A 225418-nucleotide genomic window follows, 5' to 3' on the forward strand; every position below is an offset into this window, starting at 1 on the left:
TGTGGCTCGCCAGGGCCAGCCCGGTCACGCTGAAATCCACGTCATACGGGCTGAGGTCCAGTCCTGGCGTCCGCAGAATGGTGTCGTAATAGAGCTGGAAGGTTTGCCCCTCGGTGGCGTACAACACGGACGGCAGGCTCAGCGTCGGCATGAACAGGTCATCGTCTGCGGTCTTGAGCACTTCTGTCTTGAGGCCGCCCGCGAACGCGGGCGCGAGGGCCAACTGCTTGACGCCCGAAGCCACGCCCAGCCGGAGCCACAGCACGCCCGAACCGCTGAACGCCGTGGCTGCCCAGGCGTCCGGGTTGGGGGTGCCGCTGTTGTATTTCGCGCCGTTCGTTGCGCCGCCCGCGAACGTGCCCCGATAGCCGATATAGCCATCGGTGGAGATGCGGATTTCAAGGGCCGCGCCACCTGGGTTGAGCAGCGCGGGGGCTTTGTGCCGCGTCACGATCTCCACCCCTGCGGCCACGTTGCTCAGGGTCTTGCGAACGTCCAGCAGTACCGCACCTGTCCCGGTCACGACAATCTGCCAATGCAGCACCGTGGGCAGTTTGGCCGGGTTGCCAGGGGTGTTGCCAAACTCGATGTAATCAAAGTTCGTGGGCGTTCCGATGGGGAAGGTGTATGCAGAGAACACGTTGGCGAGCGCGGCAAAGCTGACGATGGCCGAACTGGTCAGCGTTTCCTGTACCAGCGTGCCCAGCGTGGGCTGCACCTCGCCCACCAGGGGCAACAGTTCGCGGGGGCCGCTCAGCAGGGTATTCGTAATATCTGTCCAGGCGGAGGCGGGCGTCACCGTCCCCGCTGGATAGTTGCGTTTGCTGGCCTGAAACCAGGGCGTGTAGTTGATCTGCCCGCCCGCCGCATCGTTCAGGGTGGCGTCGGCCAGATCGGTGTTGTAGCCATAGGCGAAGGCCGGATACCCGCCCGCCGTGGTAAATAGCGTGTTGGTGGCGAAGGCAATACCAAACGGGGTATTTCCGCGCAAAATCGCGTAGAGCTTTTTTGTTCCGTCGCCCACCAGGGCGGAGGTGTCCAATGTCAGGCGGGTGGGCACGCCCACGGGGGCGTTCACGGCAAACGTCTGATTGTGCAGCACCGCCCCCGCTTTGGTGGCCTCAACAATTTGCAAGCGCAGGCTCGTCAGGGGCGCGGTAACAGGTTGCACGGTGATGCTCAGGCGGTCCAGGGCGGCGCGGGGGCCGATGGGAAAGCCGTAGTCGGCAAAGGTGCTGCCCATCGTGCCATAGAGCATGACGCCTTCGCTGACGGCGGAGGCAAAGACGTTTTCCAGCAGGGGCACGCGCACCCCCACCGCCTGAGCGATTTGTACGGCGGGGGCTGCCACGCCCAGCACCGCCGACACGTCGGCCAGCACCCCATCCAACTCGCCCGTGACATCTGCAAGGCTCTGCGCCACCGCCTGCCCCTGCACGCTGAAGGCGTTCAGATTGGCAATGGCGGTCTGCTGCTGCGTCAGCAGGGACTGATACGCGGTTCCCGTCACCCAGGAGGCCACATTCAGCGGTTTGGTCAGGTCCAGCACGCCCGCTGCGTTCTCAATCGGCGTCAGGGTGAGGCTCGTCCCCTGAACTGTGGAACCGCTGCCCAGCGTGAACAGGATGCGAATGTTCGGCGGAGCAGGGTCACTCATCCCGAAGCGGGCGGCGAGCAAGTCAAACTCTGCGCCGTTGTGCATCCACTTGCCCGCATCCCGGTCATAGGTGAGGGGCACACTGCCCATGCCCAGCCTGTCGCCCCTGCGGTACTCGTGCGTCCAGATCAGCGTTGCGGACAGGGGCAGGCTGGACGCGGCGGCCACATCAGGAATGCCGACAAGCCGCGTCACCAATCCACCTCAATCCCGCCCACAGTGGGGCGGGCTGTCGGATAAAGCTCAATGGTCAGATAACCGATGGTGACGTGATCTTTGTAATCCCACCGTGCCCAACCTTTCGCAGCTCCCAACGGGCCTGATTTCTCATAACGTTGCATGTATGTGCCTCCCTCTGCGGCTCGGTCAGCAGCGGCCACGAATAGGTCTTTCTCGACTTCGGTGTCAAACCTCAATGGCCCTTTGAAGGTCACGGGCAAAAGGGGGCGTATTCCGTCTCCTAGCGCGTAGGGCACGCTTGAGCCGGGAGAGCGTTCAATGGTTTGAGAGGGCGGCCCTCGCCCTCCGCCCGTCATGGCTAAGGTGCTGGGGATGATGAATGCGCCGAACGGCCCTAGCAGCACATAGCAGGCGTCGGTCTGCAAGTCGTCAATCAATGCCACGCGGGCCTCCAATTGGAAACGCCCCCAGTGAAAGGGGCGGGAAGTAGGGGGAAGGGGTTGTCAGCCGCGTGCGGTCACGGCGGTAATCACGGCCTCATTGTCCAGAGCGCGGATCAGGGACGCCTGCGCCAGCACTTCCGGGGCGAGGCGCTGGCCCAGCAGGGCGGCGCATTCCAGCCCGCGCCCCCCGCTGATGCGGTACTCCCATGCCGCCACAGGCATAGGGCCGTCATCCAGTTCCACCTGCTCGGTGAGCTGATCCGGCGTGCGGAACGTCTTGAGCGTCACGTCTGCCGGATTGACGGCGGGGAGTGAGTAGTGGAACTTCGCCAGACGGTCCAGCAGGGCGGTGTCCAGCGCCTCAGCCCGGAACTCAAAGAGGTTCCAGACCACCGTGCCGCCCGTGCCCACCGTGGCTGTTGCCTCCAGCGTGTAGGCCGTCACGCCCACGCCAGGATCGTCGGTGTACAGCGTGGATTCCCCGAACGCGCCCGCCCCCGCACCAATGGGCACGCCCACGGCCTGAGTTGTTCCATCTTGCATGGTTCGCAACAGCCTCACGCCCGCCGTGCTGCCATCCGACAGTTCTACCGGAGCACCTGCCACGGCGATTCGTGCCCTGCGGTGCGGCAGGGACGGGGTGAAGCGCAGCCGCCCGCCCTGCGGAACGATGGCGGAAAGGCGTCCTGAATTGGATTTCATCACGCCGTCCCTGAGCAGTTCATAGCCCTCGGTGCTGACATTCCCTTCAGGCGAAATGAAGCTGTAGGACACGCTGCCCGTGATGTCTGCGCCTGCCGCGTCCACCCACTGATACGTCCCTTCTGCTTTGGCCCACGCGGGCACGCGGTTGGGATCAATGGCGAGGTTCTTCGTCCAGGTGTTGCCCAGTTCGGACTCTGGACTGCGACTGATGTAAGTGACAGCGTCTTTGTTCTCATCCTGAGCGAGAAACCATTGCACCGCCGTGACGGGTTTTTCCGCCACCGGGGACAGTTGCTCGATTGCGCCGCGCTCCTCCGGGGCAAGGGTGAGGACTGAGCCGACAGCGGGGCGGCAGTAGAAGTAGGTGGAGGCGTCCACCCCATAGCGCACGTCCACGCCCAGCCCCACGCCGTCCTCCACAAGCTGCCTGAGCAATGCCCCTGCCATCTGGGAATTGCTCTTTTCCACAGCGCGGGCGTTAAAGCCCAGATCAATCACGCGGGCATCGAAATACTGGATCGTGCTGCCCAGTTGCCCGGAAGCCACCACATCCTCCATCAGTGCCCGCACGGTGAGGTGCGCGGGCTGCTCTGGCGTGGTGAATCCCGGCGAGAGTGTCACGGCGTCTAAGCGCAGAGCAAGGGAGCGCAGGATGTACGCCTCCCCGTCCACGTTGCGGCTGTTGCCCCCTTGCCGCACCTGCCCGTAATAAATCGCCCTGAAGTCGTCATTGACCTTGTACCTGATCTGGACGGTGTGCAGGGGCGGGATCAGGATGCCCGCCCCCTTCGCGTCAAACCGCGCTTCTAGGCCGTCACCCTCAGAAGTCACCTGAAGACGCATCCCCGTATTGCGGAGGTGCGTAGCATCGCGTTCAATGGTTTTCAGGTAACTCCCGCCAGGGGTGTAGACGATGAACTGGTAATCCATCTCTTGCATCACGTCAGCCCTCCCAGGCCGGACAGCGGCGGTGGCCCGCCTCGCTGCCCTGTCATGAAGGCCCGCCATTCCGCCACGGCGAGACGCAGCTCACTTGTCCCTGCCCGGAACTCAGGCACGGCCAGCGAGGTGAAGTCGCTGAGGCCCCGGAGGGCGATTTCCGGCAGGCTGATTTCAAAGCGTGGAATGCCCAACTGTGCCCCCGGTCCTGCGCCGAACAATGCCCCGCCCGGCGCACCATTGGCCCCTGTAGCGGCTCCGGCCCCTACACCCGGTAGTGAAGGCGCAACCGCTTGAACCTGCCCCACGATCCGGTTTTCCTCAGCGTTGATGCGCCCCACCACATCGGTAATGTCCCCGCCCGCTGCTGACGTTTCCGCCAGTTCCTTGATGAGTGGCCCGAGGTTGCTTTTGGCAATCAGGGCGTCAATCACGGCCCGCTGGACAAACTTGTCCAGTTGCAGTTTCAGGGCGTCGTTCACGCCGGAGAAATCATTCTTGTTGACGGCATCAAGCAGGACGTTTGACAGGTTGCTGAACAGATCAGCGCCAAACTCATTGAAGATAGCCGACGCCTTCTGCAAGCTCTCTGAAGCCTCTTTGCCCAACGTCTCCGGTGCGCCGCCGAACAGTGACCAGCCCAGCCGCTGCCAGAATCCGGCATTGGCCTTCGTGGTGAGGGCTTCACTGTCGGCTTTCAAGGCGTCATAGAAGGGGTTCAGGAAGCCGTTACGGCCCCCTACCATGCGCTGCCCCATTGCGGCCCGTTCGGCGTCGGCCAGTTCCAGCCATGCTTTCACCTGCGCCTTTACGGCGGGGTTGTTTTTCAGCAGGGCGTCACCGATGCTGCCCACTGCACCGATCACCGCGCCTGCAATGCCCACCACGCCGCCCAGACTGCCCAGCAGCGTGCCGAGACTGCCCGCGTCCGGCCCCTTCTTGAACGCGGCCCAGGAGTCGCGCACCTTGTCCAGTTCTCCCGGCACTTTGGACGCGGCGGCCACGATGCTGCCCAGGCCGTCCACGATTGCGCCTGCACCATCAGCCCCAAACGCCTTGAACACGCTGCTCAGTCCGGTGCTGAGCTTCTGGAAGCCCTCGCCCAGCTTGTCGAGCTTGCTCTGCGCTTCAGCGGTGGCTGCCCCCATGTCCCGCAGGTCACGGGCAATGGCGCGGATGGTGGCCGCCGCCTTGTCGCCTTCCTCGCTGCCATCCGCCAGAGACACGCCCAGGCGGTCCAACAGGGGCAGCATGTCCAGCGCCGAAGCGTTGAACTCCTGCTGTGTGACGGTGCCTTCCCGCAGGCCCTGACTGAGCTTGATGGCCGACTGTGCCAAGTCTGCGGCCTTCTCCTGTGCCAGCGTGCCCACTTCATCGGCTAGCCGTTTGGTGGGGTCAATGCTGGCCGTGGTGGCATCCAGCAGGAGGCGCACACTCGCCGCGCCCGCTGCCCCGGCTGGCCCCAGGCGTTCCAGGTTTACCAGCAGTCTCAGTAGCGCCGCCTCCTGTTCGATCAGCGCGGCGTTGTAGGCGTCCGCGTCAGACGCGCCGGATTCATAGCTGGCGTGTGCCTCGTCAATCTTGGAGGTGATCGCGCCGATGGTGTTTTCCAGTCCGGCGGTGCCGCTGTCCTTGCCCGTGATGAGCAGAGGCGCATTGTTGATGCTGTCAATAATGACTTTCAGGGTGTCAAGCTGCGAGGCGGTCAGCTTGCCCTTCTGGTAGGCGTCTTCCAGCCCTTCGTTCAGGCCGCGTAGGGTTTCAGAATCTGACAGATCGAACGCGCCGCCCATGATCTGCGCCGCGTAGTCCTGAAACACGTTCTCTACCGGGCCGCCTGCTTTGCTGGCCCGCTCCCAGCCGTCCGTGATGGCGTCTGCCGTGATGCCCGTCAGGATGCCTGCGTACTCCTTCGCACCCTCTACGCCGTCCGTCAGGCCCTGCCTCACGCCGTCCGGGAGCATCTTGCCCATGTCAGAGGCCAGGAACTCGGCAATCTCGCCCGTGATGGCCTGAATCTGTACGGGGTCCGAGGCGGCTTCCAGCCGATCCATGAGGCTCTGCGCCGTCATGATGCCTTCCAGTTGCTTGCCCAGATCAACCGGGTTCGCGCTGTTCCACGCATCCCACAGCTTCAGGGCTTCATCGGCCCCCAGCCTGCTCAGCCGGATCATTTCACCCAGCTCATCCCGCGTCATCTTCCCGGCGTTCTGAATGGCTTCCTCAAGATTGAAGAATGATTCTATCGTGGTGTCGGTAGCCACGCCGATGCCGCGCAGTTCATTGTCGGTCTGGAAGCGTGGCCCGCCCTGATCCGTCACCATCTGGGCCAAGTCCTCAAAGTTCATGTCAACGATGTGGCCGCGAATCAGCCGCGCCAGATCGGAGTCCCCAAAGCCCTTTGCCACCAGATCGGCCAGGATGCTGCCCAGTTCTTCCGGGTCAATCCCCATCATGGCCTCTAGCAGCCTGTCCGCCTCGCCAGGGGCCAGCGTGCCCTGCGAGGGATCGTCAAATCGGGCCGTGTTCTTGACGCCCCGCCCTTGCAGGTTGTCCAGCAGTTGCACGTCCCGCGCCCCGTTCAAGTCCTTCAGGATGCTCAGCAGGGTCTGAACCTGAATGGCAGACAACGCCCCCGTTTTGCCCATATCCTCAATGCTCTGCGCCCATGCGTCTGCCACGCCCGGTTCTGCCAGTTCGTCGCGCAGAATGACGATTCGGTTGTAGAGGGTATCGTACTGGGCGCGGGTGCTGGAGGCGGCCTGCGCGGTGGTCGCCAGATCGCGCCCGCCCAGATTCAGCTTGTCCAGCGTGCCCAGGGCCTCATTCCCGGCCTTCACGCCATCGGCCAGCGCTTGATTGAACTCCTCCTGTCCCTTCTTGGCCGCTTCCGTTGCTGTCCGCATGGTGTTCAGGCGGGCCGTGCGGGCGTTTTCCACCGTTTCGAGATACTGGGCCTGTGCTTTCTCGCGTAGGGCCTGTTCGTTGGGCTTGCCCGCCGCATCCTGATAGGCCAGATTGCGCGTGGCGCGGGCGATTTTCTCCTGACGATCAAACTCCTGCTGGCTGTACAGTTTTGTCAGGGCCAGTTGCTTCTTGAGATCGCCTTCATGGGCGCGAACGTCCTCATCCGCAATGGACTTCAGGCGGGCAGAGGTGGACTTGGCCGCGTCAATCTTCAGCCCGGCGAGTTCCTGAGCAAGCTGCTTCTGCTCCTGCGCCACGGTGCGGGCCGCGCCACGTTCGGCCTTGTTCTGCTCAGCACGCGCCGCTTCATTGGCCTGCTTCTCAACCCGGTATGCCTCGGCAACAGCAGTGCGCCGGGCCTGTTCGATGGCCGCCGTGTCGGCCCCTTCCACCTTCTTGCGCTCATTGGCGGTCTGTTGGGCTGCCCGCACGGCCTGTTCGCGCACCCGCCTGTTGATGGTTTCCTCGGCAGCGATGATCTGCGGCCCGGTCTGCGTGATGATGGCCTGACGCTTGGCCGCGTCATCCTGCGCCAGTTCCAGGCGCTCAGCCTGTGACTGCTTGAGGGTATCGAGCCCGCGCCGCGCTTCACGCTCACGGCCTGCGGCAGCATCGGCGGCAATCTGTGTAGAGAGCTGCTGAAGTTCCTTCTCTCTGGCCTCCTGCTTCTTGGCGTCCTGCTCAGCCTGAGTCGCCGCCGCCTTCCGGCTCTGATAGGCGGCCTGTTCGATCTGGACAACCGCCGCTTTCGCCTTGTTCTCGCCTTGCCAAGTGTCCATATTGGCTTTTGCAACCCGGATAGCCTCAGCATTCCCACTCTTGGCAGCGCGTTCCTGCTCTTTGATGAGCTTCAGCGCGTCGTCCCCGTATTTCTTCAGATCGGCCTGCGTGGCGATGTAGTCATCCGCGCCCCGCTTGACCCCGCCCAGGCCCTTCTGAACGGCAGCCAGTGCCGCAGCGTTCCCGTCGCTGGCATCCCCGAACGCCTTCATATCGGCGGTGGCCTTACCCAGTACCTTTGTCAGCCACACATCGCCGGGCTTGTCTTTCAGCGCCTTCTCTGCCTTTCCCAGCGCTGCGACAAGCTGCTGTGCCTTGATGACCTGATCGGCGGTGAAAATGCCGTCTTCCTGCCCCTGTGGCTTGACGGGTTTGTCTTTGGGGGGGTTGACGCCCAGCGCGGGCAGCATGTCACCGGGCCGCACGATCCAGTTCGGTGTGCCCAGCTTGTTGATTGCCACATCACCCACGGGATTGATGCCGGGGCTGATGGCATTCCCGTACTTGTCAAATTTCCCGCCGTTGGCCTCATAGGTGACGCGGTTGTTCCCACGCACCATGTCCACGCCGTCTTTCTTGCCGATGTAGACGCCCGTGTGATTCTGCCCGCCTTCGGTGTAGAACACCACATCACCGGGCTTTAAGTCCTTCGGGTTATACCGCTGAGCAAATCCAGCTTTCAGCAGATTGCGGGCCGCGTCGGTGGCTTCCACCTTGCCATCCGCGTTGCTGTCCGTCTGGAACAGGGCGTTGATCTTCGCCTCTGCTTCTGGCGCAGCCTTATCCAACGTCAGGCGCACCCACTTGGCGCAGAAGTTCACGATGCTGTCCGCCGTCACGTCGCCCAGCTTCCCCTTGCTGGCCTCTACCACCATTGCGCCCAGCGCATCCGCGCCAGAGGCCGTGAGGGCTAGGCCGCTAGCCCCATCATCCTGCCCAGGCAGCACCGGGCCAACAAACGTCCCATTCTTGATGGATTCAGTGCGGACTTGCAGTTCAAGCACTTTGACCTGAGCTTCCAGCCCTGCAACCTTCTCCGCCTGATTCTCAAGGCGGGTCTGAATCGGGGCGGAAACGCTGCCAGAAAACCGCTTCTGAGCATCGGCGGTGCTCTGAAGGCGGGTCATCTCCCCTTTCTCCGCCGCAAGCTGCTTCTGAAGGGTTTCCAGTTCCTTGCCCAGCGCCGTCTTTTCAACTTCAGCACTGCGCTTGTCCAGATTGTCCAGCATCTTGAAGAGATCGATGAGGGCTGAGACGCCAGAGGTTGCTGCTTCCACCAGTGTCGTAATGGCCGGGGCAAATACTTCCCCAATGGTGTCCTTGAAGATTTGAAAGGTGGTGTTCAGCTTGGCCTGTGCGCCCTGCAAGCCTTCCATGCGGGTCTTTGCGTCCCGTTCGGCGCGGCCCCGATCATCCATCTTGGCGATGTAATCCGCAATGCTGCTTGTGCCCGCCTTGTAACTGGCCGTCAGTACGCGCTGGGCATCGGTGCCTGCCACCTTGTAGAGAAATGCAGCACGGTCCTCTTCCGTCATCTTGTCCATTTGGCTGATGACTTCGCCCAGTACGGTAACCATGTCCCGCTGTGCGCCCGTGCCATCAAAGACTTTGATGTTGTACTTGTCCAGCGCTTCAATGACGACTGGCATACTGGACGTGAGGCGCTGAAGCATCACGCGCACACTCGTACCTGCGTCGCTGCCCCGGATGCCACGATCTGCCATCAGGCCCAGCACGGCCACGGTTTCCTCAAGGCTCATGCCCGCATTGCTGGCAACGTTGCCGACCTGCTGGAGGCTGACGCCCATCGTGTTCACGTCCAGCGCCGTCTTGTTCGCGCCGTTCGCAATGGCGTCCGCCACGCGCATCATGTTCGCGCCCTGGATGTTGAAGGTGTTCATGGCTGCGCCCGCAATCAGCACGGCATTGTTCAGATCGGAACCCGTGGCACGCATCAGGACCGTGACGGCCTTTGCCGCTCCGCCCATCACGTCCTCTACGCCCCGGCCCGCCTTGAACAGTTCCTCCTGAACCTGCCCGATCTGGTTCACGTTCAAGCCAAACTCAAGCGCCAGGCTCTTGGCCTGATCCTTCAGCCCCTTGAATGTCTCGCCTGTGGCATCGGAGACGGCCTTCACGCCCTGCATCTGGGCTTCAAACTTGCCGTACTCGTTGACGGCTGACATGATGCCCGCTGTCAACAGGCCCACGGCTACCGTCGTCACGCCGATGGCGATGCCCAGAGGGCCGAACGCTGCCGCCGCGCTGCCGATGGCAGAACCAAACATGTTGGCTTGTCCCGCCGCCGCGCCCAGCGCCCCACCCATCTGCCCGATGATCGGGAAGCCCATGCGGAGGGCATTGAAGATGTTGCCGCTCAGCCCGCCCGCGTTGATGCCACCTGCAATGGTGTTTGCTTCACGGCCCAGACGGGCAAGTTCACGGTTGACTTGCCCCAGTTGGGTAGTCGTGAGCTGCCCGGAGGCCACAAGCGCCTGTAGGCGGGCTTGAAGCGTGGTGCTGGCTGTGGTGTAGGTGGCAATGGCCGCCTGAAACTGCTGGGAGTTGCGCGAGACGCCCGCCGTTGCAGTGTCGAATGCTGTCCGCATGGCCGCCGCGTCCGTCCTGATCTTCTGGAAGGCGTCGGTATTGATGCTTCGCAGGGACGTGGTGAGGCGAGTCAGGCCCGCGTCAAGCGCCCGGAAGTCTGCCGTCCCAGCCTGTGCGCCGCTGGCCGCCGTGCGGAGCTGGGCTTGCAGGCTGCTCAGGCTTGCGCCGAACGCCGCCGCGTCAATCTCGCCGCGCTTCCACTGGTTGTTCAGGGCTTGCAGATCGTTCAGAAGCTGACGGTTGGCCGCCGAAATGCCGCCCTGCCCGCCTGCCCCGCCGCCGCCCGGCCCGCCACTGTTGCCCAGCGCCCGCAGTTGCGCGATGAGGCTTTGAAGGGCCGTGATCTGGGCATTGATGTTCGTGTACACCGCTTGCAGCGCCGTGGTGTTCACCGTCAGGACGTACTGAGTGCGCCCAGTCAGGCCGGACAGCAGCGCTTTCAAGGTGTTAATGTCATTGGCCGCCGACTGGACGCCGTTCACCTTTAGGTTGACGGTCACGGTGCTGATTCGCAGGTTCCTGAGTTCAGTGGTGGCCGTCGCCATATCCAGCTTGACTTTGAGCTGAATGTCCTGTCGCTGAAGTTGCGCGATGCTGCGCTGCAAGGTGGCTTTGCTGGCCGTCTCGTCAATCACCAGGGCCAGCTTGAGGGGCTGTTTGCCGACTTCCGCCCTCGCCTGTGCCAGCTTCTGATCCAGGAGGGTGCGGTTGCCGTCAATATCGAAAACCAAGCGGCCTAGTGTCGTCATATCGCCTCCACGGGGCAAAAGAAAAGCCCCGCTCTAGGCGGGGGCGGGTGTTCTCAGATTTTGAGGGGCTAGGTGTACTTGCTCATGTACAGGCTCCGGTAATGGATCAGGCAGAACAGCCACACCAGCGGAAGGCCGATAAAACTTGTGCTGATGCCAATGGCGATGGCCGCGACAAACCAGACAATGCCCCAGATAATTTCACCGATCACCAGGAAGCCCAGCCCTGTCACCAGCGCATTCAGCCAGAACCCAGACCAGTACCACGGCGCGTTCTGCTTGTTCTGTTGCTGCTGGACAGTGACGCGGGCCTGAGCGCGGTAGGTTTCTTCTTCCATGATCCGCTGTCGATCTGTCTCAGTCAGCAGCGGGGCGGGCTTCTCCGGGCTGGGTTGTGTCATGCCCCGCAGCATAAACCGCCCCGGCGCTCGGCAGGGGCGGAAGTGGGGGAGGGTTGGGGGCTACGGACGGTTGAGTGCGACAACAAGTTGCTCAATATCGCGCACCTGATAGAACGTGTGAGGACTGCCATTATCAAGGCGCAGGGTGTAAATCGGTTTTCCATCGCGCTTCAGAACCATCGTCGTTATTGAGCGCTGCTCCGTCCATTGTAGATAAGAACCATCATGAGTCTCAAAAGACTCAACAGCAACTTTTTTGCTCAGTTCATAGGCGCTCATGGCTGGACCCAATTCCGGGACAAGTGGTTGCGCGTCATTTCTCCCCCATCCCAAAATCCCAGTCAATCAGCGAGAGATGTAGCGTGGGAATACCGTTCACCTCCACAACCTCGCAACCCGCATGGGGTGTACGCACGCCATTGATGAACAACTCGTATTCCACGCGGCGCGTGCCTTCTGAGCGCATGATGCGCGGCATGATCTGGACTGCCGCCTTTTTCTCAGGCCAATTGGCAGCATAGGAGGCGTAAGTGACAGTGGAGCCATCTGGCAGTTTCTCGCTGTGCTGACTCACTTCTCCCCCTTCCGCTGGATCACGATTTCAAGGCCCAGCGCGTCCAACAGGCGAGGCCACAGGCTGCGCCGATCTATCAGATTGCTGCCCAGCGTGCGACTCACTGCCGTCTGATGGGAGCCGAGCAGGGCAGCCAAGTCCTTCTGTGTCAGCCCCTTCTCCTTCATGGCGGCGTCTGCCGCGCCTCTGGCGTCTGGGAGGTTCATAGTCTTAGTGTACTACAGAGTTACGCATATTGACAGATATAACAGACTAGGATATATTTAGATCAGCAGAGAGGGCGGGTTTCCCGCGAAGAAAGCCCCGCCCTTCTGACTCTCCCCCCAAGAGGTAAGAATCATGACCCAGCCTAGCACCCGCGCCACCGCCCGCACCTTCACCGCCCACCACATTGACCGTGAATGCGGCGTCGTGGTTCACGTTCAGGATTACGCCGTCACCATCGCCCGCACGGCACGCGGCCTGATTGCCACCGTGGACGGCGTTCAGGTGCCCGTGCTGGAAGCAGACCGCATCCTCCGCACCGCCGCCCGCGTGGAAGTCATGAGCGAAGTGCTGGAAGCCGCCCCCATCGGCAAGCCCGCCGCGTGCAACCTGCACAAAGAACTGGGCGCACTCGGCTACCGCTCGCACTACGCGCTGGCCGCCGAAGTGCTGGGCAAGCCCGTACCCTCGCTGGCCGCCCTGAGCGCAGAGGACGCTGCCACGGTTCGCCAGTACGCCTACGGGCAGCTTGGGCGGGTGGCATGAAGCACCTGCGTTCTGATCCATTCGACGCTGCCCTGTTCCTCTGCGCCGTGCTGGCCGTGCTGCTGCTGGCGCGGGCGCTGGGGATGCTGCCCTGACGCCCGCTGATGAGCCGCCCACGCCCCCGTCACTGGGGGCGTTCTGCTGTGGCAATGATCCGCTGAGCAAACGGAAGGACAGACAGCCACACGTCATCCGGGCAGTCCCCACGCTCCCACCATTTGCAGATTGCCTCTGCCGTCTCCCGCGCCATGCCGGGAATCGGCTGGGAGGCGGGCACACTGTCCTCTGTGCCGTCCAGCAGGCCATACGGGGCGTAAGCGAACAGCTCCCACGCCATGTCCCGCGCCAGGTTCGGCGCTTCCTTGACGCGGCGGCGCTGCGCCATCTTCTCGCAGTCCTCATCAGAGAACTTGCTGAAGGCGTAGCGCAACTGGCTTTGATCCCGCATGTGTCTGACGAAGCCCCATTCCTCAATCAGCATCTGAACCTGCGCGTCTGTCAGATCACCCGACAGCAGCCTATCCACCATGCCCGGATACACCGAGGCGAACACGGCGAACACGCGGGCAGGCGTCAGGGCCAGCGGGTGCGCCTCCGCCTCAGCCTGCGTCATTGAGCTGAATCCCAGCCAGACGTGCGAGGTTCGCAAACACGCGGCCTATCGCCTCGTCACTCAGCATTTCGTCCAGCCACGCGGCGTCTACTTCCTTGTATTGCGGGTCCGGGCGGCGACGGTTCAGGACGCCCACGATGAACGGCGCGGCGCTGCCATCCTCGCCCAGTTCCTTCAGCAGTTCGGCGCGTTCCTTGCGGGTGAAGTCCTGATCCAGAAACTCCCTGTCCCCCACCTTGAACAGCCCACGCGGCTCATTCGTGACTTCCTGCCAGGTGTACTTCTTGCGTCTTGCAGGGGTTTCTGTCACTTAAGTCGCCTCCATCTCAATGGTTTTCATGTAAAAGCCACGCTCAAGGCGCGGCACTCTGTATTTGATGCCGTCATGTGTCAGGCGGACGCGAGAGGAAAGCGGGGCGGTCACGAAAAATGGCCCACCCCGCAACACCCCGTCCTCCACCGTCGCGCCCCATACGGTGAGCGCGGGTGGCCCGCCCTTGCGGCGCGACAGGTGAAGTTCAGGGATCATGGTTAGGCGGCGGGGGCGTCGTAATGCAGTTTGCCCGTGCCCGTGCCCTTGAACGCGGTGTTGGCAATCGCCCGTGCGCCGCTCATGGGATCAGGCTCAGACAGCACCACTTCGCCGCTGTACTTGGCCCCAGAGGCGCGGGTAATGCGTGCGCCAATGTTCGCGCCGCTGCCCGACTTCAGGGCGGTCTCGATGAGGGTGTTGACGGTGGCATTCTTTTCAGTGGCCGCCGTCGTGAAGCTGATTGTCCAGGCCACACCTGTCTTTGCGGCGTACTGGAACGCGCCGTCTGCGTCATCGGCGTAAGCGTCAAAGGTGGCGATGTTGCCTGCGGGTGTCAGCTTGACTTCGCCCAGGATTGGCACTTGTACCCAGACGAGTGCGCCAACGCCAGCGGGGCGGAACGCGACTTCCAGCTTATCGGTGGACGCGCTTTCGGGGGTGCTACCTTCGGCGGCAAATGCAGCAAATTCGGACATGTTCTCTCCTGTGAGAATCCCGCGCAGTCACGCGGGCGAGAGGGTTAAAGGTTGTGGGCCTTCGCGTAAGCATCAAGCGTCCGGTTTGCTTCCGCCTTGCTGCTGCCCGTAGTGGACAGCCGATGGCCGTTGACTTCCCGCGTTACCGTCACCATGCCGGATTCCTCCGGCTCAGCGGCGGGCGGGGCGGCGGGCACGGTTTCGGGTTCCGTCACAGGCTTCGCGGCGGGCTTAGGTGCAGTTCTCTTGCTCGGCACGGTGGCCTCCTTACTTCACGATCAGGGCGGACAGCATCAGGGTTGCGTAATAGCCGCCGCCCTGCGCGTCTGCCATCGGTTCCGGGCGATTCTGCCGCTGCACACTGCCGGGCAGGTATTCCGTCACCCCGTCCAGATCGGTGTCAATCTCGTCCACGTTGTCCAGCAACTGCCTCAGAATCTCAGTCAGTTGAGCGCGGGCGGCGGGGGCCTGCTGAAGTGTGGAGGGCTTGGCGTACACCGTCACGCGGGGATAGACGCGCAAGGCATCGTGTCCCCGGTAGAACGGCGTGTCCACTCCCCCATCAGAAGCCCAAATCACCCCGTAGAGGGGCAGGCCACCTGGGGCCGCACCATCCCAGTACACATGCCCCGCGAGGGCCGGAAGGGCGTTGCAGTAGCCGTAGAGCGTACTCACAGGCCCACCGCCCGCCGCGCCGCCTCGTGAATGTCAGGATCGTGCAGGGCTTTGGTGAGGTAATCGCGCCCGCCTTGACTCGGGGGCCGTTCGATCAGCTCCCGCGCTTCGGGGGGTGGGTTGTTCACCGCGCCCACGCTCACGCTCAGGCCAGGGCCGGGAATGGCCCCGATGCTGGCAGCGAGGCGTCCGCCCTGGATGGCCGGGTAGTCGCCGGGCTTGCTGCTGGGGTTGAGGTTGCCGGGGTGGCGGACACCTGCGCCGGGATGAGACAGCTTCTCTCTCAGTTCCAGCGCGGCGGCATAACCAGCACGTCTCAGGGCGGCCATGATGACTTGATCTGCTGCGTCTGCCATGTCACCTCCCCGTGGGGCTGCCCAGCCACAGTTCGTAAATCTGATGCTGGCCCCCGATCTCACGCGGCGGCCCCTGCTTGATGAGCGGCCTCGCTGAACCGTTCACGCGGATGATGATTTCCCCGCCCTCAGCATCAGGCCACGGGAACCACGCCGTAAAGCAGCGCGATACCGGAAGGCTGCCCACAACCCCGTTAACGATCTCGGCAGTCTTGGAACGCAGCGTTTGGTCCTGATCGCTTGCAGGCTGAGTCACCAGCACGTTCACCGTGGCCCCTCCCCCCATCGGCAACCCCGTGTTGGGATCAAGGGGCGCGGGCGTCAGGCGTTCCACGGTGAGGGTGTCCTTCATCAGCCGGGGGTTGAGGTGCATGTCACACCCCCACGTGACGCCACGGGGCCAGCAGTGACAGCACGCCGGGGGGCAAAGCGTCGGCGTTGGGCAGAGCGTACTGGGTTTCCACGTCCCCCAGCCTCTCCGCCTTGATCCCCACAGGCTGCGCCGTCAAGCCTTCTGCCGTGAGCACGATGGCCTGCCTGAGAGCGTTGGGCAGCTCCTGAGCCGTCCAGCCAGTGCTGAATGCCACCGTCACCACGCTGAGCGGCGTAAACTCTGAGGCCAAGGCATCCAGACGCACACTGAGTGCATCAAAGATGCACTCAGCCGTCCGGTCCACGCCATCCATTGTCACGCTCCCCAGCCCAGTCACGGGCCAGTACCGCAAGACCTCCGGCCCCAGCCGCCGCTTTCCATACAGCGGGACGCCCAGCCCGCGCTGCACGTTGCGCATCCGGTAGTCAGCCACCCATTCCCGCTTTGCCAGATCGGGAAGGCCAGGGCAGAGCGCGGCAGCCACCAACGCCTCGGCACGGTCCAAAGCTTGTTGCGGCGTGGGCGTGGTCTGCACCAGATCACCGACGCTCAGCAGGCTCACGGGATTACTCCGCTGCGCCCAGATCAATCAGGCGTTGGGCCTCATCTGCCGAGAAGGTGGCCGTCTCGCCCGCGTTGTACAAGTGATAGCCGCGCAGGAACGTCACCGCCTGCGTGTCCTGGCCTTCCACGATGCCGGGGTTGGTCAGATCGCCCGTCGTGACACCCTGCCGGGGATCAGGCTCGTTGGGGCGCAGCACGGGCAGGTTCTCACCCGCCAGGCTCTTGTCAGCATTGGCCCCGGTGCGGCGATCCGTCTCTGCGCCGTCTTCCAGTTGCCTAACGATACCGCCCGTGGGCACGACGCCCGCCGAGGTGTCAGTCTGTTTCTCGGCTTCCTTGGCCTGACGCTTGGCAGCGCCCGCAATAGCGGCGGCCTGAGCGTCCACAGTGCCATCGGCCTGAACAGCGGTGGCAGGGTCCGTGGTTTCCGCCGTGGGCACGCGGGGGTCATTGCTAACGGGGGTGGTCTGTTCCTTTTTAGGTGCCATGATGCAACCTCCTGGGTTGGGGTGTCCGCCCGGTTGGAGGCGGACAGTGCTTAGCGATCAGTGACGGTTGCCAGATCAACGCGGCCCACGGCCAGCGCTTTGTTGTGGCGCAGGGCCAGGTCATGCCGGGTCCGGGCACGGAACAGCGTCTGATCGGTGGAGAAGGCGTTGACGAGGGTGGTGCCGTTGAAGTAGCTGCCTTCAGTGGAGGTGTCCAGCGCCAGCGCCAGCGCTTCCCCGATCAGCACCTCGCTCCAGTCACCGAAGTACAGTTCCGTCCCTGCCGTTCCGCCTGCGGTGGTCAGGTTGCTGGGAATCTGGTTGCTGATCTTGTACGGCACGCCCAGCAGGCGTCCGGCGTCCATTTCCTCGCGATAGATGTATTCGCCCGTGGTGGACAGCACGTTGTAGAACCGGCTTTCCACGTCACTGTTGAAAATCCAGCCCATGCGACGCATCGGGATGTTCGCACCACGGATCAGCGCCCGCAGGCCGCCCAGCGCAGCCGTCAGGGTGGCGTAGGTGACCTTGTTGCCTGCCGCCACCTGATTCAGGATGCCGGTGGGCGTGTTGGAGGTGCCGTCACCGCGCAGGAAAGCCAGGTCCTCGCGCAGGCTCAGGCCCATCCCGATATCGTCAACGATCATCTGGTTGACGCGGCCCGTGGTGTCATGCAGCAGCTCGTTCGAGGCGGGCACGATCACGGCCAGCTTCTTGGCGTTCAGTTGCACAATGTCCGTGGTGGGCTGCTGCACGGGCAGGTTGTTCAACTCACCCGCGTAGGCACCGCTCACGCCACCGTTCTGGCGGTGAATGGTGAGGTTGCCGTTGGGCATCGGGATCACCTGTGCGCCCGAACCGCGCACGGCGGCCATCGGGTACAGCAGTTCGATCATGTCAGCGGCGTACTGGGTTTCCACCAGATTCCCGCCGTCCCCAGCCACGCCCGTGCTGAGCGAACGGGTGACAGCATCAGCAGTGGCCTTGTCGCCATACGTCTGCTCAATGAAGTCAGCGGCGCGGATGTTGCCACCACTGCGGGCGGCCACGGCCAAACCACGCGCAGCATTGCCGATGCGCTGAATGACATGGTGCTGACGCTCTTCCTTGCTCATTGGCACGCTACGAATGCCAGCGCCGGGGGTGGTGTCGCCTCCATAAATCGGGGGGCGGCGGTTGGCAGCTTCAGCAGCACCGCGCTGGGTTTCGGCCTCGGTTTCTGCCGCTTCCTTCTCGGCCTTCAGGCGGGCAATCTCGGCCTGATCGGCAGCGCGGGCGGTGGTCAGCTCTTCGCTGAAGGTTTCACGAATCTGCTTCAGCTCTTCGGGGGTCAGTGGCATGGGGTGTCCTCCTGTGGACAGACGAAAGCCGCCCACTGAGGGGCGGCAGGGCAAGAATGTGGGTGTCGGGGGAGTTGCCAAATGCCTCAGCGGCAGGGGCTAGCCTGCTGGAGGGCGGGGGCTTGTCTGAGCCACGCTTCGCAAAGCCTGTCGAACATCATCCAGAGTGGGGCCGACTTCCGCTGGCTGTTCCGGCGGAGTTTCGGCGGGCATCGGAACGATTGCGGGCGGTTCTGGCACGTTTCGGGCGGTTCTGGCCTCTTTGGCATCCAATTCGGCCACAACACGGGCCGAAACAGCCTGAATGTCAGCTTCCGACAGGCGAAACATCACGCTATCCGCCTGACGTTCAGTGGCAACCTCGCCCACAGCCTGCCACTGGGGCAGCACCTCTACAGCTTCGCCGCCCAGACTGACGTTGCCGGACTCATCGACGCTGTATTCCTTGCGGAAATATCGGCGGCTCTCATAGTCCACGTACACGCAAAAATCGTCATAAATGGCGATGAGTTGGCAGCGCCAGTCGCTCATCTCATTGATGGCGGCATACAGGCGGCTGGAGAGGGTCTGGTGTTCCAGCACGCCCGCCGCTCGCGTCTCATCACTGCGGGCATCCAGGGCACGCCCCACCTCTTCCGCCGTGATGATCTCTTCCGCGCCATGCAGCTTGACGCCCTTAGCGCGGGCCTGGAACAGGCTGGGCTTGTTGCTGGGCAAGGTCACCACGCTCAGTTCATCCATCGCATCGGCCTGGATGCTGATGTGATCGGCGGCCCGCTCCTGCTTGTACTCGTCAAAGCGCACGGAGAAAGCCCGCAGAACCCCGCTCCGCACAAGGGCGGTAATGCTGGCCCCAGCAGGCGTCCGGGCGTCCGGGTGAATCTCCGCTTCGGCCCATAGTTGACTGCCCCGGTATTCCACACTCGTGACCGTACCAATGGGATTATCGGTATCATGGTTGAAGAGGAGCACTGGGTTGGTTTTGAAGCCGTCCAAGGCGCGTTGAGAGAACTTGATGCGCGTGCCAAAGCTGTCCGTCACACTTGAGTCATTCGCCACGCCCGCGATCTTCACCGCGCCGTCCGTGGCGTCCTGCACCGTGCGAACCTGGGCCACCAGATACTGGCCGGGCTTCAGGCTCGGGTCTGTCGTTCTGTTCGTCATGGTTCACCTCGGGAAGGGGCGGCAGCATGGCGTTACGCCCATGCCTGGGCTTGATGGTGGCTCGGGGATCAGGTGGGGACATAGAGGGCCTTTGCTTCCGCCTTGAGGGCTTCGTAGGCCAGCGCCAAATCCCCGCCACTGGCCGTCAACGCCGCCCGACGATGCTGCATGGCGCGGGCCGCCACATCACTCCCCAGCGCCTCCCACCGCTCCTGGGCGGTACGGGCCGCCGCTTGTGGGTCCGGGGCGTTCTTGAGCAGGCGGTATTCCTCTGCCCACATCTGGCGATACCGGGCAGGTGATGGTGGCTCGTCAGGGGGTTGATCCTCTGGCGGCGGCTCAGCGTCCTGGGGCTTCAGATCATGCCGGATGTTCAAGCTGCCGGGAACCATCCAGACGTTCGGCTGCCCGTCCGGTTCATACCCACGGGCGGCGCGGTATTCCTCGCGGCTGATCGCCCCGGTTTTGAGTTCATCAAGCTGCCGTTTTTCCAGCGCAGCCAAGTCCTCTTCCACTGGGCTTTCAATGCGGACGCGGACGCCGGGAAAGCGGACAGAAAGCCGATTGAACAGACGTTCCATGCGCTTTCGGTGCGGGTCCAGCGTCTGCGCCTGATACACCGCCTGCGCGGCGCTGAAGGTATCCGCCCCCAGAGCGCCCGTGTCCGTGTAGCCCACCACTGGCCCCGGCACGCCGAAGTGCATCAGGATGTCCTGTCGACTGGCCTTCGTGATCTCAGGGAAGGCCAGGTCCTTGAAGGCGGGGGCAATGCTCCGCAGTTTCAGGCCGCCCCACAGGGGAGCCACCTTGCCGCTGTTGTACATGCCCTGGTACGTCTCGTTCCAGCTCTCGCGGAGGGCGGCAGCAGCATCCACGCCGGGGTAGGGTTGATCAGATTCCAAGACACCGCCCGGCATGGCGTTGTTTGCAAAGTAGAACCGGGCATAGGCCCGCACTTCAGCATCCAGCGTGATGCTGTTGGCCCCGGCTTGCACCGCGCTGCTGCCCGCGTAGGGGTTGACTGGATCAGGAATGCGGACTTCCAGCACGCCAAGGCCAGAAGCATCAGGGCGGGCCGTGAAAGGCGGGAAGTACAGTTGCTGACCATTCAGCGTGCGGTAGCGGTACTGACTGATGAAGCCGGTGGGGTCCGGCACGGCATCAAGCAGGTGTGGGTAGAGAACGTGGAGTTCACGAGGCTCCCCATTCACACCGTCCACCACCAGCAGGGCAGCGCGGCCCAGCAGGGACAGGTGCTGCTGCATGACGTGACGCAGGCTCACACCATCATGGGCCTGACAGGGATTGTCCAGCAGGCGGGCCAGCGGGTGAGTGGGTTCCTCCTCCCAGCGTCCTCCCCGGCGTGCGCGTTCCACATGCACGGGCAGAGTGGAAATGTCCTCAGCAATACGGGAGACGGCGACGTGGACAACGCCGACATTGTTTTGCAGGCGCTCCCCATCATTCAGGTTGACTTGGCCGGACTCACGCCCGCCGCTCTGGAAGACGCTCCACCAGCCGCCAATACCACCAGGGGCATAGAGGCCGGGGCCGTCGGCACGTTTGCGGGTCAGGGCCGCGCCCATGCGTTGAATTAGGTTCATCGGCCCTCCTTTGGGTTGCCTACCATCCGAAATGCTCACTGGCAGGCTTCAGTTTCAGGACGCTCCAAGCATCGGCGTCGGCCAAGTCGAACGGCTTGAACTCGGGCACACGCTTCAGGCTCTTGAACCGGGTGTCATGCGTGCCCTCAGCGTCCAACACCTCGCCCCGATCCCGCATTCCCTTCACGGCCTGCCAGCGCTCCCGCTTGCCACCCGTCGCCGTGGTGGCCTTCACCTCGTCATAACGCGGCTTGAACGTGCCGGGCAGGATCAAGCCTTCCTCGCTCATGGCCTTCCAGACGTTGTTGTACTGATCGCGCCACAAGTCACCGCCCTGGTTTGTCTCAATGCCCACGGTGGACGCCCTGAGTTCGATGGCCTTCAGGATCACGCGGCGCATCAGGGCGTCCGTGCCCTCAATGCCCTCCCAGGCGTACAGGGTGATGATCTTCCCGTCTGCCCGCCGTCCTGCGGCGCTGATGGCTTGAGAATCGCTCTGATCGGTTTCCGTCACCGCAATATCCGCCCATACCTGCACGTCCGAGAGCGTTTCGAGGGGCGGGTAGGGGATCGCGTGGAAGTCATAACCCTTGTACAGCGTGCCCTTGCTGCTGCCGATCTCGTTTTGCTTTTCCTCGGTGAAGGCCACGGGGCCGATGTCATTTAACTCCGCTTCCAGCACGGGCAAGGGGCGGGCGTCAGGCCAGGTGCTCACGCCTGCCGTGATGAAGTGGCGCGGCGTGCCGTTGCTGTCCCGGCGCGTCTCGTACTCAAAGCCCGTAATGGCCGGGTGCGGGCCGCTGATGTAGCGATCCATCAGGAACTCAGCCGGATACTCCGGGTTCGCGTTGGCGAGGCGCGTCACGACGCCGTGCGGGTTGATGATGTTCTGGAGAAACATGATGACGCGGGACGGCGCACCGGCTGGGATGATGCTGTTCTGAATCACCTTGAGTTTCTTCTCGGTGGTTTTCAGGGTGTCGAGCTTCTCGTCAATGTCGTCAAAAATGATGACATCGGGGCGCAAGTCTTCCAGCAACAGCCCGCGCACGGCGGTATCCAGGCCCGCCGCGTCCACCACGAGGCCAGAGCGCGTCCACACCCGCGAGCGCCGCCAGCCCTGCGAGGTGCCATGCTTGCCCACCTTGCGGTCGCTCAGGCTGGGGTAATAGCGGGCAATCTGCGGGTGTTCCAGAATCAGGCCGATGTTCTGCACGCTGTCGTCTGCCTGCGCCTGCGTGCCCTGAACGTACAGCACGTACTTATAGCCCTGCGTGGCAAGCTTGATCGGCGTGCGGCGGGCGTTTGTTGTCTTGGAGAATCCACGCGGCCACACGAATACGCCGGACGCGCTTTGATCCGGGCGGCACGCTTCCACCCACTTCCAGTAATCGTGATGGTAGGGGGCCAGTGGGGCGGTGTAGGTGGACGGCCAGAGCGTATGCAGCCAATCCAGGTATGCAGCAGGGGGCGTGTCTCGCCCCGCCTCAAGGCTAGTTCGGTAGGGCGCGGTGAGCGTCTGCGCTTCCGCCGCCAGGAGGCCCCAGACTGATGAGTCGGGCGGTGATCCGTTCAAGAGTGTCATGGTCCCTCACTTCGTCACGAATCACTTGAATGACGGCGCTCACCATCTGGCGCGCATCATCCACACGGATATGTTCTGTGGACTCGCCTAGGATCAGGCGTTCCAGCTTCTCTAGACGCTCATAGGCGGCCACAGCTTCATGCGGCTTCTCGTAGGCCACGTCTGCCCCGTCCAGACCGCCCGCATACTTGAGGGCGTTCATCTTCATGGCCTGAATCTGACTGAGCTTCTGGGCCACGTCGCGGGCCGTCACGCCCACCTGCATCTCTGCCACCTGCTCAGTTGCCGCTCTTTCCACTTTTTGCCAGTGCGTTTGCCGTTCTGCTTCCCAGTCCTCACGGGCTGAACGCTTAGATGCCGTGCTGTAGCTGATTTTCCGCTTTCCGCAGAATTGCTTGAGGGTTGCCTTTTCTGGATCGTGAATGAAGTCGAGGCGGACTGCGCCCCAATCGGTTCTAGCCATGCAATCCACCTCCTATGTTTGGGGCAAGCGGCGGGCCTCGATTCCCGCGCGTCAGCAGTTCGGGCTGACACATCCATTCGCCTGCAAAGGCCAGCGCGAGGGCTGGCCGGGGGTGCGCCTTCACTCGGGCGCAGGGGGAACGGCGGGGGGCTAGGCGCGTTCCGGCCAATGCCAGGTGCCGGGGGCTTTGTCGGCCTCATCCTGCCTAACGCTGCCCGCCGCAAGCGTGCCGTTGTTCAAGTCGCTGGCAATCCCGGCGTGAAGGTTGTTCTTGGCGTACACGCGCACGATGTTTGCCCCAAGTGCGTCCCGATGCACTTCCAGATCATTCGACTGATCCAAAAACACCGTGAGGTTGCAGTGATCGGGATGATCGCTGGGGCTATCCCAGGCATTCGTGACCATTGCGGCGCGGTGCTGCCCGTTGGCAAGGACGAAATGGACGATTCGGCCAATGGTGGGGCGCTGGACTTCCTTGACTTCTATGCTCATATCTCTCCTTTCAGCAGCAGGAACAGGCCGTAAGAGGCCACAGCAATGCCCAGCATCAGGCCCACCACGATCAGGCCGCCCAGCCACCTGTCCCGGCGTTTCTCCAGGCGGCGCTTCATGGGTGGCCTACCACGTGCGGGTGTGCCAAGCGGTTTCGACAGACTCAAACACGCCGTCACGCAGCCACCCATGCCAGCCACAACAGCCGGGGGCGTTGTGGAACAGAGAGGGCGTCAACGTCAGATCGCCAGTCTCCACACTGCCCGAAACAACGGCGTGCGGGGCGAAGTACACCCGATTGCAGCCGCAGGGGCAGACGTAGTGATGCCCCGTGCCGCCATCCTCCTGTCGGATGAGGCCGGGCTTCCAGTCGGCCATGCGTTCACCCTGCCAATGGATCATCGGTGTGTTCATGGCTCTCCTAGCGTTGACTGCGGCGCACTTGCTGGGCACGCTTGCGGCGAGACTGGGCCAGACGGCGCACAGGCAGGCCGTACTCAATCCGTACAGGCCCGATGATCGGGACAGGCTGCCATGTCTTGCCTCTGTTCTGGCTAATGCTCAGAGTGGCGGTGCTGTAAGCGTTCGTCTCCCCTTTGCTGGCTTCGTCTGCCAGCGCCTTCACCCGGAACCAGTCACCGTCCCCGTCCTGTGCCCACAGGTGGCGCGTCTGCTCCCGGTACTCATCGGCGGCGCGTCTGGCGTCCGGCGTCGGCTGGCCCGTCCATGACACCGGGCGCGTCTGCGTGCGGCGGTTGCGTGGGGGCATGGCGGCCTCCGGGTGTCAGTCCTCAGATTCTGAGGGCGTGTCGGAATCTGACAAATCCAGCAGATTGTTTGGGGGCCAAGGCTGGCCTTCTGAGCGGCTTATTTCTGCCAGCAAAGTGCCATTCTCGCCATACCCGCTATAGACGCGGACGGCCTGAACCTTTTCATGGTTAGGTCCAAGCTTGACTGTGAGGAATGGGCGCTTATCGGCTGTCATGGGCTGCCCCGTCCGGCGCGGCGTTCCGCTTCCCGCCGATCCGCCAAAGCCACGGTAATTAAGCGTAGCAGGGCAGGGCTTGGCTGCTTTGGCCCCTGCCAAACATGCCGAAACCAGCAATCAAGGGCGCGGTGAGACAATGACGGCTGCCTCATGGATTCCCCCTGCCTGCCCGTTTCTCTCGTTTGTGGGCACGGTTATCGGTTCTGCGTCCGGTTCGGCCTCCACATCGGCGGCATCCCAGCACCGCTCTCCAGTGGCTCTTGCGCTGCTTCAGCTTCCACTCCCTCACGCCCGCACCCGCCGCAGCTCACGCGGGACTGGAGGCCAGGGCGGGGCGGCACGCTCACACAGGGGGCAGTGATCCACCGTCAGCAGGCCGTGGGCACAGTGACGCGGGGCAGGTTCGGGACGGCGATCTGACAGGGGTACGTTCACGCAACCTCCAGAGCAACACACGAGAAATCGGGCGCATCTCGCAAAGAGACACGCCCGACTGATAGCGAAATGATATCAGAAGTATGCGGAAAGGACAAGTTAGGCCGTCTCTAGCGCCTTTGCCGGGTGGACAGTCGGCACGCTGCCGGGGTGGGCAAGGATCAGCCGTTCAAAGAGCAGGCGGGCAGGACGGGCCAGCAGGTGATTCCGTACCCCTCTCAGCCCTTCCGTCTGATCTGGGGCGTACAGCGGCCATTGTCCCCGTGCTGGGAACTCCCGCTGGAACTCCAGAAAATACGCGAGATCGTCACCCTCAAGGCTGGCCGTGTCAATGGTGGCGGTGTGCGGCTCACTCAGGGCGTGCAAACCGAACAGGGGGGAAACGTAGTGGACAGTCGGCAGCTTCACCACGTAGGCCGTCAGGTGGCCGGGGCGGGTGGCGGGGGCGAGATCGGCGCGGAGGGTGGCCGTCACCACTCTCAAGTCCACCTCTGCGGTGCGGTGGCGCTTCTCCGCATTCAACCGGGCGATCAGGCAGGCGGGCACGGTGTCCGGCGTGTACCGTTCCGCTTCCAGCACCGCTTGAACGGCGTCACGGTGGGCACGGTAGGCGCGGCGCTCGGCTTCGTGGGCCTGAAGGTAATCAGCGGTGGTGAGGCCCGGCTTCCCCCGTGGTGTGGCGTTGGGGGCGGGCTGTTGCGCTTGCAGGGGCAGCGGGGCGCGTCTGTCGTTGAGGATAGCAAGGGCTAGGCTGTTGACTGTCAGCAGGCGGCTGAGGCGCTGGGCGGAAACGATGGTGGGGGCGGTGAGCGTCAGGGGTTGGGTGGGTTCCGTCATTTAAACCTCGCTGAGCATTCCGTGGGCCATGCGGCGGCGATACGCGGCGGCCAGTGCCTTGCTGCCCTCCCCCACCTCGCTCAGCAGTTCGGCGTCCGTCTGCTGTGGCGCGGGGGCATGGGGCGCAGGTTCAGGGGGCAGCCATGCGGCGTAGCACTCGGCTTCAATGTTTGCGATGTCCACCGGGCGGGCGCGGCGCTTAGGCATGGCGGGCGCAGGACGGGCAGAGCAGGCGGGGCGATACCCTGTCGGGCCGCGTCAACCAATTCGAGGGGGCGAGGGATTGCCAGCCCAGCGCCTTGAGTTCGGCGGAGGGCAACTCACGGGGCAACGGGGCTTCGCAGATCACGCACACGCGGCGCTCGTACCGTTCGGCGGCCAGCGCTTCCACCTGTGCGTCCGTCATCCCTTCCAGCGTTTCAGCGAGTTTCAGCATGTGAACCTCCAATGGAGCGCCCCGCCGTGTGAGGGCGGGGCTTGCGTCTCAGATTTGAGAGGGTGGGTGTCAGCTTCTGTCAGGGTGCTAGAGCGTCGTCAACGTGACCACTCCCCGCCCCGAAGGGCGAGGCTTCTCAGACCACGGCATGCGATACCCCGCTACCGTTGAGGGCTGAAGGGACGGCCCGTCCCAAAATGTTGTGCGCCGCATTCACGTCCGCATTCTCAGCATGCCCGCACTGGGCGCACAGAAAACGTGACTGACTGACCCGGTTTTCCTTGCCCACATGCCCACAGATACGGCATGTTTGCGAGGTGTACGCAGGGTTGACGGCGATGACTGAACGTCCGGCACTCGCAGCCTTGGCGTTCAGGATTTCAAAAAACGATGCCCAGCCCACGTCCGAAATGCTCCGGGCGAGGTTGGACTTCACCATGTTGCTGACCTTCAAATCCTCGTGCGCGATCAGATCGTGTTCATTGACCAGCCTCCGGGCGGTTTTGTGGTGGAAGTCGGCACGCTGTCGCCTGATCTTTCGATGAGCCTTGGCGACCTGCTGGACGGCTTTTCGGCGACGGTTGCTGCCTTTCTTCCGGCGCGATACGGTGCGCTGCTGAACGCGGAGATTCTTGAGGCCGTTCTTCAGGTAACGCGGGTTCTCCACAAACTCGCCGTCTGACGTGATGGCAAACCATGTTGTCCCCACGTCCACCCCGACTGCTGAGCCTGTGGCAGGCAAAGGGGCCAGCGGGACTTCGCAGACATAGGCAGCAAACCACTGTCCGCAGTCGTGAATGATCTGGAGGGATTTGGGTTTGCCTTCAAGCGGGCGGTGCAGCTTAATCTTGACCGCGCCGATTTTGGGGATGTTGATGCGCCGCCCCTCATCCACGGGCTTGCCGCAGGCTGTCCAATCGCCTTTCTTGTTGTCCCAGCACTGCTTGAACTTGAATGAGTCCCAGCGTTGACGGGGTTTGAACCGGGGAAAACCTGCACGTTTCGCTCCCTTCTTAACCCGGCTGAAAAAGGACTTATACGCCCTGTCGAGCCGATCAAAAACGTCTTGCAGAACGTGGGAGTAGACCCCGCCGTATTCCGGGCAGGCGTCCTTGAGGGCTGTGAGTTCGCGCTGCTGATCGTAGGCGCTGAGCGTTTTGCCGTGTTTTCGGTACGCTTCGCGGCGCTGTTCAAGGCCCGCGTTGTAGAGCATGCGGGTGAGTCGCAATGTCTCAAACATAGCGACCTCTTGGGGCTTTGTCGGGTAGAGACGAAACTTGAATACTCTGGTTGTGGTGGTAGAATCCGTGACGCTGCACCTCCCCGTAGGTGTAGAGCAGAGGGGTGGTGAGACACCGCGCTCTGCTTTCGTCATCTATTCTAGCACAGAAAGCCTCGGCTTTGCCGTCCCTGTCGGCGCGAATGCCGCTAGACCCCGCTCTGAAGAACGGTGCATGCGCGTCACTTTATGTCACTCAATGACGCGGCGGGATTCCAGATACTTCTGAATGAATAGGCTGGCCTCTCCGCTGATGGCCTGATCCGGCAGAAATCGCAGGAATTGCCAGCCCGCTAGAACGCCTAAGTTCTGCCGCTCCAAGTCCCGCGCCCGCTTGTCATGGACGCCATGAACCCCACCGTCGACCTCAATCAAGAGATGAGCGGCGGGAATCGCCAGATCGCTCTGAAACTTCCGGGGCGGATTCAAGGCAGCACCCCACATGTACTGTTCGGCGTACCCAATGCCCAGAATGTCCAGCCACCTGCACAGGGCTTGCTCTGCCTTCTCCCCTGCCCTGACCCCTTGAGCGGTCTGCTGGGCCTTCTGGGGGCCTCTGGAGGGCAAGGCGTGGCCCATGCGGGCGAGGTAGGCGCGGTAATCGGCCTCAGACATACGCGGCATCAGAGGCCCGCACGATCAAGGAACTTAAGAACTGCCGCCGCGTCAAAAATGCAGACAATTTGATAGCCGCCTTCTGGCGCATCTCTGACCATGCAAACTTCCTCGGCACACGGGCCGGACCTGCCCGCTAATCGAGGATTTCCCGTGGGCATCCTGTCCCGCTTGAGGGTGAGGTAAACGCCTTTGACTCCAATACTCAGGCGACGGTGGCATTCCTGACGAATGGCTGTCGTCATGCTTCCTCCAAATGGCAAGCCCGCCCCGGCGCAGAGGCCAGAGGCGGGGGTGAAGGGCGGGTTAGGCGGCTTGCTGCTGAGCAAGATGGGCGCGGAGGGTGGCAATACAGCAGGCCAGCGTCAGGCGCTCATGATCGGAAGCAAACGGGCGACCCGGGCGGGCCTCCAGCCATGCCAGCACCTCTGGCAACCGGAAGTACACGTGCCCCCGCTGGGTGCGGCCTGCCACTGGGCAGCCGTTGCGCTGCCACTGACGCGGCGTGGATCGGCAGAGGCCCAGCAAGTCGGCCAGCATGGACACCGAGTACGCCCCACGGGGGATGGAAGGGGGAGCCACGGGACGCGCACTCATGACACGGCGCACGTCGTCGGGATGAAAAAGGAGGTTTCCCGATCCGCCCGGCCCGATAGCGCGGCGTGTCCTGACGTTCAGCCGTCCCTGACGCCTCCTGCGGTACAGGATGGAACGATCAAGGCCCATCAGGGCGGCAACCTGCCCCACGGTGAGCCAGTCACGCAACTCATCAGCGGTGCTGGCATCAGCGTAGTGGGCACGGATCAGCGCCGCCGCCCGATCTGACACGGCCCATGCCCACCCCTGCTCTTGGGGGGACTTGAAGTGAAAGACGTTGCGGGTCTTCACGTGACGACGCACAGAGCTGTATTGCACCTGAAGCTCTGCCGCCAGTTCGCGCAGGGTAATGCTCACGCCGTCTCCCACAGGGCGGGCAGCGGCTCAGCCTCCCATTCCCGCTTGCGGTCCCGCATCAGCGATTGCAGGAAATGAAGCGTCTGAACCTCATTCAGAGTCAGGCAGTCACGGGCGGCGAGGCGCATGTACTGGCGCTCGTACACGATCAGATCATCATGGTTCATTCTGCGGGCCTCCAATAACGGGAGCGGGTGCCGTTCGGCTCGGTGCGGGTTTCAAGGCTCAGGTGCCCGCCCGCCTCCAGACGGGCCAGGGCGGACAGCAGGGCGCGGCGGCCCGTCTCGGTGAGGTGACGGGTGTACAGGCGTTCCAGGGACACACAGCCCTCTGAGTGGACGGCGGTGAGGATGCGGCGTTCAAGGCCGGGCTTCATGACACCCCCAGCAGGGCGGGCTGAGCGTGCCTGACGCGGCGCTGAGCAATGGCGTGATATTTCTCGTCCCGCTCAATCAGGATGGGTACGCGCCCGCATTGAATGGCCGCCACTCCAGTTGTGCCGCTGCCCGCCGTGTTGTCCAGCACCACGTCACCGGGTTGGGTATACGTGCGGATCAAATACTCAAAAAGTGCGACAGGTTTTTGGGTGGGGTGTTCTAAATCGTTGTTCGGGTTGGCGAATCTCAGAATTGAAGTGGGGTAGTTTTCCCACTCAGTTTCATACCCGCGCTTATGGGAAGGGCGGGTGCCGATCACGCCGCCGTCTTTCATCTCAACGCCGGGCCGATAGTGATACTTCGGGTTGTGGACTAGCCCCTGCGGATAGTAGGCCATGCGGCGCGGGGATTTGTTGGCCGTTGTGCCAAGAGAAAACACGCAAACTTCCTCGTGCAACCGGACGGGCTTGTTCTTGGCATTCAAAAAGTCTGAGCCTTTTGACTTTTCCCAAATCCAGCAGTATTTGAACAGTTCCAGCCGTGAGGCGATCAGAGCGGTGGTGAACGGCTGCGCTGCTGTCAGCACAATGGCTCCATTCGGCTTGATGAGCCGCTCGTATTGCTCCCAGAGCGCGGCAAAAGGAACCACGCTGTCCCACGCGCAGGCGGTTGTCCCATACGGCAAGTCCGCCAGAATCATGTCCACCGACTGCGTGGGCAGGGTGGGCATCACCTCCAGGCAGTCCCCCAGAATCACCTGCGCATTCATCCTTCCCCCCTCAATCGGTAGCGGCACGCCTGCCCCGTATCCCCAGGGCGCAGGGGTTCCAGTGTGGCAATCAGGTAGCCCTGCTCAGTGGCGGCATAGAGCAAGCCCTGCATGGCCTCACGGGTGTAAGGCAGGCGCTTCTCCAGGCCCGTGAGCGTCAGCCCGTTAGGCTCAGCTTTCAGGGCGGCGTAAACGGCAGGCAGGATGTCAGGAATCACGCACGGCCCCCCGGCAGTAGGAGGAATGGCGGTAAGTCAGTTCGAGCTGGCACAGGGCACGGGCCAGTGGGCAGGACGGCAGGGGCCAGTCCTCCGGGTGTTCGGCGCGGCGCAGTCGCCAGCGGGCAGCCGTGGCCGCCTTGCGCGTGCAGGTGTCTGCCTCATCCCAGAGGGTTTTTGTCGCGCTGGGCCAGTTGTCAAACTCGCTGGTGGGCTTGAGGGCGGCGCTGTCAACGAACAGAACGCGGCTCACAGCCAGCACCCGGAAGCGGCGCAGGTCACAGTGTCATCCTCAAAAAGACTCGGTTGTTCATCCCATTTCACCTCATTGAGTGGGCGGGCGCTGCGGTGCAGGAAGGCGTGAGGATCACGGGCGCGTATCTCGCGTTCCACCTCCACTGCCGTCTGAAAATCGGCAGGCGCGGTGGAGCGCAGGTGCTTCCACTGGGCATCCCCCATGTGCGGGCACATCAGGCAACTGGACTTCGGCGCATCGGGCCAGCCCTGCTCACGGATGGCGGCGTAACAGCCATCCCGGCTGACGCCCAGGTCAATCAACGGGAAGGCGTTCACGATCCATTTCATGCCGCTGGGCTTCATGCGGTCGCACTCATCCATCGAAATCCCCAGCCATTGCACGGCGCTCTTGACGCCCTGCTCACGCAGCCAACGCCGGACAGGGCGCTGCTTCCATTCGTTCGAGCAGTAGGTGGGAAGCTTGCTCACGCCGCCGCCCTGCGTCGTATACATCGGCATCAGGACGCCGCCATTCCCGGCGTACAGATCGACCGTGCTGTAGCTGTGCGGCACGATCACCAGTGGGATGCCCAGCGCCTCGCAGGCGGGACAGTGGACGGCCTGCACGTAATCCCACGTCGCCGTCTTTTCGCGTCCTGTGTCCGCCATCACCACGTAATCCGGGCGGGGCAGCTTGCCTTGCAGGATTAGAGCCAGCATGGCGGTGCTTTGAACGCCTCCCCCATTGCTCAGGATGGTGACGGCGCTCATTTGGCGTCCTTGAGTCCCGCCAGTTTCAGCACGGCGGGCAGCGTGTAGCGGGGCGGCTCTTTCTCGCAGGCGGCGGCCTTCTCATCGCGCATCATGCCCAGCAGCCTGTCCCGGCTGCGTTCCAGTTCCCGATCAATGCGGGCGCTGTGTTCCAGCCGCTCAATGCGGCGGCGCAGGGCGGCCATCTGGCGGATCAGGCGGATGCGGGCGTATACCATCACCCGCACATCGGCCCGCAGATCGGAGAGTTCCAGGGTGGCGAGGTAGGCGTAAGTGGCGCAGGCGGCCAGGGCAACAGTCAGTAGGCGCATTCAGGCTCCAAAGAAGCGCCCAGCCGGGGGAGTGGCTGGGCGGGAAGGGGTGGAGTGGTTTTAGGAGACTTGCAAGCGGGCGGCCTTGCGCTTGAGCCGTTCCCCCAGTTCGATCACCTCACGCTCTGGCAAACCGTCAAGATGCGTTTCCAGGGCGCGGCGTGCCTGCTTTGCATGTTGCGCCCGGCTGTGCTGTGCGTTCAGGTAGGCGCAGAAGGTTTCAGCGTCACAGCGGGCGTTTGGGTTTGAGTCAAAAAAGAAGATCGCCACCGTGCGCCCGTCCCTCCATTCACCCCAGAAGTCGGCCACATAGACGTTCTTCACATAGCCGGAATGGTCCTCCCGCACGGCGTACCGGGGTGGGCGCTGGCTTGTCTTGTCCATCGGGTGCGGGGCGGCCCACGGGTTGCGTGACCACCACTCTTTCAGAATGTCGCGTGTCTCCTGTCGCGTCAGATCGCGTCGGAAAACGCGATGAAGATGACCAGCAGACGGGATATGCCCGTTTCGTTTGGCGTATTCGGTGGCGTACCTCTTCGCCTGCTCATGCAGATCATTGCTCACCCCTGCACCTCCTGTGGACTGTCACTCTCTGCGGCATAGCGGACGTAAAGCAGCGCCACCGCCTGCCAGAACCGCCCGTAATCGCCCCAGTGGCGGCGCACCCATTCGTCCTGCCCGGTATGTGCGGCGTCGGTGGCGTCTCCGGGGCGGGCGATGTGGTGGCGGGTGCAACATGGCAACAAAACTTCATTTGTCCGGTAGCGGTCATTCGCCCCCAATCGGAGGTGGTGAAGCTCAACGGGCTTGACACCGCACGCAGGCACGGCGCAGGGCTGGCGACTCAACCACGCCCGCCAATCCCGCCGCTCATCCACAGCCCTTATCAGCGCATCCAGCGGGTTTTCCCCCGTCGCTGCACTGTGGACGAGGGCGCGGCGGATGGCGGGCGGCGCGTGCGCGAACGCCTGCACGGTGGTTTCCAGCGCGTCCTGACGGGTGAGGCGCGTGTCAGATTCTGACAACTCCGCGAACGTGGCATCCAGCGCGTCCGCCGTCTCACGGGTGACGCGGATACTCGTCTTCTCAGGGATTTTGGAGGGTGCCCCGGCCAGAATGTCGGCGGGCAGCTCCCCATGCTCCAGCCGTTCCCCGTAGGCCGTGAGGGTGCCGAACAGCAGGCCCTGAACGTCTAGCCCGGCCTCCCGCGCCAGTCCTGCCCGCAGGTAGCCGTACCAGCGGGAATGAAACTCACCGTAGCCGAGCCATGTGATGAACTCCCGCGTGCTGCTGCGCGGGTACAGCAAGCCCCAGGACAGGCGCAGTTTGTGAACCTCATGCGCCTGCGCCTTCCGCATTTCGTTCTGACTGTGATCGGTTTGGGTGATGGCCTCGCGCCGATCCTCCAGCGTGGGCGCACGGGTGGGGGTGGTGAGGGTGGGGATCATGCGCGGCCACACGAGGCGCAGGTGAACTCAAACGCCGTGTTGAACAGATCAGGCATCTGCTCCCGTTTCCACGATTCGGGCGGCCCTTCCTCCCAGCCCCAGGGGAAGCCAGCCGCCCGCGTCTTGGCTTCCAGATCGCGCAGGCGGCGGCCCATACAGGGGAAGTGCTGCTCAATGGCGGCCAGTTGGCCGGGTTTGGCATACGCCCCACACAGGCAGTCCCCACTAACCCCGATGAGCGGGCTATACGGGTTGCGGGGCAGCTTGAACTGTTCCAGATAAGCGTCCCGCTGCCTCAGCGGCCAGTCCCACAATGGGGCAACCCACACGGTGCGGCCTACCCGTTTAACGGGGACAACGTTGCGGGCGCGGCGGGCGGATTCCGTTTGGCGACTGCCACTGATGAGCATAATTCGGCCTTCAGGGTGGTCCCTGACGAGACGCTCAAATTGCCTTTGCTTGAGGCGGGCAAACATCTTGCCGTGCCCAGTGGGTGTCGGGCCGGGGAAGCCGTATTCCGTGACCAGCTCGTCATAGTGTTGCGGGTCCAATGCGCCGTCCTTGCGGGTGTTCTCGGTGGCGCGGTACACCAGCAGCTCCACGCCCAGATCGGCGCAGATGGCGCGGGCGCGGGGTTCAGCTTCGGGCAGCGCAATCCCGGTATCCACGTACACGGCGGCAGTGAACTGGGGGTGTCTGCGGGCCACGTCCAGCGTGACCACGCTGTCATTCCCCCCGGAGAACATGGCAAAGACGTGGGTTGGCTGATGTTCCTCTACGGCTTGCAGGATCAGGGGCAGGCCAGAGAGGGGGCGATCTCCCAGAAAATGCGCGGCGCTCACCCTTCCCCCCGCACGATGCCCCAGGCCAGGTATTCCCCGTGCCCGCGCTCATACCCTGCGTGGGCCAGAGCGCAGGCGGTGGTGTGGCTAATGCCGCCGAACAGGTGGATGGATTCAAGCTGCTCAATCAGATCAGCCTGGGAGGAGGAGTGAAGGGGGAAGGCGTCACCCGTGGCGCTGTCGGTGAGGAGAAAGGAAAGCGGCGCAGGCTGTGGCGCTGCGCCGTGGGGGCTGGTTTGTGGCATAGGGGTACTCCTTAGTCTGCGGCCTCTGAACCGATCTGAACCCACACATAGCCGCCATCAATCAACAGCGGGCCGGAACCGTTACGGGCTTCCAGGGCCAGCAGGGCGGCGGCGAGTTCAGGGCCGGACAGTTCACAGCGGGCGGCCAGCGACTCGAACGGGACAGGCGGGCCGGATAGGGTGAGGGCGTGCAGGATCGTCTGAACGCGAGACTGGCGCTCAAGCACGCGGACGCGATACTCAGACATTGCGGTGGCGGAACTTCGTGTCATGTAAACCTCAAAGAGAGGCAGGGGTGAAGTACGAGGGTGGAGATATCAATACTTTGCCCCCCATCTCTAATTCCCCTGTCCTGTGACAACGGCCCGCTGCCCAGCCCGAAAAGCACGCACAGTACGCACAGAAACACCGGAAAGCCCAGAAATTTGCGCCGCTGTCGGATTCATGAATCCTTGCCCAGCAAGCTCTCCGATGGCCGATGTGATGGCGTCAAACGTGCGATTTCGGCGGATGGCGTTTGTTTTGACTGCGCCAATCTGCCCACCCTCGCGCATGGCCTCGCGTGCCTGTTCTGCGGAAAGTGTCGGGCGGTCCCAGGAGTAAAGCTTGCTGCGTTTGGCGGGCGGTCTGTCGCGTTTCTGGAAATTGTCGGCGTTCTTCCAAGTCCAGCGGGCCACCGAACGCGCCACGCCCAGCACCTCACTCCGGGGCAGTTTCGGGGTATAGATATTCAGGCTGTGTGCATGTTGAATCGTCGCCGCCTCCCACGCAACAAAATTGCTCGACTGGGAGGCGCTATGCACGTTGTCATATGCCCACAGGCGCGTCCGGTAGAACAGGTCCGTATTGCGGCCCTCTCCGATCTGCTGGCCTTGCTCCGGGGCCACGCGCAAGCGTTCGGGCAGGGCGTCCAGCAACTCGCCCAACGTGTAGAGCGGGCCGTCATGGGTGATCGTGGCCCATGACTTGTGGAGTGGGTTCTTGATGCCCGTCCCTGGGTATCCGGCATCCGCTTCCAGCCAGCGCGTGTAGCCGTTGCTGACAGCCTCAAACAGCCTGCGGGGCGCGGTGCGGCTCAGGCTGCCCCGCAGAACGGGCAGCGCCAGGCCGTACACCTGATGGCTGCCCCGGTTGTGGCGGTTGCGGATGATGAAATGGGGCTGCGGCGCTCCCACGTCCAGCCAGCGGGCCGCCGTGTGATCGCCTTCCCCGGTATCGTCCACATCCAGTTTCAGCCAGCCGATTTCATGGGGCCTGTCCGGGCTGAGGTAACGCATCTGGACGGCCTCTGCGGCAGGCGTGGTGTGGAAGTAGGTTTTGCGATTGCCCGCGTTCGGGTGGTAGGCCAGCGACTCAACAAAATGCCGCTGAATGCTGGAAACGGTAGAATGGATCATGTAGGCAACCTCCTGTTTCGGTGCCTGCGCCGCCGCGCCCTTTCTCTCCCGTCAGAGCGCGGCTTCACTCATGACTATTTTACCATTTTTTGTCGTCTGGGAGGGCGTTTAAGCACGTTTCACGCATCGGTGATCCTGGGGAATCCAGATGACGATTTCGCGCCCTCCGGGGCTGAAGTGGGTGTACAGGCGCGGCTCATGCCCGCAGACGTGGCACGTCGCTTGTTCGGCGGTGTTCAGTTCCAGCGGGCCGTCTGGCGCGTAGCCCAGCGCTTCACCCAGCGTCTGCGGCTTGCCTGCCCGCCTGTCGCTGTCAGTCGCTAGCATTTGGCAACTCCTGGACGGTCAGGGGGGCGAGGGCCGGGGCGTTGTTCTGCGCCAGTTCCATCAGGTGATCGGTATACAGGCGCACCCACGCCTTTTCCACCCACGGCAATTCCTTGTGGGGGATGCTGCCCAGCGGTTGCCCGTTCGTGGCCCGCATGAGCAGCTTCCGTTCCAGCTTGTCCTGTGTGGCCGTTTCGCCCGCCTGCGCGGCTTCCATCATCTCGACCCATCGTTTCAGGGCGCGGCTGCTGGCATCACGCCCGCCCAGCCCGTATTCAATGAGCTGCTGAGGTGTGGGGAAGAACACCTCAAACCGGAAAGCGGCGGCGCAGGCTTTCTGAAACTGCTCATCGGTGAGTTCGGCGGAAAGCGTCTTGTGGTAAATCCGCACGGTGGCGTCGTTGAACTGGCGGTTGAATCTGTCGCACAGGATGGCCCATGAGGCGCTGAAGGCAGTGCTAGAAAGGGTCATTGTCGTTTCCCTCCGAGAGAACCCGGTGTGTCTGCCGGGCGGTATCGAGTGAGCGGGCGTTTGCTTCTCCAGGTGTTTGCGGCTTGCCGAACTGGCCTTTCAGTTCAAACAGGCCGTTCCAGCCGTTTGTGATGGTCTGGCGGATGCACGCTTCCGGGTTGGGCTGCTCAGCCAGGAAAGCAAGCTGGGCTTTCAGCACGCGATCTGTGCGTGATAGACGGCGTTCCCGGCGATAGCTGCGCCATTCCTGCCACGCCTCTGCAAACTGCGGGCGGGCGGCAAGGGCAGGTGGAACCTCCAGGGCCTTTTTCGCGTCTGGGACGATGTTTGAACCGTGGACGGCTTTTCCGTCGACGGCTTTCCCGTCCACGGTGAGAAGCGCGTCTGACACGCGGTATTCCGTTTCGCCCAGTTTGCCCTGTGCGTTGCGTGTCTGCTGACGGCTGACGTAGCCTGCCGCTTCCAGTTCGCGCAGGGCGGTGCGGTGGGCGTCGCGTCCATCGTCGCTCACGGCTTCCACTTGGGACATGCGGTAGGGCCGTTCATCGGGGACGCTGAGCATCACGGCCAGCAGTCCTTTTGCTTTCAGGCTGAGGCGCGGATCGCGCAGCATGGCATTGGCGACCATCGTGTAGGGGGTGTGCCGCTTGTTTCGGAACCCTAGCGGCTCGGACACCGTATCTGTGGCAGGAGCCGGAATGATGCACCTCCGAGAATGAAGCACCGCCCGCGTCTAGTCCACGCGGGCGGTGCTGTTGTGTGTGGTTTTCTTCGGTATCCACCGATCTGGCACGCAGCCGCACCGACAATCCGGCGTGGCTTCTGGGGCGGCCAGTTCCCCGTGCCCCATGTGGCAGGGCAGGCGCTTTTTCGTCCTCATGTCGTACACGGGTTGAAGTCCGTCGTGCGCCTCCCAGCCCAGCAGGCAGACGATCATGCCGAACTCGCCCGGTTCACCGTGCCTGCATGTGCCGCAGACGCCCTGCTCATTCACGCGGCCTCGCTCTTTTGCTTGGCGGCGCTGTAGACGATCTTGCTTTCCGCCCGCGTCAATTCGCTCAGCCCAGCAACCTCCCGCCCGATCACCTGGGCCACGAAGTCAACATGCGTGAGTGGTTCAACGTCTGTCCCTTTGAGCATGGCTCCCAGTTGCGCGTGAAGGCGTGCGCCTGCTTCCTTGCCCAGCGGCTCAGAATCAGCCGGGGCGGGCGCAGGTGGGGCACTGGGGCGGGGCGCGGGACGCTGGGCCTTCTGGGGGCCTTTCATGGCCGCGTTGCCGTCATCGTCGTCATCTGCGGCGAGGCTTAATACCGCCATCAGGGAATAGCGGCGTAGATAACTTATGCTGCTCCCCAATTTCTGTATGTCCGTCGCTGCCGGGGCGCTCACAGTGGTTTCCAGCCATTCCCCGCTGCTGTGCATGATGCGCGTGGTGACGGTGACGGTGTTGCCCTCGGTGCCAGGGGCCTGCACGATGCTCAGCCCGTTGTCTGCCAGCCCGCCGCGTACCGTTTCCAGCACGGCGGCCAGTGTCGCGTATTTGCCGTGGTGACTTTTGCCGTCCTTCTCAACATGTCCGAAGACGCCTTGCGCCTTGCTGAGCGCTTCTGCCAGTTTGCCGACTGTCTCACTGTGGTTCATGCCTTCTCCCTCAGTTGCCTCTTGATGTTCCTGATGCGCCGATTGATGAGCCGCGCAGCGGGCCAGTCTGTCGGGCCGTAGCCCAGGACAAGCCGCTCCCACTCGGCTTCCAGCTCCCAGCGCCGCGCCCTCAGAACCGCCGCCATTGGGTGTCCTCCATGCGCCTCTGTTCAGGCGTCGGGTACATTCCCTCGGTGCGACGGACGGCCCGGTAATGCTCAGCCAGCGCGTGCAGATTCTTTTCGTTCTCAATCTGTTCCATGACGAGTTGCGCTCCCTCTCCGCAGAGCGCGTCCAGGTGGGGCAGGTGGCCTTCCGGCAGCCCGGCCAGCCAGCCCGCGCAGTCAATGGCCTCTCGTCCGGTGAGGCCCGCCGTGAGCAGGGCGTCAGTGATGCGCTCCCTGATGCATTTGCTATGCTCCTGGTAGGACATAAGAACCTCCAATCCCCCGCCGTGCGATGGCGGGGGATTTGGTTTGAATGGGGCTTTACTTGATTGCGCCAGCGGCGACGGCGGCAGCGAGGGAGGAATAGGCGAACGTCAAGTTGCCCGCTCCCAATGCCCGTGTCGCATAGGTCTCTTCTGCCGGGATAACGGGGCCAGTGCCCTCATGGTTCAAGACAATGGGCCAGGGCCTGAAATCGGTGCGGTGGTCGCTAGCAATCAGCACAAGCCGCTCGTCGCGCATCTGCCAAACTTCACCGAACTCGGGTTCCCGTCTCTCCTCTACCTTCTCCGCTTCCTGCACGGGCGTCAGCGTCAGCGTGCCGTCCGGGTGGTGCTGGGCCATGTACGGGCCAGAAGTGGTGGGGGCAGGGGCGATGAGGGTGACTTCGTAGAAGTGCACGGTTATGTACTCACCGTTTACAATCCCATTAACATAGCCAAGCCCGCCTCCCCGTGGGGCCTCGGGCGGAATTACGGCTGTCACGGTGAACTCTTCGCCGTAGTGTCGCTCTTTTTTCTCCGCGATTCGTACCCGGTCCCCTATCTTGAATAGATGCCCTACGCTCATAACGATCCTCCCAGCGCCCCGGTGTCCCCCGGAGGCGCTTTCTTTTGATCCTCCCTTTGCCGCGCGACGGCTGACGCGGCAGGGTGCCCGCCAGGGGGATGGGTTGGAGGGGATTAGCGAGTGCGGGCGTAAGCGGCCCCACGCCTCAGAGCGCGGTGGATGTGCGCGGCGCGGCGTTCAGCAGCGCAGTAAGTCAAATAGTCCTGATAGGCCGCTTCATCGTCGGCGTCCTGCTGGCGCAGATCATCCACGGCTTCCTGCATTTCCTCCCGGCTGGCATAGCAGGCGCGGGCGGCAGTCTCTACCGTGTGCTTCCCGCCCACCACGTCACGGGCATAGCTGAACAGGTAGCGATCCGTGTCATCCTCCCGGCGCTGTTCATGCTCCCGGCTCTCTGCCTCGATTTCCTCTTGCGTCATGCCGCCGAACAGGCAGTCATAGCAATAGCCAGACATGAGCCGCTTCGGGTAGGTGTTTTCGTGGCACCCAACGCAGGTGTATTCCAGTTCGAGTTGTCCGTCGTACATGGTGCGCCTCCTGTTTATGTGACAGAAAGTCTCAGATTTGAGAAGCTGTCAGAATCTGAAACTCTGAAACTTTTTGAACATTCGGCGCGTAACGGCACACAGAACGGCCTCGACAACCTTCTGTGTGCCCGCGCCGCTTCCCATATCCGAGGGAGGCGGTTGCCTTTGCGTGCGGCTGAACGGCTCTGCGTATGTGACCCGGCGGAGCTACCGGAAGGCTTTTGAAACAGTGTTCGGCTGGCGGTGGCAGGTCTGGCCCTCACTCGGCGTCTCTGAGCGGCGCGTCACCCACACGCCCATCTCTCCCCGGTTCATCGGTGGCCTGCTCTGGCCCAGTCGTTCATGCATCCCCGGCATGGCGGGCGGCTGGCCCCTGTGATGGCCTACCTTGTTGCGAAATTGTCATGCTGCACGCCCCTAGAGGCAATGGAGAGAGGACTTACCCGGCCCTCCCATCGGGTTGAGCGGCTTAGTTCTGGATTCCTTCGTGCCCGTGGCAGCGCTCAACGTGCTTGCCGCAGATCGGGCAGCGTTCGCCGCGTGCCCATTGCTCTTCCTCGCGCTCCCAGCGGGCTTTCACGTACACGCCCAACCCGATCAGGGCGGCAAAGACGACAAGGGCCAGCGCAGTCACTTGCGGCCTTCAATGGCGGCAATCCTCAGCCGTTCGTGGGTGCGGATGAGGTGCAGGCGGGCGATGTAGGCGGGGTGATCGGCGGGCAGGTATTCCATGCCTGCAATCCATTCGTTGCGGCAGGCGTTGGCTTCGGCCACGGTGAGGCGGGGGCCTTCTGCGGCCCAGTTCAGGCGCTTCACGCCCGCCTCCTGCTCAGCACGCCCAGTCCGCCCAGCAGTCCGGCCCCCACGATCAGGCCCAGGCTGAGGGCGTCAGGGGCGCTTCCGGCAGAGTGGTAGAGGCCAGCAGCGAACAGGGCGAGGGGTGCGGCGAGGCGGATCACTGGGCCGCCTCGTTCAGCGCGTCAAAAGCTGCCGCCGCTTTATTCCGTGCGTCCCGATAATCGGTATAGGCATCGGCTGCTCTTCTTGCGCTGTCTTCGGCGTGTCGCTGAGCGCGGTAAGCCGTTTCCTGATGGGCTAGGTAAACGTCATGCAGTTCGGCAGCGCGGCGGGCGAGGGCGTCATAAGCCTGTCTCGCGCCCCAGCTCATACCCGCGCCCCGTTCACGCTGTACCGCACCTGCGCCACCCCGCCCAGGCCGTTGCTCAGGCTCAGGGTGTCGGGCGCGGCGCGGTAGATGCCCTCGCACATGCCGCTATCGGTGTTCGGATCGTGTTCCGTGCATTCCCCGCCTTCCCAGCTCAGCACGCGCCGCCTGTTGCAGCGGTCACAGCGCGAGTGCGTCATGCCCTGCGCGGCCAGCCGTTCCTGCCGCCTCGCGTCCCGCACCTCGCAGCGGGCGTCAAAGGCCGTCACTGGATCGGCAGAAGCCAGAGCGCGGGTCAGGGCGGCGGAGACAGAGGAGCCGTCACGGGTGGTGATGGATTTCAGGTAGAGGGGCGGATGGGCGGCGCGGGTCATACGTCCACCGTCAACAGGCCGTTGTTGGGGTAGGGGCGCGGGCCTACAAGGACGCGGCGAAGATTGGCGATATGCGCCCCGCTGGTGTGGACGATGCTCAGAACCTGCCCGTCCCCGCGTGCGCCGCTGTCCTTGATCTGTCGGGTCTGCGTGCCCTGTAGGGCGATCATCAAGCCCAGCTCCACCACGTCCAGCCCGTCACGGGTCTGCTTGACGCCGCGCTCCGCCTGAATCTCGCCAGCGGTCAGTCCGGTTACGTTGACGTTGTTGCTGTCGTGAACCTTGGCGTAGGTGCGCTGTCCGCAGCCCGCCGCGCTGATGGCCCCGTTCAGGTCCAGCACTGTGCTTTTGCTCAGGGCGCGTGCGCCCAGCCATTCCAGATCGCGTGCGTCGTTGTTGCGTTCGGCAATGGCGGCGGCGGTGGCAATGTCACCCGACAGAGCCTTTTCAATCAAGTCGCTCACGGCGGCGCGGTAAGACGCGCCAATCACGCCGGGGAGAACCATCTTGATCTGACGCCAGCCCGCCTCATCTGCCGTGGGGGTGGCCCGCTGCCCGCTGCCCGGGAACTTCAGGTTGTAACACCCGGTTACAACCTCGGGATATTCGGCCGACAGGCGCTTGAACGTCACCCGGGGGTTCACGGCCCCGCAGTTCTTCAGCAAGTCATAGACGCTCATGCGTCCGTCGGCGGTCTTCCTGACTTGCCCGCCGTCTGGTAGAGTGATCGAAAGGTCTTTCATCTGGACTTCCTTCCCCTCGCCAGCACGCGAGGGTTTTTCTTGGCTTCCGAACAGACGCGGGGCGGATTCGCTCACACGGCCTCCTTCTGGACGTGATCTAGACCCAACGTGATTTCCAAAAGAGTCAGCACCGGATGCGTGGCGCGGGTCTTCCCGGTGAGCATGTTTTGCACCGTGGGAAGGCTCACGCCGCTTTCGCGGTGCAGCCAGCGGCCAGAATGCCCAGTGGCGCTCAGGGCGTCCCTGATGCGCTGGGCGCGGGCTTCGTAGTTGGTCATGGGTCCAGAATAAGCCTGAGAAAACTCTTTGTCAATACCAGATCACGCCTAGACGTGACTCAGGGGCCATTTTAGCCACGCCCGCAACTTTTCGCGCACTCTTGGCGTATATGTGCTATGTACTCCGTGCCCCATCCACGCCTATTCCACGTCCCGCCTCTCGACATGGCTAAAATCACACCCGAAGAGCAGGAGCGGGCGGAGATGCTGGGCCGCGTGGTCCGCAAGCTGCGCGAGGATACGGGCCTGAATCGCCCGGACTTCACGGCGGCCATGTCGGCCTACCCGGAAGGCGGCGTGAAGCCGGACTACATCAACAAGCTAGAGTCGGGCACGCGGTCACTGTCCAAGGCCAGCCCGGAAGTGCGTGAGGCGATCCGGCTGACGGCGGGCGTGAGCGCCGAGGACTGGTACGCCCTGACAGGTCTATACGTGCCATCGAATGCGCCTGAGCCTGCCCGCCCCCGCAATGTGGGGTGGGTCTTTGAGGCTTTAGGGATAGACGCTCATCAACATGTAAGAACAGATACACTCTCGGCGCAGTATGTTGAGGCCCCTGAAACCATTCGCGTGCCCGTGCGTGGCCTTGCTGCTGCGGGTCGTGCGTTCTATTCAGAGTCAAATCTTGTGGGGTACGTCCGCTTGTCTTTAGACGAATACAATCCGAGCCATGAAATTGTCCGCATTTCGGGTGATTCCATGCACCCAACATTGCGTGACGGCGATCATGTCGCTGTTGATCCCAGTGAGCTTGAATTGGCTGTAGGCCGCGTGTACGTCTTCCACATCATCGGAGACGGCCATTGCATTAAGCGCGTCGAACGGCTGGCAGACGGGCAACTGTGGCTGGTCAGTGACAACCGGAGCCACCCGCCGATTCGCCCTGATGAGGTAGAGGTGCGGGGCCGCGCCGTGCGTCATTACCCCCAGGTTGTGCCGCTCTAGGCCGTGCCAGATTCTGACAAACTCCGCTCTGCCGCCGCCTACCTCCGGGTGTCCAGTGAGGCGCAGTCCGGGGATGATCGGTTCGGCTTGCAGGTTCAGGCGGGCCTGATTAGCGCCTACGCCGCCCGTCATGGCCTCCAGATCATGCAGACCTACAGCGACACCATCAGCGGCACCCGGCACCGCAGGGAGCAACTGGACGCCCTGCTTGACGCTGCGCCCCGCTATGAGGCAGTGGTCATCAGCTCAGTGGACAGGCTGGGCAGGCGCAACCGCGTCATCTATACCGTGCTGGACGAGCTGCTAGAGACAGGGCTTGAGGTTCACAGCACGGACATGGGCGCGATTGATCCAGAGGACGAGGGATCAATGCTCAGCTTCGGAGTCAGAAGTCTGTTCGCAGACAGCGACCACCGTTCTCTGACAAAGAAGCTCGCCCGTGCCCGTGTCGCCAAAGTGGCAGGCAATCCCCTGTCGGGCCGCCCCGGTGAGCCTGCCAACCCCCTGAACGGGTACGGCTGGCGTCAGGGCGTGCGGGATGATGTGGAGGCGGCGTGGCTCATCCACATCTACACCCGCTTTCAGCATGTGGGCGCCCATGCCCTCGCCACAGAATTAGACGCCCTGGGCGTGCGGACGCGGGCGGGCAAGCTGTGGACGGCCAGCACCTTGAGGGATTTAGTCAGGAATCCCATGTACAAGGGGGAGTATCAGTACGGGCGCAGGAAGCGGGGCAAGGGCATTGTCAAAGCGGCGTGCGAGGTTCCGGCCCTCGTCAGCCCTGAGCTGTGGGAGGCCGTCAACCACCGCCTCGATCAGCGCAACGCCAGGGCAGGCACGTCCAACCCTCTGCGGGCCGCCATGTACCCATTGTCCGGCCACCTGCGCTGTGGGGAGTGCGGGCGCGTGATGCGCGGCCTCAGCCTGTCCGGGCGCAAGTACGGGTACTACGCCTGCCGCTCTGTGGGCAGCACGGCTTATGACGGGGGCCGCCCCTGCCCGCACCATCGACACTACCCGCCTGAACAGCTTCACGCCCTCGTCAGGCAGGCGCTCGACAGCGTGGCGACGGATGACGCGGCCCTGTTGGACATGGCCCGCCTCCCCGAACGGCCTGCCCCGGATCACGGCCCCGCGCTGGCCGAACTCAAGCGCCGGGAGGACAAGTTAGAAGCCGCGTACATGGCCGATGCGTACACCCCGCAGGAGTACGCTGAGCGCCGCGCCGATCTGAAACGCCAGCGTGAGGCGGTGCTGAATGCTCCGGCCCCCACGCCGCCCCCCGGCCCTGATCTGGAGGCATTGCAGGCACGGCTGGCCCGCTGGAAGGATGCGCCGCTGGATGAACTGGCAGATCGGTTGGGCCTGACGGTGCGGGTGAGCATGGATGGGGCGGTGAGGGTGGAGCTTGATCCCCCGGTGGAGCTGTAGCACAACTGGGGGATTCTTTTCGGTCTGCCCGTGGAAGGGAACCGCCAGCTACCACACGCTGGAGGTGGGCGGCCAGCGCAACCCAGACGCCGCGTGGTACTACCCCCAGCCGAAGGACGCCGCGCAACAGATCAGGGATCGCGTGGCCTTCTGGAAGGGCGTGGAGATCACGGCAGACTGAGCGGGCACGGTCAGCCCGGGATAATCGGCACGTGGCGGGTCGTGTCACCATACGGGGGTGACCCAGCCGCCCCCTGACGCGCCGACTGGTTTTCCAGCGTTGCCCCCCACTGCCGCCGAACTCACGGCAGCCCGCGCCGGGGTCACGCTCCGGGGCGGGCGTATCGTGGGCGCACTGGGCGTCCTGGCGGCCCTCACAGCGCTGGGTGGACTGTTGGGGGCTTGGGTGCTGTGGCTGAGCTTCAGGACGCTGCCGCGCTGGCTGGCCTCACTGGATCAATGGAGCAACGGCGATCTCGCCCAGTTAGACTTTGCCGGATTGGTTCCGAACTGGACGCTCCCCGCCTTGCTGATTCTGACCTTGCTAGGAACGGCCCTCTGCGTGTGGGCCATTCTGGTGGACCGGAAAACGGTAGGAGCGGTGCGGGACCAGACCCTCAGCCCCAGTGCCGCTCATCTCGATGCACTGGAGCGTAGCGCACTGACGGTACGCCCCTGGATCACACTGGGGCAGATCGCGCCCATCGTGCAGATGCTACTGCCGCTGCTGGCGCTGCCGCTGATGCTCGGGCTGATGAGACGAGGCGATCCCCAGACCTTCCCGGGCCTCGGGCCACTCGAAACCGCAACACTGGTGCTGGGAATCCTCGTCCAGGGGCTCCCCACTCTTGTCATCACCTGGCTGATCCTGGGCTCAGTTCGGCGCTGGCTGGACGCAGTGGTGCAGAGGGCACGGAGGCCACTGGCCGTTCGCCCTGCCGCTCGTGCGCTGGACCCTTGGTTGCTGTTCACTGTGGTGCTGCTGGTCCTGGGACTGGCCGGACTGCTGCTGGGCGGCCTGCCGCTCGTGGCGGTTTCCGCGTTTGTGGGCGGCGCGCCGTTGAATGACCCGCAGCTGGCCGCGCTGGGCGTGACGCCCGCCGCCCTGCGGGTCACCCTGCTGCTTGGAGCGGCAGCCATGCTCGGCGGCGCCCTGTTCTCGACGTTGCTGATCCTGCTGATGGCGTGGTCACGCGGTTTTGCTACGAATGTCGCCACCGTGCTGGACTCGGGCCTGCCCGGCAGCACGCCCGCCCCAATCCCCGATCCCTGGAACAGTCCGCCGCAGCCGGCCCAGGCCCGTGATCCCTCCTGAATCCAGAGAGTCTGCGCGCAAGGAGCCGAAGCGCTTTCAGTTGCCCAGGTCTATGGTCACGGGCTGCGTGCGCGGAACCGTGAGGTCCAGAGTGGCCGGGCGATACCCCCGGGCGAGGACCTTGAGACGGTAGGTGCCCGCCACCGGAAAACGGATCTGGCCGGGCACGACGCCCAGGTTCTGATCGGCGCTCAGGTTCGCGCCATCGGGAGCCGAGACCACGCTGAGGCGGGCTGTGACCCCGGCCGCGCCGCGCACGGTGAAGGTGACGGCACCCGGTGAGGACTTGCTTCCCGACACAGCCGAAGCGGTGCCAGCCGTGATCGCAGACGTGCGGGCTGCGCCCAGTGCCCACACCAGCGCCAGGACCAGCAGTACGATCAACGCCAGGGCAAGCGGCACCCAGCGTAGGAGCGGCGGGGCCGGACGCGCCTTGGGAGCGGTGCGGACCACCCGCCAGGAATCGTCCTCGTCCCAGCCGATGCGGATGGGCGTGAGGTTGCGCGACGGTGAACGGGTGGGACCGGCGTCCCCGCCGGGAAGCCGCTGAACGGTGCCCTGTAGCGGCGCTTCTGCCGGGCGGCGCAACGAGGCTGGCAGACGCTCGATCTGACGCGCCTGAGGATCATTGCCTGGACGGGCCTCACCATCTTCCGGCGCGGCCACAAAGCCCATCTGGAAGGGTTCGGGCACCGGCACCCCGCGCGCCGCCTGCTCCGCGGCGCTGGCCGCCTCACGCTCTTCCTCTTCCTTCTGGGCCTTCAGGCGGGCGGCCTTGCGCCGGGCGGCGGCCTGACTGTCCAGCATGGCCTGCTCACGCCGCTCGTCGTTCTGGCGCTTGCGGCGCTCTTGCGGCGTCTCGGGCTGGCCTGCAGGAGCGTTGGAGAACGGAGAAACCCGGGGGCCAGTGGGCGGAGCGTCACCCTCCTGCCGCCTGACGTCGCCCCCCGGCTTCTCCGGCATGGATGTTCCGGAAGTCTCTTCTGAACTGGATGGTGCCATCGTGGTCGCGCCACTCGCCTCCTGGCGCTGGTATCTGGCCACCACCCTGACGTGAGGCGTAGCGGAACCGTCCTCCCCCCCACCGGTTCCGGCGGGATCAACTCCAGACCCCCTGGCCTCCAGGCCCGGCGGTTTCGATGGCGTCGGTTCGGTGGCCCCATCCGAGGCGGGCTGGGGTGTCTCAGCCGAAGGTGGGGCGCCGTCCAGCAGGACCAGCGCCTCACGCGCACTCAGGCTGCCGGGGTGGTCCCGCAGAGGCCTCAGGACTTCAGGCAACGCGCCCATGTCCTGCAGGGCAAGCGCCAGATCGCTCAGATCGGCCTGGGGCGTGGCGTCCTGGCGCCAGAGCAGGCCTGCCCCAGCCAGCGCCACGCCGCCGTCATGGTTCCAGAGTTGCGCCGCACTGATCCCGCCATGCGACAGGCCCTGCCCATGCAGCGTGCTCAGCGCCGCCAGCGCGCCGCGCGCGGTCAGGAGCGGGTCACGGGCGGGGTGGGCCTGCAGCGGCAGTTCGGTGACCAGATAGGCCTGTTCGCCGTCCATCCCACTGTCCACCACCGGCAGCAGATGCGGCGAGACGGGCAGTTCGGGCAGGCTCTGGGCATGGGGCAGCAGATGCAGCAACACGGGAATACCGGTCAGCCGATCGGTGGCCCGCAGTGTCCGGATCAGGCTGCTGGCCGCCGCCGCACCAGTCACCGGAGGAGGCAGGGCCTGAACTGCCACGTAGGGGCCAATGGGCTTCACGCGGCCCAGTATAGACGGCCCGTCCTCAGGGTCACAGCGTCAGAAACCGGGGGGCGAACCTGACCGTTTCCGCCACCCACGCAACACATTGCCCCTGCCCGCCACTGTGAGCCTGTGGCTTGTCCCCCTGCCCGGCTTTGCGCTACTAATGGCCGCATGCATGACGCCTTGATGGCTGCCCTGAGCACCGTGAACGACCCGGAACTGCACCGCGATCTGGTCTCGCTGGGCATGATCGAGCGGGCCGAGGTGGTGGGCGGTGTGGCCCAGATCAAGGTCAATCTGACCACCCCGGCGTGTCCGCTCAAGGGCCAGATCGAACGCGAGGTCCGTGAGGCCGTTCTGGCCGTTCCTGGCGTGAGCGAGGCGGCTGTGACCTTCGGCGCGACCGTGCGGATGGCCGCGCAGCCCGCGCTGCCTGGGGTCAAACATGTGCTGCTGGTGGGCAGCGGCAAGGGCGGCGTGGGCAAGAGCAGCGTGGCAGTCAATCTGGCGGCCTCGCTGGCGGCAGACGGCGCGCGGGTGGGCCTGCTGGACGCCGACGTGTACGGCCCCAGCGTGGCGCACATGCTGGGTCAGGGCGCGGCGCGCGTGACTGCCAACGCCGAGCGCAAGATGCAGCCCATTGAGGCCCACGGGCTGAAATTCATCAGCATGGCCAACCTGTCCCCTGCAGGGCAGGCGCTGGTGTGGCGCGGGCCGATGCTGCATTCGGCTGTTCAGCAGTTCGTCAAGGACGCGGCCTGGGGCGAGCTCGATTACCTGATCGTGGACCTGCCGCCGGGTACCGGGGATGTGCAGTTGTCGCTGACCCAGACCGTGCAGGTCACCGGGGCAGTGATCGTGACCACCCCCCAGGACGTGGCCCTGATTGACGCGGCGCGGGCCATCGACATGTTCCGCAAAGCCAGCGTGCCGGTGCTGGGCGTGGTCGAGAACATGAGTTACTTCGTCGCGCCGGACACCGGGAACACCTATGACCTGTTCGGACGCGGAGGCAGCCGCAAGCTGGGTGAACAGTACCCATTGCTGGGCGAGGTCCCCATTGACATGGACGTGCGCAAAGATGCCGACGCCGGAACCCCTGCCGTGCTGGCCCACCCGGCCACTCCCGCCGCGCAGGCTCTGATCGGGGTGGCCCGCAATCTGGCCGGCCAGGTCAGCGTGCTGGCGGTGAACAAGGAACTCGCACAGTCTCTGGCCGATCTGCCGGACCAGTTGACCGTCGTATGACCATCGGCGCTGCCCACGCGGTCGCCCCGCAGCCGCCACCTGCCCCCCCTGAGCGGACCAAGGTGCGGCTGCTGGAACTGGTCAAACGCCATGGCCCGCAGACTGCGCAGGATCTGGCCGCGCGGCTGGAGGTCAGTGTCCCTGCGGCGCGCCGTCATCTGGGAGACCTGCAGGAGCAGGGCCTGCTGCTCTCGCGTACCGAGCGCCCCGGCGGGCGCGGACGGCCCCAGCACGTCTTCAGCCTGACTGAGCGCGGCGAGGCGGCTTTTCCGCGCACCTATTCGGGCCTGTGTGTGGACGTGCTGCGCCATGTCGAGGGCCTGTTCGGCGACGGTGCGGTCCTGAAAGTGCTCGACGCCCGCAACGTCGAGATCGCCGCGCGACTTCAAAACGATCTGCCGAACCACCTGCCGCTGGAAGACCGGATCCGGCGGCTCGCGGTCCTGCTCACGGACATGGGCTTCGATCCCGTGCTGGAAAAGGACGGCGCTGACTGGTGCCTGACCCAGCGCAATTGTCCCAACCTGACGGTGGCCCGGCAATACAGCCAGCTCTGCGACTCGGAGTTGCGGCTGTACGCCGAGCTGCTGGGCACACGCGTTGTGCGCGAGAGCCGCATCGCCTGCGGGCAGGCTGCGTGCCGCTACCGTATCGTCGGCTGAACCCGACAGGTCAAGCTGACTGGAACATGAGACGGTACAGTAAGCCCAGGACTGTCGCATGACCCACCTGCTGCCCCCCATTCCCGAGTCGCCCAGGCCGCTGTACAGCTTGGTGGCCTGGCCTCCGCAGGTGTTGGACACCTGGATGCGCCGCACCCAGGCCAGGCTGAACGTCAGCGGCTTCGGCCTCCCGCACCTGAATCTGCGCGCTCCGTTTCAGACCAGTCTGGAGGGCAGCGAATTGGTGGCCGCCTTCCGCAATGGTCTGCGCGGCGAGCCGGCCCTGGAGGTCCGGGTGCGGGGCTGGAAACGCCTGAGCGGGGTGATCTTTCTGGAGTTCGAACTGGACCCCGCGCTGGCCGACTTGCACGCCCGCGTGCTGGAGATTGGTCCCTCCAGCCGCGCACCCTACGACGGTGCCGACTACCGCCCACACCTGACGCTGGCGCTGGGCATCCTGCCCTGGGCCGAGGACCTGCTGTGGGAGCAGGTGCGGGCCCTGACACCCCCGTTGCAACACTTCTCTGTCCAGGCCCTGAGCCTGACCCGCGAGGAAAGGGGCGAGGTGCAAGAACTCCACACCTTCCCACTGGTCCTGCCGCCGGATGAGGAAGGATTGCGGAACGAGGCGGAAGCCGCCCCAAGTTAGGGAGCTTGAACGGTCACGCACGCCTTGCACCGTTTCCCAGGCTCTGCTAACCTGTACAGGCCCGCGAGCCTGTGCCTCGCTCCGGCGGGTGATAGTTGATTCAATCTTGGCAAGGGTCCTTAGCTCAGTTGGTAGAGCATCGGTCTCCAAAACCGAGGGTCGTAGGTTCAAGTCCTGCAGGGCCCGCCACGCCAAACTCCGCATCAAGCGGAGTTTTTTCGTTTTCTAAGCTCACTGCAATGGTTGTTCTGGAGTCCCTTGGCGTCATGGTGTCGTGGGAGCCACGGCTTCAGCGCAACTGGCACCCTCACCAGCTCTTTGAATGTGTTCTACCGATTCCGGAGAGTATGCTGAAAGCGTACCGCGTAGCCCCCTCTGCGTTCATGTCTCAGCGACAGAACGCCCCACTCCACGAGGGTTGGCGGCACAGGGGCACATATGGCCATACGCAGAAGGTCGGGAGTCATCGGCGGGCTTGCCCTGGGGCTGACGGGGGTCGCTCTTGCCGCGGGGAGTTACAGCCTCATCGTCAATGGACAAGCCGCAGCCAAACCTGCGGTCGTCATGAACGGGGAGACGTACGTGCCGCTCTCCGCCCTGAAGGTGCTGGGGATCACCGGCAGCCTCAAGGGGAACACCCTGACCCTGACCCAGAATGGGGCGGGTTCACCAGCCACCACAGTGGCCGGCGGGGCCAACCAGATCACGGCGCTTGAGGGATGCATCAACCAGACGCTGTTCAACGGCATCTGGCGCGTCAAGGTCGTGTCGCTCAGCCCGATCCGGACCGCAGATCCCGGAAGTCCGGACACTCCCGGCTGGGCGGTCAAGGTTGAGATGAGAAACGGCGCCCAAAAGACCACCTCGCTGATGAACACCGGCTTCGGGGCGAGCAGCGGGGGGAGCCAGCCGACACTGGTCCTGACGGATGGAAGCACGCTGGCGCTGAACGACGCCGACTTCCTGAAGCCCTGGAGTCAGGATGTGCTTCAGGGCGGTGTGAATACGTTCACGCTGCGTTTCGCGTATCCCAGAGGAACCACCGAGGCACAGGCGCAGGCCCTGAAGCCCAGCAAGTTCATCCTACAGATCAATGGTGCCCTTCCCCCCTACGCAGAGGTGAAATACAGCATTCCTGACCCCAGCCTGCGTGTCCTGCTTACCTGCAAGAAGTGAGGGCGCGGGCCGTGTGGCAAGGAATCGGAGTATTGCGCTGTGGGCGCCCTTCATGTCTTCAGCAGTTCGGAAAGCCAACGGGGACGCCCGCCACGAGGAGTAATTACCATGAATGATGGACGCACATCGGCGCTGGTTCTGCTCGTGACCCTTGGCCTGACTGCCTGTGGCGGAGGGACGCCCGGCCCTGTGACCGGCGCGCCGGAACTCCTGGCCGTCAGCCCAGCGAACGGTGCGGTTGGCGTGCGCAAGGACACGAACATCGAACTGAGCTTCAGCCAACCCATGAACCGTGCGTCGGTGGAGGCGGCTTACGTGTCGTTCTCCGATGGGCTGCGCCGTGATGAGGTGACGTTCGTGTGGAATGCGAACGGCACGAAGGTGACGGTCGATCCGAAAGGCGACCTCAGCTACGCCGACGGCACGGCGGCGCCCATGACCTACAGCTTCCTGGTGGGACCAAGTGCGGCCAGCCTCAGCGGAGGAACACTCCCGGAGTCCACAGTGAGTTTCAAGACGGCCCGGCTGTTCAAGACGGTGCTGGGGAGCCAGGCAGGCCTGGACGGCTACACGTCCAGCCGCAACACGGCGTCCTCCAACGCGCAAATCGGCTCCAAAATCGCCCGGGCTGGCGGCATGTCCGACATGGTGCCGGAGGGGTACGCCACGGTGTCCGTTCGGGCGTTTTTCAGCTTCGATCTGTCTGGCCTGCCCCTGACCGTGGCCCCGGAAGACATCTCGGCCGCCACCCTGAGTCTGGAGCAGGTTACGGTTTACCCAACGAGCGCGTACGCCGACATGAGCACTGAGGCAGAAAAGTTGATTCTGGAGGGAGTGAGTTACGGTGATCAGCTCACCATCGCCGATTTCGGCCTCCCGGCTCTGAGTCTGGTGACGCCCACCTTCTCGACGGACGCCTCCCTAAAGCGGAGGAGCGCGGAGGTGCTGGCCCAGGTGCGTGACGACGTGAGGAACCGGGCGGCACGTGGCAACCGCACGCAGTACCGGTTGCGCTTCCCGAAGGATCAGCCTGAAGGCAACTATGGCTTCGCCGATTTCGCAACTGCGGAGGACAGTGCACGTGCGCCGGGCCTAGAACTCCACTACCTGGCACCCTGATTCCGGAATGTTTCGGAGGTCTGCTGCGCAGGTGTTCATCAGCTCAGCGCCACAGGCACGCCTCCTAGAGGAGGGAAGCGCGTCAAACAGGTCGACCACTCATGCCCACCGCTCGCTGTCCTGCGGCTCCGCATGACCAGCCCCGCATTCCGTTGGCTTTGTCCTACTTCTTTTAGTGCGCTCAAGCGATGGATTCTTCTGACTACGCAGGCAGGTGCAGCGCCGCCGTGAAGCCTTCACCCGGCGCACTGCTCAGGGTCAGCGTGCCGCCGTGCAACTCGGCGGCGCGGCGAACCAGGGCCAGGCCCAGACCATGGCCCTCGCCGCTGCGGCTGGCGTCCGGGCGGTAAAAGGCCTCGCCCAGACGGGCCAGGACGTCCGCCCCCACCCCAGGGCCGTCATCGTGGACGGTCACGGTGGCCCAGCCCTCCGCGCCCTCCAGCGTGACGGTCACGGTGGCGCCAGGGGCGTGGCGCACGGCGTTCATGGTCAGGTTCCAGATCGCCTGTCCCAGCAGGACCCGGTCCCCGGCCACCGTCAGCGGCTGAGGGGCGATCAGGTCAACGTCTGCTTCCGGCTCCAGCTCACGGGCTCGGTCCACGGCATCGGCGGCCAGTTCACGCAAGGGCACGGGCGCATGGGCCAGTTGCGAGGCATCCCGCGCCAGCAGCAGCAGATGGTTGGTTAGTGTGGACAACCGCGTGATGTCGGTGCCGATTTCCTGAAGGTCGCTGCGGTAGCGCGCGGGGTCCCGGTCACGCGCCAGACTGCCCTCCACGCGGGCGGTCAGGGCGGCCAGCGGCGAGCGCAGATCGTGGGCGGCCGCCCGCATGAAGGCTTGCTCGCGATCACGGGCGTCGGCCAGTCGGGCGAAGGTGCCCTGCAGGGTCAGCGCCAGCCGGGACAGCTCGTCGGCCTCGCCCGCGCCGGGCAGGGGACGCCGCAGCTGCGCGCCCTCGCCCACCTCGCGCGCCGCATTTTCCAGTGTCCGCACGGGGCGTAGCAGCCGCCCGGCCACAAAGAAGCCCATGCCCAGCGCCAGCAGCAGCGCCAACGGCAGCAGCCACGCTAGCGCCCGCGTAAACGCCTCTCTCGCCTCACCCAGCGCCCGCGCGTCTGAGATCACGGTCAGGCGCAGGTCCGAGCCGCGCAGGTCCTGCACCGTCAACAGCTGATCACCGCTGACGCCCACGCCAAGGGGCAGGTCCAGCGGCACACCCGGCGGAAAGCGCGTGGTGTGGACTTCGGAGAGTGGCCCGCCGCCGGGGAGCTGGATTCTGACCTCCACCGTGCGGTTCTGTCCCCTGGTGTCAATCAGCCGTTCCAGGGTCTCCTGGGTGATCCCCACCTTCGTCACGCCGAAGGGCCAGTTGCGGTCGCTGGCCCGCTGCAAGGCCGCGTCCAGTTGCACCGCGATCACCGCGCTGGTGGTCAGCAGCCGCTCGATCTGCGCCTGCCGCAGAAAACTGTTGACGGCGAAGAAGAGGCCTGTGGCCACCAGCAACACGGCCAATCCGGTGGCCAGTGCTGAGAACAGCGCCAGACGCAGGCGCAAGGTCAGGCGTATCACGGGTGGAGGGCAGTGGGTTGTCTCCAGACCACACAGTCCATCGTCCGCATCCCGGCGCTCCACCACCTGATCCTCACCGTTCCACCCGGTAACCGCGCCCGCGCTCGCTGGTGATCGCCTCCGGGGCCAGTTTGCGCCGCACGTAGCGTACATAGACGTCCACGATGCGGGCCTCGCCGCCAAATTCCGGCCCCCACACACGGTCCAGCAGCTCCTCTCGCGTGAACCAGCGTTCGGGCGTCAGCGCCAGGGCTTCGAGCAGCGAGTATTCACGGCCTGTGACTGCCACCTCCGCGCCGTCCCACGCCACGGTGCGGGCCACCGTGTCCAGCGCACCGCGCCCGGCCCCGAACGTGACCTGCGGCGCAGTTTGGCCCCGTTCCCGCCGCGACAGCGCCCGCAAGGTCGCCAGCAGTTCCGGCACGGCGAACGGCTTGACCAGATACGCGTCGCCGCCCAGGTCCAGCCCCTGCACCCGGTCCCCCAGATCGCCGCGCGCGGTGAGGAACAGGATGGCCGACTCGATACCATTCCCGCGCAGTTCGCGCGCGATCTCGAAGCCGTCTATGCCGGGCAGCATCACGTCCAACACGACCAATGGAAAGTCGCTCAGCAGTGCGGCCTCCAGCCCCTTAGGGCCAGTCTGCGCCCAGGTCACGGCATAACCTGCCTCCCGCAGCGCTTCCACCGTCGGCCCGGCGATGCGCGGATCGTCTTCCACCAGCAGTAGGCGCATATGTGGGCCAGTGTAGCGGGCAGGGTTAAGGGGGCGTTAGGCACGACAGAGAAAGCCCGCCTCGCCCTGAGCTCAGGGCTGTATCAGCTCAGACCCTGCCGCAGCCCCCAGCGCAACAGACCCAACCCCATAACCAGACTGATGCCCACCAGGGGCAATAGCCACGGCAGACGGCGTTGCAGCGCGGCGCTACGGGTGTGGGTGCTGACTAGCACTGGGGTCGGCAACAAGCGGGTAGCCAACGCCAGAACCGCAGGTACCACCAGCAGACCGTCACCCAGGCCTACACAGGAATTAGGTCGATAAGACTTAGGGCATAGGCCAGCACCAGCACTGGGCCCGACCGCGCTGTCATGGGTGTGCAGTGATCCCAAACGACAAACAGTGGGGCCAGCGCGTTGTGTCAGATGGGTTTGAGGCGGGTGATCACCTCCCCTCCTACGCGGCGGGCCGAGATGAAGTTCTCCTCTCTGGCCCTTCGCGGCATGGATTTGCTATGCTGGATCTTCGCAGCGGTCAGGCCTTTTGCCCAGCCGCGCCGGAGGATAGAGAAAGCGCGACTCGCCATCCTGATTTCAGGACCATGAGTCCAGGTGTACCGCGAGGACACCTTCACAGACACGGGAACACGCACACTCCACACTTTATTGCCCCCTTTGTTGGGGCGTGTGACCTGTGCCACCCCGCTGTCTGAGAGAGCTTTCCTCTTTCTGGCAACGGGGCGTTCTCGTTTGTGTTAGAGTCCCAAGTTGGTATGTTGTGCCCAGAAGCAGGTGCGCGGGCGCAGCAGCAAAGACGCCACGTCAGGCAGCGTTCGGGCGGCGGCAGCACAAGGAAGGTAGACGATGTTTGCAATTATTCAGACCGGCGGCAAGCAGTACCGCGTGCAGGAAGGCGACGTGATCCGCGTGGAAAGCCTGGCGGGCGAGGCCGGCGACACGCTGGACCTGACCCCCATCTTCGTGGGCGGTGAGAGCGCCCTGTTCGGCGACGCCGTGAGCAACTACGTGGTGAATGCCGAAGTCGTGGAGCACGGCCGCGGCCCGAAGATCTACATCCGCAAGTACAAGAGCGGCGTCCAGTACCGCCGCCGCACCGGCCACCGCCAGGATTTCACGGCGATCAAAATCACCGGGATCAAGGGTTAAGGGGAGGTAGAACGACATGGCACACAAGAAAGGCGTAGGTTCGTCCAAGAACGGACGTGACAGCCAGCCCAAGTACCTGGGCGTCAAGAAGTTTGGCGGCGAAGTGGTCAAGGCCGGCAATATCCTGGTCCGCCAGCGCGGCACCAAGTTCAAGGCTGGCCCCGGCGTGGGCATGGGCCGCGATCACACCCTGTTCGCACTGGAGCATGGCCGCGTCGTCTTTAGCAACCGGGGCAACACGGGCCGCTTCATCAGCATTGAAGCTGTGAACGCTGCCCCCACTGAAATCGCCGCCGACTGATTCACGTCGTTCTGCGGTCCAGGGGCCAGGACACTTGCGGGTGTTCTGGCCCTTGTGCTGTTCCAGAACTCCGCCGGTTTGACCCTCGCCCCCCCCGCCTCTTAGACTGCCCTCTTCAGTGACCCGCCGCTCCGATTCCCTGCCCCGCCGTGCCCTGAGTGCCCGGCTGACGCCCGCACAACTGCTGGCGCTGGTGTACGCCGTGGGCATCTTGATCGGCACCGGCCTGCTGCACCTGCCCGGCGTTCAGCGGGCAGGCGGGGCGGCGCTGACCAGTGTGGACCTGCTGTTCACGGCCACCAGCGCCATCTGTATCACCGGTCTGGTGGTGGCCGACACGGGCGAGGCGTTCACGCGGCTAGGACAGGTCATCATCATCGTCCTGGTGCAGATCGGTGGACTGGGCATCCTGACCTTCGGCACGCTGTTTGCCTTCCTGACGGGCCGGAGGCTGAACTTCAGCGAGCGGCAGGGCCTGGTGGCGCAGCTGAACGCCCTGAGCGTGGGCGGCGTGCTGCCGCTGCTGCGGGCCATCCTGACGTATACGCTGGTGACTGAGCTGATCGGCGCGGTGCTGCTGTCCTTCCGCTTCGTGCCGCAGTACGGGCTGGGTGAGGGTCTGTATCAGGCCATCTTCCACTCGGTGAGCGCCTACAACAACGGCGGTTTCGTGGTGCTGGCGAGCGGCATGAGCCCTTACGCGCAGGACCCGCTGGTCTGCCTGACCATCAGCGCGCTGGTGATCCTGGGCGGGCTGGGTTTTCTAGTTCAGCTGAACTACGTCTCGCACCTGCTGAACCCGCGCAAGAACCGCCTGCTGGTCTACAGCCGCCTGACCATGCTGACCACTGGCGTGCTGCTGGCGCTGGGCACGCTGGTGATCTTGGTCCTGGAGTGGGAGAACAGCAAGACCCTCGGGGCGCTGTCCACGCCCGGCAAGTTCCTGTCTGCCTTTTTCCAGAGCATGACACCACGTTCGGGCGGCTTCTCCACCGTTGATATTGAGGCGATGAACACGGCCACCATCTTCACCCTCATCGGCCTGATGTTCATCGGGGCGAACAGCGGCTCGACGGGTGGCGGCATCAAAACCAGCACCTTCGCCATCCTGGTGGGCAGCGCGTGGAACATGGTGCGCGGACGTGGAGAGCTGATCGTGTTTCAGCGGCGGGTGCTGGGTGAGAATGTGGTGCGAGCCGGCAGCATCACCACTCTGTACACGCTGCTGGTGACCGGGGCATTCTTTCTGATGCTCGCCACCAACCCAAAGCTGGGCTTCACGCACCTGCTCTTCGAGACGGTCAGTGCCGCCGCCACGGTGGGTCTGAGCATGAACACCACCCACCTGCTGAACGATCCGGGGTTGCTGATCCTGACCGCGCTGATGTACCTGGGCCGGATTGGCCCACTGACCTTCGCGGTGGCCTTCAGCCTGCGCAGTACCCAGAGGCGCAACATCAAGTACCCGCCAGAGCGGGATATTCTGGTGGGGTGAGGGAAACGGGCGCGCGTGCCGCATCCCAAAGGAAACCGACTGAATGAAGACCAAACAATGCCTCGTGATCGGCCTGGGCCGTTTCGGCACCGCCGTCGCCACCACCCTCTATGAAATGGGCCACGAAGTCGTGGCGGTGGACCACAACGAGGAAAACGTGGAACGGGTCATGAACCTGGTGACGCACGCGGCCATCGTGGACGCCAGCGACGAGCGGGCGCTGCGCTCAATTGGGGTGGGTGATTTCGACGTGGTGGTGGTGGCCATCGGCACCGACGTGCAGGCCAACATCCTCGCCACCATGAATGCCAAGAGTCTGGGCGCGGCCTACGTGGTCACCAAGGCGGTGGACGAGATGGCCCGGCGCGTGCTGGAACGCATCGGCGCGGATCTGGTGATTCGCCCCGAACACGACATGGGCGTGCGGCTGGCCCGTCAGATCGCCACCCCCAACATCGTGGACACGCTGGATCTGGGCGGCGACTACGCCATCGTGGAAATCGAGGCCAACGAGCGGCTCAAGGGCAGCCTGCGCGATCTGAACCTGACCGGGCGCTTCGGCGTGCAGATCATCGCGGTCAGCCGCGCGGGCAAGATCGAGGTGACCCCCCGTGCTGAGGATGAGTTGCGGCCCCACGACAAACTGGTGCTGATCGGCACCAGCCACAACATCGACGAGTTGCGGCGGTATCTGGGGGAGTAGGCCCTCAGCGACTGCCGTATCGCCGCGCGATCACCACCCGTTTCACGATGCGGTCTGCCAGCCCCGGCAGCACGGCATCGAGCAGCGCCACAGCCCGGTAGATCCCCGGCACCGTCACCTCCCGGCGTGGGCGCTCCAGCACATCTGCCACGGCGCGGGCCACCACCTCCGGCCCCGGCATGGGGAGGCGCGCACGGGCGGTCATCTCGCTCCTCACGAAGCCGGGGGCGATCAGGCTGACGTCCACGCCGCTGCCCAGCAACTCCCGCCTCAGCCCGTGCGAGAAGCCGCGTATCCCAAACTTGCTGGCGCTGTACATCCCATTGGTGGCTGCCCGCCCCGCCACCGAGCCGATGTTGACAATGTGGCCGCTGCCGCGTGAGCGCATCTCGGGCAGCACCAGACGTACCAGTTCGATGGGCGCTTCGAGGTTGATACGGATTACCCGCAATGGATCGGGATCGTCCCACCACCAGCCCTGCTCCACCGTGACCCCGGCGTTGTTGATCAGCACGTCAATCTGACCGAAATGGGCGCGGGCCGCCTCTATCAGGGCGCGGCGCGAGCTGTCGTCGGCCACATCGGCGGGCACGGCGATCACCCGCCCGCCGCCTGGATCGAGTTCGCGGGCCAGGGCGGTGAGCTGAGCCTCGCGGCGGGCGGCCAGCACCAGCGCGTGTCCACGCGCAGCCAGCTCACGCGCCGTCGCCAGGCCGATACCGCTGGAGGCGCCCGTCAGCACCACCACGCGGCGGCCAGGGGTTGAAGGTGAAGTCATGACACCGATGCTAGCGCCCCGATCAAATCCAGTTCCTCAGCCGGGCATCAGGCACAGGCGCCAGACTGCTGGGGTGAAGCTGTCCGCATTGACCCTGCCTCTGCTGTGCGCCGCCCTGCTGAATGTAGAAGGACAGGCCGCTGCACCGGGCGCCATTCCCGCGCTGCCGCCGGGGCAGACAGTTCCTGCACCTCAAGTCCCAGCGCCCAGACCTGCGGCCCCGAATCCATCGCCACCCGAGATCGCCCCGTCCGCCCCGGGCCGGCCGCAGACCGCACCTCCACTGGTGCCGCTGCCCACCACGCCCCAGCAGGTCAGGCCAACCCTGCCCACCACCTACCAGCCCAGCGATCCGCTGTATGCCCGGCAGTGGGACATGACCACCATCGGGATGCCGCAGGCCTGGGCGCTGCTGCCGGAAGCCGTGAAGACGGTCAGCACCTTGAAGACACCGCCAATCACGGTGGCCGTGCTGGACACTGGCTTTGTGAACTCGCCGGAACTGACCGGGCGGATCGTCAATGGCTACGATTTCGTGCGTGATCCGGTGCGGGCCGGAGACGGCAACGGCCGCGACAGGGATGCCAGTGGGGTGGGCCAATTCGCCTACCACGGCGAGGTGGTGGCCAACATCATCGCTGCCGCGCATGACGGGCGCGGCATGGCAGGCATCCATCCCTCGGCGCGGATCGTGCAAGTCCGGGTGGCGGGCGTGGACGGCCTGATCGACCCGCAGGATCTGGCCGACGGACTGCGCTGGGCCGCGGGCCTCGCGGTACCGGGCGTCCCGACCAACCCCAATCCGGCCAAAGTGCTGAACCTGAGCCTCTTTGCGGACTTCATTCCGCTGACTGGCTGCGACGCCCGCATTCAGAAGGCGGTGACGGCCGTCACCGCCAGGGGCGCCCTGATCGTTGTGGGGGCCGCCAACGACGGGGCGGACGCGGCAGGGTACTCGCCCGCAGGCTGCCGGGGCGTGCTGACCGTGACCAGCGCCACGCAGGGCGGCGCGCGCCCGGCTTACGCCAACTGGGGCCGCAGCGTTGCTCTTGCCGCGCCGGGGGGCGAGACCGACCACGGGATTCCAGTCAGCAGCCTGAGCGGGGCGGGGGGAGAGCGCAGCCCGAATGGCACCAGCATGGCGGCCCCGCACGTCAGTGGCGTCGCCAGCCTGATCCTGAGCGCCCGCCCCCGCCTGACGCCCGCGCAACTCCAGAGCCTGCTGACCCGCACCGCGACCCCGTTTCCCGCCGGCCACTGTGATCCGGACCCGACCCGGTCCTGCGGCAGTGGCACCCTGAATGCCGGGGCCGCCGTCCGGACGGCGCTGGCCTCCAGTCTGGGAAAATGAGCGAGAGCTGTCCAGGAAACCCGCCTGCCCAACTGTCGCTCCAACAACCCATCTCCCGCGTTCTGGCCGCTAGGATGGAACCATGAGGTTTGAAGCATGAACGCTCCCGCATGGCGCATCTGGCTGGTCACGGCGCTGGTGTGTGGCTGGGGCATCCTGACCATCCGTTTCCTGACCACGAGTAACTGGCCGCTGGCCATCGTCAGCCTGGTGCTGGCCGTTTTCAACGCCTACACGCTGTACCAGTTGACCCGGCGAGGCAAGTAACCAAAGGACGGCGCGGCGGCCCAGCTGACTGCCCCACTGACGGGCAGCGCGTTTCAGGTCGTGGACGGACAGCACCGCGCGCGGCGAAGTCCAGACCTGAAACGTTTTTTGAAAAGCCCAGCCATCCAGCGTGCTGGGGCTGACCGTCTGCGCTGCGCCATAGTAGAAGCGTGCCGGGCCGATAGTCGCCGCCCTGACGGGTCCTCTCCTGCAAGAATGTCTCAAACAGTTCGCGGCCCATTCACTCGCTCTCGACCCCAGCCACGCTGACTGCGCCTATCACCGCGCCGAAGCAATATGCCCCGCTGTCGGAATCAGAGGTTCCAGCCAGTTCACGCACACGGGGCAGGATTTTCAAGACTCCTCTCCAGACGCTTTCCGGAATCCGGGGCTTCTGACAGGGTGGGAGACCCGCGCCGACAACCCATTCAAACACGGTGTTCATCAGCAGATCGGCGTCCACAGAAAGCGGGCGTGTGACAGGCCTGGCAACAGCTCAAGAAAGTCGCTGCGGCGCGAAAAGATTGCCCCGGTCGCGGCGCATCTGCATCAGGAGCAGGGCACGCCAGCATCCTGGACCGGGACTCTGCCATTAGCCAACAACCTGCCCTGCCCTCGGTGCGATGTGCGATACCCCGGACAGCATTGGTGTCGCGTTCCTCAGGGTCAGGTCCACTTCCCTGCGTGGAATGGTTCGGAGACCGAACGCCTCGGCTTCCTCGGCAGTCAGGAAGAAGGGCTGGCGCCCTCGCGCCAGCCACTTTCAGCATGGAGTTTGCAATTCGTCCGAAACCGGGACATCCAGCACCCGCACAAGTTCAGCTCAGCAGCGGCAGGCCAAAGCCGTACGCCCCAACCCGGGCACAGACATGCTCAAAGGCATGTGGGTCCGCCACGAAATCCAGATCGTCCCCCGGCACGCGCAGCACGGGGCAGGCGCTAAAGTCTGCGATCCAGGCATCGTACAGCCGGTTCAGCCCGGCCAGATACGCGTCGGGGATGTCCTGTTCGTAACTGCGTCCGCGCAGGGCAATGCGGCGGCGCAGGGTGGGCAGCCCCGCGTCGATGTGGATCAGCAGATCGGGCACGCGCAGGGCGGGCAGAATCCCCTCGTACAGGCCGCAGTAGGTGGCCCAGTCGCGCGCTTCCATCTGGCCGCTTTCATACAGATTGCGGGCGAAAATGTTGGCGTCCTCAAACACGGTGCGGTCCTGAATGACGTAGCGCGCCCCCGTCACCAGATTCAGATGCTGCTCCAGGCGGCGCGACAGGAAGTAAATCTGCGAGTGGAAGGAGTAGCGCCGCATATCACGGTAGAAGTCCTCCAAATATGGGTTCTCGGCATAGGGTTCGTAGACCGGACGCAGGCCGTAGCGCTCCGAGAGCATGCGTGTCAGCGTGCTTTTTCCGCTACCGATGTTGCCGGAGACGGCGAGGTACATTACACCCCTCCGCGCTGGCCAGTGGCAGCTGAGGAGGGCTGGTTCGACAAGCCATGCCTGAGACGCCACACGCCATAAACCACACGCCGCCCCACCATCAGTCCGCCGCCTGCCCCGCCGTCAACGCCTCGTGGACGCGGGCCAGGATCAGTTCCTCGTGTTCGGAGTTGCCCACAAAGTCCAGATCACCGGCCTGCACGGTCAGCAGCGGGTGGGTGTAGGTCCGGAAATACTCATCGTAGCGGGCCGTCAGGTCGGCCAGGTAAGCGGCCTGCATGTCCTGCTCGAAGGAGCGGCCCCGGCGGGCGATCCGGCGCAGCAGCTCGTCCGTGTCGGCGCGCAGATACACCACCAGATCGGGGGTGGGCAGACGCGGCGACAGGTGCGAGTACAGGTCCTCGTACAGCGCGAACTCGGCGTCCTTGAGATTCATGGCGGCGAAGATGAAGTCCTTGGCAAACAGGTAATCGCTGACCACGTTGCCACTGAACAGCCCCGGCTGAGCCAGCGCCGAGAGCTGCTTGAAGCGCGACAGCAGAAAAAAGACCTGTACCTGAAAGGCGTAAGCCTCCGGCTGCTCATAGAACTTCGCCAGAAAGGGATTTTCCTCCACCACTTCCAGGTTCAGTTCCGCGCCGTAGCGCGCCGAGAGCCGCCGGGACAGGCTCGTTTTTCCCACCCCGATGGGGCCTTCAATCACCAGGTACATAAACAGTGGGGAGCATAGCGCGCCGCACCGAAGGGGAACGGGCAGGACAGGGCTTGACAGGGGAAAGGCTGGGAAGGGCGGCCCGGCCCCACCGCGCCATGTCCCGCCACCCTTCAAGCTGCCCTGCGGCTGCTGGCGGTGGTGCGGGCGTTCATTCTCGTCTGGGTCTCGCAGACAGCACAACAGGTGTGGGGGCGACTGTTTGCCACCTCCACACCCATGTCGGGACTGACCTCAATCCTGCGGCTCAGGCTTCTCCTTGCGCTCTGCCGTTCCCCTCAGCCGCCCCGCCTCCCGCGCCGCCTGGGTCAGGAGATACTCAATCTGGGCATTGACACTTCGCAGGTCATCGGCGGCCCAGCGTTCCAGGGCGGCGTAAAGTTCGGGGCTGATCCGCAGGGGGTAGTTCTTTCGGGCCATGCATGCCTCCTGTTGCCCGAGAGGCGTGCTAGTACAGGCTTCCGGCGTTCACGATGGGCTGGGTGCCACGCTCGCTGGTCAGGACCACCAGCAGATTGCTGACCATCTGGGCCTTACGCTCCTCGTCCAGTTCCACGATGTGCTGATCGGCCAGCTCACGCAGAGCCATCTGCACCATGCCCACGGCGCCCTGCACGATCTGCGCCCTGGCGGCGATGATCGCGCTGGCCTGCTGGCGCTGGAGCATGGCCCCGGCAATTTCCGGCGAGTAGGCCAGATGCGACAGGCGGGCTTCCAGCACCTCCACCCCAGCGTGACGCAACCGGGCGGCCAGCTCGCGGCCCAGCGCCTCGGCCACCTCGTCGGCGTTGCCGCGCAGGCTCTTGCCGCTTTCCTCGTAGTTGTCGTAGGGGTACTGCGAGGCCAGGTGGCGCAGCGCCGTCTCGGACTGGATCGCGACGAACTCGGCGTAGTCCTCGACATCAAAGGTGGCCCGCGCGGTGTCAATCACGCGCCACACGATCACGGCGGCGATCTCAATGGGATTTCCCGACAGATCGTTGACCTTGAGCCGCTCGGAGTTGAAGTTGCGGATTCGCAGCGACACGTTTTTGCGAATCGTCAGCGGATTCGTCCAATACATGCCGTTGCGCCGCTCGGTGCCCACATAGCGCCCGAACAGGGTGAGCACCTTGGACTGATTGGGCTGCACGATGAAAAACCCGATCACCGTGAAAAAGAGCAGGAGGCTCAGCACCGCACCCAGAACAAATGGACCGGTCACCATCAACCACACCGCCACGGCCACCAGCACCAACCACAGCACGAAGATCGGCACGCCCGGCAACCCGAAGGCCACACGTTCCACACTCGCCACGCCGCTGCGCGTGGAAATTCCACCTTCGGGGCCGACCACTTCGGGAGCTTTCTGCAGTTCACTCATACCGTTTCCCTCCTCTCAGGGTGATATCACTGTGATACGAGACTGGAGGTTGAAAGTTCCCGGTCCATGACAGCAATGGACGCAGCGATCCTGCCAAATGCGAGGGGCACAGGCTCAAGCCCGCCCCACCGCAATCACGAAAGAGACGGGGCCAGCCAGCGCCCCGTCTCCCCTGTTCTCAGCTCCCGTGCCGTGTCTAGCGGCCAGTCTGTTGCAGCGTCCGCTTGAGCAGCGTGACTTTGACGTCCACGCTCTTCTTGTTGCGCCACACCCGCAGATTCACGGTCTGGCCGGGACGTTTGGCGGCCACCAGCCGGGTCACGTCGAAGGAATTGAGCACGCGCACCCCGTCCACCGCCACGATGATGTCGCCCAGGGGGGCGAGCAACTGATCGCTGCTGTTGCGCAGGCTGCCGCGCAGGCCCGCACGGGCAGCGGCGCTGCCGGCGGGCACGTCCATGACTAGGGCCCCTTCGGAGCTGGACAAGCCCGCAAGCTGGCGCAGAGCCGGGGGCAGGGTGGTCAGATCGATCAGGCTGGCGCCCAGCGTGCCGCGCTGGGGAACCCCGATCTTCTCCAGATCGTCCAGACTCTGCTTGACCAGATCGCCGGGAATGGCGATGCCGATCACGCCGGGCACCAGGTTGTTGGGCGCGGCGTTGGCATCGGCCACGCCCACCACCGCGCCGCGCGAATCGAGGATCGGTCCGCCGCTGTTGCCCTGCTGGATGCTGGCGGTGGTCATCAGGTACTCGCCGATCTCCCCGCCCAGATTGTCGTTGCGCGGCACGTTGTCTGCCGTCGCCATCACGCTGAAGATACCGGTGCTGACGAAGTTGGGAATCTTGAGGGGGGTGCCCATCGCGGTCAGCTTCTGCCCGGGAATCAGACGGGCGCTGCTGCCAAAGCTGAGGGTCTTGGGAGCCGTGACGCCAGTGACCCGCAGGATGGCGATGTCGATGCCAGGGTCGACGCCCTCGATCTTGGCCGAGACCTTCCTTCCGTTGTACAGCGTGACACTCAGCGAGTCCTGAAACTCGATGACATGGTAATTGGTGACAATCAGGTCTTTCTTGTAAAAAAAGCCAGTGCCAGTCTCGATAGGATCGTCGCCGGGCTGCAATTGATCGCGCTGCAGGCGGTTGTCGATGCGTACCACCGCTTGCAGCGCGTTCTGCGTGACCTCGACAGTATTGATCTCATCCGGCGTGACCAGGGCGCGCTGGGCACTGACCCGGCCCGTCAGGTAGGCGCCCGTCACGGCTGCACTCAGCAGCAGCGCGGCCCCCACAATGCGGCCAGCCTTCACCCCTCGCCGCCACCCTTGCTCTCGGTTTTGGGCGCGCTCTTGCTCTCGCCGCCGCTTCCGCCCCCAGTCTCCGATTTCTCGCGGGGGCGCGAGTCGTTGGCATAAAAGCCGCTGCCTTTAAAGGCAATGCTGGGGCGCGCCAGCACCCGTTTGACCGGCACGCCGGTTTCGGGATGAGCGGTGTAGGCATCGTCGCGCATGCTCTGGCGCAACTCGTAGATTTCTCCGGTATCGGTGTTTTTATAGAGGTAGGTGGGCATGGCAGGGTTCCTTGAAACGGGGAGTCGACATCGGGGCAACAGCTTGAATAGAGGGGACCAGGCCGCATGGTGCGTGGAGAAGCCTGTCCGGCGCACAGCCTAGCAAGGACAGCCTAGCAAGCGCAGCCGGGACAAACGGGAGGCTGTGTCACTCCAGGATCTCCCTGCAGAGCTGACCTCCCATCATCATCTGAGCATCTTGCTCATCAGAGGCACTCCGGGAATGTTATGATCTGTCGGCAACCTTCTCACATGCCGGGGAGTTTGCACAAACAGGGCAGCGCAAGGCCCATCCCAGGTGACAGACGATCCGTCCAGGGATGGGAAACGAGGTGGAGGTCAGCGAGCGTTCTGCGGATGCCTCCAGGTGTGGGCGACACCTACCCGCCGCGTCCCCTCTAGCAGAGGATGCGGGAAGTCCAGGCGATAACCCCCGTGGCAACGCGGACATAAGGCCGGACCCGACCCAGAAAAATCAGTACAGGCATCCCCGTCCTTTTCAACCGAGGAGGCGGGCAGGAGTCCTTATGTGTGGAATTGTGGGATATATCGGCGGTCGTCAGGCGCAGGACGTGCTCATCTCGGGCCTTTCCAAGCTGGAATACCGGGGCTACGACAGCGCGGGCGTGGCGATTGGTGACGGCGCATGCATCGCGGTCAAGAAGAAGGCAGGCAAGCTGGCCAACCTGGAAGCCGAGTTGGACGGCCGCCCCCTTAGCGGCACGCTGGGCATCGGGCACACGCGCTGGGCCACCCACGGGCTGCCCAACGACACCAACGCGCACCCGCACGCCACCGAGGACGGCCGGATCGTCATCATCCACAACGGCATCATCGAGAATTACCTGAAGCTCAAAGAGGACCTGATGTCGCGCGGCCACGAATTCAAGAGTGAAACCGATAGCGAGGTGCTGGCCCACCTGATCGAGGAGGCGTACAGCGGCGATCTGTATGAGGCCGTCCGCACAGCGCTGGGGCAAGTGCGCGGCGCTTACGGCATCGTGGTGACCCACGTCGATCACCGCGAGATCGTCGCGGCCCGCACGGTCAGCCCTCTGGTGATGGGCGTCGGTGACGGCGAGATGTTCCTGGCCTCCGACGTGCCCGCACTGCTGGCCTACACCCGGAAGATGGTCTTCCTGCATGACGGGGACATGGTGGTGCTGAACGACGACGGCTTCCGCGTCACCGATCTGGACGGCAACGAGCAGCACCGCACCGTGGAACACATCGACTGGGACGCCGAGGCTGCCGAGAAGGGCGGGTTTGATACTTACATGCTCAAGGAGATCTACGAGCAGCCCGTCGCCCTGACCAACACCCTGATCGGGCGCCTGCATGACGACACCGGCGAGGTCAATCTGGACATCAACCTCGATCCCAGCTCGTTCAAGCGCATCAGCATCATCGCCTGTGGCACCGCCTTCTACGCCGGGCTGGTGGGCGAGTACCTGATCGAGCAACTGGCGCGCATTCCAGTGGAAGTGGACGTGGCCTCCGAGTACCGGTACCGCGATCCACTAGTGTCCGAGCACACGCTGGCGATTGTGGTCAGCCAGTCGGGCGAGACCATCGATACCCTCGAAGCCCTGCGCGAGGCCAAGCGACACGGCGCGAAGACACTGGGAGTCATCAACGCCAAAGGCAGCAGCATGACCCGCGAGCTGGACGACACGCTGTCCATTCACGCCGGGCCGGAAATTGGGGTGGCCAGCACCAAGGCCTACACCTCAATGGTCAGCGCCTTCGTGATGTTAGCCCTGTGGCTGGGCCGGGCGCGCGGCACCCTCAGCGAGGCGCAGGGCACTGAGTTGCTGCACGCCGCCCGTGAGTTGCCCCGTCTGGTGGAGGAAGCGCTGGCCCCCGAGCGCGTGGAGGCCATTAAACAGGTGGCCGAGAAGTACCATCAGGCCCGCGACTACCTGTTCTTGGGGCGCGGTGTCAACAGCCCCACCGCCTACGAGGGTGCACTGAAACTCAAGGAAATCAGCTACATCCACGCCGAGGCCTACGCAGCCGGCGAGATGAAACACGGCCCGATTGCGCTGATCGATGCCAATCTTCCCGTCGCCGTGATCGCCACTGAGAGCCGTCTGCTGGAAAAGACCATCAGCAACGTGCAGGAAGTGCGGGCACGCGCCGGTAAGGTGATCCTGTTTCTGTCGGACGGCGACACCGAGAACGCCCGCCACGGCGACGACGTGATCTACGTGCCGCGCGCCCATGAGATGGTCAGCCCGGTGGTCAACGCCGTGGCGATGCAGCTGCTCGCCTACTTCACAGCCACCGCGCTGGGCAAGGATGTGGACAAGCCGAGGAACCTGGCAAAGAGCGTGACCGTGGAATAAGGCGGCAGCCCACGCAATCTGGAGGGGCAATGGAGCGCTGGGGGTGGTTTCGCGGAAGTGTGCGAAATCATTCTCTTCGCTTTGACATTCGGCTCCACCGCTTCCGATAGGCAAGTAAGCTTGCACACGAAGCGGATGTTCCTCATTTCAGTCGGTCAGCGCTGGGCGCTGGCGTAGCCACAGAGAGATTCATCAAATGCCATACACTGCCGCGTGAGTTCCCGCTCCCACACCTTCACACCGCCTCGCCAGGTGAGCTGGCTGATCGCGCTGATTCCCATCTTCCCGCCCCTCTATCTGGCGGCCTTTGGCGTCCTGGGTCAGCTCAGAACGCTGCCGCTGACTGCCCGCTATGTCCTCTTTTTCTTTGCCACCACCCAGCTGGTGGCCGCGCTGTTCACGCCCCGACCGCTGCTGTCACTGGGATTGGCCGCTGTCAGGACCCTTCTGATTCTGGCGATGATCGCGGCAGGGGTCTACCTACGCGAGAGCCGGAATTTGCGCCCCGTGCTCTGGGGACAGCTGGTGATCTTTGTGACGGCCTGGGGCTACACGCTCTCCACCCAAGGCTGGGCTGGGGTTCAGGACCGGCTGGGTCATCCGTACTACTACGTGGTCTCGCTGGGACTGGTGGCGGTGGTGGCTCTGTGGATCACGGTCTTCTGGCGCGGCGGGGGCTGGTGGCGCTGGCCCGCTGGAGGATTGGCCCTCCTTACCCTGCTGGCGGCGGGCAGCCGGGGCCCACTGCTGGCGCTGGGGGTGGGCAGTCTGGCCGCCGCACTGCTGGCCGGACGGAGAGGCGCGCGCCGCTGGATCCTGCTTCCGCTGGGCCTGTTGTTGGCCACTGTCCTGACTGTCAGTGCACTGCAACTACCTATTGCCCCTATCACCCGGCTGCTCAACGATCAGACCGGCGGGCGCAATTTCATCTGGGCTGATGCCTATGCAGCGTGGCAAACTTCACCGCTGGGCGGAGTCGGCGCCTTTCAAGGTGGACCATATCTGACTTATCTTTATAAGGACGGCTGTCAGCTCACTCCCACTCTGGAGGCCAATCAGGTAACGTGCCCGGCCTGGCTTGGCGAGCTCAGCAGCGCCTGGCTGATTGCTCATAACGCCTGGCTCCACTGGTTGATGGAAACGGGGGTAGTTGGGCTGGCTGGACTGCTTGCCATATATGGCTATGGATTAAGGGCGGTGACAAAAAGCCGCGACGCACTGCTCCTTGCGATCCTGTTTGGATATACAGCCATGAATGTGGTGGACGTGGTCATTGCCAGCCCCAGTCAGCATTTCTCAGAATTATGGTGGACTGTGCTGGGGATGGGCCTGGGCCACAGTCAGGACAGGGACCGGGGAGAAAATGGCTGACAACATCGCAGTTCCCCACTTTGAATCTGGCTTACATTTGACGAAAGTTGCAGAAGCGGGGTTTCGGGACGCAGAACCGTGGGGACGCTGGCTACTGGGACAGCAGGCTACAATCACGTTCGATTCACCGGAAGAGCAACGTGCTGAATTGAACATCAGCCTGTTTTTGCCCTACAAGTCTCAAGACTTCTCTTTAAATCTAAATGGAACAGCAATTTTTTCTACGGAACGCTCTCCAGAATCAGTAGGACGACAGAATGGCAAATTTGTCGTCACGCTTACTAAGGGACGCAATACCCTTGCAATCACCACCGATAAAAGCAATCTCGAGGGCACTGATCCGCCATTCGCCGAGAACGATCAATCAGATATTTCTGTTGCTATAGATGAGCTTGCATTAGCGGTATTTCAACAGCGCGATTCTCAAATCTATGGTCTGCGGCCAAGCACTCTTTTGGCCCCAAGATATACATCAGCGGGACAGCAGGGTTTGGAAATGTTGTTTGGGGGAGAAAGCGGACAGTTTATAAACTACAGCTTGCTTCGCCGCTTTAAACATCAGGCCTTTGATTTCTGCCTTGACGGGCAACGTATTTACACGCTGGATGCTGGATTGCCGGGCCACCTGCTGACTGGTCGCTTCCCCATTCCCAGTACGCCTCTTCCTTCCTCCGGCCTACATGTATTGCGTGTCAGCGCTCATACACCTGGGCAGCAGCGATCCGATATGCGTAGTCCGCCCATCTCAACCACCATCGAAGATAGTCCTGATGTGCGATTTTATGTACAAAAATTGCAGTTGCAGAGTAGCTCGGTTCTGTCTGGTGACCTGACGTTCCTTCCAAGCATTGTTCTGCTGACCGCGCTGCTCGTTGTTTTGCTTTGGAGACTGCTCTTCAAGCCTCGGCGCTAGTGAACGTAGCCTTGAGTGTTTCCCATCGCTGTGTGTTCAGACTCACGTCCTTTGGTAACGTCACCCTCGCCTCAGCGCGCGTGCCCTCCTGTACATCAGGACTGCGTCGCTGTGCCAGTTCGAAGACGCTCTTGCGACCAGTCACAATATGCAGCACTTCATCCTCGATGTCGGGCGCGTGAAGAACTGCCTGCGCGATCATTGGCGCAATGATGTCCACGTAGTCCTGCCCAGTGAAGACGTCGCTGTACGCCACCGGGTACTGGAACTCGCGCGGGCGAAAGCTGGTTCGGATGATCAGGTGCCTCTCAGCGGACCGGGCCGCTTCCTCGGCCACCAGCTTACTCAGAGCGTAGAAATTAACCACAGGGCCGGGTGTATCGTCCTCGCAGTAATTCCCAGTGTCGCCATTGAAAACGTAATCGGTACTGATCTGCACCAGTTTTGCGCCGATCGCGTTGGCCGCCTGCGCCATATTCCGCGTGCCCCTTACATTCACTGCCCAGCAGCGGTCACGGTCCCGTTCCGCGCCCCCCACATCGGTATACGCCGCCGCATGGACGATCACACTGGGGCGCTCGCGGCGCACCACCGCCTCGACAAGGGCTCTGTCGGTAATGTCCAGCTCGGATGAATTGGGAGCCACGACTTCGACCCCTTGCTCCGGCAGCAGGTCACACAGCTCGGTTCCCAGCCGGCCCCTGCCTCCCGTCAGCAGCACTTTCACCCCGTATCCTCGGCCCACAGCTCCGCCCCAAAGAAATCCCAGGGCAGGCGGCCCTCGTTAGGGTCGTCAATATTGAACTGCGCGTCCATGGTGTAAATCAACGTCGCGCCTGCGTCCCCGGCCCGATAGCCGTGTGCCACCCCGCTGGGAATGTGAACCATCATGGGCTGCTCACCGCTGAAGACCAGCTTGCGTTTCACATTCAGGGTGGTACTGTCTGCGCGGCAATCGACCAACCAGATGGTTAGCTGCCCCCCGAGGACACACCAGATCTCGTTCTGTTCCTGCTTTACATGGATGTGAAAGGCATTGATCCGCCCTGCGGCAGCCCACGACACACTGATCTGGCGCGGCACCAAGGGTGCGGGTAGACCCTGAATGCCCGCTTCATTCAGGCGCAGGTATTCCATGAAGGCGCCGTTCTCGCTGCGATTCTTTTTCAGGGCATGGGACCAGACACCGTCGATCTGCGGCGCGGCGGGGTAAGTTTCGAAAGTCAGAGCCTGAGCTGCCGATGCATCCAGTTTAATCTTGTGGTCTGAGGTCATGGGTGGCTCCGTTTTTCCTGGCTGATTTTCATCAGGTACTGGCCGTACCGGTTCTTGGCCAGTCGGCCGGCCTGCTCCAGCAGCATCTCTGTACTAATCCAGCCGCTACGCCAGGCAATCTCCTCGGGCGAGGCCACTTTGAGGCCCTGACGGTGCTCGATGGTCTGAATGAAGCTGCTAGCTTCCAACATACTGTCGTGCGTGCCCGTATCCAGCCAGGCAAAGCCCCGGCGCATCAGCTGCACATCCAGCAATCCCGAGTTCAGATACTGAATGTTGACATCTGTGATTTCCAGTTCTCCGCGGGGCGAGGGCCTGATCCCCCTAACAATCTCCACGATGTTCTGATCATAGAAGTACAGCCCTGTGACCGCAAAATCCGACTTGGGCTGAGCGGGTTTTTCCTCAATCGACACCGCCCGGCCGGTCTCGGAGAACTCCACCACGCCGTAGCGTTCGGGATCACTGACCTGATACGCGAACACCGTTGCTCCCTCGGTCTTCTGTCCTGCCGCCTCCATCAGGTCCGACAGGTCATTGCCGTAGAAGATATTGTCGCCCAGGATTAGGGCACTGTCATGACCGCGCACAAAGTCCTCGCCGATCAAGAACGCCTGGGCCAGCCCGCCGGGTTCCGGCTGCACCGCGTAGTCCAGTCTCAGTCCCCACTGCGAGCCATCGCCCAGCAACTGTTTGAAGCGTGGGGTGTCTTCAGGGGTACTGATGATCAGAATCTCGCGGATCCCGCCCAGCATTAGGGTGGTGAGCGGGTAATAGATCATTGGCTTGTCATAGATGGGCAGCAGTTGCTTGCTGACCGCCAGTGTCGCCGGATACAGCCGCGTGCCGCTACCACCCGCCAGGATGATGCCCCGACGGTTGGAACTGGAAACAGTCACTGGGCAGTTCCAGCCAGGCGCTCGGCATACTGCTTTTCGTAATACTCGCGGAACGCGCCACTGCGGATAGGCTCCCACCAGGCGCGGTGCTCGGCATACCACTTCGCCGCTTCGGCTACGGCCTCTTTGGGGTCATATTTCGGCTGCCAGCCCAGTGTCTTGAGTTTGTCCACGTTCATGCTGTAGCGCCGGTCATGGCCGGGCCGATCTGTGACATGCCGGATCAGATCATGCGACTTGCCCAGTGACGCGAGCACGATGTCAACCATTTCCAGATTGGTCATTTCGCGACCAGTGCCGACGTTGTAGACCTCCCCGATCTCGCCGCGCAGTAGAACGGTCTCAATGCCAGTGCAATGGTCATAGACGTGAGCGTAGTCGCGCATCTGCAACCCATCCCCGTAGATTGGAATGGCTTCGCCCAGAATGGCGTTGGTGGAAAACAGTGGCACGGCCTTTTCCGGATACTGATACGGACCAACATTGTTTGCCCCGCGCGTGATGGTCACCGGCAAGTTGTAGGTGATGGCGTAGGCCTGCACCAGCTGATCGGCGGCGGCCTTGCTGGCTGCGTAGGGACTGCGCGGTGCGAGTGCGTCGGCTTCTACGCTCTGATGATCGTCTCGGATGTGCCCGTAGACCTCATCGGTGCTGATGTGGTGCAGGCGGATGCCCAGTTCGCGGGCCACTTCCAGTAGAACGTGGGTGCCCCGCACATTGGTGTCCGTGAAGACCAGCGGTCCCAGGATGCTCTGGTCCACATGGGTCTCGGCGGCAAAGTTGACGATCAGGTCGATGCTTTGCTGTTGGCAGGTGCCCCGTACCAGCGCTTGATCGCCGATATCGCCCACTACCAGTTGCAGGCGGGCGTCATCCCACAGGTCCGCCAGATTCTCCTTGCGGCCCGCGTAGGTCAATTTGTCGTACACCACCACGCGGCTGTGGGGATGCTCCGTTAGCCAGTAGCGCACAAAGTTGCTGCCGATAAAGCCGCAGCCACCGGTAATAAGCAGGTTTTGAACAGGATGCTGGGTCATCTTTCTCCCATAATTAAGGCCATGACTGCGATTTCAGGATCATGACCGCTGGCTTTGGCCGATTCTGCCGCCTCGAGGATGGCCGCGAACTCGGCCCGGAAACGCTCGGGACGAAATTGATCAGCGTGCTGGCGGATCACCGATGCATCAAACAAATGTTGACGTTGTTCAAAGAGAACAATGGCCCGACTAAGGCTCTCGATGTTCTGCTGCCCGAAGAATATCCCTGTCCTGTCTGCCACTACTGTTTCCAGGTTGCCGCCCTTGCCGTACGCGATCACCGGTGCGCCCGCAGCCTGGGCCTCTACCGGTATGATTCCGAAATCCTCGTCGGCAGCGAAGACAAACGCGCGGCAGCGGCTCATCAGATCAGCTACGTTTTCATCGCTCTGGCGGCCCAGCAAATGCACGTTCGGCCCTGCCAGTGCCTTCACTTTTTCAAAATCCGGCCCATTTCCGATCACCACAAGAGGTTTGCCGAGTCGGGTGAAGGTCTCCACGATCAGGTCCAGTTTCTTGTACGGTACGAAACGGCTCATTGTGAGGTAAAACTCTTCGCGGGGCCGCGTATGGTCAAAACGGTCTACGTCCACCGGCGGGTAAAGTACCCTTGCTGGGCGGCGGTACGTGCGCCAGACGCGCCGCGCAACGTAGTGGCTGTTGGCAAGAAACACATCCACCCGGTTGGCTGTAGAGGAATCCCAGATGCGGATGTAGTGCAGCACAATTTTTGCCAGGGTCGCCTTGAGTCCACTGGTGAGATTGGCCTCACGTAGATATTGCTGGTATAGATCCCAGGCATAGCGGATTGGAGAATGGATATAGCTCACATGTAGTTGATCAGCTCCAATCAGCACACCTTTGGCAACTGCATAGCTGCTGGAAACGATGGTGTCGTACTCCGTCAGGTCGAACTGCTCAACCTGATAAGGCATCAAGGGCAAGTAAGTGCGGTAGTAGCTGACCCCACCGGGCCAATGCTGAATGGCGCTAGTGTGAACCTCCGCAGCTTCCAAGGGCGTACCCAGGAAATCTTCTGGCCTGTAGACCATGGTGTAAATCGGTGCTGGGCGAGTCGCCAACATTTCAATGAGGACTTTCTCCGCCCCGGCAAAGCCGCCAGACAGCCAGTCGTGGACAATCGCCACTTTTGAGTCAGATAGCGCGGCGCTTGATCTGTTGATGTAGTTCTCGTCGACTCGGTTCGGCTCGTCGTGATCCATAAATTCCTCGTTCCGGCTCAATAGAATCTAGTGTGCCTGTTCTAGCAACAATCGCTCAGTTTCAGTAGCGGTTCGATCCCAGCTAAAGAGCTTAGAACGTTCAAGGCCACGCGCACTTAGTTCCGCCCGCAACTGAGGCTGTTCTGTGATTTGTTGCATGGCTTGAAGCAATGAAACTTCCAAATATGGGTTGATTAGGAGCGCGGCGTCACCCACCACTTCTGGCAGAGAGGTCGTATTTGACGTGATAACGGGCGTGCCACAGGCCATCGCTTCAAGTGGTGGAAGGCCAAAACCTTCGTAAAGACTGGGATAAACAAGTGCCTCGGCGGCGGCATATAGGCTTGGCAACGCAGTGTCTTCAACGCGGCCCAACAACTGAACACCATCTGGCACACGGTCAAAGCCCTGTCCAGCGAAAACTTTACTCGCCGTCCCCACCACCAGCAGCCGAAGTTCCTCAGGACGATTCGGCCACGCTTCCCAAGCATGCAGCAGACGGCTCAAATTCTTGCGAGGTTCAAGAGAACTGACACTGAGCAGAAACCGTTCCGGCCAACCGTGCCTTACACGGGCCTGAATGATTTCCGACGCAGTAAGAGGTTTGAACTGAGTAGCGGCTGCCAGTGGGATAGCTGTTACTTTGGTGGGCGACAAGCTAAATTGTTTAATTAAGCGCTGTCTGGAATATTCAGATACTGTCAGAATGTGTTTGACTCGCCGTATGAGCGTTGGCAGCAGCAGGTGATAAGCTAATCTGAACTCTTTACTAAACCACTCTGGGTGATCAAATACAGCGATATCATGGATGGTTACAACTTGTTTACGGTATAGAATAGGCCCCATGTTAGAAGGACTCCACAGAAATCCTTTTAAGCTAGAAGGTAAAATCAGTTGTTCCCAAATATACCCCGATATTGCAGTCGAAAATACTTCCGATGGCTGCAATGTTGTGGCTTTGATATTCAGCCTTTCGGTTATTTCCAATGCGTAACGTTGTACTCCAGTGGTCATTTTTCTTGTAAAGCTTCTTCCGTTGATATATAGCATTATTCACCAGTATATTTTTGAACAGCTATGGGACTCTTCACACTCTTGGATGATATTATGAATATGACGGCAATCAAGCCAGGGATAGTGAGCACTATATTGAAGACCCCCATAGCCAAATATGAGCTAATAAACGCACAGCAGGCAATTGTGAGTGCATTTGTGGAATCATGCGATTTACGTAGAGTTGACACCCAAATACAGAATAGGATTGTGAGCATAATAATCAATCCTACTACTCCTATGTGTGTTACTACAGCTAGATAAGTATTATCTATTAGTGTTCCCTGACTCTGAGAAAATCTGTCATTCTGTATATAGCCACTTCCAAAAATAAGCTGGTCTAAACCACCTCTCCACAACTGGTTGAGGTAGTTTTCCCATTGGTCTAATCGGATATTTAAGTTTTGTGCATCAGATATGCCGCTTTGTGCCTTGAATAGTCGGCTGCTATTTGCTAATAAAAAAGATAAGGCACCATAAATTAGTGGAAGTGGGATTAGATATTTCCAGTTTTTTATAAACCCCATCAAAAGTATTGTAATTAAGGTACAAGACGCTCCAACATAAACGTTACGAGTTAGTGTCATTAGAATACCAATCACACTTAAGGAAAAGACTAATAGTGTCCACGGAGAGTGCTTCGTGAAAAGAAAACTAGCAAGGGAAAGAGCCATAATAAATATTAAGAACTGACCAAATTCAAAGGGGGAATTGAACAAACTGAAAGCCCTCACCCTCTGATCAAACTGCCAACTCCCGACGAAAAAAGCTTCGTTCGCAGATGCTGTTGGCAATAGCGGATTTCGCAGCCACCATTGAAAGAAGCCCAAAATAATTAGGGGTACAGCTAGAAAATATAGCATGCGAATTATGCTTCGATTAGGAATCATATTCTTCATTCCATAAGATAATGGTAAAATTAAATAGAAAAAATAATATGAATTGATACCGAATATTAAGTAATTGACTCCAAAATTTTCATAAATAGTGAGTCTTAAGATATCAAAGCCAAGATATGCAAGCAAAACAAAAATAGAAATTGAAACCCACCTAGGAACCCCGATACTGCCCCGTAAAAGCATGGCTGCAATTAAACTGATGATTAAAAGAAATTTAAAATAAACAGTTGTAATAATGACATCGCCAAATAAGGCAATCTGCAACTGGGACGTTAAACCATTGACAAAAACCAATATAAGAAGCAATAGTGCTATTATGGAAATACCGTTTTGGAGAATCAAGCTCACATTTGATCTCATTTTCACGAAATCGTTATCGTAGTACAAATGACGTCCTCCTATTCAATTTGAACATTATGCAACATAAATGTTATCTGATAGTGCTTTTTTCGTTTCAAAAATAACTATTTTTGCCCTCTGATAGTCACCTTCATAAATTCTCTTAAAAGTTCTACCAAGTGATCCAAAAAGTATAGGGATTTCTGCAATTTTACTGTGTTTTTTAAAAAAACGTGTCGCTGAATAATTATAGTACGCATCCATCAATGGACTCTTTTTCCCTAAAGATGATGATTCTTTATGATAGACTCTGGATAAATCAGCGACAGCCAGGCTAAATCCTAATTTTCTAATTCTAATACTCAAATCGACGTCTTCCCAGTACATGAAAAAGCCAGAATCAAAACCTTCGAGTGTTTCTACAATAGAAGTTCTGATAAGAACACTGGCAGCGGTAAGATAGTCAATATTGTCAGGCTTTTTCAAATGCCAAGCGCGTCCAAAAATAAATGAGACTTTTCCACCACCCCATGCCTGTACGCCATATGGAAAATCAGAATCAACAATTAATGAACCCACGGCTCCAATTTTTGGATCCGATTCCGCCATCTCTACCAACTTCGTGAGGGCATCTGTGCATACTGTGGTGTCATTATTTAATAGCCAAACATAGTCAGAATTATCTTCAATAGAGCGTCTGATTCCTATGTTATTACCACCGCCAAAACCCAAGTTTGATGAACTTTTTATGATTTCCAAATTAGGAAATAAGCTTTTTATTCTCTCAATTGAGGAATCTGTAGATGCATTATCTATTAGTACGATTTTATAATTTTTATATGTGATACGCTCTAAAGATCTGAGGCACTCGATCGTATACTCCCAACCATTCCAATTAAGCATAATGATTGATACAAATGGTTCTGTCTTCATACACGACTCTCATTTTTCCCAAACGTATTGAGTAACTCAATTAAGTTGGCTATAGATCTTTTCCAAGTAAATTGTCTTACAAAATCGTGCCCATTCATCGCGATAAACTGCCTTTTTTCATTGTCTTCAATAAGTTCTTGAATTTTATCAGCAAGCGCCTGAAAGTCCTGCAATTCAAATAGAAGAGCGGTAAAGTTATCGATGGCATATTCTCTATGTCCTCCTATATCACTAACTACTAATGCGGCCCCACACTGTAGTGCTTCACATTCAGTGAGACCCCAGCCTTCAGAATGACTGGCAGATATATAGATGGATACGCTATTATATATCTCTCGTAGTTTTTCTACGCTCGGCTCTTTAATATAGTCAATCCAATGCGGAAGTATTGTAGGACGATCAATAACACCAAAGGCAGTAGCTTTCAGAGCAGGATACTTTTTCTTAACAACCTTCAAAGCTTCTATACAGTCTTTAGAACCTTTATATTCTGCTTCATGAACTAGAAATGCCACACTTTGAGGATATCTTTCAGCTATCGGTATATCGCAACCAAAATCATCGAAATCCAAGCCGTTAGGAATATAATGAGAGGATTCCCCTATTGAATCTAGACGCTCTTTAATCCAATTTGCAATAACAATTTTATTCATAGGATAACGCCATGTTTCTATCAATTTATCTTCGCTAATCCTCCAAGATTCGACGCCTTGTATTAAATAAAACTTTTTATGTACACCGATCTTATAATTATTAACCCATGATGCAGTTTGCCAAGCTGTTGCAAAGATAAAATCGATATCTTCTGTATCTATAGCGGCAGGACTCAAAACCCATCTAAGCTTGACTCTTTCATCTACTGAAAACCACTTAGGAAAAGCGGAGTTATTTATTAATCTAAAAACAAAAATGAGGCATTTTCTCAAATATTGCCAGAAATTTATATCTCTGTCAATAATTGCGGGATGCAGAATTGTTATGCTGTAACCTGCATCTGCAAGACGATTGGCATATTCGTAAACTATTTTATAACCCCCAACAGGATTTTTAGAGGGGCCAGGCAAAATAAAGGTAATTCTTCTGGGTTTAGATGTCATGTCTGGGATTTTTTCGTGCTAATCTCGCCATAAATTGGTAGGAGGACTTTAAAGTCTTAATTCCATGTTTCCCAAGGCCAGAGAACATAAACCATGTCCACAAACGGAAATACAGAGGCGAAAGCTTTATTCCTTTAAGAAAGATGGATTGAGCCTTTGTATGCTCACCAATATTTAATAACTTACGTCCTTCATGATAACACGCTATTGCCTCAGCCCGATTCGCGAAAGATGTCAGATCTGGGCGCAAATATCGAATATGTTCATATGTCTTATGCATGTCATCTATCAGGGAATTCCTGGTTATATTTCCATTATGCATGCGGTACCCACTGAATACACCATCAATACGCATGACATATCCATTTAGCATTGATTCTAGATAGAAGAGCCAATCATTCGCCCTGGGTATTCCAACATTAAATCCATTAACTGGGCAACTGGATCGCCTGACCATTATAGCGGAACTTGGCAGCGACACACCATCGTACAGCAGCTGCCTGACATTTCGCTTTTCTCTTTCTTTGGTATTTGTTATCGCTATTGTGACACCGCTCTGTGAGTCAAATACTCGAACAGCGTGAAAACACAAATCGCACTCTCCATTTTTTTCCATCGCCTTCACTTGATGGGTTATTTTATGAGGGTAGAATAGATCGTCTCCCCCGAGCCACGCAATATATTCCCCTGTACAAGAAAAAAACGCACGATTGCAGTTTTCAGCTATTCCAGTATTATTATCAGACAATATTATTTTTAACAAACCAGGGTACATATCAGCGTATTCTTTGATAATTTCAGGAGTTCGATCAGAGGATCCATCATCTGAAACAATGATTTCCATATTCTCATAATCTTGAGCGATAACGCTATCCAAGGTTTGCCTAATAAAGCTCTCCTGATTGTACGTGACAATTGCAACTGATACTTTAGGTAGGCCTGTCATAATCATCCCCTTGATTTTTTAGCATTGCAGAGCAAATTTTTAAGCATCATTTCTTATCAAAATTACAATTCTCATTTAGACAACTATATGTTTTCTAAATTTGTGCCATCCCAAAACAAAAACCCCTAGAAAAACTGATAGTAATATAAAGAGCATCTTCCAAATCAAATTATCCGCGATCACATCATTATTGCTAACAATTTCTACTCCCACACCAAGACCCAGAGCTAGCGCGACGAACACCAAAATCCGGCTCTCCATCATGTAACCAGTTAGCCTCTTCGAAAACCACACCACCGACGCAAAATACAGCGCGTAGGAAATCCCATAGGCCAGCCCTAGCCCCTTTAGGCCCAATGGGCCAAGCAACGTCAGGGCCAGTGCCAGAAAGGAGACGTTCCAAACCAGCTCCGTTAGAAAAAACGCTTTCTTGGCCTCACGCGCTAGCAATAAGAAACCGATGGGCCAACTGGCGATCTTTATGATATCGCCGAGCAGTTGCCAGCGCAGCAATTCGGCAGCTCGGCCAAACTCTGGGGCATACAGGATGGCCATTATCACAGGTGCCAGAAACATCAGCAGCAGGATAATCGGCGTAGCGATTAGCAGCACCAGGCGCATCTGCACGTTGACCTGACGGTTCAACTCCAACGCATTATGCGCAATGGCACTGATCCTAGGATAATACTCAGCAGACATTGCAGTAATCACAAATCCCAGATACACGCTGGCAATGGTCCAGGCTGCCTGAAAGTAACCAACATTTTTTAGGTTGAGTTCTTGCTTCACCAGGATACGCACCAGCACCTGTACCAGATTGGACATCAGAATACTCACAGAGAAGGCCAGCCCAAACAGCAGCATCGGCCTAAACGCGCCCCACAGTTCAGCCCAGGCAAAGGCCCGCCTTACGCGTAGCTTCCAGGTGTATCCGGTGGTTAGGCCTAGCACGGCCAGGGGAGCAGCTGTAAATGCCGCCCCCAAGGCCCACTGTGGTGCGATAGTCAGCAGCCCGAGAGTCAATGCCGTGCCGATTAGCGCACCGAAACTGTTGGCTTTGGCAATTTCAGGCAAACGGCCCAGCCCGTTGAGTAGTCCCACCTGCCCTGCGCTCACCACCGACGCCGCGACGGCGATGATCAAGCAGACGGTAAGTGGGGCCGGGACATCTAGGAACAAGGTCCCTCGCAGCACCGGCAAAAGCAGTAAACCGACAGCCACAGCAATCAATCCCAAAAGCCACGATCCTCGTAACAGAGCGGCGCGCGTGGCCGCACCAAATTCGCCCTCATCGCCTTGCGAAGCGGCCACCTGACGGACACCGCTAGAGCCCACCCCCACCCCAAAGAGCGTTACTCCTAGTGCCAGCACTGTAGCGAACAGCCCTAGAAGACCAATTCCCTCTGATCCGAGTTCCAGGGCCAGCAGTTTATAACGCAGAGCGCTAAGGCCCACAGTCACCACTGAACTCAGGCCCATGATGGCCGAAGCCTGAAGAACACGTCGCAACGGAACTTAGACCTGTATGAGCTTGCTAGAGGACTGCCGAGTAGCGTCGATCACAGCTTGCACCTGATTGCTGCCAAGTTGAGGCCCGATAGGCAGGCTTAGCACCTCGTCGTGAATACGCTCAGCAATTGGAAAACGTCCCCGCTCCCAGCAAAGCTCACGGTATGCCCCCTGTAGGTGGGGAGGGGTGGGATAGTGAATCAGCGTCTGGACCTTGCTGGCAGCTAGGCGGGCCTGAAGGGTGTCACGGTCACCAGAACGCACCACGAACAGATGCCAAACCGACTCTATGTCGTCTGGCACGAAAGGTAAACCCAGCCCAACATCTTGTAATTCGCCCAAATAGCGCTGCGCTATCTGCTGACGCCGCCTATTCCAGTCATCAAGATGACGCAGCTTGACGCGCAGAACAGCGGCCTGAAGCTCATCAAGCCTGCTGTTGCCACCCTGGATCTCGTGAACATACTTAACGGCTGATCCGTAGTTCCGAAGGAGTCTCAACCGCTCAGCCAACTGGTGATCGTTCGTAGTGATTGCGCCTCCATCGCCAAAGGCCCCCAGATTCTTGCCCGGATAAAAGCTCCAGGCGGCGGCGTCTCCAAGACCACCGACAGGCCGCCCCCGATACTTCGCACCCTGAGCCTGTGCCGCGTCCTCTAACACAAAGAGGTTGTGCTGCTGCGCAATCAACATGATGGGGTCCATATCCGCCGGTTGTCCGTACAGATGAACGGGGATCATTGCTTTGGTCCGCGGCGTGATGGCAGCTTCGATTTTATAGGGATCTATGTTGTAGGTTCGCTCATCCGGCTCAACAGGCACCAATGTAGCGCCCACCTGACTCACGGCAAGCCAAGTGGCAATATATGTGTTACTTGGAACAATAACTTCATCACCCGGTCCAATTCCCTTGGCTGTAAGACAGATGCGCAGAGCGTCCAAGCCGTTTCCGACCCCAATACAATGCTGCGTTCCAGTATATGATGCGAATTCATGTTCGAAAGCAGACAGCTCCTCGCCCATCAAAAACCAGCCACTATCGGTTACGCGCGCGACGGCAGCGTCGATTTCACTTTTAAGCTCAAGATATGCATCACGCAAATTCAAGAAAGGAACAGTTGTCATCGTTCTCCTGGCGCACTCTGGGGAATTTGAACAGCCTGCTTGAAATCCTGATAATCACGATAGTAGTCGCCCTCGTCGTAACGTAAGGATGCCATAACGAGACAAACTGAGCCAGAGGAAAAGTTCTCCAGTTCTCGCCAGACCAGTCGAGGAATAAAAAGACCGATATTGGGTCGGTTCAGGGTATATCTCTGCTGTTTATAACCATCATCAAGGATGACATCAAAGCTGCCAGATGCGGCGATCACCAGTTGTTGAAGTTCCTTGTGAGCATGACCACCACGCATTTCCCCAGCAGGAACGTCATATAAATAATAAACCCGCTGAATGTCAAATGGGATGTGCTGACCACCTTCAATAAAGGTCAGGTTGCCGCGCGGATCTTGGATCTTAGGCAGCTTGATAGTTCTGATGTCGGCTTTTAGAGTCATAAATCCTTTTTAATGTTATAAATCTTCTATTTTACGAACAAATCTTGCTGGAGCGCCCATCACCAAGGTCCAGGGAGCAACATTTTTAGTAACTACGGACCCAGAACCTACTATAGCGTTCCGTTCAATCACTATCCCAGGAAGGAGGGTGGCATTGGCACCTACGGCAGCACCATCATGCACGATAGGCCCCCTAATGTCGTCCTCGTTGTATCCTGCCTTCCCAATAGCATTATCATTGACTGTGGAAACTCCCGTACTTATGAATACATCATCGCCTATCATGCAATTACCCGTGATATGCGTCATATCCATGATTTTCGTCCGGTTACCGATTTTACTATTATAATTAATAGTAACGTATCGACTAATAATACATCTATCTCCTATGGTGCACCTCTCACGGATAGATGCACCATCTCCAATCAAGGTATCCCGGCCGATAGTAACGTCATAATAGATGGTTGCAGAAGGTCCGATAGATGTTCCCCGTCCAATCCGAATTTGGCGCTCAAATATAGGCTGCCGCGCCAATGCTCCTGCACCTTTCGGAGCTTTTCCTAGATAAGCACCAGGGAAAATTTCGACCTCATCTGCAATTGAAACGCCCTCACCGATTACCACATGAGGATGAATTATCACACGTGCGCCAATGGTTACATCTCGAGCTATCACACAAAAAGGGCCTATAGATGTTTCTTCTCCAATATTTTTAGTTTCAATAACAGCGGACTCGTGAAACATACAAATCCTCCCTACGCGTTCAATTTCCTGAAGAGTAATTATCGACCCTCAATACGCGCCCATACCTCTCACAACAACTCGCACAGTCTGAAGCAAAATCACAAGGTCCAGCCAGGGAGACCAATTGGCAATATAAAACTGATCCATGTCGACTCTTTGCTCGAAAGTACTCTCGCTGCGGTCATTGACCTGCCAGTACCCTGTCATGCCAGGCCGCACACGCAGGATCGTGTCAATAGCATGTCCAATTTTTTGGCTTTCGCGGGGAAGATAAGGGCGCGGTCCAACGAGACTCATCTGACCCATCAGCACATTCCAGAGCTGTGGCAATTCGTCCAGACTGGTCATGCGTAATAGTCCCCCAATGCGTGTGACACGTGGGTCCTGTTTCAATTTATGAAATGTCTCATATTCATGCCGAAGTTCGGGACACTCCTTAAGCAGTGACTCCAGGCGCTGTTCAGCATCTTCATGCATGCTGCGAAATTTGTAGCAGGGAAAGGGCTGACCGTAACGTCCCAAGCGATAAGCCTTGTAAATGACCGGCCCCTTACTTTCCAACCGAATGGCCACGGCAATAATGAGCAACAGCGGCAAGGCCAGCACTGTACAGACGATGGCACACAGCAGATCAAGGATGCGCTTGACCAACCGTGAGCGCAAACTCCGCAAGTTGTTACGGATCTCCAAGCTGGCAATTGCACCGATGCTGTGCGTTTGCAGGCCCTGGTTGGGCACACCGAATAGGTCAGGGATTACCCAAGTCAGCGGAAAGGCACTGTAAATACCATTGACCAGTCGGCGCTGGGTCTCGGCCCGTGCACCGGGAATGGAAATCAGGGCCTGCTGAGTTCGCGGCATTGTCAGCGCCAGTTCAATTGGTCCGATTACCGGCACCCCTCGAACGTGGCGCCCCTGTAACTCCGGGTTGTCGTCGTAGGCGTAGACCGGGTTAAGGCCGTAAGCGGGATGCTGACACAGATGGGCGATCGCCAGTTCGGCGGTGTGACCGGCCCCAATTACACTGATGGGGCGGCCGTATTGTCCCCAGCGGATCAGTAGACTTCGGAGCGCGTAACGCATAGTCAGGGCTGTCACCAGCAGCAAGGCCCACAGCACTAGGGCACTGGGAGGGGTGGGGGTCAGCCGCTGAATGGCCAGGGCCGCCGCCAACTGGACGCCTGCCACCTGCAGGGTGCCCACTACATGCAGCCTCAGTTCGGTCTGAGGAGATCGTCCGTAACCAGGATAGAGGCCCTGATACCCCCGCCAGATCAACCACAGTGCGCCCCAGACCAGTGTTTCGGGAAGGTCGATGGGATGCCATCCCAGAATACGGGTCAGGATCAGCGTTGGGGCACAGGCCAGCAGCAAACTCAAGACGTCTCCCAGAGCCAGGGTCAGTCCTTGCGGAACGCTGGAAAAGGTCCAGGGGCGCTGACGCTCTGCCGACCGCACAGCAGGAGGAACGGGAGACACAACACCCACAAGCACTATTCCCTTAACCTGGGGGCGTAATCGTAGCTGTAGCTCCGGCTTTCTGAGGTTGCTGTGACCTTATTTAGGACAAAGCCTAAGATATCCAGATTCGCACCCTGAGCGCGACGCACACTCTGCTTAACCGCCTGCAGGCTGGTCTTACCCTCCTCTACCACCAGCAGCACATGATCGACATGACGCCCCAGCACCAGCGCGTCCGCGAGAGCTAGCAGCGGGGGGCTGTCGATCAGAATCAGGTCGTAACCCCGGCCCCATTCAGCCAGACGTCCCCCCAGATCGGCACGGTTCAGCCGACCGAGACTGTCGTGCATGCCAGGTCCAGCGGGCAATAGATGGAGATTGGGTTCCGCCTGCATCACTTGAACATTGCTGGGGTCCAGCAACGCCTCTTGCAAGGTCCGCGCCCCGCCCACACCCACCAGCTGAGACCACTGATGATCGCGCTGGTACTTGTCCCACACGTCTTGTTGGGTCCCCCGGCGCATATCCGCGTCAATAATCAGCACGCGCTTACCGCTGGTCGCTAGACCGTCGGCGAGGGTGGCGGTCAGGCTGCTCTTACCTTCGCCCGGAACGGTGGAGGTGACCATGATGCACTGGCCAGGCCGCTCCCCGATCCGGGTCAGCAGATTGACCCGCAAAAAGCCCACTGCCTCATACAGACCCGCTTCGCGCGCCGCACGGACAATACCGCTGAACACGATGTCCCGGCGGCGCAAGCGGGGAATGCTGCCCAGTGTGGGCAGGCCGAAAGTCAGCAGGTCGTCCTCGCTGCGGGCAGTACGGTCGGTCACCGTTCGTAGAGCAGCCAGTCCCAGGCCCAGCAGCAGGGTCAGCAGCCCAGCCAACACCGCGTTGCGAGTAGGCTTAGGAGCCACCCGGTCCAGCGGGACGACCGCTGGGGCCACCAGCTCCAGAAATCCGGTGGCAGCCTGGGCCTGAATTCCCGCCTGGGCCAGGCTGCGCTGGGCGCTGGCACGGGCCGCCACCAGGGTCTGACGCTCAAGGGCGGGCAGGCCACCCTGGGCGAGTTGCCGATCGATCTCCACCAACTGGGCACGCAGACCCCGCTCAGCGCGCTCGATACCCGAGAGCGCCCGGCCCCGGTCCCAATTGAGCAGCGCCTCAACGCTCAGATCGGTCAGCGTGGCAGCAGCCTGGGGCGTAGGAGCCTGGGCCGTGACCGTATAGATTCCGTTGCCCCCCGGATCCAGACGAGGTTGCAATTCTACGGAAGTCAGTTTGCGCTTTTGTAGTTGCTCTTGCAGGTCACGGGACAGTTCACGACGTACTTCAGGGGCAATGGTCGGCACCGCCCCGACCCGGCGGATGATCTCGCCCAGCACAATAGGGCCCTGCAAGGCCTCCTGCAGGGCCCCCTGTGGCAACGCCGAGGCAGTAACCAGGGAATCACCTAGAGTGCCGGTGTTGGCGCTGCCCGCAGTCACCAGACTCGACGACGCCTCGTAGACGTCCGGCTGCGTCTTCGACCAGACATACACACCGACAGTGACCAGCACAGTAGCCCCCAGAATCCAGGGCAGCCGACGCCGGATGCCCTGCAAGAGCGCTCCTAGTTCGATCTCATTGTCCGACTCTGGAGCTGGGTTTGGCGCCGCACGGCGTCTGGCTACTTCTTCAGGTGGAAAGACGCTCACTCGCAGCGCCCCACAACTGCGGACTTCCGGAGCCAGCACGGGAGGCGCGCCCTACCCGGGGCACGATTCATAAGGCTCAACCGACTCCCGGAGGGCCACGGCCCTCCACAGAGGACGGCAAAAGGCAGAACAAAAGAAATGAAGGTGGCGCTTGCGCCGCTTAGCGTGGTCATGGCTGTTACTTGCATAGGGAAACTCCACACGTCCAGGGCGGGCGTCGGCACATCCTACGACTTTAGGGGAAGGGATGAGGACGATATGCCCCACCCGGCCGGGCCAAGCTGTCCTTTGACGGGCCACAGCAGGGTGAGGCTCATGAGAGCATGGGACTCACAGACGTAGTCCACATCATTCCCAAGATTGCTGTAAAAACATGAGAAAACACAGTGGGGTGAGAGCGCGCAGGGTGATCAGGTCCACGCGCGACATATACAGGACATGGTCTTCAGGAGGACAACTCCTACATCCCAGTCGGAGTAGAGTCGGACAGAAGTTTGGAGTAAACCGCTTACTGTGGACCGCAAGGAGCAAAAGATGCTGACTGGATGCAACTACCAGGGCTTCACACCGACCGCGAACACCAAGCTGGACGCATATGTCACCGCTAGGCAGCAGATCCGTCAGTGAGAGGAGTAGATCTCAGTCCACTGAGCGCTACGCCAGACACCCGTGAGCAGCTGACCGAACTCCTGATGCAAACGGTGGCCGGAGGAGGTTCGGTGGGATTTATGCACCCGCTGATGCTGGAAGCAGCCACTGATTTCTGGGCGGGGGCGCTGGCCGCTGCCGAGCGCGGTGAACGAATCATCCTAGGAGGCTGGGACGGACCACAGCTGATCGGCACAGTCACCCTGATCCTGAACACGCCACCTAATCAGCCCCACCGCGCCGAGATCGCCAAGATGATGACCCATCCCCGCTGGCGTGGAAGGGGCGTGGCAACGATGTTGCTGCAGGCCGCCGAGGCACAGGCCGTACTCCACGGACGCACCATGCTGGTGCTGGACACCGCCTCGGACGGTGGAGCAGCGGGGCTGTACGAGCGCGCGGGTTACACCTTCGCCGGAGAATTGCCCGACTACGCCCTCAAGCCGTACGGTGGCCTGACCGGGACACGGCTGTACTGGAAACGCATCGGGGATGAGGCTGGCAAGAATTAGCAGGCAAAAGCGCCCATCTACCGCCTACCACTTGTCGTCGTCCAGAACCTCGTCGCGGCCCTCGCGTCTTGCCTTGCGACGGGCTTCTTTGCCCTGCTTGCGTTTGGGGCGTGGCGGCAGGGTGACCTCGTACACGCGGGAAGGATCGCAGGGGGCCGGGTACTCGCCCAGAGACTCACCTGGATCGGCCAGGCGCAGGTTTCCAGCGATGTGCATGTGGCGTTCATTGCAGTACGGGCACTCGTCCACCACCCAGAACATGACGCGGGTGCCGGGCATGTCACGCAGCGACGCGAAGGCCAGGCGCGGGGTGTTGCGGTCTTTCTTGCCCATGATGGCAGGCTAGCGCGGGCGTGGAATGCATTCTGTAGCGCCCCTCAGCGTTGACCACCGAGGTAACGAAACCATCTCGCCGGCTTCTGGATCCCACGGAAGCGGTTGCGGTTAAGACCGACCAGCACTCCTCGATCGGCATCCGGTCCGTAGCGCCAGCAACCTCTGCCGTCCAGAACGTGGCCACCTAGCCCAGATCGCACACAGTCCAGACGATGGAACCAATATTCAGCACAGCGCATGTTCTGAGGTTCCCCCGCCCCAGCTTGCGCGCCGTGATCCGCATGTGACGCCCACCCAATATTGGCCTCGAAGCCCGAGGCAAGGCGTGGACGCGGCATCCGGACCTCCAGACAGCCGTCCAATCCTGGCAGCGCCGCGCCAGCGAACGTTCTAGACTGTGACCTGATGTCGCTTTTCCTCCGGCCCCAGGACGGGGTGCCATGACCGCTCCCGATCAGCCCCGTGAGCAAGACCCCCACCTGGAGCGGGGGCGCAAGCTGTTGCACCTGTACCGCCGGGGGGTGGGCGGCGAACGCACCAACGCTGGACGCCTGCTGCTGGCCCACCTGAAGACCCATGACCTGACGCTGTATGACCTGGACGCCAGCCTGCCCGTCTCGCAGGAACTCTCGGCCCTGGACCGCTGGCGTGAGAGCGCGGCGCTGCTGGCCCGGATCGGCCAGCCCGAACAGGACGACGTCCTGACCCGTCTGGTGGATGCCACGGACCTGACCGAAGACGAGCTGGCCAGACTGCTGAAGGCCGTGGACACCGAAAAGCTGGTGGACGTGCGCGCCGACGGCTGGGCCTACACCCACGGCGGCAACCCCGACGATTACCGGCAGGCCGCCCGGCAGGTCACCCCCGCCGTGCTGCTGGCAGGCCGTGGCTCTCTGGCCGACCGTCTGCTGGCCGCCACACTGCACCGCCACCACCTGCTCACCCACCCTGAACGCATCATCCGCGCGTCAGACGAGTTACAAAAGCGCGTGCTGCTGGGACTGATCTTTGGCCTGACTGGACACCGTGCCGAGACCACCACTGAGGGCGTGCGCGCCCACCTGAATGTCGATCAGCTGGCCCGCGTGCGGGCGCTGCTGGCTGGGCACGGCGAGCGCCTGAAAGCCGAGGCGTTACGCCGTGCTGGAGACCTGGCCGAAGAACTGGCTGCCGAGGTGGGACGCAGGGGATAGGGGCAGCCGCGACTCCTCCATCCGCGAGGGGTCCGGTCTCCCCTCCTCCCATACCTCTGCCCCCAAGCTGGCCGCGAAAGCGCTGAGGAGCCTGCTGAGCCCTGATCAGCACACCGCCTCGCTCCCAGCCACCATGCGCCACGGCAGTCACAGCAGAAACCCCAAACCCCGACTCTCTCACTCCACGACGAGGCTCCAGCCCATGAATATCCTGTTCACCAAGAACTTCAGCGTCACCGCCGCCCAGCTTCAAGCCCTGAGGGGCACCCGTTACACGGTCTGGGCCAGTCACACCGATCCAGGCCACGGCATGCTGGCGGCGGCGGATCACACTTTTCTGGAACCGCGCGGCCTGCTGGGCGACGACTACGCGGCGTGGCTGCTTAACGCCTGCGTGCAGCACGGCATCAGTCTGGTCATTCCCGGCAAGGAGCGCGAACGGCTGGCGAGCTGGGCAGGGCGGTTTGAGGCAGCAGGCGTCACGCTGATCGTGCCCGCGACGGAGGCCACCCAGCGCCATCTGGAACGCAAGGACGAGTTCCTGCGCGACTGGGAGACCGATATCCTGCCAATTCCGCGCTGGACCACCTTTGACAGCCTCCAGACGTTTGATGAGGCGGTGGCAGCCCTGCGTGAGCCGGGCGTGCGCCTGTGCGTCAAGCCCGCGCGGGGCATCTACGCCAGCGGGTTCCGGGTCCTGCTGGACACGCCAGACCTGAAGTCGTTCCTGGCGGGCGAGCTGTACCAGATGAGCCAAGCGGCGGCGCGTGAGCTGTTCGCCCAGGGAACCGCACAGGGCGACTTGCCCACCATGCTGCTGATGCACACACTGGAGGGCGCTGAGCGCAGCGTGGACTGCGTGGCGTGGCAGGGCGAGCTGCTGCGCGCGGTGGTGCGCCGCAAGAGCGGCCAAGGCAATGAGGGAGGCCAGCAGATCGAGGACCGCCCCGATCTGCTGGAAGCCGCCCGACAGATCAGCGCCCGCTACGGCCTGAGCGGCATCTTCAACTTCCAGACCAAGGACGGGCCAGATCACGAGGGGCGCAACCGCAGGCCCAACATGCTGGAAATCAACGCCCGCGCCTCCGGTGGCCTGCGCTACAGCCTGGCGGCGGGGGTCAATTTCCCGCTGTTGCTGCTCGACGCCGCGACAGGCGTCCTGGACCGCGCCGCAATGCCTCCGGTCCAGACTGGGCTGCGCGTCGCCGAGGACAAGGTGGCCCGCGTCGTCCAGGGCGCGGAGGCAACAGCTTGACCCCTGCCTCGCCTGCCCGGACCGAGCACACGGTCACGCTGCCCAGCGGCACGCTGAAACTGTGGCTGGAAGCGCCGCATCCGCCGCTGGACACCCTGCTGGACTACGCGGTGCGGCAGAATCCCAGGCGCGGCTTTCTGTTCGTCAGCCGGGTGCTGGGCAAGCACATCCCGGTTTCTCCGCTGGTGGCGGCGGGGACGTATAGGACGCTGGCAGCGGCGTTGCCCACCCTGACTGCCCCCCATTTCGTCGGGCTGGCGGAAACGGCCACCGCGCTGGGCGAGGGCGTGTTTCAGGCGTGGCGCGGGCAGCATCCAGGCCAGGCCGCCACCTTTCAGCACACCACGCGTTATCAGACGGACCGTCCCCTGCTGCTGCGCTTCGACGAACCGCACTCGCATGCCCCGGCCCACCTGCTGTACGATCCCGGCCCGGCGGCCCGCGCCGCCACCGATCTGGTGCTGATCGACGACGAGCTGTCCACCGGGACCACGCTGGAAAATCTGGCCCGCGAGTGGCACAGGCTGCACCCACACCTGCGCCGCGTCGTGATGGTCAGCCTGACTGACTGGTGCTCGCGCCGCGACGAGATCGAGCGGGCGCTGGCCCTGCCCGTGACCTTCGTGAGCCTGACGCGTGGGGGCTACAGCTTCACGCCTGCTCCCGACTGGCAGCCGCCGGAATTGCCCGCTGTGACCGGCAACGGGGCCGACAAATCGGCGGTGCTGCCCAGCGCCGGGCCGCGCTACGGGCAGGCCGTGGCATTGAGCTGGCCCGATCTGGACCTGTGCGCCACAGACCGGGTGCTGGTGCTGGGGACGGGCGAGTACCAGTACCCGGCCTTCGCGCTGGCCCAGCACATCGAGCCAGCGGTGTCATCCTGCGCCTTCTCGGCCACCACGCGCAGTCCGGTGCTGAAGGGACTGGCGATGACCAGCAAATTGAGCTTCAGCGACAACGCGGGCGACGGCATGCCCAATTACCTGTACAACGTGAATCCGGACCTCTACACCCGCATCCTGGTCACGTACGAGGGGCGCTGCTTTCCCGATCCCGCATTGATGGCCCTGCTGGGCGAGAAGGCCGAAGCCGTCTGCCTCAGTCCGCTGGAGGCGCAGTGATCGTCGCCTTCAGCGATCTGGACGACACGCTGTTCCAGACCCGGCGCAAGCTGCCACTGGGGATGGACGGCCTGACCCCGGCCACCCTGGGCCGCGACGGCCAGCCACACTCCTTCTGCACGCCCGCGCAGTCGGCCCTGCTGGCCCATTTTGCCAGCAGCGGCGTGACCCTCATCCCGGTCACGGGCCGCGATCAGGCGGCGATGGCGCGGGTAACGCTTCCATTTACCTCGTGGCGGATCCTGGACCACGGGCTGACACTGCTCCGCCCGGACGGAGGGGTGGACCTCGACTGGCGCACATACGTACTGACACAGCTCGAACCGTTACAGGATGCACTGGCCGACTGCACCGCCGCCGTCACTGGACTGGCCGCCGAACACGGCTGCCGCCTGACCCGCCACACCGCCCATGGCACCCATTTCATGACCGTCTTCAAGCACCCAGACGCCGACGCGACCCAGCTGGAACAGATGCAACTGGCACTGGAGAAGCACGTCGAAAGGACCTATGACAGCGGGCTGCACGTCATCGCCAACGCCAACAACGTGAGCGTGCTGCCGCGGGGGCTGGGCAAGAGCGAGGCGGTACGCCATCTGCGCGAGACGCAGTTCCCGCACGCCACGCTGACGCTGGCGCTGGGCGACAGCCTGAGCGATCTGGGATTCATGAACGCCTGTGATCTGGCGATCACGCCTCCAGGAGGGCAGTTGCTGCGAACTGTGACCGCCGCGAAATTGCCCCAGCGCTAACCGCAGGAGGCCCGCTACGAGGGCAGGAAGGGTTCAGGCGAAGCGTTCCAGTTCCGGGTGGGCCTTGAGCTGCTGCACCACGCGCTTGATGTCCTGGGTACGGTCCTTGCGCACCACCAGCGTGACCTCGTTGGCGCGGACCACGACGACGTCCTCCAGGCCGATGGTGGCGATCAGGTCATCGCCGTCCGTGGTGTACAGGATCGCGCCCCCGGTGTCCAGACCCACATGGCGACCCACCGCGACGTTCTCGCCCTCGCCCTTCAGGAGCCGCTCCAGTGCGTTCCAGTCGCCCAGGTCATCCCAGCCGAACTCGGCAGGAATCACGCTGACGGCGTCCGATTTCTCCAGAATCGCGTAATCGATGCTGATCTTGGGGAGGGTGGGGAAGGTCTCGCGCAGGGCGCGGTTCGTCAGGCCACGGCTGTCGGCCTCCATCGCTTCACAGAGCAGCCCATACAACTCCGGCTGATGCTGACGGAAAGCGTCCAGAATGGCCGAGACCTTCCATACGAAGATGCCGCTGTTCCAGGTGTAGCCCCCATCTGCCAGGAAGCCCTGCGCCGTTCCGGAGTCGGGCTTTTCGGTGAAGCGCGTGACGGTGTAGGCGGTGAATTCGTCGCCCTCCCCCATCGCCTCACCGCGCTGGATGTACCCGTAGCCGGTGGCCGGGAAGGTGGGCGTGATCCCGATGGTGACCAGCCGGCCGCTGCTCGCCGCCAGCGCGATGGCCTGCTGGACCACCCGCCCGAAGGTCTGCGAATCGGTGACGCGGTGATCGGCGGGGAACACGCCCATGACCGCGCCGGGCTGGGTGCGGGCAATTCGTAGCGCCGCGTACAGCACAGCGGGGGCCGTGTCACGGGCGGCAGGTTCCACCAGCAGGTTCTCCAGCGGCATGTCGGGAAGCTGCTCCAGCACCTGCGAGCGGTAGTCGTTGCCGGTCACCACCATCAGGCCCTCGGGTTCGCCGCACAGCGTCACCAGCCGGTCACTCGTGGCCTGCAGCAGGCTGCGCCCCGAGTCGTCCAGGGTCAGAAATTGTTTGGGACGGTGGCGGCGCGACAGCGGCCAGAAGCGTTCGCCGCTGCCGCCTGCCAGGATCACCGGCACGAACGGCGCGGTCGCCGCCCCGGAGGCGCTCAGGTCTGGACTGGTCTGGACGGTCTGCATATTCCGGACTCTACCGTGCCAGGTGGGACCTTCTGCACGGCCCCGACACTGGGGGTATGGGGACAAGCGGAGCGCACGCCGCGTCCAGCACGGTCCAGGGCCAGCAGCGAAGGTGAAGGCCCCCCCAAGCCTTAAGGCCAGCTCAGGCCGCGGATGAGCAATCCCAAGGCTGCGTCAGAGAGAAGGTGGGAGGCAGCCTCTAGACTGCCAAGCATGAAGGCCATTATTCCTGCTGCTGGACTGGGCACCCGCCTGCGCCCCCTGACGTTTACCCGCCCCAAACCCGTGCTGCGGGTGGCCGGGCAGCCGATCATCCGGCACGCCATCCACACCTTAATGGCCGCCGGGATCACCGACATCGGCATCGTGGTCTCGGACATCACGCGCGGCGAGATTCAGCACGCCGTGCGCGAGGTGGCGGACGCGAACATCACGCTGATCAACCAGCATGAGCAACTGGGACTGGGCCACGCGGTCCTGACCGCCCGCGAGTGGGTGGGCGATTCGGAGTTCTGTGTCTACCTGGGCGACAATCTGTTCGAGTTCGGCGCGAAGCCTTTTGTCGAACGTTTCCAGCAGGAAAAACCGGCAGCCCTGATCGCCCTGGTGGAGGTTGCCGATCCCACCGCTTTCGGCGTGGCCGAGCTGAACGGCGGGGACCAGATCACCCGGCTGGTGGAAAAACCCAAGGTGCCGCCCAGCAATCTGGCGGTGGCCGGGCTGTACTGCTTCACGCCGCAAATTTTCGGCGTACTGGAACACATGCCGCCCTCGGCGCGCGGCGAGTACGAGATCACAGACGGCATTCAGGGCCTGATCGACGGCGGTCAGACGGTGTTGGGCCAGCGTGTTGAGGGCTGGTGGAAAGACACGGGACGTCCGGAAGACCTGTTGGATGCCAACCGCCTGTTGCTGGAGGGCCTGGAAACGGACATTCAGGGCACGGTAGAGAAATCCCGCATCTCTGGCCGGGTGGTGATTCCAGCCTCGGCGCGGGTCACAGGCAGCCAGATCGTGGGGCCGGTAATGCTGGCCGAGAACGTGGTCATCGAGTACGCCTACATTGGTCCCTTTACCAGCATCGGGGAAGGCAGCGTGGTTCGCAACGCTGAAGTCGAACACAGCGTCGTCGATTCCCAGGTGATTATCGAGAACACCTACCGCCGCCTGCAGGACTGCCTGATCGGCGTGCGGGCACAGGTGCGTGGGGGCCGCGAAATGCCGCGCACCCTGAAGATGATCATCTCGGACGCCAGCGTGGTGGAACTGGTGTGAGCGATCGGGGGGCACTGGATCTCCAGCGGCCCTTCGGGCCAGACGGCCTGATCCGGTTGCGGAGTGTGACGTTGTTTGCCCATGACAGTGTGATCCGGCAGGTCTTGTCTGCTGTCTGTCCACCGATCAGAAAGTCATGTCAGCGCTGGCGTAACTGGCAGGGACGGCCGTCTGACCGTGCCGGCAATGCGGTTGTCTGAGCGCATGCGTCCTATCATCAGGCCATGAGCGATTCTCCCCTGATTCACCTGGGTTCCCTGCTGCGGTCCTCCGAGGACGCGCACGCTTCGGGTGAGCTGGACCACCTGAACTACGAGCAGGGCAACCAGACCCTGACCCTGACCTTTACCGAGCCTGCTCCCTATGAGATCAACGTCAACCCGCTGGGTGGCAATGAGCTGTACCTGCAGGGCAGCTTCGAACCCACCGTCACCATGGAGTGCGCCCGCTGCCTGCGCGACGTGGAGGTGCCGCTGGAGCTGAAACTCGGCACGCTGATGCGCTACGAGCCGTCCGCCGACGCCCCTTACCTGGAGGAAGCTGAGACCGGCGAGGAGGTGCTGGTCTTCGGTGATCCCAACCTGGACCTCAGCGGCTACCTGGCCGAGACCACCCTGCTGGCCTCGCCGCTGAGCGTGCTGCATGCGCCCGACTGCAAGGGGCTGTGTCAGGTCTGCGGCCATGACCTGAACGACGGTCCCTGCGAGCATATGGCGGCGGTGCCTGTTGAGGAGATCGACGACGAACTGGGCATTCCCCTGGGCGCCAGCCACGCCAGGCAGACCCCCTTCGCTGGACTGCGCGACCTGGACCTGCCAGAGGAGTGAGCATGGCGGCAGACCCCCCAGCACCTGAATTGACCCATTTCCGCGACGGCCTGCCGCGCATGGTGGACGTGACCGGGAAGGCCGCCACCACCCGCACTGCCACCGCCGAGGCCTGGGTGCGCCTGCCCCCCGAGGCCCGCGCGGCGCTGGAAGCAGGGACCAATCCTAAGGGGGACCCGCTGACTGTGGCGCGGCTGGCGGGACTGGCGGGCAGCAAACGCACGGCGGACCTGATCCTGCTGTGTCACCCGATCCCCGTGACGGGTGCGGACGTGCAGGTGTCGCTGGAAGATGCGGGCGTACGGATTACCGCCACCGTCCGCACCACCGCCCCGACCGGGGTGGAGATGGAAGCCCTGACCGCTGCCAGCGTCGCAGCTCTGAACGTGTACGACATGCTCAAGGCGGCCAGCAAGGCGCTGGAGATCACGGGGGTCCGGCTGCTAAGCAAGACCGGGGGCAAGAGCGGCGACTACTGCGCTCCTCAATCTCTCTAGACAGTCACCGGGAACTTCCCGGAATCCTCTATCGTAAGGGAACAGTATGGGCATGGAGCGACACAACCGGGAGGGTGGGCCACAAGACGGCCCGTCTGACTGGCTGGACCTGCTGCACCGCGAGGCTGAAGGCGATCTGACACTCGCCGAGACGGCGGCGCTGCGCTCGTTGCCCAATCAGGAGGAATTGGCGACCTGGCGTTGGCGGCTGGCAACCACCACCGCCCAGCTGAGCGCCCTGCCGCCACAGGACCTTCCCGCGAGTGTGGCCCAGGGCGTGGCCGCAGATGTGGCGTGGAGCGCGCGCCTGAGCGTTCATCGTCCAGAGCTCCCCCATTCACTGGCAGACGCAGTGATTTCCGACATCGCCACTGCCCAGCGTCTCCAGAGGTCGTCCGTTCCCTCCCTGCCCCAAAGCCTTGCGGCCGGGGTTATAGGGGACATCCGGGCGGCGCGTCAACTTGGCGCGGCTCCGCCTCCCATGCCGTCCAGCGTGGCCGCTGCCGTCGCCTCCGATATCGCGTGGGGGGGATGGCTTCATGCCCCCACGCCCACGCCGCCACGTTCGGTGGCCACGGCAGTGGCGGCCCGTATTGCCAAGCCGGAAATGGAGAGCCTTGCCGCCCCTCCTCCCGACTTCGCCCCCGCTTCAGCTGCGGCGAGCAACTTCATGGCTCCTCTCAAGCCCCGGCACAATCCTGCCCCGCTGGCCCTGGTGGTGGCCCTGATGGTTGGGCTGACCCTGCTGGCCGTCACGACCGTCTGGCCCAATCTGGCGGCGGGGGCACTGGTGCTTCGGACGCTGCTAGCCCAGGTGTCGCCGCTGGCCGGAGTGGGGCTGGCGCTGCTGCTGCTCACCAGTGCGCTGGTCAGCTGGCGCCCTGGCCCGACCATGCAGCGCATGGGGGCTGGGGCCTTCGCCCTGAGCGCAGTACTGACCCTGCCCGCGTTGTACACCCTGGCCGCCCACGGAGACGTGCGCTTCGGGCAGAACATTGTGGTCAGCGGACCAGTGGACGGCAATGTGATCGCGGTGGGAGGACACGTGCGGCTGGAAGCTGGGGCGCGGGTGCAGGGCGAGGTGGTCACGCTGCTGGGCGACGTACGCCGCGATCCGGGGGCGCAGGTCAGCGGCCGAGTCAACGCGCTGCTGGGCCACGCGCCGGATGATCTGGACGCGCTGGAAACGGCCCCTCCGCAGGGGATCGGCATGGCCACCGCCGCCGCCTTCAGGCCACTGCTGGGCTGGCTGGGCAGCGCCGCGTGGCCGCAGATCTTCGTCACGCTGACCGGCGGCGCGTTGCTACTGCTGTTTGTGGCCGGGCTGGCCCCCACGCTGGCCCGCCGACAGCGCCATGCCCCCATGCGGACGCTGGCACTGGGGGTCCTGGCTCTGACCGCTCTGGGCGGACCTTCCCTCGCGCTGGCGCTGGCCGGGCTGCTGGGGCCGGCCCTGGTGGCTGCCGCGCTGGCGGTGGTGATTCTCGCGATGGGCCTGAGCGTCAGTGCCTATGACCTGGGACGCGCCCTGGCCTACCGCCTGCGCCTGCCCGTTCCCGACGCCGTGGGGGCCATGCTGGGCTTGAGCGCCGTGGCCGCCAGCCTCAGCGAGCCGCCACTGGCTTTTGGGCTGGCCGTGATCGGCGGCGCGTGGGGTGCGGGCACGCTGTTGCTGGCACGTGGAGGAGTTCGGACCGCGTAGAAGCCCCCCTCTGTCCAATACGTTTGCCCGCACCCCCGGAGTGATAAACAGCCATCCCAAAGAAGAAGGCCGGAGCACCACGTCTCCGGCCTTCTGTCTTACACCCTCAACTCAGTTCAAGATGCGCTTGAGGTGCAGGTAAATCTCGTACCAGTCGCCCTTGTCGCGCGGACGCTTGCCGCGCAGTTCGATGCGCGATAGGGTCTGCACCCAGTCGGGCGTGATCTGCGGCCCCAGCGTGGGGTCGGCCACCAGATCGGCCAGCCCCTTGGGCATGGAGCCCTCGGTGGACGCGCCGTAGAATTCGACGCCCTCCAGCAGATCATGAACCGTAATGGCGTAGGATCCGGCCAGAGTCTGCAGGGTTTCCAGACTGGGATTGGTCCGGCCCCGTTCCAGATCGCTGAGGTACGGGACGCTGATCCCGGCGGTCTCGGCGACGTCCTTGAGCCGCAGCCCGCGTTCGCTACGGAGCTCGCGGAGTCTTTCGTGCAATTTCATGTGTCACCTCCTTGGCTGCGGCTTGGCCTCACCGTCACTGCCCTTTATGCGTGCTGAGCGCAGAAAAACAGAGTCGGCGTGCCGCCTGGGACTGCGCTCCGGCCGTAGGCGCGGCCCCGCTGGGAGCGTTTGCCTGTGGGCAGAATCGGGCAGCCTTGGTTGGAGTGTAACACCCCGCCTCAATACGGTCAATACAGAATCCATAGGGAAAAGTTCTTGCACAGCCGCCGACTGCTCTGCTATGATCGTAATCAGCAGAAGTATTTCTCCAAAGTCCACCTTTCCATCTATTCCACCTCGCGGCCCCCTCGGGCTGGAAGGAGTCCACCATATGCGCGCCCTGGACACGATTGCCGAGAGTATCCGCGTGGGTTACGTTCACCCCACCACCGTCCTGAACACTTTAATAGAGGTCGAGAACGATGGCGGCCTGTTGGCCGTGCGCCGTATCGAGCGTCAGCTGTGCCGGGGAACACATGCCCTGCGCGAGCGTGGCCATCCCAACACGGCGCTGGCACAGAGCTGGCTGGGGGCGACCCGCGCCTATCTAGTCACCCAGGCAGAACGCAAGCACGCGATCTGACGCAACTTAAGCAGGAAAGGGCCCGGATGACAGATTGCGGGCCTTCCCTTCTAGCGGCGTGACCCTTCCAGCCCGTAGATCTCCCCGTACTTCCGGTGCAGGTAGGCCACATAAGGATCGGCGCTCAGCGGGCGTCCGGTCGCCTGCTCGGTGATCTGTGTGGGGGTCAGGCTGCGGCCATACTGGTGGACATTCTCGGTCAGCCAGGACAGCAACGGGCCGTACTCGGCGTTCTGGCTGCCCCCTGCAATCTTCGCATCGGCCTGCGCCGCCTCCAGCAACTGCACGCTTAACAGGTTGCCCAGCGCGTAGGTGGGGAAATACCCGATCAGGCCCGCGGACCAGTGAACGTCCTGCAACACGCCCTGGGCGTCGTCCGGCGGGGTCAGGCCCAGGTAGTCCTGCATCTTCGCGTTCCAGGCCTCGGGCAGGTCCGCGACCTTCAACTTGCCCTCTAGCAACGCCAGTTCCAGCTCGAAGCGCAGCATGATGTGGAAGTTGTATGTGACCTCATCAGCCTCCACCCGGATCATGCTGGGGTTGACGCGGTTGACGGCGCGGTACAGGCCAGCCGCGTCCAGTCCGGCGGTCACTTCCGGGGCCGCCTCCGCCAGTTGCGAGAAGTAACGGTTCCAGAACGGCAGGCTGCGCGCCAGCAGATTCTCAAACAGGCGCGACTGGCTTTCGTGGACCCCCAGACTCGCGCCGCCCGACACCGGCGTACGCTCCCACCGTCCGGAGACGCCGCGCTCGTACATGGCGTGCCCCGTCTCGTGCCACGTTCCGAACAGACAGGCGGGCCAGTAGGGTTCCACCCGCGTGGTGATGCGCAGGTCCGAGCGGCTGAAATTGGTCATGAAGGGGTGGGCGCTCTCATCCTGGCGCGCAAACGAGCCTTCCAGGCCGAAGGCCTCCCCCGCGATTTTCCAGGCGAAGGCTTTCTGCGCCTCAGCGGGGAAGGGCCGGGTCAGCACGCTGTAATCCGCCGCATCGCCCGCCGCCGCGATGCGCCTAATGAGCGGCAGGGTCCGGTCCCGCAGGTCGGCGAAGATGGTCCCCACTGTCCCGGCCCGCATGCCCGGCTCGTAGTTGTCCAGCAGGGCGTCGTAGGGATGCTCGTCATAACCACGCAGGTCGGCCTCACGGCGGGCCAGCTCCATCATGCGCTCCAGATGCGGAGCGAAGGTGGCGAAGTCACTCGCCTTGCGGGCCGCGAGCCAGGCGTGGTGCGCCTCGTTCTGGGCCTGGGTCTGCGCCTCCACAAACTCGGTGGGCAGCCTGGTGGCCCTGTCGTAGTCGCGCCGGGCCACACGCACGATGGCCCCGTCGGTCTCATTGGCTGGCTCGACGGTTTCCAGCAGCTTCCCAGTCTGCTGGTCCGTGAACATCGCGTGGGTCAGGCCTGCCAGGGTGGACAGTTGCAGGCCGCGCACCCGGGCGGCCTCGTCCGGCATGCTGGTTTCCTGCTCCCAGGACATCAGCGCTTCCGCAGCAGCCAGATCGGACACCTGGCCCAGACGCCGGCGCAGTTCGGTCATGGTATCGGAGGTGGGAGATGATTCGGTGGTGGTCATGCCTGCAGAGTAACGCCAAGTCCGAAAGGGGCAGTCAAGGGCTCACCTGCTACGCTTCATCCAGCGTTTTACGCCCAGCACGCCGCCCATGATCAAGCAGACCAAGGAGATCCCCACAAAAATTGCCCCCTCGGCCACCGTGTGGGCGGCGAGAGGGGGCAATTTTTGTGGGCTGTGTGGAGTACAGGCGGCTGGTTCAGTTCTTGGCCACTTGACTGGCCCAACGCAGGCGGCCCACCAGTTTCAGGGTCTGGCGGTGTTCCTCGGCCATCAGGGCGCGGGTCAGGCTCTCGGGACAGACTTGCAGCGGCGCCGGCTCAGGCTGGGCCAGCGGCGACGCAGGCCGGTAATCCTGGAGTTCGGGACGGCCCAGAACGGTCCTTTTCTCAAGGTTCCACTGCCTGTCCACATCGAAAGACCTGATCATGAAACCTACTCTAGAAAACCCACTCGCACAACGCTCTGACGCGCGTGAATGGATGAAAGGCTGCGCTTCCGATTAAAGAAGGACCGGATCAGGGCCGGGCACAGGTGTTTGAATGGCCAATGCGCCGCTCCGGGAACGGGCGCTATGCTCCGGTGGACGGTTCCAAACGGCTTGCCCCCACCACCCCACCCCCACCCGCAGCGAGGTTCCCCATGACCACCCTACTGACAGAATTGCCCGCCTGGACAGCTTTGACCGAGCATCACCGGATGATGAACGACACCCTGCTGGTGGACCTATTCGCCAATGACGATCGGCGCGGCGAACGCCTGAACGCTGAGGGAGCGGGCCTTTACCTGGACTACAGCAAGAACCGTGTGACGGACGAGACGCTGGAGCTGCTGCTGAACCTGGCGCGTGAGACCGGGGTGGAGCAAAAACGCGACGCCATGTTCGCCGGTGAGCGCATCAACGTGACCGAGAACCGCGCTGTGCTGCACACCGCCCTGCGTCAGCCAGCAGGCGCGACCGTCATGGTGGATGGCCGGAACGTCGTCCCGGACGTTCACGAGGTCCTGGGCCGCATGGCAACCTTTGCCGACTCCGTTCGTGGCGGGCAGTGGCTGGGCTTCACCGGCAGGCCTATCAGGAACATCGTGAACATCGGGATCGGGGGCAGCGATCTGGGGCCGGTGATGGCATATGAGGCGCTGAAGCACTACGCCCAGCGTGACCTGACCGTGCGCTTCGTGTCCAACGTGGACGGCACCGATCTGGTGGAAAAGACCCGAGATCTGAACCCCGAGGAAACGCTGTTCATCGTGAGTTCCAAGACCTTCACCACGCAGGAGACGATGGCGAACGCGGCCTCGGCCCGCGCGTGGCTGCTCTCGGCGCTGAAGGACGGGGCCGCCGTCGCCCGGCATTTCGTCGCCGTGTCCACCAACGCCGACGCCGTGCAGGGCTTCGGCATCGACACCGCCAACATGTTCGGCTTCTGGGACTGGGTGGGTGGGCGCTACAGCATGGACAGCGCGATTGGCCTGAGCGTGATGCTCGCCATCGGCCCAGACGGTTTCTCGGAACTGCTCGCGGGCTTCCACGACATGGACGAGCATTTCCGCAGCGCGCCGCTGGAGAAAAATCTTCCGGTGCTGATGGGCATGCTGGGCGTCTGGTACAACAACTTCTTCGACGCGCAGTCTCACGCCGTGCTGCCATATGACCAGTACCTGCAATACTTTCCGGCCTACCTGCAACAGCTGGACATGGAAAGCAATGGCAAGCACATCACCCTGGACGGGCAGGCGGTGAACTACCAGACCGGCCAGGTGATCTGGGGGCAGCCGGGCACCAACGGTCAGCATGCCTTCTATCAATTGATCCACCAGGGGACCAAGCTGATCCCGTGCGACTTCATCGGCTTCTGCCAGACCCTCAACCCGCTGCCCACGCCGGACGGCCCGCCCCACCACGACCTGCTGATGGCGAACGTCTTCGCACAGACCGAGGCCCTGGCCTTTGGCAAGTCGCTGGACGCCGTGCTGGCCGAGGGTGTGGACGAGGCGCTGGCCCCGCACCGGGTTTTTGATGGCAACCGTCCCACCAACACCCTGCTGGCCGACCGGCTCACGCCGCGCACGCTGGGCGCGCTGATCGCGCTGTACGAACACAAGGTCTTCGTGCAAGGCGCTGTGTGGAACATCAATTCCTTCGATCAGTGGGGCGTGGAGCTGGGCAAGGTGCTGGCGGGCAAGATCGTGCCGGAGCTGAACGCGGGCGCGGAACCGAAGCTGGAGCATGACTCTTCCACGAACACGTTGATCAGGCGATACCGGGAACGTCGGTAGATCTTCAGAAACGGCGCTGCACTTCAGCCGGCCCCATGTCTGACCCTTCCCTGCGTTGACCGAATGGGAGACGACCTGAAATCGCAAGAAGTCATGTCTGTGCAACGCGAGTTCGTGCACACGTACCTCAGGCTGTCCGGTGATGGCCGCTCGCGGCAATGCGTTCGGGACGCCCCAACGCTGCCCCGTGTGACCATGCCGCTGTGCCCGCCTGAGAGCGATGCGAGTCTCGGCGTGAGGACCGCAGAGGCGACGTGAGCGCTGAACCTGAACTCGATCCTCGCCGTCTTCTTGAGGCGTTGCGGCTGAACTATGGGCTGAGGCTGGAAAACGCCACCTTTGTGCCCCTCGGCACAGCTCCCGCTTACCGCGCCGAGGGGCCGAGTGGGCGCTTCTTTGTCAAACTGCTGCCCGACACGCCGTATGGCCGGGCTGCCAGCGCCAGAATCCGGGTCGAAATGCCGCTGCTGCGGGCGCTGCGCGAAGAACAGATTCTGCCCCGGGTTCCCCAGCCGCTGCGGGCGCTGGACGGAGCACAGCTGGCCACCGTCGGGGGCGCTGAGGTGGCTGTGTACGACTGGATCGATGCCGTGAATCTCTCATCTGCCTGGGAGGCGGCGCTGCCTGAACTCGCACCGCTGTTGGGCCGCCTGCACGGGGGAACGCCGCAGCTCATGGGCCGTGTAGGCACGCTGCCCATGCCGCCGGAGGACTTCGGGTTGCCCTTCATGGCCGAGTTGAGCGACGACCTGCGAGCCTTGAGGGGGCTCAGACCGAATGCACGCCCCGCCCTGCACGAGTTGCGAGCGTTGCTGACCCCCTATGACGAGCATCTCCAGCATCTCCTGGCTCTCGCACTTAAGAGCCAGAAGGTGATTCGTTCTCAGCCGTATGACCCCGTGGTCTGCCATACCGACGCGCACGGTGGCAACGTGATGCGGGACGCGGCGGGTGAGCTGTGGGTGATCGACTGGGAAAGCGCGCGCCTGGCTCCCCCTGAACATGACCTGTGGATGCTTCACTCCCGGCTGCCCGAGATCTTGCCCGTGTATGAGGCGGCGCGGGGCCGCCGAATCCGGCTGGACGTGGAGGTCCTCGCGTTCTATTTCTACCGCCGTGTGCTGGAAGACCTGGCCGTGGATGTGGCCGCGATGCGGCGTGGCCACGCCCGGCCAGAGGATGACGCCGAGAACCTGCGGATCATCCGTGATTTCGTTCTGCCTGCCGCGTCGCGCGTCGAGGAGGAGTGTCAGGCGTTGACAGCCCGCCTCTGACGGAAGCTGGCTCAATCGAACAACCCTGGCTGGCCCACCCGCTCACCCACGCCGCACAGGCCCGCCGCCGTGATTCCGGCCAGCCTCACCCCCCGCCCGGACAGCAGTTCCGGCGTCAGCGAGTGCGCCGCAGCGCGGGCCAGTTCGGGGGCAAAGTGGACCGGGGCAGGCAGCGTCACGCGGCGGGTGACGATGGCGCGGTCGCTGAACTTGAGCTTCAGGACCACGGTGCGCCCGGCCAGTCCGGCCCGCGCCAGCCGCCGCTCCACCGCCTCCGACAGCACGGGGAGGCGCTCCAGAACGGCCTCCACGCTCCTCAGGTCGTCACTGTAGGTCTCCTCCGCGCCGATGCTCTTGTGGGGGCGGTCTGCCTCCACCGGGCGGTCATCCAGGCCGTGGGCAATGCGCCAGAAGTGCTCGCCCTTTTTGCCAAACTGCGCCGCAAGCTCTTCAGGCGAGGCGGCGCGCAGGTCCGCCCCGGTGTGGATGCCCCGCGCGGCCAGCCTGGCGGCAGTGGCCGGGCCGATGCCGTGAAAATCGCCCACGGGTAGGGAGGCCAGCAGGCCATCCACCTCGTGCGGCAGCAGCACAGTCAGTCCATTGGGCTTGTTCATACCACTGGCGAGCTTGGCGAGGAACTTATTGACGCTGACGCCTGCCGTGGCGGTCAAGCCCGTCTCCGCGCGGATATCGGCACGGATGGCCCCGGCAATACGGGTGGCGCTGGGGCCGCCGCGCAGGGGCTCGGTCACATCCAGATACGCCTCGTCCAGCGAGAGCGGCTCCACCAGCGCCGTGTAGCGGGCAAACACCGCGCGAATCTGGGTGCTGACCTCGCGGTAGGCCTCAAAACGGGGCGGCACCACCAGCAGGTCCGGGCAACGTTCCAGCGCCCGGTACAGCGGCATGGCGCTGCGGACGCCGTAGGGCCGGGCCTCGTAACTGGCGGTCAAGACCACGCTGCGCCGCCCACCCCAGGCCACCGCCAGCGGACGCCCCCGCAGGCGCGCGTCGTCGCGCCCCTCTACCGAGGCGTAGAAGGCGTCCATGTCCACATGAATGATCTTGCGCGTGGTGGACATGGACTGATTTTACGGCGGGGTACAGTGGCATGTCTGGTCAACAAGGACCGAAAATACGGTCAGCCCTTGACCCACTCCTGCAAGCTCGTTACGTCCAGTTCGCCAGCCTGCACAGCTCCGGCAATCGCCTTCGCCGTCCACTCGGCGGCCTCGCGCGTACTCACGATGGGCACGCCCCGTTCCAGCGCCGTTCTCAGGAGGCGGCTTCCGGTCACGTCAATCAGCAGGTCGGGCAACCTGTCGCCGTCTTGTGCGTGGATCACCTTGAGGCCCGCACCCTCCAGCGTGGTTGCAACGTCGTCCAGACCATCGCCTAGCAGCAAGGCGGTGCCGCTTAGGGACAGGTTGCTCTTGGCCCCCAGTTGCGCCCGGTAGAACGCCAGGTACGGGTCCGCGTCGATGCCCATGCTCTCGCCGGTGCTTTTCATCTCCGGCCCCAGGACCGGCAGCACGCCCGCGAACTTCAGGAAGGGCAGGTGAACCTCCTTGATGCTGTACATGGCGGGCACCGGGGTTTCCAACAGACCGATCTGCTCCAGCGTGTGACCCACGGCAATACGGGCGGCACTCTTGGCCAGGGGGTGGTTCACGGCCTTGCTCACGAAGGGCACGGTGCGGCTCGCGCGCGGGTTGGCTTCCAGGATGTACGCCACGTCGTCCTTGACCGCCCACTGCACGTTCATCAGCCCCTTCACGCCCAGTTCCAGCGCCAGCCGCTCGGTGTCGGCCTTCACGCGGGCCAGCAGTTCCTCGCTCAGACTGACCGGAGGCAGCACGCAGGCGCTGTCGCCACTATGAACCCCGGCGGCCTCGACGTGCTCCATGATCCCGGCCACCACCGCGCGCTGGCCATCGCATAGCGTGTCCACGTCCAGTTCCAGCGCCCCTTCTAGGAACTGATCGAGGAGGATGCTGGGTTGCCCTTCCACGGCGGCGTACACCTCGTCCAGATAGGTGGTCAGCTCGGTCATGCTGCGCACCGTCCGCATGGCGCGGCCCCCCAGCACGTAACTGGGGCGGGCCATCAGGGGAAAGCCCAGTTTCTCGGCCAGAGCCTGCGCCTCATCCGGAGTCTTCGCCACCAGTCCGCGCGGCTGCGGCAGGCCCAGGCGTTCGCACAGCGCATTGAAGCTGGCGCGGTCCTCGGCCTCGTCGATGGCGTCGGGACTGGTGCCGATGATCGGGGCGCCCGCCGCTTCCAGCCGCCGCGCCAGCTTCAGCGGCGTCTGCCCGCCCAGTTGCACGATCACGCCCACGGGCTGCTCGTGATCGACGATGTTCATCACGTCCTCGAAGGTCAGCGGCTCGAAGTACAGCCGGTCCGCCGTGTCGTAGTCGGTGCTGACCGTCTCCGGGTTGGAGTTGATCATGATCGTCTCGTAGCCCGCTTCCTGCAAGGCCCAGACGGCGTGGACGGTGGCGTAATCGAATTCCACACCCTGCCCGATACGGTTGGGACCGCTGCCCAGAATGATCACCTTGGGCTTTTCGGTGGGCGTGACCTCGTCCTCCCACTCGTAGGTGGAGTAGTGGTACGGCGTGTGCGCCTCGAACTCGGCGGCGCAGGTGTCCACCGTCTTGTAGACCGGGGTGGCGCGGGCCTCCTTACGCAGGGCACGCACGTCCAGTTCGCTCAGGCCCACGATCTCGCCGATGCGGGCGTCACTGAACCCCAGCCGTTTGACCTCGCGCCAGTACTCGTACTTCCACTCCCCGATCGGTCCCAGTTCCAGGATCTCGCTCTCGGCGGCCACGATCTCGCGCAGTTGCCCCAGGAACCACGGGTCAATCTTGGTGGCGTCAAACAGCTGTTCCACGGTCTCGCCGCGCCGCAGCAGCTCAATCACCGCTTCCAGTCGGCGCGGGTTGGGGTACAGCAGGGCGCGCAGTTCGTCCGGCGACATGGCGGCGTAGGCCCCGCGCACGTCACTTTCCACGCTTCGCAGGGCCTTTTGCAGCGACTCCTTGAAGGTGCGGCCAATCGCCATAACCTCGCCCACCGAGCGCATCTGGGTGCCCAGGTGATCGGAGGTGCCGGGAAATTTCTCGAAGGCGAAGCGCGGAATCTTCGTCACCACGTAGTCAATGCTGGGTTCAAAGGCGGCAGGCGTGACGCGGGTGATGTCGTTGGGCAGTTCGTCGAGGGTGTAGCCCACCGCCAGCAGCGCGGCGATCTTGGCAATCGGGAAGCCGGTCGCCTTGCTCGCCAGCGCCGAGCTGCGCGACACGCGCGGGTTCATCTCGATCACGATCACGCGCCCGTCGACCGGGTTGACCGAGAACTGGATGTTGCTGCCCCCCGTCGCCACGCCGATCTCGCGGATGATTGCCAGCGACTGATCGCGCAGCCGCTGGTATTCCACGTCGCTGAGGGTCTGGGCCGGCGCCACCGTGATGCTGTCGCCGGTATGCACGCCCATCGGGTCGAAGTTCTCGATGCTGGTGATGATGATCACCGTGTCGGCGGTGTCGCGCATCACCTCCAGTTCGTATTCCTTCCAGCCCAGGATGCTCTCTTCCAGCAGCACGGAAGTGACCGGGCTGTCGCGCAGGCCGCCCTCGGTGATCTTCAGGAAGTCCTCGTAGGTGTGCGCGATGCCGCCGCCCGTCCCGCCGAGAGTGAAGGAGGGCCGGATCACGATGGGGAGGCCAATTTCCTTCTGGTACTCGGTGGCCTCTTCCATACTGTGGACCATCTTGCCGCGCGCCGTCTCCACGCCGATCTTCTTCATGGCGGCCTGGAACAGTTCGCGGTCCTCACCCTTGTTGATGGCCTCCACGCCCGCACCGATCAGCTCCACACCGTACTTCGCAAGCGTGCCGCGCTCGTGCAGCTGCATCGCCAGGTTCAGCGCCGTCTGACCGCCCAGCGTGGGCAGCAGGGCGTCGGGTTTTTCCCTGGCAATCACCTTCTCCACGAACTCCGGCGTCAGCGGCTCCAGGTACGTCGCGTCGGCCAGGTCGGGATCGGTCATGATGGTCGCCGGGTTGCTGTTGACCAGCACCACCCGGTAGCCTTCCTTTTTCAGCGCCTTGAGCGCCTGCGTCCCGGAATAGTCGAACTCGGCGGCCTGCCCGATCTGGATGGGGCCGCTGCCGAGAATTAGGATCGTGTTCAGGTCAGTACGCTTGGGCATTCCAGAGAGGGAGTATGTCACGCCTGCGGGTGAGGAACGGGGAATAGGGTTATGCAGGCGGGAGCAGGCGTGGAAGGAGAACCCAGCTAAGTGAGGCGACGGACAGCGGCTCTTCGGGATGCCTGCCCCCGGAGACAATCCGCCCGGCGTCCAAGGACATCCGTGGTGGCTCAGCCAGACGTTGCTGTTGCACAGAGCAGCGGGAGGACCAAGATGGTCTCCCCCGCTGCTTCCCCTCCGCCCCTCAGTATCCCATGGCCGCCTTGATCGCCCGTGCCACCCGCACCGCGTTGGGGCGGTAGACGTCCTCGATGGCCGTAAACGGTGGGTAGGGCGCGTCGAAGCCGGTCACGCGGATGATCGGGGCGCGCAGAAACTCGATGGCCTCCTCGGCAATCGTGGCGCTGATCTCGCTGTGGAAGCCTCCAGTGCGCGGCGCTTCGGTCACCACCACCACCCGGCCCGTCTTCTGCACGCTGGCCAGAATCGTATCGGTGTCCAGCGGCACCAGCGTCCGCAGGTCGATGACCTCCACGCCGATTCCGGCGGTCTTCGCGGCGGCGGCGGCTTTCTGCGCCACCTCCACCATGCCGCCGTAGCAAATCACGGTCACGTCGTCGCCCACGGTCACAATGCGAGCCTTGCCCAGCGGGACGCGGTAATCACCCACTGGAACGTCTTCCTTGACGCTGCGGTACAGCTTGATGGCCTCGAAGAAGAACACCGGGTCCGGATCATTGATGGCCGAGAGCAGCAGCCCCTTGGCATCGGCAGGGGTGCTGGGAATGACCACCTTGATGCCGGGAGTGTGCGCCAGGATGGCCTCCGGGCTGTCGGCGTGCTGTTCGGGAGTGTGCACGCCGCCGCCATAAGGGGCACGGACCACCATCGGCAGGTGGTAGCGGCTGCGGGTGCGGTGGCGGTAGCGTCCCAGATGGGATAGCACCTGATCGAGCGCCGGGTATAGAAAGCCCGCAAACTGGATTTCCGCGACTGGCTTCAAGCCCGCCAGTCCCATGCCGATGCCCATCCCCACGATCGCGGCCTCGGCCAGCGGGGTGTCGAAGACACGCTCAGCACCGTATCTGGCCTGGAGGCCGTCTGTGGCCCGGAACACGCCGCCCATCACGCCCACGTCCTCGCCGAAGATATGCACCGCGTCGTCCTGCTGCAGCGCGATGTCCAGCGCGTCGTTGATGGCGGCCACCATCGTCATGGTCCGGGTCTCGGTTCTGGCTGCGGTGGCGGTCATGCGTTCTCCTCGCTTAGAATCTGCTCGCGCTGCCGCCTCAACTGCGGCGTCGGCTCGGCAAACACATGGTCCAGAATCTCGGCGGGTTGGGGGTCCGGGTAGGCGTCGGCCTCCTGCAAGGCGGCCTCGAACTCGTCGGCCACCTCCTTCAGCAGCGCCGCTTCAGAGTCCTCGGTCATCAGCCCCTCGTTCATCAGATGGGCCTTGAGCCTCAGCACCGGATCCTTGGCGTCCCAGCCCTCATTATCGGCGTCGGTGCGGTAGCGGCTGGGATCGTCGGCCACCGTGTGGGGCTTGACCCGGTAGGTCACCGTCTCGATCAGGGTGGGTCCCTCGCCCCGGCGCGCCCGCTCCACCGCCTCGCGGGTGACGTGATACGTCGCCAGGACGTCGTTGCCGTCCACCCGCACGCCGGGAATGCCGTAGCCCTCGGCACGCCTGGACAGGTTGGTGGCCTTGGTCTGCGTGCGCGTCGGCACGCTGATGGCCCAGCCGTTGTTCTGAAGAATGAACACGCAGGGAGCGTCCAGCGCCCCCGCGAAATTCAGCGCCTCGTGAAAGTCACCCTCGCTGCTGCCCCCGTCGCCAATGTAGGCCATCGCCACGTTCTTCGTGCCCTTGCGTTTCTCGGCCAGGGCCGCGCCCACCGCGTGTGGATACTGGGTGGCAATCGGGATGTAGAACGGCAGCACTTTCAGGTTCTCGGGCATCGACCAGCCGTGCGGCGAAGTGCGCCAGTACGCCAGCGTCCGCGCGATGGGCAGGCCCAGCGTCAGGGCCGCCCCGGTGTCACGGTACGTGGGAAACAGCCAGTCATCGGCGCTCAGGGCGGCGGCGGTGCCCACTTGGCTGGCCTCCATGCCTCCGAACGGCGGAAACACGCCCAGGCGGCCCTGGCGGTACAGCACCCAGCCGCGCTCGTCGAAATGCCGCGCCCGGCGCATCTGGTGGTAGAGGCGAAGGCGGGTCTCGGGATCAGGGAGTTCGCCCGCGCCCGTGACCGTGCCGTCCGGCGCGATGAGCTGGAACATGTCCCCAGCCTGTGCGTAGGCGGCAGCGGCGGCGTCAAAGGCGGCATCCGTAGGTGGCGGCGAGGCTTTGCTTGATCTGGATTTGGGCGATTTGGACACGGGTTGAGAACGGGTCATGCAACCTCCGGTGAACATAGAAATGAAGGGAAAAGGCCGCCCAGACACGCTGGAGCGGCGGCCACGTCCAGCCTTAAGGGGCGCGGCGCTGGTTGAGCAGCCGACTGGGTTCGTTGGACGTGGGCTTGGCAGGCAAGGGCATCGGCAGAAAGCTCCAGTGGGGTTGGATCAGTGTGAACCCAGCCTAGCAGATGACCCCGCGCGGCACTGAACCAGTCAGCGCCGCGCGGGGTCAGGAAGAGAGACCCCTCACGGGGCCTCATCTCAGATTCAGATGGATCAATCGCGTTCGAGCTTGATCTCCACGCCGCTCCCCTTACGCTTGACCTGCAGTTCGGCCTCGTCGTCGCCGCGGCGGTACTCGCTCTCAATCTCGTCGTTCTTGACCTTTAGTTTGGTCTGCACGTAGCCCTCGGCCTTCAGGCGGGCCGCGTAGCTGTCATGCAGGGCCCGCAGGTCAGAAGGAACGCCCACCACAACCTGCCATTTGCGGGCGTTACCCCAGGGATTGCCGGGCTGGGTGGGCAGCGCAGGGATTGCCGCGCGGCGGGCCACCACCTGATAGAACGCCGTGGCGCTGTCCCAGGTGTTCTGCGGCACGGGCGTGACCACGATGCTCAGCGCCTGCGCCAGGCCCTGCTGCCCCTTGACGCTCACGTCGGCAAAGCTGTTCTGGGCGCTCTTGAAGGTGGCGATCTGGTCCAGATTCAGCGGCGTCTTGCTCGCCAGGGCCAGCACCTTGTTCAGGCCGTATGGCGCGGCGATGTCGAAGGTGAAGGGATCGCCCGCTTCCGGGAACACTTTGACGGTGTTGGCTTTCAGGAAGTTCGCGCCGCCCTGGTACTTGTTGGGCAGGATCAGATCCACCCGTCCGTTGGGGTCGACGTTGAACAAGTACACGTAGGCGTCCTGCGACACGCTGGCGTACAGGCGGATCCGATCACCGGGCTGGTACGACGGGGTGTGGGTGCCGCTGCTGTCGCGGTCCGTCCAGACCTTGACGTCCACGGTCGTCGGCACCGGATTCACGATGATGCTCTGGGCGCTGATCTTGGGTGCGGCGTGGGCGGGTCCGCACAGGCCAGCCGCCAGCGCAACGCTGAGGCCGACGGCAAGCTTGGGCAGCGTGGATTTGATGGGCAAGCGGAAAGGATTCATGCCCTGAGTGTGGGACGCGCTGATGATCCGAGGCTGACCCGCCCTGTTCTCTACCTAGACCTTTCCACCACCAAAGTGAAGGAGTCGGCCGGAAAATAACTCCCGGCCGACTCCCCTATTCAGGGAAATTCAGTTCTGCTTTCTCGCCGCCTGCGCGTCGTTGCCCAGGTCCTGCGCCTTGGCCTGCGCGTCCTGCTTCGCCTCAGTGGCAGCCGTCTTCACCCCGTCGACGGCCTTCTCCCCGGCGCGCTGCAACTCGCCGCCAGCCCGTTTCACGGCGTCACTGGGACTGTTGCCGTCCACGACGTCCGAGGCGGCGTCCTTGACGGCGTCTACCGCGCGGCTCAGGTTGCCCTTGATACCGGGATCCACCTTGCCTAGCAAGGCATCAACCTGATCGCGGACGCCTGCATTGCTGCGGTATAGCGCGTAGGCTCCACCCGCCAGCAACAGCAGGGTCCAGGGGAAACCGCCGCCCGACTTGCGCTGCTTGCGGAGCTTCTTCAACTCCAGGCTCACCTCTTTCAGTTCCTTCTGCTGCTCCATCAGCATCGCCGCCATTTTGGCCTGCTCACGGACCATCGCCTTGCCTGCCGACAGGGCCGCGCGGCCCTCCAGACGTTGCGCCGAATCCTGCACGGTGTCTTTCACGTCCTCAATCACGCTCTGAATGCTTCCCATGATTCTGCTCCTTTGAATGTGGTCTGGTTCTGGCGCCGTGTTCACGCCCTCACCCCGCAGTGTCGTGAATCTGGCCCCCTGGATGCTGAGGGTCGGCTTGACGGTCCGCTGACGCGCGCTTGAGCAAAACCCCATGAAGGGGTGCTTAAGAGCTCCACAGCCGCGTTGGTACGGGCCGTATGGCCCCGGCCGCCCAGCCCCACGTCCGCGTCGGCTTGAGGGCGGAGGGACGGCGCATTAAAATGGAACTGTGGCCCCCCTCAATCCAGCCTCCTGGCACAGGCGTGTCCGGCTGAGCGTCCTCCTGTCGCTGATTGCGTTGATCCCGCTGTCGTCGGGCAGCGCCACCCAGAACGCCGTCACGTCGACCACCAAGGGTCCAGTCAACCGGGCCGGGGGAAGGGTTCCCCCCCTGCCGCCCTCGCCCTTCACGTATCTGCATGGTGCGCGGCCCCTCCCCGCGGCCCGTCCGGACGAGCGGGTCATCTTCCAGCTGGACGGTCCGGGGGCACCGCAGACCTTCACGCTGCGGCAATTGCAGGCGCTGCCTACCGTGCGCTACACCACCTTGCAACCGCAGCTGAAGCAGGAGGCCGTGTACGAGGGCGTGCCTCTGCGTGATCTGGCGGCGCTCGGCGGCTTCGCGGGGCGCGACGTGCGGGTGTACGCCAGCAACGGTTTTGTGGCGACCATCCTTGCGCACGATTACCTGAATGAACCGGTCATGCTGGCCTACCGTGTAGGCGGGCAACCCATTCCCGTTCTGCAAAAAGGGCCGCTGACGGTGGTGCTGCCACGACGGCCAGCACGCTTTTTCACTCCGGCCTACAGTGCGGCGTGGGTGTGGTTCGCCGTGCGTCTCGGACCCGTGCCGTGACCCGCCAGCGGCCCCCGGTGACCCGGCGGCGAGAGATGGGGCTGTCCGTGGCCCTGCGTGAGATCGCGCTGGCCGCGATGCCCGCCGCACTGACGGTGGTGCTGCTGGCACTGGCAACCCAGCCAGCGTACCAGGCGCTGATCCACAACGGCACCGGCTGGGCCCCCTACGCCTATCAGGGGCTGACGCAGGACGTCCAGGCCTATCAGGTGGCCGAACTCACGCCGGGCCTGAGCGAGGCCGAGCGCCTTGAGGTCCGGGACCGGGCGCTGTCCAGTGCGCGCAATCCATCGCAGTTCACCCAGCTCCGTGAAATTGAGGGCTATGGTGAGGCCCGCCTGTCGCTGATCGAACGCTACCTGCTGCAGGACACCCCCGACGCCGCCGCGCTGGCCGCGCGCGAGGCGGTGGCCCTGAATGCCCAGGCCGGTCAGTATGCCAAGGCCATGGAAGGCCGCTACGTGGCCGCGCTGCTGCTGATGCGCCGCGTACTGCTGGGCACGGCGCTGATCACGGGGCTGCTGAGCATTACATCGGCCCTGCGGGCGCTGCTGCTGTGGCGCAGCGAACTGGACCGCCGCGCCCGCCGTGAGGCCCGCCAGCGCGAGGCCCTGAGCCTGGCCAGTCATGAGCTGCGCCGCCCGCTGCAATCGCTGCTGCTCGCCAGCGACCTGCTGCGTCACGCCGAGACCCAAGAGCAGCGCGCGCACCTGCTGGGCCTGATCGAGGACGGGGCTGCCCAGCTCGCCAGCCGCGCGGACCTGACCCGCCTGAACGACCTGTACCTCGACGTGACCCTGCGCCCCCGCCCGCAGGACCTGTGCCCGCTGCTGGAGCGCTTCGCGGCGCCGCGGGTAGAGCTGAGCCTGCCGCTGGCGCCGCTGGTCTGGCCCGTAGATGGGGATCGGCTGCGCCAGATCGTCGAGAACCTGATCGAGAATGCCCTGAAGTACACGGACGGCCCGGTCGAGGTCGCCCTGCGTGAGGTACGCGGCCAGCCGGAGATCACGGTGCGCGATCACGGCCCCGGGCTGAGCAGCACGCTGTACGGCCAGGTCTTCCTGCCCTACGACGAGGGGCCCCGCGGCCTGCGCGGCGGCCAGGGCCTGGGGCTTCCATTGGTCCGGCGCTACGCCCGTGCCCACGGCGGCGACGTGACGCTGGCCGCGGCCCCGGGCGGCGGCTTGCAGGCCACCGTCCGGCTGGGCCAGCCATCGGGATTCCTCTCTGAAACGCAGCCTGGGCTGCGGGGCGAGGCCACCTCGGTGTAATTGGGCGGCCCTCAGTTCACGTCCGCCACGTCGGCCAGCAATTCGGCCAGTTGCTCCTTGGCCCGGAAGACCCGGCTCTTGGCCGTCCCCACCGCCACACCCTGAATGCGGGCGATGTCCTCGTAGGGCAGATCCTCCACGAAGCGTAGCACCACGGCCTCGCGGTAGTCCTCGGGCAGTTGCAGCAGGGCGCGCTGCACGCGGTCCTGGGCGTCGGCGCTCTCGGCCGCGCGCACCGGGGAACGCGCCTCGGAGGTCACCTCGAAACCTACATCCTCACGCGCCTGCTCCAGGCTGAAACGCTGCAACTGCTTGCGGCGGTGAGATTCGATCTGGGTGTTGCGCGCCACCTGATACAGCCACGGCAGCACCCGCTCGCCGGGCCGGAAGGTGTGAATGCTGCGCCACGCGCGGTAGAACACCTCCTGGGTCAGGTCCAGGGCGTCCTCACTGTTGCCCTCCAGCCGGTACAGGTAGCCGTACATGCGGCCCTCGTACTCCTGCACGAAGGCGTACCACGCCGCCTCGTCGCCCGCCTTCAGCCGCTCCAGCAGTTCCGGCGAGACGAGATCGGCAGCGGGGGGGGCGGGCACAGCGGAGGGATCATCGGGCGGCGAGGTCACGTCCCGCCCACCATACCGCCCCTGACAGGCGAGGTGGGAACGATTCGAGTGGAGTCGACACCAGGAGAGAACGGCACCGCTGCGCCGGCGGGCTGACCGTGTGAACCTGGCTCCTAGCCAGCCACGCCAGGAGGCTGCCCTGATAGGCTCTGCCTCAGGTCCGCATCCATGACCACCCCTGCACCCATGACCACTGACCCCCAGACCCCCGGCTTCCTTGAGGCCCTCCGTCCCCTGCTGCCCGAGCTGAGCGTGGGCGCGCTGCTGGGCTTTGCCACCGCTCTGGCCGTTAAGGCGGTGGGGCGCATCGTGCTGATCGCCGTGGGGCTGCTGTTCATCGCGCTGCAACTGCTGTCGTATTTCGACGTGATCAGCATCAACTGGTTGCACCTGCAATCGGTGGCCGAACCCGCCCTGCGCCAGGGGAGCGAACAGGGCCTGGCGTGGTTCCAGCGGGTGCTGCTGGCGAACCTGCCCTTCGCGGGCGCGTTCACGGGAGGCTTTCTGCTGGGGCTGCGGATCCGGCTGTAAGCGCGGGCACCGGGCGCGGCGCAGGTCCGGTCAAACCATGCCCTAAGCGGAGTCGCGCAGCATCAGATGCGGTTCAAAGCGGCGGGCACGTGGCGGTCCACGGTAGCCGCCCAGACGCGAGAGCAGCAGCTGAGCGGCCTCATAGCCCATCGCCTCGACCGGCTGGTGCAGGGTGGTCAGGCCGCGCGCAGCGGCCCACGGCTGATCGTCGAACCCGATGACCCGCACGTCCTGCCCGACCGTCAGCCCACGCACCCGCACCTCGTCCAGCAGCGCCCCGGCCAGCAGATCGGCGGAGGCAAAGACCGTGCAGGGCAGGCCGCCCTCCTTGCGCTGCACGTCGTCCAACAACGCGGCGGCGGTGTTGCGGGCGGCCAGCGTGTCGAAGCTGGCGGTGTACTCGGCAGTGACCCGGCGACCGGCAGCTTCCAACCCCTGGTGGAATCCGGCGCGGCGGTCCTCGAAGACGCGGGTGGTGAAGAGCTGGTCCAGTTCGGTCTCCACCCAAATCGCGTACAGCGTCCCCGGAAGGGTGGCGGCGTATTGCCCGGCCAGCATGCCGCCCGCCAGATTGTCCATGTAGGAGCAATCAGCGTCGTCGGTGTAAGCGTCCACCAGCACGGTGGGTTGCTGGGTCCGCAAGCGGCGCTCGTGGAACACCTTGGTCAGATTGTAGGTCGCCATCACCAGACCATCGGCCTGATACGCCAGCGTATGCGAGGCCAGGTAGCGTTCCAGCCGCGAGCGGTCCAGCAGCGGAAAGATCGCCACGTCGTAACGCGCCTCCTGAAAGGCGGTCTCCAGACCGTCGAGCAGCCGGGCATAGAACTCGGTGGTCAGCACGGGCAGCAGCACGCTGATGGTGTAACTCTTGCCCCCTGCGATACGCCGGGCGTGCGGGTTGGGGGTGTAATCGAGGGCCGCAATGGCCTGCAACACGGCCTCGCGCGTTGCAGGCTTGACCGCCGCGTGGTTGTTCAGCACCCGTGACACGGTGCCGACACCCACGCCAGCGCGCTGGGCAACGTCTTGAATGGTGGGGGTTTTCATGGTTGGAGGCCCAGGATACCCCGGATCATGGAAGGGATTCCATGATGTGCCGAGGCCCTGCCGCGCAGCCGGTGGACGTGAGGGCAGGGGGCGTCGAGGGGCGGTCCTGCGCAAACCCGGGTGCGGAACACACCGTCATGCGCCGATGTTGGGTCAACAGTCAACGAGGCTGGTCCTGGACGACGCAGATGCGGACACCCGAAGGGAATTCCCAGCGAGCATTAGCGCGTCGAGCCCGAAGATTTCGGTGCTTTCGGCGCGTACTGCGCCGCGCCGCCCGCCGCCACGAACTCGGACCGCAGGACCGCCAGAGGTTGGTCCGGCCTGCTCTTCGGGTCGCCCGGCAGGGTGCGGGCGAAAATTTCCAGCGCGTCCGGGAAACCGTCGCCATCCGCGTCACCATCGGCCTGCAGAACGGCGTACAGCACATCGGAGAACTTGCCCTTCTGACCTGCCACAGCGTCGGCCCTGAAGCCTGCGCGGATGGCCTCGCCGAACCCATTCCAGGGTGCGCCGCCGCCCTCATTGACGTGACAGAAGGTACAGGCCATGACCCGGCGGTCCAGTGCCCACAACGGATTGCCCGTATCGTAGTGAAGCTGCACGATGGCCTGGGCCCGGTATCTGGGCATCGCCAGGGCCACAGGCGCGGCCAGCAGCACCAGCGCCGCCAGCGCGCTTCCCGCCACGCGGACGCTCAGGCCACCCATCCTGGCCCCGTGAAGTTGCCGCCCAGGATTGAGCGGGCGTCCAGATTCAGCCACTTCTGCAGGCCCTCGGCATATACGCCCCGGAAATCCTGGCGGTACTTGATGTCGCCCCCTGACAGGTCTTCAAGATCCGGACTGCTGCCGTGGATGCCGCCCTTCACGCCGTTGCCTAGCGCGAACATCACACTGCCCTGGCCGTGATCAGTGCCGGCGCTGGCGTTCTCGGCCACCCGCCGCCCGAATTCGGAGAAGCCCATCACCACCACCCGGTCGGTCAGGCCCTGTTTCTGAAGATCGGCGTAAAAGGCGCTCAGACCACCCGCCAGCGTCCCCAGCAATTCGTCTTGCTCTGCACGCTGCCCCGCGTGGGTGTCGAATCCCCCCAGCGAGACGTAGATGATGCGCTGGCCCACCCCGGCGGCGATCAACCGGGCGGCGTCCCGCAACTGGGCGCCGAACCGGTGCTCCGGGTAGCTCACGCCTGCCCTGTACTTCTTGACGTTCTGCTGCACCCGCGCCGTGTTCTTCATCATCTGGCGGGTGGCGCGCAGCAGGTAGTCGGCCTCGCCCTGGCGTGGGGCGCTGAGCATCGCGTCAAAGGCACCGTCTACCCCCTGCGGCAGCTTGACCCCGAAGGTGTCCACCCCGTCGATGCTGGGCAGGCTGAAGGTATCGGCTTGCAGGGCGCGCGGCGTGGACGAACCGATGTTGGAGGCGCAGAACGGATCCCCGATTTTTTCGGCCACCCGCCCGATCCAGCCGTCGGCCCCGGCCTGCGTGGGATCGGCGGTGTGCCAGATCGCCATGCTGGCGAAGTGTGACCTCGTGGGATTGGGATAGCCCACGTTCTCCATCCAGGCCAGTTGCCCACCGTCCCACAGGTTCATCAGGGGCCTCAGCGAGGGGTGCATGCCCAGATCCGGGGTCAGCGTCAGCACGTCCTTTCTGGGAATGGCGATGGTGGGCCGCGCGGCGTAGTACGCGCCGTTGCTGTAGGGAATCAGCGTGTTCAGGCCGTCGTTGCCGCCCGTCAGCTGAACCACCACCAACGTCCTGTCACCGTCTGCCTGCGCCGCCGCCCGCGCCAGAAAACCAGGCATGCCGGTGGTGGCGGCCACCGCCAGGGCGGAAAGTTTCAGAAAATCACGTCTGTCGGGCATGGGGAACTCCTTGTCAATGGCTCAAAGGGCTGAAGATTTGAATGAAAAGCTCCCCATCATCCGGTCCTGAAACCGCCAGATGCCGGGCACGCGCTCATCACGCCAGCTGGAATTCGGGGCTGACCAGTGCGAGATACACCCGCTGCCTGGGGTTGAGGCCCTGAAGCGCTGCCTGTACCGGGTTCTTCTCGCTGCCGAAGAGGGCCAGGTCACCGGGCGGAGCGTCCAGTCTGGGTGCGGCGTTGCCCAGGGTCAGGGCGGCGGCCACCTGCATGCGCGTCAGCAATGTGGAGTCGTTGATCCACTCGCGCCCGCCGTCCCAGCCCCCCACCGTGTCGGGTTGCAGCAAAAGCTGGCCCATTCGGCCCGCTGTCTGGGCCAGGTTCAGCAGTTGCCTGACCTCCAGCCTGGGCTGGCCCAGCGTGCGGACTGCGCCCACGATGTACTCCACCGGCCCCCGGATGATGCTGGCACGGTGCTGCGGCGCGTAGAAGACCGAGCTGGACAACAGTTCTTCAAGCACCACGCCGATGTTGCCGTTCGTGCGGCGGAAGGTCTCGGCGCTGCCCTGCACGGCCCCCTCGTCAGGCGTGTCGGCCACGAAGGCACGGTGCAGCTTGCGTGACACGAACACGGCGGTCTGCGGGTGCGTGGTGGACAGGCAGATCACGTCTTCGAAGCTCAGATTGCCGCTGTGGCCCAGGTACGTCTTCGGGCCGTCATCGTGCTGTCCGGGGTTAAAGCTGGCCTCAACGGGTTCTAGGTAGCTGTTTTTGGGATTGCCGCGCCCACCCACGAAACTCCAGCCGGTCAGCGCCCGCGCGGCCTCCTTGACGTCCTGTTCGCTGTAGTTGGGCCTGCCGGGGGCACCGATGCCGAGGGTGAAAAGCTCCATCAGCTCGCGGGCAAAGTTCTCGTTGGGCCTTCCCTTCTTGTTCTTGTCGTTGTCCAGATAGCGCAGCATGGCGGGCGTCTGCGCGATCTCCAGCGTGAAGCGCTCGAAGCTGGGTGCGACGGCGTGCCGTCTCAGCAGGCCCAGATAGGCGGCAAGGGCTGGGTGGTTCTTGACCTTGTCGGTGCCGATGACAAAGTGGTTGCTCCAGGTCAGCGCCAGTTTCTCGCGCAGGGGCTGGGGACTGTACATCAACTCGAACAACCAGGCAGCGCGGGTGAGTTGCACCATTGCGCCAGGAGTCGCGCCCGTCGAAGGATCGAAAGGGTTGTCGGGCGCCGTGCGGGCATCGAACTTCAGGGCCTCTCTGGCCACCACGTGGGCGTCCTTGCCCACCAGCGCACGGATCTGCGCGTCGGTGGCGCCGTAAGCGGTGCGCCGCAGAAAATGGGCGGCATCCTCTGGACTGAGCTTCTGGGGGTAGGGGGGCAGGCTCACGGGCTCTCCTTCTGGGACGGCTGATCTGGGCTGGGCTGAACGTTAGAGGCATTCACTTTCAGAAAAGTTCCCAGACCCGCCGTGTTCACCCGGCTAACCTTCGCCAGCGCCGCCTTCAGCACGCCCTGGGGCAGGTTGCCCACCAGCCACACGAAGCTGCCGTCCACCCGGCGCGAGGCGATGCCCGGCGCGGCGCGCACCCCCCTGGGGGCGATCACCAGCGCGAACACGTTGACGCCGTCGGTCAGGTCAACCTCGGCCCCGCCGTTCGGCCGGCTCCTGACTGCCACCGGCTGCCATCCGCCAGGGAGCCGCAGGCCGGGCAGCGCCGAGAGCAGCGCGGCGCGCAACCCTTGCGGCGCGGCAGGAACTGCAATCTGCACCGAAGCGGGCCTGGGACTGACCTTCAGAAACGCGGCGCGGCGGGCGACGGTCCCGTCCGGGAAATTCTCCTGATACGCCAGCGGGATGTTCCACTCCTGATCGATCCACAGCGTCCAGCGCGCGGCCTGCCCCACTTTCGGCGTCAGCTCGTAGCGGGTGGTGGGGCGATTGGCGACGCTTTCCTTCCCCGCCTCCGTGACCTCGAAGTTACGTGCCAGCAACGACGGGCGGAACGGCACGCGTGGCAATGCTCCCGCCGTCTTGGTGGGCACCTCGCGCGGCGGGAACAGCACCGTGACCTCCACCGTGCCGCGCGCCTCCAGCGTGCGGGCCCGCTTCAGGGCGGTCAGCAGATCGTCCACATTCGCCGCGCCCGCCACGCCCGACAGGGCGAGAACGCCCAGCAGCACCCGTCTCACCAGCCCTCTCCCCAGGCACTTTGATACACGCCGTACGCTGCGCTGGCCGGCAGTTCCGGCGCGGGCCGCAGCACAGTCAGCCCGGCCAGCGCCGCCGCCGAGGCCAGCAGCGTGCCCACCCAGCCCACACGCCGGGCGCGTTGCCGGGAGCGTCTGTGCCGGTGGCCCCTCAGAAAACGTTCGGCGGCCCCAGCGTCGGCGGGCGTTGGGGCGCGGGCCTGGGCGAAAAGAGCGTCCAGATTGGTGGGATCAAGTTCGTGGTCATTCATGAGACGGTCCTCTGTCGGGCGGGAGAGGAGGGTGGGCGGCTCACGGCCTGATTCCCAGTCCCGTCAGGTACGCCCGCAGCGCGGCGCGGCCCCGGTTGATGCGGCTCTTGACGGTGCCCAGTTCAGCGCCGGTAATCGCGGCGATCTCGGCATAGTCCAGGCCCGACAGCTCACGCAGCGAGACCGCCTCGCGCTGGTCCTCGGGCAGGGTCTGCAGAGCGCGGGCCAGCCGGGCGCGCAGGTCGGCCTGCTCACCGGCGTGGACCGGATCGTGGGGAGCGGCGGGTTCGGACACGCCACCCAGCGACACCGTTGGATGGCCCTTGCCGCGGATCGCCTTGTGGCAGGCATTCAGCGCGATGCGGTGCAGCCAGGTGCTGAAGGCTGCCTCGCCCCGAAACCCACTCAGTCCCTTGTGGACGGCCATGAAGACTTCCTGCACCACGTCGTCCGCCGCCCCCGGCCCCACCATTCCGGCGGCCAGACGGTGAACGCCTGCCGCGTGCCGATTCACAAGCGCCTCGAAAGCCCGTTCATCATGCGCGGCCTGGCGGGCAAGGTCCAGATCGCAGACTTCCGGCGCGTCGGGCGCCGATACGTGGACGGAAACTGGGCTGGGGGCCGGGGGGTCACGCAAGCTCACCTCGTACCTTAGAGGGCGCGAGATGAAAAAAAGTTCCGGGCCTTTTCCATGCCTACCGCTGGGCGACTCAACGGCGCCCTGGCCGGGGCGGGCAGGCCGGGCCTCCAGGGTCTGCCTTACACTGTTTCCATGACTGCCCGCACTTCCCTCTCCCGCTCTGCCGAGGATTACCTCAAGCAGCTCTACATGCTGGGGCAGGCAAATCAGGTTTCGGGCAAGGTCAGTACCCAGGCGCTGGCCGACGCGCTGGAGGTGGCCCCCGCCAGCGTGACCGGCATGTTACGCAAGCTGACCGAGCAGGGGCTGGTGTCGCACGCGCCGTACCAGGGTGCGGCCCTGACCGCCGAGGGTGAGCGCGTGGCCCTGGAAGTGCTGCGGCATCACCGCCTGCTGGAGCTGTTCCTCCACCGCGCGCTGGGCGTGCCACTGGACGAGGTGCACGAGGAAGCCGAGCGCCTGGAGCACGCCCTGAGCGAGCGCCTGGAAGCCCATATCGCGGCGTGGCTGGGCGACCCCACGCATGATCCGCACGGTGACCCGATCCCCACACTGAGCGGCGAGGTGCCCGCCCGCGCCGAGCGCCGCCTGTCGCAGCTGGCCGCTGGGGACACCGGCACTGTGTCGCGCGTGCCTGACGCCGATGCTGGACAGCTGCGCGCCCTGGTCCAGGCAGGGCTGACCCCCGGCGTTCAGCTGCGAATTCTGAGCGTGGACGCCGCGCTGGGGACCCTAAGTGCCGAATTGCCGCCCGCAACGGGAAGAACGGCGCCCCACACGCTGACGCTCTCGCTGGGGGTGGCTGCCCAGGTAGGCATCCACGCCCCGGACCAGCAGGCCTGACCTCCGCCCACACCGTGGTGCTGGCCTGCAAAAACTTGCAGCCAACATCGTGGCGTTGCCGGGCGACTAGATGGTCTGCGCCGAACGCGTCTGCCCGTGTGTCTGGCTCACCCCAGCCGCAAAGCGGGTGTTGCCAGCCGACACCTTCCCTTTTCGCCTCCGCGCACATTTCTCCGGTTGTTTTGGCCTAGCATAGAGCCGTGAACGCACTGAGAATCATCCTTTCTGCCCTGGCCGGTTGTGCGGCGGCGCTGGTGGCCTACAGCGCCGCGTTTGTGCGCGGCGACATGGCCGGAGTCATGGGCTACCTGCGGGCCAGAGGCGCGCTTCGGCGACTGACCGAGGGCGGCGCAGATCCTGCGGCCGTGGCGGCGGCCCACGACGCTCTCCGGACCCTGGGCGCGCAGGTGGGCGATCCGGTGCTGGCGGCCCGCCTGATTCCACTGGCGCTGCTGGTGGGGCTGGCCGTGGGCTACGCGGTGTGGCGCGTCTTCGGGCGCAAGCAGACGCAGCCGGGCCGCCCCGACGTGCAGGAGCGCATGGTCTACCGCCTGGCGTGGCGCAAGGGCGGCGTATTTACCCTGCGCGATCTGGCCGAGAGCAGCCCGCTGGATGAGACCCAGGCCCGTGCCGTGACCGGCCGGATGCTGGAACTGGGCAGACTGACCCGCGACGGCGAATCGTTTTCCCTGCGCCCAGGGAGCCGCGCATGAGCTTCGGTGCCGACGAGCTGGCCACCCTGCTGGACGAGGCCAATCACGCCCCCTGGGAAAGCGTGCGAGCTGCTCTGGCAGGCATTGACGGTCAGCCGCACCCGCGCGTGGGCTGGCTGACCAGTCACCTGAGCGCCACCAAACGCGACTTCTGGGCGCAGATCGCCGCCGCCACCGGCACCTCCGCCCCCGATGACGCGGCCGGCCTGACCCGCCTGATGGCCTGGGAGGTGGACGCTGCCCGCGCCCTGAACGCCGACGCGCTGCAGACCCGCCTGACCCACAGTGGCCAGGACATGACCGTCACCGAGATGCTGCGGCTGAATGCCCGTCACACGGCCTGGCACGCCGGACAGATCGCCGCTCTGGCGAATCGCGCCCGCCTGGCCTAGCGGCGAGCCATGGCCGAGGAACGCCCCTTCCTGACCGAAGCCAATCCACGGGGTGAGCAGACTGCCGCCGCCGCCCCGGACGCCCTGTTCGATCTGGCCGTCAACCGTGCCTGGGCCGCCCTGCGCGGATTGCGGCCCGCTGATCCTAGAGCCGCCCTTAGCACCGGCTTTCTGGCGGGCTGGCACGCCCGTACCCGCTTCGCGCGCCGCGTGCCGCTGGACACCGTCAGGGCAGCCCTTCAGCAACGTCCGGGCGGCGGCGAATGGCACTGGGCAGGAGGACCGGACGGTGAGTGGACAAGGGGGAAAGCTCCATTTCCGTAACGTCAGACTTCCGCATGGACCCCGGCACAGGACATCAAGAAGCAGAGCAAGAGGCCCACCCCCAGCAGCTGCCAGGGATGGGCCTCAGACTTTGAGTCTTACGCTCTGCGCGCTTACAGCACCAGGGCGATGGGTTTTTCCAGAGCCTCAGCCACACGGCTCAGGAACTGCGCGGCCTGGCGAGGCTCCACATCGCCGTTCAGGCTCAGGGCGGCGCGGCCATCCTGCACGCGCCCCAGGCTGAGGGTCAGGGTGTGGGGGTAATGCAGATCGTCCACGCCCAGTGCCCCGGCGTCGGTGACCAGCAGATCGGTCGCACTGTCCTGTCCGCCGTGCAACGCGTTCACGGCGTCACGCAAGGCACCGCCCGTGACGGTGTGATTCTGACCGTCCGCGCTGTGCAGGGCGACGGTGCCCAGGTCCAGCCCCAGGACGTCGGCGTGACGCTGGGCAGCGCGGGCCACCAGGAAGGCCAGCGAGACGTCCTGACCCAGCGCCTCGGACAGCTGGGCGCGCAGATCGTCTGCTGCGCCCACCTGGGCGTCACGGCGTAGGTAGGTGCCAAACCAAACGGCGCTGGCGGGCATGGCCGGGCTGGCCGCGACAGGCTGTGGCGTGGGCTGCTGTTCGGCGACGATGTTGGGAGCCAGATCGTCTTCCAGAACTGGAACCGGCGGCTGTGCGGCTTGTGGTTCTGCGGCCTGGGGTTCCGGGGCCTGGAGTTCTGGAACTTCCACTGCCGGGGCCACCACTTCGGGTTCGGCCAGTTCGGCAGCCGGCGCTTCGGCCAGAGGGGCCTCGATGACCAGTTCCTCAACGACGGGCGCTTCAACGACCGGGGCCTGGAAGTCCAGCGCGGCGGTCTCGGCTCCAACATGTTGTCCGGCGAAGGGAGCCGGCTGGCTGGCTGGCTGCTGGACTTCGGGCTGGGGCGCGGGCATCGGCGCGGGCGGGGCCTCGTTGTCCTTGCGGTACAGGCGCGAGAGCAGACCGCTCAGGCCGCCTGCGGCAGCGGGTGGGGCCGCGACGTCGGCCGAAGCGCTAGCAGCAGGCATCTGGACCTCGGGCGCGGGCACAGGCTCCGGGGCGCTCAGGCTGGGGAAGGCGGGTTCGGGGGCCGGAGCCATGGGCTGCGGCGCGTCGACGTGAGGGGCCTGCGGCGCGTGGGACTGCGCCGGGGCAAACGACCAGTCGGTGGCGACGGGCTGCGGCTCGGCGGCCAGCGGCGCGTCCAGATCGCTCACCTCGTCGTCCAGCTCGAAATCCATGGCGTCGTGGCTCAGACTGGGGGCACTGGGGGTGGCAGGCACCTCCGGCGCGCGGGTCTGGGTGACGAAATCGGCGATGTCACTGTCGATCCCAGCCTCGCTGAGCTGAGCTGCGCTGAACATCCCGGCGGGCAGCTGCTCATCGCCGGTCCAGCCCTCGGGCATATCGTCAACCGGAGTGGAGGGCGGCTCTTCCTCACCGCTCATAATGCGCGACAGGTAGTTCAGGATGTCCTGCTCGACGACCGTTCCGCCTGAACCAGACCCCCGCAACTGCTGCCAATCAATGCCGTTCGCTTCTGCCAGAATCCTGGCGAGCGGAGCAATCTGTTCCATTCCCATCCCCCTTTGCGCGCCCATGTCAAGACTCATGGACGGCCGTGCGGCGCGCTGGCCCCGTTCCCATCCGGGGGGAACAGCAGGGCAGACACGCGCAAGGTCATGAATGCAGAGTGCCGCGCCCGGTCTGACAGCGTTCTTTCAATGTACGGCTGCCGGAGGGAGTTCCTCACGTTGCCCGCGCGACCCCGCCCCACAGCCTGCGCTGCGGCGCTGCCCAGCAGGAACGTTTTAACGCTCTGGCAGGGCTGGAAGACGGAATGCTAGGCTACGGGCCGTGTCGCTGCGCCCGCCACCCGTGCAAGCCTCGCCCCCCGGGGCCTTGAAGCTACGGGCGGCGGGACGCGGCCACAGGAGCTCCCATGTTGATACTTGACGAGATGCAGGCGCGCGGCCACGAGAGCCTGACGCTGCTTCACCACGCGCCCAGCGGCCTGAAGGCGGCGCTGGCCGTGCATTCCACGGTGCTGGGGCCAGCCATTGCGGGCGTACGGCTGCGCGAGCAGGATGAAGAGCTGGCGGTGCGCGGCGCACTGGCCCTGTCCGAGAGCCTGACCCTCAAGGCGGCGCTGGCAGGGCTGAACTACGGCGGCGGGGCCTGTGTGCTGATGATGCCCGAGGCCGGCGTGGATGACCCGCACACGCGCGAGGCGCTGTTCCGGGCGCTGGGCCGTCAGGTCCGGCCGCTGGCGACGCGGGCGGTGCTGACCGAGGACATCGGGGTCACCCCCGCCGACATCGCCTTCGTGGCGCAGGAAACCCCGGCCACGCTGGGCATGAACACTGACACCAGCGCCATCACCGGCTACGGCGTGTACCGAGGCATGAAGGCAGCCGCCCGTTTCGCGCTGGGCGCCGAGAGTATGCGCGGCGTGCGGGTGGTGATCATGGGTGTAGGCGCGGTAGGGCGCGCGCTGGCCGCCCACCTGCACCGCGAGGGCGCAAAACTGACCGTGGCCGATGACCGCCCCGAACGTGCCCAGGCCCTGGCCGACAGCCTCAGCGGCGTGAACGTCGTGAGTTGCGGCAGCGCGCTGGACGTGCCTGGAGACATTCTGGCGCCCTGTGGTTTCGGGCACAGCGTCCACAGCGCCGACGTGCCCCGGCTGCAGTGCCGCCTGATCGCGGGGGGCGAACATCACCCGCTGACCCGCCGGGGCGAGGAAGCTGTCAAGGAGGCTGGAATCGTGTACATGCCCGACTTCGCCATCAATTCGGCGGGCCTGATCGCCGCCGCCACCGGGGCCGACATGAACGCGGCGGCCGAGCAGGTCTACCAGATCGTCAGCCGCATTACCCATGTGGCCGAGCAGTACAGCAAGCCCCCCAGCGTCGTCGCCCGCCGTATGGCCGAGCGGCGAATTGAACTGATCGGCAGCCTGGGGCGCGCGTGATGAGGTGGATGATGGAGGGGAGGCAGTTGATGCAAAGATGCCCGCAGGCCGGAGGCACCCCATGAGCACCCCCTTCGTGATCGGCGTGGCGGGCGGCTCGGGCAGCGGCAAGACCACCGTGACCCGGCGGGTGATGGAAACGGTGGGCGAGCAGGGCGTGGCCGTGCTTGCACAGGACAACTATTACCGCAATCAGGACGAGATTCCCTTCGAGACCCGGCTGAAGACCAACTACGATCACCCGGCGGCCTTCGACTGGGAACTGCTGCGCACGCATCTGGACGCCCTGCTCGCCGGCGTGCCCATCGACATGCCCGAGTACGACTTCACGCAACACACCCGCTCGGCGCGAACGACGAAGGTGTTGCCCGGCAGCGTGGTCGTGCTGGAGGGCTTTTTCGCGCTGTACGACGAGGAACTGCGCAGGCGTATGCACCTCAAGGTCTTCGTGGACGCCGACGCCGACGTGCGCTTTATCCGGCGGCTGCTGCGCGATACCGGTGAACGCGGGCGCACCCCCGAGAGCGTGATCTCGCAGTACCTGGAATTCGTGCGCCCCATGCACCTGAGCTTCGTGGAACCCACCAAGAGGTACGCGGACGTGATCATTCCCCACGGCGGCATGAACGAGCCCGCGCTGGACATGCTGGCGGCGCGGATTCGCACCACGATCTAGCAAAAGCGGGAGCGTTGGCCGCACTGAAAGCACAGGCCAACGCTCTTCCCCCCGCTTAACGCAGCACAGGTTGGGCCTGGGCCTCCGCGCTTTCCTCCTCGTGAGGGACGGGCGGCGGTGTCACCGGCAGGCCCGCCTCCCCTGCCGCCCAGGTCATGAAGGCGTTCAGGCCGCGCCGGAACAGCACCGGGCGTTTCTCGTGCTTGCCCAGTTTGCGAACCTTGCCATTCGGCCCTGGTTCCGGCAGGGGCAATTCGGGAACCAGCGCCCAGTTGACATTCATGGGTTGGAAGTTCTTGGGGTTGGCGCTCGCAAGGTAACGCACCAGCCCGCCCAGCATGGACTCGGCCGGAGGGGTCAGCGGGGCCAGTCCCAGCGCCAGCCGCGCCGCGTTCGTTCCGGCAAGCCAGCCTGTCCCGGCGCTCTCCAGGTAGCCTTCCGTTCCAGCCAGCACACCTGCCACCAGCTTTTGAGGGTCGGCACGCAGTTGCAGCGTGGAGTCCAGCACCTGCGGCGCGTTCAGGTAGGTGTTGCGGTGCATCACGCCGTAGCGGACGATCTCGGCGTCGTTCAGGCCAGGAATGAGCTGGACCACGGCTTTCTGATCGCCCCACTTCAAGCCGGTCTGGAAGCCCACCAGGGACCACAGGCGGCCCTCGCGGTCCTCCTGGCGGAGCTGCGCCACCGCGTAGGGCCAGCGCCCGGTGCGCGGGTCATCAAGGCCCTTGGGCGACATGGGACCGAAACGCGGGGTGTCCACGCCCCGGCGAGCGATTTCCTCAATGGGCATGCAGCCCTCGAAGAATTCCAGCTTTTCCCAGTCGTGCGGAGTGTGGGCGCGGGCCTGTTCCAGCGCGGCGAAGAAGGCCAGGTACTCGTCTTTTGTAAACGGGCAGTTGATGTAATCGGCGCTCTGATCGTAGCGCCCGGCCCGCCAGCACACGCTCATGTCGATGCTGGCGATGTCGATCACCGGGGCAGCGGCGTCGTAGAAGCTCAGGCGCTCGCTGCCGGTCATCCGGGCAAGGTCAGCGGCCAGCGCGTCGCTCGTCAGGGGGCCGGAGGCGATCACGGTGATGCCCTCCGGGACGGCTTCCATCTCGCCCTCCACCACCTCGATCAGGGGATGCTCGCGCACCGCGAGCGTGACTCGTGCACTGAATTCGTCACGCTCGACGGCCAGGGCGTTTCCGGCGGGCAACCTGGAAGCGTCCGCTGCCGTCACGATGCCCCCGCCCACGCTGCGAAGTTCGGCCTGCAACAGCCCCTTGCTCTGGCGCTCGCCCTCGCCGCCCAGCGAATTGCTGCACACCAGTTCGGCAAAGCCGCCCGAGCGATGGGCGGGGGTCATTTTTACAGGGCGCATCTCGTGCAGCCGCACGCGCACGCCCTGACGGGCGGCGGCCAGCGCGGCCTCGGAGCCGGCCAGGCCCGCGCCGATCACGGTAATGGTAGGGGCAGTGGTCATGGGCGCAGTTTAGGGGAGGTGGCGAGCGGGCCGCAGTGCGCAGGTGAGGATTTCTGAAAGTGGGCCATCCAGTCAGACTCGCGGCATGAATATTGCTAAACCCTTGCTGCTTCAGTCGCGTCGATCCGCACTGGTGGCGCCGTAGGACAGCGACTGACTGAATGCCGGGCAGTCTTAATGACCCAGCCACAAGCATGAGACTGCCGATGGGGTCAGGACCGCAATAGGCGCAGGCCCCACTGGCTAGAATCCACAGCAGATGCGTTTGGCCATCATTGCAGACATACACGGCAACCTAGACGCACTGCGGGCTGTGCTGGCCGACGCGCAAGCACAGGGCGCGGAGCAGATCGTGGTCAACGGCGACGTGGTCAACCGGGGGCCGGATTCGGTAGCGGCGCTGGAAACGCTGCTGGCACGCGATGACGTCAGCTTCACGCTGGGCAACCACGATGACCTGCTGAGGCTGTGGGAGGCCCGCAGCCCGGGCCTGCCCGCCGAATGGTTCAGCGATCCCTTCTGGGGCGCCACCGACTGGAGCGCCACGCAACTGGACCGGGCAGGCCTGCTGCACGCTCCCGCAGACTGGCCCATGACCCACACGCTGACGGAGTCAGGCCTGCCACCCGTGCTAATCGCCCACGGCTCTCCGCTGCATTACCGCGAGGGCCTCAGCGAGCGAACGAGACCGGAGCGCGTTCAGGAACTCAGCGCTGGCCACGGTGTACTGATCGGCTCACACATTCACCGCCCGGCCCAGGCGCAGGTCGGCGGCGTGCTGGTGCTGAACACCGGGGCCGTGGGGGCGCCCGCCAACGGCGATCCGCGGGCCCAGTACCTGTTGCTGACGTCTAGCCCGGAAGGGTGGGAGACGGAATTCCGGGCCGTGCCATATGACCGCGCCGGTGTGCTGGCTCGCTTCGGCAGCAGCGGCCTGCTCGACACCGGTCTCAGCGCGCAGATTTTCAGGGAGGAGGTCCTCACGTCGCGCAGCCTGTACACGCCGTACTGGCAGTGGACCGAGGACACGGGCACACCACGCAATACCCGGACCTGGAACACCTTTTTGCAAAGACATTTCCCCGTCCGCCGGGCATAAAAAACCCGCCCTTAAAGGGCGGGCAGGTCAGAGAAGAACGCCTTACTTGAAGGTGGGGGGAATCAGCACCGAGTCAATGGGATAGATGGCGCTGTTGCCCACCATGATCGGGGTAATGTTCACGGTTGCCCCGGTGATGTCGCTGCCTTGCAGCACGCCGATCATCAGCACACCAGCCTTGTCCTGCAAGTCCAGGCTGCTGCCTTCCAGGCTGCGGAGCTGCGTGGCTTTCAGGTCAACGTCAGTCACGTTACCGGAGACGACGTGGAAGCTCAGCACCTGCTTGAGCAGCGCCTTGTCGGCCATCAGACGGTCTAGCGTTTCTTTGGGCACCTTGGCGAAGGCATCGTTGGTGGGCGCGAAGATCGTCACGTCGGCCGCCATCAGTGGGGTGGTCAGTTCAGCGGTCTGGAGCAGGCTCAGCAGGGTGCTGAACTGCGGCTCGGCGGCCAAACGCTGCTCCAGGGTCATGGCGCCCGTGACAGCGGCTGGAGTCGGGGAAACGGGGGCGGCAGGCGGCACGGCCACAGGAGCGGTGGCGGCGGGCGCAGCGGGCGTCGTCGCGGCAGGAGCCGCTGGAGTGGCCTGGCCCAGGGTCAGAGTCGGGGGAATCAGCACCGTATCGATGGGGTAGATGGCGTTGTTGCCCACGACGATTGGGGTGGTGTTCACGGTCGCTCCGGTAATGACCCCGTTGGTGGCCACACCGATCTGCAGGACGCCCGCTTCGGTCTTCAGATCCAGGCTGCTGTTTTCCAGGCTCCGCAGCTGGGTTCCCATCAGCTCGGCATCGGTCACGCGGCCGGAGACAACGTGGAAGGTCAGAACCTGCTTGAGCTTGGCGTCGTCAGCCATCAACGCGTCCAGGGTGGCCTGGGGCAGTTTGGCGAAGGCGTCGTTGGTAGGGGCGAAGATCGTCACGTCCGCCGCCAGTAGCGCATCGGCCAGGCCGGCCTTCTGAATCAGGCTGACCAGCGTGCTGAACTGCGCTTCACCCTGCAGGCGCGAAACCAGCGTTTCGGCACCAGTGGCTGTGGTTGTTGCCGCTGCCGCAGGGGCGGGCGCAGGTGCAGGGGCTGCAGGAGCCGTTGCCGGCGTAGTCGTAGTCGCCGCCGGAGTAGTTGTGGTGGTCGCCGCTGCTGCGCTGGTGTCGGTCGTCGTCGTCGCTGCAGGAGTGGTCGTGGTTGTGGTGGTCGCCGCGGCAGTGCTGGTGTCAGTCGTTGTGGTTGCCGCTGGCGCTGTTGCTGCCGGGGCTTCTGCTGGGGTGGGCGGGGCAGGCAGCTTCAGGGTGGGGGGCAGCAGCACCTTGTCGATCACATAGATGATGCCGTTGTCGGCCGTATCTACGGTGGCACTCACCCTGGCGTCGCCGATCATCTGGATGCCTGCCTCGTTCTTGAGGTCCAGACTGCTGCCTTCCAGGCTGCGCAGCTGGGTTTCAGCCGAGACCTGATCCGCGGTCATCTTGCCCGTAACAACGTGGTACAGCAGCACCTGCTGCAGGGTGTCCGGATCACTGGCAATCAGGGCCAGGGCTTCAGGATCAACGGCCTCGAACGCCTCGTTGGTGGGCGCGAAGATGGTGTACTCGTTGTCCATCAGGATGTCGGTGAGGCCCGCATCGCTCAGCAGATCGCGCAGGGTGCTGAAGCGGTCATCAGCCACAATAACGTCGTACAGCGAGTTGGTGCTCACTTCGGCGGTACTGGCGCTGGCGTCGGCAGCTGCTTCAGTGTCGGTGGTGGCCGTATCGGTGGTGGCAGCGTCTGGGGTCGTATCGGCGGAGGTCGTATCCGTCGTGGCCGCAGTGTCCGTCGTCGTGGTGTCAGTGGTTGTTGTGGTATCCGTGGTCGTCGCCGCGTCGGTAGTAGCCGCAGTATCGGTGGGCGCGGCGGTGTCTGTCGTCGTCGTGGCTGCCGCGTCGGCGTTCACGGTTGCGCCACTCAGAGGCAGGGCCGGAATGTCGGCAATGCTCACGGCGGGTGGGGCAGTGGGCGTTGCCGGCGCAGCCTGGGCCACCGGCTGCTCGGCAGCAGGCGCTTCGGTGGTGGCCGGTGCCTCAGTAGTAGCCGGTGCTTCAGCCGTCGCAGGCGCTTCGGTGGCAGCAGGGGCTTCAGTGGTGGCTGGTGCTTCCGTGGTGGCTGGTGCTTCAGCAACAGCAGGCGCAGGCATCAACACGGTGTCGATTACGTGGACGATGCCGTTGCAGGCCACCACATCGGCCTTGGTCACGGTGGCATTGTCGATCATGACCTTGCCGTCCATGATCGTGACCAGGAAGCTAGACCCTTCCGCCGTCTTGCCAGAAGTCATGCCCGTAACTTGCTTGGCGGTGACCTTGCCCGGAACGACGTGGTACAGCAGGATGCCCTTCAGCATATCCTGGTCGTTGAGCACCGCCGCCAGCGTGTCGCTGGGCAGCTTGGCGAAGGCGGCGTTGGTGGGGGCGAAAACCGTGTAGCTGCCGCCCTGAAGCGTCTCGGTCAGCCCGGCCGCTTCCACCGCCGTGGCCAGCGTGCTGAAATTGGGATCGCTGGCCACGATCTGCGCGATAGACCTACAAGCGGGGGCGGGCTGGGCCACCGGCGCACCGGCACCGCCAGCCAGGGCGGGGGTTGCCAGGAGTAAGCCAAGCGTAACGAGACTGGTCTGCTTCTTCATGAATTCACCTCTGAACCGAAATGGGTTGTTGATAGTCCGGCACTCAATCTTCACCACGCTAGATGAAAATGCAACCTGCGTAAGGATTGAGACAGGTCATGTAAACGAAAGGGTCAGCCCGTTTGACCTGACCCTCATTTGGCCCTCATTCTCACTCTCTGGGCGGTGAGGTCACACAGCAATTTTTCGTTAGAAAAGACGGTGATGGCTGGCCGGATTAGCCAAAATATTCGGGCAGATCTGCCTCGGTCACCAGCACATCCCTGGGCTTGCTGCCCTGATGCTTGCTGACAATCCCCATGGCCTCCAGCAGGTCCATCAGTTTCCCGGCGCGGGCGTGGCCCACGCTCAGGCGGCGCTGCAAGCGCGACACGCTTCCCTGACCCTCCTCAATGCAGATCTGCGCGGCCTGACGCAGCAGCGGATCGCTGAAATCCATGCCGCTGCGGTCACCTGGGCCGCTGGCCATCACCTCGCCCTCGAAATCCGCGCCGTAAGCTTCCACAAAGTCGTCCTCGAAGACCATCCGGCGCAGTTCGTCGCTGATACGGGCGGATTCGGCTTCACTGATGTACGGCCCCTGCAGGCGCACAGGCTTGACCTGACCGGGCTGGTAGAACAGCATGTCGCCCATACCAGTCAGGCGTTCGGCTCCCATGCTGTCAAGGATGGTGCGCGAATCGTGGCTGCTGCTGACCGCAAAGGCGATGCGGGCCGGGACGTTCACCTTGATCAGGCTGGTGAGGATGTCCACGCTGGGGCGCTGCGTCGCCAGGATCAGGTGCATGCCAGTGGCCCGCGCCATCTGTGCCAGGCGCATGATTGCGGATTCCACTTCTTTGGGACTGGTGATCATCAGATCCGCCAGCTCGTCGATGATGATGACCAGATGCGGCAGCTCGGTCTCGCCGGTCTGGCGCATCTTGGCATTGAACTGTTCCAGGTTTTTCGCGCCCACCGCGCTCATCATCTTGTAGCGGCGTTCCATGTGGGCCACCGCGCCCAGCAGCACGCCCGCCGCGTCCACCGGATTGGTCACCACGCTGCGGACCAGATGCGGGATGCCGTCGTAGGGGGTGAGTTCCACCATCTTGGGATCGATCATCAGGAAGCGCAACTCGCTCGGCAGATACTTGAACAGCAGCGAGGTGATCAGGGTGTTGACGCACACCGATTTGCCCGAGCCGGTGCTGCCTGCCACCAGCAGGTGCGGCATCTTGGCCAGGTCGCCCACCATCAGCTCGCCGTCGATGCTCTTGCCCAGAATGACCGGCAGCTTGGCGCGGGTATTGCGGAAGTTGGGGGCCGAGGCCGCCTGATGGAAGGTCACGGGTTCGCGTTCGGCGTTGGGCACTTCCAGACCGATCACGCTCTTGCCGGGCACCGGGGCCTCCACGCGCACCCCGCCTACCGCCAGGGCGCGGGCCAGATCGTTAGACAGGCTGGCAATCCGGCTGATCTTCTCACCGGGGGCGGGTTCGATCTCGTAGCGCGTGACAGTGGGGCCGCGCGCGTAGTCCACCACCCTGGCCTGCAGGCCAAAGTGCCGCAGCGTCTCGTCGATCAGCCCGGCCCGCTGCCGCGCCGAGACCTCCAGCGCCGCGGTGTTGTGTGCCGCCGCCGGGATGGGATCGAGCAATCCGTCGTCAGGCAGGGCCAGCGCGATGGCGCCGATGGGGTTGCTGGGACGCTGCTGCGGCTTGGCCTGACCTGTGGCCGCGTTCTCCCACGGCAGCGTCTCTGATGTGGCCTCTGGTCTGGGCGCACCTGCACGCACGCCACTGCTGCCCAGCATGGGCTCGGCCTTAGGGGCTGGCACCGCATTCAGGGCACGCCCGCTCTGGGACGGTGCGGGACCGAACGGCAGATCGTCGTCGTCCCAGTCGGCGAAAGGATCGAGGACACCCGTCTCCTCACCTTCAGCTCTGGAAGCGGTCTGCAGGGCGGCGGCGGGCGGCGCTCCCCAGATGGCCGGGTCAACTGTGGCGGTGATGGTGGGGCCGCTCAGGGCAGCGGGGGCAGGCTCAATGAAAGTGTCCTCTTCCAGTGGTCCATCGTTCACAAAGTCGAAGTCGAGGGCGGGCGGCGCGGTGGGGGCAGGTACCTCCGGGATCGCGGTGCCGGTGATCGCCTCGGCGCGGCGCAACGCTTCCTCGCGGGCCTGGGCAAGGCGGGTACGCCAGCGGTCCTGGTCACGCAGGGTGCCGTCGGTGTCCTCAGCCAGCGCCGCAGCCAGCTCGCCAGCCACCTCGGTGGGCGCGCGGTCAAAGGCGGCGGTCAGATCGGGCCAGCCGGGATACACGTCGGCCCGCGAGCGCCAGGCCGTGAAGTCGCGGCTGATCTCCTGCCATGCTATCTGGCGCTCGCGGTGGGCCGGCCACTCGCGGGCCAGCGTGGCGCTGTCGGCCTTAACCAACGCCTTCTCGGCGGCCAGACGTTCGCGCTCCAGCTTGCCCGCCCGCCCGGCCAGACGCTGGATCTCGGACACCATGCTGCGCCGCAGGCGCTCCAGCGCGTCACTGGCTTGGGTGCTGGGCAGCGCCACGCTCAGCTCGTGGCGGCCCTGACGGATCTCGGTGGCACGGGCCTCGGCGTCAGCCCCGGCGTCGGGGGCCTCGCGCGCCACCAGCTCGCGCAGGTCGCGGGCAGCGTTGCCGACAAACAGGCGCACGCTTTCCTGCCAGTGCTTCAGGTCCCGCTCCAGCCCCTTGAGGCCCGCCTCGTCCTGATGGCGCACCTCACGCCCGGCGGCCTTGAGTTCGGCCTGCTGGGTCTTGAGTTCGTTGGAATCGGGGTACAGGCGGCGCAGCGTCTCCAGTTCACGCCCGTGGGCCATCAGCCCGGCGCGGACCCCGCCGCGGGCGCGCGCCGACTCGATGCCGTCCTGCCGGGCCTCGATGGCCCCCTGCACCCCAGCGGACGCGCCGCCCAGCCACACGCTGAGCTGCCGGAAGACCGCCTTGAGCATGCTCAGCGGAGCCAGCCGCAGCATCAGCTCCAGGCCCAGGGTCAGCATGACCAGGGGCAGCAGCGCCGCGGCGTAGCTCAGCGTGGTGGTCAGCGGCCGCATGACCGTCTCGGCCCCCTGACCCGCTGCCCCCGGCTGAAAGACCTCGTGCAGCCCCAGCAGCGAGACCACCACGAGCACCCCGCCCAGGACCCGCCGGGTCAGGTTCCGCAGGTCGCGGCCCAGAAACACCAGCGTGCCATAAGCCACGGGAATGATCGGCAGCAGATACGCGCCCCAGCCCAGCCCGTCCAGCAGCAGCGAACGCGCCCCGCCCATGAACCCGGTCGTCCCGCCGCTGCCCGGCGTGATCGGGACGCCGCTCTCGATGCCCGCCTCGCCCGGCAGGAGCAGGGTCACCGCCAGGAAAATACCCACGGCAAACAGCACCAGGCCCAGCGCCTCGCCGTCGAAGCGGCTGACCGGAGGGGAACTTTTGGCGCGGGCCTTTGACATAGGCGGCAGTGTAACGCAAAGCGCCCCGGACCAATTGGGAATTGAGTCGTCCAGTACGCACTTGAGATCGTCACCAGCAAACGCTCCCTCGGTATCAGGCAGCCCTGGCCGCGCGTCACAGCTCCTCGGCCTGCCCCTGGCCCGGCACAGACACCACATAATGCGGCCGTGTCCCTGATCCTCCCTGCCGTCCTGGCCGACGCGCTGTGGGCGCACGCTACCCGCGAAGCCCCTCGCGAGTGCGTGGGCGCGCTGGGCGGCACAGGGTGGACGGCGGAAGAGACAGGGGGCAAGGGGGTCCGCACGGAGGCGCTGTACCCGCTGCCCAACATCTCCCCCATTCCCGAACGCGAATACCTGGCGGACCCGGTGCATCTCCTCAGGGCGCTCAAGGCCATGAGGGAAGGAGGTCTGGCGCTGGTGGCGCTGTATCACAGCCACCCGCACGGTCCGGCGCGGCCCAGCCTTACCGACCTCCGCCTGGCGGCCTACCCGGTGCCGTATGTCATCGCCGATCTGGAACGCCGCGTCCTGCGCGCCTACCTTCTGCCGCAGGGCACGGCCGTAGCGGTGCAGTTAGAGGACTGAGCGCCCGACTTCTCTTCCAAAGGGTGGATGCAACACCTCGTTTTGAGGCATAGCTCAAAGGCAGGAAAAATGCATCAGAGGGGGTCAAATTCACCTGCCTTTGGTATACGTCAATCTGGGTAGTATGTGAGCTTCGTCGTGTCCAGCACGGCCAGGACCACTCGCTTCCAGTCCGGCCGATTCAGGACAGATCGGTCTGCAGAGTGCCCAGTCTGAAGATGGCCATGCCTGGTGCCCGCCGGCGGTCATTTTCCGCCCCGATTCATGATTTTCCCCTATGTTGGGGACGTGACTGGGGAACAGGGGATGGGCAGCGCAACGGCCGGAGGTGGGCACCTGCTCATTTACGGTCTGGGGCGCAGTGGACGCGGTGTGGCACGGTTTCTGGCTGCAGAGGGCTGGCGAGCGGAGTGGCATGACGCCCGGCCCTCCGCCGAGGACCAGGCGTTGATGGCCGATCTGCAGTTCAGCCGTGGCGACGTGGGGAGCTCTTACGCGACAGTCGTGGCGGCCCCCGGCGTGCCCATCGATCACCCGGACCTGCAAAGCCTGCGCGGACGCGGCGCGGAAATCATCGGCGAGGTGGCGCTGGCCGCCCGCCTGCGCCCTGGGTTGCCGATCGTGGGCGTGACTGGCACGGCGGGCAAGGGCGGGACCACGGTGCTGGTCGCCTCGCTGCTGCGGGCCTGCGGCGTGAACGCGCGCGAGGGTGGCAACATCGATCCCCCGCTGTTGGACGTGGTGGACGCGGCCGAGGTGGCGGTGGCCGAACTGTCCAGTTTTCAGCTGGAGCGGGTGCCGGGCCTGCGCCTGCCGGTGGCCGTGATCACCAATCTGGGCGTCGATCACCTGGACCGTCACGGCACGGTGAACGCCTACCACGCTGCCAAGCTGAACATCACAGCCGGGCAGGAGGACGGGGACGTGCTGATCGTCCCCGAGGGGATGGAGGTTCGCACGCGAGCCAGGGTCCAGGCTTTCCGCGCGGCGCGACTGGTCCTGAGGGGCGGCGAGGAAGTCCTGCCCACCGCCGAGTTGCCCGGGTCCATTCATCCGGCCAATGCCGCCGCCGCGCTGCTGGCTGCCGAGGCCATGCTCGTCCGGCTGGGGCGCCCGGTGCAGCCGGACCTCCTGGCAGCGGCGCTGCGGACCGCGAAGCCGCAAAGAGGCCGCTTCGAGACGGTGGCGCAGCGGGGCAATGTGCGCTTTATCGACGACAGCATCGCCACCCGCACCATCGCCGTTCAGGCGGCGTTGGAACGCGCAGAAGTGCCCATTGCCTGGCTGGTGGGCGGACGCGACAAGGGGGCAGATCTCGCCCCGCTGCGGGAAGCGGCGCAGGGGCGCGTGAAGACGGTGATTGCGTTCGGTGAGGACGGTGAGAAGCTGGCCCGCGAACTGGGGCTGCCCTTCGTGACCGCTTCCGGCACGGACGGTGACGAGACCATGCGGGCCGCCGCGCGCGCCGGGCTGGAGGCCCTGGGAGATCGGGGCACAGTGCTGCTGGCCCCGGTGGGCACCAGTTTCGATCAGTTCCGCGACTACGCCCAGCGCGGCGACAGTTTCCGGCGAGCGGCACTGGCATTGACGGACGGCGCGCCCGCAGCCGCGGAGGCCGGGGCATGAGCATCCAGCTGATCATCGCGCAGGTACTCCTGATGGTGCTGGGGCTGCTGGGTGTGGCCGCCGCGCGCCCGGACCTGATCGTGGAACACGCCTGGAAGACGGTGCTGGCGCTGGGGATCACCTTTCTGGTGGCCCGGCTGCGCCCGAAGACCTTCCTGAAGCTGGGACCGCCGTTCTGGGCGCTGACCCTGGTCCTGCTCCTGCTAGTTCTCTTCGTCGGGGTGGGCACCGAGGAAAGTTCGGCGACCAAGCGCTGGCTGGACTTCGGGGGCCCCTTCCGTTTCCAGCCGTCCGAACTGGCGAAACTGGGCCTGGTCATGATGCTGGCCTCGTTCTTCTCGCGTCGGGGCGTGCAGAACAAGCTGGTCAGCGCCACCGTGATGATCGTGATCACCACCGGGCTGGTCTTCGCCGAGCCGGATCTGGGCAGCAGCGTCTTGATGTTCGGGCTGGGCATCATCCTCATGTACGCCGCCGGGGTGCGGATCAGCAACATCACCGGCTTCATGCTGGCGCTGGCCTTGATGGCCCTGCCGCTGTTCTCCAGGTATCTGGAACGACATCCGTACATTCTGGCGCGCTGGCAGGGCCACCAGGCCCGCGACGAGGAACGGGCGGTGGGCCTGGACCAGATCGGCTTCGCCCACCGTGACCTGACGTGGGGCGGTTGGTGGGGCCAGGGACCGGACGGACGGCGTTACGAGTACTTCGCCGCCCACACCGACATGGTGGTGGCCTCGGTGGGCTTCACCACCGGGCTGCTGGGCGTCATCACGCTGCTGTTCTGCTACTGGCTGATCGTGTCGGTGGCGCTGCAGACCTCCCAGCTGGCCGCGCGCATCCGGCCCATGACGGCGGAAATCCACGGGGCCAGCATCCTGGCGACCGGCACGATGTTCATGATCGTGGGTCAGGCTTTCGTCAATCTGGCGGTCGCCGCCGGGTTCTTTCCGGTCACGGGCGTGCCGCTGCCGCTGGTCAGTTTCGGCTTTTCCAGCATGCTGACCATGAGCGTGGCCCTGGGCATCATTCACTCGGCCCTTCGCGAGGTCAAGCGCAACCTGCCCGAAACCGAACTCCGGCCCGCCGGGGTCAGCGCAGGCGAACGGGAGGAACTGGAACTGAGCGCCGATTAGTCCCTGCAAGACACGGAGGCGTCAGCAAGAAACGGCTGACGCCCCCATTGTTTCTGGTTCGCTGCACCGACCTCCCAGGGACTGCGCTCCGTCCAGACCTCCGGCCAGCGTGAGGGCGCGGTCCGTCACGAAGGTCTGGAGATGCAGGCGCTCGGCCCGCGCTCGTGCCGCCTGGGCCAGCGCCGGGGTGTCGGCGTAATCCAGGGCGCACACGTTCAGGCCCAGGGCGCGCAGTTCCCCGAGCCAGTGGGCCGTGTAGTCCAGCCCCTGCGTGTCCAACACGGCGTAAGCCGGGGTATGCGTGGTGCTGAAGCCCTCGAACAGCACGCCGTCCACCAGCCGCGCCAGTCCCGGCAGCAACCCGAAGCCCCGGTTTGCCAGCAGGGTTGCCTGCGGAAACGCGGTCCGTAGCGTCTGCACCAGCGCCAGGGTTGCCGCCGGCTCCGCGCTGTCCAGCGTATCGAGCAGCAGGCCGTCGGCGTGCTGGAGTTCGGCCGCGGCGCGGCGCAGCACCTCGGCCCACCACTCGGGGTGACTGACATCCACGGCCACGCTGCCCCACTGCGGGTTGACCGTCAGATGGTAGGCCGCGCAGCCGGGAGTGCATGCGTACTCGCCGTGTGGATGGTCCTCGCCCACGCTCAGGTAACCCAGCACCCGCGTCCCACCCGCCCGTAACCCGCTGAGCTGGGCGGGAGTGTACAGGGTGGTCTGGACGATGGCGGTCTGGAAGTTGCCCAGCGTCTGTAGGGCCTGTGGAGTGGGCAGGCCGTAATAGACGCTCAGGGGCAGGTGGGGCGAGAGTGGAGGAATGACGGTGAGCAAACTTCCCGCTTACCTGGGCGTGACCGTGACGCTGACGGAGCCGTCAACTGCGCCGGTCATGGCCCGGTACGCGCCGTAGAGCGTCCCCGAATTTGCGCCGGTCAGCGTGACGGGCAGGCGCCCTGCGCGGCTGCTGATCGCCACCACGTTGCTCTTGCGGTCCCACACGGCCCCCAGCGTGCCGGCCGATTTGGCCTTCTCTTCCAGGGTATGGCTCTTCAGGTACTCGCCCAGCTGGTCCCAGTCGTAGGTGTTCAGGGGCAGGGTGCTGTAGCGGCTGTACTTGGTCAACGCGGCCTTCACCCAGTCACTGGCCACGCTCTTGCCCAGGGCGTACTGGTTCAGGTTGGTCTGGTGCAGGTAGTGCGGGAAAGCGCTGCCGCCCAGGATGTGGTTGAGGGCCAGATCACTCTCCTTGTCCAGGAACTCGTTGTAGTTCAGGGCATGATCCCAGGTGGGTCGGATTCCGCCGGGCGCGTAGATGCTGTTGTAGGACGCCGTGACCTCGGCAGGATTGGTGACGTGGTAGTGCATGTTGATCGGCCAGCGCGGCACCAGGAAGATACCGCTGTTCAGCGGATGCTGCACGCCGCAGGTGGCACAGGACGGATCCCACTGACTGGCGACGCTGTGATCCGAGGCGATAAAGCGCACCCCGGCACTGACGGCGGCTGACAGCATGTTGGGGTTGCTGCGGCCCAGTCCCAGATCCTGCTTGGGGCCGACGGTGCCCTCGTCGTTATGGGTGCCGTCGTCATTCGGGTCCATGTTGCCCAGACCGCTGTGCTCGCCGGTCACCAGGGCCTTGCGATTGACGGGAAGCCCCAGCTTGTCGCCAATAGCGAAGTTGCCCGCGATTTGCTCGCTGGCCGTCTTGAAATCCATCACGTCCATGCGCTGATGATCGCGGGTGTGGTTCACCCAGTCGAACTCGTTTTTCAGGCACCGGCTGATGCTGGTCAGCTGGTCCGAGCTGAGCCAGTAGAACAGGCAGGTCGCGGGAGCCGTGGTTTTTGCGCCCCCGCCGTTGAAGACCAGCCCGTACTTGAACTGCCGGGCCACCCTGTAACTGTTGCGAAGTTCCTCTTGCTGGTAGAGCACCGAGATCAAATCGCCAGCGCTCACGCGGAAGGGCTTGTCATACAGTTGCCCGGTGGCCGCGTTCAGGTGATCCCCCGCAGCAAAGAAGTCGTCGATATCCACCTGCAGGAACCGGCGATGTTCGCCCAGATGCACCCCCTTGGTCAACCACTGCACCAGGCCGTAACCCATCAGCTGGGTGTGCAGCAGGGCGGCGTTCTGGGCGGTGGTGATGAGCAGCCGCTCACGACCGTCGGCAGCAGTGCTGGTGGCCGCCAGGACCCGCCCCCCCGGATCGGTCAGCAGCGGCGTGGTGGTCACCCCAGGGACAGCTTCGAGGGCGGAAGGATAGCTGTAGGCGTACTGAACGGGCACGGCCGTGCCCGTGAGATCCGTAAACACCCCTTTGCCCGCACTGCTAGGGGTCATGGAGGTAGTGGAGGTCTCCGCCCCCGGCACCGCCCGCAGCCCGTAGTCCTCCGGCGCGACACCGGGATAGCCGTACAACGCCAGCTGCCGCACCTTGTACGCTGCCTCGTACTGGAATAGGGTTTCCCACTCGCTGCTGTCCAGCGCACTGGTGTACACGCCAGGCGTGGGCTGGGTCAGCAGTGCGTTGCTGGTCAGGATCACGCCCTGGTATTTCCCCGTGCCGTCGGCATTGATCAGGTTGCCTTGACCTAACGTCTGCTGGCTGGCATCCAGCACGTCGTAGGGCACGCCGCTCTGCTGCAACATGGCTTTGGCACTGTCGAGGCCATAGTCACCTGCCCCACTGCTCAGGACCAGCACTCTAAGCTCGACCTTGTTGGTCTGGGCGTTGGCGGGCAACGCCTGAGCGCTCAGTCGGGTGCCCTTTGGAATCCTCGCCTCACCCAGCCGGGCATCTTTCGGCAGGTTACGGAGGGTTGGTGCAGCCTCCAGCACATGAAGATGCCCCGATACGATGGGCACATTGTCAAACGCAGGTTCCACCGTATCCGGTGCGACAGCCTTGGGGCGGGTATTGAGATCTTCGGTGGAACCGAGCACTGGCTCCGCGCCACCCCCTGTACCGGGTGGCGGCGATCCAGCGCAGGCGGCCAGCAGCAGGGTCAGGGACAGGGCAGACAGCAGGGGGTGTGGTTTCATGGAAACTCCTGAAAAGCGACCACGCTTTCGGGTGATGTGTGTGGAAAAGCAGGGCTGATCGTGCGGTGCCCGAGCCTTACTGGGGGGAGACGGCCACCGTTTTGCTACCGCTGAGGTTCAGGGAGGCAATTCGGTACGCGCCGTAGGGTGTTCCGGTGCTCGCGCCGGTCAGCGTGAGAGGGGTCGTGCTGGCCGACAGGTTGCTCAACACCACCGCGCTGGTCTTGCGGTCCCACACCCCGCGCACGGTTCGCGCCGCCTTGGCCTTCTCCTCCTGGGTGTGGCTCTTCAGGTACTCGCCCAGCTGATCCCATTTGTAGGTGTTCAGGGGCAGGGTGCTGTACTGGCTGTACTTGTCCAGGGCCGCACGTGCCCAATCGCTGGCCAGGCTCTTGCCGGGAGCGTACTGTGCCAGGTTGGGCTGGTGCATGTAGTGCGGGAAAGCGTACCCGCCCAGGATGTGGTTCAGGGACAGATCGCTGTCTTTGTCCAGCACCTCGGCGTAGCTCAGCGCGTGGTCCCAGTACGGGCGGATGCCGCCGGGCGCATAGATGCTGTTGTAGGACGCCGTGACCTCGGCAGGATTGGTGACGTGGTAGTGCACGTTGGTGGGCCAGCGCGGCACCAGGAAGATATTGCTGTTCAGCGGGTGCTGCACCCCACAGGTGGCGCAGGTGTCATCGCGCTGGCTGGCGACGCTGTGATCCGAGGCAATAAAGCGTATGCCGGCACTGACGGCGGCTGACAGCATGTTGGGGTTGCTGCGGCCCAGTCCCAGATCCTGCTTGGGGCCAACAGTGCCCTCGTCGTTGTGGGTGCCGTCGTCATTCGGGTCCATGTTGCCCAGACCGCTGTGCTCGCCGGTCACCAGACCCTTCCTGCTCAGTGGCAGGCCCAGTTTGGTGGCAATCGTCAGGTTGCCGCTGATCTGCTGGCGGGCGGTCTCCAGGTCCATGACGTCCATGCGCTGGTGATCGCGGGTGTGATTCACCCAGTCGAAGCTGCTCATCACGCATTTGGTCACGCTGGTCAGCAGGTCTGGCGTACTGATGCCCAGGCTGCACGAGGTTGGAGCGTTGGGAAACGCGCCGCCACCGTTGAAGGCCATCGCGTAGCGGAAGGAGGCCGCCACCGGGTAGTCCTTTGCGATCCCGATCTGCTGATCCCGCACCGACAGCACGTCGCTGCCGCTGAGGCGAAAGGGGGTGGCATACACCTGACCGGTCTGCGCATTCAGATGATCCCCATCCAGGAAATAGTCGTCGATGTCCACCTGCAGGAACCGGCGGTGTTCACCCAGATGCACTCCTTTGGTCAACCACTGCACCAAGCCGTAACCCATCAGCTGGGTGTGGCGGAGATAGGGGTTTTGCGCCGTGGTCAGCATCAGACGCTCACGGCCATCGGCAGCGGTGCTGGTGGCGGCCAGGACCCGCCCCCCTGGATCAGTCAGTAGCGGCGTGGTGGTCACCCCAGCAACTGGCGTGACCGTGGCCGGGTAGCTGTAGGCATACTGGACCGGCAGCGTTGCGCTGGCCTTGAGATCCTTGAAGACGCCCAGCCCGGCGGTGCTGGGGGTCATGGAGGTGGTGGAGGTCTCCGCCCCCGGCACCGCCCGCAGCCCGTAATCCTCCGGCGCAACGCCAGGGTAGCCGTACAACGCCAGCTGCCGCACCTTGTACGCCGCCTCGTACTGGAATAGGGTCTCCCACTCGCCGCTGTCCAACGCACTGGTGTACACGCCGGGACTGGTCTCCGCCACCAAGGCGTTGCTGGTCAGGATCACGCCCTGGTATTTCCCTGTGCCGTCGGCATTGATCAGCCGGGACTGGTCCAGCGTCTGTTGGCTGGCGTCCAGCACGTCATAGGGCACGCCGCTCTGCTGCAACATCGCCGTGGCACTGTCGAGGCCATAGTCACCTGCCCCACTGCTCAGCACCAGCACCCTGAGCTCGACCTTGTCGGTCTGTGCGTTGGCAGGCAGAGCCTGGGCACTCAGTCGTGTGCCTTTTGGAATGGTCGCCTCACCCAGACGCGCCCGGGTGGGCAGGTTCCCGGGCTTCGGCTCGGGAGGAATGATCGTGATCTCGTCGTTGTGCTCCTCGCTGTGGTCCCGGTTGTAGTCGCTGCCCGGCACGATGGTCTGGCCCGAACCGTCAGGAAGATCCGCGGGCGTTGTGGACGAGGGCGAGGTACTGCAGGCGGCCAGCAGCAGGGACAGGGTCAGGGCGGACAGCAGGACTTTTTTATTCACAGGCAGATTCCTTGGAGGGGGGCGGGACAGGTGAACGGGAAGGGCAGCGGGGCGAGCGGGCGAGACCCTCAGCCCAGCACGGCGGACCGTTCCCCAGCCGGGTGCAGCTCGCACAGCAGCGCAGCCAGAGAGTCCCGAAAGCGGTATTGAAGCGTGAAGCCGCTGTCCAGCAGCCGCGAGACGTCAGCCCGCTGGTACGGCACATCGCCGCTGCGCGGACTGCCCGGCGCGTCTTCCAGAATCTGGCCCCGGAAGCCCGTCAGGGTCACCAGTCCATCGACCAGATCGCGCACGGGGCGGGCCTCACCGCTGCCCACGTTGACCACACCGCTCAGGTCCGAGGTCAGGGCATGCAGGGCGGCGCGGGCGGCGTCCCTGGCATCCACGAAATCACGCCGCGCGCCCAGCGGGCCGAAGCGCACCGTGTCCTGACCGTCTCGTGCGGCCTGGGCCAACTCGCGGGCGGCGCGGCCCGGCAGGGTTCCGGCACCGATGCCCGCGCCCAGCGGGTTGGTCACCCTGAGCGCCACAGCCTGGACCCGCCCGCTGCGGACGGCCTCCTCAATCAGAACGGTTCCGGCCAGCTTGGACGCGCCGTAGGGGGACAGGGGCCGGGCCGGATCGTCCTCATGCGAGGCGTGGCCCTCCGGCACCGCGCCGTACTCCGCGGCGGACGCCAGATGGACCAGCTTCACGTTCACCCGCGCCACCTCCTCCAGCACCCGGGCGGGCAGCAGGGCGTTGGCGCGGGTCAGTTCGCCAGGGGTGCCCACGGTGCGTCCGGCGGCATTGATCACGCCCGAGACCTCGCCCAGAAAACCGTCCCAATCGGCACGGGTGGCCGAGGTCAGATCGCCCGGCGGGGTGACGCGTACCGTCTGCCCGGCCGCCCTCAAGTCAGCCACGATCTGCGTACCCAGAAAGCCGCGTGCGCCCAGCACCAGCACCGGACCAGACAGGGAGAGGGCGAAGAGGCCAGCGCCAGGCATGTTAATCGGCGGCGCTCAGCGTCAGGTGCGGCAGCAGGATCGCCGACATTTCCTCCCACTCGCGGTTGGCCATGTCGTAGTCCTCCGGGCGACCGATGTCCAGCCAGTAACCGCCGAACAGGTCGCTGCCGGGAAACTGCTGGGCCGCCAGCAGGTCCAGCATCAATGTGTCGAAGCCCAGCACCTGTCCCGGCGTGTAGGCGCGCAGGGTCTCGCGGGTGACGGCGTAGATGCCCATGCTGACCTGAAAATGCACCGTGGGCTTCTCGCGGAACGCGACGATCTGGTTGCTGGCCTCGTTGATGTCCAGCACACCGAATTCACTCTTGATCTCGCGGTTGTACGTTGCCACTGTCACCGGGCGGTCCGACTGGATGTGACGCTGCAGGAAGGTGCCGTAATTCAGATTGGTGAGCACGTCGCCGTTCATGACCAGAAAATGCTCGGGCAGATCGTCCAGCACGTTCAGCACCGGGCCGATGGTGCCCAGCGGGGTTTCCTCGTCGGTGTAGTCCACGGTCAGGCCGTAACGGCTGCCGTCGCCCACGAAGGCGCGGATCAGGTGACCCATGTGCCCCACCGCCAGCGTCACCGAGGTGAAGCCGTGCACGCGCAGCTGGTGCAGCACGATTTCCAGAATCGAGTAGGTGTCCCCGATGGGCACAAGCGGCTTGGGGACGCAGGTGGTGTAGGGGCGCAGGCGGGTGCCTTTTCCTCCGGCCAGGATAACTGCGTGCATAGGCTTCTCCTTTCCTGTCCTCATGGGCAACAGGAATGAAACTGGGGTGAGGTTTGAGTGAAGCTCTGTTGTCTTCGTTAGTCAGCTGAACATCAGGTGCGTTTCAGAGAGGTTTCAGCCCGTTAATTAACACTCAGAAAATTCTCAGACTGTGTACTGATCGACGCGGTAGCGGGCCAGATTGATGGGGTTGGTGAACCACTCGGCAGTTCGCTTCAGGCCCTCTTCCAGCGTCACTTCAGGCTGCCAACCGGTCAGCGTGCTCAGTTCGGTGTGGTCCGCCAGCAGACGCATCACCTCGCTCCCCTCGGGGCGCAGGCGCTGGTCTTCCTGGGTCACGTTCAGGTCCGCGCCCATGACCTGGCCGATCAATTTCACGGTATCGCCCACGGTGATTTCACGCCCCGATCCGGCGTTCAGGGTGCGGCCCAGCACTTCACTGCCTGCCTCGCCCACTGCGCGGAAGGCGCGGGCGGTGTCAGCGACATAGTTGAAGTCGCGGGTGGGGCGCAGGTCGCCCAGTCTGATCTCGCGCCGTCCTGCCGCCACCTGGCTGATGATGGTGGGAATCACCGCGCGGGCCGACTGGCGCGGGCCGTAGGTGTTGAAGGGCCGTAAGGTGACCACCGGCAGCCCGAAGCTCAGGTGGTAACTCTCGGCGAGCTTGTCCGCCCCGATCTTGGTGGCCGAGTACGGGGACTGGCCCTGCAAGGGATGCGTTTCGTGGATGGGCGCGGTGCGCGCGGTGCCGTAAACCTCGGAGGTCGAGGTGTGGACGACGCGCCCGGTGCCCAGATCGCGGGCCGCCTCCAGCACGTTCAAGGTCCCGGTGATGTTGGTTTCCACGTACGAGCGGGGCGCAACGTAGGAGTACGGAATGGCGATCAGGGCGGCCAGATGGTACACGGTCTGCGCGTCCCGCATCAGCGCCCGCACGCTGCCTGCGTCGCGCACGTCGCCCAGCTGCACCTCCACGTGTTGCATGGTCTCGGCAGAGACGGTGTCCAGCCAGCCGTACGAACCCTGCGAATTGTAGATCGCCATGGCCCGCACGCGGTAGCCCGCACGGACCAGTTCTTCGGTCAGGTGCGAGCCGATAAAACCGTCCGCGCCGGTCACGGCCACCAGCGGGCGCTGGGAAGAGGTGGGGGCGATGGGGCGGGGCAGGGTGGTCTGGGTCATCAGCGGTAACTCCTGGGATCAGAGAGGGTGTGAAGGGTGGGGAACAGCAAGGCGAGCAGCGAGAGTAGGGCGAACATCGGAGGAGGGAGACCCAGCATCAGAGCGGCGGCACCCAGCGTCCAGACCGCTGTCAAAAAGGCCAGCCGGCGCTGGTTGGCCAGCCAGGAGCTGAGCAGCAGCCCGGCGCTATAGAGCGTGACGGTTTCCAGAGTGGCCGGCAGGTTGATCGGCAGGGGCAGCAACGACAGCAGGGCCAGCACTGCCGCGAGGGCCACCCCGTAGCCAGCCGCGCCCAGCAGGACGGTCGGCAAGCCCACCCGGCGCAGTTCGGGCAGGGTGCGCAGGGTCCGGGCCGCGACCTGCAGGCGTTCCTGAGCGTGCCAGACGCCCGCTTCCAGTAAACCCGCGCCCAGGATCACTGGCAGCAGCGGCCAGGTGCCGAGCCGCACGCTCAGGGCCACGAAGGCGGCGGCCATCGCCCAGCCGTACGCGGCGTGGGGCAGGTGGGGCCGCAGGGTGGCGAGGCTGGCGTTCAGGCTGCCGGGCGAACGGGTCACGTTCAGGGCGGAGAAGGTGGGGACTGCGGCCAGCAGCGCCAGCGCGAACAGCGCCGCCGCGCGTGACGGCAGTGACAGGACGATTCCGGCGGCCAGCAGCGGGCTGGCAAAAGCCCCGGCGAACTGCCCGAGCTGCCCCAGCGACAGCAGCACCCCCGCGGCGCCGCTGGACAGGGCCACCGCGCCGCCCACCAGCGCGCCGGTCAGCACGTCGCCGCCCATCGCTGCGGCAATGGCTGCTCCGCTCAGCAACCCAGTCCCGGCACTGATCACCAGCGTCAATCGCAGGGCGCGGCCCGGCACCGCGAAGGGTTCGGTGTAACGCACCCCCGCCACCGCCATGGTCCACCCCCAACCGAAAGCTGCCGCCAGCACGAAGGCGCTCTCGGCCCCTGCGCCCAGCGCCCCCGCGATCAGCAGACCAGCCAGACCCGGCAGTAGATACATGGGTCCGCGCAACAGCATCCGCCAGGGAAAGGCTGGGGTGACGGGCGCGGGCAGGCGGTCCAGCGCTCCCCCGGTGCCTTTCTGCCGGTACAGTCTCTCAGCGGCGTCGAACAGGCCGTCTGCGCCGTAGCGGTCGCGCAGCACCTCGTCGCCCAGTCCATCGGCTTCCAGGTAGGCGGCAAGTTCCTCGGCGTCCACCGCGTTGGCCCGGTCGGCGGCCAGCTTCAGGTCCACCTCGCGCAGCCGCTCCGGCAGTTCGCCGGGCAGTTGCAGCCGGGTGCTGGTGGTGCTGACCCGCGTTCCGGTGTGCTGCGCGGTGAGCGCCGCAGACGTGGCGCGCCGGGGGGCGGCGTGCCGGGCTGCGGCGTGCAGTTCCGCCATCTCCTGGAACACGCTGAACTGCACAGGCTGTGCAACGGGCGAGTGCTCTGGGCTGTGTGCTGCAGGACTGCTCAGCCCCACCTCTTCCCGTTGCCCCGTCAAGCCGGACGGCCCGCCGCGCACCACGTCGCGGTTGCGAGATCCGGTCACTGCCAGGCCTCCCCGGCGATGACCAGCGGGTAGGCCCGTCGGTAGGCGTCCAGGCAGCCGTCCAGCGTGAACAGTTCCATGACTCGCTCGCGGGCGGCGCGGCCCAGGCGGGCGCGCAGCGGCGCGTCGTCCAGCAGCCGGGTCAGGGCGCTCGCCACGCCCATCACATCGCGCGGGCGCACGATCAATCCGGCGTCGCCCACCGCCTCGGGCACGCCGCCCACGCGGGTCGCCACCGGCGGGCGGCCCATCGCCATCGCCTCGATCACGGTGTAGGGAAAGCCCTCGCTGACGCTGGTCAGGGCCACCACCTGCCCAGCGCGGTAGGCGTCGGTGATGTCGTCGATGCGGCCCTCGAAGGTCACGTGCTCGGTCAGGTTCAGTTGCTGGGTCAGACTCTGACACCGGAACAGGTAGTCCTCGTTGCCCGCCGGGGTGCCGCCAAACAGTCGCAGTTGCGCGCCAGCGTTGCGGCGGCGCACCAGATCGAAGGCGCGGATCAGCGTCTCGATGTCCTTGAGGGGATCGATGCGCCCCACCCAGCTCACCACGCTCTCCACCGGCTCCTGCTCAGCGGGCGGGAAGATCTCGGGATCGATGCCGTTGTACACGCAGTGAATCTTGTCGGGATGTGCTCCCAGACGCTCCTCCCAACGGCGGTTGTAGTGCGAGCCCGGCAGCACCAGGGTGGCCTCACGGTAGACCAGGCTGCACAGCAGGCGGTAGAAGCGCAGGAGCAGGCCCTTGAAACCGGAACTGTAGGCGCTGCGACGAAACTCCATGTAACGCTCGCGCAGGTACACGCCGTGTTCGGTCAGCACGAAGGGGGTGTTGTGTGACCACAGGCCGTGGAGCGCCAGCAGGCCGGCAAAGCCGTTGCTGACGGCGTGCCCCACCTGGGCCTGGGGGGCGGGGTGGCCCAATGGGCGCAGCGCGTGTTCCAGCCACGTCTGGGCATCCAAGGCATCGGCCACGGTGGGCAGCGGCAGGCGGGCGTCGTCGCGCTGGCGGCCCAGCGCCTGCCGCGTGGCGTGACCGGCCCAGGTGTCCAGGGTCAAGCGGGCCAGCCGTGGCGTGTCCAGCAGGGCCGTGAACCCCCCACGCTGGCCCAGGCCACTGAGCATCTGCAGGCCCGCACCGAACAGGTCCAGGTCCAACGTGCACAGTCCGTCCAGCACTGCTAAATAGGCTTCCTCGACCTCGCGGCGGCGGGCGGCGTCCGGGCGGGCGGGCGCGGGTGGCGGCGCACCCCACAGCGGCACCTGCGTGAAGCTCACATTCTCTGGCATCGGCACGGCCGCGCGCGTAAACGGGAGGCCAGAAATGGCCTGCACCGCAAACTGGTGATCGTCCAGACCCCGCACCAGCTGATCGACCCACACGCTGACGCCGCCGTGGGCCTGGGGATAGGTGCCCTCGGTGTACAGCGCGATGTGAGGAGCCCTGGTCTGGGTGGCAACAGTCATGAAATGTTCTCCAGAACAAATATGAGAAAGAAGGCTTGACAGTGCATTCGAAGGCGATTTGGGGGGATCAGAGCGAGGATTTTTCGAGAAAAAACATACACAACGTATCCTGATTTGTGAAAATCTTGATACCTTCGAAGCTCTACCCCCAGATGGGGGAAGAGAAAAAAGGTCCGCTACAGCAGCCAATATTGGTTCGCGCGCGTTAATGAATCGCTTAAGGCCGTCAGGATGAGTCTTTGTTAAGTCAGGGATGGGCAGCAGCTGATCCGGCCTCATCTGCATGGGCAGATCGTCCTAAGTTCTGAAAGAATTGGGTGGGTGCCCAGTTGGGAACAGGATTGGGCGGACGCCGGATTCGGTCCTCGCCTGTACGTCCAGGGCTGTGAAGTCGAGGCGAGAAGGCCGGGAGCGCCCGCACATCTGAAGAGGAGGCGTGGAAGGACGGGCACTCCCACCTAGAGGACAGAACCGTCAGCCCGAACGGTGAGATCGGTTTCAAAGTCAGAGTCAGGCCAGATCGACTCGCGTAACATATTCGGACCTGCTCCTCTCCCCAGGTTCAGGAGTCTCCTACCCCGCTCACACTGTTGGACACGCACTTTCGAGGGTGCCCACTCGCATGGAACAGACCCAGGCATGACGCAGCTCCAGACCCTCTGTCACACCTTTGACCCCGCCGACGTGATCGTGCATCTGCGCCCCGCCAGACCCAGACTGGTAGACCTTGTCGAGAAGGAGAAGTTGCTGCGCCAAGGGGTGTCCTATGGTCAGCTTCTGACTCCCGAAACCCGGCCCAGCGCAGTACAACTGGCTGCCTACCGGGACGCCCTGGAGCGCAATGGCCCGCGCATGGCCGCGCTGATTGCCAGTCTGACCACGCAGCTGCTGGCGCAGGTGCCGCAGCCGGCGCTGGTCTCGCTGGCCCGCGCAGGCACGCCGGTGGGCTGCGCCATGACCCGCTTCGCGCGGCGGCGGGGAGCGAGCCTTCCACATCACACCCTGAGCATCATCCGGGGCAGCGGCATCGATCAGGAGGCGCTGCGCCAGGTGCAACGGGCACATCCGGGAGCCACACTGGTCTTTGTGGACGGCTGGACCGGCAAGGGCAGCATCGCCGGGACGCTGGCCTCAAGTCTGCCCGCAGGCGTGCCGCCGCTCCTGGCCGTCCTGAGCGACCCGGCAGGCGTGGCGGATTTTGCCGCCACCCATGACGATCTGCTGCTGCCGCACGCCGTCCTGAACGCCACGGTCAGCGGGCTGCTCAGCCGCACCTTCGTGGAGGAGGGAAGGGACAGCGGCCAGCAATTACATGGTGTCCGCACCGAGGATCATCTGCGTGCCGACGACGTCACGGGGGCGTATCTGGCTGCGCTGGACAGCTTTGACAGGGCTGCAGACCAGCCACTGGACCCCGGCCCCCGGCCCGTGCGTCCCTACGACGCGGTACTGGCACTGGCCGCCAGTGTGGGCGTCCATGATCCGCATCTGGTCAAACCTGGCGTGGGCGAGGCCACCCGCGTTTTTCTGCGCCGTCAGCCGGCCGGGCTGCTGCTGCGCGACGCCGCGCACCCGGACACCCGACACCTGAATGAACTGGCCCGCGCAGCAGGCATTCCCGTCACCCTGCATCCTGAGCTGCCGTACCTGGCGGCGGCGCTGATCGCTCCCGGCCCGCGCACCACAGAGGACGCATGACCACCCCGCTGTCGCCCACCCTTCCCCTGAACCCCTGGCGACTGGGGGCCAGCCTGTACACCCCCGCCACCCGCACCGATCTGCTGGCGCTGGGCACCGGACGCTACGGCACCCTGACCAGCCTGATCTACTGCACCGAGGACGCCGTGCTGGAGGCCGATCTGCCCCTGGCGCTAGATAATCTGGCGCGCACGCTGCCGCTGTTGCCCCCGCCAGAGGTGGGGCCGTTGCGGTTGATTCGCGTCCGGAATCCGGCGGTGCTGGCGCAGGTGCTGACGCTGGACCTGCGCGGGATCAGCGCCGTTGTGCTACCCAAGATTCACGCGGGCAACCTGGGTGCGTACTTGCAGGTGCTCGACGATTCGGCGTGGCCCCACCTCCCCCTGCTGCTGACCCTGGAAACCCCGGAAGCCCTGAGCGAGGTGCACATGACCCAGCTGCGTGACCTGATCCTGGAAGGTGGCCACAGCCCACGCGTCGCCGCGTTGCGGATTGGCGGCAATGACCTGATGCAGGCCCTGGGGGTCCGCCGCAAGCCAGGGCGGACCCTGTACGAGGGACCGCTGGAGCGGGTCATCGGCATGTTGCTCGGCGTGTTCAAACCGCACGGCTTTGCGCTGTCGAGCCCGGTCTACGAGGTCTTCGGCGACCTGCCCACCCTGGCCCGCGAGCTGGAACAGGATCTGGATTACGGCCTGTGCGGCAAGACCATCATCCATCCGGCGCAACTGGGCACGGTGCTGGACGCCTACCGGGTGGTCGAGGCAGACCTGCTAGAGGCGCAGGCCATTCTCGCGCCGGACGCGCCCGCGGTGTTTCAGATGAACGGGCGTATGTGTGAACCCGCCACCCACAGTCGCTGGGCCAGCGACATCCTCAGCCGCGCCGGACTGTACGGCGTGCTGGAGCCACAGAGGCACGAGGCCCTGCACTTCTGAGGGCGTATGGGGGCCGTCCAGGACACCCTCTTCCGTCTGAAAAGTGTCGGCAGTATTTCGCTTTTATGAGAACAATTTAAAGGAGTCTCAATCTCAGTCCTGATAAGTTCAAGGGTAAGGTCAGCACTTTTCTGGCCTCAAAGTTCTCGCCTTTCTCGGCTCCACATTCAGGAGGAACACGGTATGGGCTTTTTAGATCGGCTCAAGGCAATGGGCGCGCAGGCAGGCAAGGAAGCGCAGGACACCTGGAGCCGCTTCAACAACAGCGCCTTTGCGGACGCCACCATGGCGGCCTGCGCGCTGATCGGCGCGGCAGACGGCAAGATCGACCAGAACGAGCGCAGCCGCACCGCGCAGTTCATCACCACCAGCGACAAGCTCAAGGCCTTCAATGTCGCTGACCTGCGCGACAAGTACGACCGCTACTGCGACAAGATCACCGCCGATTTCGACTTCGGCAAGATCGAGTTGATGCAGGCCATCGGCAAGGTGGCCGGCAAGCCGGATCAGGCCCGCGCAGTGGTGCAACTCGCGGTGGTGATCGCCAACGCGGACGGCGAATTCGACGAGAAGGAAATGGGCGTGGTGCGCCAGATCGCGCAGGCCCTCAAGCTGGACCCCTCTGAATTCAACGTTTAAGCGCCCCGTTTTTCCCAAGATCATTTCCCTTCTAGGAGGTTCAACATGGCAGTTTCACTGAAAAAAGGCGGCAACGTTTCCCTGAGCAAGGAGGCCCCCGGCCTCAGCGCCATCACCGTGGGTCTGGGCTGGGATCCCCGCGCCACCGACGGTAAGGAATTCGACCTGGATGCCAGCGCCTTTACCCTGAAGGCTGACGGCAAGGTGCGCGCCGACGGCGATTTCATCTTCTACAACAATAAGACTTCCTCGGACGGCAGCGTGGTGCACAACGGCGACAACCGCACCGGTGAGGGCGCGGGTGACGACGAGACCATCGACATCGACCTGAACAAGGTGCCCGCCGACATCGAAAAGGTTGCGATTGCCGTGACCATTGACGAGGCCGACACGCGCGGCCAGAGCTTCGGCCAGGTGGGCGGCGCGTTCATCCGCGTGATCAACAAGGACGGCGGCGCAGAGATCGCCCGTTATGACCTCTCGGAGGACTACAGCACCGAGACCGCCGTGATCTTCGGCGAGATCTACCGCAACGCGGGCGAGTGGAAGTTCCGCGCCGTTGGTCAGGGCTACGCGGGCGGTCTGGCCCCGCTGGCCCGCAACTTCGGCGTCAACGTCTGAGCCGTTAAAGCAGTTCACAGCACAGATGTTGGGGAGGTTGGGAACATGGTTTCCGGCCTCCCTTCTTTCCACATCGCCACGCGCAAAGGAGATCATGCAGACCTTCCAGACCGGGCAGAAAGCCCAACTGAGCACCCTGACCCCACAAACGAACCTGACGTTGACGGTGCAGGTGACTGGCCCCGCCTCCGAATACGACCTGATCCTGTTCGGCCTGGACGCGGCAGGCAAGCTGAGCGATGACCGTTACATGGTCTTCTTCAATCAGCCGCGCAGCCCCGAAGGGGCCATCGAGATGCGCGGCGGGGCCCGTAACGAGAAGGTGTTTCAGGTGGATCTGTCGCGCCTGCCCGCCAGCGTGCGCCGCCTGAGCCTGGCCTCAACAGTTGACAGCGGCGCATTCAACGCCATCGACCACGCCCAGGTCACGCTGAGCAGTGCCGGCAGCCCCCTGATGACCTACCGCGTGACGGGCCGGGATTTTCAGCAGCAGAAGGCCGTCATGCTGCTGGACCTCTACTTCAAGGACGTGTGGCGCGTGGGCGCAGTGGGGCAGGGCTTTAACGGCGGCCTGGAAGCGCTCGTGAACCACTTCGGCGGCACGGTGGCCGACACACCTGCCGGGCGGCCTCCCACTGTCACTGTGCCGCCTCCTGCCCCCACTCCCGCCGCGCCGCGTCCCGCGCCCACCGTCAATCTGGGCAAGATCACGCTGGACAAGCAGGGGCAGAGCGCCAGGATCTCGCTGCGCAAGGACGGGCAGAAAGACCCGATCCGCGTCAACCTGAATTGGGACAAGGGCGGCGGCTTCCTGCGTCCGGGGGCTGACCTGGATCTGGGCTGCATGTTCGTGATGCAGGACGGGCAGAAGGGTGTGATCCAGGCGCTGGGCAATTCCTTCGGCAGCGACCGCTTTGAACCGTTCATCCTGCTGGACAAGGACGACCGCAGCGGCGCGTCCAGCGACGGCGAAAACCTGATCATCTTCCGTCCCGACCTGATCCACACGGTGGTCATCTTCGCCTTCATCTACCAGGGCACCTCGGACTTCACCAAGGTTAATGGCCGCCTGACCATGAAAGACCCGCGTGGCAACGAGATCACGGTGCAGCTGAGCAATCCCGACATGCGCCGGACATTCTGCGCGATTGCCAGCATCGAGAACGCGGGCGGCGAGGTCAAGATCACGAAAGAGGAGCGGTATTTCAAGGACCACCAGGAGGCCGATCAGCACTTCGGCTTCGGTTTCCGTTGGACGGCGGGGAGCAAGTAGATGGCCGGGCCGACAGTTCTGCAGGCAGGCCAGCGCGTCCCGCTGACCGGTCTGGGCCTGGGGCAGCCCTTCAGCGTGGAGATCCACTGCACCCTGGACGGCGCGGACATCGCCGCTTTCGGTCTGCAGGACGGCAAGCTGGCCGATGACCGCTACATGGTTTTCTTCAACCAGCCGCGCAGCCCGGAAGGCGCACTGGAACTGGCGCGGCAGGGCGTGGACACGGTCTTCAATGTCAATCTCGCGGCGCTGCCCGCCGCCGTGACCGAGCTCTACTTCACCGCCACGCACGACAGCCAGCCGATTGCAGGAGCGGGGGCGCTGTCCGTGCGGCTGGGTCAGGCCACCTTCGACGTCAAGCCCCACCTGAAGGCTGAGAAGGCCGTCATGCTGGTGCGGCTGTACCGCCACGCCGACGGCTGGCGGCTGGCGACGGTGGCACAGGGGTTCAACGGCGGCCTGGACGCCCTGGTGCGGCACTTCGGCGGCGAGGTGGAGGAGGCTGGGGCGTCCACGCCCACCCCGCCTCCAACCGCCGTCAATCTCCGCAAGGAACGCCAGCGGGTTCTGCTGGAGAAGGCCGAACGTCAGCAGCCACAACTGGTCAGCCTGATCAAGACGGCTAGCGTCAGTCTGGAAAAACGGGGGCTGGCGGAGGCCCGCTACCGGGTCAAACTGGTGCTGGACATCAGCGGCAGCATGCAGCGTGAGTACCGCAGCGGCGCAGTGCAGGCCCTGGCCGAGCGTGCCCTGGCCCTGGCCGCCCGCCTGGACGATGACGGCGAGGTGGAGGTCTACCTGTTCGGCATCGGAGCGTACCGCAGCGGCACCCTCTCGCTGGACAACGTCTCGGGCTTCGTGGACCGCCTGAAGGTCAAGCTGGAGGGCGGCACCCATTACAGCCCGGTCATGAAACTGATCCGCGAGGACGCCGCCCGCGGGGGCCATGATCTGCCGTGTCTGGTGCTGTTCATCACCGACGGCGGCACCAGCAATCCTGCCGTCGTGGTGCGCCAGATGACCGACGCGGCCCAGGAGCCGATCTTCTGGAAATTCATGGGCATCGAGGAGGGCCGGGTCAATTTCGACTTCCTGGAGAAGCTGGATGACCTACCAGGCCGCGTGGTCGACAACGCCGACTTCTTCCGCGTCCCCGCACCCATCCGGATTCCGGATGCCGAACTGTTCGAGTTGCTGCTCAATGAGCTTGACGGCTGGCAGCGCGACGCACGGGCGGCAGGCATCCTGCGGGCCTGAGCGTCAGCCTGTAGAAACCCCCATCCACACCATCTTCTCTGGCCCTTGGACACTTCGACATCTTTCAGCCACATTCCCCATAAGGAGTACAACGCTATGCCCATCTCCCTCAAGAAAGGACAGCAGATCAGCCTCGCCAAGGAGGCCGGCCCCAGCCTCAGCACGGTACGCATGGGCCTGGGCTGGGACGCGGTGAAGAAAAAGGGCTTCTTCGGCTTCGGCGGCGGTCAGGCCGAGGTGGATCTGGACGCCAATGCGCTGATGTTCGACGCGGCGGGCGGCCTGCTGGACGTGGTGTGGTTCCGTCAACTTCAGAGCAAGGACGGCTCGGTCAAGCACAGCGGCGACAACCGCACTGGTGCTGGCGACGGCGACGACGAGACCATCACGGTGGATCTGACGCGCCTGCCCGCCAACATCAGCACACTGGTCTTCACGGTCAACAATTTCACCGGACAGGACTTCAGCCAGATCGAGAACGCTTACTGCCGCCTGGTCAACACCCAGGGCGAGACCGAGGTGGCCCGCTATGACCTGTCGGCGGGCGGCCAGCACAGCGCCATGATCCTGGCGAGCCTCAAGCGCCAGGGCAACGACTGGACGATGACCGCCATTGGAGCCCCTTCACGCGGACGGACGTACCAGGACAACCTGCCAGACATCAAGGCTTACCTGTAAGGTCCGGGAACCTACACCCCCCAACGCGCATACTCACCCCAGACGGCCCACCTTTGAAACTGGCCGCCAAGAAACACAAAAGGACGGAATGACATGGCACTTTCACTGAAAAAAGGCGGCAACATTTCCCTGAGCAAGCAGGACGCCAACCTGCAGCGCATCATCGTGGGCCTGGGCTGGGACCCACGCCCCACCGACGGACAGGCCTTTGACCTGGACGCCTGCGCTTTCCTGCTGAATGACGGCGGCAAGGTGCGCGGCGACCACGACTTCATCTTCTACAACCAGCTGCGCAGCCAGGACGGCAGCGTGGAGCACACCGGCGACAACCGCACGGGCGAGGGCGACGGCGATGACGAGGCCATCAAGATCAACCTGACGCAGGTGCCCGCCGAGATCCAGAAGATTGCCGTCAGCGTGACCATCGACGAGGCCGAGGCCCGCCGTCAGAACTTTGGTCAGGTGGGCGGAGCGTTCATCCGGGTGGTCAACGAGGACAACGGCCAGGAACTGACCCGCTTCGACCTGGGTGAGGATTTCAGCACCGAGACCGCTGTGATCTTCGGCGAGATCTACCGCCACAGCGGCGAGTGGAAGTTCCGCGCCGTGGGCCAGGGCTACACCGGTGGCCTGGGGCCATTGGCCCGCAACTACGGCGTCAACGTTTAAACTGAGCATCCTCCAGCGGGCACCCGTTCCAGCGAGGCCGGGTGCCTGTTGAGTGGCGAGAGCGCCGCGAACTGGAAGAGTTGGCCTGCCCACCACCGAGCGGGCAGCCGGCAAGGAGAACATTAGTGATTCAAAGAGAGTTTGGCTTCGCCTTCGGGGTCACCATCATCGCCCTGATCCTGGCCGCGTGGTATGGCTTCAGCGTCGGCGGCATCAGCGTGGCCCTGAATTTCCTGGTCATCGCCGTGGTGCTGGGGATCATGGAAGTGTCCCTGAGCTTCGACAACGCGGTGGTCAACGCCTCGGTGCTGAAGAACATGACCGAGAAGTGGCAGCGTCGATTCCTGATCTGGGGCATTCTGATCGCCGTGGTGGGGATGCGACTGGTCTTCCCGATCGCCATTGTTGCGATCACGGCGGGCCTGGGCTTCGGCGAGGTCGCCAACCTGGCCCTGAACGACTCGGCCCGCTACGGCGAGTATCTGGAAGAGGCCGAGGTCGTGATCAGCGCCTTCGGGGGCACCTTCCTGCTGATGGTGGCCCTGAATTACCTGATGGACCCCGAGAAGGACGAGCACTGGCTGGCGGGCTTTGAGCGCCGCCTCTCGGGGCTGGGCAAGCTGGACACCGTCCAGGCCCTGATTGCGGGCGTGGTTCTTCTGTCGATCACGCACTTCTTCGTGGCGCCCGCCGAGCAGCTCGCGGCCGTGACGGCGGGACTGGTGGGCCTGCTGGTCTACCTGGGCATGAACGCCATCGGCGGCCTGTTTGATCCCAACGACATGGCAGCCAAGGCAGGCGCGGCAGGCTTCACAGCCTTCATGTACCTGGAAGTGCTCGACGCCTCGTTCTCGCTGGACGGCGTGATCGGGGCCTTCGCGGTGACCAAGGAGATCGTGATCATCTCGGCGGGACTGGCGATTGGCGCGGTGTTCGTGCGTTCGCTGACGCTGTTCCTGGTTCACCAGGGCACGCTGGCGCAGTACCGCTACCTGGAACACGGCGCGCATTACGGCATCCTGGCGCTGGCCATCATCATGCTCGCCAGCACCAACCGCAACGTGCATATTCCCGAACTGGTCACGGGACTGATCGGGGTGGCATTTATCGTGGCGTCGGTCTGGTCCAGCGTGAGGGCCAACAAACGCGAACTGGCCGAGGGCAAATCGCAACCGGGCTGAGCGCGCACTGAATGGGGCTGCGGAGGGGGCGAAAGGGCCTCCTCCGCAGCTTTTTCATGTTCAGTGCTCTCTGAAGCCCAAAACGTATCGCGGCCTATGTCGGCAACGCGAACAACGCGCTTAAATGGCCTCATGCTTGGTAAATTCTTCAAGAAACCGGCGGATGACATGGGTGGACGCGTGCCCCCCGGCCAGAGCCTGACGGCCCGCTTCCCGGTGCTGACCTACGGCCCTGCGCAGCACTACGACGCGTCCGAGGTGGTCGTGCGCATCAGTGGGCTGGCCGGCGAAAAGACCTTTACCTGGGCCGACCTGCTGGCGCTGCCGCAGACCACCCTGACCTACGACATCCACTGCGTGACCCACTGGAGCAAGCTCGACACCGAATGGACCGGCGTGCGCGTCACGGACCTGATGGAGCACATCGAGCTCGATCCGGCCGCCGCCTACGTCATGCAGCACAGCGTCGGAGGCTACACCACGAATCTCTCGCTGAAGGATTTCACGCGCCCGGACAACCTGCTGGCGCACACCTTCAACGGTGAGCCGCTGGAAGCCGAGCACGGTGGCCCGCTCCGGCTGGTGGTACCGCACTTGTATTTCTGGAAAAGCGCCAAGTGGCTGACCGGGCTCGAATTTATGGCCGCCGATCAGCCGGGTTTCTGGGAAAAGAACGGCTACCACATGCGCGGCGATCCCTTTCAGGAACAGCGCTACGACGATGATTGAGCGGGGTGTGAACAGTGGAAGTTCGCTCATTCACGGCTGAGGGCCACCTCGTCCCAGACGTTCTGAAACCCGGCCTCGCGCTCGTGCTGGTCGGCACCGCGCCCAGCCGGATCAGCGCCGCCGCACGGGCGTATTACGCCAATCCGGTCAACAAGTTCTGGCCCACATTGCACGAAGTGGGCCTGACGCCCCGCCAACTTGCGCCGCAGGAGTACGCGCAGGTGCTGGACTACGGCATCGGCCTGACGGATGTGGCCAAACGGCACAGCGGGGTGGATGCGGTCCTCCCCGGCGAGGCATGGCAACCGGACGAGCTGCGGGCCAAGATCAGGACGTACCGCCCGCAGATCATCGCCTTTACCAGCAAGCGCGGCGCGTCCGAGACGCTGGGCAAACCCACCGGCAAGCTGCCGTACGGCCCGCAGACCGAGACGCTGGAGGGCGCGGAGGTCTGGGTGCTGCCCAGCACGAGTCCGCTGGGCCACAACTACTTTCAACTGGAGCCGTGGCAGGCGCTGGGGGCGCGGGTGGCCGAGGTACGGGAGGGCCTGAGGCTGAGCGAACGCTGAACGCGAACCGGCGTGAGGCGGGAACTTTCCTCAGCTCCGGCCCGTATCCTTGGGGTGTATGGCGCACCGTGTCACCCCCCTCCTGACTGTGGCCCGCACCGGCTCGCGCGTGGTGCGTTCCCTGATTCGCCCCGCGCAGCATGGACCGGGACAGAGCGGGCTGCGTGGCGTGCGCGAACTGGGCCATGACCCTTGGCTGACGCTAGATGGTCCGGAGGGACTGCGCCGTCAGGCCAGCCGGCTGGCGCGGCGCGGCGCGGGACTGGGCAAGCTGGCGCTGCAAAGCGTACTGGGCGCGGTGGTGATCTTTCCACTGCTGCTGATCTTCGGTGTACTGCTGGCGCTGGGCTTCGATCCGGCAGGCTGGCTGCTGGGCCTCACGCTGCTGATGGGCCTGCTGGGCCTGATCCGCACGGCGGTCCGCGCCACCCGCCTGATGCGCGCGCCAGACGAGGATACCCTGCCCCAAGCCGCGAAAGCGGCCCTGCCCGCCACCCTGGAAGCCGACGAAACCAGTCTGCTGGGCACGCTGCGGACCCACGAGCGGGCGCTGCCCCCGGCCAGCCGCGTGGCCTTTCACGCCGCCGTGATCGCCACCCGTGACGCCCTGCGGGTTTCGGCAGACGACGCCGTGCTGAACCGCGACAGCTTCGACGTGCGGCAGGCGGCCCGCGAGGACATCCCCGAGTTGCTGGAGACCTACCGCACGGTGCCGCCCACTCCGGCCAACCAGGCCGAACTGCAACGCCAGCTGGGGCTGATCGAGGGGCGCATGGTCGCCGTCATCCGGGACCGGGAAGCCCAGAAGAGCCGTGCTCTAAAAGCACACGGGCGCTACCTGGAAAAGAAGTATCTGGACAGTCCAGAGGCGGAACAGGACTAAACCCTTACCGCTGCGCCTCCACCCGGCCCATCCATTCCAGAATCCAGCGCGCCACCGTGTCGCTGCGGGCCGCGGTGATGTCCAGGTGGGCGGCCCCCTGAAGGGTTTTGACCGTCATGTCCGCCCCCGTCAACGCGGCGTACTGCTGGTACTCGCCCGGCTGGGTCACACCGTCCGCCGCCACGATGCCCAGGGCAGGCAGAGCAACCCTGTGCCATACCCGCAGTTCGTTCTCGAACGGGGTGCCCCGCGTGCCCTGACGCACGGCGGCAAGATCCAGCGACAGGCGATTGGGGAAGTACCATTCGCTGAAGTCGCTCAGCGGAGTCCAGAAGCGCCTGACGAAATCCCGCGGATCGGTGGAGGCCGAGGGATCCGCCTGCCAGCCGACGGGTTTGTTGCGGTCCTGCTGTCCTGCCACCCAGTAGCTGTCCTTGCCGCCCAGCACGGCGGCGATCAGGTTATTGCCTTCCACGGCGTTGGTGGCCCGCCCGGTCTTCAGCGTCAGGAACGGGAGCAGGGCGTAACGCTGCTCCAGCTGCACCATGGCTGCCGCGAGATTGGTGGCCGGGTAATTGACCAGACCGCCCGCCGGGGCCAGCGCGTCCGGCTGTGCGGCGGCCAGCCGAGCCTGCGCGGCGGCCCGGCTGGCAAGCCTGGGACCAAAGTAGACCGCGTCCACGTAGGGATCCTCGGGCAGCTTGTTGAGACCGGTCAGCGACCCCAGCACGCCCTCGGTGCCCTCCAGATAATCCTGGCGGGTCAGCAGTTGTTTGCTCAGCAGGCCGGGCGCGCCGTCGAGCATCACCATGCCGCGCACGTCGTCCGAACCGCGTCCCCCGCTGGCCGTCCCAGTGCTGCCGGGCAGGCCACCAAAGTCATAGGCCGCGTACAGCCCGGTCAGGCTGCCACCCATTGAGTGGCCGCCGATGAACACGTTGGGCGTCAGGGTGCGGGCCTCCTTGATCGCCACGCGCCAGTCGCGCAGGGTCACGTCCAGGCCCCAGTCGCGCATGAACGACACGCTTTCCCTGGAGCGGGGCGGCAGGCCGTCCCTGACGATCTGGGCCAGCTGAGCTGGGCTGGCCGCCGCAATCTGGGCCTGGGGCTCGAGCAGGTTGCTGCGGCGGTCCACCGTCCAGACCCCCGTCTGCGGCGCGAGCGCCACGATCTGCCGCGCCAGACGGTCAAAGCTGCCTGAACCCCCCAGAAAACCGGGCATCAGCAGCAGGATGGTTTTCGGCCTGGTGGGGCCGTACCGGACGGTGATGCTGGCATTCAGCTCAGGCGGCGTGCCCGGAACGACTAAGCTGGGCCGCACCACGCGCACGGCGAACACCCGCGACAGGACGGCGTTGCTGGGGGTCGTCACGGCAGGCGTGGAGGGGCGGACCAGTTGCGGTGCCGGAGCACAGGCGGCGAGTAGCGCGGACGTGAGCAGGAGGCGGGCGAGGAGCATCGCCCCATGCTGCTCCGTCGCCTGGGGCCGGATGGTGCGGAGGCTTACGGGGGTCTTGTTCTGGTCTTGAGCTCCCGGGGAGGCGGCACCCCCTATGCCGATCACGCGCCCTCCTTCCCGCACCGCTCTAGACTCGGGGCATGAGCGCACCTGCCTCCTCTCCCCTCCCGCTGCCCAGGGGCTTTCAGACCGCCGCGCTTGCCGCCGGGATCAAGCCCAGCGGCAAGACCGACCTGAGCACCGTGACCTCCGACACCGAGTGCGTGTGGGCCTTCGCGGGCACGCGCAGCACCACTGCCGCCGCCTGCGTGACGCGTAACCGCGAACTGTACGCGGCGGGCGGCCCGGTGCGGGCGCTGCTCGTCAATGCCGGGAACGCCAACGCCGCCACCGGAACCCGGGGAGCGCGCGACAACGCAGACCTCGCCGACGCGCTGGGCAGCGTATTGAATGTGGATATGGACGGCGTGCTGACCGCCAGCACCGGCATCATCGGCCACCCGTTGCCGATGGACCGCGTGCTGAGCGGCATCGAGCACCTGCCCGAGGATCTGGGCACCGACGCCGCCATTTTCGCCAGCGCGATCATGACCACCGACCTGCGGCCCAAGACCGCCTCGGTGGAACTGCCCGGCGGGGCACGCATCGTGGGGGTCGCCAAGGGCAGCGGGATGATCCATCCGGACATGGCCACCATGTTCGCCTTCGTCCTTACCGACGCCGCGCTGGATTCGGCTGGCCTGCGGGCGGCCTTCTCCGCCGTGGTGGCGCGCACCTTCAACGCAGTGACGGTGGACGGTGATACCAGCACCAACGACATGGCCATTGTCCTGGCAAACGGGGAGGCCGGAGAGGTGGCCTTGCAGGACTTCCTCCCCGCGCTGGAAGGCGTGATGCGGGACCTGGCCCGCCAGATCGCCCGCGACGGCGAGGGGGCCACCCGCCTGCTGACGGTCCGCGTGAGCGGCGCACTGACCGAGGCCGAGGCCCTGACTGCCGCCCGCACCTGCTGCGTCAGCCCGCTGCTCAAGAGTGCGGTCCACGGCCACGACCCCAACTGGGGCCGCGTGATCATGGCCGTGGGCCGCAGCGGCGTGTCGGTGAACATCGAGGGCATGACCGTGACCGTGCAGGGCAATCCGGTTTTCGCCGGAAAGCCCCTGCCCTACGACGACGCGGCGGTCAGCCAGAGCATGCGGGCCGAAGAAGTGGTGTTTGAGGTCGATCTAGGCGTGGGCGGCGCGTCCGGCGAAGCCTGGGGCTGTGACCTGAGCGCCGAGTACGTGAGCATCAACGCGGACTACACAACGTGAACCGGCAGCTTGCCAGGGCCATGCCCACCCCCGCTTGAGCCAATCTTCAGAACTGGACCACAGATCCGTAAGCTGACCTACCCTGCCAGCATGAACAACGCTCCCCGCCCACAGCCTGCGCTGGCCCGCCCTCTGGATTTCTCAGTCCCGTCCAACCGGTTTGCGGTGGCGGGGGCGGTGGGGGCCGTGGTGCTGGGGCGAATGGTGCGCGGCAACTGGTGGGCCGGGCTGGGGGTGGGCAGCGCCGCTTTCAGCGCCTGGGCCATCGCGCGAGAACTCGATCCGGACTCGCCTCAGACCGCCAACACCGCGCTGCCCGTCGCCGCTGCCGCCACCTTGCTGGGTGGGCCGGGCAATCCGCTCGCCGCTGCCGCCGCCCTGAGTGGCCTGAGAATGATTGCCGGGACCACCGGACAGGCCGCGACGCCCGCCGATCACCTGGGCCTGCTGACGCAGTCGGCACTGGCCGCCGCCACGGGCCACCGCTCCGCAGCGCTGCTGGCCGCGGCAGCCCCGCTGCTTACCCCCCAGGCCCACTCCTGGCAGCCTGCGCTGAGCCTGCTGATGCCCCGGCTGTGGCGGGACCGTGGGACGGGATTGACCACCGCGCCCGCCGCCCTGCTGGGGCTGGGCGCAGTGGCGCTGACGCCCCCCCTCACCGTCCTGGAACCGGTCAGCAGCCGGTGTGACCGTGCCCCCAGGGCGGTTCGCGCCGAAGAGGTTCAACGTGCCCGACAGGCCGCTGTGGTCTCACTGGCGCTGGGTCTGGGGGGCGGCAGCGTGCGCGGGCTGGTGCCACTGGCCGCCGCCGTCCTCACGGTGGGCCTGAGGAGGGTGAGGGAAGGAGCAAAACCAAGGGTCTGATTTTCCTCGCGCCCATGGCAAAGCTGTCCTCCAGGACAGGGGCGAGGCCAGTCAGGTTCAGACACAGGAAAAAGGGAAGCCCGTGCAACGGCTCCCCTTCCTCTGAGCTCGGGTTCTGAACTTCAGTCGTGTGCGCCCACGAGCTCGCGTTGTCCGAACTGCTGGGCCTCGGTGCTGCCGGCCAGGGCGTTGGTGCTGCTCTGGCCCCCGGCGGCAGCGTTGGACACCGCGTCGAAATAGCCGGTCCCCACCTCGCGCTGGTGCTTGACCGCCGTGAAGCCGCGCTCCTGGGCCGCGAACTCCTTCTCCTGCAACTCCACGAAACTGACCATCTGGTTGCGGGCATAGCCGTGGGCCAGTTCGAACATCGCATGATTAAGGCTGTGGAAGCCGGCCAGCGTGATGAACTGAAACTTGTAGCCCATCCGGCCCAGCTCCACCTGGAACCGGGCAATCGTCTCGTCATCCAGATTCTGTTTCCAGTTGAAGGACGGTGAGCAATTGTACGCCAGCAGCTTGCCCGGAAAGTGGGCGTGAATGGCCTCGGCAAATTTGCGGGCGTCTTCCAGGTTCGGCACGGACGTCTCGCACCACAACACGTCGGCGTAGGGAGCGTACGCCAGGGCGCGCGCGATCGCCTGATCGATCCCAGGTCTGACGAAGTAGAAGCCTTCGGGGGTGCGCTCCCCGGTGCAAAAGGGCTTGTCGTTGTCGTCGATGTCGCTGGTGAGCAGATTGGCGGCGTCGGCGTCGGTGCGGGCGATCAGCACGGTGGGCACGCCGCTCACGTCGGCCGCCAGGCGCGCGGCGTTCAGCGTGCGGATGAACTGCCCTGTGGGCACCAGCACCTTGCCCCCTAGGTGCCCGCACTTCTTCTCGGAGGCCAGCTGATCCTCGAAGTGCACCCCGGCTGCCCCGGCCTCAATCATGGCCTTCATCAGCTCGAAGGCATTCAGGGGGCCGCCGAAACCGGCCTCGGCGTCGGCCACGATGGGCGCAAAGTAATCGATGTCTCCTCTACCCTCGCTGGTCTGGATCTGGTCTGCGCGACGCAGGGTGTTGTTGATGCGCTTGACGACGTCCGGCACAGAGGAAGCGGGGTACAGGCTTTGATCCGGGTACATCTGCCCGGCGTTGTTGGCGTCCCCGGCCACCTGCCAGCCGCTCAGGTAGATCGCCTTGAGGCCCGCCTTGACCTGCTGCATGGCCTGGTTGCCGGTCAGGGCACCCAGCGCATTCACGAACGGCTCGTCCTTCATCAGCCGCCACAGCTTGTTCGCACCGTGACGCGCCAGGGTGAACTCGATGGGCAGGCTGCCGCGGAGCTTGACGACCTCCTCTGCCCCGTAATTCCGCTTGATGCCCTTCCAGCGGTCCTCGGTCTGCCAGGTTTTTTCCAGAATCTCGGCGGGGGTGCGCGGGCTGTGGGTCTGCTGGGGCTGGGTCATGTCGGATCTCCTGAAGGTGTGGCGGGCGGTCCTCATCCCTTGCGGGCGAGGTAACAGGCTGGGAAGGTTCCCGGTGGTGCTGTGCAAACAGTGTGCGGGAGGCAGGCATGCTTGAGGGGCGGTTTACCTGCGGCGCAGTGGGGTAAACCACCGGTGCAGGTAAACCACCTGGCACGGCCTCCGGTCAATGGGCCGGAAGCCACCCACCATGAACAAAGCCCTCCCTGATCAGAGAGGGCTACGGTGAGTCACTACAGGACGGCCTCTCAGCTGTCAGAACTTTCTGTGCCCCCCAGCCACGCGGCCAACTGCCGCTCGAATGCGTCATGCGCCTCGTGGTGGTACAGGATGCCGTGGAAACCGGCAGCGTTGGCGGCGTCAATATTCTCCTGAATGTCGTCCACGAAGGCGGTCTGGGCAGCCGGACGTTCCATGGCCGCCTCCAGAGCCGCAAAAGCTTCGGGCGCGGGCTTCTTGTGCCCCAGCTCGTTGCTGAACACCAGAGCGTCGAAGCGGGCGAAGCGCGGGTCGTGGCGCAGATGATCGCTGACCACCGGATAATTGTTGCTCAGCAGCCCCACGCGCACGCCTTCAGGCAGGGCGGCCAGTGTGGCGTACATCGGCACGTGATCGGCGATGCTGCCCAGGTAGATCGCCTCAAACTCGGTATAAGGCAGCTCCAGGCCGGCTTCGCTCTGCATCACGGTCCAGAAGTGGGGCAGCGTCCAGGCCCCCACCTCCAGCTGACGGACGTGGCGAAAGTAGCTGTCCCGGACGCGCTCCACCGGCACACCGCTGCGCTCGGCCACATTCTGGGTGCTGCGCCCGTCGAAAGTGCCGACGGTAAAGACACCGCCCCAGTCGAAGGCGACGTGCCGGGGGGCCGGAGCAACAGAAAGCATGAGTCCAATTGTGGCGCACAGGCTTCCCCCGTGAGGTCACGCTGTTCAGACCGGAGCGCGCCCCAGAGATGAGGACACCACCACGCCGGACTTGTCATATGAGATCAATTTGGGCGCTATGCAGTGACATCATATATTTATACACACGGTAGATTTCTCAAAAAGTCATCTGTTGGGTTCGTCCTGATTGGCTGCGGAGCTTAACCAGGGGTCCTATGCATCACTGGAGGTCAGGGCTTTCTCTAACCGGCAGCCGTTATAGTTTGAGGGTGAACGTTTCTAATGGGGATAACCATCAATACTGGCAGGAGGTCAGGCAAGTGGCGGCCCTGCTGCGTGCCCACGAGGGGCCGGTGGTCGTCCTTTCACATGAGAATCCTGACGGTGACGCCCTGGGCAGCCTGCTGGGGCTGACGCGGGCGCTGCGGAACCTGGGCAAGACGGTAATCGCCCCGATGGATGTGCCACGCTATCTGCGTTTCCTGCCCGGTCCCGGCGAGACCAGCGGTCCGCTGGCAGAGTGGCCAGCCGGTGCGCTGGCCGTGGTGGTGGACGTGGACAACAACGATCCGGACCGGGTGGCAGGGGCGGATCTGCGGCAATTCGGGGGCGAGGTGATCAATCTCGACCACCACGGCACCAACCAGCGGCGGGCCACCGCGGGGGTGGTCGATCCGGCCCTGCCGGCGGCGGTGATGATCGTGGCCGACGTGTTGACCGAGCTGGGCATCACCTGGACTGAGAAAATCGCCACGCCGCTGATGCTGGGCCTGATCACGGACACGGGCAGTTTCAGATTCAACAGCGTCACGCCGCAGACGTTCGTGTGCGCCGCCCAGTTGCTGGAACGCGGCGCGCGGCTGGGATGGATCAACGATTCCATGGGCCAGAACCCGCGCGCCTACTACCTGCTGCTGCGCGAGGTGCTGGACACCATGGAATTTCTGCGCGGCGGACGGGTGGTGGTGGCGCGCGTGGACGAGGCCATGCTGACGCGGGCCGGGGCCAGCTGGGAGGACGTGGAAAACTACGTCGGCTTGCTGCGCAACTCCGAGGGGGCAGAACTCGCCGTGATGATCAAGGACTTTGGCGAACGGATCAAGCTGTCGCTGCGTTCACGCGGCGAGGTGAGCGCGCAGAATGTGGCGGTGGCGCTGGGCGGCGGCGGTCACGTCCTGGCCTCCGGCGCCAGCCTGAGCGAACCGTATCCGGCGGTGCGCCGCCGCCTGGAAGACGCGATTGGGGCCGAGCTCGCGCGGGTGGACGGACCGGCCCGGGACATGGCCGACCGCACCTGACCTCAGTGCGGGGATCATCCGGCGTCAGCCCCCAGAGGGGCGGGAGTGTTCCGCAGCGCGGAGGAGTTGCACCTTGATCATGCTCAGACGCCCCGGGCTCAGGACGCCGCGCGCCAGCACCCGGTCATCCAGGGTCAGCACCGGCACGTCGTGACCGTAGCGTTGCTGCCACTCTGGACGTAAATCCACGTCCAGCACCTGAACCCGGAATTCCAGCCGGGTCAGGTTGGCCTGCGCCTGCTCGCACAGGTGACAGCCCAGACGGGTGTAGAGCGTCAGAACGGGAAGCGGAGTCAAGGGCACCTCAGAGGCTGGCGGCGGCCGTCTTGTCTGTGATTGATTTCTCGGCGGCGAGCTTTTCGGCGATTGTCCGGCCCACAACAGGCGGGGCCGCACCGGTCTGCGGGCGGTCCAGCAGCGTCATGGCCTGCACCGGAGCGTACATGTCCCGGCTGGAGATAGGATCGCCCGCGCTGGAGATGGTTCGCAGCACCTGCCCGCCCTGACGCACAGCATAGATCTGTCCCTCCGGCCCCACGCTGATCAGCCACGGCGCCTCGGTGGGTTCCCCCACCAGCGTGTCGAGGGCAAAGGTCACGCCCGGTGTGCCGTCGGCCTCAATCTTGCGGAGTTTGCGGGCCACACCGTCCACGATGTACACCGCGCCGTGCCGGTCCACGCCCAGGCCCTCGAGGGTGCGCAGGCTCTCGCTGTGGCGGTCCAGCCGGAAGGCGTAGCGGCTGAGGTAATCCCCCTGCGCCGTGAAGCGCTGAACCTCATTGTTGCCGGTATCCAGCACGAAGAGGTGGCCGTCCGGCGAGGCCACCATGCGGCGCGGCCTGTCGAAACGGCCCAGGCCCTGCCCACGCCCACCGAAGCGCCGGACGAACTGTCCCGAGCTGTTGTAGACGACAATATGATGCGCCTCGCCGTCCAGCACATACACGTGGCCCTGCGTGAACGCGATGTCCAGCGGTTGCAGCAGTTCGCCCTCGCCCAGGCCGTAGGGACCGAAGCTCAGGAGCTCGCGGCCCTGTGGGTCGAGCTTGCGGACCAGCGCGCCCGACTTGCCCTGGCGGTATTCCTGCAGGGTGATGTACAGGTTGCCGTCCGGGTCGCCGGCCAGGGCATTGGGGACGCTGGGCAGCCCCTGCGCCGCGCTGCCCTGATCGCACAGGCTGGCGCGCAGCTTGCCGTGCAGGTCCAGCAGACGCACAGTGCCGCGTTTTTCCTGAACGCTCAGGGCCAGGGCCAGGGGATCGCTGAAGACCTCGTCGCTCAGCACGCCCGCATCGAGCCGGGTGATCACCTCATCCAGGGTGGGGCGCTGCGCCGGGTCCTTCTCGATCATATTCAGGATCAGGTCATTGAGACGGCCCGGCACTTCCAGCCGCACCTGCTTGGGCGGCTTGGGAGCCTCGAACACCTGCTGATGCACCACAGCCTCATAGCTGCCCCGGAACGCGGTTTGACCGCTGACCATCTCGTACGCCAGCAGACCCAGCGAGTACACGTCGCTGCGAGCGTCCACGCGGTTGCCCTTGGCCTGCTCGGGGGCCATGTAGATCGGGGTGCCCACCCGCGCGCCGGTCATGGTCAGGCGGGTCAGGACCTTGCCCACCGCGATCCCGAAGTCCATCAGCTTGACGCCGCCCTCTCGCAATTGCCCGTCGTGAAAAGCGTTCTTGAGCATCATGACGTTGCCAGGCTTGATGTCGCGGTGAACCACGTTCTGCATGTGAATGTGGCGCAGCGCGTCAGCCAGCGCGCGCAGAATCTGCACCGAGTCGGTGAAGGCAAGGCTGCGGTCCTCAAGCAGGGTCTCCAGGCTCTCGCCATCCAGAAATTCCATGGCGATGTAATGTTCGGGGTCCTGCATGCGGTAGTCGTAGACGCGCACGATGTTGGGATGGCTGAAACGCTTGAGCACCTCAGCCTCGCGGTAGAAGCGTTTGACGAATTTGGCGTCGGCCAGGTACTTCTCTTGCGGCACCTTGAGGGCCACGATGCGCCCGTCACTGTTGCGGCGCGCACGGTAGACGCTGCCCATCCCGCCGATGCCGATGCGGTCCATCACCTCGTAATCCTGGAACTTGAGGTCCGACTTGGTCGACGACAGCGTGCTGCGGCGCGTCAGACTGGGTGTGGGGGAGCGGACTGGCCGTGCGGGCTTGCCCGCCGCAGGCAGGTTGATCTCCTTGCGGCGCGCAGGCTGGGCGGGCAAGCCCGCTCCCTGGGCCAGGGAGATGAGGCCCCCGGTCAGGATCACCGCCAGCACAGCCAGCGCTCCCTGGGCGCGGTCCAGCGCCCTGAGCCATGAGGTTCCCTGGACTGTCCCCCCCAGCGCCAGGACCACCAGCGTGGCGACCAACGCCAGTGCCAGCACGCCTGCCAGGACGCTCAGGGCACGTTCTGGAAAGCGAACCAGCAGCAGCAGGCCCACCACGAACAGGGCGCCCAGCAGCAGAACGGTCATCGGCGCTGACCTCGGCTGGAAACGGGCGACAGGCAGAGCAGGGTCATCTGCCCCAGTTATACAGGCCCAACCCTTGCGCCACACTTACAAGACGCAACACAAGAATCAGGACTGAACTTCAGATGTTCCCCGTTATGGGACCACAGGGGAAGGCGGTGCGGCGGCGGGCGGGACCGGAGACACCGCCAATCCTGAGGCGGGCCCACGTTTGACAGCCCCTACAGATCCAGCCGCTGCACGCTGCTTCCGGCCACGCTCTTGGTCACCAGCAGGCGGCTGGGCAGGCGCTCGGACAGGCTTTCCACGTGGGTCACGATGCCCACCATCCGGCCCTGGGTTCGCAGGCTCTCCAGGGCGTTGGCCACGGCCTCCAGGGCCTGCGGGTCCAGGGTGCCGAAGCCCTCGTCCAGAAACAGCGCGCCCAGTATCTTGTTGCCTGCCAGATAGTCGCTCAGGGCAATCGCCAGCGACAGAGACGCCAGAAACGTCTCGCCCCCCGACAGGGTCTTGACGCCGCGCACCTCGCCCGCGTTCCACAGGTCCTGCACCACGTAGTCGCCGTCTGCGAGAGCCAGCCGGTAACGCCCGTCGCTGATCTCGTGCAGCAGCAGGCCCGCACGGGTCAGCAGCTGGGCCTCCACCTCGGCCAGCAGAAACTGCTGGAACTCGTTGGCTTTCAGGGAGTTGGTCAGCGTCTGCCAGGTGTCGAAGGTACGGGCGGCGTCGGCGGCCTGGGTCTCGATCTCGGCCTTGCGGGCCAGACGTTCGCGTCCGGCGCGTTCCTGCTCCGCCAGACTGCCAGCGCGCTCGCGGGCAGCGGACAGGGCGGCGTCGGTGGCGGTCAGGTCACGCCCCACCTGTGACAGCTGGGCCGGATCGAAGGGGGCCGCACCCAGCTGCCGTTCCAGCTCGGCGAACGCCTCGGCCAGTTGCGCCCGTTGGGCAGCCTGGGTGCGCGCGGCCTCCTCCAGGGCGGCGATATCGCTTTCGGGCAACGCGGCGGCGCGGGCCTGGGCGGCGTCCATACCCAGTGTGGAAAGAGCGGCCTCCAGCGCGGTCTGGGCTTCCTGAGCGTCCGCCTCGCGGCCCGCAGCCGTCTTCTGTGCCGCCGCCAGGGTGGCATTTGCCGCCGCCAGCTCGCCCGCCGCGCGAGACAGCGCCGCGCCTGCCTCCTGCACACGCCTGCGCAGGACGGTGACATCGTTGAGCAGCTGGCGACGTTTTCCGGCGGGGTCCACTCCCGCCGCACGCACCCGCTCTGCCAGGCCAGCCAGCAGGCGCAGGGCTTCCGTCTGGGGATCGCCCGTGATCAGCGCTTCGGCGGCTCGGAGATCCTTCTCGCGCTGGTCGATGGCTTCCTGCCAGTTGCGGTTCTCGGCTTCCTTGTCGGCCAGCCACGTCTCGCGGGCCTTGAGGGCAGCGCGCAGATCGCTGAAGCGGCTACGGCGCTCATCCAGGGCGGCGCTCAGCGCCTTGACGCGGTCCTGCGCTGCACCCAGATCGGCGTGGGGGGCGTCGGGCAACCGACGAACCTCCTGCAGGCACAGCGGGCAGTCGTCGCCCACATGCAGGTGCGTGCGGTACGCGGCCAGGCCCGAGGTCAATCTCGCCTCTTCCAGCGCTTTCTGCGCGGCTTCCAGATCGGCCTTGGCAGTCTGGCCGTCGCGCTTGACCCGCTCCAGCTCCGCCGTTTCCTGTGTCTGTACAGTCTGCTCCGCTCCGAAGCGGCTCAGCGCCGAGTGCAGGCCCAGCCGCTCGGCCTCGAGTTGCACCCGTTCCTGACGATTCTTCTCGGCCTTCTCCGCCCCCGCGCGGGCCACCAGAAAGGCGTCCTCATCCCAGGGCAGCGGCTGTGGGTGCGTGGTCTGCGGAGTGCCGCCGGAGCGCTTGAGACGTGCGGTGTCGGCCTCAGCCTCGCGGAGTTTGTCGGCGCGGGCTTCCAGTTCGGGGATGCCCGCCTCAGCCTGCTGGGCCGCCTCCAGACCCATCTGAGCAGCTCCGGCAGCGCGCGCCGCCTGGGCCGCAGCCTCCTGTGCAACGGTCAGGGCCCGAGCCTCGCGCTCGGCGGCAATCCGGGCGCGTTCGGCGGCGTCCAGCAGCGGCAGCACTCCAGCCACGCGGCGGGCGCGGGCGGCGCGGGCGGCACCAGCCTGCACCCCAGCGGCGCGCGCGTCCAGCGCCCCCAGGCGGCGGCTTGTGTCCTCGCGCGCCTTCCAGACCTTCTCGATCTCGCGCAGGCGCACCAGGCTGTTTTGCAGGGCTTCCAGGCGGTCCCGCAGGCTCTCGGCCTCGGCGTCGGTGCGCTCGCGTTCGGCGCGCAGGGCCGTCACGGCCTCCAGCGTCACTCCAGCATATTCGTTTTCCAGCACGCTGTTCAGGCTGCTCACACGGTGCCTGAGTTCTTTGGCACGGTCAGAGGCAACGCGCTGCATGGCGGCGACGTGCTCAAGCCCAGTCAGTTCACCCAGGAGCGCCTGTCGCTCCTTGCCCGTGCCATGAAGCAGCCGGGCGAACTCTCCCTGCGGCAGCATCACGCTGCGGGCAAACGTCTTGAAATCGAGCCCCACCGCTGTGCGAATGCGCTCGTTGACCCCCTTCATGCCGCCGTCGCTGAGGTTGGCCCAGCGCCCGTCCGGGTCGCGGCGCTCGAAGCGCACCTCGTTTTCGGCCTGCCGGCGGCCCTTGGTGCGCGAGGCGCGGTACGTCGTGCCGCCTACCTCGAAAGTCAGCCCCACGCTCAGGCCACGCTCGCCCTGCGAGATCAGCGCGTCCAGTCCCGCCGCGCCCAGCCGCGCCGTCTGCCCGTACAGGGCGAAGGTCATGGCGTCCAGCAGGCTGGATTTGCCGCTGCCCGTCGGCCCCACCAGGGCGAACAGTTCGAGGTCTCCAAAGTCCAGCTCGGTGAACTGTCGAAAGGCGGTGAAGCCCTGAACTTCCAAGCGGAGCGGCTTCATAGACCGGTCTCTGAGAGACAGATCATGAAATGATAGGCGCAGGAGAGCATCTGCCAGAGCCTCACGCCACTTCCTCCGTCCGTGCCGCCTCGTCCGCTTCCTTGAAGGCGGCGCGTAGATCGTCAGGCAGTTCGCCGCGCCGCTCGCGGTAGTACTGCTCGTACAGCTGGGTCAGGCTCAGGCCCTCGCGTTTCCGTTCGGGCAGGGCCAGGTCTTCCTGGGTGGCTTCCAGGTCTACCGCCAGGGTGTTGGGGGCCAGCTTCAGCACCCGATCCTTGAGCCCCGGCAGGGCGGTTCCACTGGGGGCACGCACCACCACCTTCAACAGGCCGTCGAAACCCTTCAGGGCCTTGATCCGGGTCTCCACGTTGTCCAGATCGGCGCGCAGGGTCTTCAACTCGCGCCCACTCGCCAGTGGCAGAGTGTGGACACGGGCGGGACGCCCAGCCTCCACCTCGATCAGGTTGACCTGCTTCTTCTCGCCGCCCTCGCCGAAGTCCAGCTGGATGATGCTGCCGGGGTAGCACGCCAGCGGGGCGTCTGAGACCTGCTGTGGCTTGTGGATATGCCCCAGCGCCACGTACTGTGCGCCGGGCGGCAGTTGCAGTCCAGACAGGGTGTAGGCGTTGGTCAGATCGAACTGCAGCGTGCGCTCGGAGCCGCTGGGCACTGCGCCGTCCATGGTCGCGTGGGCCATCAGCATGTTGACGCTGCCCGCACGGAAACCTTCGCCCAGACGGCGTAAAAAGAAGCCCATTCCCTCGCGGTACTTCTGCCGCCACGCCCCAGTGTCCCCGCCCAGCAGGTCCGCGGCCTTGACCAGCCGCCGCTCGGACAGGTAGGGCAGGGCGCCCACGGTCAGGGACTCGCCACCCCTCGTCTCAATGGTCCGCACCATGTCCTGGGGGTTGCTGCTGGGCTGTGCCACAGCCTGAATGCCCACCCAGCCCAGCAGTCCCGTCACCGATTCCAGCCGCGCGGAACTGTCGTGGTTCCCGGCGATCACGATGCCCGGAATCCCGGCGTCACGCAGACGCAGGAAAAAGTCGAAGACAGCGGCCTCGGCGTCTGCCGAAGGGTTGGCCGTGTCGAAGAGATCGCCGGACACCAGCACGGCGTCGGCGCGCTCGCTGCGGGCCAGCGCGGCAATCTCGGTTAAGGCCTGATGGATCTCGGGAGTCCGGTCATAACCACGCAGGTTGCGGCCCGCATGGAAATCAGCGGTATGAAGTACGCGCATCACAGAAAAATCTAGCACGGGGCAGTGAAGCGCAGCCGTGAGATCACTCTTTCGGAACCGCACTTTTTCAGCTTTTGTGGGGTTGGGCAGGGCCAGACGCGCCCTCGCCCTACCGCCCACCACGTTGCCGTGCCCCAATGACCCGGCCAGAGAGTCAACCTGCGCCTCAACGGCCACTCCCAGGATTTGCGAACGCCTGAGAGGGTGAGGGCCCCAGGCTTGTTTTCAACGCTGCAAGCCCGTGCAGACTTCGGCCCCACCTTCAGCCAAACCTAAATACCTGTTGAATGCCCTGCTATTTCCTTTCCCAGCCAGCCGCTAGAATTCTTCGCAATGCCTCTTGACTATCTGGCGCGCATCGCGCAGACGCCTGCGCCCACATTCCAGGAGGGGCAGCGGGCCGAGCTGATCGCGGAGCTGTGGCGGGAGCTGGGCTATCCCTGCGAGATCGACGCGGTGGGCAATGTGCTGACCCGCATTGCCCCACCCGCCACCGAGGGCCACCCCGCCCTGCTGCTGGCGTCGCACCTGGACACCGTGTTCGAGGCCGGGACTGACGTGACCGTGCGTGAGGACAGCGGGCGCCTGATCGGGCCAGGGGTGGGCGACAACAGCGCCAGCCTGGCCGTCCTGACGGCGCTGCTGCGTGATCTGCGCGGTCAGACTGGCGTGCTGCGCCGTCCACTGTGGGTGGCGGCCAACGTGGGCGAGGAAGGGCTGGGCGATCTGCGCGGCAGCAAGTTCCTGATCTCCCAGCACCGCGCCGCGCTGGGGGCATTTATCGCAGTGGACGGCTACCTGGGCATCGCGGTCACTCGTGGGGTGGGGGTACGGCGCTACCGGGCTACCTTCGTGGGGCCGGGGGGGCACTCCTGGGGAGATCAGGCCCCCAGCGCCCTGCACGCGCTGGGGCGGGCCATCAGCGGGCTGTACGCTCTCCCGCTGCCCTCCACGCCGCGCACCACCCTGAATGTGGGGGTGGCCTCGGGCGGCACCAGCGTCAATTCCATTGCGGCCAGCGCCGAGCTGCTGCTGGATCTGCGTTCGCTGGATCCTGAGGTGCTGGGCAAACTGGACCGCCGCGCGGTTTCGGCGCTGCACACGGCGGCGCGCGAAGCAGGAGTGAGCGTGCAAATCGAGCAGGTGGGCGACCGTCCCGGCGGCGACCTGCACAGCGCGGCCCTGCTGCCGGCCATCCGTGAGGCGGCCCGCGAGATCAGGACGGAACTGAGGACGGCCTCCAGCAGCACCGATGCCAACGCCGCCGCCCCCCACGGCCTGCCTGCCGTCGCCATCGGCGTCTACCGCGGCGGCAACGCGCACCGCCTGGACGAATGGGTGCAGACCAGCAGCCTGGAACCGGGTCTGAAGTTCCTGCGCCGCGTGGTGGAGCTCTACCAGCAGCAGCCGGTGGTATAGAGCCAGAGGGATAGGTCCAAACACGCCCGCCTCCTCAGTTCCCCCAATCCCCCCATCGCCTCTGTAGCCTTTCCCGCTTTTTGGCGTGCAGGCGCGGGCTTTCGTGACCTTGGCAGCAATTTCAGCCCACCATTTTCCCATCTGTTCAGAGCAGAATGGAGGGCAGTTATGAAACCAACCGCGCGCTCATCCGTCCCGCGCCGTGCCCTGTCCGGCAGCCCTCTCGTGGCCCACCTGGGACGCGCCTTGATGCTGGGCAGCGCGCTGCTGCTGAGCGGCACTGGGGCACAGACCGTGGCTTCCCCGGCCCAACTGGTCTTCAACCGGGTCAACGGATTGATCGAGGCCAACTACGGTGGGCTGTCCACGGTGGACCGCGTGGCCCTGGCCGCCGAGTACCAGAAGCGGCTGGACGCCGTGTGCAGTTCGTCCCCTGCCGACTGCGCCGAGAGCAAGGCGTATCCGGTGATCCAGGCCGAGGTCACCGCATTGGGCGACGAGCACACCTTCTTCCAGACGCCTGAGGATTTCAAGGAGTTCTCGGCCAGCGCCAGCGGGGGCAACCGCCTGCAGTTTGGTGTGAAGCTGGCCCGGCTGGACGGCGAGAACCGCGTGGTCACCGAGATCGTGCCGGGCAGCGCCGCCGAGGAAGGGGGCCTGCGGCGCGGCGACCTGCTGCTGACCATCGACGGCAAGCCCTACACCTTCGCAGGCCTCAGGGTTGCCAAGGAAGGGGGCAAGCCCACGGCCCTGGGCCTGACTCGCCAGGGCACGAATCTGACGCTCACCCTGACCTCCCGCGAGAGCAGCACCCGTGACCTGCCGCGCCTCAGCTACGTCCCTGCCAGCACACCAGCGGGCGCGGCCAGTACCACCACGGCGGCGGGTGAGGTGGCCGTGCTCCGGATTCCTACCTTCCTGTCGGGCGGCGGCGTGGCGCAGCAGGTGCACGACCTTGTAGGAGAGGCGCAGCGACACGGAGCGACAGGGATGATCGTAGACCTGCGCGGCAATGGCGGTGGCAGCCTGTACGAATGCGACAGTGGCGTGAGCGCCTTCGTGCCCAGCGTGACCCGCGTGGCCCGCAGCGTGGACGGCAACGCCCGCACCGTGGTCAGCCGGGGGACGCGTCTGGAAGATGGCCGCCTTGCCGGAAGCGTCCGCAACCCCAAGCTGTGGACCGGCCCACTGGCGGTGCTGGTGGACGCCGGCAGCGCCTCGTGCAGCGAGTTCTTCGCCTACGAGATTCAGTACGCCGGGCGCGGCCCGGTTATCGGTGAGACCACCGCCGGAGTGGGCAACACCGCCACGCGCATCTTTGAAGTGGGCGAGGGCGCGCTGCAACTGACCATCCTGAACTACGCCAAGCCCGATGGCACGCCGTACCCCACCCGCATTACCCCCGACCAAACTTTCGCCCAGGGGGAGGAACAGATTCGTGCCCTGACCCAGGGCAAGGATGACCTGTTAGCCAATGGCCTGAAGGCGCTGGCCAAGGCCCCGGTGCTGACGCTGGACCCGACGCAGAACCAGCCCTGAGAGGGGTGAGAGGGGGAAGCACTCCTGGAGCTGCTTAAAAGCCTGACGCAAAGACAAGAGCACCCGCCTGCAGGCGGGTGCTCTTTCGCTGATGAGACAATCTGAAACCCAGTCCTACATGTCCATCCGCGTCTTGAGGAAGTTGGTCATGACCGCGCCGCGTTTGTAGAACGGGTTGTCCATGATCTTGATGTACAGCGGAATGGTGGTCTTCGGCCCTTGGATCACAGTTTCTTCCAGGGCGCGTTTCATGCGGGCAATCGCCTCGGCGCGGTTATCGTGATGCACGATCAATTTGCCGATCAGGCTGTCGTAATGCGGCGGGATCACGTAACCGGTGTAAGCGTGCGAATCTACTCGCACGCCAGGGCCACCCGCGAAATGCACGTCGTCGATACGGCCCGCGGCGGGGCGGAAATCCTTGGACGGGTCTTCGGCGTTCAGGCGGCACTCGATGGCGTGACCGCGCAGCACCACGTCCTCCTGTTTCAGGTTCAGGCCGTGGCCGGAGGCGATTTCCAGCTGCATCCGCACCAGATCCAGGCCGCTGATCATCTCGGAGACGCAGTGTTCCACCTGAATGCGGGTGTTCATCTCCATGAAGTAGTAGTTGCCGTCGCGGTCCACGATGAATTCCAGCGTCCCGGCCCCAGCGTAGTTGACGTGCTGCGCGAGACGCACGCCCGCCGCCAGAATCTCCTGGCGCAGGCTGTCGGGCAACGTGCTGGGCGCTTCCTCGATCAGTTTCTGGTTGCGCCGCTGGATGCTGCAGTCACGCTCACCGATGTGGATGACGTGGCCATTGCCGTCGCCCATGACCTGCACTTCCACATGCCGGAACTCTTCAAGGAATTTCTCCATGATCAGGTCTGGATCGCTGAAGTACAGCCGCGCTTCCTCGCGGGCCTGATCGAAGCCCTTCTTCAGTTCGTCCTGGGTCCGGATGACCTTCTGGCCGCGCCCGCCGCCGCCCGCGCTGGCCTTGAGCAGCACGGGGTAGCCGATCTGCTTGGCCGCCAGAATGGCGGCGTCAAGGTCTTCCAGAATGCCCGTGCCAGGAACGACGGGCACGTTGCTGGCGGCAGCAATTTCCCGCCCGCCCGCCTTGGAGCCCAGCGCCCGCATGCTCTCCGGGGTGGGGCCGATAAAGACCAGCCCGTGCTCGCGGCACATCTCGGCGAAGTCGGGGTTCTCGGCCATGAAGCCGTAGCCCGGATGGATGCCCTCGGCGCCGGTCATCAGGGCCGCCGAAAGGATGTTGGGAATATTCAGATACGAGGCGTTGCTGGCGGGCGGCCCTACGCACACGGACTCGTCGGCCAGCAGCACGGGCAGGCTGTTCTCGTCGGCGGTGGAGTACACCACCACCGTCTTGACGCCCAGTTCGCGCGCCGTGCGGATAACGCGCAGGGCAATCTCGCCCCGGTTGGCGATCAGAATTTTCTTGAACATAACCTGCCCTTACTCGATCAGGAAGAGCGTCTGACCGTATTCCACCGGCTCGGCGTTCTTGACCAGAATCTCGCGGACCACGCCGCCCGTCTCAGCCTCGATCTCGTTCATCAGCTTCATGGCCTCAATGATGCACAGCACCTGTCCAGCGGCCACGGTGTCGCCCACCTTGACGTAGGGCGCAGCATCCGGGCTGCTGCTGGCGTAGAAGGTGCCGACGATAGGAGCCTTGACCGGCATACCGCTGGCCGCTGCAGGCGCCGCAGGGGTGCTGACGGCGGCCGCTGGCGCAGCCTGGGGCGTCTCTGACGCGGGGGTAAGGGCAGAGGTAGGAGCCGGCGCACTCTCGGCGGTCTCAAAGGTGGGTTGCGGCTGGGCCTGGGGGACAGCCGGGGCGCTGGGCGCGAAAGCCGGGCCGCTCATAGCCTGCGGACCACGCTTGAGATCCAGCGAGAAGCTGCCGGTCTTGAGGCTGAATTCGCGCACATCGGCGGCTTTGAGGGCATCAAGCATCTGTTTCAGGTCGTCTGGGTTCATGGCCCCTCCTTATCGTGCTGGCATCTGGGTGGTGACAGTCGGGTCTGCGGTGATTTGCGCCGGTTCATCATGACGGGTCAGAGGTTAGGAATGTTTACCGTCCCTAACGCCCGTTTGGCTGCCTGCCGAGTTTAGCGGCTTCCGTCCCCGGATGGGCGGAATTTTCAACCCGGTTCAGATTTCCCTGAGTGCCTCAGCGCTGGGCAGTCCTTCATTACGGGTCAGTTCAGCCCCTCGGCCTCGCGCACGATGTCCAGCACCCGCTCGCGGATGGCGCGCTCCTCGCGCAGGTAGCGAGCAGCGCTCATCTGCACACCGATGGCGGCCACCAGTGCGCCCGCGTAGTGGTACGGCACACCCAACGTGCATTGACCCGGAATCCATTCCTCGATGCTGTAGGCGTAGCCCAGCCGTCCCACCCGCGCCACTTCGGTGTGCCACTCGTCCAGCGTGGTGATGCTGCTCTGGGTACAGGTGGAAAACGTCTTGGGCGTGATGTCTGCGTGGGCGTACAGAATCTTGCCGCTGGCCGTGGAGGTGGCGGGCAGGTAAACGTCTAGCGGCAGATCGATGTCGGCGTCCGGGTGGCGTTCGCGGATCGCCGCAACAACCTCCTCGCCCTCCAGAATGCACAGGAAGGCCACCGAACGCACCTCCAGCGCCAGCCGGGTGATCAGCGCGCGGGCATCGGGGAACCAGGGCAGAGAAGCGGTGAGTTGCGCGCCCATCTCGGCCAGATGCCACGACAAGCGGTATTTGCCGACAGGGGTGCGGCGCAGAAAGCCCGCGCCAGTCAGCCCCGCCAGGTACGCGTGGGCCGTGGCGCGGGGCACGCCCAGGTGCGCTGCCAGGGCGCGGACGCCCCATTCAGGCTGCTCGGCGCTGAAGGCCGACAGGATGTTCGCCGCTTTTTGAAGGGACAGCACCCGTCCAGCTTACGCGGACAAGGGCCAGAAAGTAAATCTAGGGCACGGAGCTTGACCCCTCGCTGAGGGTGGCCGTGATGCGCTGCCTGGAGAACCGCGCCACGCGCTGTCCGGACAGGCACGCTCCGGCCCCTCCTCAACTACGCTTCACTTCAGGTAGGTCAGAATCAGCGCCGCCGTGTCGCGCAGGGCGTCGGTGTGCATGCGCTCGTAGGAGTGGCTGGCGTCCACACCGGGGCCGATCAGCGCCACCGGGTAGTCGCCCCCGGCCCGCCACGCCGCCGTACCGTCCGAGGAATAGAAGGGGTAGAGGTCTACACGCAGATCCAGACCCGCAGAGGCCGCTGCCGCCCGCAGCCGATTGCCCAGCGCGTGATCGTAGGGACCGCCGCTGTCCGCGACGCACAGGGTGACGCAGTGCTCGCTGCTGGTCTGGCCCTCGCCCACCGCCGCCATGTCCACAGCGATCAGTTCGTCGGTGTGGGTGGGAATGCCGGTGGCCGCCCCGTGGCCGACCTCCTCATAGGTGGTGACGTGAAAGGCCACCGTCTTTGAGGGGGGGGTATTAACCAATGCGCGGGTCACGGCCAGGAAGATCGCCACCGCCGCCTTGTTGTCCAGGTGGCGCGATTTGATGTACCCGGCGCCCGTGACGCGGGGCCGCGCGTCGAAGCTCACGAAATCGCCCACGCCGACGCCCAGGGCGCGGGTCTCGGCGGCGCTGGTCGTCTGCTCGTCCAGCCGCACCTCCATCACGGCGGCCTCGCGCTTCAGGTCACGCAGGGCCGCGCCGTGAACGTGGGTGCTCTGGCGGATGTTGACCACCGTACCGGTGATGACACGTCCACTCTGGGTATGCACGCGCACGTCCTCGCCCTCCACGGTGGCCCAGTCGTAGCCGCCCAGCATGGACAGCAGCAGGCGGCCACCCGGCTTGATGCCCTTGACCATCGCGCCCAGGGTGTCGGTGTGGCCACTGAAGGTCACGTGGCCCTCGCCCGTTCCCGGCACCTCCCAGGTCAGGGCGCCCTTGCGGGTGCGCTGCGGCGTGATGCCCAGTGCCCGGACCTCCTTGTCGATCAGCGCGACGGCGGCGTCCGTGAAGCCGGTGGGGCTGGGGGTGTCCAGCAGGCGCACAAGAACATCCAGGGTGTAAGCCAGCTCGAATTCAGGGTTCATGCCCCTCACTATGGCGGATAGGAATCAACTGTCTCCAGGGCAGGAACGCGCCACCATCCGTTTTCGCGGGCGGTGCTACGCTCAGGGGCGATATGGATTCTTATGACGTGTTGGTCATCGGCGGCGGCCCGGCGGGTTACGTGGCCGCCATTCGTGCGGCGCAACTGGGCTTCAAAACCGCCTGCGTGGACGATTTCACGCGCGACGGCAAACCCAGCCTGGGCGGCACCTGTCTGAACGTGGGCTGCATCCCCAGCAAGGCGCTGCTGGATTCCTCTGAAAAATTCGAGATGATCGGGCACGACGCCGCCGATCACGGCATCACGGTAGCTGGCCTGAAGATGGACCTGGACAAGATGCTGTCGCGCAAGACCGGCGTGGTGGACAAGCTCACCGGCGGGATCGCCTACCTGTTCAAAAAGAACAAGATCACCTCCATCTCGGGCCTGGGCAAACTGCTGCGCCAGGACGGCGAGGAATGGATCGTCGATGCTGCCGGAACCGAAGTGAAGGCAAAGAACGTGATCGTGGCGACGGGCAGCAGCCCCCGTCAACTTCCGCTGGCCCCCTTCGGCGGGCATGTGGTGGAGAACAGTGGCGCGCTGACATTCACGGAAGTTCCCAGCAAGCTGGGCGTGATCGGCGCGGGCGTGATCGGCGTGGAACTGGGCAGCGTGTGGCGGCGGCTGGGCGCGGACGTGACCATTCTGGAAGCCTTGCCCGGCTTTCTGATGGCCGCCGACGATGCCGTATCCAAGGAAGCGCTCAAGCAATTCAAGAAACAGGGCCTGGACTTCCACTTCGGCGTCAACATCACCAAGGTCGAGCAGAGTGACGCGGGCGTGAGCGTGACCTACACCGAGAAGGATCAGGAGGTCACGGCGCAGTTCGACAAGCTGATCGTAAGCATCGGGCGCGTGCCGCACACGGCGGGCCTGGGCGCGGACGCGGTGGGACTGGCGCTGGACGAGCGCGGCTACGTCAAGGTCGACAGCCATTACCGCACCAACCTGAGGGGCATCTACGCCATCGGTGACGTGATCGGCGGCGCGATGCTGGCGCACAAGGCCGAGGAAGAGGGGGTGGCGCTGGCCGAACAGCTCGCCGGGCAGGCCGGACACGTCAATTACGACGTGATTCCCTGGGTGATTTACACCTCACCCGAGATCGCCTGGGCGGGCCTGACCGAGAAGGGCGCCAAGGATGCAGGCCTCAAGGTCAAGACTGGACAATTCCCCTTCAGTGCCAACGGCCGCGCGCTGGGCCACAATGACCCGCGCGGCTTCGTGAAAGTGGTGGCCGACGCCGAGACCGACAAGCTGCTGGGGGTCCACATGGTTGGCCCTAACGTGTCTGAGCTGATCGGCGAGACGGTGGCGATCATGGAGTTTGGCGGCAGCAGCGAGGATCTGGCCCGCACCATCCACGCCCACCCCACCCTGAGCGAGGTGGTCAAGGAAGCGGCGCTGGCCGCCGACAAACGCGCGCTGCACATGTAAATTGAGGGAAGCGTTAAGGGAAGGGGGGTCAGGCCGCGTGGGCTGGCCCCCTTCTCCTATGATGCGGCCATGACTCACAAACTCAGCTCTCCCCTGCCGCTGGAATCCAGACTGGTCGAGCGCGTCTGGGGTGGCACACGGCTGATCCCTGACGGCAGCAACGACCGCAAGATCGGCGAGGCGTGGGTGGTGGGCGAGGACAACCACGTGTCAGGCGGCCCACATGCCGGGCAGACGCTGGCTGAACTCTCCGCACAGTTTCCGAAAGAGTTACTGGGGCACCGCGCCACCTCGGGCCGCTTTCCACTGCTGATCAAACTGCTGGACTGCGCCGAGTGGCTGAGCGTACAGGTTCACCCGGACGACGCACAGGCCCGTGAACTGGAGGGCGAGGGCTTTCTCGGCAAGACCGAGGCCTGGCACCTTCTGGCCGCTGACGATGGTGCGCAGATCATCGCGGGCATCCGCGACAACACGTCGCAGGATACCCTGAGCGAGGCGATCCTGGCCGGGAAGGCCATGGACCATGTCGCCTACACGCCTGTTCACGCCGGTGACACCTTCATGATTCCTGCGGGCACGGTGCATGCGCTGGGGCCAGGGGTCTTCCTGTACGAGGTTCAGCAGACCAGTGACCTGACCTACCGCATCTACGACTGGGATCGCCCTGCCACCGCTGGCCGCGCCCTGCACCTGTCCCAGAGCGCGGCGGTGGCCCGGCCCTGGCCCGCCCCCACCTCTCCCCTGCCACCCGCCGGGGAGGCCGTACAGGAACTGACCCGTTGTGACTATTTTGTGCTGGAGCGGTTGACCAACCGGGCCAGCACCCTGACGGGTGACACTGCTGGGCAGACCTTCCACGTCCTGACCGTGACTGAAGGCGAGGCTCGGGTGGAAGTGAACGGTGAACAACACACGCTGGGCCAGTTCGAGTCTCTGTTACTGCCCGCCGCCGTCGGGGCCTACCGCCTCTCGGGCAGTTTTGAGATGTTGCGCTCCAGCCTCCCGGAGTGAGATGAGGTTGTGCACACCTCAGCTTTCGAGGTAGACCGCGATGGAGCCGTGTATGACCATGTTCTCCCTGAAGGTATCCTCGATTTTTCCTCGCTGTCCCTCATGCGAGTGAGCGGGTTCCAGCCCTCATCACGCTGGAAGTCAGCCAGATCTGAGGCCTTTGAGGCGGCAGAACCTTTCCTATTCACGCCTGCGTAACGTGGCCGCCTCTACACAGATAGAGGCGGCGCCGTCAACACGCGGGTCAGGCAGTGGGATCCCAACACCGTGAGGTGACGCCTCAGCCGGGCCGATGTTCCGGATCATGGCGATAGACCCGCTGGGTGGCCTCGTCCAGAATGGCGCGTAGATCGTCCTCGCTCTGGGCTTCCACATAGACGCGCACCACTGGCTCGGTACCGGACGCACGGAACATGGCCGATGCACCGCCCGAGAGGCTCAGCTTCACGCCGTCGCGGGTATTGACACCTTCCACCACCCGGCCCGCCACCTCCACAAAGGTCTGGGCATCGGCCAGTAGCGCGGCCTTGTCGAAGCGGTCACTCAGGTGCAGGTCAGCGCGGTCGTAGTGGTGCTGGAAGCCGACCTCGGCCTCGATGTCGGCGAACAGTTCGGGCAGACTTTTTCCGCTGGCCGCCATCGCCTCGATCATCAGCAGGCTGTTCAGCAGGCCGTCGCGCTCCGGAATGTGCCCACGTGAGGACAGCCCACCGGACTCCTCGCCGCCGATCAGTACGGCCCTGTCCTCGTCGGCTTGCCCTTCGAGAAAGGCGTCGGTGATGTACTTGAAGCCCACCGGCGTCTCCAGCACTTCCAGCCCCAGCTTCCCGGCCAGCAACTCGATCACCCGGCTGCCCGACACCGTCTTGACCACTCGCCCGCGCAGGCCACGCACGCGGTAAAGGTGAGCGGTCAACACGGCGAAGATCTGGTGGCTGTTGAAGAACCCGCCACCCGCCGTGACCGCTCCCACCCGGTCCGCATCACCGTCAGTCACCACGCCCAGCGTCTGCCCAGTTTCACCGGCCAGCAGGGCCATCAGGTCGCCCAGACTGGGCGGAACGGGTTCGGGGTTGACGCCGTGGAACAGGGGATCGGGCCGCCCATGCAACTCGCTCAGCTCGAGCTGGAGCCCGGCATGGGCGGCGTAGCCGGTCAGCCAGCCGCATCCTGCGCCGCCCATCGGATCGTGAATGACACGGCCCCGGTAGGCACGCAGCATCTCCAGATCGAGTTGGCGGTCCAGCTGCTCGTAATACGCCTGCTGGATGTCCAGCGGCTGGACCGTGCCGCGCGGCCCGTTGTAGGGCTCGGGCGCGTCCAGGGCTGCCTCCACCTGGGCCACCAGGGCTGGGGTGGCGCTGCCGCCATAGTGGCCTTTGAGTTTGTAGCCGCTGTACTGGGGAGGGTTGTGACTGGCCGTGACCATCACGCCGCCCGCCGCGCCGTGATGGAGCACCGCAAAGGATAGCGCTGGGGTGGGCAGGTACTCGGTGGCCAGCCACACGTTCAGCCCGGCTTCGGCCATCGTGTCGGCCACCACCTGGGCGAAGCCAGCCCCCTGAAAGCGGGTGTCGTGGCCCACCACCACCGATGTGCCGCCCCCCTGGCGCAGCGCCTGGGCATGTGCGCGGGCCACCCGCCGCACGTTCGCGTAGGTGAATTCCTCGGCGATAATGTCGCGCCAGCCGTCTGTTCCGAATTTGATGGGCATGCAGAAGTCTCCGCCCGACAGCGTATCAGGACGGGCCTGACAGGATTCAGGCAGCGGCAGCGTCTGAAGGCGGCGCTGGCCCCATTGACGTATCACCTGGGCTGGGCTATGATTCTCGCCGTGCTGAAAAGCACCCCTTGAAAGGGCGGCGGACACACTGAAAAAAGTGAATGCTGAGGGTGTGGCCCCATCGTCTAACGGTTAGGACACTACCCTTTCAAGGTAGCGATACGGGTTCGAATCCCGTTGGGGTCACCAACTCAAGCCTCCGCCTCGGCGGGGGTTTTTGCGTTGTGTGGTGCGCGCCTAGTATGGCGGTTACACCTTGTAGGTCTCTAAGGCGCATTGACACCCCGCCGCCCCCTTGCTACAGTGACTGCCGCCTGTCCGGTCACGGACGTGCGAAAGCAAGTGGTGCGCGGGTGTAGCTCAGCTGGTTAGAGCGCACGCCTGATAAGCGTGAGGTCCCCAGTTCAAGTCTGGGCATCCGCACCAAAGAATAGAGAACCCCGTCTAATACGGGGTTTTTCGTTTTAGGAGTTCAGCGCGAACCCTGGAAAACGTCTGCGAAGTGACCTGAGCATGGGTCATATACACGGCAGAAGAGGCTGTGAGGATTCCCTCACGCCTCTTTCTCCTTCCCCAGGACTTATCTGGGCAAAACGCTCGTGCCCATTAAATACTGATCCATCGCCCGCGCCGCTTGCCGTCCCTCACGAATGGCCCAGACCACCAGACTCTGCCCGCGCCGCATATCGCCCGCCGCGAAGACGCTGGGCAGGTTGGTCAAATAACCGCCCTCCTCCTCTGTTCCAGCCAGGGCATTGCCACGTGTGTCCTTGTCGACGCCAAACGCCTCGATCACGCTGCCCACCGGGCTGACAAAACCCATCGCCAGGAGCACCAGATCGGCCTTGTGGATTTCCTCGCTGCCCTCGATTTCCTGTAATTTGCCGTCCACCAGCTCAATGCGAACGGTCTTGACCCCGGTGAGCTTGCCTCCCTTGCCCACAAACTCTTTGGTGGCAATGGCAAATTCGCGGGTCACCCCTTCCTCGTGGCTGGAGCTGGTGCGGAGTTTGAGGGGCCAGTACGGCCAAACCAGCGGCTTGTTCTCGTGCTCGGGCGGCTGGGGCATCACCTCGAACTGGGTCACGCTCACCGCGCCGTGGCGGTTGCTGGTGCCGACGCAATCGCTGCCGGTGTCGCCGCCGCCGATCACGACGACATGCTTACCGTCGGCGCGCAATTGCTTTTTCAGTTTGTCGCCCGCATTCACGCGGTTCTGTCCCGGCAGGAACTCCATCGCGAAATGCACGCCGTCCAGTTCGCGCCCCGGCACTGGCAGGTCACGGGGCTGTTCCGCACCGCCGCACAGCAGCACGGCGTCGAATTCGGCGCGCAACTCGTCTGGGGTCACGGTGGATTTGGCAAGGTTGGTGACGCTGCTTTGCTTGTCCCACGCACCCACCAGCACGCCCGTTCTGAAGGTCACGCCCTCGGCTTCCATCTGCTGGACTCGGCGGTCAATATGGTGCTTTTCCATCTTGAAATCGGGGATACCGTAGCGCAGCAGGCCACCCACGCGGTCATTTTTCTCGAAGACCGTTACAGCGTGTCCGGCGCGGGCGAGTTGCTGCGCCGCTGCTAGCCCCGCCGGGCCGCTGCCGATCACGGCCACTGTCTTGCCGGTCCTGACCTGTGGCGGCTGCGGCCTGACCCAGCCCTCCTGCCACGCGCGCTCGATAATTGCCAGCTCAATGGACTTGATGCCCACCGGATCGTCGTTGATGTTCAGCGTACAGGCGGCCTCGCACGGCGCGGGGCAGATGCGGCCCGTGAACTCGGGAAAGTTATTCGTGCTGTGCAACGTCTCGATGGCCGAGAGCCAGTCGTTCTCGTACACCAGATTGTTGAAATCGGGAATGATGTTGCCCACCGGGCAGCCGTTGTTGCAAAACGGAATGCCGCAGTCCATGCAGCGTACCGCCTGTTTCTGGGCCAGCTCATTTGCCAGCGGCAGCACGAATTCGGCGTAATTCTTGAGGCGCACGTCGACAGGCTGATACTTCTCCTTGACGCGGGGTTGTTCCAGGAAGCCGGTGATTTTGCTCATATGCCCTCCGGGCGGGTTGTGGGCTGTGGGTTGTTGGGGTGGCAGAAGAGAGGGGCACCAGAACTGCCCACTGGCGCTCCTACTTCGTCAACGTTCCCTGTCCGCCGTTGTGGCTCGGCCCGGTCTGCATGCTGGTCGTGTCGGTGAACTGCACGGTGGCGGCCTCTTTCTGCGAGGCGCGTTCCCTCAAAGCACGCTGGTACTCCAGCGGGAAGACCTTGACGAAGCGTTTGCGGGCGTTATCCCAGTCGTCGAGAATGTCGCTGGCGATGGCCGAACCCGTCCAGCGATGGTGGCTTTCGATCAAGGTGCGCAGCTGCGTTTCATCGGTTTCGCCGCCGTGCAGGCTGGCGGGATCGGCCCCCAGTACAGCAAGGCTGTGGATCTGCTCGTCGGCGGGTTGCACCCGGTGCAGGCTGACCATACTGTGGTTGCACTTCTTCTCGAAGCTGCCGTCCTCGTCGTAGACGTAGGCGACGCCGCCGCTCATCCCGGCCGCGAAATTGCGCCCGGTCTGGCCCAGCACCACCACGGTGCCGCCAGTCATGTACTCGCAGCCGTGATCGCCGGTCCCCTCCACCACCGCCCGCGCTCCACTCAGGCGCACGGCGAAGCGCTCTCCGGCGACGCCCCGGAAGAAGGCCTCACCCGCCGTCGCACCGTACAGGGCAGTATTGCCGGTGATGATGTTCTGCCGCGCGTCGCCCCGGAACTCAATGCTGGGGCGGACCACCACACGCCCGCCGGACAGGCCCTTGCCTGCGTAGTCGTTGGCGTCGCCGATCAGGTACAGGGTCAGGCCCGGGGCCAGGAACGCGCCGAAGCTCTGGCCGCCCGTGCCCTCCATCTGGACAAAGACCGTCTGATCGGGCAGGCCCTCGGGACGCACACGGATCAACTCGCCCGAGAGCATCGCCCCTACCGAACGGTTGACGTTCCGCACGTCCTGAAGGAAATGTACCCGCTCACCCTTCTCGATGGCAGGGCGGCATTTCTCGATCAGGATGCGGTCGAGCGCCCCATCTAGCCCGTGATCTTGCGTGCCAGTGTGGCGGTGGCCCACGTCAGGCAACTCGGGTCGGAAGAACAGGCGGCTGAAGTCCAGGCCCTGGGCCTTCCAGTGATCGATACCGGCGCGGGTGTCCAGCAGGTCAGAGCGCCCGATCAGTTCGTCGAAGGTGCGGACGCCCAGCGAGGCCATGATGGCGCGCACTTCCTCGGCCACGAAGAAAAAGTAGTTGATGACGTGTTCGGGCTTGCCGGTAAAGCGGGCGCGCAACACGGGATCCTGAGTCGCCACGCCGACTGGGCAGGTGTTCAGGTGGCACTTGCGCATCATGATGCACCCCTGAACCACCAGTGGCGCGGTAGCGAAGCCAAACTCGTCCGCGCCGAGCAACGCGGCCACCACCACGTCGCGCCCGGTCTTGAGCTGCCCGTCGGTCTGCACCCGCACGCGGTCGCGCAGGCGGTTCAGCACCAGGGTCTGCTGCGTCTCGGCCAGCCCCATTTCCCACGGCGTCCCGGCATGCTTGATGCTGCTCCACGGTGACGCGCCCGTGCCGCCGTCATGCCCGGCAATCACGATGTGGTCGGCCTTGCACTTGGCGACGCCCGCTGCCACCGTGCCGACCCCCACTTCCGAGACCAGCTTGACCGAGATGTCGGCGCGCGGATTGACGTTCTTCAGGTCGTGGATCAGCTGCTTGAGGTCCTCAATGGAATAGATGTCGTGATGGGGGGGCGGGCTGATCAGGCCCACGCCGGGAACACTGTGACGCAGGAAGCCGATGTATTCGCTGACCTTGCCGCCGGGGAGTTGACCGCCCTCGCCGGGTTTCGCCCCCTGCGCCATCTTGATCTGGATTTGATCGGCGCTGCCGAGATAGCCCGTGGTAACGCCAAAACGTCCAGAAGCCACCTGTTTGATCTTGCTGCGCAGGGAATCGCCGGGTTCCAGCGGATAGTCGACCTCCACGCGACTATGGCCCAGGATCCCGGCCAGCGTCTCGCCTGCGCCCAGCGTCTCGCCGCGCAATTCACGCTCGTAGCGGGCCGGATCCTCGCCGCCCTCCCCGGTGTTGGACTTGCCGCCAATGCGGTTCATGGCAACGGCCAGCGTGGTGTGCGCCTCGGTGGAGATGGACCCCAGGCTCATCGCACCGGTGGCGAAGCGTTTGACGATCTCGGCGGCGGGCTCGACCTCCTCAAGCGGCACGGGCACCGCGCCCTCGGTGCGGAACTCGAACAGGCCGCGCAGGGTCATGTGGCGCCTGCTCTGATCGTTGATGATCCGGGCGTACTCCTCGTAGGTGGACGCGGAACCGCTGCGGGTGGCGTGTTGCAGCTTGGCAATGGCGTCGGGCGTCCACATGTGTTCCTCGCCACGCACGCGCCAGGCGTACTCGCCGCCCGCGTCCAGCCCACGCGCCAGCACCGGGTCAGCCCCGAAGGCCGCCGTGTGCGTGCGCAGCGCTTCTTCCGCCACCTCGAAAATGCCGATGCCGCCGATCTGCGTGGCGGTGCCCCGGAAATACTTCTCCACGAAGTCGGCCTGCAGGCCCATCGCCTCGAACAGTTGCGCGCCGCAGTACGACATATACGTGCTGACGCCCATCTTGGACATGATCTTGCTCAGGCCCTTGCCGATGGCCTTGATGTAGTTCCGCATGGCTTTTGCCGGGCCAATGTCGCTCAGGTTGGGCATGCTCGGAATTTCCGTGTGCAGATCGATCAGCGTTTCCAGTGCCAGGTAGGGGTGGATGGCTTCCGCGCCGTAGCCCGCCAGCGCGGCAAAGTGATGCACCTCGCGGGCGTCGCCGGTTTCCACCACCAGGCCGACTTTCATCCGCAGGCCCGCCTTGACCAGATGGTGATGGACGCTGGACAGCGCCAGGAGCGCCGGAATCGCCACGCGTTCCCTGTCCAGACGCCGGTCACTGATGATGATGATGTTGTGGCCGCCCTCGATGGCGTCCACCGCCCAGGCGTTGATGGTGGCGAGCTTGGCTTCGATGCCGCGCGCCCCCCACTCGGCAGGGTAGGTGATGTCAAGTTCGTAGGCGCTGAACTTGCCGCGCGTGTGCTCGCTGATCGAGCGGACGCGCGCCATGTCATCGAAGTCCAGAATGGGCTGCGAGACCTCCAGGCGCATCTGCGGGTTGACCGCGTTGATGTCCAGCAGGTTGGGGCGCGGCCCCACGAACGACACCAGACTCATGACCACCGACTCGCGGATCGGGTCAATCGGGGGGTTGGTCACCTGCGCGAACAGCTGCCGGAAGTACGAGTACAGCGGCTTGCTACGGCTGGAGAGCACCGCCAGGGGCGAGTCGTTGCCCATCGAACCCAGGCCCTCCTCGCCGGTCTTGGCCATCGGCCCCATCAGGAATTTAAGGTCTTCCTGGCTGTAGCCGAAGGCTTGCTGACGGTCCAGCAGGCTCTCACTGAAGGTACCGACCGAACCCATCTCCCCAGCGTCGGCCAGTGGGACGCGGGTGTTGTCTACCCACTGGCGATACGGCTTAGCCGAGGCGTACTGCGACTTCAGTTCCTCGTCCTCGACGATGCGCCCGGCCTCCAAGTCCACCATGAACATCTTGCCGGGCTGCAAGCGCCATTTCTTGACGATCCGGCTCTCCGGAATGGGCAACACCCCGGACTCCGAGGCCAGGATCACCAGATCGTCGCGGGTCTGGAGGTAGCGCGCCGGGCGCAGGCCATTGCGGTCCAGCATCGCGCCCACCTGCCGCCCGTCGGTAAAGACCATCGCGGCGGGGCCGTCCCAGGGTTCCATCAGGGCCGCGTGGTACTCGTAAAAGGCTCGGCGGCGGTCATCGAGCAGGGGATTGTCCTCCCACGCCTCGGGAATCATCATCATGGCGGCGTGGGCCATCGGGTAGCCCGCCAGGGTGAGGAGTTCCAGCGCGTTGTCGAAGGTGGCGGTGTCGGACTCGCCCTCGAAGGACACTGGGTAGATCTTATTGAGGTCATCGCCCAGCACCGGCGAGGCCATCACGCCCTCGCGCGCCCGCATCCAGTTGAAGTTGCCCTTGACGGTGTTGATCTCGCCGTTGTGGGCCACCATACGGTACGGGTGCGCCAGCGGCCATTCGGGGAAGGTGTTGGTGGAAAAGCGCTGGTGGACCAGGGCCAGGGCCGACACCACTGCCCTGTCCTGCAAGTCCAGGTAGTACTCGCCCACCTGGGTGGCGAGCAACAGACCCTTGTAGATCACCGTGCGGCACGACATGCTGGGCACGTAGTATTCGGCCCCGTGCGTGAAGTTCAGCGCGCGGATGGCGTTGCTGGCGCGGCGGCGGATCACGTACAGCTTGCGCTCCAGCGCATCGGGCACCAGGGTATCGGGGCCCGCCCCGATGAAGATTTGGCGGATCACCGGCTCCTTCTCACGCACGGTGGGGCTCATGGGCATCTCGCGGTTGACGGGCACATCGCGCCAGCCCAGCACCCGTTGCCCCTCGGCCTGGACCGCCCGCTCCAACTCCTGCTCACAGGCGCGGCGCGAGGCGATTTCCTTGGGCAGGAAGATCATGCCCACGCCGTAATCCCCAGCGGGCGGCAGCGTCACACCTTGCAGGCCCATCTGGGCGCGGTAGAACTCGTCGGGAATCTGGATCAGCAGACCCGCGCCGTCGCCCATTAGAGGATCGGCGCCCACCGCGCCCCGGTGATCGAGATTTTCCAGAATCTTGAGGCCCTGCTCGATGATCGAGTGCTGTTTATGGCCCTTGATATGGGCCACGAAGCCCACTCCACAGGCATCATGTTCGCGGCCCACGTACAGGCCGTGCTGCCGCGCCGCCTCGATCTCTGCCCGGGAGGGAGGCACGCTCTGGGGAGAAGTCTGGGGATGGGGCAGGCCCGGAAGATTCCGGTCGGTTCTGTTCGGCATAGGCACGCTCCTGTCTGGTAATGACAGGCCCGCCCGGCGTGGGCGAGCCTTCATGGAATCACCATACAGTGGGGTGCATTTTCATGCAGGACGTTGTTTATAACGCCTCTAGACCACTCGGGGCCTGTCAAATGCCAGGCAGTTCTCAGTCACGGTCTTCTTTTTAGAAAGGTGGTAGACGAGGGTCCGACAGCCGGCGGTTCCGGAGCGAGAACCCAGCCTGCCAGGACTGATACCGTTATGGCGCACAGGAGAAATGTCCATTGATGGCAGTGGAAACCCGTCAGGCAGCCCACCGTAGGACCGCAAACTGGCCTGGGCCGTCGTCCAGACTCAGTCCGCTGTGGACGGGGGCAATAGCCAGATTACCGCGCGGGCGTCGCTCAACCCACCGAGCAGCACGCGGGGAGTGAAGTTGCCCGATTGTAGCCCCAGGGCCGTGTTGTAGCGCGTCAGGGTGCTGGCGGTCAGGGTGTACAGATTGCCGTCAGGGGCCAGGGTCAGGTCGCGTAGGTCACTTACAGACGCGACGGTGGAGGCCGTGCGGCTGGTGTTGCCGTCCCAGACCAGCAGCGGCTGGGCGTTCTGGTTGCTCAGAACGTCGCTGCGCCACGCGGCCAGCAGGTTCTGACTGCCCGCACTGCCGCTCCACAGGCGATCAAAACGCCGCGCACCGAAAGCGGCCAGGGCCACGCCGTCGGGAACGCCCGTCTGCCCCACCTTCTGCACTCCGGTATCGGTGGCGGCCAGGATGTCCTGGTTGTAGGCCACCAGATCGCGGATGGCCGGCGCGGGCAACGGGTCACTGACCTCGGCCACGCTGTCGCCTGAATTCCTCGGGGCGACGCGCAGGATCTCGCTGCCGCCGCCCACGCGCGGGCGGGCCACCAGCCCCACATCGCCCAGCACGGCCAGCCGGACCGGCGGCACATCCGGTCCCGGACTGGGCGGCAGGTAAGCCCGCAGCGGCGCAGTCCAGATCAGGGAGCCGCTGGCGTTGTACAGCGCCAGTTGCTGTGGCCCGTTGGGGCACTGGCTCAGGGTCAGCAGGCGATCCCGCCCGGCGTTGCTGACGGTCTGGACCAGACAGATCGGTGTAAAGGGCAAGGGCGCGAAGGGCTGGATGTCGGCCAGATCGCTGTCGCGGCTCTGGATCCCGGTTTGCAGGGTCAGGGCCAGACGCTGGCCGCTGGACAGGGAATTGAGGGTCACGCCGCCCGTCACCGCCTCGGACTTGTTGGCATCGACGGGCGCGGCACTGCTGTCGGCATTGGGGGTCACGGTCCGCAGCGTCGCGCCGCCGTCGGTGAGCAGAGCCACCCGCAGAGCCACCTGGGGTTCCTCGGTGCCGGTGCAGGCCACCAGTAGAGCGGGCATCAGAAACAGGGCGGACAGGCGGTGGGATTTCATGGGCCTCCTTGGGCAGGTATCAGGGATTCAACGGAAAGTGAAGATGGCCTGGGCGCTGTCATACTGCGCGCCTTACAAAAATGCGGAAAGCCACCGCTCCCATCTCAGGGCGAGCTGGGATTCAGCAGCGGCACCTTGGTGCCATCCGGGGTCAGCTCGAACAGCGGGTACTGGTTCTGACCGGGCAGGCCCACCGACAGGCGGTAGCGGCGCTGCACCAGATCGGCCTCGGCCTGAATGGCCCAGCAGCAGCGGTCGATGGTCAATCCGATCACCGGGGACAGCGGCGTAAGGTCCTGGCGCACGCCGTCTTTCCAGACAAAGGTCTGGCGCAGGCTGCCGGTCAGGTACGCCCCGGGCGGCTGGCCCTTGTGGCCAATGCCCACGCTGACGCGCAGCGGATCGATGCTCAGGACATCGGTGGCGGTGTCGTCCGGATAAAGTCCACTGCGGGTGCGGTAGTACTGGACCTGCCCCGACAGCGCCGCGCGGCTGCCGAACTGAATGTTGGCATCGAGGTTCGCCCGTGTCAGCTCGGTACGGAACTGGTCCAGACCCGGGGTGTTGACCGTGGCCGACAGCGCCAGCCGCTGCCCGGGCCGGGTGACACTCAGGCTGCCGGAGGCGGTAGGGCGGGTGAAGCCGCCGCGCACCAGATCGTAAGGACCGCCGTAGGTCAGCTGCCAGTCGTTGGCACTGCCGTTCACCGTGCCGACGCTAAAGGTCAGCGTGCCGCTATTCGGGGAACTGCCAGGAGCCGGATTGGCCTCCACCGGACGGTTAAGCAACAGGTCATGCGTGGTGGACAGTTGATAGCGGGCCCGCCACGTCAGGGTAGCGTTGCCGGCGATGCGCCCGGTGGGCGGGTACAACGTCTCGCGGGCCGAGAAGGTGATGGGATTCAGGACCGCGTCACGGCCCACCGTGGCGTTGATGGTGGCCCCCACCTCGTCGATCTGGGGCTTTGCGATGTTGTGGGTGGCGTAGACGCTGATCGAGTCTGCGCGGGTGGCCCCGGTCACCGTGGCCCGCAAGGTGAAGGGCGTGTAACCATTGATGCGCGAGTAACCGCCTGAGGCCGTCAACGTCAGGTCCGGCGCCGGCCACGCGCTGCTGCGGCGCAGGTAGGCGGGCCGGGCCGGGACTGCGGGGCCGTACTCGGTGGCCTCGCGGGCAGGCTGGGCCTCCACCGGGACCAGGGTGCCCGAGCCGGGGTCGCCCACCGTCGCGCTGTACGAGAAGGTCTCCAGCTCCTTGGTAAAGGGCTGGTAGCCCAGTTGCGCGCTCAGGTTCAGCGGCAGGCGGTTGACGCTGACCGTGAAGACGGCGGGTTCCTGCAAGTCCGGCGCCAGGAACAGGTCGCGCCTGAGCGAGAGGCCGAAACTCACGTCCTTGACCGGCACGGTGCTGAGGTTCAGGCTCAGCGGCGCACTCAGCAGCCGGCCGTTCACCGCGTCGAAGGCAAAGGGGCTGGTGCCCTCGCGCCGCAGGTAGCCCACCCCGAAGGTCACGGTATTGGTGGTGTTGAAGCGCTGGGTCAGCTGGGCGTTGAGGTTCAGGTCCACCGTCCTGGCCCCGGTGCCGTAGTAGCGCCCGGTAAAGGTATTACCCAGGGCCAGATCGGCGTCCTTCCAGGGCTGGGCAGTGTAGGACAGGGCGTGCTGTTCCTCCAGCCGGGTGGTGCTGATGTTCGGCCCCTGCGCGGTGGCGCTGGGCGAGAGCGGATTGCTGCGGGCGGTATAGCTCCCCGCCGTCAGGCGCGTGTCGGCGCTAAAGGTCCCGTTGGTATACGGTTTGGGATCCAGCACGGCCTCGGTCTTGCGGTACGGTGTGTAGACCCCATCCGTCGGCTCCGGGCCGAAGCGGTTCAGGTAGGCGAACTCCGCCGAGAACAGCGGGTATTCCACCTTGGCCCCAAAATCCACCCGCGTCACGCCACGCTCAGCCGCCGTCTCGCTCAGGCCGATGTCCTTGCGGGTCACGTTGAGGCGGTAATCCAGATCGCGCGTCGCCAGCGACAGCGGCACCCGGCCCGTCACCCCGAAGTTGAGGTCCACGTCGTAACCGGGGTTGGCGCTGCCGTCCGGGTTCAGGGGTTTGGGGTTTGCCAGCGTATACAGATCGACGCGGTCCACGAAGGGCAGCGGCGCGTACGAGCGCAGCGCCACGCCCGCGCCCAGGCTGGGGCTGCGGTTCTGGTAATAGCGCAGCAGCGTGGTGCCCAGGGTGCTGCTGCCCACCGAGAACGGCAGATCGGCCTCGACGGTGTAGCCGTCCACCGAATCCTGCTCGATCAAGAGCCGGGGCTGACGTTCCGGATCGTTCAGGGGAATCACGATCACCGGCAGGAACAGCACCGGCACGTCGGCCAGCAGCAGTTGCGCCCGGTAGGCCACCAGCCGGTCACCGGGATACACGATCAGACGCTCGGCGCGGAAGGCGTAGTCGTTGGGGGTGCGCCCGCACTTGGCGCAGGTGGTGAAATACCCTCCGGTGGCGCGCAACTGCCCTGGAATGCGCTCGACCTCCTGGCCCTGGATTTCCAGATCGGCGTCGCTGATCAAGACGTCCTGACCGGTGATCTGCTCGTCGCCCAGCTCCACCACCAGGTTCTCGCCGCTGAGGTCCTGGCCGTCTTTCGCGCTGCGGTAACTGGCCGCGCCCACCAGGGTCAGGGTGCGCCGGGTGCGGTTGTATTCCACCCGCCGCGCCCGCACCACGTCGTCATCGACGCGCAGTTCCACGTTTGCGCCGCTGATGATCACCAGTTCCTGGCCGTCCACCTGCCGCAGTTCCAGCGTGTCCGCCGAGACGATCTTGACCGTGCGGGCCTCGGCATTGCTCAGGGGACCGCCCAGCATGGCGCCCAGCAGGCCCACCGTGAGCACGGCGTTGCGTGCCACCCTGTGAAGACTGTCTTTCCTGGCCGACTGGCGTGCCCGATTTCTGCCGGGTGCGCCCAGGCCCATCCGGCTCCCGAAACTCACTGAACTGCCCCGAATGGGTGGAGGGTGAGCGCCTGTGGTACAGGCGTGGGGAGAGCCAGGGTCTGTGCCGCCGAGGGCAACCCGAAGCCGCCCGCCAGCACCGCGCCGCTGGCCCGGATGTTCTGAGACAGCACGCTCAGGCTGGTGCCGGGGTAATAGAAGCCCAGAATCCTCAGGTGATCCTGCCCGGCCCGCGCCAATCCCAGTGCGCCGTACTGGGACAGCCCCACGCCGTGCCCCGCGCCGCTGCCGCTGATGACCAGGGGATTGAGACCGCTCAGGCTGACGCGCGTGCCCGGTGCGCCCAGCGAGCGCACGAAGCCGCCCGCATTCGCGCCCGTGATCCGCGCGGTGCCGTCGTCGCCGCTGACCGTGATCTCGGCGGGCCGTCCCGAAGGGCTGAGGCGCGTGACGCTCACGCCCCGCAGTCGACCGACACGGGCACCGTAGCGGGCGGCCACCGTCTGGACTTGCGCCGCCGTGACCTCCACCCGCCACCCGGCGCGCGGGCTGCCCGCCGAGAACGGATCGGCCTGGGCGCGCAGGTACGGCAGCTCCTTGCCCCAGACCTCACCGCTGGAGGCCGTGAAGCCCCCTGAATCGCTGCTGAAATAGGTGCTGGCGGGCCGTCCCGCGTAGGCCACCACCTGCGCACGCGTCGCGTCAATGGCCGCATTCGCCTCGGCCTTCTCGGCTTTCAATCCAGGGTAGACCTGGCAGCTCTCGGTGGCACAGGTGTCGTAGGGGGCCGCCGGGTTGATCCGCGCCGCCACGTAGGTCCGCGCGATCACCGCCTGGGCGGCCAGCGCGGCGGCGGGCCACGAGGCCGGCATCTCGGCGGGCACCACGCCGCGCAGATAATCTTCGATGTCCAGTACATTCACGCCCTGCACGCCGCCGTCCTGCACACGCAGGAGGACGCCGCCCCGGTACGGCTTGCCCGCAATTTCCACCACACTGCCGGGTGTGGGGGGCAGGTACAACGTGCTGTTGCCCGCCGCCTGTCCATTCAGCGTGAGCTGGCCGCCAGACACCCCCACCGTCCAGGCCGTCATGGGTTGCGGCTGCGGGACGGGCAGACCCGACGGCCTGAGGGCGTCACCTATAGGTGCCGGGCCCACTGGCACGCGCACGGTCAGCTGAGGCGCGGCGGCCACCAGCACACGCACGTTCAGGGCAGAGACGGAGGGAGCGCAGACCAGCGCGGCGCAGCACAGCGCCGCACCCAGGCCCAGCCGCCGGGGCCGTCCATGCCGCGCCTGCGTCCCTGACGGCCGCAAAGCCAGCAAGGAGGTCAGCAGAGGGGAAAAGGTCTGGGACATCGTTGTGGCCGAGTATAAACATCCCGTATGTGCGCCCTTCTCACAATGGCGTGAGAAGCGCCCGGTTAAGACGCGCAGCAGGCGGCATCATGGCAGGCATGAACACTGCTGCAAACAGCGCCGCGCCGCCTGCCGGACCCGGTCAGGCCAGCCCCGGTCAGGTCTGGGCACACGTCGGTCAGTCCTTCACGCCCCAGGATTACGACGTGGTGGTGCTGGGCGCGGGTCGGATGGGCTCTGCCCTGGCTTTTTACCTGCGACACCTTGCCCCCCAGTTGCGCCTGCTGCTGATCGAGGAGGGCGGCCTGCCCAACGAGGACGGAGCCACGCTACTGGCTCCTGGCGTGTGGACGGGGTGGGGCGTGCCGGAAGACCGGCAGTCCCAGGCAACATGGACGCGAGAACAACTGGAGACGGGTTTCGGGAACATCAGCTTTCAAGCGCGCCCACTCATCGAACTGTTTGCGGAGGGTGGGCCTGACCGGACCCCTGCCGCCGATGCCCTGGCCCCCTTTCCGGACGCGCTGGCGATGGTGGATCTAGAGGCCCTGCCCTTTGCACGCGTGGACGCCCAGGCCGCCACTTACCGCCCCGGCGCGCTGGCTTTGGCCGCCGCGCAACAGGCCGTGAAAGCGGGGGCTGACCTGATGCTCAACGCCCGCGCCCACGCTGTCCTCTCCCCAGAGGGCCGCGGCGGCCGCGTGGCCATCGAACGGCTGAGCGTGACCAACACCCACCAGATCGTCGTCCACGAGACGCATCATCTGCGGGCCGAAACGCTCGTGCTGGCGCTGGGCGCCGACGGCCCGCACGCGGCGGAACACGGTCTGGGCCGGCACACCAACCACGCCCGCGCCTACCGCCAGACGCCGCGCCTGAACGTCCCCAGCAACGACAAGACGCCCACCCTGCGGGTCGCTGGCCTGACCCTGCGCCCGCAAAGTGACGGTTTTACCCTGATTCCAGCAGTTCACCACCGCGATCCGCACGGCTATTCTCCCACGGGCGGCCACCTGACCGGCGTGCCCACGGGCCTGCGCCGCGAGACGCTGGAAGATCTGGTGGCCTTGATGAATGCCCTGCCTCCACTGGGCACGGAGGCGCTCGGCCTGGGCCGCAGCATCAGCGACATTCCGGGCGCATGGCTAGCGCTGCCGGGGGGACAGCCCGGCGGCCTGCCCCTGCATCAGCCCCTGGCCGACGGCGTTCACCTGTTACTGGGCGGCCCGCAGGCCGACACGTTGGGCCTGGCGGTGGCCCATGATCTGGCGGCAGTGGTGGCTGAGGTCACGGAAAGACCGTGGAAGGGTGAGGCTCACCCGGCAGAGTGACGCACCTTCATGCTCCCCAGAGTGTGGCTGAGGGTCTAACCTCCTATTAACGCGCGGGGCTAGACTGCCGGACAAGACGCCGCTCCGAGCAGCCACGCGCCCCACAAGGAGACCCCCATGCCCAACATCGGCCCCGCAGAACTGATCGTGATTCTCCTCGTTGCCCTGGTGGTCTTCGGTCCCCGCAAGCTGCCCGAGCTGGGCAAGAGCCTGGGAGCGGGCCTGCGCGAATTCCGCAAGAGCACCCAGAGCCTCAAGGACGAGCTGGATGTCGGCGTGAACGACAGAGGTCCGCAGGCCGCCCCGACGCAGACCATCCACGCCTCGGTTCCGGCGCAGCCCGTGAGCGCCGCCGCCGTGACGCCGCAGGCGGTAGTGCCAGCTCCCGGCTCCGCGGTTGAAGCAGTCAATCTGGAAAAGGAGAAAGAGCCGGTTCAGGGCTAGGTTCTGTCCAAGCTGCCGCCCGTGATGGGCGGCTTTCTCATGCAGGTGTTGCTCCCTGCGGATCTATGGTGGGCGGAGCGGTAAGGAACTTGGCGGCACAAGGCGCTGCGGGTGTAAGCTGGGTGTGAGACGGCGGCGATTACGCTGGCGGCTGTGTCCCTCTCCCCTTCTCTTGCCGGGCGGCGCTGATGCTGGCCCGCGCCCGCAGTGTGGCCTTGATCGGCGTGGACGCCGTTCCGGTGGAGGTTGAGGTGGACGTGTCGCCGGGCCTGCCGGCCTTCACGGTGGTCGGCCTGCCCGATCAGGCGGTCAGCGAGGCGCGCGAGCGGGTGCGGGCGGCGGTTCGCAATGCCGGGCTGCCCTTTCCGGCAGCGCGCATCACGGTCAATCTGGCTCCGGCGGACCTGCGCAAGGAGGGGCCACTGTACGACCTCCCCATCGCGCTAGGGGTGCTGGCAGCCCAGGGCCTGCTGCCCGCGCGGGCGCTGGACAGCCTGCTGGCGGCGGGCGAGCTGGCGCTCGACGGCAGCCTGCGGCCCATCACCGGGGCAGTCAATCTGGCGCTGCTGGCCTCCTCGCTGGGGCTGCCCGCCCTGCTGCCTGCGGGCAACGCGCCCGAGGCCGCCTTGATCGACGGCCTGACCGTGTACGGCGCGCGGACCCTGCTGGAGGCCGTGGCGCATCTGAATGGCCGCGCCGAACTCTTGCCCACGCCAGCTCCTGCGGCGGAAGATGATGCCGGACTGCACCTCGATCTGGCAGACCTGAAGGGACAGGCGGCGGCACGGCGGGCGCTGGAGGTCTCACTGGCCGGAGGACATAATCTGCTGCTCGTGGGATCGCCGGGCAGCGGCAAGACCATGCTGGCCCGCCGGGCGCCGGGACTGTTGCCACGGCTGACCCGTGCCGAGGCGCTGGAGGTCACGCGCCTCCACTCGGCGGCAGGCGTGTTGAATCTGCGCGGCGGCCTGAACTTGACCGCCCCTTACCGCTCGCCCCACCACACCGTTTCGGACGCCGGGTTGATTGGCGGGGGCAGCGTGCCCCGGCCCGGCGAGGTCAGTCTGGCCCACAAAGGCATCCTCTTCCTCGATGAATTTCCGGAATTCAGCCGCAAGGCCCTGGAGACCCTGCGCCAGCCACTGGAAGACGGCACGGTCACCATCAGTCGGGCGCGGGCCACAGTGGAATATCCGGCGCGCTTTCAGCTAATTGCCGCGATGAATCCCTGCACCTGCGGCCACCTCGGGGATCCTGAAAAGGGCTGCACCTGCACCGCCTCGGAACGGACGCGGTACGCAGCCAGGATCAGTGGGCCGCTGCTGGACCGACTGGACATCGTGTGCCGCGTGCCCCGACTGACGGTAGACGAATTGACCCGAGCACCGGAACCGGAGGCGTCTGCCCCGGTACGCGAGCGGATCACGGCAGCGCGGGAACGGATGGTAGAACGGCAGGGGGGCCGCAACGCCGACCTAGCCGGGCAAGCGCTCAGAAAGCATGCGCCGCTGGCCGCTGGCCCTGAGAGCTTCATTCGTGCGGCGGCACGGCAACTGGGGCTGACCGGGCGCGGCTTTGACCGCGTGCTGCGCGTGGCCCGCACAGTGGCCGATCTGGCTGGCGAACCTGACGTACGTGAAGCGCATCTGGCTGAAGCAGTGACGTACCGGCCACGCGACCTGACCTGAACTCTCTAATGCTCGGTGCCAAAATGGCTAGCTCTCGCTGGTGCCCCGGTCCCGGTCTGGCATGGGCATATTGACCTGATCCTCGTCGGCCCAGCCACTCATCGGTTGTTCTGCAGAGTTCCTGCGGTCATCCGCCCCGCTGCCCGCTTCGGTCAGAACGTCCGGGTCAGTGAGGGCAAGCACCGCCCCCGTGCTCTGATTGCCGCCACCGACCACAGCGGGGACAATCGCTGCATCGGCTTCCAGATTCCGTCTAGTCTCGCCCGAGACCGGGGAGTTGACACGGTTGCCCTGCTCGCTCTCGACTTCCTCGACGCTCTTGCCCAACGGTTTGTCGCCGTACCGGTTGTCAGTCATGCCTGCAGTGTGGGTGACTGCCGGTTCATTCGGGTGAGGCTTGCCTGCACCCTTACCTTATGTCGAGCCGCGTCCCAGGCCGCGTCGGCGCTTAGCCCTCGCTGTTCTCGCTGCTCTGCCCGGCGTCGCCGCCAGTCTGTGCACGGTCGCGGCGTTCTTCTGTCGCCACGCTGTCGGTCAGGAGGACGCCCGGCGCCACCACCCCTGGATTGGTGTTGGTGTTGCTGTTCGAAACCGCGGGGATCATGGCCACCTCCTCCTGATCGTGCCGGATCTGCTCACCTGGCACCGAAGGATTGACGCGGTTGCTCTCCCCGGCCTCGACCTCCTCGACGCTCTTGCCCAGGGGTTCGCTGCCGTAGCGGTCAGAGGAATCGGTCATGTGGCCAGTCTGTTGGCCCGCCCGCTCCGGCGGGTGAGGTACGCAGTGGCTTCTTCTTCATACGGTTCTCCGGGTGACTCACCGCCCGGTGCTCCAGTTGCCCCGGCCTGCCGGGCAGGGCGGCCCACGGTGAGGGCGCCGAGTCGCTATGCTGAGCGTCAAGAACACTGCCGAGAACCCGCGCCGCAGCGCGCCTCAGCCCGGACCCACCCCCGAGGAGAGAACATGACCCAGAGTGCCCAAAGTGAACGCGCCCAGACAGCCCTGAACGCCAGCGGAATAACCGGAGCGCCCCTGATGTCGCTGGAGCGCGACGACGCGCTGTTCGTGCTGACCGACGACGTGCTGGTCTATCAGGACGGCGGCGGCACCCGGCGCGTGACCCTGCGCGACCTGACCCGTATCCACAGCGATCAGGCCGGGCTGCTGAGGGTGGAGACCCCCGCCGGCACAGCCCTGACGGCCAGCCTACTGGGGTTCGACGTGGGCCAGGTCCAGAGCTTTTTCAAGGGTGTCCGCAGCGCCACCGCCCGCGCCAAGGACCTGCCGGATTCACCCACGCCAACGTTGGGTGGGGCCAAGACTTTTGGCACGGCGCCTACCGCGGCCAGCGGGCAACGTGGTCCGCAGACGGCCGGGGCCGCTGCTGCACCCAAAGACACTGCGCCGGAGAACACCGTCCCCGAGGTGGCCGGGATGCCCGCATCGTCTGGCACTCCAGGCACAGGGGCGCAGCCCGAACCGTCTGCCCCAGCGATCCCCCCCGCCAGCACGACCGGTTCGGAGGCCGAGAAGAGCAGCACTCCAGAGGCAGCTGGTGCCGATTCCAATCCCACCCCCAAACCGCAGGACACGGCCACGCCAAAGCCCCCTTCCACCCCTTCGAGCGAGCCTACTACTCAGGCCGCCCGACCTGCGGAATCCAGAAAATCCGGAGGCAGCCCCGAGAACCCGGTGGTGATCTCGTCCTCGAGCTTCTCGCCCCATGTCAGCAAGCCGGGGCTGGGCGCGGGAGGCACACTGGACAAACCCGATACCGCCAGACCCGAGGCAGCCAAAGGGAACTCGGCCACACCGGATCTCCGCAAGACCCAGCCATCCGCCGTTCCAGCGGCGCAAACGCAAACGGCCCCAAAGATCGAGCAGCCCAGCCGCCCCACCCCGCGCAGCGCCGTGCCCCTTCCCAACAGCGCTGCTACGGCGTCCCGGCCAGACCGCGCAGCAGCCGAAGCCCATGCGGACACGCCTGCATCCGACAGCCCACCTGTGACTGCGCCGCCCGTGACCGCCCTCTCGAAGGTGGCGGCGGCCACGGCGCTGGCCCGGCAGGCGGGCACCGTGGAAAGTCTGGCCGGGCGACTGAAATTGCTGGCCGTGGTGTTGTTCGTGGGGGCGCTGCTGCTGGCCTTCTTCCAGTTCACGGGGGATCAGGCTCTGGCCGGCCTCTGGACGCTGCTCTCGGGCGGCGTGGGTGCCATTGCGCTGCTGGCGCTGGGCGAGATGTCCGGGCTGCTGGCCCTGATCGCCCGCACGCCCGGTCCGACCAGTGAAGCCGTGCTCGACAGCGGACATGACGACTGAGATTCACACCGACGCCCAGCGCGACGCGCGCGAGCTGCTGATCGGGGCCGTCTCTATTCCATCCCTGTCCGGACAGGAGGGCGAGCTGGCCGCGTACCTGCGGGACTGGATGGAGGCTCGCGGCTTCGCGGCGCAGGTGGACGAGGCGGGCAATGCGGTGGGGGCGCGCGGCAACGGCCCCTACACAGTGGCACTGCTGGGCCACATGGACACCGTGCCAGGAGACATCCCGGTGCAGGTGGACGGGGGGGGCGTGCTGCACGGGCGCGGGAGCGTGGATGCCAAGGGTTCGCTGTGCACCTTCATGGCCGCGGTGGCGGCGCTGCCGCTCCAATCCCTGAGCCGCGTCCGTTTCGTGGTGATTGGCGCCACCGAGGAGGAGGCCCCCAGCAGCCGGGGCGCGCGGCACATCATGGAGGTCCTGCAACCCGACGCCGTGCTGATCGGCGAACCCAGTGGCTGGGCGGGCCTCACACTGGGCTACAAGGGCCGGCTGGTGGCCCAGGTGCGCGCCGAGAAGGACAACTTCCACACGGCGGGAGAGGGCAGCAGCGCCGCCGACGACCTGACCGAGGCCTGGTTTCGGGTGCGTGCCTGGGCGGCCAACAGCGTCAATGGTCAGGGGGCTGGCGCCCCCGGTATCTTCGACGCCGTGCAGGCCACCCTCCAGAGCATAGGTTCAACAGGAGATGGGCTGACCCAGCGGGCCGAGGCCGCCATCGGTCTGCGCCTGCCACCTCGCCTGAGCCCGCAGGACGCTCAGGAGCAGATTGTGGAACTGCTCAGGGACCTGCCCAGCGTCTCGGTGACCTTCGTCGGTCACGAAACGGCCGTGCGTCACCCCAAAGACAACGCCCTGACACGGGCCATGCGCGTCGCCATTCGCGCGCACGGCGGGACTCCGGTCTTCAAGGTCAAGACCGGGACCAGCGACATGAACGTGGTGGCTGACCGCTGGCCAGTGCCCACGCTGGCCTACGGCCCTGGCGACAGCGCGTTGGACCACACCCCCGACGAACGGCTGGACCTGGCTGAATATGACCGCGCCGTACGGGTGCTGACCGACGCGCTGACCCGGCTGGCCGCCTCGGTGCCACAGGGCGACTGAAGCGCGCAATCCGCCGCAATGGCCCTCCGGGGCGTGCGCTACGCTTGCCCCATGATCCGTGTATTGCCCCCCGAAGTCGCCCGATTGATCGCGGCGGGCGAGGTGGTCTCGCGTCCGCTGGACGTGGTGCGTGAACTGGTAGACAACGCGCTGGACGCTGGGGCAACGCGCATCGAAATCGAGCTGGAGGGCGGCGGCCTGTCGCTGGTGCGGGTGCGCGACAACGGCGCCGGCATTGGCGCAGACAGCGTGCCACTCGCGGCGGTGCGTCACGCCACCAGCAAGCTGGAGCCGCGTGCCGAAGCGGTCGAGCGCGTGACCACGCTGGGCTTCCGGGGCGAGGCGCTGTGGGCGGCGGCGCAAGCCGGAGCATTGCACCTGATCACCCGCCCGGCCGATCAGGTGGGCGCGTCGGAGGTCTGGGCGCAGGGCGAGGAGGTGCGGGTGGGCCGCGCAGCCGCACCAGCAGGCACGACAGTCACGGTGCGCGGCCTGTTCGCCGGGCTGCCCGCCCGGTTGCGGACCCAGGCCCCCGCCACTGCCGAGGTCCGGGAAATCACCGCGTTGGTGGGCCGCTACGTCCTGCACCATCCGGATTTGCACTGGCGCCTGGGCGTGGACGGCGATCCCCGGCTGGTCCACGCTCCTGCCGATCACCGGGGCGCGGTGGCCAGCGTGTACGGCCCGCTGAACGCCAACCGGGTGCTGAAAGTCGAGTCCGATGGAGAAGTGGGGGTGCGCGGCGTGATCTCGCGTCCGGAGTTGACCCGCGCCCGGCGGGACCGCATGCACTTCAGCGTCAATGGACGGCCCGTCCTCGCGCCGCCGGAGCTGGAAAAGGCCGTGATTGAGGGCTACGCCGAGTTGCTTCCCGCGGGGGCCGCGCCGCTGTGTGTGCTGGACCTGAGGGTGGCGCCGGGGGACCACAACCCCAACGTTCATCCCGCCAAGCAGGTGGTGGCGCTGGCCGATCTGGGCGGCGTGGCGGCCCGCGTGCGGGAGGCGGTGGCGGCGGCCCTGGCCCAGCACCCGCTGGCCCGCGCCGCGCCCGCATTGATTGCCCCACCCGCGCCGTCCGAGTCGCCCCGCAACGGCTCTTTCCCCGAACTGACGCTGGTGGGCATCTATCAGGAACTGTATCTGCTGGCCCAGGGCGAGGGCGACCTGTGGGTGGTGGACGCCCACGCTGCCCACGAGCGCGCGCTGTACGAGCGCCTGGGCCGTGAACTCCTGTCGGCCCCACCTGTGGAACTGCCCGAGCCGGAGCTGCTGCACCTGACCCCACAGCAACTGGCCGCCCTGCACGAACGCGCCGCCGAATTGCAGGGCTGGGGCCTGACCATTGAGGACTTCGGCGCAGGGCTGGCGCGTCTGCGGGCCCTGCCCGCGGCGCTGGCCGCACTGAATGTTCCCCGGCTGCACGAGCAGATCGTGGAGGGAGCGCTGGGCAACGGGCCAGATCCGCGCCGCGACGTGCTGGCCGCTCTGGCCTGCGCCCCCGCACTCAAGGCCGGAATGCTGGACCAGGGGCGCGGTGAACTGGTGCTGGCCGCCCTAGCCGCCTGCGAACACCCCTGGGCCTGCCCCCACGGACGCCCCACCACCCTGCGCCTGTCGGAGCGCGATCTGGCCCACTCCTTCGGGCGGCGCGGCGTGCGCGACGTGGCGCGCGGACGGGACGCCGAGAAAAAGGCGGTCCTGAAAGAGTCCCAGCGCCACTGAGCAAAGGAGAAGGGGCGCATTGGAGGATACACACGCCCCATCCTTTTTTTGATTTTAAAGCGGCTGAGTCAGGCGCCGCGCCGCCGCGATGTACATGCGCGTCCCGTGGTCCAGGGCACGTTCGTCAATGTCGAATTTGGGATGGTGGTGCGGGGCGTGGTCCGGGCCGCCCGCACCAATCAGCACGAAGGTGCCAGGGGCCAGGGTCATGTAGGCGCTGAAATCCTCGCTGCCCATCAGCGGTTTGCCGTCGGTCACCGTCACCGTGTCGCCAAAGGTTTCCTGGGCCACCTCGCGCAGGATCGCGGTGGTCTCGGCGTCGTTGACGGTGGCGCGGTACCCGTTCTGATAGTTGAACGTGTAGCTGGCCCCGAACGCCTCGGTGATCCCCTGCACGATCTTCTCCATGCGGCGGGGCATCTCTTCGCGCAGTTCCGGATCAAAGGTCCGCACCGTGCCGTTCAGGGTGGCGGTGTCAGGAATGATGTTGTGGGCGGTACCGGAATGGATCTGCGTCACGCTTAGGACGGCGGGGACGATAGGATCGAGCTGGCGCGAGATCACGCTCTGGAAGGCCAGTACAATCTGCGCGGCAATCACCACTGGATCGACGGTCTGGTGCGGGCTGGCACCGTGACCGCCCTTGCCCTGGATGGTGATGTCGAAGCCGTCCGGCGAGGCCATCAGTGGCCCCTCGCGCAGCATGATGACCCCGGTGGGAATGGGGCTCATGACGTGCTCGCCCATCACCACTTCCACCCCGGCCAGAGCGCCGCTGTCCACGATCTGCTGCGCGCCGCCGGGGAAATGCTCCTCGGCGTGCTGGAAGATAAAACGCACCTCACCGTGTAGCTTCTCAGGCTGACCCGACAGCACTTTCGCCGCGCCCAGCAGCATGGCGGTGTGTGCGTCATGGCCGCAGGCGTGCATCGCGCCCGCGCGCTTGCTGGCGAACGGCAGGCCGGTCTCCTCGGTGATGGGCAGGGCGTCCATATCGGCCCGCAGGAGGACGGTGCGCCCCGGTCCGGCCCCGCCCTTGAGCGTCGCCAGCACGCTCGTCGGTGTCGGGCGCGTGACCGTCAGGTTGGGCAGTTTCTGGAGCTGGCCCTCCACGAAATCGGCAGTCTCATTTTCGTGAAACGACAGCTCCGGGTTCTCGTGCAGGTAGCGTCGCCACTGGATGACCTGCTGCTGAAGGGCAAAATCTTCGATGCTGGCCTGGGTGGGCTGACGGATGCTCTGGGTCATGGAAAATCCTCGCGGCTGAACTTGAATGGCTGGAGGGTGATCCGAACATCCTTCCGGATCACCCTGACTGCTCTCCGAAAAGGCGGGCTTACTTCTTGCCGTCGATCGTGATTTCCTCGAAGGGCAGCAGGCTGGACGGTCCCGGCTGCCAGCCCTTGACGTAGGTGCGGATGGCCGCCAGCGGGCGCGAATGCACGATGGGCAGCCGGACGTTGGCGTCGTACGTAATCTGGTGGATCTGGGCATACGCCTTGGCCTGACCTGCACGGGTGCTGCTGGCAGCGGCGGCCCGGAGCTGATCGAAGATCTTCTGGTTGCTGAAATTGCTGTCGGCGCTGGCTTCCTCGCCGTAATACGTGTTGTAGAAGTTGTACGGGCTGGCGTAGGGGCCAGTCCAGCCGATCATGTACATGTCGAAGCCGGGGGCCTTGTTGCGGTCGTCGAGGTATTTGGCCCAGTCCTCGGTCTTGAGGGTGGCCTTGATCCCGATGGCAGCCAGGTCGGCGGCCATCGCCTCGGCAATCGGCTTGGGCGTGGGGAAGTACGGGCGCGACACCGGCATGTACCACAGGTCCAGCGCGAAACCATTGGGGTAACCCGCCTCGGCCAGCAATTTCTTGGCCGCCGCAGGGTCGAACTTGTAGTCAGCAGGCACCTTGGGGCTGTTGGCCCAGCTCAGCGCCGGGGGCAGGAAGTTGGCGTCGGTCACGCCCAGATCTCCCCAGAAGGCGTCTACGATGGCCTTCTTGTTGATTGCCATACTGATGGCCTGCCGCACCTTGTCGTTCTTCAGGTACTTGTTGCCCAGATTCAGGCTCAGCATCCCCACGTTGAACGACGGTACCAGCACCGGCTGGAGGTTCTTGTCGGCCTTGACCGCACTCAGCTGTTCGGGGTTCAGATCCGTGGTGAAGTCGATGGTTCCGGCCTTCAGCTCATTCAGGCGGGCGCTGGGGTCTTTCAGGAAACGCAGCACCAGCGCGTCGTACTTGGCCTTGGTGCCCCAGTACGCCTTGTTGGGGACGAGGTTGATCCGGTCCCCGGTCTTCCAGTCCTGCATGATGAACGGCCCGGTCCCGACGGGCAGCGCGGCGGGCGTGCCGTACTTGGCCCCGGCCTTCTTGATGGCCGTGGGCGAGGCGATGCCAAAGAAGCTGGTGGCCAGCGTTTCCGGCAGCTGCGCGTAGCCGCGGGTCATGCTGAAGATCACCTTGTTGGGGCCATCCGCGCGCACGCTTTTCAGGATGGTGCCGGGATCGCCCTTGAAGCCGCCGAAGATGAACTGCCAGGAGGTGAAGGCCTTGCCCTGTTCCTTCGCGCCGCCGGGGGCTGCGGGGTCCCACCAGCGGTTGACGTTGTACACCACCGCGTCGGCGTTGAACGGCGTGCCATCGGTGAACTTGACCCCCGGACGCAGGGTGAAGGTCCATTCGGTGGCATTGGCATTGGAGCTCCACCTCAGCGCCAGACCCGGCGCGATGTCGCTGGTGCCATTCTTGAAACGCACCAGACCGTCATAAACCAGCATCTGCGGGGTGGCCGAGTTACCGTCGGTGATGGTTCCGGAATCCAGCGAGACCGGTTCGCCGCCCGCGCCGTACACGAGGGTGGCCGCGCCCGCCGAGGTACCCAGCAGGGCCAGGGAAAGGAAGAGGGAACGCCGCATAGAAGCCTCCTGAAAAGAGAGAAGGGAAAGCAGAATGGGGAGCAGCAGGTTGTCGAACAGTTCCGAGGCTAGGGATTGCAGCGGGCAATGTCAAACGTGTTGCCCAGACGGTGGGCTGTCGTGTCCGGCCGGGCCGGTTACAGGTTGTCCTTGAAAAACGCCACGCTGCGGTTCAGGGCCAGGCGCAGATTGCCGCTCAGATTGTGGTTGTCGCCGGGATACCTGTAGGCGGTGAAACGCTGTTTAGCGGCGCGCAGATCATCGGCGAAGTCCTTCTGGAAGCTGTACGGTACGTCCTCGTCGGCAGTGCCCTGATGCAACTCGATGGGCCGACCGTCCAGCTCCTGCAGATAAGCATTGGGGCTCAGGGCGCGCAGATAGCGCCGGTTGAGGTTGTCCAGCGTCGGCTTCTGCTCCCCTGGGGGCGAGTTCCAGTCGGTGGCCAGCACGTCGTAACTGGCGACCACGCCCGCCCACAGCGAGGCGGCTTTCAGTTCCGGGTCCACCAGCATGGCCCGCAAGGAAAGCTGCCCACCCATGCTGTGCCCCCAGAGGCCCATCCTGTCGCGGTTCACACGCGGATCTTTCTTCAGGCTGGCGGCAGCATTGAGCACATCTACCGTGTAGCCGGGATCGTTGTAGCCGCCGCGCGCCTCACCCTCCGAGTCGCCGTGACCTCGGTAATCGCTCTTGAGGGTCACGTATCCGGCCCGGGCGAAGGCATCCTGGTAAGCCACGTACCGCTCGGTGGTGCGGTACTTTTCCGGCGGGATGTAGCCATGGTTGAACACAATGGCGGGCCAGCCTCCCTGCGGGGGCGTGCCAGTAGGAACGGTCAACAGGGCAAAAATCTTGAGTCCGTCGGACTGGTACGAGACCACCTGACGGCTGTAAGTGCTGCCCGCGCTCAGCGTCCGCACCACCGTCATTTCGCTGCCCGGATACTCGCGCGCCCGCAATGCCGGAATGCTGATGGGCTGGCGGGCCACCAGTGCCTGAATGGCGGCGTCCGTGATTTCACCGGAGGGGCCGGTCTGGACGGTGTTGCCCTGGGAATCTTCGGGCTTATCCGTTTCGTCCTGCGCAGCCGGGGCGGCAGGCGTCCGTGTCTGCCACGGTACCGCGAAGGGCAGATTCTCCGGCTGGGTGACGGCGACGTAGCCCGCCCCCAGCACCAGCAAGAGCATCATGAAATTGAGCAGGCGCCTCATACGCTCAGAGGTGTTCTTTGAAGAACGCCACGCTGCGGTTCAGGGCCGTCTGCAGGTTGCGGCTGAGGTTGTGGTTGTCGCCGGGATAGACGTAGCTTGCCACCGATTTGTTGATAGCCTTGAGATCCTTGCTCAGCGTGGTGTGAAACACGGGCGGCACGTCCTCGTCCGCGGTGCCGATGTGCAGTTGAAGCGGACCGCCCAGATCTTTGAGGTAAGTGTTGGCGCTTAGCGAATTCCAGAATTCAGGGTTGCTGGCAGGGGTGCCGTATTGAGCGACGGCCTTCTTGCGCAGGTTCAGCACTCCCTGGGGAATGCTGGCAGGAGCAGGACTGTTCCACTGGGTCATGATGGCGTTGTAGTCGCCCACCACCCCCGCCCAGATCACCCCGGCCTTGATACTGGGATCAATGACCATCGCCCGCAGGCTTAAGAAGCCGCCCATGCTGTGGCCCCACATGCCGATGCGCGCCGCGTTCACCCGTCCATCTCGCTTCAGGCTGCCCAGGGCATTCATCACGTCGTCGGTGTAGCCCGGCGAATAATAGCCGCCCAGCGCCTCACCCTGACTGCTGCCGTGACCCCGGTAATCACTCTTGAGGGTTACAAAACCTGCCCGGGCGAAGGCGTCCTGATAGGCCACATAGCGCTCGGTGGTGCGGTAGACGTTGGGCGGAATATAGCCGTGATTGAAGACGATGGCCGGCCAGCCTCCTTTGGGCGGGGTGCCGTTCGGAACAGTCAGTAGAGCGTGAATGGTCAGGCCATCGGACTGATAGGAGACCACCTGACGGCTGTAATTGCTCCCTGCCCGCAGATTCGTCAGCACTTTCAGGGCGCTGCCGGGATACTTCTTTTCGCGGGCGGCCTTGATGCTCATGTCCGCCACGTCCACCCTGGCAAGCGCAGCGGCAGATTGCGCCCCAGCCGACGAACCTGGAGCAAGCGTGCCGAGCAGCAGGGACAGCCACAGAAGGGGGTAGAGTTTCACCTGCTCAGGCTATAGGCACAGCGCGCCCTGAAAAGCATCGGCCCAGACGTTACGGCCCTGAGGCAGGCTGGCGCGTCGCGTTGACCAGGTACTCTAACGGCTGATGTCGTAGCCCGTGATCTTGGTCACGGCGCGTGGGTTGCTGTCGCCCAGCGCCTGGCTGCGGTCATACAGGTTCCAGCCGCGCGAGACGGTCATCTGGGGTAGCAGTTCGCCGCCACCGGGCCAGCTTTCAGGCAGATCGAGCGGGCCGAACGTGCCGCCCGCCGGGCTGAAGACCAGCCATAGCCTGTTGCGGGCCACCGTTTCGCCCAGGGTGAATTTGGCGTCGTTGTTGGCGTCATTGAAGACCACCACTTGATAAACACCAGCCAGTCCGGGGATGCCCGGCAGATCGAAACCGTACTGCCAGGTGTTGGCACCCGCGCTGATCACGTTCTGAGCGATTCCGCTGTTGTTGGTCACGGCCACCGGCACGCCTGTGCCCACCAGCGCCAGCCGCAGCCTGGGAGACGTGCCCCAGTCACCACCGATGGTGCCGCTCAAAGCGTAATCGGCAGGGGCCTTGACCTCCTGTTGCCCGCAGGCAGCCAGGGTCAGCGAAAGCAGCAGGGCGGCGGGCAACAGAGAGCGCATGGCACAAGCATACGAGAGGGAGCCATGAGAAGCAGGACCACCCTTGCAATCCTTTACAGTTCTTTAACCTCAACAGAGCTTTGAAGGAAATGGCTGCTGCTCAGCCATGCCGTAAGACCCAGCTCATTGCTACAGCCCGACATGAGGTCAACATGATGGTTGCTTGATAAGCACTTGCCCACCTGTAGATCGGGCGCTATCCTGCGCCCGTCCCATATGCAGCTTGATGCTCCGATCAAGCGTCGCGGTCCCTGAGAACGGCAGAGCACGTTCAGCGGCCTGCGCCTCTTCACGTTGCACACAAGCGTCCCACCCGACCGCCCCGATGGTTAAGGGCACGTCTAAAGGAGATCACATGAAGCGATCCTCACCCCTCGCATTTCTGGCCCTCACCGGGTTGCTTCTCACGGCCTGCAATACCTCCGGAACGACCCCGGAAGTCAAGCCGCCGACCCCGACTGGTCCTGGCACCATTCAGGGCATTGTCGTGGACCAGAACATCGGTGCTCCCGTGACTGGCAGCACCATCACGGTCTCCATGGACGGCAAAGAAATCACCACCTCGACCAGCAAAGCGGACGGCACGTTCACGCTGTCGAAACTGCCGGTTGGAACCTACGATCTCCAGGCCCGCAAGCCCGGTCAGGCCGGATTCGATCTGCACGGTCTGGTCGTTACGGAAGAAGCGGTCAAGGTGCGCGTGATTCAACCGCCAGCCTTCGAAACCAGCGCCACAACTGACGGCGCCAAACTGGTGCTGACACGCGCCGACGGCACGACGCCGCTGGCAGGCACCACGTTCACCGATACAGTGGACTTCAAGATCACCGCCGCCGCCGATTCCAATCACGTAGGACCGGTGCGGGTGATGTACGCCCAGCTGGGACGTACACCAGGTTCCAGCAGCGTGACCGGCTCGTCACAGGACGGCAAGTGGTTCTTCACTCCCCAGCAGGACGTGTTGACGCCTCCCACCTCCGGGGCCGTCACCCTGCCCAACGACGGTACGCCCAATTTTATCAAGGGCTTCGGCAGCGCCGCCGGTGAAGCGGTCAACCTGGAAGTCCTGGTCGTCGATTACAACTACAACTATTCGGTGTATATCGTACCGATTACCCTGAAGAACACCGCCAAGGAAGCGAACGCGACGGTCACGGCTCCCCAGAACGCCGCCGCCGTGGCGTACACCCTGAAACAGGAAGGGTCCTGGACGCAGCCGTACTCCCTGCCTGGTGCGGACGCCACCACGCCTGTGGTCAACGCCGCGCCCAACGGCTCCGGTGTTTTCGTTGAGCTGCGCTGGTGCAACACCGACGCCGCCCCATTTGCCTTCGACATCGAGCGCTCAGCAGACGGCACCACCTTCAGCAAGATCGGTACCGTGGCGGGCGGCACCAGCACAGCTTGCCCGGCCAACCAGCTCTCACGCCCCTTCTTCTACCGCGACAACAGCGCCGACCTGAGCGTGGGCCAGACCTTTACTTACCGGGTGGTGGCACGCGGAGCGAATACGGCTGCCAGCAACACCACTCAGACCACTCCTCTGGCTCCGTTCATGCCCAAACTGCTGGCCCCGGGCGATGAGGCCACCGGCGTTTCGCTGACCCCCACTTTCGTGATCGGTCACCCACAACTGGAGATCGGCGCGGACGGCGCAGCGTACAACCTGCAACTGCGCGACCTGTTCAACCTGAGTGGCTACAACCTGCCAGGCAACCCGGCCGTCGCCAACACCCTCGGCATGTTCCGGGTAGAAGAAGGCACCGGGGAGGCGGGCAACGGCGTTCCAGTCGGGCAATCGCAGGTCTACACCTCGGGGCTGCGGAGCAACTACCTGCTCACCGATACGGCGGGCCTCATCGACACGAGCAAGCCCAACCTCGCCCCCGTGGACATGGCCAAGCACACCGTCAGCCTGCCTCTGGATCTCTTCGCCGATCCGCTGCAACCGCTGCGCCCCTACAAATGGCAGATGTACGCTGGCTACGCTTACAAATACCTGCCGTCCGAGGGGGATCGCATCAGCGCTTACTCGGTCTACGCCTGGCCTAGCAGCGCCACTCAGCCGATTCCGGCCACCCGGCCCCTGAACCAGAACTTCGACTTCATCACGGGTCAGCAGTAAGCGGAGGCGGCCGCGCGGATTCAGGCAGTTGCCCCCGCCCGGCCCCACAGCTGAATTCGCCCCACATTCCGGCCCAGTGACCGTCGACACTCGGTCCAGCGCTTTCAAGGAGCTTTCATGCACAGACCCTCTCTCCATAACCTCAGTCGCAATTTCGGCGTGGTGGCCCTCACGGCGCTGCTAGCCGCCTGTGGACAACAGACACCCGGAACGACCCCGACGGCCGTCAAGCCCAAGGCCGACCTCAGCGAACACGCCACGGTGGCTCAGAGCGGCAAACTGAAGTACGTGCAGAACGAACTGGTGGTGGGCTACACCGACCAGTCCAGCCTGAACCGGGCGGCGTCCACTCTGAAAGCCACGGTGGTGGCGACGATCCCCGAAATCCGCGTGGCCCTGCTCCGCGTGCAGGGCGACAGCCTGAAGGTCAGCTCGCAGGCCTTCCGACTGCCCGGCCTGCGCTACGCCCAGCCCAACCAGATCATCACCGGTGAAACGCCCCCCGCTGGACAGGGCAACCTGAATGCCCAGGCCGCGTCTACCGATCAGATTTTCGACGAACTGCCTCAGTACGCCCTGGACCCCCGGCATCTGAACGCCAAGGCGGCCTGGGACGCTGGACTGGACGGGCAGGGCGTACTGGTTGCGGTGCTGGACGACCCGGGCGACGTGTCGCACCCCGATCTGGCCGCCAACTGGGCGGGCAAGGCCTACAACCCTTTCCTGGACAAGGTGTATACCGACGCCGCCGAATGGGTCAAGGATTCTGCCAGCGAATTCGCCTCGCACGGCACCTTCGTGGCCTCCAGCATCGTGGCTGTCGACGACGGCAAGGGCATCGTGGGCGTGGCGCCCAAGGCGAAGTGGATGCCTGTGGTCATCAATCCGGCGGCCAAGACGGAAAACGAGTTCTATTCCTACTTCTATATTGCGCGTGGAGCCGTGTGGGCCACGAACAACGGCGCACGGGTGCTGAACAACTCCTGGGGCGGCGGCGTTTCCTTCGGAGCGGTCAAGGACGCCTTCGACTACGCCATGAGCAACGGAACGGCCGTGGTCGCCTCCATGGGCAACAGCTACTACGACGAGTACCAGTACCCTGCCGCTCTGCCTGGCGTCATCGCCTCGGGCGCCCTTGATGGCAGCAACCGCAAGGTGACCTTCTCGACCTCAGGGCGTCACATTTCGTCCTCTGCCCCTGGCCAGGACACCATGCTGGCCAACCCCACCTGGCTGGGCGGCGGACACGAATTGATCTCCGGGACCTCGTTCTCCAGCCCCTATACTGCCGGGGTTGCCGCGCTGGTATACCAGAAGTGCCCAGCTGCCACGCCCTTCCAGGTGCGCCGTATTCTGGAGACCACGGCCAACGGCAGCATCGGCTCCAATCCCAACGGCTTTGACCGCGAAACCGGCTGGGGCGCGCTGAACGCCGGGAACATCGCCAAGACCCTGACCTCCTGCGACAAGCTGCCCGCCAAGGGCGCCAACGCCAGGATCAACGTGACGTACCTCGATGCCACCGGCAAACACCCTGGCGTGCTGGGCGACGTGATCCTGCGCGGCAAGGGCATGCGCGCCGGGGCCACCGATGACCCCACCCCTATGTACCTGTCCACCACCGATGCCGAAGGCAACGCCACCTTCGCCGAAATCGCGCCCGGCGAGTACGACCTGTATGTGGCCGGTTCGGATCTGAGCATCACTGGTGGCAAGCTCGAGGAGCGCGGAACATATGTGGGCAGTTTCACCGCCACATCCGGCTCCACGCGAGTGAAGCCAGATCTCAAGGAAGTGATTCTCGCGGCAACGTCCCCCGACTTCAATCCGGTGGACCCCTACGAGCCGAACGACACCCCAGCACAGGCCAAGACCATCGCCTACGGGCAGACCACGAACACCGCCTATATCTTCGGCAAGCCCAACGATCTCGACTTCTTCAAATTCACCGCTGCCGTTGGTGATCAGATCAAGGCCGAAGTCCTGGCCATGGGGCAACTGGGTGGATCGCTCGATTCCTTCCTTTTCCTGATCGGTCCTGACGGCAAGGTGGTGGCCCAGAACGATGACCGCGGAGAGCCGCGCATCGACTCGGACTCCGAGGTCACCTACACCGCCAAGGCTGCCGGCACCTACTATCTGGCAGTCACCAGCTTCAACATCGCCTCCGATACCGGCGACGACGGCAGTCCCTTCAACAAGTACCAGTTGAAGCTCACGAAAGCCAACTAAAGTTCGTTCTTCTTCCGGCAGGGCGCCTGAATCGTGGGTTGATTCGGGTGCCCTGTCTCTTTTGTGGTCTGTGGCGGAATTCGCCCAGGCAGAGATCACTGCCAGGACGGTGGCCGCAATCTCTGCCGTTCCCCACCCCTACAATCGGAGGCGTGCCCACCAAGTTCACCCCTCCCCTGTTGCTGCTGGCGCTGAGCGCCGTGTTGGCGGCGTGTACGGATACCCCAGCACCGCCTGCGCCAGGGATCGAGAGTGAGCCCAATGACCGCGCTGCCACCGCCAACGCCATAGCCATCGGCACGACGTTGAGTGGGCGGGTTGCTGGCCAGCCGCGAGACGTAGATTATTTCAAGTTCAGTGCCGAGGCAGGGGCGCAACTCAAGCTGACAGTCAGGAGCGTGAGCGTGAATTCCGGCAGCACGCTTGACCCCTACGTGGAGGTGCTGCTTCCCGATGGCTTTACCGTGCTCGAACACGATGACGACAGCGGCGCGGGCCTGGAATCCGAGCTGCGTCTGAATGTGACGCGGCCCGGCACCTATTACGTGACCGTCACGAGTTTCAGGATTCACGACGATGAGCAGGCCAGTGACGACCGGGAAAGCAACACCTACCAACTTGCCCTGGCGCGCCGATGAAGGAGGCCGTTGTGAAAGGTCCATTGAGGCTCAGGCTCTCGCTGCTAGGGCTGACCGCGCTGCTGGCAGCCTGCGGTCCTGGCAACGGCGCCGCGCCGCCCACCGGAACGGCTCTCCGCCTGCCCAGCGCGGTGTCCCAGACACAGGACCGCTGGTTCGTGGAGCTGGCGGGCGATCCCAGCGTCCTGAACAGTCAGAGCCTGGGGGCACAGCAGGCTACGTTCCGCATGCAGGCTGCCGCCAGCGGAGCACAGTACCGGGAGATCGCCACTTACCGCAGACTGTTCAACGGCTTGGCGGTACAGGCCAGCCCCGCGGAACTGGGCCGCCTGTCGCGCCTGCCAGGGGTGATCGGCGTGTATCCGGTGCGGCAGATTAAGATTAGCGCGCCAGGGGCCTCAAAGCCGACGCTGCAGGCCCAGGCCCTGCGCCCCGACGTGCTGAGCGCTCTGGCGATGACCGGCGCGGACCTCGCGCAGTCACAGCTGGGGCTGAGCGGCAGGGGTGTCCGGGTGGGCGTGATTGATACCGGGCTGGACCTGGATCACCCGGCTTTCCGGGGCCGTGTGATCACTGGTTACGACTTTGTAGGCGATCAGTATGACGCCTCGCGCCCCGGCTCGATCCCTGCGCCGGACAGCAGTCCGGACGATTGCCAGGGCAATGGCACCAATGTTGCCGGGATCCTGGGCGGCAATGATCCAGCGGAGGGGTTCGTCGGGGTGGCCCCCGCCGTCAGCCTGGGCATCTACAAGGTGTTCGGCTGTGAGGGCACCACCGACAGCGCCACCCTGCTCACGGCGATGGAACGCGCCCAGGCGGACGGCATGCAGGTGCTGAACATCAGCCTGGGCGTGCCGTTCCAGTGGCCGCAGTACCCCACGGCCCGGGCCGCCAGCCGGCTGATCAAGGCGGGCATGCTGGTCAGCGCCGCTGCCGGAGACAGCGGCGAGGCGGGGCCGTACAGCATGGGTGCACCCGCCCTGGGCGAGAACGTCCTGGCAGTGGCCTCGGTGGACAACACGCGGCTGCAACTGGGAAACTTCACTCTGACGCCTGGGGGGGAGACCGTGGGATACCAGCCGGTCAGCGGCTCCCCGCCCGCGCCCGTCGGCCTGAATCTGCCCATCGGCAAGTTGCCCGGCAGTACGCCGCAAACCGACAACGACGGCTGTTCCATCGATGGCCTGAACCCCTACGCGGCAGGCAGCCTGAACGGGCAGGCCGCGCTGATCCGCCTGGGCAACTGCCCCGCCCGCGAGAAGGTGATCAACGCTCAGAATGCCGGAGCGCAGGCCGTGGTGCTGTACAACGACCAGCCTGGCTTCGCCAGCGTGAGTGTCCAGCCCGTCAGTCCGTTCGACAGCGAAGTCATCGTGATTCCAGTCGTCTCGGTTCTGGCAGCGGATGGAGCAAGGATCGATACCGGAATTCCGGCGGGAATTCGCCTGACGGTCACCGCGGAGTCACAGCCCTTCGACAATCCCAGTGGCAACACCATTAGCCCCTTCTCGGCCCTTGGCGCGTCGCCCGATCTTGAACTCAAGCCCGATCTGGCCGCGCCAGGGGGCTGGATCCGCACAGCCACGCCGCTGAAGAGTGCCCCCGGCGGCTACGCGGTCCTCAGCGGGACGGGGCTGGCCGCGCCGCAGGTGGCAGGCCTGGCCGCGCTGCTGCTCCAGACCCGGCCAGGCCTGGAAGCGCAGACCCTGTCGACGCTGCTGATGAACACGGCCATCCCGCGCCCCACCCTGGACAGCGGCCTGATCACCCCGGTGCAACGTCAGGGCGCGGGGCTGGCAAACGTGCTGGCCGCGTACGGGAGTCTGGTTACCGCCAGGCCCGCCAAGCTGAGCCTGGGGGCCAGCCAGACTTTCGGCCCGCGGAGCAAGGTGATCGTGCTGAGCAACAGCGGCGCGCAGGCCGAAACGTTCAGGGTGAGGCATCTTCCGGCGCAGAGCATCGGCAGCACTGGGAGGACAGGATCAGCCAGCGAACAGAACGCCAGCCTGACCGTCAATGGGCAGAACGTGGAGGGCTCCGTGGTCACCATCACCGTTCCAGCGGCAAGCGAAGCTGAACTGAACGTGCTGATCACGCCCCCCACCCGCCCCGCGCAGGGACAGTACGGCGGGTACGTGTCGCTGACCGGCGGCAGCGGACGCCGCCTGGTTGTTCCCTACGGCGGTTTCGTGGGCAATTATCAGTCCCTGACCGTGCTGGGCGACGTGAGCTTCGACGGAGGCCGGACCTTCAAGAACTTCCCGGCGCTGTACGATCCCAAGACCTTCAAGTTCTATCCGGAAGGCCTGAACCCTGCCACGCCGCCCGCCTACACACTGAAAGACGTTCAGGTCGTTGACGACAACGGGCAGATGATCACCGTGCTGGACGCGCCACAGCTGCTGGTCCACTTCGGACATCAGGCCCGCCGCCTGACCCTGGAGGTGCTGGACGCGGGCGGCGGGAGCCTGGGCACCGTCTTCACGCAGGAGTACATCGGGCGCAGCGCCACCAACCTTTACACGGACGCCAGCAGCGACGCTTTCAGTTTCGTGGGCTGGGACGGCACGTTGACAGGGGCGCAGCTCGCTCCCTCCGGCACGTACCAGCTGCGCCTCAAAGTGCTCAAGGCGCTGGGCAATCCCGCCGTCGCCGCCGACATCGAGACCTACCTCAGCCAGAAATTCACGGTGGTCCGCTGAGCATTGATCCGCATGGCCTATCAAAAGAGGCAAAGCCGCGCGGCTTTGCCTCTTTTTTCCTCAGCCTGAGCTCGCAGATCACGTCCAGAGCCCTCACTTCTAGATGGGCCTGCAACTGCAGAGACGCAGATTGCCTAGCGCCGAAGTCAATCCAATGGGTCAGCCTCGGACTCTGGCGGGACAGATCTACACCCGACAGGGGTACAGGCAGAATTCAAACGCATGACGCACCTACCCCATTGCGGTAGATGGAGCCCATGTTTTGAGGCCAGTGCCCATCCCCGCCCTCTACAGCACGGCCACCGCCTTCTCCCAGCGCAGGGTCAGGCCGCGCAGACTGTCGCCCTGCGGGTGCAACGGCGGACCGAAACGGACGTGCCAGCGGCCCCCGGGCAGGCCGCGCGGCAGCCACGCTGGGCGGTCATGCCACACCCGCACCGGGACGATGGGCACCCCTGCCTTCAGGGCCAGCAGCGCCGCGCCGCCGTGCAGCCCCTGACCGTTGCGCGTGCCCTGCGGGAAGATTCCCACCATGCCGCCGCGCCGCAGCACCCGCAGCGCCTGCCGCAACGCGCGGGGGTCGCGTCCACTACGGTCCACCGGAAACGCCCCTGTTGCGCGCAAAACTGGACCGATGGCATGGGGACCGATTACCCTCCACTCGAATGCGTCGCGCTTGGCCATAAATTGCAGGCGGTGGAGCGCGGGCGGAATAGCGTAGCCGATGGTAAAGGGGTCCATGGCCAGCGCGTGGGTTCCGGCGACGATCACGCCGCTGTCCGCTGCACCACTCCGCGCCACACAGCCATCCAGCCCCCCGCGTGGCAGGTGTTCTAGACCGCTGACTTGCACGCCACCGCCGTAGTCCACAACCCGGCCCACACACCAGTGAATGACCGGGTACAACCGGGGGTGTGGCGTGGGCACGGCATCGGCGGCAGGCTTTGGGGCCGGGTCCATGACCTAGACGGAGCTGGCTGGCCGTGACCTCTGCTGTTCAGGCAACTGGGCCAGGATGGTCTGGATCACGCCGTCCAGGGTCAGCGGCCCGGTGTCGATCACCACGGCGTCGGGCGCGGGAGCACTCTGCACGCGGTCCAGCGCGTCACGGCGGATCAGGGCAGCCTCGATGGCGGGCACGTCCTCCGGGCGTTCCTGGGCGCGCCGCTGGGCGCGGACATGCGGACTGGCCGTCAGGTAGAACTTGGCCCCGGCGTGCGGAAACACGTTGGTGCCCATGTCCCGGCCCTCGGCCACGAAGGGGGAGGGCAGGGCCCGCAACTGAGCGTCCACCCAGGCACGGACCTCTGGTAAGGCGGCCACGACGCTCACGCCAGCGTCCACGCGAGTGGAGTGAAGCTCGCCCGTCAACTCGCGCTCCCCCTGCCAGATTCGGTTGCCCCCGGCCAGCGGTTCCAGCCGCAGGGGATGGATCTGCAGGTAGGCCAGCAGGCCAGGAGCATTCTGCAGTTCCAGCCCTGCCTCCAGCCCCAGCAGGGTCGCGGCGCGGTACAGCAGGCCGCTGCTGACATACGGCACGCCCAGCGCCCGCGCCACCCCGCTCGACACGCTGGATTTGCCGCTGGCCGCCACGCCGTCAATGGTCACGATCATCAATTGCCCAGTCTACAGCGTTGCTGGTCTACCGGGCTGATGCAACTGCCCACAGGCGCCCATCCATCGATTGCCCTAGAATGTCCACCAAACGCTCGTTAGGAGGCCCGTATGGACCACAACAGGAATGAAACGACAGACCGCCGGATACGGGTTCTGATCGCCAAGCCGGGCATGGACGGCCATGACCGGGGCGCAAAGGTGGTGGCCCGCGCCCTGCGCGACGCCGGAATGGAAGTGATCTACACCGGGCTGCGCCAGACCGCCGAGATGATCGTGAACGCCGCCGTGCAGGAGGACGTGGACGCCATTGGCCTGAGCGTGCTTTCGGGGGCGCACATGCACTATTTCCGTGACGTGATGGCTCTGCTCAAGGAAAAGGACGCCACCGACATCATCGTGTTCGGCGGCGGTATCATTCCCGATCAGGACCTGCCCAAGCTCAAGGAGCTGGGCGTGGGCCAGGTGTTCACGCCAGGGGCGAACACCGAGGACGCCGCCACCTACCTTCAGGGTGCCGTAGCCGAGCGCTGGCGGACGCAGGGGGAGGGGTGAGCGCGGCCCGCAGGGGATCTGTCTTCTGTCAACCTGGCCATGAGTAAAGCCGCGCCTGCCGCGCTGCCCGCTGCCCCCGTTCAGGTGGGGCGACTTGTGCCGCTGTACGCCGCACAGGCGCTGGCGACGGGGGCCACCACGGTCAGCACCATCCTGGCGAGCATCATCATGGGCACGCTGGGTTTCGGCAGCCTGTCAGGGCTGCCCAGCACGCTGATCAGCGTGTCGGCGGCGCTGTCGGCGGGCTTTTTCGGCGCGTTGATGCTGCGCTCGGGGCGCAAGTTGGGCCTGGGGCTGGCCTTTGCCCTGGGCACGCTGGGCGCGGTGCTGGGCTTTTTCGGGGGCAAACTGGGGCTCACGCCGCTGTTTCTGGTGGGCGCCTCCATGATGGGCGCGGCGC

222 protein-coding genes and 3 tRNA genes (2 of these 225 running past the window's edge) are annotated in these 225418 nt (G+C 64.6%); 78 read left to right on the top strand and 147 right to left on the bottom strand.

What is annotated here, in order from left to right; all coding sequences use genetic code 11:
* The 8 genes from HNQ08_RS01960 to HNQ08_RS01995 all read right to left on the bottom strand — a co-directional run.
* On the bottom strand, positions 1-1852 hold the 5' portion of the coding sequence (locus HNQ08_RS01960; RefSeq protein WP_184127404.1) for an SGNH/GDSL hydrolase family protein. 929 nt of this gene lie to the left of the window's left edge; 1852 of the gene's 2781 nt are visible here — the first part of the coding sequence; it begins with the start codon at positions 1850-1852; its stop codon lies off the left edge, out of view.
* Positions 1849-2280 (bottom strand): hypothetical protein, encoded by a 432-nt coding sequence (locus HNQ08_RS01965; RefSeq protein WP_184127405.1) that lies wholly within the window; start codon positions 2278-2280, stop codon positions 1849-1851. Before HNQ08_RS01965 ends, HNQ08_RS01960 begins: the two co-directional genes overlap by 4 nt.
* A gap of 60 nt (positions 2281-2340) precedes the next feature.
* Positions 2341-3927: a hypothetical protein gene (locus HNQ08_RS01970; protein ID WP_184127406.1), complete on the bottom strand. Its 1587-nt coding sequence runs from the start codon at positions 3925-3927 to the stop codon at positions 2341-2343.
* Entirely contained in the window at positions 3924-11030 is a 7107-nt protein-coding gene (locus tag HNQ08_RS01975) for a phage tail tape measure protein (protein ID WP_184127407.1), read from the bottom strand. The genes HNQ08_RS01970 and HNQ08_RS01975 overlap by 4 nt, the downstream gene beginning before the upstream one ends.
* A 68-nt stretch (positions 11031-11098) precedes the next feature.
* On the bottom strand, positions 11099-11431 hold the full coding sequence (locus HNQ08_RS01980) for a hypothetical protein (RefSeq protein WP_184127408.1): 333 nt from the start codon (positions 11429-11431) through the stop codon (positions 11099-11101).
* A 60-nt stretch (positions 11432-11491) separates the two neighbouring features.
* Positions 11492-11710 (bottom strand): hypothetical protein, encoded by a 219-nt coding sequence (locus HNQ08_RS01985; RefSeq protein ID WP_184127409.1) that lies wholly within the window; start codon positions 11708-11710, stop codon positions 11492-11494.
* A gap of 34 nt (positions 11711-11744) precedes the next feature.
* Entirely contained in the window at positions 11745-12005 is a 261-nt protein-coding gene (locus tag HNQ08_RS01990) for a hypothetical protein (RefSeq protein ID WP_184127410.1), read from the bottom strand.
* Positions 12002-12211, bottom strand: coding sequence for a helix-turn-helix domain-containing protein (locus HNQ08_RS01995; protein WP_184127411.1), 210 nt, complete (start codon positions 12209-12211; stop codon positions 12002-12004). Before HNQ08_RS01995 ends, HNQ08_RS01990 begins: the two co-directional genes overlap by 4 nt.
* A gap of 133 nt (positions 12212-12344) precedes the next feature.
* Between HNQ08_RS01995 and HNQ08_RS02000 the strand changes: the two genes are divergently transcribed.
* Positions 12345-12755, top strand: a complete 411-nt coding sequence (locus HNQ08_RS02000; RefSeq protein WP_184127412.1) for a hypothetical protein — start codon at positions 12345-12347, stop codon at positions 12753-12755.
* Positions 12756-12879: 124 nt separating this feature from the next.
* Here the strand turns inward: HNQ08_RS02000 and HNQ08_RS02005 are convergent, their stop codons facing one another.
* The 55 genes from HNQ08_RS02005 to HNQ08_RS02270 all read right to left on the bottom strand — a co-directional run bounded on the left by HNQ08_RS02005 (position 12880) and on the right by HNQ08_RS02270 (position 42182).
* Complete coding sequence (locus tag HNQ08_RS02005) at positions 12880-13368, bottom strand: hypothetical protein (protein WP_184127413.1); 489 nt, start codon at positions 13366-13368, stop codon at positions 12880-12882.
* The gene (locus HNQ08_RS02010; protein WP_184127414.1) at positions 13355-13678 is read right to left on the bottom strand and encodes a hypothetical protein; all 324 of its coding nucleotides are present in this window, start codon (positions 13676-13678) and stop codon (positions 13355-13357) included. Before HNQ08_RS02010 ends, HNQ08_RS02005 begins: the two co-directional genes overlap by 14 nt.
* The gene (locus HNQ08_RS02015; RefSeq protein ID WP_184127415.1) at positions 13679-13897 is read right to left on the bottom strand and encodes a hypothetical protein; all 219 of its coding nucleotides are present in this window, start codon (positions 13895-13897) and stop codon (positions 13679-13681) included.
* Between the two features lie 2 nt (positions 13898-13899).
* On the bottom strand, positions 13900-14376 hold the full coding sequence (locus tag HNQ08_RS02020) for a phage tail tube protein (protein WP_184127416.1): 477 nt from the start codon (positions 14374-14376) through the stop codon (positions 13900-13902).
* Positions 14377-14420: 44 nt separating this feature from the next.
* On the bottom strand, positions 14421-14633 hold the full coding sequence (locus tag HNQ08_RS02025) for a hypothetical protein (RefSeq protein WP_184127417.1): 213 nt from the start codon (positions 14631-14633) through the stop codon (positions 14421-14423).
* A 10-nt stretch (positions 14634-14643) separates the two neighbouring features.
* Positions 14644-15051, bottom strand: coding sequence for a hypothetical protein (locus HNQ08_RS02030; RefSeq protein WP_184127418.1), 408 nt, complete (start codon positions 15049-15051; stop codon positions 14644-14646).
* Positions 15048-15407, bottom strand: a complete 360-nt coding sequence (locus tag HNQ08_RS02035; protein ID WP_184127419.1) for a hypothetical protein — start codon at positions 15405-15407, stop codon at positions 15048-15050. The genes HNQ08_RS02030 and HNQ08_RS02035 overlap by 4 nt, the downstream gene beginning before the upstream one ends.
* Before the next feature lies 1 nt (position 15408).
* Positions 15409-15780, bottom strand: a complete 372-nt coding sequence (locus HNQ08_RS02040) for a hypothetical protein (RefSeq protein ID WP_184127420.1) — start codon at positions 15778-15780, stop codon at positions 15409-15411.
* A gap of 1 nt (position 15781) precedes the next feature.
* Entirely contained in the window at positions 15782-16342 is a 561-nt protein-coding gene (locus HNQ08_RS02045; protein ID WP_184127421.1) for a hypothetical protein, read from the bottom strand.
* A 4-nt stretch (positions 16343-16346) separates the two neighbouring features.
* Positions 16347-16832, bottom strand: coding sequence for a hypothetical protein (locus tag HNQ08_RS02050; protein WP_184127422.1), 486 nt, complete (start codon positions 16830-16832; stop codon positions 16347-16349).
* A 50-nt stretch (positions 16833-16882) separates the two neighbouring features.
* Positions 16883-18172: a phage major capsid protein gene (locus tag HNQ08_RS02055; RefSeq protein WP_184127423.1), complete on the bottom strand. Its 1290-nt coding sequence runs from the start codon at positions 18170-18172 to the stop codon at positions 16883-16885.
* 99 nt (positions 18173-18271) lie between these two features.
* Complete coding sequence (locus tag HNQ08_RS02060) at positions 18272-19336, bottom strand: HK97 family phage prohead protease (RefSeq protein ID WP_184127424.1); 1065 nt, start codon at positions 19334-19336, stop codon at positions 18272-18274.
* 68 nt (positions 19337-19404) lie between these two features.
* Positions 19405-20940 (bottom strand): phage portal protein, encoded by a 1536-nt coding sequence (locus HNQ08_RS02065; protein WP_184127425.1) that lies wholly within the window; start codon positions 20938-20940, stop codon positions 19405-19407.
* Between the two features lie 19 nt (positions 20941-20959).
* Positions 20960-22525 (bottom strand): hypothetical protein, encoded by a 1566-nt coding sequence (locus HNQ08_RS02070; protein WP_184127426.1) that lies wholly within the window; start codon positions 22523-22525, stop codon positions 20960-20962.
* Positions 22434-22988 (bottom strand): hypothetical protein, encoded by a 555-nt coding sequence (locus HNQ08_RS02075; RefSeq protein WP_184127427.1) that lies wholly within the window; start codon positions 22986-22988, stop codon positions 22434-22436. The genes HNQ08_RS02070 and HNQ08_RS02075 overlap by 92 nt, the downstream gene beginning before the upstream one ends.
* A gap of 150 nt (positions 22989-23138) precedes the next feature.
* Positions 23139-23480: a hypothetical protein gene (locus HNQ08_RS02080; protein ID WP_184127428.1), complete on the bottom strand. Its 342-nt coding sequence runs from the start codon at positions 23478-23480 to the stop codon at positions 23139-23141.
* Entirely contained in the window at positions 23477-23599 is a 123-nt protein-coding gene (locus HNQ08_RS27840; protein WP_268239992.1) for a hypothetical protein, read from the bottom strand. Before HNQ08_RS27840 ends, HNQ08_RS02080 begins: the two co-directional genes overlap by 4 nt.
* Before the next feature lie 7 nt (positions 23600-23606).
* Positions 23607-23894, bottom strand: a complete 288-nt coding sequence (locus HNQ08_RS02085; RefSeq protein WP_184127429.1) for a ubiquitination-like system serine protease family protein — start codon at positions 23892-23894, stop codon at positions 23607-23609.
* A 7-nt stretch (positions 23895-23901) separates the two neighbouring features.
* Entirely contained in the window at positions 23902-24249 is a 348-nt protein-coding gene (locus HNQ08_RS02090) for a hypothetical protein (RefSeq protein WP_184127430.1), read from the bottom strand.
* Positions 24250-24753: 504 nt separating this feature from the next.
* Entirely contained in the window at positions 24754-24903 is a 150-nt protein-coding gene (locus HNQ08_RS02095) for a hypothetical protein (protein ID WP_184127431.1), read from the bottom strand.
* Positions 24904-25002: 99 nt separating this feature from the next.
* On the bottom strand, positions 25003-25740 hold the full coding sequence (locus HNQ08_RS02100; protein WP_184127432.1) for a hypothetical protein: 738 nt from the start codon (positions 25738-25740) through the stop codon (positions 25003-25005).
* Complete coding sequence (locus HNQ08_RS02105) at positions 25741-25947, bottom strand: hypothetical protein (RefSeq protein ID WP_184127433.1); 207 nt, start codon at positions 25945-25947, stop codon at positions 25741-25743.
* Positions 25940-26176, bottom strand: a complete 237-nt coding sequence (locus HNQ08_RS02110; protein WP_184127434.1) for a hypothetical protein — start codon at positions 26174-26176, stop codon at positions 25940-25942. Before HNQ08_RS02110 ends, HNQ08_RS02105 begins: the two co-directional genes overlap by 8 nt.
* 136 nt (positions 26177-26312) lie before the next feature.
* Positions 26313-27416 (bottom strand): RNA-guided endonuclease InsQ/TnpB family protein, encoded by a 1104-nt coding sequence (locus tag HNQ08_RS02115; RefSeq protein WP_229789580.1) that lies wholly within the window; start codon positions 27414-27416, stop codon positions 26313-26315.
* 231 nt (positions 27417-27647) lie between these two features.
* Entirely contained in the window at positions 27648-28070 is a 423-nt protein-coding gene (locus HNQ08_RS02120) for a DUF559 domain-containing protein (RefSeq protein ID WP_184127435.1), read from the bottom strand.
* Between the two features lie 8 nt (positions 28071-28078).
* On the bottom strand, positions 28079-28315 hold the full coding sequence (locus HNQ08_RS02125; protein ID WP_184127436.1) for a hypothetical protein: 237 nt from the start codon (positions 28313-28315) through the stop codon (positions 28079-28081).
* Between the two features lie 61 nt (positions 28316-28376).
* A complete protein-coding gene (locus HNQ08_RS02130; protein ID WP_184127437.1) occupies positions 28377-29024 on the bottom strand; it encodes a MerR family transcriptional regulator in 648 nt (215 codons plus the stop codon).
* The gene (locus HNQ08_RS02135; protein ID WP_184127438.1) at positions 29021-29191 is read right to left on the bottom strand and encodes a hypothetical protein; all 171 of its coding nucleotides are present in this window, start codon (positions 29189-29191) and stop codon (positions 29021-29023) included. The genes HNQ08_RS02130 and HNQ08_RS02135 overlap by 4 nt, the downstream gene beginning before the upstream one ends.
* Positions 29188-29400, bottom strand: coding sequence for a hypothetical protein (locus HNQ08_RS02140; RefSeq protein WP_184127439.1), 213 nt, complete (start codon positions 29398-29400; stop codon positions 29188-29190). Before HNQ08_RS02140 ends, HNQ08_RS02135 begins: the two co-directional genes overlap by 4 nt.
* Positions 29397-30170 carry a DNA-methyltransferase gene (locus HNQ08_RS02145; RefSeq protein WP_184127440.1) on the bottom strand — a complete coding sequence of 258 codons (774 nt, stop codon included), beginning with the start codon at positions 30168-30170 and terminating at the stop codon, positions 29397-29399. Before HNQ08_RS02145 ends, HNQ08_RS02140 begins: the two co-directional genes overlap by 4 nt.
* Positions 30167-30388: a hypothetical protein gene (locus tag HNQ08_RS02150; RefSeq protein WP_184127441.1), complete on the bottom strand. Its 222-nt coding sequence runs from the start codon at positions 30386-30388 to the stop codon at positions 30167-30169. The genes HNQ08_RS02145 and HNQ08_RS02150 overlap by 4 nt, the downstream gene beginning before the upstream one ends.
* Positions 30378-30641: a hypothetical protein gene (locus HNQ08_RS02155; RefSeq protein WP_184127442.1), complete on the bottom strand. Its 264-nt coding sequence runs from the start codon at positions 30639-30641 to the stop codon at positions 30378-30380. The genes HNQ08_RS02150 and HNQ08_RS02155 overlap by 11 nt, the downstream gene beginning before the upstream one ends.
* Positions 30638-31396 carry an adenine nucleotide alpha hydrolase family protein gene (locus HNQ08_RS02160; RefSeq protein ID WP_184127443.1) on the bottom strand — a complete coding sequence of 253 codons (759 nt, stop codon included), beginning with the start codon at positions 31394-31396 and terminating at the stop codon, positions 30638-30640. The genes HNQ08_RS02155 and HNQ08_RS02160 overlap by 4 nt, the downstream gene beginning before the upstream one ends.
* Positions 31393-31707, bottom strand: coding sequence for a hypothetical protein (locus tag HNQ08_RS02165; protein ID WP_184127444.1), 315 nt, complete (start codon positions 31705-31707; stop codon positions 31393-31395). The genes HNQ08_RS02160 and HNQ08_RS02165 overlap by 4 nt, the downstream gene beginning before the upstream one ends.
* A gap of 60 nt (positions 31708-31767) precedes the next feature.
* Entirely contained in the window at positions 31768-32271 is a 504-nt protein-coding gene (locus tag HNQ08_RS02170; protein WP_184127445.1) for a hypothetical protein, read from the bottom strand.
* Positions 32268-33155 (bottom strand): hypothetical protein, encoded by an 888-nt coding sequence (locus HNQ08_RS02175; RefSeq protein WP_184127446.1) that lies wholly within the window; start codon positions 33153-33155, stop codon positions 32268-32270. The genes HNQ08_RS02170 and HNQ08_RS02175 overlap by 4 nt, the downstream gene beginning before the upstream one ends.
* Positions 33152-33997 carry a phosphoadenosine phosphosulfate reductase domain-containing protein gene (locus HNQ08_RS02180; protein WP_184127447.1) on the bottom strand — a complete coding sequence of 282 codons (846 nt, stop codon included), beginning with the start codon at positions 33995-33997 and terminating at the stop codon, positions 33152-33154. Before HNQ08_RS02180 ends, HNQ08_RS02175 begins: the two co-directional genes overlap by 4 nt.
* Positions 33994-34242, bottom strand: a complete 249-nt coding sequence (locus HNQ08_RS02185; RefSeq protein WP_184127448.1) for a hypothetical protein — start codon at positions 34240-34242, stop codon at positions 33994-33996. Before HNQ08_RS02185 ends, HNQ08_RS02180 begins: the two co-directional genes overlap by 4 nt.
* Before the next feature lie 11 nt (positions 34243-34253).
* The gene (locus HNQ08_RS02190) at positions 34254-34514 is read right to left on the bottom strand and encodes a hypothetical protein (RefSeq protein WP_184127449.1); all 261 of its coding nucleotides are present in this window, start codon (positions 34512-34514) and stop codon (positions 34254-34256) included.
* Between the two features lie 66 nt (positions 34515-34580).
* A complete protein-coding gene (locus tag HNQ08_RS02195; RefSeq protein ID WP_184127450.1) occupies positions 34581-35639 on the bottom strand; it encodes a replication initiation protein in 1059 nt (352 codons plus the stop codon).
* A gap of 108 nt (positions 35640-35747) precedes the next feature.
* Positions 35748-35966, bottom strand: coding sequence for a hypothetical protein (locus tag HNQ08_RS02200; RefSeq protein WP_184127451.1), 219 nt, complete (start codon positions 35964-35966; stop codon positions 35748-35750).
* Positions 35953-36438 carry a hypothetical protein gene (locus HNQ08_RS02205; RefSeq protein ID WP_184127452.1) on the bottom strand — a complete coding sequence of 162 codons (486 nt, stop codon included), beginning with the start codon at positions 36436-36438 and terminating at the stop codon, positions 35953-35955. The genes HNQ08_RS02200 and HNQ08_RS02205 overlap by 14 nt, the downstream gene beginning before the upstream one ends.
* The gene (locus HNQ08_RS02210; RefSeq protein WP_184127453.1) at positions 36425-37066 is read right to left on the bottom strand and encodes a hypothetical protein; all 642 of its coding nucleotides are present in this window, start codon (positions 37064-37066) and stop codon (positions 36425-36427) included. The genes HNQ08_RS02205 and HNQ08_RS02210 overlap by 14 nt, the downstream gene beginning before the upstream one ends.
* Positions 37067-37428: 362 nt before the next feature.
* Complete coding sequence (locus HNQ08_RS02215; RefSeq protein WP_184127454.1) at positions 37429-38079, bottom strand: ERF family protein; 651 nt, start codon at positions 38077-38079, stop codon at positions 37429-37431.
* Positions 38076-38225 carry a hypothetical protein gene (locus tag HNQ08_RS02220; RefSeq protein ID WP_184127455.1) on the bottom strand — a complete coding sequence of 50 codons (150 nt, stop codon included), beginning with the start codon at positions 38223-38225 and terminating at the stop codon, positions 38076-38078. The genes HNQ08_RS02215 and HNQ08_RS02220 overlap by 4 nt, the downstream gene beginning before the upstream one ends.
* The gene (locus HNQ08_RS02225) at positions 38210-38512 is read right to left on the bottom strand and encodes a hypothetical protein (RefSeq protein WP_184127456.1); all 303 of its coding nucleotides are present in this window, start codon (positions 38510-38512) and stop codon (positions 38210-38212) included. Before HNQ08_RS02225 ends, HNQ08_RS02220 begins: the two co-directional genes overlap by 16 nt.
* A 55-nt stretch (positions 38513-38567) precedes the next feature.
* Positions 38568-38927 carry a hypothetical protein gene (locus HNQ08_RS02230; RefSeq protein WP_184127457.1) on the bottom strand — a complete coding sequence of 120 codons (360 nt, stop codon included), beginning with the start codon at positions 38925-38927 and terminating at the stop codon, positions 38568-38570.
* Between the two features lie 281 nt (positions 38928-39208).
* The gene (locus HNQ08_RS02235) at positions 39209-39622 is read right to left on the bottom strand and encodes a hypothetical protein (protein ID WP_184127458.1); all 414 of its coding nucleotides are present in this window, start codon (positions 39620-39622) and stop codon (positions 39209-39211) included.
* A gap of 469 nt (positions 39623-40091) precedes the next feature.
* Positions 40092-40256 (bottom strand): hypothetical protein, encoded by a 165-nt coding sequence (locus tag HNQ08_RS02240; RefSeq protein ID WP_184127459.1) that lies wholly within the window; start codon positions 40254-40256, stop codon positions 40092-40094.
* The gene (locus HNQ08_RS02245) at positions 40253-40438 is read right to left on the bottom strand and encodes a hypothetical protein (protein WP_184127460.1); all 186 of its coding nucleotides are present in this window, start codon (positions 40436-40438) and stop codon (positions 40253-40255) included. The genes HNQ08_RS02240 and HNQ08_RS02245 overlap by 4 nt, the downstream gene beginning before the upstream one ends.
* Entirely contained in the window at positions 40435-40581 is a 147-nt protein-coding gene (locus tag HNQ08_RS02250; RefSeq protein ID WP_184127461.1) for a hypothetical protein, read from the bottom strand. Before HNQ08_RS02250 ends, HNQ08_RS02245 begins: the two co-directional genes overlap by 4 nt.
* Positions 40578-40790 (bottom strand): hypothetical protein, encoded by a 213-nt coding sequence (locus HNQ08_RS02255; protein ID WP_184127462.1) that lies wholly within the window; start codon positions 40788-40790, stop codon positions 40578-40580. Before HNQ08_RS02255 ends, HNQ08_RS02250 begins: the two co-directional genes overlap by 4 nt.
* Positions 40787-41161 (bottom strand): hypothetical protein, encoded by a 375-nt coding sequence (locus HNQ08_RS02260; protein WP_184127463.1) that lies wholly within the window; start codon positions 41159-41161, stop codon positions 40787-40789. The genes HNQ08_RS02255 and HNQ08_RS02260 overlap by 4 nt, the downstream gene beginning before the upstream one ends.
* Positions 41158-41979 carry a hypothetical protein gene (locus HNQ08_RS02265; protein ID WP_184127464.1) on the bottom strand — a complete coding sequence of 274 codons (822 nt, stop codon included), beginning with the start codon at positions 41977-41979 and terminating at the stop codon, positions 41158-41160. Before HNQ08_RS02265 ends, HNQ08_RS02260 begins: the two co-directional genes overlap by 4 nt.
* Positions 41976-42182, bottom strand: a complete 207-nt coding sequence (locus tag HNQ08_RS02270; protein ID WP_184127465.1) for a hypothetical protein — start codon at positions 42180-42182, stop codon at positions 41976-41978. Before HNQ08_RS02270 ends, HNQ08_RS02265 begins: the two co-directional genes overlap by 4 nt.
* A gap of 165 nt (positions 42183-42347) precedes the next feature.
* On the opposite strand from HNQ08_RS02270, the gene HNQ08_RS02275 reads away from it, so the two are divergent.
* From HNQ08_RS02275 to HNQ08_RS02290, 4 genes are read left to right on the top strand one after another with little or no spacing between them, the layout of a single operon-like run.
* The gene (locus HNQ08_RS02275) at positions 42348-43127 is read left to right on the top strand and encodes a S24/S26 family peptidase (RefSeq protein ID WP_184127466.1); all 780 of its coding nucleotides are present in this window, start codon (positions 42348-42350) and stop codon (positions 43125-43127) included.
* 3 nt (positions 43128-43130) lie between these two features.
* Positions 43131-44558 carry a recombinase family protein gene (locus tag HNQ08_RS28070; RefSeq protein ID WP_184127467.1) on the top strand — a complete coding sequence of 476 codons (1428 nt, stop codon included), beginning with the start codon at positions 43131-43133 and terminating at the stop codon, positions 44556-44558.
* Positions 44536-44739, top strand: a complete 204-nt coding sequence (locus HNQ08_RS28175; RefSeq protein WP_184127468.1) for a DUF427 domain-containing protein — start codon at positions 44536-44538, stop codon at positions 44737-44739. Before HNQ08_RS28070 ends, HNQ08_RS28175 begins: the two co-directional genes overlap by 23 nt.
* A gap of 57 nt (positions 44740-44796) precedes the next feature.
* Positions 44797-45873 (top strand): hypothetical protein, encoded by a 1077-nt coding sequence (locus HNQ08_RS02290; protein WP_184127469.1) that lies wholly within the window; start codon positions 44797-44799, stop codon positions 45871-45873.
* Positions 45874-45909: 36 nt separating this feature from the next.
* On the opposite strand, the gene HNQ08_RS02295 is transcribed toward HNQ08_RS02290, so the two are convergent.
* Complete coding sequence (locus tag HNQ08_RS02295; RefSeq protein ID WP_184127470.1) at positions 45910-47622, bottom strand: hypothetical protein; 1713 nt, start codon at positions 47620-47622, stop codon at positions 45910-45912.
* A gap of 156 nt (positions 47623-47778) precedes the next feature.
* Between HNQ08_RS02295 and HNQ08_RS02300 the strand changes: the two genes are divergently transcribed.
* The 6 genes from HNQ08_RS02300 to HNQ08_RS02325 all read left to right on the top strand — a co-directional run bounded on the left by HNQ08_RS02300 (position 47779) and on the right by HNQ08_RS02325 (position 52461).
* Positions 47779-48855, top strand: coding sequence for an Mrp/NBP35 family ATP-binding protein (locus HNQ08_RS02300; protein WP_184127471.1), 1077 nt, complete (start codon positions 47779-47781; stop codon positions 48853-48855).
* On the top strand, positions 48852-49517 hold the full coding sequence (locus tag HNQ08_RS02305) for a helix-turn-helix transcriptional regulator (protein WP_184127472.1): 666 nt from the start codon (positions 48852-48854) through the stop codon (positions 49515-49517). Before HNQ08_RS02300 ends, HNQ08_RS02305 begins: the two co-directional genes overlap by 4 nt.
* A 58-nt stretch (positions 49518-49575) precedes the next feature.
* Positions 49576-50166 (top strand): 2'-5' RNA ligase family protein, encoded by a 591-nt coding sequence (locus tag HNQ08_RS02310; protein WP_184127473.1) that lies wholly within the window; start codon positions 49576-49578, stop codon positions 50164-50166.
* A gap of 113 nt (positions 50167-50279) precedes the next feature.
* Positions 50280-50355, top strand: a tRNA-Trp gene (locus HNQ08_RS02315).
* Positions 50356-50730: 375 nt separating this feature from the next.
* The gene (locus HNQ08_RS02320; RefSeq protein WP_184127474.1) at positions 50731-51342 is read left to right on the top strand and encodes a hypothetical protein; all 612 of its coding nucleotides are present in this window, start codon (positions 50731-50733) and stop codon (positions 51340-51342) included.
* A 108-nt stretch (positions 51343-51450) separates the two neighbouring features.
* Positions 51451-52461 carry an Ig-like domain-containing domain gene (locus tag HNQ08_RS02325; protein ID WP_184127475.1) on the top strand — a complete coding sequence of 337 codons (1011 nt, stop codon included), beginning with the start codon at positions 51451-51453 and terminating at the stop codon, positions 52459-52461.
* A 202-nt stretch (positions 52462-52663) separates the two neighbouring features.
* Here the strand turns inward: HNQ08_RS02325 and HNQ08_RS02330 are convergent, their stop codons facing one another.
* From HNQ08_RS02330 to HNQ08_RS27265, 3 genes are all read right to left on the bottom strand, one after another.
* Positions 52664-54028, bottom strand: coding sequence for a sensor histidine kinase (locus HNQ08_RS02330; RefSeq protein WP_229789672.1), 1365 nt, complete (start codon positions 54026-54028; stop codon positions 52664-52666).
* 76 nt (positions 54029-54104) lie between these two features.
* Positions 54105-54767, bottom strand: coding sequence for a response regulator transcription factor (locus HNQ08_RS02335; RefSeq protein ID WP_184127477.1), 663 nt, complete (start codon positions 54765-54767; stop codon positions 54105-54107).
* 83 nt (positions 54768-54850) lie between these two features.
* Positions 54851-54997, bottom strand: a complete 147-nt coding sequence (locus tag HNQ08_RS27265; RefSeq protein WP_229789584.1) for a hypothetical protein — start codon at positions 54995-54997, stop codon at positions 54851-54853.
* 615 nt (positions 54998-55612) lie between these two features.
* On the opposite strand from HNQ08_RS27265, the gene rplU reads away from it, so the two are divergent.
* The 4 genes from rplU to HNQ08_RS02360 all read left to right on the top strand — a co-directional run bounded on the left by rplU (position 55613) and on the right by HNQ08_RS02360 (position 58414).
* Positions 55613-55915 carry a 50S ribosomal protein L21 gene (rplU, locus tag HNQ08_RS02345; RefSeq protein WP_184127478.1) on the top strand — a complete coding sequence of 101 codons (303 nt, stop codon included), beginning with the start codon at positions 55613-55615 and terminating at the stop codon, positions 55913-55915.
* 16 nt (positions 55916-55931) lie between these two features.
* Entirely contained in the window at positions 55932-56216 is a 285-nt protein-coding gene (gene rpmA, locus HNQ08_RS02350; RefSeq protein WP_184127479.1) for a 50S ribosomal protein L27, read from the top strand.
* Positions 56217-56334: 118 nt separating this feature from the next.
* Entirely contained in the window at positions 56335-57711 is a 1377-nt protein-coding gene (locus HNQ08_RS02355) for a TrkH family potassium uptake protein (protein WP_184127480.1), read from the top strand.
* Between the two features lie 43 nt (positions 57712-57754).
* Positions 57755-58414 (top strand): potassium channel family protein, encoded by a 660-nt coding sequence (locus HNQ08_RS02360; protein ID WP_184127481.1) that lies wholly within the window; start codon positions 57755-57757, stop codon positions 58412-58414.
* A gap of 4 nt (positions 58415-58418) precedes the next feature.
* Here HNQ08_RS02360 and HNQ08_RS02365 read toward each other — a convergent pair whose 3' ends face one another.
* A complete protein-coding gene (locus tag HNQ08_RS02365; RefSeq protein WP_184127482.1) occupies positions 58419-59192 on the bottom strand; it encodes an SDR family NAD(P)-dependent oxidoreductase in 774 nt (257 codons plus the stop codon).
* A gap of 73 nt (positions 59193-59265) precedes the next feature.
* Between HNQ08_RS02365 and HNQ08_RS02370 the strand changes: the two genes are divergently transcribed.
* On the top strand, positions 59266-60543 hold the full coding sequence (locus tag HNQ08_RS02370) for a S8 family serine peptidase (RefSeq protein WP_229789586.1): 1278 nt from the start codon (positions 59266-59268) through the stop codon (positions 60541-60543).
* A gap of 96 nt (positions 60544-60639) precedes the next feature.
* Positions 60640-60810 (top strand): hypothetical protein, encoded by a 171-nt coding sequence (locus HNQ08_RS02375; RefSeq protein ID WP_184127483.1) that lies wholly within the window; start codon positions 60640-60642, stop codon positions 60808-60810.
* Between the two features lie 818 nt (positions 60811-61628).
* Here the strand turns inward: HNQ08_RS02375 and HNQ08_RS02380 are convergent.
* The 6 genes from HNQ08_RS02380 to HNQ08_RS02405 all read right to left on the bottom strand — a co-directional run bounded on the left by HNQ08_RS02380 (position 61629) and on the right by HNQ08_RS02405 (position 65893).
* Positions 61629-62252, bottom strand: a complete 624-nt coding sequence (locus HNQ08_RS02380) for a deoxynucleoside kinase (protein ID WP_184127484.1) — start codon at positions 62250-62252, stop codon at positions 61629-61631.
* 97 nt (positions 62253-62349) lie between these two features.
* Positions 62350-62961, bottom strand: coding sequence for a deoxynucleoside kinase (locus tag HNQ08_RS02385; RefSeq protein WP_184127485.1), 612 nt, complete (start codon positions 62959-62961; stop codon positions 62350-62352).
* Positions 62962-63195: 234 nt separating this feature from the next.
* Complete coding sequence (locus HNQ08_RS02390) at positions 63196-63381, bottom strand: type II toxin-antitoxin system antitoxin (RefSeq protein ID WP_184127486.1); 186 nt, start codon at positions 63379-63381, stop codon at positions 63196-63198.
* Positions 63382-63409: 28 nt separating this feature from the next.
* Complete coding sequence (locus HNQ08_RS02395; protein WP_184127487.1) at positions 63410-64324, bottom strand: SPFH domain-containing protein; 915 nt, start codon at positions 64322-64324, stop codon at positions 63410-63412.
* 196 nt (positions 64325-64520) lie between these two features.
* Complete coding sequence (locus tag HNQ08_RS02400; protein ID WP_184127488.1) at positions 64521-65633, bottom strand: S1C family serine protease; 1113 nt, start codon at positions 65631-65633, stop codon at positions 64521-64523.
* Positions 65630-65893, bottom strand: coding sequence for an FmdB family zinc ribbon protein (locus tag HNQ08_RS02405; RefSeq protein WP_184127489.1), 264 nt, complete (start codon positions 65891-65893; stop codon positions 65630-65632). The genes HNQ08_RS02400 and HNQ08_RS02405 overlap by 4 nt, the downstream gene beginning before the upstream one ends.
* A gap of 527 nt (positions 65894-66420) precedes the next feature.
* On the opposite strand from HNQ08_RS02405, the gene glmS reads away from it, so the two are divergent.
* From glmS to HNQ08_RS02420, 3 genes are all read left to right on the top strand, one after another.
* On the top strand, positions 66421-68241 hold the full coding sequence (gene glmS, locus HNQ08_RS02410) for a glutamine--fructose-6-phosphate transaminase (isomerizing) (protein ID WP_184127490.1): 1821 nt from the start codon (positions 66421-66423) through the stop codon (positions 68239-68241).
* 213 nt (positions 68242-68454) lie between these two features.
* The gene (locus HNQ08_RS02415; RefSeq protein ID WP_184127491.1) at positions 68455-69612 is read left to right on the top strand and encodes an O-antigen ligase family protein; all 1158 of its coding nucleotides are present in this window, start codon (positions 68455-68457) and stop codon (positions 69610-69612) included.
* Positions 69605-70525: a hypothetical protein gene (locus tag HNQ08_RS02420; RefSeq protein ID WP_184127492.1), complete on the top strand. Its 921-nt coding sequence runs from the start codon at positions 69605-69607 to the stop codon at positions 70523-70525. The genes HNQ08_RS02415 and HNQ08_RS02420 overlap by 8 nt, the downstream gene beginning before the upstream one ends.
* On the opposite strand, the gene HNQ08_RS02425 is transcribed toward HNQ08_RS02420, so the two are convergent.
* From HNQ08_RS02425 to HNQ08_RS02500, 16 genes are all read right to left on the bottom strand, one after another.
* Entirely contained in the window at positions 70509-71252 is a 744-nt protein-coding gene (locus HNQ08_RS02425; protein WP_184127493.1) for an SDR family oxidoreductase, read from the bottom strand. The two genes, HNQ08_RS02420 and HNQ08_RS02425, sit on opposite strands and share 17 nt — an antisense overlap.
* Complete coding sequence (locus HNQ08_RS02430; RefSeq protein WP_184127494.1) at positions 71249-71800, bottom strand: dTDP-4-dehydrorhamnose 3,5-epimerase family protein; 552 nt, start codon at positions 71798-71800, stop codon at positions 71249-71251. Before HNQ08_RS02430 ends, HNQ08_RS02425 begins: the two co-directional genes overlap by 4 nt.
* A complete protein-coding gene (gene rfbA, locus HNQ08_RS02435; RefSeq protein WP_184127495.1) occupies positions 71797-72699 on the bottom strand; it encodes a glucose-1-phosphate thymidylyltransferase RfbA in 903 nt (300 codons plus the stop codon). The genes HNQ08_RS02430 and rfbA overlap by 4 nt, the downstream gene beginning before the upstream one ends.
* Complete coding sequence (gene rfbB, locus HNQ08_RS02440; RefSeq protein ID WP_184127496.1) at positions 72696-73736, bottom strand: dTDP-glucose 4,6-dehydratase; 1041 nt, start codon at positions 73734-73736, stop codon at positions 72696-72698. Before rfbB ends, rfbA begins: the two co-directional genes overlap by 4 nt.
* On the bottom strand, positions 73733-74980 hold the full coding sequence (locus tag HNQ08_RS02445) for a glycosyltransferase (protein WP_229789588.1): 1248 nt from the start codon (positions 74978-74980) through the stop codon (positions 73733-73735). Before HNQ08_RS02445 ends, rfbB begins: the two co-directional genes overlap by 4 nt.
* Positions 74981-74986: 6 nt before the next feature.
* On the bottom strand, positions 74987-76009 hold the full coding sequence (locus HNQ08_RS02450) for a glycosyltransferase family 4 protein (RefSeq protein ID WP_184127497.1): 1023 nt from the start codon (positions 76007-76009) through the stop codon (positions 74987-74989).
* The gene (locus tag HNQ08_RS02455) at positions 76009-77259 is read right to left on the bottom strand and encodes an O-antigen ligase family protein (protein WP_184127498.1); all 1251 of its coding nucleotides are present in this window, start codon (positions 77257-77259) and stop codon (positions 76009-76011) included. The genes HNQ08_RS02450 and HNQ08_RS02455 overlap by 1 nt, the downstream gene beginning before the upstream one ends.
* Positions 77260-77325: 66 nt before the next feature.
* Positions 77326-78183, bottom strand: a complete 858-nt coding sequence (locus HNQ08_RS02460) for a glycosyltransferase family 2 protein (protein WP_184127499.1) — start codon at positions 78181-78183, stop codon at positions 77326-77328.
* Positions 78180-79280 (bottom strand): glycosyltransferase family 4 protein, encoded by a 1101-nt coding sequence (locus tag HNQ08_RS02465; protein WP_184127500.1) that lies wholly within the window; start codon positions 79278-79280, stop codon positions 78180-78182. Before HNQ08_RS02465 ends, HNQ08_RS02460 begins: the two co-directional genes overlap by 4 nt.
* The gene (locus tag HNQ08_RS02470) at positions 79270-80226 is read right to left on the bottom strand and encodes a glycosyltransferase family 2 protein (protein ID WP_184127501.1); all 957 of its coding nucleotides are present in this window, start codon (positions 80224-80226) and stop codon (positions 79270-79272) included. The genes HNQ08_RS02465 and HNQ08_RS02470 overlap by 11 nt, the downstream gene beginning before the upstream one ends.
* 75 nt (positions 80227-80301) lie before the next feature.
* Complete coding sequence (locus HNQ08_RS02475; RefSeq protein ID WP_268239994.1) at positions 80302-81735, bottom strand: oligosaccharide flippase family protein; 1434 nt, start codon at positions 81733-81735, stop codon at positions 80302-80304.
* A gap of 6 nt (positions 81736-81741) precedes the next feature.
* Entirely contained in the window at positions 81742-82860 is a 1119-nt protein-coding gene (locus HNQ08_RS02480) for a DegT/DnrJ/EryC1/StrS family aminotransferase (RefSeq protein WP_184127503.1), read from the bottom strand.
* The gene (locus tag HNQ08_RS02485) at positions 82857-83291 is read right to left on the bottom strand and encodes a sugar 3,4-ketoisomerase (protein ID WP_184127504.1); all 435 of its coding nucleotides are present in this window, start codon (positions 83289-83291) and stop codon (positions 82857-82859) included. The genes HNQ08_RS02480 and HNQ08_RS02485 overlap by 4 nt, the downstream gene beginning before the upstream one ends.
* A 15-nt stretch (positions 83292-83306) precedes the next feature.
* On the bottom strand, positions 83307-84035 hold the full coding sequence (locus HNQ08_RS02490; protein WP_184127505.1) for an acyltransferase: 729 nt from the start codon (positions 84033-84035) through the stop codon (positions 83307-83309).
* A 48-nt stretch (positions 84036-84083) separates the two neighbouring features.
* Positions 84084-85529, bottom strand: coding sequence for an undecaprenyl-phosphate galactose phosphotransferase WbaP (gene wbaP / locus HNQ08_RS02495; protein ID WP_342355671.1), 1446 nt, complete (start codon positions 85527-85529; stop codon positions 84084-84086).
* Complete coding sequence (locus HNQ08_RS02500) at positions 85529-87100, bottom strand: polysaccharide biosynthesis tyrosine autokinase (protein WP_229789599.1); 1572 nt, start codon at positions 87098-87100, stop codon at positions 85529-85531. The genes wbaP and HNQ08_RS02500 overlap by 1 nt, the downstream gene beginning before the upstream one ends.
* Before the next feature lie 716 nt (positions 87101-87816).
* Here HNQ08_RS02500 and HNQ08_RS02505 point away from each other — a divergent pair.
* A complete protein-coding gene (locus tag HNQ08_RS02505; protein WP_229789600.1) occupies positions 87817-88353 on the top strand; it encodes a GNAT family N-acetyltransferase in 537 nt (178 codons plus the stop codon).
* Between the two features lie 24 nt (positions 88354-88377).
* Here the strand turns inward: HNQ08_RS02505 and HNQ08_RS02510 are convergent, their stop codons facing one another.
* Complete coding sequence (locus HNQ08_RS02510; protein WP_184127506.1) at positions 88378-88686, bottom strand: hypothetical protein; 309 nt, start codon at positions 88684-88686, stop codon at positions 88378-88380.
* 443 nt (positions 88687-89129) lie between these two features.
* Here HNQ08_RS02510 and HNQ08_RS02515 point away from each other — a divergent pair, with 443 nt between their 5' ends.
* The 4 genes from HNQ08_RS02515 (at position 89130) to HNQ08_RS02530 (ending at position 93010) form a co-directional block, all read left to right on the top strand.
* Complete coding sequence (locus tag HNQ08_RS02515; protein ID WP_184127507.1) at positions 89130-89882, top strand: hypothetical protein; 753 nt, start codon at positions 89130-89132, stop codon at positions 89880-89882.
* A 202-nt stretch (positions 89883-90084) separates the two neighbouring features.
* Entirely contained in the window at positions 90085-91137 is a 1053-nt protein-coding gene (locus HNQ08_RS02520) for an ATP-grasp domain-containing protein (RefSeq protein WP_184127508.1), read from the top strand.
* Positions 91134-92258, top strand: a complete 1125-nt coding sequence (locus HNQ08_RS02525) for a phosphoribosyltransferase domain-containing protein (protein WP_184127509.1) — start codon at positions 91134-91136, stop codon at positions 92256-92258. The genes HNQ08_RS02520 and HNQ08_RS02525 overlap by 4 nt, the downstream gene beginning before the upstream one ends.
* Positions 92255-93010, top strand: a complete 756-nt coding sequence (locus HNQ08_RS02530) for an HAD-IIB family hydrolase (RefSeq protein WP_229789601.1) — start codon at positions 92255-92257, stop codon at positions 93008-93010. The genes HNQ08_RS02525 and HNQ08_RS02530 overlap by 4 nt, the downstream gene beginning before the upstream one ends.
* Before the next feature lie 33 nt (positions 93011-93043).
* Here the strand turns inward: HNQ08_RS02530 and HNQ08_RS02535 are convergent, their stop codons facing one another.
* Positions 93044-94183, bottom strand: coding sequence for a mannose-1-phosphate guanylyltransferase (locus HNQ08_RS02535; RefSeq protein ID WP_184127510.1), 1140 nt, complete (start codon positions 94181-94183; stop codon positions 93044-93046).
* Positions 94184-94396: 213 nt separating this feature from the next.
* Here HNQ08_RS02535 and HNQ08_RS02540 point away from each other — a divergent pair, with 213 nt between their 5' ends.
* The 4 genes from HNQ08_RS02540 to HNQ08_RS02555 all read left to right on the top strand — a co-directional run bounded on the left by HNQ08_RS02540 (position 94397) and on the right by HNQ08_RS02555 (position 98484).
* Positions 94397-95458, top strand: a complete 1062-nt coding sequence (locus HNQ08_RS02540; RefSeq protein ID WP_184127511.1) for a glucose-1-phosphate thymidylyltransferase — start codon at positions 94397-94399, stop codon at positions 95456-95458.
* Between the two features lie 224 nt (positions 95459-95682).
* Positions 95683-96285, top strand: a complete 603-nt coding sequence (locus HNQ08_RS02545) for a DUF177 domain-containing protein (protein WP_184127512.1) — start codon at positions 95683-95685, stop codon at positions 96283-96285.
* A gap of 2 nt (positions 96286-96287) precedes the next feature.
* Positions 96288-96782, top strand: a complete 495-nt coding sequence (gene moaC / locus HNQ08_RS02550) for a cyclic pyranopterin monophosphate synthase MoaC (RefSeq protein WP_184127513.1) — start codon at positions 96288-96290, stop codon at positions 96780-96782.
* 52 nt (positions 96783-96834) lie between these two features.
* Positions 96835-98484 carry a bactofilin family protein gene (locus HNQ08_RS02555; protein ID WP_184127514.1) on the top strand — a complete coding sequence of 550 codons (1650 nt, stop codon included), beginning with the start codon at positions 96835-96837 and terminating at the stop codon, positions 98482-98484.
* A 111-nt stretch (positions 98485-98595) separates the two neighbouring features.
* Here HNQ08_RS02555 and HNQ08_RS02560 read toward each other — a convergent pair whose 3' ends face one another.
* Entirely contained in the window at positions 98596-98985 is a 390-nt protein-coding gene (locus HNQ08_RS02560) for a helix-turn-helix domain-containing protein (RefSeq protein ID WP_184127515.1), read from the bottom strand.
* 331 nt (positions 98986-99316) lie between these two features.
* Between HNQ08_RS02560 and HNQ08_RS02565 the strand changes: the two genes are divergently transcribed.
* On the top strand, positions 99317-99568 hold the full coding sequence (locus HNQ08_RS02565; protein ID WP_184127516.1) for a hypothetical protein: 252 nt from the start codon (positions 99317-99319) through the stop codon (positions 99566-99568).
* 50 nt (positions 99569-99618) lie between these two features.
* On the opposite strand, the gene HNQ08_RS02570 is transcribed toward HNQ08_RS02565, so the two are convergent.
* Positions 99619-101142: a carboxypeptidase M32 gene (locus HNQ08_RS02570; protein ID WP_184127517.1), complete on the bottom strand. Its 1524-nt coding sequence runs from the start codon at positions 101140-101142 to the stop codon at positions 99619-99621.
* Positions 101143-101338: 196 nt separating this feature from the next.
* Entirely contained in the window at positions 101339-101569 is a 231-nt protein-coding gene (locus tag HNQ08_RS02575; protein WP_184127518.1) for a hypothetical protein, read from the bottom strand.
* 212 nt (positions 101570-101781) lie between these two features.
* Between HNQ08_RS02575 and pgi the strand changes: the two genes are divergently transcribed.
* Together pgi and HNQ08_RS02585 are read left to right on the top strand one after the other, a co-directional pair.
* On the top strand, positions 101782-103419 hold the full coding sequence (gene pgi / locus HNQ08_RS02580) for a glucose-6-phosphate isomerase (protein WP_184127519.1): 1638 nt from the start codon (positions 101782-101784) through the stop codon (positions 103417-103419).
* A 254-nt stretch (positions 103420-103673) separates the two neighbouring features.
* On the top strand, positions 103674-104693 hold the full coding sequence (locus tag HNQ08_RS02585) for a phosphotransferase (RefSeq protein WP_184127520.1): 1020 nt from the start codon (positions 103674-103676) through the stop codon (positions 104691-104693).
* Between the two features lie 11 nt (positions 104694-104704).
* Here HNQ08_RS02585 and dinB read toward each other — a convergent pair whose 3' ends face one another.
* The 6 genes from dinB to HNQ08_RS02615 all read right to left on the bottom strand — a co-directional run bounded on the left by dinB (position 104705) and on the right by HNQ08_RS02615 (position 113151).
* Entirely contained in the window at positions 104705-105775 is a 1071-nt protein-coding gene (gene dinB, locus HNQ08_RS02590; protein ID WP_184127521.1) for a DNA polymerase IV, read from the bottom strand.
* 59 nt (positions 105776-105834) lie between these two features.
* Entirely contained in the window at positions 105835-108912 is a 3078-nt protein-coding gene (gene carB, locus HNQ08_RS02595; RefSeq protein ID WP_184127522.1) for a carbamoyl-phosphate synthase large subunit, read from the bottom strand.
* A gap of 244 nt (positions 108913-109156) precedes the next feature.
* Complete coding sequence (locus HNQ08_RS02600) at positions 109157-110164, bottom strand: alpha-ketoacid dehydrogenase subunit beta (protein ID WP_184127523.1); 1008 nt, start codon at positions 110162-110164, stop codon at positions 109157-109159.
* Positions 110161-111195: a pyruvate dehydrogenase (acetyl-transferring) E1 component subunit alpha gene (pdhA, locus tag HNQ08_RS02605; protein WP_229789674.1), complete on the bottom strand. Its 1035-nt coding sequence runs from the start codon at positions 111193-111195 to the stop codon at positions 110161-110163. Before pdhA ends, HNQ08_RS02600 begins: the two co-directional genes overlap by 4 nt.
* A gap of 396 nt (positions 111196-111591) precedes the next feature.
* Positions 111592-112470, bottom strand: a complete 879-nt coding sequence (locus HNQ08_RS02610; protein ID WP_184127525.1) for a DUF4384 domain-containing protein — start codon at positions 112468-112470, stop codon at positions 111592-111594.
* A 129-nt stretch (positions 112471-112599) separates the two neighbouring features.
* Complete coding sequence (locus tag HNQ08_RS02615) at positions 112600-113151, bottom strand: YtxH domain-containing protein (RefSeq protein WP_184127526.1); 552 nt, start codon at positions 113149-113151, stop codon at positions 112600-112602.
* A 250-nt stretch (positions 113152-113401) separates the two neighbouring features.
* On the opposite strand from HNQ08_RS02615, the gene HNQ08_RS02620 reads away from it, so the two are divergent.
* Both HNQ08_RS02620 and HNQ08_RS02625 read left to right on the top strand, forming a co-directional pair.
* Complete coding sequence (locus tag HNQ08_RS02620) at positions 113402-114028, top strand: molybdopterin-dependent oxidoreductase (protein WP_229789606.1); 627 nt, start codon at positions 113402-113404, stop codon at positions 114026-114028.
* A complete protein-coding gene (locus HNQ08_RS02625) occupies positions 114025-115299 on the top strand; it encodes an ATP-binding protein (RefSeq protein WP_229789608.1) in 1275 nt (424 codons plus the stop codon). Before HNQ08_RS02620 ends, HNQ08_RS02625 begins: the two co-directional genes overlap by 4 nt.
* Positions 115300-115310: 11 nt before the next feature.
* Here HNQ08_RS02625 and HNQ08_RS02630 read toward each other — a convergent pair whose 3' ends face one another.
* A complete protein-coding gene (locus HNQ08_RS02630; protein ID WP_229789610.1) occupies positions 115311-115922 on the bottom strand; it encodes an RNA polymerase sigma factor in 612 nt (203 codons plus the stop codon).
* A 168-nt stretch (positions 115923-116090) separates the two neighbouring features.
* Here HNQ08_RS02630 and HNQ08_RS02635 point away from each other — a divergent pair, with 168 nt between their 5' ends.
* A complete protein-coding gene (locus HNQ08_RS02635; RefSeq protein ID WP_229789612.1) occupies positions 116091-116453 on the top strand; it encodes an FUN14 domain-containing protein in 363 nt (120 codons plus the stop codon).
* 42 nt (positions 116454-116495) lie between these two features.
* Here the strand turns inward: HNQ08_RS02635 and HNQ08_RS02640 are convergent, their stop codons facing one another.
* The 7 genes from HNQ08_RS02640 to HNQ08_RS02670 all read right to left on the bottom strand — a co-directional run bounded on the left by HNQ08_RS02640 (position 116496) and on the right by HNQ08_RS02670 (position 122472).
* Positions 116496-117503 carry a LacI family DNA-binding transcriptional regulator gene (locus HNQ08_RS02640; protein ID WP_184127527.1) on the bottom strand — a complete coding sequence of 336 codons (1008 nt, stop codon included), beginning with the start codon at positions 117501-117503 and terminating at the stop codon, positions 116496-116498.
* 221 nt (positions 117504-117724) lie between these two features.
* Positions 117725-118213, bottom strand: coding sequence for a hypothetical protein (locus tag HNQ08_RS02645; protein ID WP_184127528.1), 489 nt, complete (start codon positions 118211-118213; stop codon positions 117725-117727).
* Positions 118201-119373, bottom strand: a complete 1173-nt coding sequence (locus tag HNQ08_RS02650; protein WP_184127529.1) for a DUF1501 domain-containing protein — start codon at positions 119371-119373, stop codon at positions 118201-118203. Before HNQ08_RS02650 ends, HNQ08_RS02645 begins: the two co-directional genes overlap by 13 nt.
* 97 nt (positions 119374-119470) lie before the next feature.
* Positions 119471-120763 carry a DUF1800 domain-containing protein gene (locus tag HNQ08_RS02655; protein ID WP_184127530.1) on the bottom strand — a complete coding sequence of 431 codons (1293 nt, stop codon included), beginning with the start codon at positions 120761-120763 and terminating at the stop codon, positions 119471-119473.
* Positions 120760-121566, bottom strand: coding sequence for a LolA-like protein (locus tag HNQ08_RS02660; RefSeq protein WP_229789613.1), 807 nt, complete (start codon positions 121564-121566; stop codon positions 120760-120762). The genes HNQ08_RS02655 and HNQ08_RS02660 overlap by 4 nt, the downstream gene beginning before the upstream one ends.
* Positions 121563-121835, bottom strand: a complete 273-nt coding sequence (locus HNQ08_RS02665) for a hypothetical protein (RefSeq protein WP_184127531.1) — start codon at positions 121833-121835, stop codon at positions 121563-121565. The genes HNQ08_RS02660 and HNQ08_RS02665 overlap by 4 nt, the downstream gene beginning before the upstream one ends.
* A gap of 40 nt (positions 121836-121875) precedes the next feature.
* Entirely contained in the window at positions 121876-122472 is a 597-nt protein-coding gene (locus HNQ08_RS02670; RefSeq protein ID WP_342355672.1) for an RNA polymerase sigma factor, read from the bottom strand.
* A 135-nt stretch (positions 122473-122607) separates the two neighbouring features.
* Between HNQ08_RS02670 and HNQ08_RS02675 the strand changes: the two genes are divergently transcribed.
* From HNQ08_RS02675 to HNQ08_RS02690, 4 genes are all read left to right on the top strand, one after another.
* Positions 122608-123318: a metal-dependent transcriptional regulator gene (locus tag HNQ08_RS02675; RefSeq protein ID WP_184127532.1), complete on the top strand. Its 711-nt coding sequence runs from the start codon at positions 122608-122610 to the stop codon at positions 123316-123318.
* 200 nt (positions 123319-123518) lie between these two features.
* Positions 123519-124031 (top strand): hypothetical protein, encoded by a 513-nt coding sequence (locus HNQ08_RS02680; RefSeq protein ID WP_184127533.1) that lies wholly within the window; start codon positions 123519-123521, stop codon positions 124029-124031.
* A complete protein-coding gene (locus HNQ08_RS02685; RefSeq protein ID WP_184127534.1) occupies positions 124028-124423 on the top strand; it encodes a DinB family protein in 396 nt (131 codons plus the stop codon). Before HNQ08_RS02680 ends, HNQ08_RS02685 begins: the two co-directional genes overlap by 4 nt.
* Positions 124424-124432: 9 nt before the next feature.
* Complete coding sequence (locus HNQ08_RS02690; protein ID WP_184127535.1) at positions 124433-124747, top strand: hypothetical protein; 315 nt, start codon at positions 124433-124435, stop codon at positions 124745-124747.
* Positions 124748-124860: 113 nt separating this feature from the next.
* Here HNQ08_RS02690 and HNQ08_RS02695 read toward each other — a convergent pair whose 3' ends face one another.
* Positions 124861-126351, bottom strand: coding sequence for an E3 binding domain-containing protein (locus tag HNQ08_RS02695; protein WP_184127536.1), 1491 nt, complete (start codon positions 126349-126351; stop codon positions 124861-124863).
* Between the two features lie 365 nt (positions 126352-126716).
* On the opposite strand from HNQ08_RS02695, the gene HNQ08_RS02700 reads away from it, so the two are divergent.
* Both HNQ08_RS02700 and udk read left to right on the top strand, forming a co-directional pair.
* A complete protein-coding gene (locus HNQ08_RS02700; RefSeq protein WP_184127537.1) occupies positions 126717-127748 on the top strand; it encodes a Glu/Leu/Phe/Val dehydrogenase family protein in 1032 nt (343 codons plus the stop codon).
* Positions 127749-127809: 61 nt separating this feature from the next.
* Positions 127810-128424, top strand: coding sequence for a uridine kinase (gene udk / locus HNQ08_RS02705; RefSeq protein WP_184127538.1), 615 nt, complete (start codon positions 127810-127812; stop codon positions 128422-128424).
* Between the two features lie 55 nt (positions 128425-128479).
* On the opposite strand, the gene trmFO is transcribed toward udk, so the two are convergent.
* Entirely contained in the window at positions 128480-129892 is a 1413-nt protein-coding gene (gene trmFO, locus HNQ08_RS02710; RefSeq protein WP_184127539.1) for a methylenetetrahydrofolate--tRNA-(uracil(54)-C(5))-methyltransferase (FADH(2)-oxidizing) TrmFO, read from the bottom strand.
* A 259-nt stretch (positions 129893-130151) separates the two neighbouring features.
* Here trmFO and HNQ08_RS02715 point away from each other — a divergent pair, with 259 nt between their 5' ends.
* The gene (locus HNQ08_RS02715) at positions 130152-130991 is read left to right on the top strand and encodes a metallophosphoesterase family protein (RefSeq protein ID WP_184127540.1); all 840 of its coding nucleotides are present in this window, start codon (positions 130152-130154) and stop codon (positions 130989-130991) included.
* Between the two features lie 42 nt (positions 130992-131033).
* Here the strand turns inward: HNQ08_RS02715 and HNQ08_RS02720 are convergent, their stop codons facing one another.
* Together HNQ08_RS02720 and HNQ08_RS02725 are read right to left on the bottom strand one after the other, a co-directional pair.
* Entirely contained in the window at positions 131034-133652 is a 2619-nt protein-coding gene (locus HNQ08_RS02720; RefSeq protein WP_184127541.1) for a fasciclin domain-containing protein, read from the bottom strand.
* A 217-nt stretch (positions 133653-133869) separates the two neighbouring features.
* Complete coding sequence (locus HNQ08_RS02725) at positions 133870-137115, bottom strand: FtsK/SpoIIIE family DNA translocase (protein ID WP_184127542.1); 3246 nt, start codon at positions 137113-137115, stop codon at positions 133870-133872.
* A 168-nt stretch (positions 137116-137283) separates the two neighbouring features.
* Here HNQ08_RS02725 and HNQ08_RS02730 point away from each other — a divergent pair, with 168 nt between their 5' ends.
* The 3 genes from HNQ08_RS02730 to HNQ08_RS02740 all read left to right on the top strand — a co-directional run bounded on the left by HNQ08_RS02730 (position 137284) and on the right by HNQ08_RS02740 (position 140465).
* Entirely contained in the window at positions 137284-137703 is a 420-nt protein-coding gene (locus tag HNQ08_RS02730; protein WP_184127543.1) for a M67 family metallopeptidase, read from the top strand.
* A 306-nt stretch (positions 137704-138009) separates the two neighbouring features.
* The gene (gene murD / locus HNQ08_RS02735; RefSeq protein WP_184127741.1) at positions 138010-139329 is read left to right on the top strand and encodes a UDP-N-acetylmuramoyl-L-alanine--D-glutamate ligase; all 1320 of its coding nucleotides are present in this window, start codon (positions 138010-138012) and stop codon (positions 139327-139329) included.
* The gene (locus HNQ08_RS02740; RefSeq protein WP_184127544.1) at positions 139326-140465 is read left to right on the top strand and encodes an FtsW/RodA/SpoVE family cell cycle protein; all 1140 of its coding nucleotides are present in this window, start codon (positions 139326-139328) and stop codon (positions 140463-140465) included. The genes murD and HNQ08_RS02740 overlap by 4 nt, the downstream gene beginning before the upstream one ends.
* Before the next feature lie 21 nt (positions 140466-140486).
* On the opposite strand, the gene HNQ08_RS02745 is transcribed toward HNQ08_RS02740, so the two are convergent.
* The 8 genes from HNQ08_RS02745 to pelF all read right to left on the bottom strand — a co-directional run bounded on the left by HNQ08_RS02745 (position 140487) and on the right by pelF (position 151666).
* The gene (locus tag HNQ08_RS02745; RefSeq protein WP_229789615.1) at positions 140487-141290 is read right to left on the bottom strand and encodes an endo alpha-1,4 polygalactosaminidase; all 804 of its coding nucleotides are present in this window, start codon (positions 141288-141290) and stop codon (positions 140487-140489) included.
* Between the two features lie 9 nt (positions 141291-141299).
* Positions 141300-143501, bottom strand: coding sequence for an Agd3-related carbohydrate-binding protein (locus HNQ08_RS02750; RefSeq protein WP_184127545.1), 2202 nt, complete (start codon positions 143499-143501; stop codon positions 141300-141302).
* Between the two features lie 76 nt (positions 143502-143577).
* Entirely contained in the window at positions 143578-145755 is a 2178-nt protein-coding gene (locus tag HNQ08_RS02755) for an Agd3-related carbohydrate-binding protein (protein WP_229789621.1), read from the bottom strand.
* A gap of 68 nt (positions 145756-145823) precedes the next feature.
* On the bottom strand, positions 145824-146744 hold the full coding sequence (locus HNQ08_RS02760) for an NAD-dependent epimerase/dehydratase family protein (protein WP_184127546.1): 921 nt from the start codon (positions 146742-146744) through the stop codon (positions 145824-145826).
* A gap of 1 nt (position 146745) precedes the next feature.
* Entirely contained in the window at positions 146746-147483 is a 738-nt protein-coding gene (locus HNQ08_RS02765; protein ID WP_184127547.1) for a nucleotidyltransferase family protein, read from the bottom strand.
* 144 nt (positions 147484-147627) lie between these two features.
* Positions 147628-148665, bottom strand: coding sequence for an SDR family NAD(P)-dependent oxidoreductase (locus HNQ08_RS02770; protein WP_184127548.1), 1038 nt, complete (start codon positions 148663-148665; stop codon positions 147628-147630).
* The gene (locus tag HNQ08_RS02775; protein ID WP_229789622.1) at positions 148665-150200 is read right to left on the bottom strand and encodes a hypothetical protein; all 1536 of its coding nucleotides are present in this window, start codon (positions 150198-150200) and stop codon (positions 148665-148667) included. Before HNQ08_RS02775 ends, HNQ08_RS02770 begins: the two co-directional genes overlap by 1 nt.
* Entirely contained in the window at positions 150197-151666 is a 1470-nt protein-coding gene (pelF, locus tag HNQ08_RS02780) for a GT4 family glycosyltransferase PelF (protein ID WP_184127549.1), read from the bottom strand. Before pelF ends, HNQ08_RS02775 begins: the two co-directional genes overlap by 4 nt.
* Positions 151667-152305: 639 nt before the next feature.
* Between pelF and HNQ08_RS02785 the strand changes: the two genes are divergently transcribed.
* The 12 genes from HNQ08_RS02785 (at position 152306) to HNQ08_RS02840 (ending at position 162801) form a co-directional block, all read left to right on the top strand.
* Positions 152306-153364, top strand: a complete 1059-nt coding sequence (locus tag HNQ08_RS02785; protein ID WP_184127550.1) for a cysteine protease StiP domain-containing protein — start codon at positions 152306-152308, stop codon at positions 153362-153364.
* Positions 153361-154302: an HpcH/HpaI aldolase/citrate lyase family protein gene (locus HNQ08_RS02790; protein WP_184127551.1), complete on the top strand. Its 942-nt coding sequence runs from the start codon at positions 153361-153363 to the stop codon at positions 154300-154302. Before HNQ08_RS02785 ends, HNQ08_RS02790 begins: the two co-directional genes overlap by 4 nt.
* A gap of 183 nt (positions 154303-154485) precedes the next feature.
* Positions 154486-154941: a tellurite resistance TerB family protein gene (locus HNQ08_RS02795; protein WP_184127552.1), complete on the top strand. Its 456-nt coding sequence runs from the start codon at positions 154486-154488 to the stop codon at positions 154939-154941.
* 45 nt (positions 154942-154986) lie between these two features.
* Positions 154987-155562, top strand: coding sequence for a TerD family protein (locus tag HNQ08_RS02800; RefSeq protein WP_184127553.1), 576 nt, complete (start codon positions 154987-154989; stop codon positions 155560-155562).
* Between the two features lie 94 nt (positions 155563-155656).
* On the top strand, positions 155657-156835 hold the full coding sequence (locus HNQ08_RS02805; protein ID WP_184127554.1) for a TerD family protein: 1179 nt from the start codon (positions 155657-155659) through the stop codon (positions 156833-156835).
* Complete coding sequence (locus HNQ08_RS02810) at positions 156836-158092, top strand: VWA domain-containing protein (RefSeq protein WP_184127555.1); 1257 nt, start codon at positions 156836-156838, stop codon at positions 158090-158092.
* 96 nt (positions 158093-158188) lie between these two features.
* On the top strand, positions 158189-158770 hold the full coding sequence (locus HNQ08_RS02815) for a TerD family protein (protein WP_184127556.1): 582 nt from the start codon (positions 158189-158191) through the stop codon (positions 158768-158770).
* Between the two features lie 93 nt (positions 158771-158863).
* Entirely contained in the window at positions 158864-159439 is a 576-nt protein-coding gene (locus HNQ08_RS02820; RefSeq protein WP_184127557.1) for a TerD family protein, read from the top strand.
* Positions 159440-159564: 125 nt separating this feature from the next.
* Positions 159565-160620: a DUF475 domain-containing protein gene (locus tag HNQ08_RS02825; RefSeq protein ID WP_184127558.1), complete on the top strand. Its 1056-nt coding sequence runs from the start codon at positions 159565-159567 to the stop codon at positions 160618-160620.
* 132 nt (positions 160621-160752) lie between these two features.
* Positions 160753-161349 carry a sulfite oxidase-like oxidoreductase gene (locus HNQ08_RS02830; protein ID WP_184127559.1) on the top strand — a complete coding sequence of 199 codons (597 nt, stop codon included), beginning with the start codon at positions 160753-160755 and terminating at the stop codon, positions 161347-161349.
* 14 nt (positions 161350-161363) lie between these two features.
* Positions 161364-161918 (top strand): mismatch-specific DNA-glycosylase, encoded by a 555-nt coding sequence (locus HNQ08_RS02835; RefSeq protein WP_184127560.1) that lies wholly within the window; start codon positions 161364-161366, stop codon positions 161916-161918.
* A 58-nt stretch (positions 161919-161976) separates the two neighbouring features.
* The gene (locus HNQ08_RS02840; RefSeq protein ID WP_184127561.1) at positions 161977-162801 is read left to right on the top strand and encodes a hypothetical protein; all 825 of its coding nucleotides are present in this window, start codon (positions 161977-161979) and stop codon (positions 162799-162801) included.
* Positions 162802-162805: 4 nt separating this feature from the next.
* On the opposite strand, the gene HNQ08_RS02845 is transcribed toward HNQ08_RS02840, so the two are convergent.
* The gene (locus HNQ08_RS02845) at positions 162806-164260 is read right to left on the bottom strand and encodes an alpha/beta fold hydrolase (RefSeq protein WP_184127562.1); all 1455 of its coding nucleotides are present in this window, start codon (positions 164258-164260) and stop codon (positions 162806-162808) included.
* Positions 164261-164400: 140 nt separating this feature from the next.
* Here HNQ08_RS02845 and argJ point away from each other — a divergent pair, with 140 nt between their 5' ends.
* Together argJ and HNQ08_RS02855 are read left to right on the top strand one after the other, a co-directional pair.
* A complete protein-coding gene (gene argJ / locus HNQ08_RS02850; protein ID WP_184127563.1) occupies positions 164401-165573 on the top strand; it encodes a bifunctional glutamate N-acetyltransferase/amino-acid acetyltransferase ArgJ in 1173 nt (390 codons plus the stop codon).
* A 90-nt stretch (positions 165574-165663) separates the two neighbouring features.
* A complete protein-coding gene (locus tag HNQ08_RS02855) occupies positions 165664-166437 on the top strand; it encodes a hypothetical protein (RefSeq protein WP_184127564.1) in 774 nt (257 codons plus the stop codon).
* 122 nt (positions 166438-166559) lie between these two features.
* Here HNQ08_RS02855 and aceA read toward each other — a convergent pair whose 3' ends face one another.
* Together aceA and HNQ08_RS02865 are read right to left on the bottom strand one after the other, a co-directional pair.
* A complete protein-coding gene (gene aceA / locus HNQ08_RS02860; RefSeq protein WP_184127565.1) occupies positions 166560-167885 on the bottom strand; it encodes an isocitrate lyase in 1326 nt (441 codons plus the stop codon).
* A 266-nt stretch (positions 167886-168151) separates the two neighbouring features.
* Positions 168152-168787: an HAD family hydrolase gene (locus tag HNQ08_RS02865; protein WP_184127566.1), complete on the bottom strand. Its 636-nt coding sequence runs from the start codon at positions 168785-168787 to the stop codon at positions 168152-168154.
* 269 nt (positions 168788-169056) lie between these two features.
* On the opposite strand from HNQ08_RS02865, the gene HNQ08_RS02870 reads away from it, so the two are divergent.
* The gene (locus HNQ08_RS02870) at positions 169057-170085 is read left to right on the top strand and encodes a DHH family phosphoesterase (protein WP_229789624.1); all 1029 of its coding nucleotides are present in this window, start codon (positions 169057-169059) and stop codon (positions 170083-170085) included.
* A gap of 24 nt (positions 170086-170109) precedes the next feature.
* Here the strand turns inward: HNQ08_RS02870 and HNQ08_RS02875 are convergent, their stop codons facing one another.
* The 4 genes from HNQ08_RS02875 to HNQ08_RS02890 form a co-directional block, all read right to left on the bottom strand.
* Positions 170110-170388 (bottom strand): glutaredoxin family protein, encoded by a 279-nt coding sequence (locus tag HNQ08_RS02875; RefSeq protein WP_425321330.1) that lies wholly within the window; start codon positions 170386-170388, stop codon positions 170110-170112.
* Between the two features lies 1 nt (position 170389).
* Positions 170390-172561: a protein kinase domain-containing protein gene (locus tag HNQ08_RS02880; protein WP_184127569.1), complete on the bottom strand. Its 2172-nt coding sequence runs from the start codon at positions 172559-172561 to the stop codon at positions 170390-170392.
* Positions 172562-172779: 218 nt separating this feature from the next.
* Entirely contained in the window at positions 172780-175515 is a 2736-nt protein-coding gene (locus HNQ08_RS02885; RefSeq protein WP_184127570.1) for an AAA family ATPase, read from the bottom strand.
* Positions 175516-175576: 61 nt separating this feature from the next.
* A complete protein-coding gene (locus HNQ08_RS02890; RefSeq protein WP_184127571.1) occupies positions 175577-176755 on the bottom strand; it encodes an exonuclease SbcCD subunit D in 1179 nt (392 codons plus the stop codon).
* A 333-nt stretch (positions 176756-177088) separates the two neighbouring features.
* Here HNQ08_RS02890 and HNQ08_RS02895 point away from each other — a divergent pair, with 333 nt between their 5' ends.
* Positions 177089-178174 (top strand): M20/M25/M40 family metallo-hydrolase, encoded by a 1086-nt coding sequence (locus tag HNQ08_RS02895; protein WP_184127572.1) that lies wholly within the window; start codon positions 177089-177091, stop codon positions 178172-178174.
* Positions 178175-178342: 168 nt separating this feature from the next.
* Positions 178343-179713 carry a S41 family peptidase gene (locus HNQ08_RS02900; RefSeq protein WP_342355673.1) on the top strand — a complete coding sequence of 457 codons (1371 nt, stop codon included), beginning with the start codon at positions 178343-178345 and terminating at the stop codon, positions 179711-179713.
* Between the two features lie 114 nt (positions 179714-179827).
* Here HNQ08_RS02900 and accC read toward each other — a convergent pair whose 3' ends face one another.
* The 4 genes from accC to HNQ08_RS02920 form a co-directional block, all read right to left on the bottom strand.
* Positions 179828-181165, bottom strand: a complete 1338-nt coding sequence (gene accC, locus HNQ08_RS02905) for an acetyl-CoA carboxylase biotin carboxylase subunit (protein WP_184127573.1) — start codon at positions 181163-181165, stop codon at positions 179828-179830.
* Positions 181166-181174: 9 nt separating this feature from the next.
* A complete protein-coding gene (accB, locus tag HNQ08_RS02910) occupies positions 181175-181702 on the bottom strand; it encodes an acetyl-CoA carboxylase biotin carboxyl carrier protein (RefSeq protein WP_184127574.1) in 528 nt (175 codons plus the stop codon).
* Positions 181703-181923: 221 nt separating this feature from the next.
* The gene (locus HNQ08_RS02915; RefSeq protein WP_184127575.1) at positions 181924-182628 is read right to left on the bottom strand and encodes an IclR family transcriptional regulator; all 705 of its coding nucleotides are present in this window, start codon (positions 182626-182628) and stop codon (positions 181924-181926) included.
* Between the two features lie 147 nt (positions 182629-182775).
* Positions 182776-183807 carry a M42 family metallopeptidase gene (locus tag HNQ08_RS02920; RefSeq protein ID WP_184127576.1) on the bottom strand — a complete coding sequence of 344 codons (1032 nt, stop codon included), beginning with the start codon at positions 183805-183807 and terminating at the stop codon, positions 182776-182778.
* A gap of 92 nt (positions 183808-183899) precedes the next feature.
* Between HNQ08_RS02920 and lpdA the strand changes: the two genes are divergently transcribed.
* Positions 183900-185306 (top strand): dihydrolipoyl dehydrogenase, encoded by a 1407-nt coding sequence (gene lpdA / locus HNQ08_RS02925; protein ID WP_184127577.1) that lies wholly within the window; start codon positions 183900-183902, stop codon positions 185304-185306.
* 69 nt (positions 185307-185375) lie between these two features.
* Complete coding sequence (locus HNQ08_RS02930; RefSeq protein ID WP_184127578.1) at positions 185376-186320, top strand: type I phosphomannose isomerase catalytic subunit; 945 nt, start codon at positions 185376-185378, stop codon at positions 186318-186320.
* Positions 186321-186600: 280 nt separating this feature from the next.
* Here HNQ08_RS02930 and HNQ08_RS02935 read toward each other — a convergent pair whose 3' ends face one another.
* Positions 186601-188034 (bottom strand): phosphoglucomutase/phosphomannomutase family protein, encoded by a 1434-nt coding sequence (locus HNQ08_RS02935; RefSeq protein WP_184127579.1) that lies wholly within the window; start codon positions 188032-188034, stop codon positions 186601-186603.
* 183 nt (positions 188035-188217) lie between these two features.
* Here HNQ08_RS02935 and HNQ08_RS02940 point away from each other — a divergent pair.
* Together HNQ08_RS02940 and HNQ08_RS02945 are read left to right on the top strand one after the other, a co-directional pair.
* A tRNA-Glu gene (locus HNQ08_RS02940) sits at positions 188218-188292 on the top strand.
* A 160-nt stretch (positions 188293-188452) separates the two neighbouring features.
* Positions 188453-188529 (top strand) — tRNA-Ile (locus HNQ08_RS02945).
* Between the two features lie 154 nt (positions 188530-188683).
* Here HNQ08_RS02945 and HNQ08_RS02950 read toward each other — a convergent pair.
* The 5 genes from HNQ08_RS02950 to HNQ08_RS02970 all read right to left on the bottom strand — a co-directional run bounded on the left by HNQ08_RS02950 (position 188684) and on the right by HNQ08_RS02970 (position 200784).
* The gene (locus HNQ08_RS02950; protein ID WP_184127580.1) at positions 188684-190150 is read right to left on the bottom strand and encodes a glutamate synthase subunit beta; all 1467 of its coding nucleotides are present in this window, start codon (positions 190148-190150) and stop codon (positions 188684-188686) included.
* Positions 190151-190229: 79 nt separating this feature from the next.
* Entirely contained in the window at positions 190230-195065 is a 4836-nt protein-coding gene (locus tag HNQ08_RS02955; protein ID WP_184127581.1) for a glutamate synthase-related protein, read from the bottom strand.
* A 333-nt stretch (positions 195066-195398) separates the two neighbouring features.
* Positions 195399-196475: a hypothetical protein gene (locus HNQ08_RS02960; RefSeq protein WP_184127582.1), complete on the bottom strand. Its 1077-nt coding sequence runs from the start codon at positions 196473-196475 to the stop codon at positions 195399-195401.
* A gap of 104 nt (positions 196476-196579) precedes the next feature.
* Positions 196580-199378, bottom strand: coding sequence for an LPS-assembly protein LptD (locus tag HNQ08_RS02965; RefSeq protein ID WP_184127583.1), 2799 nt, complete (start codon positions 199376-199378; stop codon positions 196580-196582).
* Between the two features lie 80 nt (positions 199379-199458).
* Positions 199459-200784, bottom strand: coding sequence for a SpoIID/LytB domain-containing protein (locus HNQ08_RS02970; protein WP_184127584.1), 1326 nt, complete (start codon positions 200782-200784; stop codon positions 199459-199461).
* 98 nt (positions 200785-200882) lie between these two features.
* On the opposite strand from HNQ08_RS02970, the gene HNQ08_RS02975 reads away from it, so the two are divergent.
* From HNQ08_RS02975 to HNQ08_RS02985, 3 genes are all read left to right on the top strand, one after another.
* Positions 200883-202115: an FAD-dependent oxidoreductase gene (locus tag HNQ08_RS02975; protein ID WP_184127585.1), complete on the top strand. Its 1233-nt coding sequence runs from the start codon at positions 200883-200885 to the stop codon at positions 202113-202115.
* 117 nt (positions 202116-202232) lie between these two features.
* The gene (gene tatA / locus HNQ08_RS02980; protein ID WP_184127586.1) at positions 202233-202559 is read left to right on the top strand and encodes a twin-arginine translocase TatA/TatE family subunit; all 327 of its coding nucleotides are present in this window, start codon (positions 202233-202235) and stop codon (positions 202557-202559) included.
* Positions 202560-202747: 188 nt separating this feature from the next.
* Complete coding sequence (locus tag HNQ08_RS02985) at positions 202748-204247, top strand: YifB family Mg chelatase-like AAA ATPase (protein WP_184127587.1); 1500 nt, start codon at positions 202748-202750, stop codon at positions 204245-204247.
* A 27-nt stretch (positions 204248-204274) separates the two neighbouring features.
* On the opposite strand, the gene HNQ08_RS02990 is transcribed toward HNQ08_RS02985, so the two are convergent.
* Positions 204275-204604 carry a hypothetical protein gene (locus HNQ08_RS02990; RefSeq protein WP_229789626.1) on the bottom strand — a complete coding sequence of 110 codons (330 nt, stop codon included), beginning with the start codon at positions 204602-204604 and terminating at the stop codon, positions 204275-204277.
* 91 nt (positions 204605-204695) lie between these two features.
* Positions 204696-204986: a hypothetical protein gene (locus HNQ08_RS02995; protein WP_184127588.1), complete on the bottom strand. Its 291-nt coding sequence runs from the start codon at positions 204984-204986 to the stop codon at positions 204696-204698.
* Between the two features lie 225 nt (positions 204987-205211).
* On the opposite strand from HNQ08_RS02995, the gene HNQ08_RS03000 reads away from it, so the two are divergent.
* The 3 genes from HNQ08_RS03000 to mutL are packed head-to-tail and all read left to right on the top strand — an operon-like array spanning position 205212 to position 209397.
* Positions 205212-206567 (top strand): hypothetical protein, encoded by a 1356-nt coding sequence (locus HNQ08_RS03000; protein WP_184127589.1) that lies wholly within the window; start codon positions 205212-205214, stop codon positions 206565-206567.
* Positions 206557-207675 carry a [LysW]-lysine hydrolase gene (locus HNQ08_RS03005; RefSeq protein ID WP_184127590.1) on the top strand — a complete coding sequence of 373 codons (1119 nt, stop codon included), beginning with the start codon at positions 206557-206559 and terminating at the stop codon, positions 207673-207675. The genes HNQ08_RS03000 and HNQ08_RS03005 overlap by 11 nt, the downstream gene beginning before the upstream one ends.
* A gap of 51 nt (positions 207676-207726) precedes the next feature.
* A complete protein-coding gene (gene mutL / locus HNQ08_RS03010) occupies positions 207727-209397 on the top strand; it encodes a DNA mismatch repair endonuclease MutL (RefSeq protein WP_184127591.1) in 1671 nt (556 codons plus the stop codon).
* Positions 209398-209451: 54 nt separating this feature from the next.
* Here the strand turns inward: mutL and HNQ08_RS03015 are convergent, their stop codons facing one another.
* From HNQ08_RS03015 to HNQ08_RS03035, 5 genes are all read right to left on the bottom strand, one after another.
* A complete protein-coding gene (locus tag HNQ08_RS03015; RefSeq protein ID WP_184127592.1) occupies positions 209452-210645 on the bottom strand; it encodes a M20 family metallopeptidase in 1194 nt (397 codons plus the stop codon).
* An 88-nt stretch (positions 210646-210733) separates the two neighbouring features.
* Complete coding sequence (locus tag HNQ08_RS03020) at positions 210734-212311, bottom strand: ABC transporter substrate-binding protein (RefSeq protein WP_184127593.1); 1578 nt, start codon at positions 212309-212311, stop codon at positions 210734-210736.
* 137 nt (positions 212312-212448) lie between these two features.
* Positions 212449-213522: an alpha/beta hydrolase family protein gene (locus tag HNQ08_RS03025; RefSeq protein WP_184127594.1), complete on the bottom strand. Its 1074-nt coding sequence runs from the start codon at positions 213520-213522 to the stop codon at positions 212449-212451.
* Between the two features lie 4 nt (positions 213523-213526).
* Complete coding sequence (locus HNQ08_RS03030; RefSeq protein ID WP_184127746.1) at positions 213527-214402, bottom strand: alpha/beta hydrolase family protein; 876 nt, start codon at positions 214400-214402, stop codon at positions 213527-213529.
* A gap of 204 nt (positions 214403-214606) precedes the next feature.
* Complete coding sequence (locus tag HNQ08_RS03035; protein ID WP_184127595.1) at positions 214607-215149, bottom strand: hypothetical protein; 543 nt, start codon at positions 215147-215149, stop codon at positions 214607-214609.
* Positions 215150-215504: 355 nt separating this feature from the next.
* On the opposite strand from HNQ08_RS03035, the gene HNQ08_RS03040 reads away from it, so the two are divergent.
* The 4 genes from HNQ08_RS03040 to HNQ08_RS03055 all read left to right on the top strand — a co-directional run bounded on the left by HNQ08_RS03040 (position 215505) and on the right by HNQ08_RS03055 (position 222849).
* Positions 215505-217274 (top strand): carboxypeptidase-like regulatory domain-containing protein, encoded by a 1770-nt coding sequence (locus tag HNQ08_RS03040; protein ID WP_229789629.1) that lies wholly within the window; start codon positions 215505-215507, stop codon positions 217272-217274.
* Between the two features lie 117 nt (positions 217275-217391).
* On the top strand, positions 217392-219506 hold the full coding sequence (locus HNQ08_RS03045) for a S8 family serine peptidase (RefSeq protein WP_184127597.1): 2115 nt from the start codon (positions 217392-217394) through the stop codon (positions 219504-219506).
* A gap of 152 nt (positions 219507-219658) precedes the next feature.
* A complete protein-coding gene (locus HNQ08_RS27270) occupies positions 219659-220144 on the top strand; it encodes a PPC domain-containing protein (RefSeq protein ID WP_229789632.1) in 486 nt (161 codons plus the stop codon).
* 11 nt (positions 220145-220155) lie between these two features.
* Entirely contained in the window at positions 220156-222849 is a 2694-nt protein-coding gene (locus HNQ08_RS03055; RefSeq protein ID WP_229789633.1) for a S8 family serine peptidase, read from the top strand.
* Positions 222850-223137: 288 nt separating this feature from the next.
* Here the strand turns inward: HNQ08_RS03055 and HNQ08_RS03060 are convergent, their stop codons facing one another.
* On the bottom strand, positions 223138-223809 hold the full coding sequence (locus HNQ08_RS03060) for a lysophospholipid acyltransferase family protein (RefSeq protein ID WP_184127599.1): 672 nt from the start codon (positions 223807-223809) through the stop codon (positions 223138-223140).
* A gap of 3 nt (positions 223810-223812) precedes the next feature.
* A complete protein-coding gene (gene cmk, locus HNQ08_RS03065; RefSeq protein ID WP_184127600.1) occupies positions 223813-224463 on the bottom strand; it encodes a (d)CMP kinase in 651 nt (216 codons plus the stop codon).
* A gap of 111 nt (positions 224464-224574) precedes the next feature.
* Here cmk and HNQ08_RS03070 point away from each other — a divergent pair, with 111 nt between their 5' ends.
* Both HNQ08_RS03070 and HNQ08_RS03075 read left to right on the top strand, forming a co-directional pair.
* On the top strand, positions 224575-225018 hold the full coding sequence (locus HNQ08_RS03070; RefSeq protein ID WP_184127601.1) for a cobalamin B12-binding domain-containing protein: 444 nt from the start codon (positions 224575-224577) through the stop codon (positions 225016-225018).
* 39 nt (positions 225019-225057) lie between these two features.
* Positions 225058-225418: the beginning of an MFS transporter gene (locus HNQ08_RS03075; RefSeq protein WP_184127602.1), read on the top strand. 854 nt of this gene lie beyond the right edge of the window; only the first 361 of its 1215 coding nucleotides appear in the window; its start codon is at positions 225058-225060; its stop codon lies beyond the right edge, outside the window.

The organism is Deinococcus humi (assembly GCF_014201875.1).
In the GTDB taxonomy this organism is placed as follows: Bacteria; Deinococcota; Deinococci; order Deinococcales; family Deinococcaceae; genus Deinococcus; species Deinococcus humi.

Excerpts from the sequence above, each read along its gene's own strand:
- HNQ08_RS01975 (WP_184127407.1), bottom strand. The coding sequence starts at position 11,030 with ATGACGACACTAGGCCGCTTGGTTTTCGATATTGACGGCAACCGCACC.
- HNQ08_RS01980 (WP_184127408.1), bottom strand. The coding sequence starts at position 11,431 with ATGACACAACCCAGCCCGGAGAAGCCCGCCCCGCTGCTGACTGAGACA.
- HNQ08_RS01985 (WP_184127409.1), bottom strand. The coding sequence starts at position 11,710 with ATGAGCGCCTATGAACTGAGCAAAAAAGTTGCTGTTGAGTCTTTTGAG.
- HNQ08_RS01995 (WP_184127411.1), bottom strand. The coding sequence starts at position 12,211 with ATGAACCTCCCAGACGCCAGAGGCGCGGCAGACGCCGCCATGAAGGAG.
- HNQ08_RS02000 (WP_184127412.1), top strand. The coding sequence starts at position 12,345 with ATGACCCAGCCTAGCACCCGCGCCACCGCCCGCACCTTCACCGCCCAC.
- HNQ08_RS02005 (WP_184127413.1), bottom strand. The coding sequence starts at position 13,368 with ATGACGCAGGCTGAGGCGGAGGCGCACCCGCTGGCCCTGACGCCTGCC.
- HNQ08_RS02015 (WP_184127415.1), bottom strand. The coding sequence starts at position 13,897 with ATGATCCCTGAACTTCACCTGTCGCGCCGCAAGGGCGGGCCACCCGCG.
- HNQ08_RS02020 (WP_184127416.1), bottom strand. The coding sequence starts at position 14,376 with ATGTCCGAATTTGCTGCATTTGCCGCCGAAGGTAGCACCCCCGAAAGC.
- HNQ08_RS02035 (WP_184127419.1), bottom strand. The coding sequence starts at position 15,407 with ATGGCAGACGCAGCAGATCAAGTCATCATGGCCGCCCTGAGACGTGCT.
- HNQ08_RS02040 (WP_184127420.1), bottom strand. The coding sequence starts at position 15,780 with ATGCACCTCAACCCCCGGCTGATGAAGGACACCCTCACCGTGGAACGC.
- HNQ08_RS02050 (WP_184127422.1), bottom strand. The coding sequence starts at position 16,832 with ATGGCACCTAAAAAGGAACAGACCACCCCCGTTAGCAATGACCCCCGC.
- HNQ08_RS02055 (WP_184127423.1), bottom strand. The coding sequence starts at position 18,172 with ATGCCACTGACCCCCGAAGAGCTGAAGCAGATTCGTGAAACCTTCAGC.
- HNQ08_RS02060 (WP_184127424.1), bottom strand. The coding sequence starts at position 19,336 with ATGACGAACAGAACGACAGACCCGAGCCTGAAGCCCGGCCAGTATCTG.
- HNQ08_RS02065 (WP_184127425.1), bottom strand. The coding sequence starts at position 20,940 with ATGAACCTAATTCAACGCATGGGCGCGGCCCTGACCCGCAAACGTGCC.
- HNQ08_RS02070 (WP_184127426.1), bottom strand. The coding sequence starts at position 22,525 with ATGACACTCTTGAACGGATCACCGCCCGACTCATCAGTCTGGGGCCTC.
- HNQ08_RS02075 (WP_184127427.1), bottom strand. The coding sequence starts at position 22,988 with ATGGCTAGAACCGATTGGGGCGCAGTCCGCCTCGACTTCATTCACGAT.
- HNQ08_RS02080 (WP_184127428.1), bottom strand. The coding sequence starts at position 23,480 with ATGAGCATAGAAGTCAAGGAAGTCCAGCGCCCCACCATTGGCCGAATC.
- HNQ08_RS27840 (WP_268239992.1), bottom strand. The coding sequence starts at position 23,599 with ATGAAGCGCCGCCTGGAGAAACGCCGGGACAGGTGGCTGGGCGGCCTG.
- HNQ08_RS02085 (WP_184127429.1), bottom strand. The coding sequence starts at position 23,894 with ATGAACACACCGATGATCCATTGGCAGGGTGAACGCATGGCCGACTGG.
- HNQ08_RS02090 (WP_184127430.1), bottom strand. The coding sequence starts at position 24,249 with ATGCCCCCACGCAACCGCCGCACGCAGACGCGCCCGGTGTCATGGACG.
- HNQ08_RS02100 (WP_184127432.1), bottom strand. The coding sequence starts at position 25,740 with ATGACGGAACCCACCCAACCCCTGACGCTCACCGCCCCCACCATCGTT.
- HNQ08_RS02105 (WP_184127433.1), bottom strand. The coding sequence starts at position 25,947 with ATGCCTAAGCGCCGCGCCCGCCCGGTGGACATCGCAAACATTGAAGCC.
- HNQ08_RS02110 (WP_184127434.1), bottom strand. The coding sequence starts at position 26,176 with ATGCTGAAACTCGCTGAAACGCTGGAAGGGATGACGGACGCACAGGTG.
- HNQ08_RS02115 (WP_229789580.1), bottom strand. The coding sequence starts at position 27,416 with ATGTTTGAGACATTGCGACTCACCCGCATGCTCTACAACGCGGGCCTT.
- HNQ08_RS02120 (WP_184127435.1), bottom strand. The coding sequence starts at position 28,070 with ATGTCTGAGGCCGATTACCGCGCCTACCTCGCCCGCATGGGCCACGCC.
- HNQ08_RS02125 (WP_184127436.1), bottom strand. The coding sequence starts at position 28,315 with ATGACGACAGCCATTCGTCAGGAATGCCACCGTCGCCTGAGTATTGGA.
- HNQ08_RS02135 (WP_184127438.1), bottom strand. The coding sequence starts at position 29,191 with ATGAACCATGATGATCTGATCGTGTACGAGCGCCAGTACATGCGCCTC.
- HNQ08_RS02140 (WP_184127439.1), bottom strand. The coding sequence starts at position 29,400 with ATGAAGCCCGGCCTTGAACGCCGCATCCTCACCGCCGTCCACTCAGAG.
- HNQ08_RS02145 (WP_184127440.1), bottom strand. The coding sequence starts at position 30,170 with ATGAATGCGCAGGTGATTCTGGGGGACTGCCTGGAGGTGATGCCCACC.
- HNQ08_RS02160 (WP_184127443.1), bottom strand. The coding sequence starts at position 31,396 with ATGAGCGCCGTCACCATCCTGAGCAATGGGGGAGGCGTTCAAAGCACC.
- HNQ08_RS02165 (WP_184127444.1), bottom strand. The coding sequence starts at position 31,707 with ATGCGCCTACTGACTGTTGCCCTGGCCGCCTGCGCCACTTACGCCTAC.
- HNQ08_RS02175 (WP_184127446.1), bottom strand. The coding sequence starts at position 33,155 with ATGATCCCCACCCTCACCACCCCCACCCGTGCGCCCACGCTGGAGGAT.
- HNQ08_RS02185 (WP_184127448.1), bottom strand. The coding sequence starts at position 34,242 with ATGCCACAAACCAGCCCCCACGGCGCAGCGCCACAGCCTGCGCCGCTT.
- HNQ08_RS02190 (WP_184127449.1), bottom strand. The coding sequence starts at position 34,514 with ATGACACGAAGTTCCGCCACCGCAATGTCTGAGTATCGCGTCCGCGTG.
- HNQ08_RS02195 (WP_184127450.1), bottom strand. The coding sequence starts at position 35,639 with ATGATCCATTCTACCGTTTCCAGCATTCAGCGGCATTTTGTTGAGTCG.
- HNQ08_RS02200 (WP_184127451.1), bottom strand. The coding sequence starts at position 35,966 with ATGCTAGCGACTGACAGCGACAGGCGGGCAGGCAAGCCGCAGACGCTG.
- HNQ08_RS02205 (WP_184127452.1), bottom strand. The coding sequence starts at position 36,438 with ATGACCCTTTCTAGCACTGCCTTCAGCGCCTCATGGGCCATCCTGTGC.
- HNQ08_RS02210 (WP_184127453.1), bottom strand. The coding sequence starts at position 37,066 with ATGGTCGCCAATGCCATGCTGCGCGATCCGCGCCTCAGCCTGAAAGCA.
- HNQ08_RS02215 (WP_184127454.1), bottom strand. The coding sequence starts at position 38,079 with ATGAACCACAGTGAGACAGTCGGCAAACTGGCAGAAGCGCTCAGCAAG.
- HNQ08_RS02220 (WP_184127455.1), bottom strand. The coding sequence starts at position 38,225 with ATGGCGGCGGTTCTGAGGGCGCGGCGCTGGGAGCTGGAAGCCGAGTGG.
- HNQ08_RS02225 (WP_184127456.1), bottom strand. The coding sequence starts at position 38,512 with ATGTCCTACCAGGAGCATAGCAAATGCATCAGGGAGCGCATCACTGAC.
- HNQ08_RS02235 (WP_184127458.1), bottom strand. The coding sequence starts at position 39,622 with ATGTACGACGGACAACTCGAACTGGAATACACCTGCGTTGGGTGCCAC.
- HNQ08_RS02255 (WP_184127462.1), bottom strand. The coding sequence starts at position 40,790 with ATGAGCTGGGGCGCGAGACAGGCTTATGACGCCCTCGCCCGCCGCGCT.
- HNQ08_RS02260 (WP_184127463.1), bottom strand. The coding sequence starts at position 41,161 with ATGACCCGCGCCGCCCATCCGCCCCTCTACCTGAAATCCATCACCACC.
- HNQ08_RS02270 (WP_184127465.1), bottom strand. The coding sequence starts at position 42,182 with ATGACCAACTACGAAGCCCGCGCCCAGCGCATCAGGGACGCCCTGAGC.
- HNQ08_RS02275 (WP_184127466.1), top strand. The coding sequence starts at position 42,348 with ATGGCTAAAATCACACCCGAAGAGCAGGAGCGGGCGGAGATGCTGGGC.
- HNQ08_RS02300 (WP_184127471.1), top strand. The coding sequence starts at position 47,779 with ATGCATGACGCCTTGATGGCTGCCCTGAGCACCGTGAACGACCCGGAA.
- HNQ08_RS02305 (WP_184127472.1), top strand. The coding sequence starts at position 48,852 with ATGACCATCGGCGCTGCCCACGCGGTCGCCCCGCAGCCGCCACCTGCC.
- HNQ08_RS02310 (WP_184127473.1), top strand. The coding sequence starts at position 49,576 with ATGACCCACCTGCTGCCCCCCATTCCCGAGTCGCCCAGGCCGCTGTAC.
- HNQ08_RS02320 (WP_184127474.1), top strand. The coding sequence starts at position 50,731 with ATGAACGGGGAGACGTACGTGCCGCTCTCCGCCCTGAAGGTGCTGGGG.
- HNQ08_RS02325 (WP_184127475.1), top strand. The coding sequence starts at position 51,451 with ATGAATGATGGACGCACATCGGCGCTGGTTCTGCTCGTGACCCTTGGC.
- HNQ08_RS02335 (WP_184127477.1), bottom strand. The coding sequence starts at position 54,767 with ATGCGCCTACTGCTGGTGGAAGACGATCCGCGCATCGCCGGGCCGACG.
- rplU (WP_184127478.1), top strand. The coding sequence starts at position 55,613 with ATGTTTGCAATTATTCAGACCGGCGGCAAGCAGTACCGCGTGCAGGAA.
- rpmA (WP_184127479.1), top strand. The coding sequence starts at position 55,932 with ATGGCACACAAGAAAGGCGTAGGTTCGTCCAAGAACGGACGTGACAGC.
- HNQ08_RS02360 (WP_184127481.1), top strand. The coding sequence starts at position 57,755 with ATGAAGACCAAACAATGCCTCGTGATCGGCCTGGGCCGTTTCGGCACC.
- HNQ08_RS02365 (WP_184127482.1), bottom strand. The coding sequence starts at position 59,192 with ATGACTTCACCTTCAACCCCTGGCCGCCGCGTGGTGGTGCTGACGGGC.
- HNQ08_RS02375 (WP_184127483.1), top strand. The coding sequence starts at position 60,640 with ATGAACGCTCCCGCATGGCGCATCTGGCTGGTCACGGCGCTGGTGTGT.
- HNQ08_RS02380 (WP_184127484.1), bottom strand. The coding sequence starts at position 62,252 with ATGTACCTCGCCGTCTCCGGCAACATCGGTAGCGGAAAAAGCACGCTG.
- HNQ08_RS02385 (WP_184127485.1), bottom strand. The coding sequence starts at position 62,961 with ATGTACCTGGTGATTGAAGGCCCCATCGGGGTGGGAAAAACGAGCCTG.
- HNQ08_RS02390 (WP_184127486.1), bottom strand. The coding sequence starts at position 63,381 with ATGGCCCGAAAGAACTACCCCCTGCGGATCAGCCCCGAACTTTACGCC.
- HNQ08_RS02395 (WP_184127487.1), bottom strand. The coding sequence starts at position 64,324 with ATGAGTGAACTGCAGAAAGCTCCCGAAGTGGTCGGCCCCGAAGGTGGA.
- HNQ08_RS02405 (WP_184127489.1), bottom strand. The coding sequence starts at position 65,893 with ATGCCCACCTACCTCTATAAAAACACCGATACCGGAGAAATCTACGAG.
- glmS (WP_184127490.1), top strand. The coding sequence starts at position 66,421 with ATGTGTGGAATTGTGGGATATATCGGCGGTCGTCAGGCGCAGGACGTG.
- HNQ08_RS02420 (WP_184127492.1), top strand. The coding sequence starts at position 69,605 with ATGGCTGACAACATCGCAGTTCCCCACTTTGAATCTGGCTTACATTTG.
- HNQ08_RS02430 (WP_184127494.1), bottom strand. The coding sequence starts at position 71,800 with ATGACCTCAGACCACAAGATTAAACTGGATGCATCGGCAGCTCAGGCT.
- rfbB (WP_184127496.1), bottom strand. The coding sequence starts at position 73,736 with ATGACCCAGCATCCTGTTCAAAACCTGCTTATTACCGGTGGCTGCGGC.
- HNQ08_RS02450 (WP_184127497.1), bottom strand. The coding sequence starts at position 76,009 with ATGCTATATATCAACGGAAGAAGCTTTACAAGAAAAATGACCACTGGA.
- HNQ08_RS02460 (WP_184127499.1), bottom strand. The coding sequence starts at position 78,183 with ATGAAGACAGAACCATTTGTATCAATCATTATGCTTAATTGGAATGGT.
- HNQ08_RS02465 (WP_184127500.1), bottom strand. The coding sequence starts at position 79,280 with ATGACATCTAAACCCAGAAGAATTACCTTTATTTTGCCTGGCCCCTCT.
- HNQ08_RS02470 (WP_184127501.1), bottom strand. The coding sequence starts at position 80,226 with ATGACAGGCCTACCTAAAGTATCAGTTGCAATTGTCACGTACAATCAG.
- HNQ08_RS02480 (WP_184127503.1), bottom strand. The coding sequence starts at position 82,860 with ATGACAACTGTTCCTTTCTTGAATTTGCGTGATGCATATCTTGAGCTT.
- HNQ08_RS02485 (WP_184127504.1), bottom strand. The coding sequence starts at position 83,291 with ATGACTCTAAAAGCCGACATCAGAACTATCAAGCTGCCTAAGATCCAA.
- HNQ08_RS02490 (WP_184127505.1), bottom strand. The coding sequence starts at position 84,035 with ATGTTTCACGAGTCCGCTGTTATTGAAACTAAAAATATTGGAGAAGAA.
- HNQ08_RS02510 (WP_184127506.1), bottom strand. The coding sequence starts at position 88,686 with ATGGGCAAGAAAGACCGCAACACCCCGCGCCTGGCCTTCGCGTCGCTG.
- HNQ08_RS02515 (WP_184127507.1), top strand. The coding sequence starts at position 89,130 with ATGACCGCTCCCGATCAGCCCCGTGAGCAAGACCCCCACCTGGAGCGG.
- HNQ08_RS02520 (WP_184127508.1), top strand. The coding sequence starts at position 90,085 with ATGAATATCCTGTTCACCAAGAACTTCAGCGTCACCGCCGCCCAGCTT.
- HNQ08_RS02535 (WP_184127510.1), bottom strand. The coding sequence starts at position 94,183 with ATGCAGACCGTCCAGACCAGTCCAGACCTGAGCGCCTCCGGGGCGGCG.
- HNQ08_RS02540 (WP_184127511.1), top strand. The coding sequence starts at position 94,397 with ATGAAGGCCATTATTCCTGCTGCTGGACTGGGCACCCGCCTGCGCCCC.
- HNQ08_RS02545 (WP_184127512.1), top strand. The coding sequence starts at position 95,683 with ATGAGCGATTCTCCCCTGATTCACCTGGGTTCCCTGCTGCGGTCCTCC.
- moaC (WP_184127513.1), top strand. The coding sequence starts at position 96,288 with ATGGCGGCAGACCCCCCAGCACCTGAATTGACCCATTTCCGCGACGGC.
- HNQ08_RS02555 (WP_184127514.1), top strand. The coding sequence starts at position 96,835 with ATGGAGCGACACAACCGGGAGGGTGGGCCACAAGACGGCCCGTCTGAC.
- HNQ08_RS02560 (WP_184127515.1), bottom strand. The coding sequence starts at position 98,985 with ATGAAATTGCACGAAAGACTCCGCGAGCTCCGTAGCGAACGCGGGCTG.
- HNQ08_RS02565 (WP_184127516.1), top strand. The coding sequence starts at position 99,317 with ATGCGCGCCCTGGACACGATTGCCGAGAGTATCCGCGTGGGTTACGTT.
- HNQ08_RS02570 (WP_184127517.1), bottom strand. The coding sequence starts at position 101,142 with ATGACCACCACCGAATCATCTCCCACCTCCGATACCATGACCGAACTG.
- HNQ08_RS02575 (WP_184127518.1), bottom strand. The coding sequence starts at position 101,569 with ATGATCAGGTCTTTCGATGTGGACAGGCAGTGGAACCTTGAGAAAAGG.
- pgi (WP_184127519.1), top strand. The coding sequence starts at position 101,782 with ATGACCACCCTACTGACAGAATTGCCCGCCTGGACAGCTTTGACCGAG.
- dinB (WP_184127521.1), bottom strand. The coding sequence starts at position 105,775 with ATGTCCACCACGCGCAAGATCATTCATGTGGACATGGACGCCTTCTAC.
- carB (WP_184127522.1), bottom strand. The coding sequence starts at position 108,912 with ATGCCCAAGCGTACTGACCTGAACACGATCCTAATTCTCGGCAGCGGC.
- HNQ08_RS02600 (WP_184127523.1), bottom strand. The coding sequence starts at position 110,164 with ATGACCGCCACCGCAGCCAGAACCGAGACCCGGACCATGACGATGGTG.
- pdhA (WP_229789674.1), bottom strand. The coding sequence starts at position 111,195 with ATGTTCCAGCTCATCGCGCCGGACGGCACGGTCACGGGCGCGGGCGAA.
- HNQ08_RS02610 (WP_184127525.1), bottom strand. The coding sequence starts at position 112,470 with ATGAATCCTTTCCGCTTGCCCATCAAATCCACGCTGCCCAAGCTTGCC.
- HNQ08_RS02615 (WP_184127526.1), bottom strand. The coding sequence starts at position 113,151 with ATGGGAAGCATTCAGAGCGTGATTGAGGACGTGAAAGACACCGTGCAG.
- HNQ08_RS02635 (WP_229789612.1), top strand. The coding sequence starts at position 116,091 with ATGACCACCCCTGCACCCATGACCACTGACCCCCAGACCCCCGGCTTC.
- HNQ08_RS02640 (WP_184127527.1), bottom strand. The coding sequence starts at position 117,503 with ATGAAAACCCCCACCATTCAAGACGTTGCCCAGCGCGCTGGCGTGGGT.
- HNQ08_RS02645 (WP_184127528.1), bottom strand. The coding sequence starts at position 118,213 with ATGGGTGGCCTGAGCGTCCGCGTGGCGGGAAGCGCGCTGGCGGCGCTG.
- HNQ08_RS02650 (WP_184127529.1), bottom strand. The coding sequence starts at position 119,373 with ATGCCCGACAGACGTGATTTTCTGAAACTTTCCGCCCTGGCGGTGGCC.
- HNQ08_RS02665 (WP_184127531.1), bottom strand. The coding sequence starts at position 121,835 with ATGAATGACCACGAACTTGATCCCACCAATCTGGACGCTCTTTTCGCC.
- HNQ08_RS02675 (WP_184127532.1), top strand. The coding sequence starts at position 122,608 with ATGACTGCCCGCACTTCCCTCTCCCGCTCTGCCGAGGATTACCTCAAG.
- HNQ08_RS02685 (WP_184127534.1), top strand. The coding sequence starts at position 124,028 with ATGAGCTTCGGTGCCGACGAGCTGGCCACCCTGCTGGACGAGGCCAAT.
- HNQ08_RS02690 (WP_184127535.1), top strand. The coding sequence starts at position 124,433 with ATGGCCGAGGAACGCCCCTTCCTGACCGAAGCCAATCCACGGGGTGAG.
- HNQ08_RS02695 (WP_184127536.1), bottom strand. The coding sequence starts at position 126,351 with ATGGAACAGATTGCTCCGCTCGCCAGGATTCTGGCAGAAGCGAACGGC.
- HNQ08_RS02700 (WP_184127537.1), top strand. The coding sequence starts at position 126,717 with ATGTTGATACTTGACGAGATGCAGGCGCGCGGCCACGAGAGCCTGACG.
- udk (WP_184127538.1), top strand. The coding sequence starts at position 127,810 with ATGAGCACCCCCTTCGTGATCGGCGTGGCGGGCGGCTCGGGCAGCGGC.
- trmFO (WP_184127539.1), bottom strand. The coding sequence starts at position 129,892 with ATGACCACTGCCCCTACCATTACCGTGATCGGCGCGGGCCTGGCCGGC.
- HNQ08_RS02715 (WP_184127540.1), top strand. The coding sequence starts at position 130,152 with ATGCGTTTGGCCATCATTGCAGACATACACGGCAACCTAGACGCACTG.
- HNQ08_RS02720 (WP_184127541.1), bottom strand. The coding sequence starts at position 133,652 with ATGAAGAAGCAGACCAGTCTCGTTACGCTTGGCTTACTCCTGGCAACC.
- HNQ08_RS02725 (WP_184127542.1), bottom strand. The coding sequence starts at position 137,115 with ATGTCAAAGGCCCGCGCCAAAAGTTCCCCTCCGGTCAGCCGCTTCGAC.
- murD (WP_184127741.1), top strand. The coding sequence starts at position 138,010 with ATGGGCAGCGCAACGGCCGGAGGTGGGCACCTGCTCATTTACGGTCTG.
- HNQ08_RS02740 (WP_184127544.1), top strand. The coding sequence starts at position 139,326 with ATGAGCATCCAGCTGATCATCGCGCAGGTACTCCTGATGGTGCTGGGG.
- HNQ08_RS02750 (WP_184127545.1), bottom strand. The coding sequence starts at position 143,501 with ATGAAACCACACCCCCTGCTGTCTGCCCTGTCCCTGACCCTGCTGCTG.
- HNQ08_RS02760 (WP_184127546.1), bottom strand. The coding sequence starts at position 146,744 with ATGCCTGGCGCTGGCCTCTTCGCCCTCTCCCTGTCTGGTCCGGTGCTG.
- HNQ08_RS02765 (WP_184127547.1), bottom strand. The coding sequence starts at position 147,483 with ATGCACGCAGTTATCCTGGCCGGAGGAAAAGGCACCCGCCTGCGCCCC.
- HNQ08_RS02770 (WP_184127548.1), bottom strand. The coding sequence starts at position 148,665 with ATGACCCAGACCACCCTGCCCCGCCCCATCGCCCCCACCTCTTCCCAG.
- pelF (WP_184127549.1), bottom strand. The coding sequence starts at position 151,666 with ATGACTGTTGCCACCCAGACCAGGGCTCCTCACATCGCGCTGTACACC.
- HNQ08_RS02785 (WP_184127550.1), top strand. The coding sequence starts at position 152,306 with ATGACGCAGCTCCAGACCCTCTGTCACACCTTTGACCCCGCCGACGTG.
- HNQ08_RS02790 (WP_184127551.1), top strand. The coding sequence starts at position 153,361 with ATGACCACCCCGCTGTCGCCCACCCTTCCCCTGAACCCCTGGCGACTG.
- HNQ08_RS02795 (WP_184127552.1), top strand. The coding sequence starts at position 154,486 with ATGGGCTTTTTAGATCGGCTCAAGGCAATGGGCGCGCAGGCAGGCAAG.
- HNQ08_RS02800 (WP_184127553.1), top strand. The coding sequence starts at position 154,987 with ATGGCAGTTTCACTGAAAAAAGGCGGCAACGTTTCCCTGAGCAAGGAG.
- HNQ08_RS02805 (WP_184127554.1), top strand. The coding sequence starts at position 155,657 with ATGCAGACCTTCCAGACCGGGCAGAAAGCCCAACTGAGCACCCTGACC.
- HNQ08_RS02810 (WP_184127555.1), top strand. The coding sequence starts at position 156,836 with ATGGCCGGGCCGACAGTTCTGCAGGCAGGCCAGCGCGTCCCGCTGACC.
- HNQ08_RS02815 (WP_184127556.1), top strand. The coding sequence starts at position 158,189 with ATGCCCATCTCCCTCAAGAAAGGACAGCAGATCAGCCTCGCCAAGGAG.
- HNQ08_RS02820 (WP_184127557.1), top strand. The coding sequence starts at position 158,864 with ATGGCACTTTCACTGAAAAAAGGCGGCAACATTTCCCTGAGCAAGCAG.
- HNQ08_RS02830 (WP_184127559.1), top strand. The coding sequence starts at position 160,753 with ATGCTTGGTAAATTCTTCAAGAAACCGGCGGATGACATGGGTGGACGC.
- HNQ08_RS02840 (WP_184127561.1), top strand. The coding sequence starts at position 161,977 with ATGGCGCACCGTGTCACCCCCCTCCTGACTGTGGCCCGCACCGGCTCG.
- HNQ08_RS02845 (WP_184127562.1), bottom strand. The coding sequence starts at position 164,260 with ATGCTCCTCGCCCGCCTCCTGCTCACGTCCGCGCTACTCGCCGCCTGT.
- argJ (WP_184127563.1), top strand. The coding sequence starts at position 164,401 with ATGAGCGCACCTGCCTCCTCTCCCCTCCCGCTGCCCAGGGGCTTTCAG.
- HNQ08_RS02855 (WP_184127564.1), top strand. The coding sequence starts at position 165,664 with ATGAACAACGCTCCCCGCCCACAGCCTGCGCTGGCCCGCCCTCTGGAT.
- aceA (WP_184127565.1), bottom strand. The coding sequence starts at position 167,885 with ATGACCCAGCCCCAGCAGACCCACAGCCCGCGCACCCCCGCCGAGATT.
- HNQ08_RS02865 (WP_184127566.1), bottom strand. The coding sequence starts at position 168,787 with ATGCTTTCTGTTGCTCCGGCCCCCCGGCACGTCGCCTTCGACTGGGGC.
- HNQ08_RS02880 (WP_184127569.1), bottom strand. The coding sequence starts at position 172,561 with ATGACCGTTCTGCTGCTGGGCGCCCTGTTCGTGGTGGGCCTGCTGCTG.
- HNQ08_RS02885 (WP_184127570.1), bottom strand. The coding sequence starts at position 175,515 with ATGAAGCCGCTCCGCTTGGAAGTTCAGGGCTTCACCGCCTTTCGACAG.
- HNQ08_RS02890 (WP_184127571.1), bottom strand. The coding sequence starts at position 176,755 with ATGCGCGTACTTCATACCGCTGATTTCCATGCGGGCCGCAACCTGCGT.
- HNQ08_RS02895 (WP_184127572.1), top strand. The coding sequence starts at position 177,089 with ATGCCTCTTGACTATCTGGCGCGCATCGCGCAGACGCCTGCGCCCACA.
- HNQ08_RS02900 (WP_342355673.1), top strand. The coding sequence starts at position 178,343 with ATGAAACCAACCGCGCGCTCATCCGTCCCGCGCCGTGCCCTGTCCGGC.
- accC (WP_184127573.1), bottom strand. The coding sequence starts at position 181,165 with ATGTTCAAGAAAATTCTGATCGCCAACCGGGGCGAGATTGCCCTGCGC.
- accB (WP_184127574.1), bottom strand. The coding sequence starts at position 181,702 with ATGAACCCAGACGACCTGAAACAGATGCTTGATGCCCTCAAAGCCGCC.
- HNQ08_RS02920 (WP_184127576.1), bottom strand. The coding sequence starts at position 183,807 with ATGAACCCTGAATTCGAGCTGGCTTACACCCTGGATGTTCTTGTGCGC.
- lpdA (WP_184127577.1), top strand. The coding sequence starts at position 183,900 with ATGGATTCTTATGACGTGTTGGTCATCGGCGGCGGCCCGGCGGGTTAC.
- HNQ08_RS02930 (WP_184127578.1), top strand. The coding sequence starts at position 185,376 with ATGACTCACAAACTCAGCTCTCCCCTGCCGCTGGAATCCAGACTGGTC.
- HNQ08_RS02935 (WP_184127579.1), bottom strand. The coding sequence starts at position 188,034 with ATGCCCATCAAATTCGGAACAGACGGCTGGCGCGACATTATCGCCGAG.
- HNQ08_RS02950 (WP_184127580.1), bottom strand. The coding sequence starts at position 190,150 with ATGAGCAAAATCACCGGCTTCCTGGAACAACCCCGCGTCAAGGAGAAG.
- HNQ08_RS02955 (WP_184127581.1), bottom strand. The coding sequence starts at position 195,065 with ATGCCGAACAGAACCGACCGGAATCTTCCGGGCCTGCCCCATCCCCAG.
- HNQ08_RS02960 (WP_184127582.1), bottom strand. The coding sequence starts at position 196,475 with ATGAAATCCCACCGCCTGTCCGCCCTGTTTCTGATGCCCGCTCTACTG.
- HNQ08_RS02970 (WP_184127584.1), bottom strand. The coding sequence starts at position 200,784 with ATGTCCCAGACCTTTTCCCCTCTGCTGACCTCCTTGCTGGCTTTGCGG.
- HNQ08_RS02975 (WP_184127585.1), top strand. The coding sequence starts at position 200,883 with ATGAACACTGCTGCAAACAGCGCCGCGCCGCCTGCCGGACCCGGTCAG.
- tatA (WP_184127586.1), top strand. The coding sequence starts at position 202,233 with ATGCCCAACATCGGCCCCGCAGAACTGATCGTGATTCTCCTCGTTGCC.
- HNQ08_RS02985 (WP_184127587.1), top strand. The coding sequence starts at position 202,748 with ATGCTGGCCCGCGCCCGCAGTGTGGCCTTGATCGGCGTGGACGCCGTT.
- HNQ08_RS02990 (WP_229789626.1), bottom strand. The coding sequence starts at position 204,604 with ATGACTGACAACCGGTACGGCGACAAACCGTTGGGCAAGAGCGTCGAG.
- HNQ08_RS02995 (WP_184127588.1), bottom strand. The coding sequence starts at position 204,986 with ATGACCGATTCCTCTGACCGCTACGGCAGCGAACCCCTGGGCAAGAGC.
- HNQ08_RS03000 (WP_184127589.1), top strand. The coding sequence starts at position 205,212 with ATGACCCAGAGTGCCCAAAGTGAACGCGCCCAGACAGCCCTGAACGCC.
- HNQ08_RS03005 (WP_184127590.1), top strand. The coding sequence starts at position 206,557 with ATGACGACTGAGATTCACACCGACGCCCAGCGCGACGCGCGCGAGCTG.
- mutL (WP_184127591.1), top strand. The coding sequence starts at position 207,727 with ATGATCCGTGTATTGCCCCCCGAAGTCGCCCGATTGATCGCGGCGGGC.
- HNQ08_RS03015 (WP_184127592.1), bottom strand. The coding sequence starts at position 210,645 with ATGACCCAGAGCATCCGTCAGCCCACCCAGGCCAGCATCGAAGATTTT.
- HNQ08_RS03020 (WP_184127593.1), bottom strand. The coding sequence starts at position 212,311 with ATGCGGCGTTCCCTCTTCCTTTCCCTGGCCCTGCTGGGTACCTCGGCG.
- HNQ08_RS03025 (WP_184127594.1), bottom strand. The coding sequence starts at position 213,522 with ATGAGGCGCCTGCTCAATTTCATGATGCTCTTGCTGGTGCTGGGGGCG.
- HNQ08_RS03030 (WP_184127746.1), bottom strand. The coding sequence starts at position 214,402 with ATGAGCATCAAGGCCGCCCGCGAAAAGAAGTATCCCGGCAGCGCCCTG.
- HNQ08_RS03035 (WP_184127595.1), bottom strand. The coding sequence starts at position 215,149 with ATGCGCTCTCTGTTGCCCGCCGCCCTGCTGCTTTCGCTGACCCTGGCT.
- HNQ08_RS03040 (WP_229789629.1), top strand. The coding sequence starts at position 215,505 with ATGAAGCGATCCTCACCCCTCGCATTTCTGGCCCTCACCGGGTTGCTT.
- HNQ08_RS03045 (WP_184127597.1), top strand. The coding sequence starts at position 217,392 with ATGCACAGACCCTCTCTCCATAACCTCAGTCGCAATTTCGGCGTGGTG.
- HNQ08_RS03060 (WP_184127599.1), bottom strand. The coding sequence starts at position 223,809 with ATGGACCCGGCCCCAAAGCCTGCCGCCGATGCCGTGCCCACGCCACAC.
- cmk (WP_184127600.1), bottom strand. The coding sequence starts at position 224,463 with ATGATCGTGACCATTGACGGCGTGGCGGCCAGCGGCAAATCCAGCGTG.
- HNQ08_RS03070 (WP_184127601.1), top strand. The coding sequence starts at position 224,575 with ATGGACCACAACAGGAATGAAACGACAGACCGCCGGATACGGGTTCTG.